The organism is Sporosarcina sp. resist (assembly GCF_014302295.1).
Taxonomy (GTDB): Bacteria; Bacillota; Bacilli; order Bacillales_A; family Planococcaceae; genus Sporosarcina; species Sporosarcina psychrophila.
On the sequence record NZ_CP060287.1, the window covers coordinates 4,525,749 to 4,756,434 of the forward strand.

At 41.1% G+C, this 230,686-nt stretch carries 243 protein-coding genes, 1 tRNA gene and 1 other annotated feature (2 of these 245 only partly in view); of the genes, 54 read left to right on the forward strand and 190 right to left on the reverse strand.

Annotated elements, in window-relative coordinates:
* The 30 genes from H7992_RS21620 to H7992_RS21765 all read right to left on the reverse strand — a co-directional run.
* On the reverse strand, positions 1 to 91 hold the beginning of the coding sequence (locus H7992_RS21620) for a hypothetical protein (protein ID WP_187045971.1). Its footprint begins 95 nt before the window's first position; 91 of the gene's 186 nt are visible here — the first part of the coding sequence; its start codon is at positions 89 to 91; its stop codon lies beyond the left edge, outside the window.
* Positions 88 to 2,478, reverse strand: a complete 2,391-nt coding sequence (locus H7992_RS21625) for a fibronectin type III domain-containing protein (protein WP_187045972.1) — start codon at positions 2,476 to 2,478, stop codon at positions 88 to 90. Before H7992_RS21625 ends, H7992_RS21620 begins: the two co-directional genes overlap by 4 nt.
* Before the next feature lies 1 nt (position 2,479).
* Entirely contained in the window at positions 2,480 to 3,148 is a 669-nt protein-coding gene (locus H7992_RS21630) for a hypothetical protein (protein WP_187045973.1), read from the reverse strand.
* Entirely contained in the window at positions 3,141 to 3,446 is a 306-nt protein-coding gene (locus tag H7992_RS21635; protein ID WP_187045974.1) for a hypothetical protein, read from the reverse strand. Before H7992_RS21635 ends, H7992_RS21630 begins: the two co-directional genes overlap by 8 nt.
* A complete protein-coding gene (locus H7992_RS21640) occupies positions 3,447 to 4,103 on the reverse strand; it encodes a putative phage tail protein (RefSeq protein WP_187045975.1) in 657 nt (218 codons plus the stop codon). It abuts the gene before it with no gap.
* Positions 4,096 to 5,124: a baseplate J/gp47 family protein gene (locus H7992_RS21645; protein WP_187045976.1), complete on the reverse strand. Its 1,029-nt coding sequence runs from the start codon at positions 5,122 to 5,124 to the stop codon at positions 4,096 to 4,098. The genes H7992_RS21640 and H7992_RS21645 overlap by 8 nt, the downstream gene beginning before the upstream one ends.
* Entirely contained in the window at positions 5,124 to 5,534 is a 411-nt protein-coding gene (locus H7992_RS21650) for a DUF2634 domain-containing protein (protein WP_187045977.1), read from the reverse strand. Before H7992_RS21650 ends, H7992_RS21645 begins: the two co-directional genes overlap by 1 nt.
* A 12-nt stretch (positions 5,535 to 5,546) precedes the next feature.
* Positions 5,547 to 5,981 carry a DUF2577 domain-containing protein gene (locus tag H7992_RS21655; RefSeq protein WP_187045978.1) on the reverse strand — a complete coding sequence of 145 codons (435 nt, stop codon included), beginning with the start codon at positions 5,979 to 5,981 and terminating at the stop codon, positions 5,547 to 5,549.
* A complete protein-coding gene (locus H7992_RS21660) occupies positions 5,981 to 6,958 on the reverse strand; it encodes an XkdQ/YqbQ family protein (protein WP_187045979.1) in 978 nt (325 codons plus the stop codon). Before H7992_RS21660 ends, H7992_RS21655 begins: the two co-directional genes overlap by 1 nt.
* On the reverse strand, positions 6,955 to 7,626 hold the full coding sequence (locus H7992_RS21665; RefSeq protein WP_187045980.1) for a LysM peptidoglycan-binding domain-containing protein: 672 nt from the start codon (positions 7,624 to 7,626) through the stop codon (positions 6,955 to 6,957). The genes H7992_RS21660 and H7992_RS21665 overlap by 4 nt, the downstream gene beginning before the upstream one ends.
* Entirely contained in the window at positions 7,619 to 11,299 is a 3,681-nt protein-coding gene (locus H7992_RS21670; protein ID WP_187045981.1) for a tape measure protein, read from the reverse strand. The genes H7992_RS21665 and H7992_RS21670 overlap by 8 nt, the downstream gene beginning before the upstream one ends.
* Before the next feature lie 194 nt (positions 11,300 to 11,493).
* The gene (locus H7992_RS21675) at positions 11,494 to 11,985 is read right to left on the reverse strand and encodes a phage tail assembly chaperone (protein WP_187045982.1); all 492 of its coding nucleotides are present in this window, start codon (positions 11,983 to 11,985) and stop codon (positions 11,494 to 11,496) included.
* 68 nt (positions 11,986 to 12,053) lie between these two features.
* Complete coding sequence (locus H7992_RS21680; protein ID WP_187048012.1) at positions 12,054 to 12,494, reverse strand: phage tail tube protein; 441 nt, start codon at positions 12,492 to 12,494, stop codon at positions 12,054 to 12,056.
* Between the two features lie 52 nt (positions 12,495 to 12,546).
* Entirely contained in the window at positions 12,547 to 13,932 is a 1,386-nt protein-coding gene (locus H7992_RS21685) for a phage tail sheath family protein (RefSeq protein ID WP_187045983.1), read from the reverse strand.
* Positions 13,929 to 14,147 carry a YqzN/YkzM domain-containing protein gene (locus H7992_RS21690; protein WP_187045984.1) on the reverse strand — a complete coding sequence of 73 codons (219 nt, stop codon included), beginning with the start codon at positions 14,145 to 14,147 and terminating at the stop codon, positions 13,929 to 13,931. The genes H7992_RS21685 and H7992_RS21690 overlap by 4 nt, the downstream gene beginning before the upstream one ends.
* Positions 14,144 to 14,587 (reverse strand): phage tail terminator family protein, encoded by a 444-nt coding sequence (locus tag H7992_RS21695; RefSeq protein WP_187045985.1) that lies wholly within the window; start codon positions 14,585 to 14,587, stop codon positions 14,144 to 14,146. The genes H7992_RS21690 and H7992_RS21695 overlap by 4 nt, the downstream gene beginning before the upstream one ends.
* 15 nt (positions 14,588 to 14,602) lie before the next feature.
* Positions 14,603 to 15,103 carry an HK97 gp10 family phage protein gene (locus H7992_RS21700; RefSeq protein ID WP_187045986.1) on the reverse strand — a complete coding sequence of 167 codons (501 nt, stop codon included), beginning with the start codon at positions 15,101 to 15,103 and terminating at the stop codon, positions 14,603 to 14,605.
* Entirely contained in the window at positions 15,100 to 15,459 is a 360-nt protein-coding gene (locus tag H7992_RS21705) for a DUF3599 family protein (protein WP_187045987.1), read from the reverse strand. Before H7992_RS21705 ends, H7992_RS21700 begins: the two co-directional genes overlap by 4 nt.
* Entirely contained in the window at positions 15,456 to 15,836 is a 381-nt protein-coding gene (locus H7992_RS21710; protein WP_187045988.1) for a protein YqbG, read from the reverse strand. The genes H7992_RS21705 and H7992_RS21710 overlap by 4 nt, the downstream gene beginning before the upstream one ends.
* Before the next feature lie 6 nt (positions 15,837 to 15,842).
* On the reverse strand, positions 15,843 to 16,016 hold the full coding sequence (locus H7992_RS21715; protein WP_187045989.1) for a hypothetical protein: 174 nt from the start codon (positions 16,014 to 16,016) through the stop codon (positions 15,843 to 15,845).
* A 16-nt stretch (positions 16,017 to 16,032) separates the two neighbouring features.
* Positions 16,033 to 16,953, reverse strand: coding sequence for a phage major capsid protein (locus H7992_RS21720; protein WP_187045990.1), 921 nt, complete (start codon positions 16,951 to 16,953; stop codon positions 16,033 to 16,035).
* Between the two features lie 16 nt (positions 16,954 to 16,969).
* On the reverse strand, positions 16,970 to 18,079 hold the full coding sequence (locus tag H7992_RS21725; RefSeq protein WP_187045991.1) for an XkdF-like putative serine protease domain-containing protein: 1,110 nt from the start codon (positions 18,077 to 18,079) through the stop codon (positions 16,970 to 16,972).
* On the reverse strand, positions 18,064 to 18,216 hold the full coding sequence (locus H7992_RS21730) for a hypothetical protein (protein ID WP_187045992.1): 153 nt from the start codon (positions 18,214 to 18,216) through the stop codon (positions 18,064 to 18,066). Before H7992_RS21730 ends, H7992_RS21725 begins: the two co-directional genes overlap by 16 nt.
* 11 nt (positions 18,217 to 18,227) lie before the next feature.
* Entirely contained in the window at positions 18,228 to 19,139 is a 912-nt protein-coding gene (locus tag H7992_RS21735) for a phage minor head protein (RefSeq protein ID WP_187045993.1), read from the reverse strand.
* Positions 19,136 to 20,659: a phage portal protein gene (locus tag H7992_RS21740; protein ID WP_187045994.1), complete on the reverse strand. Its 1,524-nt coding sequence runs from the start codon at positions 20,657 to 20,659 to the stop codon at positions 19,136 to 19,138. The genes H7992_RS21735 and H7992_RS21740 overlap by 4 nt, the downstream gene beginning before the upstream one ends.
* A 2-nt stretch (positions 20,660 to 20,661) precedes the next feature.
* The gene (gene terL / locus H7992_RS21745; protein ID WP_222617997.1) at positions 20,662 to 22,113 is read right to left on the reverse strand and encodes a phage terminase large subunit; all 1,452 of its coding nucleotides are present in this window, start codon (positions 22,111 to 22,113) and stop codon (positions 20,662 to 20,664) included.
* Positions 22,110 to 22,607, reverse strand: coding sequence for a helix-turn-helix domain-containing protein (locus tag H7992_RS21750; protein ID WP_370570014.1), 498 nt, complete (start codon positions 22,605 to 22,607; stop codon positions 22,110 to 22,112). The genes terL and H7992_RS21750 overlap by 4 nt, the downstream gene beginning before the upstream one ends.
* An 87-nt stretch (positions 22,608 to 22,694) precedes the next feature.
* Positions 22,695 to 23,273 carry a DNA-3-methyladenine glycosylase I gene (locus tag H7992_RS21755; RefSeq protein WP_187045996.1) on the reverse strand — a complete coding sequence of 193 codons (579 nt, stop codon included), beginning with the start codon at positions 23,271 to 23,273 and terminating at the stop codon, positions 22,695 to 22,697.
* A gap of 271 nt (positions 23,274 to 23,544) precedes the next feature.
* Positions 23,545 to 23,862: a hypothetical protein gene (locus H7992_RS21760; RefSeq protein ID WP_187045997.1), complete on the reverse strand. Its 318-nt coding sequence runs from the start codon at positions 23,860 to 23,862 to the stop codon at positions 23,545 to 23,547.
* Between the two features lie 192 nt (positions 23,863 to 24,054).
* Positions 24,055 to 24,216, reverse strand: a complete 162-nt coding sequence (locus H7992_RS21765) for a hypothetical protein (protein ID WP_187045998.1) — start codon at positions 24,214 to 24,216, stop codon at positions 24,055 to 24,057.
* Positions 24,217 to 24,554: 338 nt separating this feature from the next.
* Between H7992_RS21765 and H7992_RS21770 the strand changes: the two genes are divergently transcribed.
* Entirely contained in the window at positions 24,555 to 25,586 is a 1,032-nt protein-coding gene (locus tag H7992_RS21770) for a beta family protein (protein ID WP_187045999.1), read from the forward strand.
* Here the strand turns inward: H7992_RS21770 and H7992_RS21775 are convergent.
* From H7992_RS21775 to H7992_RS21810, 8 genes are all read right to left on the reverse strand, one after another.
* Positions 25,578 to 26,147 carry a sce7726 family protein gene (locus H7992_RS21775; protein ID WP_187046000.1) on the reverse strand — a complete coding sequence of 190 codons (570 nt, stop codon included), beginning with the start codon at positions 26,145 to 26,147 and terminating at the stop codon, positions 25,578 to 25,580. The genes H7992_RS21770 and H7992_RS21775 overlap by 9 nt on opposite strands.
* A 73-nt stretch (positions 26,148 to 26,220) precedes the next feature.
* Complete coding sequence (locus H7992_RS21780; RefSeq protein ID WP_187046001.1) at positions 26,221 to 26,721, reverse strand: sigma factor-like helix-turn-helix DNA-binding protein; 501 nt, start codon at positions 26,719 to 26,721, stop codon at positions 26,221 to 26,223.
* A 56-nt stretch (positions 26,722 to 26,777) separates the two neighbouring features.
* Positions 26,778 to 27,047, reverse strand: a complete 270-nt coding sequence (locus H7992_RS21785; protein WP_187046002.1) for a hypothetical protein — start codon at positions 27,045 to 27,047, stop codon at positions 26,778 to 26,780.
* Between the two features lie 116 nt (positions 27,048 to 27,163).
* Positions 27,164 to 27,883, reverse strand: a complete 720-nt coding sequence (locus tag H7992_RS21790) for a hypothetical protein (protein WP_187046003.1) — start codon at positions 27,881 to 27,883, stop codon at positions 27,164 to 27,166.
* 143 nt (positions 27,884 to 28,026) lie between these two features.
* Positions 28,027 to 28,410 carry a hypothetical protein gene (locus H7992_RS21795; RefSeq protein WP_187046004.1) on the reverse strand — a complete coding sequence of 128 codons (384 nt, stop codon included), beginning with the start codon at positions 28,408 to 28,410 and terminating at the stop codon, positions 28,027 to 28,029.
* A gap of 131 nt (positions 28,411 to 28,541) precedes the next feature.
* Positions 28,542 to 28,742 (reverse strand): XtrA/YqaO family protein, encoded by a 201-nt coding sequence (locus H7992_RS21800; protein ID WP_370570015.1) that lies wholly within the window; start codon positions 28,740 to 28,742, stop codon positions 28,542 to 28,544.
* A gap of 324 nt (positions 28,743 to 29,066) precedes the next feature.
* Positions 29,067 to 29,297: a helix-turn-helix domain containing protein gene (locus H7992_RS21805; RefSeq protein WP_187046005.1), complete on the reverse strand. Its 231-nt coding sequence runs from the start codon at positions 29,295 to 29,297 to the stop codon at positions 29,067 to 29,069.
* Positions 29,294 to 29,590 carry an IDEAL domain-containing protein gene (locus tag H7992_RS21810; protein ID WP_187046006.1) on the reverse strand — a complete coding sequence of 99 codons (297 nt, stop codon included), beginning with the start codon at positions 29,588 to 29,590 and terminating at the stop codon, positions 29,294 to 29,296. Before H7992_RS21810 ends, H7992_RS21805 begins: the two co-directional genes overlap by 4 nt.
* Positions 29,591 to 29,738: 148 nt before the next feature.
* Here H7992_RS21810 and H7992_RS21815 point away from each other — a divergent pair, with 148 nt between their 5' ends.
* A complete protein-coding gene (locus tag H7992_RS21815; RefSeq protein WP_187046007.1) occupies positions 29,739 to 29,909 on the forward strand; it encodes an aspartyl-phosphate phosphatase Spo0E family protein in 171 nt (56 codons plus the stop codon).
* Between the two features lies 1 nt (position 29,910).
* Here the strand turns inward: H7992_RS21815 and H7992_RS21820 are convergent, their stop codons facing one another.
* Complete coding sequence (locus H7992_RS21820; protein ID WP_187046008.1) at positions 29,911 to 30,159, reverse strand: hypothetical protein; 249 nt, start codon at positions 30,157 to 30,159, stop codon at positions 29,911 to 29,913.
* Positions 30,160 to 30,297: 138 nt separating this feature from the next.
* Here H7992_RS21820 and H7992_RS21825 point away from each other — a divergent pair, with 138 nt between their 5' ends.
* On the forward strand, positions 30,298 to 31,257 hold the full coding sequence (locus H7992_RS21825) for a proline dehydrogenase family protein (RefSeq protein ID WP_187046009.1): 960 nt from the start codon (positions 30,298 to 30,300) through the stop codon (positions 31,255 to 31,257).
* A 312-nt stretch (positions 31,258 to 31,569) separates the two neighbouring features.
* Here the strand turns inward: H7992_RS21825 and H7992_RS21830 are convergent, their stop codons facing one another.
* The 20 genes from H7992_RS21830 to H7992_RS21925 form a co-directional block, all read right to left on the reverse strand.
* Positions 31,570 to 31,842, reverse strand: coding sequence for a hypothetical protein (locus H7992_RS21830; RefSeq protein WP_187046010.1), 273 nt, complete (start codon positions 31,840 to 31,842; stop codon positions 31,570 to 31,572).
* A gap of 14 nt (positions 31,843 to 31,856) precedes the next feature.
* The gene (locus tag H7992_RS21835; RefSeq protein WP_187046011.1) at positions 31,857 to 32,339 is read right to left on the reverse strand and encodes a DUF1064 domain-containing protein; all 483 of its coding nucleotides are present in this window, start codon (positions 32,337 to 32,339) and stop codon (positions 31,857 to 31,859) included.
* Complete coding sequence (locus H7992_RS21840; protein ID WP_187048037.1) at positions 32,336 to 32,515, reverse strand: DUF6011 domain-containing protein; 180 nt, start codon at positions 32,513 to 32,515, stop codon at positions 32,336 to 32,338. Before H7992_RS21840 ends, H7992_RS21835 begins: the two co-directional genes overlap by 4 nt.
* Positions 32,512 to 32,766, reverse strand: a complete 255-nt coding sequence (locus H7992_RS21845; protein ID WP_187046012.1) for a hypothetical protein — start codon at positions 32,764 to 32,766, stop codon at positions 32,512 to 32,514. The genes H7992_RS21840 and H7992_RS21845 overlap by 4 nt, the downstream gene beginning before the upstream one ends.
* Positions 32,767 to 32,923: 157 nt before the next feature.
* Complete coding sequence (locus H7992_RS21850) at positions 32,924 to 33,499, reverse strand: hypothetical protein (protein WP_187046013.1); 576 nt, start codon at positions 33,497 to 33,499, stop codon at positions 32,924 to 32,926.
* The gene (locus H7992_RS21855) at positions 33,496 to 33,639 is read right to left on the reverse strand and encodes a hypothetical protein (RefSeq protein ID WP_187046014.1); all 144 of its coding nucleotides are present in this window, start codon (positions 33,637 to 33,639) and stop codon (positions 33,496 to 33,498) included. Before H7992_RS21855 ends, H7992_RS21850 begins: the two co-directional genes overlap by 4 nt.
* Positions 33,636 to 33,830: a hypothetical protein gene (locus H7992_RS21860; RefSeq protein WP_187046015.1), complete on the reverse strand. Its 195-nt coding sequence runs from the start codon at positions 33,828 to 33,830 to the stop codon at positions 33,636 to 33,638. Before H7992_RS21860 ends, H7992_RS21855 begins: the two co-directional genes overlap by 4 nt.
* Positions 33,823 to 34,422 (reverse strand): DUF1642 domain-containing protein, encoded by a 600-nt coding sequence (locus H7992_RS21865; RefSeq protein WP_187046016.1) that lies wholly within the window; start codon positions 34,420 to 34,422, stop codon positions 33,823 to 33,825. Before H7992_RS21865 ends, H7992_RS21860 begins: the two co-directional genes overlap by 8 nt.
* Positions 34,419 to 34,655 (reverse strand): hypothetical protein, encoded by a 237-nt coding sequence (locus H7992_RS21870; protein WP_187046017.1) that lies wholly within the window; start codon positions 34,653 to 34,655, stop codon positions 34,419 to 34,421. The genes H7992_RS21865 and H7992_RS21870 overlap by 4 nt, the downstream gene beginning before the upstream one ends.
* Entirely contained in the window at positions 34,652 to 35,542 is an 891-nt protein-coding gene (locus H7992_RS21875) for an ATP-binding protein (RefSeq protein WP_255428520.1), read from the reverse strand. The genes H7992_RS21870 and H7992_RS21875 overlap by 4 nt, the downstream gene beginning before the upstream one ends.
* The gene (locus tag H7992_RS21880; protein ID WP_187046018.1) at positions 35,475 to 36,401 is read right to left on the reverse strand and encodes a Lin1244/Lin1753 domain-containing protein; all 927 of its coding nucleotides are present in this window, start codon (positions 36,399 to 36,401) and stop codon (positions 35,475 to 35,477) included. The genes H7992_RS21875 and H7992_RS21880 overlap by 68 nt, the downstream gene beginning before the upstream one ends.
* Positions 36,402 to 36,421: 20 nt before the next feature.
* Positions 36,422 to 38,233, reverse strand: coding sequence for an ATP-dependent helicase (locus tag H7992_RS21885; RefSeq protein ID WP_187046019.1), 1,812 nt, complete (start codon positions 38,231 to 38,233; stop codon positions 36,422 to 36,424).
* Positions 38,214 to 40,370: an AAA family ATPase gene (locus H7992_RS21890; RefSeq protein WP_187046020.1), complete on the reverse strand. Its 2,157-nt coding sequence runs from the start codon at positions 40,368 to 40,370 to the stop codon at positions 38,214 to 38,216. Before H7992_RS21890 ends, H7992_RS21885 begins: the two co-directional genes overlap by 20 nt.
* Positions 40,370 to 41,377 (reverse strand): hypothetical protein, encoded by a 1,008-nt coding sequence (locus tag H7992_RS21895; protein ID WP_187046021.1) that lies wholly within the window; start codon positions 41,375 to 41,377, stop codon positions 40,370 to 40,372. The genes H7992_RS21890 and H7992_RS21895 overlap by 1 nt, the downstream gene beginning before the upstream one ends.
* 101 nt (positions 41,378 to 41,478) lie before the next feature.
* Entirely contained in the window at positions 41,479 to 41,730 is a 252-nt protein-coding gene (locus H7992_RS21900) for a YqaI family protein (protein WP_187046022.1), read from the reverse strand.
* 417 nt (positions 41,731 to 42,147) lie between these two features.
* Positions 42,148 to 42,354, reverse strand: coding sequence for a hypothetical protein (locus H7992_RS21905; RefSeq protein WP_187046023.1), 207 nt, complete (start codon positions 42,352 to 42,354; stop codon positions 42,148 to 42,150).
* Between the two features lie 175 nt (positions 42,355 to 42,529).
* The gene (locus tag H7992_RS21910) at positions 42,530 to 42,823 is read right to left on the reverse strand and encodes a helix-turn-helix domain-containing protein (protein WP_187046024.1); all 294 of its coding nucleotides are present in this window, start codon (positions 42,821 to 42,823) and stop codon (positions 42,530 to 42,532) included.
* Positions 42,824 to 43,005: 182 nt separating this feature from the next.
* On the reverse strand, positions 43,006 to 43,674 hold the full coding sequence (locus H7992_RS21915) for a Rha family transcriptional regulator (RefSeq protein ID WP_187046025.1): 669 nt from the start codon (positions 43,672 to 43,674) through the stop codon (positions 43,006 to 43,008).
* A gap of 71 nt (positions 43,675 to 43,745) precedes the next feature.
* Positions 43,746 to 44,018 carry a hypothetical protein gene (locus H7992_RS21920; RefSeq protein ID WP_187048038.1) on the reverse strand — a complete coding sequence of 91 codons (273 nt, stop codon included), beginning with the start codon at positions 44,016 to 44,018 and terminating at the stop codon, positions 43,746 to 43,748.
* A 147-nt stretch (positions 44,019 to 44,165) separates the two neighbouring features.
* Positions 44,166 to 44,405, reverse strand: a complete 240-nt coding sequence (locus tag H7992_RS21925) for a helix-turn-helix transcriptional regulator (RefSeq protein WP_187046026.1) — start codon at positions 44,403 to 44,405, stop codon at positions 44,166 to 44,168.
* A gap of 163 nt (positions 44,406 to 44,568) precedes the next feature.
* On the opposite strand from H7992_RS21925, the gene H7992_RS21930 reads away from it, so the two are divergent.
* The 3 genes from H7992_RS21930 (at position 44,569) to H7992_RS21940 (ending at position 46,617) form a co-directional block, all read left to right on the forward strand.
* Entirely contained in the window at positions 44,569 to 44,994 is a 426-nt protein-coding gene (locus tag H7992_RS21930; RefSeq protein WP_187046027.1) for a helix-turn-helix domain-containing protein, read from the forward strand.
* Between the two features lie 126 nt (positions 44,995 to 45,120).
* The gene (locus H7992_RS21935; RefSeq protein WP_187046028.1) at positions 45,121 to 45,609 is read left to right on the forward strand and encodes an ImmA/IrrE family metallo-endopeptidase; all 489 of its coding nucleotides are present in this window, start codon (positions 45,121 to 45,123) and stop codon (positions 45,607 to 45,609) included.
* Positions 45,610 to 45,717: 108 nt separating this feature from the next.
* The gene (locus tag H7992_RS21940) at positions 45,718 to 46,617 is read left to right on the forward strand and encodes a hypothetical protein (RefSeq protein WP_187046029.1); all 900 of its coding nucleotides are present in this window, start codon (positions 45,718 to 45,720) and stop codon (positions 46,615 to 46,617) included.
* Here H7992_RS21940 and H7992_RS21945 read toward each other — a convergent pair.
* Entirely contained in the window at positions 46,611 to 46,790 is a 180-nt protein-coding gene (locus tag H7992_RS21945) for a hypothetical protein (RefSeq protein WP_187046030.1), read from the reverse strand. The two genes, H7992_RS21940 and H7992_RS21945, sit on opposite strands and share 7 nt — an antisense overlap.
* Before the next feature lie 236 nt (positions 46,791 to 47,026).
* Here H7992_RS21945 and H7992_RS21950 point away from each other — a divergent pair, with 236 nt between their 5' ends.
* Both H7992_RS21950 and H7992_RS21955 read left to right on the forward strand, forming a co-directional pair.
* Complete coding sequence (locus H7992_RS21950; RefSeq protein ID WP_187046031.1) at positions 47,027 to 48,217, forward strand: tyrosine-type recombinase/integrase; 1,191 nt, start codon at positions 47,027 to 47,029, stop codon at positions 48,215 to 48,217.
* Between the two features lie 134 nt (positions 48,218 to 48,351).
* Positions 48,352 to 49,749, forward strand: a complete 1,398-nt coding sequence (locus tag H7992_RS21955; RefSeq protein WP_187046032.1) for a dipeptidase — start codon at positions 48,352 to 48,354, stop codon at positions 49,747 to 49,749.
* A 289-nt stretch (positions 49,750 to 50,038) separates the two neighbouring features.
* On the opposite strand, the gene H7992_RS21960 is transcribed toward H7992_RS21955, so the two are convergent.
* A complete protein-coding gene (locus H7992_RS21960) occupies positions 50,039 to 50,626 on the reverse strand; it encodes a nitroreductase family protein (RefSeq protein ID WP_067213314.1) in 588 nt (195 codons plus the stop codon).
* A gap of 167 nt (positions 50,627 to 50,793) precedes the next feature.
* Here H7992_RS21960 and H7992_RS21965 point away from each other — a divergent pair, with 167 nt between their 5' ends.
* Positions 50,794 to 51,639 (forward strand): DegV family protein, encoded by an 846-nt coding sequence (locus H7992_RS21965; RefSeq protein WP_187046033.1) that lies wholly within the window; start codon positions 50,794 to 50,796, stop codon positions 51,637 to 51,639.
* Between the two features lie 94 nt (positions 51,640 to 51,733).
* Here H7992_RS21965 and H7992_RS21970 read toward each other — a convergent pair whose 3' ends face one another.
* From H7992_RS21970 to H7992_RS22070, 21 genes are all read right to left on the reverse strand, one after another.
* Entirely contained in the window at positions 51,734 to 52,219 is a 486-nt protein-coding gene (locus H7992_RS21970) for an amidase domain-containing protein (protein WP_187046034.1), read from the reverse strand.
* A 91-nt stretch (positions 52,220 to 52,310) separates the two neighbouring features.
* Positions 52,311 to 53,621, reverse strand: coding sequence for a DUF4179 domain-containing protein (locus tag H7992_RS21975; RefSeq protein ID WP_187046035.1), 1,311 nt, complete (start codon positions 53,619 to 53,621; stop codon positions 52,311 to 52,313).
* Positions 53,614 to 54,132 (reverse strand): sigma-70 family RNA polymerase sigma factor, encoded by a 519-nt coding sequence (locus H7992_RS21980; protein ID WP_187046036.1) that lies wholly within the window; start codon positions 54,130 to 54,132, stop codon positions 53,614 to 53,616. Before H7992_RS21980 ends, H7992_RS21975 begins: the two co-directional genes overlap by 8 nt.
* A 149-nt stretch (positions 54,133 to 54,281) precedes the next feature.
* Complete coding sequence (locus tag H7992_RS21985) at positions 54,282 to 55,010, reverse strand: amino acid ABC transporter ATP-binding protein (RefSeq protein WP_067213323.1); 729 nt, start codon at positions 55,008 to 55,010, stop codon at positions 54,282 to 54,284.
* Between the two features lie 30 nt (positions 55,011 to 55,040).
* Positions 55,041 to 55,706, reverse strand: coding sequence for an amino acid ABC transporter permease (locus tag H7992_RS21990; RefSeq protein WP_187046037.1), 666 nt, complete (start codon positions 55,704 to 55,706; stop codon positions 55,041 to 55,043).
* 31 nt (positions 55,707 to 55,737) lie between these two features.
* Positions 55,738 to 56,556, reverse strand: coding sequence for a transporter substrate-binding domain-containing protein (locus H7992_RS21995; RefSeq protein WP_082786746.1), 819 nt, complete (start codon positions 56,554 to 56,556; stop codon positions 55,738 to 55,740).
* Between the two features lie 415 nt (positions 56,557 to 56,971).
* Positions 56,972 to 58,987, reverse strand: coding sequence for a Na+/H+ antiporter (locus H7992_RS22000; RefSeq protein WP_187046038.1), 2,016 nt, complete (start codon positions 58,985 to 58,987; stop codon positions 56,972 to 56,974).
* A 1,082-nt stretch (positions 58,988 to 60,069) separates the two neighbouring features.
* Positions 60,070 to 60,633: a hypothetical protein gene (locus H7992_RS22005; RefSeq protein WP_187046039.1), complete on the reverse strand. Its 564-nt coding sequence runs from the start codon at positions 60,631 to 60,633 to the stop codon at positions 60,070 to 60,072.
* A gap of 235 nt (positions 60,634 to 60,868) precedes the next feature.
* A complete protein-coding gene (locus H7992_RS22010; protein ID WP_187046040.1) occupies positions 60,869 to 61,132 on the reverse strand; it encodes a YolD-like family protein in 264 nt (87 codons plus the stop codon).
* Between the two features lie 90 nt (positions 61,133 to 61,222).
* Entirely contained in the window at positions 61,223 to 61,609 is a 387-nt protein-coding gene (locus H7992_RS22015; protein ID WP_187046041.1) for a YhjD family protein, read from the reverse strand.
* On the reverse strand, positions 61,609 to 61,830 hold the full coding sequence (locus H7992_RS22020) for a transcriptional regulator (RefSeq protein WP_187046042.1): 222 nt from the start codon (positions 61,828 to 61,830) through the stop codon (positions 61,609 to 61,611). Before H7992_RS22020 ends, H7992_RS22015 begins: the two co-directional genes overlap by 1 nt.
* Positions 61,831 to 62,019: 189 nt before the next feature.
* Positions 62,020 to 62,265 (reverse strand): hypothetical protein, encoded by a 246-nt coding sequence (locus H7992_RS22025; protein WP_187046043.1) that lies wholly within the window; start codon positions 62,263 to 62,265, stop codon positions 62,020 to 62,022.
* A gap of 16 nt (positions 62,266 to 62,281) precedes the next feature.
* Positions 62,282 to 63,013: a hypothetical protein gene (locus H7992_RS22030; RefSeq protein ID WP_187046044.1), complete on the reverse strand. Its 732-nt coding sequence runs from the start codon at positions 63,011 to 63,013 to the stop codon at positions 62,282 to 62,284.
* Positions 63,014 to 64,007: 994 nt separating this feature from the next.
* Positions 64,008 to 65,999: a methyl-accepting chemotaxis protein gene (locus H7992_RS22035; protein ID WP_187046045.1), complete on the reverse strand. Its 1,992-nt coding sequence runs from the start codon at positions 65,997 to 65,999 to the stop codon at positions 64,008 to 64,010.
* A 220-nt stretch (positions 66,000 to 66,219) separates the two neighbouring features.
* The gene (locus tag H7992_RS22040) at positions 66,220 to 66,405 is read right to left on the reverse strand and encodes a hypothetical protein (RefSeq protein WP_187046046.1); all 186 of its coding nucleotides are present in this window, start codon (positions 66,403 to 66,405) and stop codon (positions 66,220 to 66,222) included.
* Positions 66,406 to 67,080: 675 nt separating this feature from the next.
* A complete protein-coding gene (locus tag H7992_RS22045) occupies positions 67,081 to 68,259 on the reverse strand; it encodes an MFS transporter (protein WP_187046047.1) in 1,179 nt (392 codons plus the stop codon).
* Positions 68,260 to 68,391: 132 nt separating this feature from the next.
* Positions 68,392 to 69,207, reverse strand: a complete 816-nt coding sequence (locus H7992_RS22050) for a MerR family transcriptional regulator (RefSeq protein WP_187046048.1) — start codon at positions 69,205 to 69,207, stop codon at positions 68,392 to 68,394.
* 386 nt (positions 69,208 to 69,593) lie between these two features.
* Positions 69,594 to 70,106, reverse strand: a complete 513-nt coding sequence (locus tag H7992_RS22055; RefSeq protein WP_187046049.1) for a hypothetical protein — start codon at positions 70,104 to 70,106, stop codon at positions 69,594 to 69,596.
* Positions 70,090 to 70,875: a phage portal protein gene (locus tag H7992_RS22060; RefSeq protein WP_187048015.1), complete on the reverse strand. Its 786-nt coding sequence runs from the start codon at positions 70,873 to 70,875 to the stop codon at positions 70,090 to 70,092. The genes H7992_RS22055 and H7992_RS22060 overlap by 17 nt, the downstream gene beginning before the upstream one ends.
* The gene (locus H7992_RS22065; RefSeq protein ID WP_370569919.1) at positions 70,871 to 71,257 is read right to left on the reverse strand and encodes a terminase small subunit; all 387 of its coding nucleotides are present in this window, start codon (positions 71,255 to 71,257) and stop codon (positions 70,871 to 70,873) included. Before H7992_RS22065 ends, H7992_RS22060 begins: the two co-directional genes overlap by 5 nt.
* 83 nt (positions 71,258 to 71,340) lie before the next feature.
* Entirely contained in the window at positions 71,341 to 71,847 is a 507-nt protein-coding gene (locus tag H7992_RS22070; RefSeq protein WP_187046050.1) for a hypothetical protein, read from the reverse strand.
* A gap of 394 nt (positions 71,848 to 72,241) precedes the next feature.
* On the opposite strand from H7992_RS22070, the gene H7992_RS22075 reads away from it, so the two are divergent.
* The 3 genes from H7992_RS22075 to H7992_RS25180 are packed head-to-tail and all read left to right on the forward strand — an operon-like array spanning position 72,242 to position 73,426.
* The gene (locus tag H7992_RS22075; RefSeq protein ID WP_187046051.1) at positions 72,242 to 72,436 is read left to right on the forward strand and encodes a hypothetical protein; all 195 of its coding nucleotides are present in this window, start codon (positions 72,242 to 72,244) and stop codon (positions 72,434 to 72,436) included.
* A complete protein-coding gene (gene xerC / locus H7992_RS22080; RefSeq protein ID WP_187046052.1) occupies positions 72,396 to 73,196 on the forward strand; it encodes a site-specific integrase in 801 nt (266 codons plus the stop codon). Before H7992_RS22075 ends, xerC begins: the two co-directional genes overlap by 41 nt.
* Before the next feature lie 35 nt (positions 73,197 to 73,231).
* Positions 73,232 to 73,426, forward strand: a complete 195-nt coding sequence (locus tag H7992_RS25180; protein ID WP_187046053.1) for a tyrosine-type recombinase/integrase — start codon at positions 73,232 to 73,234, stop codon at positions 73,424 to 73,426.
* 50 nt (positions 73,427 to 73,476) lie between these two features.
* Here the strand turns inward: H7992_RS25180 and H7992_RS22090 are convergent.
* A tRNA-Ala gene (locus H7992_RS22090) sits at positions 73,477 to 73,549 on the reverse strand.
* A gap of 68 nt (positions 73,550 to 73,617) precedes the next feature.
* Here H7992_RS22090 and H7992_RS22095 point away from each other — a divergent pair.
* Together H7992_RS22095 and H7992_RS22100 are read left to right on the forward strand one after the other, a co-directional pair.
* Positions 73,618 to 74,637 (forward strand): DUF2804 domain-containing protein, encoded by a 1,020-nt coding sequence (locus tag H7992_RS22095; RefSeq protein WP_067213330.1) that lies wholly within the window; start codon positions 73,618 to 73,620, stop codon positions 74,635 to 74,637.
* A 288-nt stretch (positions 74,638 to 74,925) separates the two neighbouring features.
* Positions 74,926 to 75,396 carry a YusW family protein gene (locus H7992_RS22100; RefSeq protein ID WP_067213334.1) on the forward strand — a complete coding sequence of 157 codons (471 nt, stop codon included), beginning with the start codon at positions 74,926 to 74,928 and terminating at the stop codon, positions 75,394 to 75,396.
* Between the two features lie 290 nt (positions 75,397 to 75,686).
* On the opposite strand, the gene H7992_RS22105 is transcribed toward H7992_RS22100, so the two are convergent.
* Positions 75,687 to 77,516, reverse strand: coding sequence for an ABC transporter ATP-binding protein (locus H7992_RS22105; RefSeq protein WP_187046054.1), 1,830 nt, complete (start codon positions 77,514 to 77,516; stop codon positions 75,687 to 75,689).
* Complete coding sequence (locus tag H7992_RS22110) at positions 77,497 to 79,239, reverse strand: ABC transporter ATP-binding protein (protein WP_187046055.1); 1,743 nt, start codon at positions 79,237 to 79,239, stop codon at positions 77,497 to 77,499. The genes H7992_RS22105 and H7992_RS22110 overlap by 20 nt, the downstream gene beginning before the upstream one ends.
* A gap of 238 nt (positions 79,240 to 79,477) precedes the next feature.
* Here H7992_RS22110 and H7992_RS22115 point away from each other — a divergent pair, with 238 nt between their 5' ends.
* The 4 genes from H7992_RS22115 to H7992_RS22130 are packed head-to-tail and all read left to right on the forward strand — an operon-like array spanning position 79,478 to position 82,157.
* Positions 79,478 to 79,858, forward strand: a complete 381-nt coding sequence (locus H7992_RS22115) for a GntR family transcriptional regulator (protein WP_187048017.1) — start codon at positions 79,478 to 79,480, stop codon at positions 79,856 to 79,858.
* Positions 79,845 to 80,753 carry an ATP-binding cassette domain-containing protein gene (locus tag H7992_RS22120; RefSeq protein WP_187046056.1) on the forward strand — a complete coding sequence of 303 codons (909 nt, stop codon included), beginning with the start codon at positions 79,845 to 79,847 and terminating at the stop codon, positions 80,751 to 80,753. The genes H7992_RS22115 and H7992_RS22120 overlap by 14 nt, the downstream gene beginning before the upstream one ends.
* A complete protein-coding gene (locus H7992_RS22125; protein WP_067213344.1) occupies positions 80,725 to 81,474 on the forward strand; it encodes a hypothetical protein in 750 nt (249 codons plus the stop codon). The genes H7992_RS22120 and H7992_RS22125 overlap by 29 nt, the downstream gene beginning before the upstream one ends.
* On the forward strand, positions 81,474 to 82,157 hold the full coding sequence (locus tag H7992_RS22130; protein ID WP_067213346.1) for a hypothetical protein: 684 nt from the start codon (positions 81,474 to 81,476) through the stop codon (positions 82,155 to 82,157). The genes H7992_RS22125 and H7992_RS22130 overlap by 1 nt, the downstream gene beginning before the upstream one ends.
* Positions 82,158 to 82,319: 162 nt before the next feature.
* On the opposite strand, the gene H7992_RS22135 is transcribed toward H7992_RS22130, so the two are convergent.
* Positions 82,320 to 83,219 carry a DMT family transporter gene (locus tag H7992_RS22135; RefSeq protein WP_187046057.1) on the reverse strand — a complete coding sequence of 300 codons (900 nt, stop codon included), beginning with the start codon at positions 83,217 to 83,219 and terminating at the stop codon, positions 82,320 to 82,322.
* Between the two features lie 136 nt (positions 83,220 to 83,355).
* Here H7992_RS22135 and H7992_RS22140 point away from each other — a divergent pair, with 136 nt between their 5' ends.
* Positions 83,356 to 85,017: a sensor domain-containing protein gene (locus H7992_RS22140; RefSeq protein ID WP_067213351.1), complete on the forward strand. Its 1,662-nt coding sequence runs from the start codon at positions 83,356 to 83,358 to the stop codon at positions 85,015 to 85,017.
* A gap of 39 nt (positions 85,018 to 85,056) precedes the next feature.
* Here the strand turns inward: H7992_RS22140 and H7992_RS22145 are convergent, their stop codons facing one another.
* From H7992_RS22145 to H7992_RS22160, 4 genes are all read right to left on the reverse strand, one after another.
* A complete protein-coding gene (locus H7992_RS22145) occupies positions 85,057 to 85,512 on the reverse strand; it encodes a threonine/serine exporter family protein (RefSeq protein ID WP_067213354.1) in 456 nt (151 codons plus the stop codon).
* 20 nt (positions 85,513 to 85,532) lie between these two features.
* Positions 85,533 to 86,279: a threonine/serine exporter family protein gene (locus H7992_RS22150; RefSeq protein WP_067213355.1), complete on the reverse strand. Its 747-nt coding sequence runs from the start codon at positions 86,277 to 86,279 to the stop codon at positions 85,533 to 85,535.
* A 285-nt stretch (positions 86,280 to 86,564) separates the two neighbouring features.
* Positions 86,565 to 88,712, reverse strand: coding sequence for a beta-propeller domain-containing protein (locus tag H7992_RS22155; RefSeq protein ID WP_187046058.1), 2,148 nt, complete (start codon positions 88,710 to 88,712; stop codon positions 86,565 to 86,567).
* Positions 88,713 to 89,311: 599 nt separating this feature from the next.
* Positions 89,312 to 90,505, reverse strand: coding sequence for a GTP-binding protein (locus tag H7992_RS22160; RefSeq protein ID WP_304627120.1), 1,194 nt, complete (start codon positions 90,503 to 90,505; stop codon positions 89,312 to 89,314).
* 243 nt (positions 90,506 to 90,748) lie between these two features.
* Between H7992_RS22160 and H7992_RS22165 the strand changes: the two genes are divergently transcribed.
* Complete coding sequence (locus tag H7992_RS22165) at positions 90,749 to 92,233, forward strand: DASS family sodium-coupled anion symporter (protein WP_370569921.1); 1,485 nt, start codon at positions 90,749 to 90,751, stop codon at positions 92,231 to 92,233.
* Between the two features lie 44 nt (positions 92,234 to 92,277).
* Here H7992_RS22165 and H7992_RS22170 read toward each other — a convergent pair whose 3' ends face one another.
* A complete protein-coding gene (locus tag H7992_RS22170) occupies positions 92,278 to 93,579 on the reverse strand; it encodes a glycosyltransferase family 2 protein (RefSeq protein ID WP_067213360.1) in 1,302 nt (433 codons plus the stop codon).
* The gene (locus H7992_RS22175; protein WP_187046059.1) at positions 93,576 to 94,358 is read right to left on the reverse strand and encodes a hypothetical protein; all 783 of its coding nucleotides are present in this window, start codon (positions 94,356 to 94,358) and stop codon (positions 93,576 to 93,578) included. The genes H7992_RS22170 and H7992_RS22175 overlap by 4 nt, the downstream gene beginning before the upstream one ends.
* A gap of 149 nt (positions 94,359 to 94,507) precedes the next feature.
* Between H7992_RS22175 and H7992_RS22180 the strand changes: the two genes are divergently transcribed.
* Positions 94,508 to 95,389, forward strand: a complete 882-nt coding sequence (locus H7992_RS22180; RefSeq protein WP_067213364.1) for an SDR family oxidoreductase — start codon at positions 94,508 to 94,510, stop codon at positions 95,387 to 95,389.
* Between the two features lie 295 nt (positions 95,390 to 95,684).
* Here the strand turns inward: H7992_RS22180 and H7992_RS22185 are convergent, their stop codons facing one another.
* From H7992_RS22185 to H7992_RS22210, 6 genes are all read right to left on the reverse strand, one after another.
* The gene (locus tag H7992_RS22185) at positions 95,685 to 97,886 is read right to left on the reverse strand and encodes a YhgE/Pip family protein (RefSeq protein WP_231885731.1); all 2,202 of its coding nucleotides are present in this window, start codon (positions 97,884 to 97,886) and stop codon (positions 95,685 to 95,687) included.
* 69 nt (positions 97,887 to 97,955) lie between these two features.
* Positions 97,956 to 98,525 (reverse strand): TetR/AcrR family transcriptional regulator, encoded by a 570-nt coding sequence (locus H7992_RS22190; RefSeq protein ID WP_067213367.1) that lies wholly within the window; start codon positions 98,523 to 98,525, stop codon positions 97,956 to 97,958.
* Positions 98,526 to 98,685: 160 nt separating this feature from the next.
* Positions 98,686 to 100,560, reverse strand: coding sequence for a ribosomal protection-like ABC-F family protein (gene abc-f / locus H7992_RS22195; protein ID WP_187046060.1), 1,875 nt, complete (start codon positions 100,558 to 100,560; stop codon positions 98,686 to 98,688).
* 152 nt (positions 100,561 to 100,712) lie between these two features.
* Positions 100,713 to 100,850, reverse strand: coding sequence for an RAxF-45 family protein (locus tag H7992_RS22200; RefSeq protein WP_187048039.1), 138 nt, complete (start codon positions 100,848 to 100,850; stop codon positions 100,713 to 100,715).
* Between the two features lie 222 nt (positions 100,851 to 101,072).
* A complete protein-coding gene (locus H7992_RS22205; RefSeq protein WP_187046061.1) occupies positions 101,073 to 102,677 on the reverse strand; it encodes an ABC transporter permease in 1,605 nt (534 codons plus the stop codon).
* Positions 102,677 to 103,597, reverse strand: a complete 921-nt coding sequence (locus tag H7992_RS22210; RefSeq protein ID WP_187046062.1) for an ABC transporter ATP-binding protein — start codon at positions 103,595 to 103,597, stop codon at positions 102,677 to 102,679. The genes H7992_RS22205 and H7992_RS22210 overlap by 1 nt, the downstream gene beginning before the upstream one ends.
* 156 nt (positions 103,598 to 103,753) lie before the next feature.
* Between H7992_RS22210 and H7992_RS22215 the strand changes: the two genes are divergently transcribed.
* Entirely contained in the window at positions 103,754 to 104,341 is a 588-nt protein-coding gene (locus H7992_RS22215; RefSeq protein ID WP_067213374.1) for a TetR/AcrR family transcriptional regulator, read from the forward strand.
* 180 nt (positions 104,342 to 104,521) lie between these two features.
* Here the strand turns inward: H7992_RS22215 and H7992_RS22220 are convergent, their stop codons facing one another.
* The 6 genes from H7992_RS22220 to H7992_RS22245 all read right to left on the reverse strand — a co-directional run bounded on the left by H7992_RS22220 (position 104,522) and on the right by H7992_RS22245 (position 113,263).
* On the reverse strand, positions 104,522 to 106,255 hold the full coding sequence (locus H7992_RS22220; protein WP_187046063.1) for an ABC transporter ATP-binding protein: 1,734 nt from the start codon (positions 106,253 to 106,255) through the stop codon (positions 104,522 to 104,524).
* A gap of 511 nt (positions 106,256 to 106,766) precedes the next feature.
* Positions 106,767 to 107,930: an aminotransferase class I/II-fold pyridoxal phosphate-dependent enzyme gene (locus H7992_RS22225; RefSeq protein WP_187046064.1), complete on the reverse strand. Its 1,164-nt coding sequence runs from the start codon at positions 107,928 to 107,930 to the stop codon at positions 106,767 to 106,769.
* 604 nt (positions 107,931 to 108,534) lie between these two features.
* Entirely contained in the window at positions 108,535 to 109,233 is a 699-nt protein-coding gene (locus H7992_RS22230) for an AIM24 family protein (RefSeq protein WP_187046065.1), read from the reverse strand.
* Positions 109,234 to 109,345: 112 nt separating this feature from the next.
* Positions 109,346 to 110,536 (reverse strand): acyl-CoA dehydrogenase family protein, encoded by a 1,191-nt coding sequence (locus H7992_RS22235; RefSeq protein ID WP_187046066.1) that lies wholly within the window; start codon positions 110,534 to 110,536, stop codon positions 109,346 to 109,348.
* Between the two features lie 57 nt (positions 110,537 to 110,593).
* A complete protein-coding gene (locus tag H7992_RS22240) occupies positions 110,594 to 111,760 on the reverse strand; it encodes a saccharopine dehydrogenase family protein (protein WP_187046067.1) in 1,167 nt (388 codons plus the stop codon).
* Positions 111,761 to 111,784: 24 nt separating this feature from the next.
* Positions 111,785 to 113,263 (reverse strand): aldehyde dehydrogenase family protein, encoded by a 1,479-nt coding sequence (locus tag H7992_RS22245; RefSeq protein WP_187046068.1) that lies wholly within the window; start codon positions 113,261 to 113,263, stop codon positions 111,785 to 111,787.
* A gap of 834 nt (positions 113,264 to 114,097) precedes the next feature.
* Between H7992_RS22245 and H7992_RS24925 the strand changes: the two genes are divergently transcribed.
* On the forward strand, positions 114,098 to 114,220 hold the full coding sequence (locus H7992_RS24925) for a hypothetical protein (RefSeq protein WP_255428521.1): 123 nt from the start codon (positions 114,098 to 114,100) through the stop codon (positions 114,218 to 114,220).
* Between the two features lie 219 nt (positions 114,221 to 114,439).
* Here H7992_RS24925 and H7992_RS22250 read toward each other — a convergent pair whose 3' ends face one another.
* Both H7992_RS22250 and H7992_RS22255 read right to left on the reverse strand, forming a co-directional pair.
* Positions 114,440 to 115,483, reverse strand: a complete 1,044-nt coding sequence (locus tag H7992_RS22250; protein WP_067213392.1) for a YecA family protein — start codon at positions 115,481 to 115,483, stop codon at positions 114,440 to 114,442.
* Positions 115,484 to 115,605: 122 nt separating this feature from the next.
* A complete protein-coding gene (locus H7992_RS22255; RefSeq protein ID WP_067213394.1) occupies positions 115,606 to 117,114 on the reverse strand; it encodes a DHA2 family efflux MFS transporter permease subunit in 1,509 nt (502 codons plus the stop codon).
* 286 nt (positions 117,115 to 117,400) lie between these two features.
* On the opposite strand from H7992_RS22255, the gene H7992_RS22260 reads away from it, so the two are divergent.
* Positions 117,401 to 118,285, forward strand: a complete 885-nt coding sequence (locus H7992_RS22260; RefSeq protein ID WP_187046069.1) for a TetR/AcrR family transcriptional regulator — start codon at positions 117,401 to 117,403, stop codon at positions 118,283 to 118,285.
* Positions 118,286 to 118,380: 95 nt separating this feature from the next.
* Complete coding sequence (locus H7992_RS22265; protein ID WP_187046070.1) at positions 118,381 to 119,178, forward strand: TIGR00266 family protein; 798 nt, start codon at positions 118,381 to 118,383, stop codon at positions 119,176 to 119,178.
* 146 nt (positions 119,179 to 119,324) lie between these two features.
* On the opposite strand, the gene H7992_RS22270 is transcribed toward H7992_RS22265, so the two are convergent.
* Positions 119,325 to 121,148, reverse strand: coding sequence for an SEC-C metal-binding domain-containing protein (locus H7992_RS22270; RefSeq protein WP_187046071.1), 1,824 nt, complete (start codon positions 121,146 to 121,148; stop codon positions 119,325 to 119,327).
* A 77-nt stretch (positions 121,149 to 121,225) separates the two neighbouring features.
* Positions 121,226 to 122,122 (reverse strand): LysR family transcriptional regulator, encoded by an 897-nt coding sequence (locus tag H7992_RS22275; RefSeq protein ID WP_187046072.1) that lies wholly within the window; start codon positions 122,120 to 122,122, stop codon positions 121,226 to 121,228.
* A gap of 132 nt (positions 122,123 to 122,254) precedes the next feature.
* Here H7992_RS22275 and hutG point away from each other — a divergent pair, with 132 nt between their 5' ends.
* The 3 genes from hutG to H7992_RS22290 all read left to right on the forward strand — a co-directional run bounded on the left by hutG (position 122,255) and on the right by H7992_RS22290 (position 125,993).
* Positions 122,255 to 123,229, forward strand: a complete 975-nt coding sequence (hutG, locus tag H7992_RS22280) for a formimidoylglutamase (RefSeq protein WP_370569924.1) — start codon at positions 122,255 to 122,257, stop codon at positions 123,227 to 123,229.
* Positions 123,213 to 124,403 carry a sodium/glutamate symporter gene (gltS, locus tag H7992_RS22285; RefSeq protein ID WP_067213410.1) on the forward strand — a complete coding sequence of 397 codons (1,191 nt, stop codon included), beginning with the start codon at positions 123,213 to 123,215 and terminating at the stop codon, positions 124,401 to 124,403. Before hutG ends, gltS begins: the two co-directional genes overlap by 17 nt.
* Positions 124,404 to 124,631: 228 nt before the next feature.
* On the forward strand, positions 124,632 to 125,993 hold the full coding sequence (locus tag H7992_RS22290) for a sodium-dependent transporter (protein ID WP_187046074.1): 1,362 nt from the start codon (positions 124,632 to 124,634) through the stop codon (positions 125,991 to 125,993).
* 55 nt (positions 125,994 to 126,048) lie between these two features.
* Here H7992_RS22290 and H7992_RS22295 read toward each other — a convergent pair whose 3' ends face one another.
* Positions 126,049 to 126,462 (reverse strand): VOC family protein, encoded by a 414-nt coding sequence (locus H7992_RS22295; protein WP_067213415.1) that lies wholly within the window; start codon positions 126,460 to 126,462, stop codon positions 126,049 to 126,051.
* A 70-nt stretch (positions 126,463 to 126,532) separates the two neighbouring features.
* Positions 126,533 to 127,495, reverse strand: coding sequence for a 2-hydroxyacid dehydrogenase (locus H7992_RS22300; RefSeq protein WP_067213418.1), 963 nt, complete (start codon positions 127,493 to 127,495; stop codon positions 126,533 to 126,535).
* Positions 127,496 to 127,633: 138 nt separating this feature from the next.
* On the opposite strand from H7992_RS22300, the gene H7992_RS22305 reads away from it, so the two are divergent.
* The 5 genes from H7992_RS22305 (at position 127,634) to H7992_RS22325 (ending at position 133,129) form a co-directional block, all read left to right on the forward strand.
* Positions 127,634 to 129,244 (forward strand): ATP-binding protein, encoded by a 1,611-nt coding sequence (locus tag H7992_RS22305; RefSeq protein WP_187046075.1) that lies wholly within the window; start codon positions 127,634 to 127,636, stop codon positions 129,242 to 129,244.
* Positions 129,228 to 129,920 (forward strand): response regulator, encoded by a 693-nt coding sequence (locus H7992_RS22310; RefSeq protein WP_187046076.1) that lies wholly within the window; start codon positions 129,228 to 129,230, stop codon positions 129,918 to 129,920. Before H7992_RS22305 ends, H7992_RS22310 begins: the two co-directional genes overlap by 17 nt.
* Positions 129,921 to 130,060: 140 nt before the next feature.
* Positions 130,061 to 131,080, forward strand: coding sequence for a Bug family tripartite tricarboxylate transporter substrate binding protein (locus tag H7992_RS22315; protein ID WP_370569925.1), 1,020 nt, complete (start codon positions 130,061 to 130,063; stop codon positions 131,078 to 131,080).
* Positions 131,081 to 131,134: 54 nt separating this feature from the next.
* A complete protein-coding gene (locus tag H7992_RS22320; protein WP_067213427.1) occupies positions 131,135 to 131,584 on the forward strand; it encodes a tripartite tricarboxylate transporter TctB family protein in 450 nt (149 codons plus the stop codon).
* Positions 131,585 to 131,602: 18 nt separating this feature from the next.
* Entirely contained in the window at positions 131,603 to 133,129 is a 1,527-nt protein-coding gene (locus tag H7992_RS22325; RefSeq protein ID WP_067213428.1) for a tripartite tricarboxylate transporter permease, read from the forward strand.
* A 296-nt stretch (positions 133,130 to 133,425) separates the two neighbouring features.
* Here the strand turns inward: H7992_RS22325 and moaA are convergent, their stop codons facing one another.
* The 6 genes from moaA to glp are packed head-to-tail and all read right to left on the reverse strand — an operon-like array spanning position 133,426 to position 137,438.
* Positions 133,426 to 134,436, reverse strand: coding sequence for a GTP 3',8-cyclase MoaA (gene moaA / locus H7992_RS22330; protein WP_067213432.1), 1,011 nt, complete (start codon positions 134,434 to 134,436; stop codon positions 133,426 to 133,428).
* Between the two features lie 4 nt (positions 134,437 to 134,440).
* On the reverse strand, positions 134,441 to 135,013 hold the full coding sequence (locus H7992_RS22335; RefSeq protein ID WP_187046078.1) for a molybdenum cofactor guanylyltransferase: 573 nt from the start codon (positions 135,011 to 135,013) through the stop codon (positions 134,441 to 134,443).
* A complete protein-coding gene (gene moaD, locus H7992_RS22340) occupies positions 135,010 to 135,243 on the reverse strand; it encodes a molybdopterin converting factor subunit 1 (protein WP_067213436.1) in 234 nt (77 codons plus the stop codon). The genes H7992_RS22335 and moaD overlap by 4 nt, the downstream gene beginning before the upstream one ends.
* Positions 135,240 to 135,686: a molybdenum cofactor biosynthesis protein MoaE gene (locus tag H7992_RS22345; RefSeq protein ID WP_187046079.1), complete on the reverse strand. Its 447-nt coding sequence runs from the start codon at positions 135,684 to 135,686 to the stop codon at positions 135,240 to 135,242. The genes moaD and H7992_RS22345 overlap by 4 nt, the downstream gene beginning before the upstream one ends.
* Positions 135,673 to 136,185, reverse strand: coding sequence for a molybdopterin-guanine dinucleotide biosynthesis protein B (gene mobB, locus H7992_RS22350; protein WP_187046080.1), 513 nt, complete (start codon positions 136,183 to 136,185; stop codon positions 135,673 to 135,675). Before mobB ends, H7992_RS22345 begins: the two co-directional genes overlap by 14 nt.
* Positions 136,182 to 137,438: a molybdopterin molybdotransferase MoeA gene (glp, locus tag H7992_RS22355; RefSeq protein WP_187046081.1), complete on the reverse strand. Its 1,257-nt coding sequence runs from the start codon at positions 137,436 to 137,438 to the stop codon at positions 136,182 to 136,184. Before glp ends, mobB begins: the two co-directional genes overlap by 4 nt.
* A gap of 61 nt (positions 137,439 to 137,499) precedes the next feature.
* Between glp and moaC the strand changes: the two genes are divergently transcribed.
* Positions 137,500 to 137,991, forward strand: a complete 492-nt coding sequence (moaC, locus tag H7992_RS22360) for a cyclic pyranopterin monophosphate synthase MoaC (RefSeq protein ID WP_067213447.1) — start codon at positions 137,500 to 137,502, stop codon at positions 137,989 to 137,991.
* Positions 137,992 to 138,206: 215 nt separating this feature from the next.
* Here the strand turns inward: moaC and H7992_RS22365 are convergent, their stop codons facing one another.
* From H7992_RS22365 to H7992_RS22445, 17 genes are all read right to left on the reverse strand, one after another.
* Complete coding sequence (locus tag H7992_RS22365; RefSeq protein WP_231885732.1) at positions 138,207 to 138,722, reverse strand: MogA/MoaB family molybdenum cofactor biosynthesis protein; 516 nt, start codon at positions 138,720 to 138,722, stop codon at positions 138,207 to 138,209.
* Positions 138,723 to 138,737: 15 nt separating this feature from the next.
* A complete protein-coding gene (locus tag H7992_RS22370) occupies positions 138,738 to 139,757 on the reverse strand; it encodes a ThiF family adenylyltransferase (RefSeq protein ID WP_187046082.1) in 1,020 nt (339 codons plus the stop codon).
* 59 nt (positions 139,758 to 139,816) lie between these two features.
* On the reverse strand, positions 139,817 to 141,307 hold the full coding sequence (locus tag H7992_RS22375; protein WP_187046083.1) for a nitrate/nitrite transporter: 1,491 nt from the start codon (positions 141,305 to 141,307) through the stop codon (positions 139,817 to 139,819).
* Positions 141,308 to 141,752: 445 nt separating this feature from the next.
* A complete protein-coding gene (locus tag H7992_RS22380; RefSeq protein WP_187046084.1) occupies positions 141,753 to 142,280 on the reverse strand; it encodes a hemerythrin domain-containing protein in 528 nt (175 codons plus the stop codon).
* Positions 142,281 to 142,298: 18 nt separating this feature from the next.
* Positions 142,299 to 142,946, reverse strand: a complete 648-nt coding sequence (locus tag H7992_RS22385; RefSeq protein WP_067213456.1) for a response regulator — start codon at positions 142,944 to 142,946, stop codon at positions 142,299 to 142,301.
* Positions 142,943 to 144,016: a sensor histidine kinase gene (locus tag H7992_RS22390; RefSeq protein WP_187048019.1), complete on the reverse strand. Its 1,074-nt coding sequence runs from the start codon at positions 144,014 to 144,016 to the stop codon at positions 142,943 to 142,945. Before H7992_RS22390 ends, H7992_RS22385 begins: the two co-directional genes overlap by 4 nt.
* A complete protein-coding gene (locus tag H7992_RS22395; protein ID WP_187046085.1) occupies positions 144,016 to 144,480 on the reverse strand; it encodes a GAF domain-containing protein in 465 nt (154 codons plus the stop codon). The genes H7992_RS22390 and H7992_RS22395 overlap by 1 nt, the downstream gene beginning before the upstream one ends.
* 50 nt (positions 144,481 to 144,530) lie before the next feature.
* Positions 144,531 to 145,211 (reverse strand): respiratory nitrate reductase subunit gamma, encoded by a 681-nt coding sequence (gene narI, locus H7992_RS22400; RefSeq protein ID WP_067213468.1) that lies wholly within the window; start codon positions 145,209 to 145,211, stop codon positions 144,531 to 144,533.
* On the reverse strand, positions 145,204 to 145,773 hold the full coding sequence (gene narJ, locus H7992_RS22405; RefSeq protein WP_067213470.1) for a nitrate reductase molybdenum cofactor assembly chaperone: 570 nt from the start codon (positions 145,771 to 145,773) through the stop codon (positions 145,204 to 145,206). Before narJ ends, narI begins: the two co-directional genes overlap by 8 nt.
* Positions 145,766 to 147,370, reverse strand: a complete 1,605-nt coding sequence (narH, locus tag H7992_RS22410) for a nitrate reductase subunit beta (protein WP_067213472.1) — start codon at positions 147,368 to 147,370, stop codon at positions 145,766 to 145,768. Before narH ends, narJ begins: the two co-directional genes overlap by 8 nt.
* Positions 147,360 to 151,034 (reverse strand): nitrate reductase subunit alpha, encoded by a 3,675-nt coding sequence (locus H7992_RS22415; protein ID WP_187046086.1) that lies wholly within the window; start codon positions 151,032 to 151,034, stop codon positions 147,360 to 147,362. Before H7992_RS22415 ends, narH begins: the two co-directional genes overlap by 11 nt.
* A 247-nt stretch (positions 151,035 to 151,281) precedes the next feature.
* Entirely contained in the window at positions 151,282 to 151,488 is a 207-nt protein-coding gene (locus H7992_RS22420) for a hypothetical protein (RefSeq protein WP_187046087.1), read from the reverse strand.
* Positions 151,489 to 151,535: 47 nt separating this feature from the next.
* Positions 151,536 to 152,234, reverse strand: coding sequence for an iron-sulfur cluster repair di-iron protein (gene ric / locus H7992_RS22425; protein WP_067213475.1), 699 nt, complete (start codon positions 152,232 to 152,234; stop codon positions 151,536 to 151,538).
* Between the two features lie 173 nt (positions 152,235 to 152,407).
* The gene (locus H7992_RS22430) at positions 152,408 to 153,445 is read right to left on the reverse strand and encodes a ribonucleotide-diphosphate reductase subunit beta (protein ID WP_370569927.1); all 1,038 of its coding nucleotides are present in this window, start codon (positions 153,443 to 153,445) and stop codon (positions 152,408 to 152,410) included.
* Positions 153,424 to 153,864 (reverse strand): flavodoxin, encoded by a 441-nt coding sequence (locus tag H7992_RS22435; RefSeq protein ID WP_067213478.1) that lies wholly within the window; start codon positions 153,862 to 153,864, stop codon positions 153,424 to 153,426. Before H7992_RS22435 ends, H7992_RS22430 begins: the two co-directional genes overlap by 22 nt.
* Positions 153,849 to 156,065, reverse strand: a complete 2,217-nt coding sequence (locus H7992_RS22440) for a ribonucleoside-diphosphate reductase subunit alpha (RefSeq protein WP_370570016.1) — start codon at positions 156,063 to 156,065, stop codon at positions 153,849 to 153,851. Before H7992_RS22440 ends, H7992_RS22435 begins: the two co-directional genes overlap by 16 nt.
* A gap of 257 nt (positions 156,066 to 156,322) precedes the next feature.
* A complete protein-coding gene (locus H7992_RS22445; RefSeq protein WP_187046090.1) occupies positions 156,323 to 156,538 on the reverse strand; it encodes a hypothetical protein in 216 nt (71 codons plus the stop codon).
* An 88-nt stretch (positions 156,539 to 156,626) separates the two neighbouring features.
* Positions 156,627 to 156,831, forward strand: a binding site (T-box leader).
* 62 nt (positions 156,832 to 156,893) lie between these two features.
* Between H7992_RS22445 and argS the strand changes: the two genes are divergently transcribed.
* Positions 156,894 to 158,558, forward strand: coding sequence for an arginine--tRNA ligase (argS, locus tag H7992_RS22450; RefSeq protein WP_187046091.1), 1,665 nt, complete (start codon positions 156,894 to 156,896; stop codon positions 158,556 to 158,558).
* Between the two features lie 169 nt (positions 158,559 to 158,727).
* Here argS and H7992_RS22455 read toward each other — a convergent pair whose 3' ends face one another.
* The 10 genes from H7992_RS22455 to H7992_RS22500 form a co-directional block, all read right to left on the reverse strand.
* Positions 158,728 to 159,045 (reverse strand): hypothetical protein, encoded by a 318-nt coding sequence (locus H7992_RS22455; protein ID WP_187046092.1) that lies wholly within the window; start codon positions 159,043 to 159,045, stop codon positions 158,728 to 158,730.
* Positions 159,046 to 159,711: 666 nt separating this feature from the next.
* The gene (locus H7992_RS22460; RefSeq protein ID WP_187046093.1) at positions 159,712 to 160,311 is read right to left on the reverse strand and encodes an IS3 family transposase; all 600 of its coding nucleotides are present in this window, start codon (positions 160,309 to 160,311) and stop codon (positions 159,712 to 159,714) included.
* A gap of 259 nt (positions 160,312 to 160,570) precedes the next feature.
* Positions 160,571 to 160,876, reverse strand: a complete 306-nt coding sequence (locus H7992_RS22465) for a helix-turn-helix domain-containing protein (protein ID WP_187046094.1) — start codon at positions 160,874 to 160,876, stop codon at positions 160,571 to 160,573.
* Between the two features lie 137 nt (positions 160,877 to 161,013).
* Positions 161,014 to 161,514 (reverse strand): hypothetical protein, encoded by a 501-nt coding sequence (locus H7992_RS22470; RefSeq protein WP_187046095.1) that lies wholly within the window; start codon positions 161,512 to 161,514, stop codon positions 161,014 to 161,016.
* A gap of 52 nt (positions 161,515 to 161,566) precedes the next feature.
* A complete protein-coding gene (locus H7992_RS22475) occupies positions 161,567 to 162,232 on the reverse strand; it encodes a toxin C-terminal domain-containing protein (protein ID WP_187046096.1) in 666 nt (221 codons plus the stop codon).
* Between the two features lie 327 nt (positions 162,233 to 162,559).
* Complete coding sequence (locus tag H7992_RS24930; RefSeq protein ID WP_255428523.1) at positions 162,560 to 162,904, reverse strand: tyrosine-type recombinase/integrase; 345 nt, start codon at positions 162,902 to 162,904, stop codon at positions 162,560 to 162,562.
* Positions 162,905 to 163,413: 509 nt separating this feature from the next.
* Entirely contained in the window at positions 163,414 to 163,971 is a 558-nt protein-coding gene (locus H7992_RS22485; protein ID WP_187046097.1) for a hypothetical protein, read from the reverse strand.
* 11 nt (positions 163,972 to 163,982) lie between these two features.
* Positions 163,983 to 164,825, reverse strand: coding sequence for an SAR2788 family putative toxin (locus H7992_RS22490; RefSeq protein WP_187046098.1), 843 nt, complete (start codon positions 164,823 to 164,825; stop codon positions 163,983 to 163,985).
* A gap of 14 nt (positions 164,826 to 164,839) precedes the next feature.
* On the reverse strand, positions 164,840 to 165,793 hold the full coding sequence (locus H7992_RS22495) for a S8 family peptidase (RefSeq protein WP_187046099.1): 954 nt from the start codon (positions 165,791 to 165,793) through the stop codon (positions 164,840 to 164,842).
* Between the two features lie 1,085 nt (positions 165,794 to 166,878).
* Complete coding sequence (locus H7992_RS22500) at positions 166,879 to 167,334, reverse strand: DUF3967 domain-containing protein (RefSeq protein WP_187046100.1); 456 nt, start codon at positions 167,332 to 167,334, stop codon at positions 166,879 to 166,881.
* Between the two features lie 263 nt (positions 167,335 to 167,597).
* On the opposite strand from H7992_RS22500, the gene H7992_RS22505 reads away from it, so the two are divergent.
* A complete protein-coding gene (locus H7992_RS22505; protein WP_187046101.1) occupies positions 167,598 to 167,987 on the forward strand; it encodes a hypothetical protein in 390 nt (129 codons plus the stop codon).
* A gap of 483 nt (positions 167,988 to 168,470) precedes the next feature.
* Here H7992_RS22505 and H7992_RS22510 read toward each other — a convergent pair whose 3' ends face one another.
* The 12 genes from H7992_RS22510 to H7992_RS22565 all read right to left on the reverse strand — a co-directional run bounded on the left by H7992_RS22510 (position 168,471) and on the right by H7992_RS22565 (position 178,611).
* Positions 168,471 to 168,665, reverse strand: a complete 195-nt coding sequence (locus tag H7992_RS22510; RefSeq protein ID WP_187046102.1) for a DUF6980 family protein — start codon at positions 168,663 to 168,665, stop codon at positions 168,471 to 168,473.
* Positions 168,666 to 168,745: 80 nt separating this feature from the next.
* On the reverse strand, positions 168,746 to 168,925 hold the full coding sequence (locus H7992_RS22515; protein WP_187048040.1) for a hypothetical protein: 180 nt from the start codon (positions 168,923 to 168,925) through the stop codon (positions 168,746 to 168,748).
* Between the two features lie 115 nt (positions 168,926 to 169,040).
* On the reverse strand, positions 169,041 to 169,328 hold the full coding sequence (locus H7992_RS22520) for a hypothetical protein (protein ID WP_187046103.1): 288 nt from the start codon (positions 169,326 to 169,328) through the stop codon (positions 169,041 to 169,043).
* A gap of 108 nt (positions 169,329 to 169,436) precedes the next feature.
* Positions 169,437 to 169,628: a hypothetical protein gene (locus tag H7992_RS22525; RefSeq protein WP_187046104.1), complete on the reverse strand. Its 192-nt coding sequence runs from the start codon at positions 169,626 to 169,628 to the stop codon at positions 169,437 to 169,439.
* Positions 169,629 to 170,008: 380 nt separating this feature from the next.
* Entirely contained in the window at positions 170,009 to 170,512 is a 504-nt protein-coding gene (locus H7992_RS22530) for a hypothetical protein (protein ID WP_187046105.1), read from the reverse strand.
* A gap of 797 nt (positions 170,513 to 171,309) precedes the next feature.
* Positions 171,310 to 171,666: a YxeA family protein gene (locus H7992_RS22535; RefSeq protein WP_187046106.1), complete on the reverse strand. Its 357-nt coding sequence runs from the start codon at positions 171,664 to 171,666 to the stop codon at positions 171,310 to 171,312.
* Entirely contained in the window at positions 171,663 to 172,718 is a 1,056-nt protein-coding gene (locus H7992_RS22540) for a DUF418 domain-containing protein (protein ID WP_187046107.1), read from the reverse strand. The genes H7992_RS22535 and H7992_RS22540 overlap by 4 nt, the downstream gene beginning before the upstream one ends.
* A 53-nt stretch (positions 172,719 to 172,771) precedes the next feature.
* Positions 172,772 to 173,911 (reverse strand): VanZ family protein, encoded by a 1,140-nt coding sequence (locus H7992_RS22545; protein ID WP_187046108.1) that lies wholly within the window; start codon positions 173,909 to 173,911, stop codon positions 172,772 to 172,774.
* A 136-nt stretch (positions 173,912 to 174,047) separates the two neighbouring features.
* Positions 174,048 to 176,027: an ABC transporter permease gene (locus tag H7992_RS22550; RefSeq protein WP_255428525.1), complete on the reverse strand. Its 1,980-nt coding sequence runs from the start codon at positions 176,025 to 176,027 to the stop codon at positions 174,048 to 174,050.
* A complete protein-coding gene (locus tag H7992_RS22555) occupies positions 176,005 to 176,793 on the reverse strand; it encodes an ABC transporter ATP-binding protein (RefSeq protein WP_187046110.1) in 789 nt (262 codons plus the stop codon). Before H7992_RS22555 ends, H7992_RS22550 begins: the two co-directional genes overlap by 23 nt.
* A gap of 102 nt (positions 176,794 to 176,895) precedes the next feature.
* Entirely contained in the window at positions 176,896 to 177,918 is a 1,023-nt protein-coding gene (locus H7992_RS22560; RefSeq protein ID WP_231885734.1) for a sensor histidine kinase, read from the reverse strand.
* A gap of 15 nt (positions 177,919 to 177,933) precedes the next feature.
* On the reverse strand, positions 177,934 to 178,611 hold the full coding sequence (locus H7992_RS22565; protein WP_067214091.1) for a response regulator transcription factor: 678 nt from the start codon (positions 178,609 to 178,611) through the stop codon (positions 177,934 to 177,936).
* A 252-nt stretch (positions 178,612 to 178,863) separates the two neighbouring features.
* Between H7992_RS22565 and H7992_RS22570 the strand changes: the two genes are divergently transcribed.
* The 8 genes from H7992_RS22570 to H7992_RS22605 all read left to right on the forward strand — a co-directional run bounded on the left by H7992_RS22570 (position 178,864) and on the right by H7992_RS22605 (position 186,677).
* Positions 178,864 to 179,994: a betaine/proline/choline family ABC transporter ATP-binding protein gene (locus H7992_RS22570; protein ID WP_067213506.1), complete on the forward strand. Its 1,131-nt coding sequence runs from the start codon at positions 178,864 to 178,866 to the stop codon at positions 179,992 to 179,994.
* Positions 179,991 to 180,644, forward strand: a complete 654-nt coding sequence (locus tag H7992_RS22575) for an ABC transporter permease (RefSeq protein ID WP_067213507.1) — start codon at positions 179,991 to 179,993, stop codon at positions 180,642 to 180,644. The genes H7992_RS22570 and H7992_RS22575 overlap by 4 nt, the downstream gene beginning before the upstream one ends.
* 2 nt (positions 180,645 to 180,646) lie before the next feature.
* On the forward strand, positions 180,647 to 181,537 hold the full coding sequence (locus H7992_RS22580; protein ID WP_187046112.1) for a glycine betaine ABC transporter substrate-binding protein: 891 nt from the start codon (positions 180,647 to 180,649) through the stop codon (positions 181,535 to 181,537).
* Positions 181,538 to 181,709: 172 nt separating this feature from the next.
* A complete protein-coding gene (locus H7992_RS22585) occupies positions 181,710 to 182,615 on the forward strand; it encodes a hypothetical protein (RefSeq protein WP_067213511.1) in 906 nt (301 codons plus the stop codon).
* A 24-nt stretch (positions 182,616 to 182,639) separates the two neighbouring features.
* Positions 182,640 to 183,269 carry a DUF4129 domain-containing protein gene (locus tag H7992_RS22590; RefSeq protein WP_187046113.1) on the forward strand — a complete coding sequence of 210 codons (630 nt, stop codon included), beginning with the start codon at positions 182,640 to 182,642 and terminating at the stop codon, positions 183,267 to 183,269.
* Positions 183,270 to 183,305: 36 nt separating this feature from the next.
* The gene (locus H7992_RS22595; protein ID WP_187046114.1) at positions 183,306 to 184,439 is read left to right on the forward strand and encodes a DUF4350 domain-containing protein; all 1,134 of its coding nucleotides are present in this window, start codon (positions 183,306 to 183,308) and stop codon (positions 184,437 to 184,439) included.
* Entirely contained in the window at positions 184,436 to 185,365 is a 930-nt protein-coding gene (locus tag H7992_RS22600) for an AAA family ATPase (RefSeq protein ID WP_187046115.1), read from the forward strand. The genes H7992_RS22595 and H7992_RS22600 overlap by 4 nt, the downstream gene beginning before the upstream one ends.
* Entirely contained in the window at positions 185,316 to 186,677 is a 1,362-nt protein-coding gene (locus H7992_RS22605; protein WP_187046116.1) for a DUF58 domain-containing protein, read from the forward strand. Before H7992_RS22600 ends, H7992_RS22605 begins: the two co-directional genes overlap by 50 nt.
* Here the strand turns inward: H7992_RS22605 and H7992_RS22610 are convergent.
* On the reverse strand, positions 186,670 to 187,635 hold the full coding sequence (locus H7992_RS22610) for a stage II sporulation protein M (protein WP_187046117.1): 966 nt from the start codon (positions 187,633 to 187,635) through the stop codon (positions 186,670 to 186,672). The two genes, H7992_RS22605 and H7992_RS22610, sit on opposite strands and share 8 nt — an antisense overlap.
* A gap of 246 nt (positions 187,636 to 187,881) precedes the next feature.
* Between H7992_RS22610 and H7992_RS22615 the strand changes: the two genes are divergently transcribed.
* On the forward strand, positions 187,882 to 188,685 hold the full coding sequence (locus H7992_RS22615; protein ID WP_067213522.1) for an RDD family protein: 804 nt from the start codon (positions 187,882 to 187,884) through the stop codon (positions 188,683 to 188,685).
* A 157-nt stretch (positions 188,686 to 188,842) separates the two neighbouring features.
* Here H7992_RS22615 and H7992_RS22620 read toward each other — a convergent pair whose 3' ends face one another.
* The 16 genes from H7992_RS22620 to H7992_RS22695 all read right to left on the reverse strand — a co-directional run bounded on the left by H7992_RS22620 (position 188,843) and on the right by H7992_RS22695 (position 203,642).
* Positions 188,843 to 189,826 (reverse strand): nuclease-related domain-containing protein, encoded by a 984-nt coding sequence (locus H7992_RS22620; protein WP_255428526.1) that lies wholly within the window; start codon positions 189,824 to 189,826, stop codon positions 188,843 to 188,845.
* 290 nt (positions 189,827 to 190,116) lie between these two features.
* Complete coding sequence (gene mdh, locus H7992_RS22625; protein WP_067213523.1) at positions 190,117 to 191,058, reverse strand: malate dehydrogenase; 942 nt, start codon at positions 191,056 to 191,058, stop codon at positions 190,117 to 190,119.
* Positions 191,059 to 191,081: 23 nt separating this feature from the next.
* Positions 191,082 to 191,444, reverse strand: a complete 363-nt coding sequence (locus H7992_RS22630) for a BMC domain-containing protein (RefSeq protein ID WP_067213526.1) — start codon at positions 191,442 to 191,444, stop codon at positions 191,082 to 191,084.
* Positions 191,419 to 191,721, reverse strand: coding sequence for a EutN/CcmL family microcompartment protein (locus H7992_RS22635; protein WP_067213527.1), 303 nt, complete (start codon positions 191,719 to 191,721; stop codon positions 191,419 to 191,421). The genes H7992_RS22630 and H7992_RS22635 overlap by 26 nt, the downstream gene beginning before the upstream one ends.
* 15 nt (positions 191,722 to 191,736) lie before the next feature.
* Positions 191,737 to 192,609 carry a phosphate propanoyltransferase gene (gene pduL / locus H7992_RS22640; RefSeq protein WP_067213528.1) on the reverse strand — a complete coding sequence of 291 codons (873 nt, stop codon included), beginning with the start codon at positions 192,607 to 192,609 and terminating at the stop codon, positions 191,737 to 191,739.
* A gap of 35 nt (positions 192,610 to 192,644) precedes the next feature.
* Complete coding sequence (locus H7992_RS22645) at positions 192,645 to 192,932, reverse strand: BMC domain-containing protein (protein WP_067213529.1); 288 nt, start codon at positions 192,930 to 192,932, stop codon at positions 192,645 to 192,647.
* A 127-nt stretch (positions 192,933 to 193,059) separates the two neighbouring features.
* Positions 193,060 to 194,526 carry an aldehyde dehydrogenase family protein gene (locus H7992_RS22650; protein WP_187048021.1) on the reverse strand — a complete coding sequence of 489 codons (1,467 nt, stop codon included), beginning with the start codon at positions 194,524 to 194,526 and terminating at the stop codon, positions 193,060 to 193,062.
* 58 nt (positions 194,527 to 194,584) lie between these two features.
* Positions 194,585 to 195,232: an ethanolamine utilization microcompartment protein EutL gene (gene eutL / locus H7992_RS22655; RefSeq protein ID WP_067213531.1), complete on the reverse strand. Its 648-nt coding sequence runs from the start codon at positions 195,230 to 195,232 to the stop codon at positions 194,585 to 194,587.
* Positions 195,233 to 195,248: 16 nt separating this feature from the next.
* Positions 195,249 to 196,229, reverse strand: coding sequence for an ethanolamine ammonia-lyase subunit EutC (gene eutC / locus H7992_RS22660; RefSeq protein WP_187046118.1), 981 nt, complete (start codon positions 196,227 to 196,229; stop codon positions 195,249 to 195,251).
* 12 nt (positions 196,230 to 196,241) lie between these two features.
* The gene (locus H7992_RS22665) at positions 196,242 to 197,546 is read right to left on the reverse strand and encodes an ethanolamine ammonia-lyase subunit EutB (protein WP_370570017.1); all 1,305 of its coding nucleotides are present in this window, start codon (positions 197,544 to 197,546) and stop codon (positions 196,242 to 196,244) included.
* Positions 197,547 to 197,622: 76 nt separating this feature from the next.
* Positions 197,623 to 199,071 (reverse strand): ethanolamine ammonia-lyase reactivating factor EutA, encoded by a 1,449-nt coding sequence (locus tag H7992_RS22670; protein ID WP_187046119.1) that lies wholly within the window; start codon positions 199,069 to 199,071, stop codon positions 197,623 to 197,625.
* Positions 199,072 to 199,217: 146 nt separating this feature from the next.
* Positions 199,218 to 199,739: a EutP/PduV family microcompartment system protein gene (locus tag H7992_RS22675; RefSeq protein WP_067213535.1), complete on the reverse strand. Its 522-nt coding sequence runs from the start codon at positions 199,737 to 199,739 to the stop codon at positions 199,218 to 199,220.
* 16 nt (positions 199,740 to 199,755) lie between these two features.
* Positions 199,756 to 200,097: an ethanolamine utilization microcompartment protein EutS gene (gene eutS, locus H7992_RS22680; RefSeq protein ID WP_067213536.1), complete on the reverse strand. Its 342-nt coding sequence runs from the start codon at positions 200,095 to 200,097 to the stop codon at positions 199,756 to 199,758.
* 147 nt (positions 200,098 to 200,244) lie between these two features.
* Positions 200,245 to 201,495, reverse strand: coding sequence for an ethanolamine utilization protein EutH (eutH, locus tag H7992_RS22685; protein ID WP_067213537.1), 1,251 nt, complete (start codon positions 201,493 to 201,495; stop codon positions 200,245 to 200,247).
* A gap of 145 nt (positions 201,496 to 201,640) precedes the next feature.
* The gene (locus tag H7992_RS22690; RefSeq protein ID WP_067213538.1) at positions 201,641 to 202,210 is read right to left on the reverse strand and encodes an ANTAR domain-containing response regulator; all 570 of its coding nucleotides are present in this window, start codon (positions 202,208 to 202,210) and stop codon (positions 201,641 to 201,643) included.
* Positions 202,185 to 203,642 (reverse strand): sensor histidine kinase, encoded by a 1,458-nt coding sequence (locus tag H7992_RS22695; protein WP_187046120.1) that lies wholly within the window; start codon positions 203,640 to 203,642, stop codon positions 202,185 to 202,187. Before H7992_RS22695 ends, H7992_RS22690 begins: the two co-directional genes overlap by 26 nt.
* Before the next feature lie 152 nt (positions 203,643 to 203,794).
* Here H7992_RS22695 and H7992_RS22700 point away from each other — a divergent pair, with 152 nt between their 5' ends.
* A complete protein-coding gene (locus tag H7992_RS22700; protein ID WP_187046121.1) occupies positions 203,795 to 204,529 on the forward strand; it encodes an MBL fold metallo-hydrolase in 735 nt (244 codons plus the stop codon).
* Between the two features lie 49 nt (positions 204,530 to 204,578).
* Here the strand turns inward: H7992_RS22700 and H7992_RS22705 are convergent, their stop codons facing one another.
* From H7992_RS22705 to H7992_RS22740, 8 genes are all read right to left on the reverse strand, one after another.
* Positions 204,579 to 205,136, reverse strand: coding sequence for a PepSY domain-containing protein (locus tag H7992_RS22705; RefSeq protein WP_187046122.1), 558 nt, complete (start codon positions 205,134 to 205,136; stop codon positions 204,579 to 204,581).
* Between the two features lie 87 nt (positions 205,137 to 205,223).
* Positions 205,224 to 205,919, reverse strand: coding sequence for a PepSY domain-containing protein (locus H7992_RS22710; protein ID WP_187046123.1), 696 nt, complete (start codon positions 205,917 to 205,919; stop codon positions 205,224 to 205,226).
* Between the two features lie 38 nt (positions 205,920 to 205,957).
* On the reverse strand, positions 205,958 to 207,319 hold the full coding sequence (locus H7992_RS22715) for a sensor histidine kinase (RefSeq protein ID WP_187046124.1): 1,362 nt from the start codon (positions 207,317 to 207,319) through the stop codon (positions 205,958 to 205,960).
* Positions 207,309 to 208,019, reverse strand: coding sequence for a response regulator transcription factor (locus tag H7992_RS22720; RefSeq protein ID WP_187046125.1), 711 nt, complete (start codon positions 208,017 to 208,019; stop codon positions 207,309 to 207,311). Before H7992_RS22720 ends, H7992_RS22715 begins: the two co-directional genes overlap by 11 nt.
* 94 nt (positions 208,020 to 208,113) lie before the next feature.
* Positions 208,114 to 209,751, reverse strand: coding sequence for a M20/M25/M40 family metallo-hydrolase (locus H7992_RS22725; protein WP_067213544.1), 1,638 nt, complete (start codon positions 209,749 to 209,751; stop codon positions 208,114 to 208,116).
* Between the two features lie 12 nt (positions 209,752 to 209,763).
* Positions 209,764 to 211,182 (reverse strand): amino acid permease, encoded by a 1,419-nt coding sequence (locus tag H7992_RS22730; RefSeq protein WP_187046126.1) that lies wholly within the window; start codon positions 211,180 to 211,182, stop codon positions 209,764 to 209,766.
* A gap of 43 nt (positions 211,183 to 211,225) precedes the next feature.
* On the reverse strand, positions 211,226 to 211,987 hold the full coding sequence (locus H7992_RS22735) for a dimethylarginine dimethylaminohydrolase family protein (protein WP_067213546.1): 762 nt from the start codon (positions 211,985 to 211,987) through the stop codon (positions 211,226 to 211,228).
* Between the two features lie 20 nt (positions 211,988 to 212,007).
* Entirely contained in the window at positions 212,008 to 212,862 is an 855-nt protein-coding gene (locus H7992_RS22740) for a dimethylarginine dimethylaminohydrolase family protein (protein ID WP_067214094.1), read from the reverse strand.
* 188 nt (positions 212,863 to 213,050) lie between these two features.
* On the opposite strand from H7992_RS22740, the gene H7992_RS22745 reads away from it, so the two are divergent.
* Positions 213,051 to 213,791: an IclR family transcriptional regulator gene (locus tag H7992_RS22745; protein ID WP_067213547.1), complete on the forward strand. Its 741-nt coding sequence runs from the start codon at positions 213,051 to 213,053 to the stop codon at positions 213,789 to 213,791.
* Between the two features lie 96 nt (positions 213,792 to 213,887).
* Here the strand turns inward: H7992_RS22745 and H7992_RS22750 are convergent, their stop codons facing one another.
* The 6 genes from H7992_RS22750 to H7992_RS22775 form a co-directional block, all read right to left on the reverse strand.
* On the reverse strand, positions 213,888 to 214,715 hold the full coding sequence (locus H7992_RS22750; protein ID WP_067213548.1) for an undecaprenyl-diphosphate phosphatase: 828 nt from the start codon (positions 214,713 to 214,715) through the stop codon (positions 213,888 to 213,890).
* A 7-nt stretch (positions 214,716 to 214,722) separates the two neighbouring features.
* Positions 214,723 to 215,334: a DedA family protein gene (locus H7992_RS22755; RefSeq protein ID WP_187046127.1), complete on the reverse strand. Its 612-nt coding sequence runs from the start codon at positions 215,332 to 215,334 to the stop codon at positions 214,723 to 214,725.
* 1,478 nt (positions 215,335 to 216,812) lie between these two features.
* Complete coding sequence (locus tag H7992_RS22760; RefSeq protein WP_067213550.1) at positions 216,813 to 218,435, reverse strand: long-chain fatty acid--CoA ligase; 1,623 nt, start codon at positions 218,433 to 218,435, stop codon at positions 216,813 to 216,815.
* 247 nt (positions 218,436 to 218,682) lie between these two features.
* Positions 218,683 to 219,831 carry an acyl-CoA dehydrogenase family protein gene (locus H7992_RS22765; protein WP_187046128.1) on the reverse strand — a complete coding sequence of 383 codons (1,149 nt, stop codon included), beginning with the start codon at positions 219,829 to 219,831 and terminating at the stop codon, positions 218,683 to 218,685.
* Positions 219,832 to 219,912: 81 nt separating this feature from the next.
* Positions 219,913 to 220,677: a 3-hydroxyacyl-CoA dehydrogenase gene (locus H7992_RS22770; RefSeq protein WP_370570018.1), complete on the reverse strand. Its 765-nt coding sequence runs from the start codon at positions 220,675 to 220,677 to the stop codon at positions 219,913 to 219,915.
* Positions 220,678 to 220,752: 75 nt separating this feature from the next.
* On the reverse strand, positions 220,753 to 221,901 hold the full coding sequence (locus H7992_RS22775) for a thiolase family protein (protein ID WP_187046130.1): 1,149 nt from the start codon (positions 221,899 to 221,901) through the stop codon (positions 220,753 to 220,755).
* Between the two features lie 188 nt (positions 221,902 to 222,089).
* Between H7992_RS22775 and H7992_RS22780 the strand changes: the two genes are divergently transcribed.
* The 5 genes from H7992_RS22780 (at position 222,090) to H7992_RS22800 (ending at position 225,561) form a co-directional block, all read left to right on the forward strand.
* Positions 222,090 to 222,440, forward strand: a complete 351-nt coding sequence (locus tag H7992_RS22780) for a lmo0954 family membrane protein (protein WP_187046131.1) — start codon at positions 222,090 to 222,092, stop codon at positions 222,438 to 222,440.
* A 16-nt stretch (positions 222,441 to 222,456) separates the two neighbouring features.
* Positions 222,457 to 223,095, forward strand: coding sequence for a PspA/IM30 family protein (locus H7992_RS22785; protein WP_067213554.1), 639 nt, complete (start codon positions 222,457 to 222,459; stop codon positions 223,093 to 223,095).
* Positions 223,096 to 223,209: 114 nt separating this feature from the next.
* A complete protein-coding gene (gene liaF / locus H7992_RS22790; protein ID WP_187046132.1) occupies positions 223,210 to 223,911 on the forward strand; it encodes a cell wall-active antibiotics response protein LiaF in 702 nt (233 codons plus the stop codon).
* A complete protein-coding gene (locus H7992_RS22795) occupies positions 223,908 to 224,954 on the forward strand; it encodes a sensor histidine kinase (protein ID WP_187046133.1) in 1,047 nt (348 codons plus the stop codon). Before liaF ends, H7992_RS22795 begins: the two co-directional genes overlap by 4 nt.
* Positions 224,929 to 225,561: a response regulator gene (locus tag H7992_RS22800; protein WP_067213557.1), complete on the forward strand. Its 633-nt coding sequence runs from the start codon at positions 224,929 to 224,931 to the stop codon at positions 225,559 to 225,561. Before H7992_RS22795 ends, H7992_RS22800 begins: the two co-directional genes overlap by 26 nt.
* Positions 225,562 to 225,620: 59 nt before the next feature.
* On the opposite strand, the gene H7992_RS22805 is transcribed toward H7992_RS22800, so the two are convergent.
* Positions 225,621 to 226,094 (reverse strand): DinB family protein, encoded by a 474-nt coding sequence (locus H7992_RS22805; protein WP_231885736.1) that lies wholly within the window; start codon positions 226,092 to 226,094, stop codon positions 225,621 to 225,623.
* Positions 226,095 to 226,178: 84 nt separating this feature from the next.
* A complete protein-coding gene (locus H7992_RS22810; RefSeq protein WP_067213558.1) occupies positions 226,179 to 226,502 on the reverse strand; it encodes a hypothetical protein in 324 nt (107 codons plus the stop codon).
* A gap of 278 nt (positions 226,503 to 226,780) precedes the next feature.
* Here H7992_RS22810 and H7992_RS22815 point away from each other — a divergent pair, with 278 nt between their 5' ends.
* Together H7992_RS22815 and H7992_RS22820 are read left to right on the forward strand one after the other, a co-directional pair.
* The gene (locus H7992_RS22815) at positions 226,781 to 226,879 is read left to right on the forward strand and encodes a YjcZ family sporulation protein (RefSeq protein WP_156476121.1); all 99 of its coding nucleotides are present in this window, start codon (positions 226,781 to 226,783) and stop codon (positions 226,877 to 226,879) included.
* Between the two features lie 297 nt (positions 226,880 to 227,176).
* The gene (locus tag H7992_RS22820; protein WP_187046134.1) at positions 227,177 to 227,821 is read left to right on the forward strand and encodes a CPBP family intramembrane glutamic endopeptidase; all 645 of its coding nucleotides are present in this window, start codon (positions 227,177 to 227,179) and stop codon (positions 227,819 to 227,821) included.
* 83 nt (positions 227,822 to 227,904) lie between these two features.
* Here the strand turns inward: H7992_RS22820 and H7992_RS22825 are convergent, their stop codons facing one another.
* Positions 227,905 to 230,178, reverse strand: a complete 2,274-nt coding sequence (locus tag H7992_RS22825; RefSeq protein WP_187046135.1) for a sensor histidine kinase — start codon at positions 230,176 to 230,178, stop codon at positions 227,905 to 227,907.
* A gap of 156 nt (positions 230,179 to 230,334) precedes the next feature.
* On the reverse strand, positions 230,335 to 230,686 hold the 3' portion of the coding sequence (locus H7992_RS22830; protein ID WP_067213561.1) for a response regulator transcription factor. It continues 338 nt past the right edge of the window; the window shows 352 of its 690 coding nt (coding positions 339–690); the start codon falls outside the window, past its right edge; its stop codon occupies positions 230,335 to 230,337.

A 230,686-nucleotide genomic window follows, 5' to 3' on the forward strand; every position in this document is an offset into this window, starting at 1 on the left:
CAGGGTCAATGTTAACCACTTCCGGAAATGCCGGTTCTAACGGTCCGAGATCGCCATTCGGTAATAGTTTCCTCACCATATAATCTTTCATTGTAGTAGCGCCCCCGAAATCATAATTATTGGCTTATCGTCTGTCCAAGACAGCTTCAAAATAATATTTTCAGCGGGTGCATCGACTTTAAGTTTGAAAAAATCTTCCATTCCATCTCCACTAGGACCCGAAGCGTCAAGCGTTAATGGTACGTATTGTTCCTGTTCTGTCCCCGTGGTCATGCTGATTTCTGCTAAAACCTCTTGATCCTTGTCCCTTCGAACCCACAAGAAAACGCCTTGTGCAGTGCCAGCCGGTGGTACAATTTCGTACCGTTGGACGGATTTCTCTAAAGGCGTTAAGTTTGCCGTTTTATTCAGTTTGATGGTTTTGCTTGATTTGAAATTATGTGTGTCAGTGACTTCGACAACAATTGTATTTTCGCCGTCTCTCAGTAATTTAAAAGATAAATCAAACGACCAAGCGCCTGCAGCTCCTGAATGGATTTGCACCGCTGCCTGTTCGTTTACTCGGTATTTAACGGTGACATCGTTGCCGTCCGGGTCGCTAGATACGCCTGAAAGCTTGATGGTATCGTTGTCAATCATGCCTGATTGGTCAATAAACGGATCGACTGTTAATGCTGGGGCACGGTTTGGCACGACGTAAAATGTGCGTTCCGCAATCGTTGATTTACCGCTCTGGTTATCCTCTGACCACACTTCTAAACGGTGTGCAGGACCTTCAGCAAGTGCATCCGTTACCGCCGTTTCACCTTCGTATAGCACTCCACCTTTGAACTTCAACTGTTCATTAAATGGTATAGATGCACCTTTTGAAATGCCTGTCGCTATCGCCCGGGATGTACCGCCGTTGATGCGATAATAGACGTTTACGATGTCGCCAATATCTAGATCAAGCCCCGAACCGTCGATTTTAAACGTGTCGTTTTCATAAAGAGTGACGTTGTTTTCCGTATTTAACGTAACTGTCGGCACCCTGTTATGCTCGATTGAAAACGACTCTGAGTAGACGTAGTCCGAATAGACGTTGCTTGTGTTCTTCGCGCGCACTCTAAACTCGACTTTCGTAAGCGTCTTATTTTCCGTGACTGTAAACGGTCGGATAAGCGCGTTTGAATGAGTACCAACAGGCGTCCATGCGTCCTCATTATACCGATACTCGACCTCGTAATTGCTTATGTTTGGTGCCGTAGATGCTCCGAACGTTAGGTCGATAGCTTGTCTTGGCGTTAGAGTCTCATTTAATCCGGGTGTTGTGAATGCTGCAGGTGGTGCGATTGACGCGTTTAACCTACTGCCGCGCATGTACCAATAGCCATCCGTATGTCTACCGCTATTTGGGTAAGTACCTTCTACGGCTACAATACCTGATTGTATGAGGGCTCCAGCTGATAGGCTTTGATTCAATGTGGCTCCTGTTTTAGTATACGAAGTAGATTCAACGTCATTGCCAGAACTGCTCTTAGTGGCAGTTAACTGATGTAGAGTGTCCCCAACCATCGAGTATCCTACGCTTCCGATGGAAATAGACTTATCTCTGTATGTTGTTCCAGCAAGAGTGTACTTCCCGGTCGCAGAATTGAAATTATAAGCCGTAAAGCAGTTAAACCAACCATGGACAGCAGTACCTTGGAAAACCCATCCAGGTTCATAATAACTATTAGTAACATTCACTTGGTGTTTATTCCAGTAATACATAGGCTTTTGTACAGTAAGCAAGGTACTATCTCTATATGCTGATTCCAGACCCGCCGCATCTACAGCCTTTACTCGGAACTTGATGGACGTAGCCATAGGTACCGTGTACGTAAAGCTCGGCGTTGTTGGTTGCCCTATCTTCGTCCACGCTCCGTTGTTTACTGAAACTTCTAAAATATATTTCGATAGATTGCTTTCGGCATCTGAAGAGGCGCCCCAACTGATTGTTTTAGAGTCGCCGATTTCTAGCGTACCTGTAGGTTGTGTAAATGTGCCCGGCGTTGTCGGTGCTGTGTTTACTGCTGCGCCTCGGACGTACCAAAAACCATCTGACAAGGCGCCATTCGCAGGATATCTCCCGTCTTCGGCGATGAGAGTGGTTATAAGGTTACCGCGGCTTGGTACCCCAACCGCATCAGATGCATTTTGTGTATACCAATCATAAGTAATATTTTGGTCAGGATAGCTCGGGTAACTAGTCGCGGTGAAGACAGTTACTGACTGACCACCATTTTCCAATCTAATCCACCGAGTGCCAGGTGCTGTAGTTGTCCAATCCAATGACCCCGAAGCACTAAATAACTTAGATGCTGAGTCCCAGGAATACTGTGTGGGCATCCCTTGCCCGCTTTGTGCAGAACCACTATTAGGGTCATTGTGTTTTTTTGGGGGTTCACCCCAAAAATAATAGGCAATACTGTACTTGCTATAATTGTATAAAGCCATATTACACCTCCTCCATCAAGGCAATACTGTAAGTACCCCAGTCGCCACTTGTCATTTGTCCATCTGCAATCTTGGCGTTACTACGTCCAATCCGTGCACCTTTAACGTAATCATTAACCAACGGCTGTACCGTAATCGTGGACGCTGTGACATCCGTAATTAATACGTCTTCGCTGTTGGTTCCGTCGTATACAGTGACTTCGGTAAACGGCTTGAATCCGTCCGTCGTGTCCACATTTAGCACAGTTGTTCCTGCCGCTCGTGGTGCTGTTAGGACAGTCGATACGGTTTCTCGTTTTATCCGTGTCGGCTCTCCGTCAAACGCATCGGCAAATGATCCGGCATTGCCCGGAGATTTGTCATTAATTTCGTCCCGAATGTCTTTTTTAAGACGCCAATTATCAGTATCATCCAGACGCGCATGGGCCTTTGCGATGCCTTCTTCTTGGTTGTTTTCGTAATCCGCCTTATGCAGGGTACCTCGCTGTAATCGCTTATACTTCGGAATCGGCTCTTTTGTGATTGGATGGAGTATAAGGTTTCCGAATTGACCTGTTTCGTAAACGATGTCTCCATTGTCATCACGCTCAGGAATTGGCTGATTAGATTCATCGAATTCAATTATGTCGTCCATCCAAAACAACGGCACGTATACATATGATTCATCCATTTGTAACACCTTCCTTTATTTCGATAGACAAGAAAAATGTGACCATCCATCCAGTATCGTCTTTTTTGATATTAATTGTCTTTTCACGAATTCTTCTTCCATGCTGATCGTGAATGTAAGCATGTGTGACATGTCCGGATTCTGTATTTAGATAGACGAATTTTTTCAAGGTGTTTCCCTCGATGTATGATGACGGGTGAATTGGATAGTCACGTTCTACACCGTCAATCATCACCTTTGCACCTACGATGAGCCGGTCCCAAAATTTTAGTGTTTCGTCTTCGAGTAATGAAACCATTTATGAACCTCCTTCCGAACAATAAAAAGTCCCTGTAATCGGATACGGGACTGGATTGGCATATGCGCTTGATTCTGCAACAGCTGACACTTTTGAAGCGATGCCGTTGATTGATGATGTGTGGAATGTGCCTGTGATTGGATACGGGACTGGGAATGTGTATTCTTTAGTTGTTATGATTGCATTAATTCCATCTGCCATCCCTACAAAAAGAGCGGCTAAATGAGCCGGTTTCATTTCTTCAATCGCATTTGTTAATTTAACAGGCAGCCATTCAGTTATTTGATCCAGCGGTATAATGATTTCCATCGCATATCTACCTTTAATCAACCTGACTTTAGATGACGGACTGCGAAGGAACCGATTAATCTCTCTTTCGATTGCCCGATAATTCGTTGGTGTCTGACTCGTCAACTTGCTAATGATTTGATTTCTGCGTGTTTCTAAATCCACTTCAGTCGGCATGATATCCAGTTCATCTTCCCATTTCGGGATTCCCCAGGTAGCCGTCTCGACGAAAAACTGATTAAGAACATCATCCAGAACCTTTGAAGTTTCTTCGAAGAGGTCATTCCCGACCTCTAAAATCGCTTGTATTTCACGTGACTCAGCAAAATGAGGGGGTAGATAAGACTTCATCCGTTCGAGTCTAGTCATTTAATTCCACCGCCAATAGATAAGGAATTTCGACATCTTCCAACTCCAAATTTATAGGTTCGTCGTTAATCAGAACATTGGAGTAATCGCTAATCCATTTGTTTTGAAACAAGACATTACTAATGGTCGCAACTTTAATAGATGTGCCAGAAAAGGACAATTCCTTGAATATCCTCTGTAACTCCTCTGCGATTTCAGCCGCTACCTCGCTTGCTGTATTGCCACGTAGCGTCACATCAGCTTTTATAGTAATTTCTTTATCTACTCCACTTTCAACGGTTAAAGTAGCACCAATAGGAGCTTCACCTTCGCCCATCCCAGGGGCTGGATCTATATAATCCTTGACGGCTTGAACAAGTTCCGTCGATGCGGGTTTCATTTCAGAATTGACGATAATTATTTTCACCGTGCCGTCGCCATTCCAGAGCGGAAAAACATTTGCTTTTCCAACGCCTTCAATTTCTTCTGCCCATTTTTTGTAATGCGCTTTGTTAGCGCTTGTTGCTTTCCTGCGCCGCTCGACTAAGTAACGTTCCAATAAGGACTTGTCAGACTCATCTTCTTCGCCCGGCACAATGACTTCCCCTAAAATCGCCACTTTCAATTTATCGATATTGCTAACGGGCAACAAATCAGATCCGTTCGGTGGCGCATTTCCGATAACTCCCAATTCTTCACATTCCACAACGCCGTCTTCAACGACTCTGTAAAATAAATCATCAACAAAAAAACGCTCACCATTCGCCAAAGGAATGTTAAACGTCGCTCTTCTTTTCGCCCTTATAGCTAACCTTTTATCAACACCTGATTCAAATGCACGCTTTTCCAGCCATTCTCCGCCGGAATCTTGGGCAAATGCTAGTCTGAGAATAGTGTCCAACCAGACAAATATTCCTGCTAGTTCCATGTTGTTTGCGGCGAGTCCGGCATAAATTATACCGGAATCTCTTTTATCAAGATCCAATTTAACCCCCGCCAATGATTTCTCCATTAAGTATTCGAAAGTCATGTGCTCGAACATCAGTACACCTCCTGAATGGACAAGGACCCTTCTACCGTATCGACCTGAAAGTTAACAAAGATTTTATCTTCTTCATCAGTCACTTCGAATCCATAAACTCTTTCTATTCTGTCGTCATAGATAAGCGCGTCCTCAATCAATCGTGGTATTTCGGCCTTTTTGTATGATGTAGTAACTTCTTTATCAGCCATTAGTTCATGCACTTCTTCCCCTGTGTCCGCCGAGTAAACAGGATGAACGAAACGCCTCGTCCTTAATGTCAGATAAATAAATTGTTCAACGGCCTCTTTACCAGATATGATTTCACTCGTAATTCGATTGGTTTCGAAATCAAATCTAAACGTTTCAGATGTTTCATTTTGTTCATTCTTATAAACTTCGAATATTTCTATTTCTGGTGAAAGACTCAATTTAGTCACCCCCTACTCATATCTCGCGACTCGATCCATAATATAAAATATTTGACCGCCCTGAAGGGAGGCCACAAGGACTTCGTCACCGACTTTTAACACGTCTTCGAACGTCACTTTTGCATGCTTCATCTCATATTTCTCATAAGGAACAGATGGACCTTGTCCAATGTTATTGCGGGACGATTCCGCCTCTCTAGCTTCATCACCAATATCAGAATCTTCCTCCCACATTTTTGGATATTCATAGTCAATCGAAATGATACGGTCATGTCTCGTTAAGTGCTCCGCTACTATGATTATTCCTTTGGATATAGGCAATTTCGAGTTACTTTTCAGCATTATTTTGAGTTCCGGTGGCGCCTGAGTCACAACTGCCTCCATTAACTCAACTGGCGACGATGCACTATTAGCTTCTTGAGCCGCACCTTTAATTATTTGTAACATCAAGACACCTCCGGCATATCATTGTTTTCAATCAAGCTCAACGTCATTGTGTGCCTATTCCCCCGAAATGTGTGGGTGTCGCTATCGACAAAAAAGACCTTATTCACTTTTAATTCATCTTCGATGACACGGACAGGCATGCCACTTATTAAATCTGCGATTCCACGCGCATCAACAACAAATTCTTTTTTCACACCTTTTTTATCAGCCAGAATCTTGTTAGCTCGATCTGTTAATTGTGCTTGATTTATTTTTCCGGTAACTTTTTCGTAATGCTGCAAGACGCCGAATTTCTTTCTGCCAGCATCATCCGTAACCGATGCGGTAATTTGTTTCTTTTCTTCGCCAGCGACCAACTTCACCTTAGTAGCTGTATCATTGATGCTCGTTGAGTACGTATAATCCTCAATGTTCACACCTGTTTCAAGTACCCATAGCTTCGATGGGTTATCGAGTTTTTCAAGGTAAGCTTTACCTTTTTTTGAAAACAATCGAAACCTCTGTTTCGTCTGCTTTAACGTCTCGGTTAAGCCATCGAGAATAATGTCATAAAGACTTGTTTCATTTTTAAAAACACGCGATTTGATGACGTGTCCTGTATTTGCGAATGCTCCAATAGGAACTTCAAATTCCTGCATTAAACTTGTTGCCATTTGATCCGCTCGCTTATTTGTAAAAACTCTTGTTGTCTTATTTATGAGTAAGTACTGCATCCTGTCATGAGCCGTGACGGACATAACTCCATTTTTCGTTCTGCTTCGGTCAAAAACAATACCACGAAACAACTCTTCTCCACGCCATTTAAAAAGCAGTGTATCGCCTTCTTCAACATTCACTATTTTTCGACCTGTTCCTGGTGCTATTAATATACGCGCATCAATTTTTCTGGCCGCATTAAAACGTTTGCCGGACCACGTTATTGATTCTGTTGGGATTTCCAACATTTCACCTGGTTTCACCAAAAATAATTCAATCATGATGGCATCGACAACTTGGCACCAATATGTATCCAGTGCCCTGGTTGTTTAAGGTTACGTTTATCCCGCTTGATTATCGCGTCTTTATTTGCATTCCAGATATCTCGCCAACGACCGCTTTTGCCATAATGCTTTCTTGCAATTGCAATCAACGTGTCACCTTTTTTTACAGTGTAGGTTTTCGATTTCGGTTTTGGATTAGGCCTTGTTGCTTTTTGTTTTGGTTTTCCTTGTTCTATTTTCCTAACTGAAATGAATTTATACTCTTTCAGGAGAATGTCGTAATCATAATCCCCAACATCTTTTTCTCCTTCGCGATAATTAAAGTCTTCAATCGAAACTGCATAATTAATAGGGGTACCCGTAACGACGAACCGAATCGGTTTACCGCTATTTTTCCACCGCTCAATCATTTTGATGTAATCCCACGGAAAAAGAATTCCTGTATATTCGATAAGAGGAGATTCTTCACGTGGAAAAAATGACGAGAAGTTAAACATTTTCGCCACTGGATCTTGAATGATTGTAACTTCCCCAAGCTTCGCAATATCGACACTCTCGTTTTTTGATGAGTTACTTACGTTTAAAACGCTTGGCAAAACAGGGAGGCGCAATTTCTCCGCCCCGTTTCCAAACGATAGCCAAAACTCGTATTTACTTTTAGCCATCTACAACCATCTCTCCTCCCTCGAATCGTTCATTTTGTAGTGCTTTTTTGATATAATCATAAGCTATTTTCCCAACTTTCTCAGCATCCATTTCATCAGAGTAGTGATTATCACCCGTGATTTCGATGATAATGTCGCGCACTTTACTTCCGATTGACTGCTGTTTACTACCGCTTTTCGATGATGCAGCTGCCACTTGTCCTTCTTGCAGAATTACTTTTTCTGGAACTCCGCCGCCGAATCCAACGCCATCAGCGTAAGTAGGCGCTTGATTAAAGAACTTCACCGTTTTTCGATGCGACAATACTTCTGTGCCTCTTGGTAAATTCATCATTGTATCTGTACCAGGAGAAAGTGACATACCGCCATTTGGATAACGGATTAACTCTGGTCCACCACCATCACCAACGATAGCTGGACCTCCGGGGTGATAATTTGTTCCACGAGCGTATTCTGGCGCTATGCCCCGTCTTTGTTCTCCTCGATCTATAACGTATCCAACAGCATCGTTCCCCCACTCGACCGCCTTGCCACCCCATTGTTTAATAGTGTCCCAAGTGTCGCCAAGTTTTGTAAAGATGCCGGAAACAAATTCCCACGCCTCCTCGAAGGGTTTGATGATTGCGTCTTTAACTAATCCGGCACCTGTTTTAATTGGCGTCCAAATATTTTCTTCAAAATACGAACTAGCTACTCCCCAGATGTCAGAAACGACATTCCAACCTTCAGTAAATTTATCGCCAATCCAAGTACCTAATAATCTAACCGCGGTGTTCAAGGGAGTCCAGACGGTCTCCTCAAACCATCTAGTAGCCACTCCCCACAGCGCAGTGACAGCAGTCCATCCCTCTGTAAACTTCTCTCCAATCCAAGTGCCGACTACCCCGACAGCAGTCATAAGTGGCGTCCAGATTGTTTCTTGGAACCAAGTTACAGCGATTCCCCAAAGCGTTTGCACCGCAAACCAAGCATCTGAAATTAAAGTACTGATCCATTCCCATGCAATTGATGCAGCAGTTGATAGTGGTGTCCAAACGGTGTCAGTAAACCAAGCAGACGCCATTCCCCAAAGAACTTGAATTCCAGTCCAAATAGAAGACACTCTTGTGGAAATCCAATCCCAGGCAACTCCGGCCGCCGTTTTCAATGGAGTCCAAACTTTCTCTTTAAACCAACCAGACAATAGACTCCATCCCGCTTTGACAAATGTTTCTCCTATGTCGTATAAGCCAACGATGAAACTAATAGATTTGTCGAAGCCTTTCATGAGTGGGTCCAAGACCTTTTCTGAGAACCATCCAGTTAGCGCACTCCACTTATCACTAACCCACTTAACGGCCGCACCTGCTCCATCTGAAATAGGTTGCCATACAGAGGAGGAAAACCAATCAGTGAAGCTACTCCACGTATTACTGATCCATTCCACAGAGTCGTTAAACTTTTGACTAATCCATTTTCCAGTTGCAGAAGCGCCGGATTTTATGGATGTCCAATTCTCACTTAGCCAATCTCCGACCTCTTGACCACCTATTGAGCCAACAATACCACCAATGATGCCCCCAATCGCCGTACCGACTACCGGGACGACGGAACCTAGTGCAGCACCCGTCGCCGCTCCTGCAAGACCACCACCAACTGCACCAACAGCACCGGCTTTATCTGCGTTACTAGATGTCGCAATCGCTAAAGCTCCTATCGCTGTTCCTAATACAGGAATTCGTTTCGAGAAATTTCCTATACTAGAAAGTCCTTTCGGAAGCTTCGGAAACTTCGAACCCTTATCATTCGGTACGTTCAATGCCGGACGTTCACCTTGATTCGTCCACGGCATTGTGTAATTCGGTGGTTTGCTCACTCTAGCCACTTTAGCTACCTTCGGTGGTTTTTCAGCTCTTGTTCCTGGTGCCCCTTTACCTGTAACTTTACTAGCAACCCATCCGCCGGCTTTTCCAATCGCCTGAATCCCTTTGATAACTGGCGTCAAGACGAAAGAAGCCGCACCCAAAGCTAACGCACCAATTCCGAGTGTCGCCGCTCCTGCACCAGCCACTGATGTAGCTGTTTCTTTGTTAATACCATTTTTTTTAATGTCAATTCCTACATCTGTCCATATCTCCCCGAGAGTCCCTAATCCTTTTGGTATACCAAGTACTACACCATTAAAAATAGCTTCGCCAATCGTTAACCCAATCGTCGCCGCCCATGGTTTACCGGACGTTTTCCACCAACCTTCGAGCGCCGGCTTGCCTTTACTGGACCACCAAGAACCAATATCATCCATCACGAATGCTATTTTCCCTTGAAAATTGAGACTCATAAAATCTTTGTTGTCCAGGTATCTCGACCTAAGGTGATTAAAAGAGTTTTCTAACCTAGAGAAAATGAATTCAGAAGCTTCTTCGCCGTGTTTATTCACGACACTTTTCCAACGCCCCCAAGTTTCTTGGTTATTTTCTAACCATTTATTTATTGAGTCAAGACGGGGTTTCATTGGGCCTAAGAAGCCGTCGCCAATAGTCCTTAAAAGAGAACCACGATACCCTTTTAATGTAGCGAAAATACCGCTCGCAGTTTTAGAAAGTGCTTCAGCACCGCCCTCGAATACGCTCTCTACATGGGTTTGAAACCCTGCCCAACCCATTTTGTCATAATCCTTTTTTGTAATCTGCATTCCGAAACCCTTCATCATTGTAAAGTTGCCCATCTTTGCCATTGTCAAAGCCTGCATCGCATCTTCAACGCTACTTCTACCGCCTGATAAAGCAGCCATATCTATAGCTGTACTTGTTAACCTTTTTATGCTTTTAGGGTCATTTCCGGCTAATGCAACTGCACCTGTCATTGCAGGAAAGATATCGGGAGTACTAAATGGTGTTTTGTCCGCCTTTTTCCCCATCCAATCCATCAAGTCCGACGTTGCTTTTTTGTCACCTTTCATCCAGTGATTCATCGCAACTCCGTAATCTTCAAATCTCATTGCCGCCCCGAGCGTGGAATCTTTCAATTTCCCCAATCCGACCGCAGCGAGTGTCACGGTGATTAGGGTAGGGATTGAAAACAACGCATTTTTTACCGAACTAATAACGCTCATCGCTCCATTAATAGCACGAATCGTAAATGTCCTCACTTGCGGTATAGCTATAGCCGCAAAAGAACCGATACGTCTTATAATTCCGCTCGCCATATCAGTAGCGCGAACCGTGAAATTCCACCCTTTAGATAAAGTCGAACGCGCAAAAGTTCCGATCCTACTAATTACAGGCATTGCTCTGTCCGTCGCTAGAATCGTCATGATTTGCGTCCTACCTATATTTCTTTCCACAAACCTACTTACTCTTTGTAAGACAGGCATAGCTCTATCGGTCGCTCGCACGAAAAGCGCATGAGTTCTCGGCATTCTTCGCTTCATAAAGTTAGAGATAGAGGTCAAGGTCTTTGTAGCCCCGTCCTTTACTTTGACGACGACTGTATGCATTTTGGCGATATCTTTTAAAACGAATAAATGAAGCCGTTTAAGTATTTTTGTAGCATTGTCCCTCGCCCTCATTATCATCGTCATTGGTTTATTTACTTGATCCCGTGCCCTTTGAAGTGAATAGATTTCACCTCGAATTATCCTCAACTTTTTCGATATTTTATCTTGAATATCAAACCTTGCTGTCAACTTAGCCATTTCGTACCCCCTTCCTCACTTATTCGCTTTAGCTGCTTCTTCAGCAAGTTGTTCAAGTTTGTGTCCGATGGTCCCGTATAACATTGCCTTGAAGTAACGTGGTGCTTCATACAACTCTTTTAATTCAGACGGGGAATAATGAAGTTCCGTCATCGCATAAAAAAAATAAACCGCCTCTTTATCCCCGTCTGCTATTAGTTTTTTGCCGCTTCTTCCAACTCTTCTACAGAGTCATCAAAACCATTGATTTCGTTTACGGTAGCCAACCACTCCGAATATTCCCCGCCCACGTGAAGCATTTTCTTTGCCACTTCAATTGGATCTTGCGTTTTATACCCTTTCCGCATCTTCGGTGATTTGAAGTCCGGATAAATGGTAGATTCAACAGCCATATGCGCCATGAATCGTGATTGATCTACCTTTTCACCCGTTTTTCGTTTTCGAGAACCACTGTAAACCGGAATGGTATGAAGCTTTTCTAGCTCATCGATTCTTTCAGTTGTGATTGCTTTGAAACGGAACGGTATCGCCTTGCCTTCCTTGTTTTTAAAACGCTTGGATACGACACGCTCAATTTCCTGTACTTCTTCAGCATTTTCGGGCATGAAAAACGATAAATCATTTGCGATTTCCGAAACTCCTTCTTCGATTCCAATTTCTTCTACTGCGTTATTTTTATTTGTCATTTGTTTTTATCCCCTTTTGGTTTATGTTTTTTAAAAAAAGAAAAAAGAACGAAGTGAATCGCTCTCAATCATTCGAAACCATCTTTTAATTCTTCCGGAAGATCAAGGTCCTCGAATGTAAATGGAACTTCCTCTTCTAGCGCTTCACCTTCCGCATTCAGTCCAGCGATTTTAGCGCTATCAAAGTTAACGTCATAAAGCGTTACCCGCTCAACACCCCGACCCGAGCCGTTATCATCAAGAACTGCCTGGAAAGTAAAATATCTATCAGGTCCACCTTTTACATAATCCATCATTAAGCGAACAAATTTAGATGTGACTTTATAAAAGGTAGCCGTCCCAGTTCCGCTACCGCCAATTGTTTTATGCCCCATCATTCTTCGCCCCATGATAGGCACTTCTGTTTTATTCTTTTCTACCGTGGCTTCAAATTCTTTGATATAGGCAAGTTCTTCGCCGTCAAGGAACAAACGCCCCTCTTTACCGGATATCGTATGAAACGATCTCATTTTAGACATTTTTCAAATCACTCCTTTTCTGAATATAAAAAAGAGAGTCCATTTAGGCACTCTTTTGAGAAACGATTGTTTCGATGTAGTATTTCACAGCTGCGTAAACCGGTTGACAAGCAATCCGAATGTAGAATCCATTGCCCTCTCCTGTTATACGGATTTCGATATCAGTATTCGAGTCGAAGTTTTTAATGCCGCCATTATCTTGCAACGTATTCATGTACAGCGCTATTAGCGTTCTGATGTAATGAGCACCGTCATCACTTGCTGGAATACTCCTATTAGCTTCATTTCGTGTTTTGATTGCCCACTTAATTTCTCGGGTGAGATCATTGTTAACACCGTCGAGAACACGCATGATTTTGTTATCAGAGAACTGTTTATCTTTCTTGTCAGTGAACGAAGTAAATGAATTGATATCCATTTCAACAGAAACGACTTTATCACGCGGGTCAAACGAGAATATGAATTCTCCATTCTTAACAGCATCTTCTTTCGCGTAAACATCAAGACGCTCAGGTACATCAATAGCGCCTTTATATTCAACGAACGTTAAAGACTTTTGAATAGAGGCCCCTGCACTTGCACCCGCAACCCACGGAACACACTCCGCTACAGTTAGTTCCTTTTCATCGAACTGCCCTTTAATTGCTCCGGGAACCGCAATGGTTACATTTTTCGTAACGTTGATGATACCTTCGAAGTCACCCGGGTAATTTGCCATAACACCCGCAACTTTTATACCTGATTCATCTCGTAAACGTTTGATAAATGATGCAAATACAGCTTTTAATTCCTCGTCCCCGTCAACAGGTAGACCGATTGTATCGAAGTATTCAACTTCTGCTGCATCAAGAAAGTCTAGGTAGTCTTCGTTAACCACTTCACCATTTGCTCCGCCAGTAAGACTCAGTCCTGCTGTAAGCGTCAATTCGCCGGTGCCGTGAAACTCGATGTAATCATTCGGTTTAAGATCCGCCAGATTCGTGATAGTTTGTCTAACTACACGCCTCAAACCTAAAAACACCGTTACATCTTTTTTCGTTTCATCAAGCACATTTTCAGCGATTCGGATAATCAGTTTGTTTCCAAGAGTACCACCATATTTAGCTGTAGCTGTTGCGTCTGCCCCGATTTCAACCGTGGCTTTAGCTCCTTCATTCAAACGATACGCAAGAATTGTACGAGCTTCCTTTTTCGCTTCTTTGACAAGCAGTAACCCAGGATCATCAATATCTGCCCCAAGCCATTTCAACGTGTCCTGATCGTCTGTAATCTCGATAAAACTTTTAGGTTTACCCCAATTCAATACGAATGGTAAAGCGACCGTTCCGCGCTCACCTAGTTGCGTTCGGGCCTTTGCTGCCGATTCGAAGCGGAAATAAATACCTGCAAGAATTTTGTCAACGCCTACCTCAAATGTACCACCATTCATTGCTTAACCCCCTTCCTCAAAAAAGCATCAATACGCTTCTTCGCTTCACTTTTGGTGACTTGAATTTCTTTTGATTTTGCAAAAACACCGTCAAGCACCTCGGGTTTCACACCAAAAATATCTCGGCTATGTTTCTGCAATTGATGAATATAAAAAAGAGACTCTTTAACGGGAGCCTCTTTCGCTTTACCTTTATCCAGTTGTTCTTTCGTCATCTTTTTTTCACCCCATTATTAATTTTAAAGTTCTCGAGCGCGACATAATCTTCCCTGTCGTAGTGATAACGACTATCCCAGTTGACGATTATCGAAGCGACACCCTCCGTGATTCTTGTTTCGATTCTAGTAATACGGATAAACTTACCCGTTCCGCTTCCGTCCGGATTGATTAACGGTATCAACATTCTTTTCCGTCTCACTGTATCCGCAATGCGCTCGGCTTCACTGTTGGCTTGTTGAGCGTCTTTGTGAAACAACTTAACAGGTAGGTTATAAGTCTTCATGAATGTAGATGTTGTATCGTTGCTGTCAAAGGAAAACGGCGTCGGGAAATAAAAAGAAGGCACCACGAAGTTTTCCGGCACCTCTTTCGTATAGACTTTCACAGGGAATAAATTGTGAAAGAAGGACATGATAGACCCTACTTCTGGATTCAACGGATCACCTACTCTCTAAAAGGCCTTATCTAACCATTCTTGCAATCGTCGGTCAAGACTCTTTTCAAACAGCTTAGTAAAGATAGCAAAAGCGTTATCCCAGTAATGAGAGCCTTCTACCCATTTTTGCTTAAGCATCATTCCGGTTTCCGCCCCTGGCGTGTATTCGAAACGATTACCTTTCCAAACGCCAGGCACCCACCGAGTTGCTACGCCTTCTTTGTTAGTCCAGTGGCCATCATTTACGTACCAAGCGTAGTTTACATTAGTCCCAATAAGTAATGACAAACCACCTTCATGCATTTCCCAAACGTTTTTAGAATCACCTTTGACAAATGAATTTAAGAGTAGCCTTGTCTCAACTGTCCCAGTTCTAATGATTTCATCCTGAATCAAGTCAAGAAATTCAAACCCCATCGCTTCAAGCCACAAGGAATACTCCTCTTTCAATCCACCATTAGCCGCATTATCCAATGCCTTTGCGAATGCTTCTAGACCATCAATGCCAAACTTCATAAATTTTCACTCCTCGAAACTGTGACTTCTTGATGATGGTTTCGGATATTCTTTGGTTTCTGTGATTTAAAAGAAACGCCATCCCAAACAACTTTGCTGTTAATCCTAACGTCAGTTGATTTTAGATAGTGGACGCCATACGATTGAATAACGACATTGTTCGGCTCACCCTGCATTACCATCTGATTCTTCTCGACAAAGTAACACTTAACATCGGTCAAATCCGGCGCATCATCATAATAAAATTCCGTTTCTCTGTCGTCAGATGGAATGCCGAAATCTCTACCGCCATTAATCACACGCTCTTTCAAATGATGAACGTTACAACGATGGATTAAGAGCTTGCTATAACTCATATCGACCGCATCCTCAGAAACGCATTGCCGTCACTTGGTGCGTCTTCATCAACGAACTCGTTCAGTAAGTCTGAAACATCAGGAATCGACATTGAAGAGCCATCGCCCACTTGGTAACTGTAGTCGCCTATTTTTTCCGACTTGTAACCCTTAACCATTGATTCATCACCATTTACCAACGCAAAATATTCCGCAATCTTTAATAACGCAAGGCGCAGGGTAGGTGGTAGCGGATTATAATCTTCTAGAGGTTTAGTAATCTTCTTTCGGACATAAGTTTCCGCTTCGAGGATATCCATCTTTAAATGGTTGTCAGCACGTTCTATGGCTGCTTCAAAGACCGAATACGCCTTTAATTCAGCAGGAGTAATAGACATCACCCATCACTCCTTTTCTTTCTTCGTTGCCTGTTTTGGCTCCCCAGCAATATCAAAATAACCAGTTGCAACCGCTGCATCCGCCTCTCCCTTTGATTTCACTTCAACAAAGGGATTCTTTTCATCAGCAGATACGACTCCGCTATACGACAAAGTGTTTTTCAGTTTTAATTTAAACAAAAGAAACACTCCTTTCTTATTTCAGTCCTTTGATAAGAACAGCCGCGTCCTTTTCTTCAATGATTGGGTCAAAATCAAGGTGAACAACGTAGAAACGCTTGTCCTGCATAATTGCCTTCTCACCTTCTGTTGTTTTACGAATTTTCACGCCATACGAGTTAACGACTGTTAGGTTTTTGGGGTTAACAAGCATAATTTGATCTTTCGGCATACGTGGAACAGCGATAGATGGGATACTACCAGGTGCATTCATGATTGATTCAGAAAGCCCGCCACCGTTTTTGATGTTTTCATTCAATAAGTAGTGCTCCCACTTTTGTTTCATTGACGGAGCCATCAACCAACGAAGTGTGCCGTTATTGAATTTGTCCGGCATTTGGCCAAGAGCATCATAAAACACGTTAAGAGACAATGCACCGCTTTCTTTTGCTGCACGATCTTCAATATGAGAACCGGTCTGCAACTGCTTTAACCAACCGTCATTAATTTTAAGGAAATCATAATCAGGGTCATCCTCTTCCGTTGCTTCATCACCATTCAGGTACAGGTCTTCAAGGTCGATACCAAGCTGAGTTGTCATAAGCTTCGATACAATATCCTCGAATCCCTGACCTTCAATATTTTCGCGTAACGTTTCTTCTGAAATTTCCCAAGGCAAACGAACAGCCGTTGTTGAGTACTTAATTTCTGCGAACTTAGGTTTTTGACGCTTTCCATCATCTGTATTCTCTGTTTTTTCACGAAGAATGCGAGAATCGATACCGATCTTGTCAATCTCACCTGTTTTAGCAGTACGCATTTCAGTACGGATTATTCCGCCTAGCGCTGTGTTCTCGAACGTTTGTTGAATAAATTTACTTGCTTGCTCCGGCGCTAATAGACCGGATGTAACATCACCTGTTGTGATTGTTTTCATAATCTGTTGATTCGTTGGCATTATTTATTTCCCCCTTTTAGATAAAACCATTTAAGTAATGTTTTTGAACTGGAACTTGTTCTTTATCGTCGTCAGCTTGCTTCGATACTCCCCGCGCTTTTTCAACCGTATCAAGTCGTTCAGTGAGTGGAGCAAGAGCATCCTTTAAAACACCTTTAATTTGATCAAGCACTTCATCCTTCTCAACCGCTTCTGGTTCAGGTGCTTCTTTTTTAATTTCCTTCTCGACCGCTTCAAGACGCTCCGTAATAGGTGCTAATGCCTCTGTAACGGCTTTTGTAATGTCTTCTGCTTTCATTTCTTCGTCATCTCCTTTTGGTGGACTACCCACCGCTTTTGCAATGTCTTCTTCAACTAGAACTTCTTGAGCAATATCGATAAAATCTTGAAGTGCTTCACGAATCTTGGTTGAATCGGTTTCTATAGTGCTGTTGTAGCAACTATCCCAATTCATAATCACGCTGTTCAAAGCATCCTGCGCCGCCCAAAACTCACGGCGTCTGCGATCTTTATTGTATTTATCAGCAACCGCACCTTTTTCAACTTCTGTTTTACCGGTGAAGAAGTTCTTCAGCAAATTAAAAAGCCCTTTTTCCTCATCGTTTTCCGACTTGGTAAGTGGCTTTTCTACTTGTTTTTCTATTGTTTTAGCGGTACCAGCAAGACTATATCCAGTGTACGCCCCCTTCTGAATCGCTTCCCAAATTTCATCAGATGCTTTTGTAACCAATATCCATGAACCTTTTGCGATTGCCTCTTCACCGATTGTAAAATCAGCAGGAGCAATGTATGATTCGACAACTTCACCGACACCAGATTCAAAATCATGCTGAGTATCAATGTTACGGGCATCTTTTACAAATCCGTGAGCCGCCTTTTCAATTTCAGCAGCTGTCATAAAGTCGCCGTCAGTATCATGCGTTGATTCGTCGTCAGCGCTTCCGGGTGAGTACACAATCCCATATACGAGTTGTTGTTCAGCCTCTTCTTTATTGACGAATACCTTCACTTCTTTTTGAAATGTTGGTTTGTCAGCTGATTTTGTAAGGAAGAATTGTTTTTTGTTGGCCGCTTTTCCGACGTATGAAACGTGTGTAACACTTGCATTGACTAGTTCTCTTGCCATTCATTTTCACCTCCTCTCAGATTAAGATTAGGTCCTGCTATAATTCCAGACAACCTATCATTAACAATAACTGCAACTGTCGAAATACCATTCCACAATGAAATAATTTCGTATCGTATGCGTACTGATAGATTCATTTTTACTCCTCCTAACTATTCAATTCCTCCAACACTTCCTGCCGAATCGCTTCTTTTTCCTCTTGCGACAACCCAATTATCTTTTCATCGACAACTGGACCCATTACGCAGCCGCAGTTAATTCTATTTTGGGCACTAAACGATGTATCACGAGGATACAACCCCTCTTCTCCATCAATATCGAAGTATTCATCTACCCCGACTACAACGCCATCCATTGCAACGTGTGCCATTCTTGGACTAGTCTTTGCAAAGCCGCTATGCTTCCACTTCTTGCCGACAACAGCCGGACTCTGGGAGAACGATTCAAAGTTTGCTCTGCTCGATGCAGTGAGTACTTCGGTTCTCGCTGTAGCCCTAGCACGCTTCCTATCGAATTCCGGCATATCTTTCAGCCTTAATTCAACCTGAGCAATGGATTCACCAGCACTTATCGCTTCAATCAACTGAGTTTCAATCGCTTTATGCGTATTCAGCTTCATGATTTCGGCTAATTCTTCTGACCACGACTCAATCCAATCAGTAGTACGCTTGGAAAGGACGTTGAATGCAACGTCTTTATCAATTGACGCCATGATGATTTTCGATAAGCTCTCAGTCGTGTTCTTTAAGAATACTGCCGCCTCAGCACCAAAAAGAATAGCGAACTCATCAGCCGCAAACAAATCATTTTGAAAGTAGTTCAGCATCGCGCCCAGTGTCTCTTCATCGTCTTTGGCTATGAATGCTTTAAGTTCATCAAGGAACAGCTTACGTTGTTGCCTGAGTAGTTTTGCGGTCATCTTTTCGAACTCACCGACCAGACCGGGTATTTCTTCTAGCTCTGGAGCATCTGGAAGGCTATCAATAAAAGCGTCTTCGTTTTCCTCTGCTTTTTGGATGAACAGATTTATGTTGGCAAGAAGCCGTTCGACCTTAGTCATGACTGCATCTCCAACACATCTCTGAGGTCCTTTAAGAGATTGATAAGGTCAGCTTGATCATCCTTAGATTTCGCGACATGAAATCCACCCAATGTATCCGACTGATTTTGCATCAGCATTTGAATCGGCACGTTGTATTCTTCTCCGAACGGCTCGATTCGCTTCCCAAGTACTTGCCCCAATAGCCCACGTAAATCATTAGGTGCAACAGCACCAGCCTGTATGAATGGTGCAAGAACTTTAGATATTTCTACTGGATCATGAAAGTCAGCACCTTTTATGAACAGCTTGACGTATTTGAATCCCATCGGCTCTAAGAATAAAGCATTCAGCGTTCTGGCCAATGTCTTTCTCTCTGGTTGAAACACTTGTTCCTCCGTCACTTTCCGAGCTGTATCAGCAGATGCTCGGGAAAAGTCTTGTGCCTCTCCCGTATAAAGTGGTGGCAATCGGAACGATGAACGGATTTTCTTTCTTGTGTTTTCATCATATTCAAGGAAAAGCGCATCTTGCTGCAACACTTCGGCCAATGATTTGATTTCGACTTTAACCGGCGTAACCTTCTCATCACCGTTAATCATCTTTTCTTCAACAGTACCCACCGCTTCAAGCAACAGAAATTTATGAGCATTGTCAGTGCCTTGCAAGTCGTTCATGTAACCTTGTAACGCTTGATAAGACGTATCATCCAGTTTCCCGTTCGATACCGTAATAGCAGCAGGGATATGTCTACCGTTCTTGAAATACATGAGGTTCAATTCTTCCGCTTTACGAGCACCATATAAGCTGATTAGATTCCCAATCCATCGCGGCTTTCCATATGTCTCTGAACCAATCTTGAAGTGGAATATTTCAGTTGCTACCAAATGTTCAGGTACGTTCTCATCAAACTTCCCAGTAGCAAGATTCATAGTGCGAGGATCGCCATACTCTTTGAAGAATACTTTCTTTTCATCAACGAGCTGAACGTACTTCCGGAATCGCTTCCACCGCTTCACTTTCTTTTCTACGCCATTTTCATAGATGGTGTATTCGACTTCTTCCGGGACTGTCTTTTTACACACCCTCATATACTGCGAGTCAACGTATTCGATACCCACCGGGTCGTTCTTGCCATCCCTTAGAATTTCCAAGTAACCGTTACCCGTTTTCTCTTTGTCATCGATAACGTAACCAAGGACAATCTCAGGGGACTCATCTAAATTCAGATAACGAATGAATTCATCTAAACGAGTCCATTCGGTTTCAGCTTTTGATTTTACCCCTTCGGCAATTTCATCAGAGTTGATATCCTGCTTGTGTTCAGCTTCTACACCAAACCCGACGATATTTGTTTTATAAGCATCCACGCATTGTTGCAGTATGGATGAGTATTCAGCGATTAACTTTAACTCTTTCAAATTGTACGGGGGTTCAAGAATGTCGCCATATGTGTTAGCAAAGTCATCTCGATAGATTTGGTTGGTCGTAGGAGACACCGACGCCTTTATGATCCTTGCCCTTACTGTTTGTTCCGCCAAAGTCATCTCCTCCTTCCTTTTGGTCTTTGCGCTTTAGCACGACCATCAGTTTCTTCTTCAAGTTTTCTGTTGCCGCTAATGATTTCCGCTATTCCAGTCGTGGTGTCTGGTGCATCATCATGCTTGCTTTTTCCCTCTTTCTGAAAATCAGTCATAGCCTTATAATATTCAGGCCATTTATCTTTCCAGTTGACAGGGAAATACAAATGCCCCATAACGAATGTGCTGTTTGATAGTATCCGAGCCATCTTATTTTTAGATTGAAAAAACCAATTGATAGATACGGATTTTGTTTGATGCTTCTCCCATATCAATCTGCCGACATTACGAGCAAAACCTTTACCGCCGTTATTCGATTCAAAGAGAGCCGCATTAACATTGTTGGATACTAAAAAGTCTGCTGTGTCTGGTTCGGTTATCTCCATGCCGTCTTTCGTATACATGACATCCAAGATATAACCTTCGCCTTGATATTCACCCGCAACTATTGAACACAAATAATCACCGCCATCATCAGCGGTGTCAGTATAATTTATTATTCGTTCGAACAGCGGTTGACCACTTGCGTCTCTCGGAATATGTTCATAGGTTTTAAAGGAGCTGTATAGTCGCCCTTTTATATCAACCGGCTCCTGTTGGTAGTTTGCAGATGCTATATGAATCCCCATCGCGCGAACCTTCATATCATAGCTATCCTTTGATAGAACAGCCGGGCATAACATTGAACCGTTATCTTGTAACGCCTTCATAAGCACGTGACGGACTGCTTTTTTCTCATCTTTAAAGTGATCGAGAGCCATTCCCGCAAGGTCATTACTTGCCCATCGAGTCATAATCAGAATGATTTTCCCGCCTTCTTCAATCCGTGAAAGCATCGTGTTCGTGAACCAATCCCAGTGCTTTTCAAGCGTTAAAGCATTGTAAGCTTCAAGTGAGTTTTTGATTAAGTCATCAATGATTAGTACAGAAGCACCGAAACCAGTTGCAGTACCTGTTGGAGATGTTGCTAGGTAGTTGTTGTAACCGCCGTCTAAACTCCAAAGGTTCATAGCAGCATCACCTTGTTTTATATGCACATCAGGGAATATATCTCTATAAACAATACGTTCCATGTCTGCCTTTTCCTCGGATATCCCATTACGAACGCCTTTCGAGAACATTGTTGATAAAGTTTCGTTGTAGGAGCCTGTCATAATCTTCTCATTCTGATTCTGACCGAATATCCATTGAGCCAACATGACAGCTGTTCTGGACTTGCCATGACGCGGTGGAACGTTAATAACAAGCACATCATCGTCCGATTCATAGAACGCTTGCATTTCATCACAAAGGTCGATTAAGTACTGACGGTCTGCCGCGTAAAAGTCCGGCGCTAATAAATGACAAAAATAAAAGAACTCACGGTTTGCAAGTTCGATTCGGGCCATCTGTTTAATTTGTTCCAAATCCATCATTTGTCTATCAACTTCCTCAAGTCCTCAGTAGACAAATCTTTAAGTGGATTGTTGATGTCCATACTACCGCTATGTTCGATGTCCTGTTTGTCACGCCACTCTTTTGGTTTGCGATTCTTCAGCCAGAAGATTTGAGCGGTCGTATCTGGATTGACTTCTTTTGTGACAATCTTTGTTACTGACATCTCATATATCCCTAGTTCGTCACTCCATGTTTTTTCTTGCGTAACTTCATTGTATTGATATCCAAGCGCCCGTTTAAGTAGGGCATTCTCGACTTGACGGTCAATTACTTCTTTGCCCCTTTTTAGGGTGTCACTTATGTCACCATACCTCTTAATCCACTCTTGCAAAGTTTTTCTAGTGATCCCTATGTTTTGGGCTATCTGTTCATTAGTCAGACCGTCCCTTGCCCAACCTTCAATCTTAATTAATCCCTCTGGCGTTAACCATTCAACGAATTTACCACGGTTTCCGCTTTTCTTTTTCTTCACATTCAATGGCATCACCTCATTATGCTAATTGCTTAGTTTATTTTTAGGCATAGAAAAAGCACCACGACGGGTGCGAAAGTAGAGGAATTAGTTCAACATCGAGTGTCGATAACATTCTACAAAATGATCATTAACCATTCCTATTGCCTGCATGTATGCATAAATGGTTGTAGAGCCTACAAATTTGAATCCTAGTTTTTTTAAGTCCTTGCTAATCAGCTCTGATAATTCCGTTGACGCAGGAACATCCGATATTTTAGTCCATTTATTTTTAATCGGCTCATGATTCACGTACTTCCATAGAAAAGAATCTAAGCTCCCATATTCATCAATTAATGATAAATACGCATTAGCATTTGTAATGACAGCATTAACCTTTAACTTATTCCTGATAATACCTGTATTACTCAAAAGTTCATCTATCTTGTCTTGATCATACTTCACAATTATCTTAGGATCAAAAAAATCAAATGCCTCATTTATTGTTTCTCGTTTTTTCAGAATTGTTATCCAGCTTAAGCCCGCCTGTTTACCTTCTAAAATAAGTAGCTCAAACAGTTTATTTTCGTCATGAACGGGAACCCCCCACTCATTATCATGATATTCTCTTTCAGTTGTATTCTTTTCAGCCCAACTACATCTACTAAACGGAATTTCATTACTCATTAGACTCACAACCTTACTCATTTAATTATATTTATCCAAAAATTTATTAACATGCATTTCTAACACTTGGAATATAAAGCTTTTATTTCCCACAATATATAACTCCTCACTGAATACATATTTCGTCAAGAAAGTTGTAAATCCTCTATTTATTTTTCGTATGTATCGGGGGGGAGTGTCGCTCGCTCATGCTATTTGCATTTTAAGACTTAGAAAAAGCACCGCAATGGGTGCCTTCCCTTTCACGAACTTACTAATCAGCTACATTTAACTAAAACTCTTTAATAGCCGCTTCTAGAGCTCGTATGATTTCAGAATAATTTTTTCTGCTACTTTCACAACTACGCCGGCGCTTGTCTCCTTCGACTATTTTTTCATGTAATTCGGTAATCATCCTCAGAATAACACCTTGAGCTCCTGCTAAATCAGTTTTTGTTTTTGCTATTTCCAAAAGTCTTTTTTTCTCTTTGAGCGCAAGTTGTTCAATGAATGCATTCTGCGCCTCGTCATTAAAATGCGCATAAGCATCTTTCGCTTCCTGTATTAGCGCTAAAGTAGATTTCTTTGGTAATTGTTTGATCTCTCTCATTTTCCAACCTCCTCACTGACATTATTCTCCAAAAAAGAGGTAAACCCTCTAATTGAAGAACTAATCCAGCAAGCGTTTTTTTCGTTTCCCATTCCTTCTGTATCTCTTCCCAATTAGGCACATCACATCACCGTCCGCCTCCCCTTATTTTTAGGTATAGAGAAAACATCTCCGAAGAGATGCTTCTGGCGCTTAGCGATAAGTTATTACCGCCATAAATTCATTTTGAATATCATACTCAAGCATAGACACTTTCAAATCTACAATTTCAAATTCCTTTAATTCTTCTAATGCAATGTTAGTTGATTCTTCAAGCTTATCTAAGTAGTTACTGCTAATAATTTTTATTTGCATTTCAATCACCTCCCAATTACCAACATTCGCCAAATAAGGTGTAAATCCTCTAAATTTCATGAATATCACACGTATGTATCAGGGCTGGTAAGAGGGTCATGTCGCTCGCGCGCACCCCCTCTTTTATTCTCCCCTCATATATGCAGACTGCGTACGTCTTTCGTACGTCATAGTATTTGAAATGAAATCATTGCATAGAAATTAAATTCTCTGTTTCTATCAGAAACACTATTTCCTTTCATGACAAAAAAAGACATTCTTCACATTATTAGAGGGAAATAACAATTCACTGGCGAACAGTACATATGTAACACAAAAAATAATAGGAGGTTTTTCTTATGTACTACCCATTGTTAAGGAATGGAAACAACGAAATGAAAGCTTTGAAAGAACTTAAAGTAGGTAGCAGGCCCATGGTAATTCCTATCATTGAGTCTAAAAGAATAAAGAAAGAAAATATCAAAAATTGGGAAGGTACTTTTAGCACATTGGGAAGATATTTAAAAGAGCGGGTTCAAAATATCAAGTTTATTTATGATTTCAATTGCGCACTTGAGGACACTGGAAATGACGAGATATTATTCTCTGCTAACGGTAGTAATTTAGTAGAACATTGCATTAGTAAAATGCAAGAACAAGAACTAGACATCGTTCCTTGTTTTCAACACGACTCTCCTACTTGGTTAATTAAATCAGTTCTTGAGTCAGGCTTTAATCATATTGCTATTAGAATACGCTGCCATGATTTCCAGGAATCTTTTGATCCTTTTGTATATGAAAAAATAAAAAAGGATATTGAAGCGGCTACTCACGATACTCGTTTCACAGTTGTATTAGACTTTTATAATCACATTACTTCTACAAAAAGAATTCAAAATGCAATAAATGTATTTTCTGAAATCCCAAAATCAGAAATAGTTTATCTCGCGACTTCCTGCCCAGAAGACGCAAGTCAAGCTGACGTTCATGGTGTTACATTGATTGGACCTCGGGAAGAACTGAATAAATACTTAGATCTGAAATCATTTAATCCAGAATTGAATTTCGGAGATTACACCACTCGATTAAAAGGAGAAGTGTTAAGTGGTTTCAACTTTAACAATTCATATTTGAAGATATTTTACTCATCTGAAACTGACTATTATATTGCTAAATCAAAGCTAATCAAAGATGGTGGAGAGGCAACCTTTCATCAAATTTGTCAAGAGTTAACCGAACAAGATTTTTACCCCGGTGAAGATTTTTCGTTTGGAGATAAAGAAATTAGGAAATGTGCAGACAAAGAAATAGCAATAAGTGGCCACCAGGCACCTATCGCTATCGCGGTTAATCATCACATTGAAACCACCGTTAACCAGTTACTAAGATAATCTCCAGTTTTCTCTTGTTTTCAGTACATTGTAAACATATAAGCGTATAACATTGGGATCAGCTTCTTCATTTAATAATGTAAGAAGCTGATTTTTCCTCATTTTCTTAAGTGATTTAGACCACTTAAGATGATCAATTAGTCCATCTAATTCTTTTTTCCATAACAGCTTAATTACAAGCTCAGGATCTTGATATGAAACCTGTCTACCTTTACGGATATTAATCAATCTCGTTTGATCTGCACTAATTGTTTTAATACCCCACCATACTGGAACCATTTCTTTAACATCTGAAAGGTATTTCCTAGAAGCGACAATGGTCATTCTTTCAAATGCTTTGTTATAATACTCCATCTGTCTTGGTAATCGATTCAGATTGTCTAAATCGCTTTTTATCTCATAACCATGCATTATTCCGTTCACAACTGCTACATCAATCCTTGAGGCTCCAAAATCTAAGCCTAATTCGTTAATTATCCTAGTATCAGCACACCGTGAATATGTTTCGTTTAACTCCTCTAATAAGAGCATCCTTACTTTTATATCATTCAATAGTTCCAAAAGTATCACCTGCTTATATCATATTGAAAATTAGTTTTGATTTCAAGTGACAATAACAATAACATGTCCTTAGTCATGACACTTTTAATTTCACTTTTTCCCTAGCCCGTTCAATGTACTGCTGCACGCTTCTTTTAGTTATTCCGAGTTCGTCCCCAATCTTTGCCATGCTCATCTTCTGCCCCTCATGCAGTATGTAGCATGTCCGCTCTCTCAATGAGAAAGAAGAAAGAATATCCGCCAGTATAATCTTTTCTTCTTTCGTCATAAACAGATGCTTCTTATTGATGTCATTCTCTTCTCTCAACTGCATTTCAATATCCGGAATCAAATCAATATTTTCATACGACCTCCGTTGATAAACAGCCTTTTCATCGACCCCTCGATAAGTGTTCGGCTGTCGTCCCGTAGTCATCCATTCAAGCGAATAAGTCATACTATCAATCATGCTGTTGAACTGCTTCAAATCATTCATTTCAATTGGATTAGCTCTGTCTACTTGGTCTGCCCGCTTCTTCATATCCTGCCTGCCCTCGATATACTCCGGTACCATTTTATCCACCCAACTCAACATGAAAGCGCCCCCTATCGATATCTAACTCCCTGAGAACCTTATATAAATCGATGCATTTAACGAATAATTTTGCGGACCATGTGCTGCGGTTTACGATTAGTGACTTGATGCGTTATTTTCTGCCTACTGAAATTCCGTTTATGATGCTGGCGAACAACGACTCGTTTTTCCTCTTCAAGCTGATACCACTTATCAGCAACCGTTTTAGTCTTTTCCCATAGATTCCGAACGATCTTCGCAAGTCGTTCTCGAATCCTGCTCCACATTTCAGCAAGTGCTTTAGCTACCGCTTGAATCCGTTCGCGTGTTTCTTGATTAATTTCCATCGTCTTTTCCTTCTCTAATTTTTGAAATAAAAAAAGAGGACAACAAATGACACAGCGCAATGCTGTAATCAATCGTTGTCCTCTGGTTGGCCAGGGGGACACTATTTATTTATTATTTAAAGAATAACTGCTTCCTTTACAATTTTCCTCAATCCTTCAATATTTTCTTTTATTTCTCGATTAAGAGTAACTGTATCGGTTTCTTCGGAAGTGTGGCCAATCTGATTTCTCAAAAAGGAATAAATCGTTTCATCAAAATCAGCGTTTTCCCTAGACGTTTCCCTTAATACTACATTTGGTTCTATTGATTTAATAAAATCGTCAACACTTATTTGTCTTCCATGAAGGGCTGATAGGATGCTATAAAATAAAACAAACTTTCCAATTTCATCGTTTATTCTACTTACATTAATAAATAAGTTAACGTAGCTAGTATAATCATCAGTAGAGTGGTTCTCTAATTTACCTTTCAAATCCTGCTCATTTTCCAATGGTCGAATTATCGTTAACTCAGATCTCAAATCAATATTATCTCTAAATCTGAGTACTTTTTCGTTCTTCTCCTCCGTATCTATAGGTATAATTGATTTCCATTGAATATCGTGTATTTCATACCCTGTTTCCATCAAAAAAATCTTAGTGTAGTCTTCTAAAATCTTTTGAGTTACATATAAAGCTCTTCCATCATCAGAATAATCTGCGGTAAAATCTATTTTGAAAGTACCACTTTTAGCACTTATTATAGCCCGTTTGATTTTTTCATCTTTAAATTGTTTAATTACTAACTCTTCCGCCAGAAAGAAATGACACTTACCCTTAAATGAGATTTTAAACAAACTCTTCCCCTTCTTCCTTTCGCATCCGTTTAATCTTCCCTTGATGCGTCACAATCTTATACTCCCAATGCTCCAGTGAACAACAAATGACACAGCGCAATGCTGTAATCAATCGTTGTCCTCTGGTTGGCCAGGGGGACATATTATTTACATTTTCTTAAAATTAAAGATAATCTCCAAGCTAAATCATAATATTCATATCTATCTTCGAGTAATATTAATTTATTTTTCAAATAGAATTCATAAAATTCCTTATCGATAGTGCCTTCTATATACTGTTGATAATTACCGTAAATTTCATCAATATCAGACTTGTCTACTTTATTAATTAATAAATTTGATGTTGTATATCGATTATGGAGTATTTCCAAATCATTAAAGGGCTTATTGTATTCGCTTCTTAGAATACCTATTTTAACGAGCTTGATTTTCAGGAGTACTGAATCCTTTCTCGCTGAGTCAAATAATGACAAAAAGGCAAATATAGCAATCTGATAAACGCCGTAAAACACTATTGTTTTTCCCACGAAATCATAACTAATAATATTGTATGTCCATGATAATATATCATTTTGGGCAATAACATTACCGAGAATAAATAATCCCGATATTGCAATACATAATTCCAATACATATAAAATGGCTTGTGTTAAATAGTTCAGAATTCTTCCCCCTCTTCCCTCCGCATCCTCTTGATCTTGCCCTGATGCGTAACAATCCTATATTCACCATGTTCCGGAAGCTCCCTCACTTTCGCAATCCCCTCCGAAATAACCACCACACAGTTCATAGGTAGTTCCATTATACCAATTCCTAACAATAATGCATCTGTATTAAAAGTAATATCTTTATTCACCAGGACCCCTCCTTGTGTTATAATCAGTCTGCTGAGGACGGGAGGTTTCCTGTCTTTTTATTTGTCTAAAAGGTGGTCGTTTTCTTGTTTGATGGTATCGAAACTAACTACATGACTATCATAGGTCCAATAATTGTATTGTTCGTTACAATGCTCGCTGTTACTCTTGTTTTCAAGATATTTTTTAGTTGGTTACCTAAAAGACTATTTAATTTCCTGATCGGCCCGGTAGCTCTATTCGGAATTTATATATGGGCAATTCCAATGAACGCTGGATTTCACGAACTTTTCAAATAATCCATCAAGGCATCCTGGTCGATGTCTTTTTTATTGCCCAAATATCCCCTGCTGCCGTACCTGTATTTCCCCGAGCTCAGCCTGTTCGATGATGAGCAACCCAATTTCCAAATGTTTACGTCCTAACTCTTCCGTGATGCTATCCATGCTCATATCCGCTTCCCACATCGAGCTGAATACATCTGTTTCTTGCTCAGTAAACACCCAATCAATATCAACGTCATCAAGTAACACACGCTTTTGTTCTTTCGCGTGGATCAAACCAACACCTTTATCCCTTTCAATTCATCCGTCAGCTGCATAAACATCTCCATATCCTTTACATCAAGCGTCATATCAATCTGTAATAGCAGCATGTCCTTGTCCGTGACATCCGTTTCTATGCTAGGATGATGCTCCAAATATTGACGGGACATCTTAGACTCTTCCGAAATCTCATTCATGACCTTTCGAGAGTTGATTTTCCCCATTTCCGCTAAAGCATTCGCATACACAGCAAACGAAAATCCCTCCATCAATCTTTTAAACTTTTCACGTTCACGATCATTGTTCATCCTTCTCCACCCTTTCCGAGTCATATGACAAATGAATTTTGATCCAACAATAATTTAGTAGTAGCCGTCAATTACGCCGGATTTTTATTTTGTTATTGGTAAAGATCTATATTAAATAGATACTAAGATAAAATCGGGAGGCACAAACATGACCAATAAAAAACTTGAAGATATGGACAATCAAATTGAAAAAGTAAGAAAGCAACTCAATGATCTAGCTAAGGAGAAACCTCTATCTGACCCAAAAGTCGTTGAAACAAGCCAATTGCTTGATTTATTATTAAATGAATATGAACGGTTGAAAAATAATAAATCATGAATCATCCCCGCTCACCCCTTTCCAATTCACCATGCCGAAATATCCTAATCTGATTAGACTTCGCAAACAAAACCTCATACTGCCGTAGAGGTAAAAACTTCACAATTTGCCCCTTCGATCCCTCATACAATTTGAGATAGTAATAATCTTCAACTTCTTTTTCCTGCACATTGACGACAACCTCAACCGTGTCTCCAAGCTCAAACGCTATTGTTGGCACCGCATCGAAAATAGTGAGTTGCTGCACCATGGTTATCACTCCCTTCGCCTTATGTTCGTACTGCGCATTACCACATGGCTTGCTCCAAAATAAAATGGTATACTTCCTAATGGAATCAGAACCTTCGATAAGGTTTTGAATATTCTCAATGAAAAGGACGTGATAAAAATGTCTACGGAAGCAGAACGACTTTCTAAAGCATTAAAATCCATAGCACGAAACGAAGATATCAAGGCATACATAAAAAACTCCAAGGAACTGTATCCTCTCTTTATGAAAGCCGCAACACGATTTGTCTCTGGCCAAACACGAACGGATGGACTGGCACGTATTTCCAGGATTGCCAAAATGGGTTATCAAGTATCCATCGAGTACATCGGTGAAAACACACGCTCGGAAAATGAATGTATCTTGGCAAAGAATGAATTTCTCGAACTGATTAACGTAATTGGTGCTGAAGAAATGAAATCAACCGTTTCTTTCGATCTATCACATTTAGGTATGTCAATCTCAGATGAACTTGCAGCTAAACACTTAGAAGAAATCGCACAACAAGCACAACAATACGATATCCAGCTCATGATTAGCATGGAGGAGTCAGAAAAGACCGATCAAATTCTTAACATATATAAAACATTGTCACCCATGTATACTAATCTCGGCATAACGTTACAAGTACACTTACTACGTTCTCAATCCGACCTACATGAATTACTTAAATTCCAAGGTAAAATCCGCTTAGTAAAAGGGGCTTATCAAGAAAAGGAAGGTACATATATACCACGATCTGTAGAATTAGATAAGCGTTACGTTGATTTTGTTATGGCTTGTGTAGTGAGCAGTCATCCTCTGTCGATAGCCACACATGATGAAAAATTAGTAACAGTACTCAAAGAAAAAGGGCTGCTTGCTAATTCTAATACTGAAATAGAAATGTTAGATGGCGTCCGTCCAGATTTACTTAAATCATTGAAAGATGAGAATCTACAGACAAAGGTGTACGTCACATATGGAACGGAATGGTACTTGTATCTTGCACATCGCATTGCAGAGCATCCACCAAATCTGTATACGTTTGTTTCTGATATGATTGAGTCAAAAAGCTTACAGACCTCCCTTTATGAATAAAAAGGAGTATGGATATTTTAAAGGCAGAATGTTTTTCTCTGCCTTTTTTGTTTCGCAGTTTGTGTTTACTGCGTCACTTCGCCCGTCCATGCTTCCGACCAATATAATAAAACCCCAACGCAAGTGACAAAGCCGAAATAACGAATGCCCAACCTTCAAATGTGGTAATCACTGTCGACATAACTTCCATCCCTCCTGTCTTTTCTCATACAATTCCCGCCGTAACAGAGGTTCGTACAACCAAACTTTGTAGCCGTCCTCCCACTTAAATAACAACCGCCACACGCCGTTCATACCCCTCACCCATCCCCCTTAAATAATCCCTTGCGCTATCAATTCATCCACGTTTTCAGCATCAACAATATGGTCGCCTATTTCGAACCACCAACCATTACGGATAAGCAACATCCTAAGATCGCTTTCGTCGTCATTTTCGTGACCATCCGCAAATTTCGCTCGATTTGCTCTCAAGTCAATATAGTCAAAGGAATCCATTTCTTCTCTTGCGTTAGCTATGCTTTTGGCTTGATTTGCCGTTTCCGCAAATACCAATACGCTCACTTCATAACTCACGTTTTCCGACACAACGTAGCCTTTTATCATTCCCTCACCCATTCCTTATTTTTCAACCGTATAACAATTAATTCCATACCAGTTTTCTTTTCGAACAGCTTTTTCCTCAACGAGAAGTCGCGTCCAACTGGACCACCTTTGATATCGATAATTTCAACATACCCATCAAAGTAAGTAACTCTGAAATCAGCCGTGTAGATAGCTCCTGCCTTTTCACGCCATTGTTGACCGTGACACAAAGTGCAATTTATAGGATTACCCGTTTTAGGACTCGGACGCCTACCAGTTCCTGCACAACGCTTACATGCAACCTTGTACGGTTTGATAATCTGAAATTCCGGTTGAACCTCAATCAATTTGATAGACTGATCTTTTTTCAAGTGAACGTAATAAGCTCCTTCAGTGAGTGAGTCGAACGTTATTCCGTCGATTACAGCAGTCTCGGAATTGAACTGACGCGGTTGTTTCGGCGCCCTCTGTCTACCAGGAACCCTTTGAACACTTCTCATACAGCCACCCGCTCCTGATACTCAATTACTTCGAAGATGGTGATTTGGATTCTTTCAAATTCCGCTTCGGCCTCCGCTACTTGTTTTCTCTTACAAACTGACCCATAACCAGCCCTGATGCTCATATCTGATTTCAATGGTTTGCCGCAACGCTTACAGTTGGCCACCAGATTCACAAAATCCCCTCCAACGTCTCTATTAGTGCATCCTTTGCTGATTGGTACCTGTATACCAATCCATAAACCCTGTCGTAACTAAGCCCGTTATCCTTGATGAATTTCAATTCCTGGTTCGTGAAGATCTTTCCGTCTTTACGGACTGATTCCGGTATCTGATCCACCTTGTAAGTAGCGAATTCATTACGTAATCTTTTATTCTCATGCTGTAATTTAATAAATTCCTGCTCCCATTGCCATTCGTTATCCACTTTGACCCCTCACTTTCAAAGTTTCACTAGACTACTAACAGAGCGTACAATGTTGTTTCCCGTCGATTCTGAGCCTCCAACAGTTGATTTGGTGTATTCATTCACCTAGACCAACTAAAGCTGCTAAAGGAACTGGTGTGCGGTTATTTTGATTCCTTTATTCCGCCACTTCAACCACCTGAACTTTGTCCCAATCAAAAGACTCCAAAATTTTTAAAAGCTTCTCCACTTTCGGCGATCTCCAAGCTGTCATTGCATAAGTGTGAGCCTTTGACGAATAGTGATAATGGTTTAATTCCAAATGTCTTTTCGCTTCTGATTTCGTGAGGAACATCGTGTTGTAACGAATAAATTCTTCTTCTTTCATCGGGCATTCGCTGAAATAACCGTCATCGTTCATGTTTTCAAGCGCAAATTCCCACAATTCCTCGAAAGTTGCATCCTCCGCATTCAACTTCTCTTTCAAGTCGCTGACCTCATCAGCATCCAAATATTCATGAACGTCATCCAAGTAGTAATCACTTAAAAACTCTTTCAAATCTTCAACATCAGTAAATTCCGAGTGGTCACCGTCGTTATGGAAATAGCTTGTGGTGCAGCTGTCGTATTCCTCATTTCCCGGAACCATTCTGTAATCCTTAATCGCCCAAAAACGGGGAGCTGCTTGATAATCTGTATCCTGCGTTTTTAACTCCAGTTGTAAATCCTTCAAGAATGCTATCTCGCTATTCATTCCGCCACCGCCCTTTTAACCGCTAGTAAACTAACGAGAGATTGATAGTCCATTTCAGACAACAGTTCCCCGTTACGGCCATTCACGATTCGCATAGCCTGCAACTGCTGGATAAGATAATCCCTTTGCATTTTCCTCACGCCGTCATCGCCTCCACTTCGCCAAGTTCAGCCAGGAACATCTGCACAGCGCCCTCCGGTGTCGTTCCTGTCGTGATCCGTAATTCGTTGAGCAATGAGTTGAATTGTCGTTCCAGATGCTTGTCCATGCATCCTGTGTTGTTCCACGCGCCCGCTGTTAGGATTAGTTTGTTGATGATGTGTTTAGGCATTGGAGTCACACTCCTCAAAACTGATGAATGATTCGCCTGGGTAAACGCCAGTAACGACGCCAAGTTCATATTGCTTTTCGGCAACCTCAATTTGTTTTTCTAAATAGATTTTGAATCCTAGCTGTCTTGTTAATTCAACAGTGTCGCCAATCCTAAATTCTTTGATCCCACGTCCAATCCCCGCCCACAACCGACGCTCCTGTTCAACTTTGATTTCTTCGGGAGTTGCGTGGCGTAATGATTTAGCTAAAAACCATTGCTTCGGCATGTCATCAAGACGAATATCTGTCCGAATAAACCCTCCATCATTGAAGCCTTCAACTTTACCGACAAGAGAAGCACCTAGAATATCTACGAAGACAACCCAATCCCCAACCTTGTACTCCGGTTCGACTTCATAACCATTCACCAGTGCATCCAACAACCTGTCGTCATTTTCACCATCAACCATCCACCTAGCAATTACCTCGAAATTAAATTTGATCGGTACAAATTGCGTCGCAAGGATAATCCCGCAATCTGTGTATCCTTTTTCCCGCGCCCACTTAATCGCGTCATCTACCCCGCGTGGCACCTTCACTTTTTCAGTCATTCCGATTCCTCTCCTTCAACAATCAATTTCGGAGCTTTATTTAACACGTTGTGAGAAAACATGACCTCGTTGCTTAATCGGTAAACCCAAACGCAATCCCGATCCACCCCGTAACGTAATGCAATGTGTGTTTCACCGGCGTTCATGTATGTTTCCCATCTTAAGTTCCCGTTCAGAGCAACCTTTGCTTCTTCAAGAAAATCTAAATCTTCTTGGTAAATTTGAGCAGTCATTCCGATTCCCCCTGTAAACGTTTTTCATATTCCTCAACGCTGATTCCCAATGCCCTGGCCGTAACATGCGCCTGTCTGTGATTGCTTGCTTGGTTGTATTTACATTCCGAATTGCCGATGATGCGCCACCATGTACGCCCCTTGTCATCAAGTTTGTATGCGGTCAGCGGATCTCTAAATTCTTTTGTCGTGAGATTTGATGTGTACCAAATCGGCTTATTACCTCGTTCTCGGCCATTGGTAATCTGGAATATCCAATCCTTTTCATCATCTGAAATTTTTTGGCTACTCATGAAATCGTCCCAAATTAACAAATCCGCTTCCAAGCACGCACTCATGATTTCGCCAAACGATTCTTTGTTGTTGAAATTCTTAGTCGCTTGCAATCTACTAAGCAAGTCTTTTTCAGCAATGAAGATGACCGCATAGCCTTTTTTAATTAGTTCGTTTCCGCCCGCTGCTGTTAGGTGGCTTTTACCGTTGCCTGTTTCACCGAAAATGAATACGCCTAATCTCCCGCGCTCCTCAAAATCGTCAACTGCAGAACGGATCTCTTTATGGGCCGATTCTGTACCTGGTCGCATTTTATAGTTTTCAAAAGTCATTGATTTAATTTCGTCCATTGCACTGGATAGCTTCAAGGCTTTATTGATGCGCACCCTTTTCAGCTTTGCATCTTGTTCACGTTTGAAGTCCTCACGTGCTTTCGCTTCACAGGGACAAGCGAGTGACACCCAATGCAGTGCGTCTTTAAACGGATGCTTGATTTGCATTTGCGGTTCGTCTTCTCCGCAAAACCTACACTGGATGGCTTGGGGTTTAGCTGTAGTGTTGGACATCCCCGAACGTGCTAGTATTTTGCTCATTGCGTTTGCTGGTGACTCCATCTGGTTCACTCCTTTCGTAAACTGGGATAACAGGCACTCTCGCCACATTCGATGTTTTCGCTAACTCATCAAGCTTCTGAACATCTTCAACCGTCTTCACATTGTGGTTTGCCCAGTTCTTCAAAATACCTTGCGTGTATCGAATCAGATTTTTAGGTCTTGCTTCAACAGACTTTTTCAAAGCACAGAAAACTAATTCGGAATTATAGTCGTCAACAAGGAATCCAAATTCTTGACTAACATGTGGTGAAATCAATCCGACGTTCTGTTCATAAAAAGAAATTAACTCTCCAAAAGATTGATCAACGACAACAACAGGTTTTTGTTCTGGAACTTTTTTTTCTGATTTTGGCGCTTCTTTAGTTTCCTGTTGTTTACTTTCCTCTTCTTTACTTTCCTTTACTTTACTTTGTGGTGTTAATGTGGACATCATGTCGCAAATATCACCGTTAATGTCTACATTTATCTTTTTCACGTCATTAATTAACATATATTGGTTTACTACTGTTACGTTTTTTCTTCTTTTGGTAGCTTCAAAGTACCTTTCTTGGATACCAGCCGACGTCAAAACCTTGTAAGTTTCGTAGATGTCCTTGTTGAATATTCCGTACTTAATGCAATCATTTACTATCTTAGTGAGGGTGTTAATGTCTACATTAACTCGCCTACTGAACAGTAAATGTTCCATTTCACCCCACTCATAGTAGTAACCTTCCTTGTAAATACGCATTAATAACTTGATTACCACCGAAAATCCAGTCATGCCATGCAAGGCTTCGACCAGCTGGATCTTGTCATCCTGGTCGATGTCCACGTCTAATGGAAAGTAGTCAAGTCCTCGCTTTTGCGGTCTCGCCATAATGATTTACCTCCTAGATTTCAGTTCTTTATTTCATCCAAAAACCTGCTTTTTTCTACTTCAATCAATGAACCATTCCACTCTTGCTTCATTAAAGAGTGAGATAGGAACAACTGCTTTTTCGCTCTCGTAACCCCGACATAAGCTAAGCGCCTCTCCTCTTCAATGTCACCGCGTTTGGAAGGGAATGTCCCCTCTACTAGCCCTACTAGGAAAACAACGTCGAATTCAAGCCCCTTACTCCCGTGCATCGTCATCAATTTAACTGCATCTTTTTCATCGATTAATTTTTCTTGAATATCACGGTATTTAAGCCATTTCAAGAATGTGGAAAGGCTGTTATCTTCACCTAATGTTTCCTTTGTTTTTTGCCACGCTTCAATATACTTTGTCCCGTTTTCTAGGGCTTCAATTCTGTTTTCAAGACCTTTTTCTTTGTAGTCTTGAATAACTCCAAGCACTTCTGCTGTGTAGAGAATTAGAGCCGCGACACTAGCACCCATTGAATGTTTTTCGGAGATCTTCGAACCTAACTCAAAGAATCGTTTCGACTGTCTGAAATCCATCTGTTGGAACATGGCCAACTCCGACTTGTCTTGCTTTAAAGCTTCGAGACGCAGAACCTGCTGTTCCCTTTCACTTAAGAAAGGTTCTGGATAACTCAATGCACGATTGAACGCTCTACCATCCTTGTTATTTACGATGACTTGCAACCAAGAAACGATGAAAAGCATATCCCTATTTCTCATGATGTCATTGCGCCCAAGAGCGATATTTGGGATGCCGTTTTGTTCTAATTGCTCCTGCATCCTCTTAAGCTGCATGTTCGTTCTAGAAAGCACCGCAATGCCCTTGTATGGTGTACCTGACTCGTATAAATTTCTAATTTTGTCTAGCACTTGTTCATATTCCATCCGTTCGTCTCCAGTTGTTGAAATGGTGACCTGTGGACCTTCTTTATGAGCAATCAATGTTTTCTCAGACTGATTCACATTGTGCGAAATCAGATTATTTGCCGCTGCAACGATTTCTTTTGTTGAGCGATAATTATCTTCGAGTTTCACAACTTCGCAATTTGGATATTCATTCGGGAAATCGAGAATGTATTCCACTTTCGCACCACGCCATCCGTAGATTGCTTGGAAGTCGTCTCCTACTACGAATAGATTTTTAGGCGCTAACAGTCGGAACATGTCCATTTGGTCATCACTGCTGTCCTGGAACTCATCTACAAACACATGAGAGTACATTTGCTTGTAGTAATTAAGTGCTTCCGGATGTTCGCTCCAAAGTTCATTAACTACTGAAATTAATTTATCCAGATCAAGCGCATTATTTTGGCGCAACCGGTATTTGTATTCCTTAAGAATTTTAGTAATTTCATAATCGCTTCCGTCGTTATCTTCGTATGCTTTAGTAGTTTTAGTAATTGTTGCTTTGCTGCCTAACTCTTTGATGATTGCTTCCAGTACGGATTTACGGTCTTCTTGGTCGTAAATTGTGAAGTTTTTATCGATGCCTATCAAATGGCCCCAATCTTTCAACACGTGAACTGCGAATGCATGAAAGGTATTGCAAAACAATTTCTTCCCTTCACGTTCTCCAATGAGCCGAATAACGCGTTCCTTCATTTCTTTGCCTGCTAATCTAGTAAACGTGAGGGCTAGCATGTCGCTAGTCCCTACACGATTGTCAAAGAGGTGCGCAATTCTCGTGGTTAGTACAGTCGTTTTTCCGCTACCTGCTCCTGCAAGACAAAGGATTGTTTCGCTTGTGGAAATAACAGCTTGGTGTTGTTTGGCGTTCAATCCTTCAAGCAATTTTGCTTGCATCTTGATCGACCCCCGTTGCTGATAAATCATCCACTTGCCAACCGTCAGCAGTAAAGTCGTACTCTAATGCCCCTGCCAAAATGATGTTGTCTACTTTGTCGGATAGTTTGTCCAACCCGTATATGAGCAATTGGAAGTTTTGCTTATCTAAGTGATTTAAATTGTCCATGACGAGGATCCGTAATTTCGGTTGTGCTCTATCGATAATTGTCATCATCATGGCTGCCAAGAATACTGTCTGTTGTCCGGTTGAAAGGGCGTCAAAATTCACTTCGTGACCGCGTTCGTTCACCCAGCCGAATTCAAACAATTCTTTTCCTGTATCGCTTTCAGTTTGGAAGTAAGGCACTTGTTCGAATTCCATTAATTTTAAATTCTCTTCAATCTGTGAACGAATCGGCTCCAAAATTTCTTTGACCAATTCACCCTGTACGCCTTTAGCGCCAAGCGATTCATTAAGTACTTTCAACGCGTTTGATTTATACTCTGCTTCATGGTTTTGTAATACGTTTTCATTCATTAGAACGAGTGTCTGTTTTGATTTATCCTTTTCATCAACCTGCACTTTTAATTCTTCAATTCTTGCTCTTGTTCCGATTGCTTGTTTTTCCATGATGCTAATATCGCCAATTGGTTCAGTTTTTTCGTGTACCAATTTCTGTAATTCCGTATCCAGTAATGACAATTTGCCTTCTTTACGTTCTTTTAGAGATTCCTTTTTTTGTATTTCCGTTTCTTTCATTTTTATCTGTTGAGATAACACTTCACGTTTAGCTTGGATTTCTTGCGCTGCCGAGAATACTTCTTTTTTACCATCTTCTTGTAAGGTCATGAGGACCTCTAATGCTCCTGCACGCTTTTTTAATTCATCATGTTGAATCGTCAATTCCATTAACGCCTGTTCAGCTTGTGCTTTCTTTTCTGCAACGTAATCATCGAATCCAGTGAAATCTTTATTACAAGAAATCATTTGACTAATGACACAAACTCCTGCTAATTCCCCGACTTTCTTCAAAGTGCCATCAAGCGTTTGGACGTTTGCCCGAACATTCATCATTTCTTCTTGCACTTTGTGTAAGGCTTGTCGCTGCTCATTCGCTTGCTCAGTTAGTTTATAAATCGCATTATTGAACGGTAACAATTTGCTTTCCAAGTCAAACAGCAAAGGCATTGAAGCAATCAATCCTGCAAGGTCCTTATCCAGTACTGTGTTATCTATGTCGATTTCCGTTTCGTTTACAAGTTTTATTTCCGCTTTCAATTCATCGATGCGATTTAACCGGTTGTCGATTGTTCGTTTCTTTTCAGTGTCAGCAGCAACTTTCTTCTCAATTTCAATCAGGTTTTGTTGAAGTTCTTCTAATTCTTTTTTCGTTTCCGCAATGTTGCGATCCGTTTCAGCTAACTCATTTTTCATGTCAGCCATTTGTCGAACCGTGCCCTGTGAGTCTGCCTGTTTACGTTTCCAGAACGTTGATTCTTTCGCCACCCAATCAATCATCGAAATCAATCCATCGTGTATATCTTGCTTGTCACGGTACTCAGCAAGCGCATCTCCAATGAGTTGTTTCGTAATTTCAAATTGTTCTTTGTTGTTTTTTTCTAATTCAGTTGTAAGCATTCTTCCCTGTAGATAATGAGACAATTTCTCTTTATCCCAAGAGTCGCTATCTATTGGAGACAAGGAGTAAATGAAATCCCTACGCTTTGCATCAGATAAAGAAAGAAATTCGTTGAAATCAAGCGCTACAGGGAAATTCCCTATTTCATCTTGTATTCGCGCTTTCTTTTCCGTTGCCGTACGTTCTCCTTTACCAGGAGAGACATTCAGAGTCTCTTTAATGCTGATCTTCGTTTCACCGGTTTTCCCGTTCGATTTTTCGTCTCTTGTAAAATTACGGGTAAACTCAAAGTCGGTTGTTTTAAGTCCGACCGTCATACTTTCATCTGTGGCGAATTTGATTGTTTCAGCCGTTGTTTTCCCTCGCCCTGGAATGGACCCTTGCATCGCAAGTCCGAGCGCTTGAATCCGAGTTGTTTTACCGGATCCATTACGACCAATGAAGATGTTCTTACCTGTAAGGGACTGAGTTGTGCTTTGCCCCTTGATATTTTCCATCTGAATTTCTGTAATCATTAGAATCGACCTCCTTCTTGGTTGAATAGGTTAGCCGAGGGTTCTGTTCGTTCTACAAATTCTGAAACTAAGGGATTTTCGGTTCCATAAGTTTGAGCGACTTCCTCGTCATCTGTATCGGTGGCGATATCTTCTGCTGTCGCTTCAACAACCGCCTCGATAATCTCTACTTTCTGATTGCCAACCTCAATCTCTTCACCGCGTTCAGCCTTATCAGCAATATCAAGTAGTTCTTCACGATTAAAATCGTGCACGTAGCCGACAACTGGAACCCTTGCGATCTCGCCTTGTTTCGTAACGTACGCCGCACTAGCAAGTGCTGGGTGCTTACTCATTACCAAACGTTCACAAATGGATTGCGCATTACGTTCAGCGAACTGTTTTTTATTAATGAAGGTGTCAATCGCTTTTAATACATCTTTGTGTTGGATGTTTGCAGCTATTCCAAGGAAACCGTCAATTTTCAGAAAGATGCTGTTTGTTTTTTCGTCTTCCGTTAGCATTTGTTCCATGCATACTCTGCCGGCTTCTCTGCTGTATCCAACCTTTTTGGATAAGTCTTGAATGAAATACATCTTGATGTCATAAAGGAGTGTGGCGCTTGTTATAACTAGGTTGCCAATCGGGCTGTAACCAATCGCTATTTTTTTGACCCAAACCTTCGCAATTGTTCCCGATTCCGGATCAATCATCGGATATGGATTAACAACGATTTGACCATCCGGCAAAGTTAACTTATCTGGAGTGATAATCGACAATCCGGCAATCTGATTCAATGTGTTAAAACCTTTAGCTGTCGTCATTGTCTTACCTTGAATTGTTGCAATTTCACCGTTCTTTTCATTCAGGGTAATCGTCCCTTTTACACTTTGGATTTGACCACCGTTTACTTTTTTAACGAATACTTTGCCATCACCTAAGTCCACTGCTTGTTGTTTTCTTAAGTTAGCAATCGTTTGTAATGCTTGTTCGTATGCTTGCTGGTTTACCTGTAATTCGTTCGACATGATTGTTGCCTCCCTTGTGTTTTTTGCGGTCCCTATGTACAATGTTAGTAATCGATTTTCATAGGGACCACACTTGACTCGCTGCTCAAACAGCGGGTTTTTTATTTTGCTTCGTAGAATACAACCCCGACCACTTCTGTTAGATAGTCCCGGATGTTTTCGGTGTGGACTGCTTGTCCTTTTTCGTCCATGAAGTATGATGAAGTGTTCTTGATTTCAGAACCGAATATATCTTCATTTGGATGACCTTCGATTACCGGATGATTGACGCTGTTGTAATCAAGTTCGTGTTCCAAGTAATCGTTTGTTGGATAACCGAATTGCATTGTGCTTAAGATGTCTGGATGATCCATTACTCCTCACCTCGCTTCGGTATCTGCCTTGTTTCCCAATCATTGATTAGAACCAATTTTCGTTTGCAATTGCCGCAGAACGAATGATTTTCTAACCAAGTGAAGTAAACAATTTCGCCGGGTTGAAAATCTTTAAGGCATTCACCGCAATACTTGCTGAGTGATCTTTTCATTCCTTATCACCCTGTTCTAATTGCCATGTTGCATACTGCCACATCGTCCCGAGTACAAACGCAAGAACTGGTGCGAAGTAGAGTACAATTTGACCTTTTTCCGCTAATGTCAGCATTCTAATTCTCCTTTCTGTAATAGATGGTTGAATCCCATCAAGGTGTCCAGGGACGAGTAACCAGCTCGTTAGGAGGAAATTATTCAATGGCTCCTGGACACTTTGATAGGAGCCAAGGCTCCAGTCGTTTATAGATCAAAGTAATACTTCCTTATATCCATGTGTATGACCCTCAACAAATCTGCTCTATTCATTGCATCTCGTTGTATATCTGCCGTTCTCGGATTACTGATAACATCTTCCCATTTCCTTATTTCTTTGAGCAGACGTTTTTCATACCCTTCTAATGTCTTAGATGAATTCATTTGCTTTTGTCTATTTCGCTTGTTCGCCATGTTATTCGCTCCCTTTTGTGGTATAATTACGGTACAAGTTTTATTTCAGCTACCGATTGACATTCCAGTGTCAGTCGTTTTTTTGTGTCTAAAATTCGGGATTAGTTGGACTGCGATGCCTTTTGCTATCAACTTTTCGTGAAGTTGCTGCATTTTGCTTTTCATGTAGAACCTCCTAGAATAAGAAACTTATGAATCCGCCTAAGAACTGAGTTAACGTTTGAGTAAGCGCTACTACGTCCACGCCGTTTACCAACACCACACCCATCTCTATTGGCGTGGTATTCTGTACTTGTAATCGAGATGTCACGACATGCAACCACCTCATTAAGTCGTCTGATTGCAACGACATCTCACCTCTTTCTAACTTCGATATCGTGCTCCTTGAAATTTGAACTAATGGAGACATTTGTTCTTGCGTTAACTTAACCGCTTTCCGTGTCGCTTTCAGCGCCATTCCAAAATTCATAACACTTTTCCACCTACCCTCGAATGTTCAAATTCTGAACATGTTCATGATTTGAACAGTATTTCCAATTTCAATCTAGTAATATAGTTAATGAAGGAACTCACCAACATTGCAGGATACCCCTCCTTGCAACCTCGATTTACACCCTTCGGAACTAAGGGGCTTGCCCGCCCCTCTTCGCTTTATGCCACTCTTCTAGGTATCCAAGCGTTTACATATCCGATTGCTGCTTGGAGATCTTGGCGCTTTACATCTTTATATGAAGCAACGCCGAACCGATCTTTAATTTCGCGGTACAATTCTCTGAAAAGCTTCGGCCGTAGTTGTTGATGCTTTTCAAGCTCGTAAACCTTTCGTGCAACTGCTCTTTGTAAACCGCGCTGTTCTCCGTGATCCAAAGTGATTTGATTTTCCACTTTATCTTTCAACTCTGCTACATCTTCTTTAAGGATTTCGACATCCTCTGATGTTTCAAGACTTAATCTCATCGATGCCCTCAATTGCTCCGATGAACTCAATACCTTTGGTGCATTTGCTACTTTCTCCAACTCTTCAAACCTAGTAACATATGCAGCAGTAAATAGTACGCCTTTTTCACCAGTCATTTTATTGGCTACCATGTCGCAACCTTTTTTAGTTATTAGGAAGCTAGGTCTTTTCTTCATTTGCATATCTTCGTATTCGGATTCAATGAAGAATTCAGTGTGGGCGAAACCGCCCTGACCTAAATATTCAACATAACTCCTAATGCTCTTCATTAATGCGTTATGCTCGCGGTCTACCATCCTCGCGACTTCCCGACTATCTGTAACTAGTTGACCGTTAATAGAGACTACTTTTAAATTGTTCACCCAACATTCCTCCTATATAGATGATTTGTGGAACCCTGTACAGTGCGCCTGCCAACGCGTTTATTTTTTATCTACCATTCACTCATGATTTCTTTAATGACTTTCACGCTCGGTTCATAAAGCCAAAGTCGTTTGCTGTTCGGCTTTTGACGAAGATGCACCCGCATCCGTGAGTCCCTTAAAATGTTTTCTTCTAGAAACGTTTTACCCACACACAACCGTTTACACATTTCTTCTACGTCCCACGTGATTAAGAAATCTCGGTGAGTTGCATCCAACTTTTCTTGGAATTGTTTCTTCGCATGTTCTCGGTCGAATTCAACGCTGACTTGAGCCATCACCATCTGGCTCCCTCCCTTCTATTCCTTCACACCCACCAATCAAAGTTCGAAGTCTTAGCGTTGGTTATCGCTGTCGATCCCCTTCTAGTGAAGGATCGTGGCGTACTCCGCTCGTTCGAACTTTCATTGCTGGGTGTGAGGTGATTATTTTTAACCGACTTCTTTCGCCCCCCCACCCAGACACACATCGTTTCTATTTAGAGTAAAAAAAATTTCATCTATCGAAACTTTATACAAATCAGATATTTTCTTCGCGAGTGCTAGGGATGGTGTCCTGTCTCCTCTCTCTATCGCGCCGAGCATTTGCGGAGTTATGTCTAGCGTTTCCGCAATTGTTCTCCTGGACCTTTCTCCTCGGAGTTCCGTCAAGCGGATACGTTCGTTATTCAATGTCAAAACCTCCTTTCAGAAACAATTCGTTTCCTTATAATCATCACTATACAGAAACAGTTCGTTTCCGTCAACTCTTTTAGAAACATTTCGTTTCAATTGTAGAATGGAAACTATTTGTTTCCTATAATGGAGTTAGTTCTAAATAAAGAGGGTGTTATTTATGTTAGGTAAAAGACTAGCCGAACTCAGGAACATGAAGGGCATTAGTCAATATGAATTAGCTGACCGACTTGGTTTTTCGCGAGGTAAACTTGCTAATTACGAGCAAGGAAGTCGTCAGCCTGATTACGAAACGCTTAAATTAATCGCTAACTACTTCGGAGTTACAACAGACTACCTTCTTGACAACTCTGATATAGCTGAACCGACTAAAACCGTCACTGTTGCAGGCCAAGAAATCAATCTATCTATAGAAGAATTAATGGTTTTCAACGAACTTAAAAAACACCCAATCATGTTTCATGACCTTGCTACGGATCCAGAAGCAAAAGTGAAAGAGTTAATCAAGCTTTATAAGATGAAGAAGATGTTCTTGGAAGATGATACTACGGAGCACGGGGATGGATTCGGAGAATTAGAAGATTAAATTAAGGAAACTAAAGGCTGTGATTACTTGCAACTACGACAATTGCGTACCTGTACAGACTACTGGGAAGAACGAGCCGAAAAAGTCCTCTCCCACTTTCACTACGCGTTCCCGGATGATATTCACATGCCTGACCTATGTTGGCGCTACGGCATCACTATTCTGCCACTAGACGCCCATTTCGTCGAGCAATTTGTAGACTATGAATCTGTTAGTCACCTAAAATCTTTTTCTGTTCCTAGTTCAAAGGCTAGGCGAGGGACCATTTACATAAAAGAGAATCTCGGCCATATCGAAAAGAAATTGCTTTTAGCAGAAGAGTTCTGTCACTTATACTCGCACGGTGCATCACAGTTATCAATAGATAAACACAGTTTGTCCAAGCTTGAAAAACAAGCAAAAAAGATGTCTGCCTATCTATTAATGCCTGCTAGATTTATCAATTCTGTTTATGAAGCTGCTTATGATGAAGCTGTTGTCATATCTGATATTGCTGATTACTTCCTTGTCACAGAAGAATTTGCACAGTATCGGCTGGAATTGATATTTAATCGCAAGGTTGATGCGTTCGTGTCGCATTGGGGTATGTTAGGGACGTTTAAATGGTTTGAGTAAATTGCTAGCATGTACTGTGTGCTTGAAGGGGTTACACATCTGAAGAGTTTACGGAATGTTCGTTGAGTTATGTTGGCGAGATAGAAGATATAGGAGGGTTTGATGTAGATGCTAAGACCTAACCAAATTGGTGATGATTTTGTATTGCAAAAGGTAGATGCAGAACCCTTTAGAGAAGCGACAAAAGAGTTTTGGTTAAATTTCATCTATTCTTACCGGGAATATGTGAATACACACTTGGAACAAAGGTATGAAGAATTTCCATCACATTTTCCTTATATGAAAAAGCTCCAATGGATAACTATATTTAGGAACAGTGAAATCATATTCTACATATATGAGGATAAGTCAGATGGCATCAAGTGGCGAACTCTACAATTTGATAATTACGGCGATTATAAAGCATTTCATCATGCTTCACAGGAAGTCAGAAATGCAAAGATGCAATCAATGTTAGATAGAGATGATCAACCATTAGTTAAACAAGAAATTAGTTATGGCTTTATAGAGCAATCTACAATGGAAGCTTCGGAAGATCCTTCTGATTTAGCTGAAATGGGAAAATTAAAAGGTCGAATGTTGGCTAAGCAACACGGCGATGTATTGAAGAAGGAGAAAGAGGAACGATTCGCATTATTTGATCTTGAACAATTTGTTTTAAAGGTTGGTGATGATCACTTCGAATACGAAATTGGCGAAGCCATCGAGGCGTATAGACAAGGTTTGTACTTGGCTGCAACAGCGGTTGCTGGAGTGGCACTTGAAAACATCCTTGTGCTGATTTTAAAGAAAGAAGGACTCTCTTCTCAAACCAAAGGACCTTATATCAAGGACTGTTTAAAAGTATTAGTCGATAACTCATTATTAGAAGATCGCAAACGACGAGAAATAATGAATTTTAACAATACTCGAAACGGAGCTGCGCATTCTAATTCTGGGATAGCTATGGCTGGGCATGCCGAAGAAGGTTTTAAAATAATTAAATATTTGATTCAGGAATTTTACTGAAGGTAATCCTTATTTTTGAAATTAATCAAGTCTACGAATTCGTCATATAATTTAATTAAATTTTCATCTTGATCAAAACCTAATGAATATATTAAACCGTCTAAATGGGAAATTAACAATTCAATTTCTGACACTGTGAAGTGAACGGTTATTTGTTTTTCTGTGAATTCCATATAATTAACTCCCCTGTTTTTTATAGTAGGTCTTAATATATAGTATAGTCTTATTCGAATAGTTTTACACGTGAAAAGTAAGAAAATTTACGCAATGTAGCGTAGTACTCCCCTGCCCTTTTTCAGGGCTTTTCTTTTAACACATGGAAGAACATATATTCGTAACAGTATAGGAGGTGATGCACATTACCTATCCCCCGCCGTGCGCCTGCCGACGCTAAAGGGAGATAAATAAGATGAATGTTAAAAATAAATCAAAGAAGCCAAAGAAGAATTTCACCAGCAAAGAGCCAGAAGTGTTTTGGCATCTGAATGCCAAAGGAGAAAAGTTGTGGGGTTTCAGGCATCGCTATTACGACACATTCGGCAAACGTCGAGAAAAACCAAAGCAAGGCCTAGCATCAGAAAACATCGCGATCAGAGAGTTACTGAAAGTGAAAACTGAACTTATCAACGGAAACACTAAACGTGTTGATAACTCTAATTTAACAATTTCTGAGTGGGTTGATATTTGGTTCAATGAAAACGAACGGCATTGGGCCATATCTACGCAAATTAGACGCAAAGGTATTATCAAAGATCAAATAAAGCCGCTTGTCGGGAAATACAAACTAGCTAAGTTGGATAGGTCCACTTACATTACCAACTATATTAATGAACTAGTGAAAAGTTATGAGACTTCGAGTGTCGAAAACTTTCACAACATTTTCAGAATCGCTATCAACGCCGCTGTTGACAATGAAATTATTCCGCGCAATCGCTTCAGTAGAATTAAGATAGCTGGTAAAGAGGAAGAAAAGGTTAATGAGAATTACCTTACTGCAGCGGAATTAAAAGAGTTCCTTGTTTTTTCGAAAAGCAATACAACCATAACGAATCACACCGCCATGATGCTGCTTGCTTATACCGGTTTACGAAAAGGTGAAGCGAATGGTTTACGGTGGGGAGATGTTGATTTCGATAGCATGAAGTTAACTGTGGAACGGACGAGGGATCGAGATGGTACTAGGAAACCGAAAACTAAAAACAGCTATAGAACCATTAATATCAGCAATTTACTGGTTGAACAACTTAAAGTCTACCGCAAATGGTGTATAGAGGCTAAGTTCTCAAACGGGAAAAAGTTATTAGATGACGATTTCATCTTCATCTCTAATCATGACGCTAAACCTATTAGCGATGACTGTCTCAACAAGTCATTTAATTTCTTGGCCAAGAAATCAAATATCAAACGTATTACTCCGCACGGAATGCGTCACACGCATGCTACAATATTATTAACGCAAAGCGAACCGCGATTACCTGTCGCAGTAATTGCCAAGCGTTTAGGAAATAGTATACAGATGATTAATAACGTTTATGGTCATGTCATCGAGGAAATAGAAGTAGAGTCTGTATCGTCATTTGATGATGCTGTAAACCTCTAAAAACAGGCGTTTTGGGGGTATATTTGGGGGCAGTTTTAAAATTACGCCCCACAAACCCTTTAACCGCATGGCTTACCGTGTTTATGAAATACTACTATTTCTATTCACGAAATTATTTGAAATGAGGGATTGTGTTGAATCATTTAGAGACGCTTGACGAGTATTTTAAAGAACAACGGGACGAACATCTTGGACAATTAAAAGACTTCCTCCGTATTCCAAGTATTAGTGCATTATCCGAACATAAAAACGATATGCAACAGGCTGCTGAGTGGTTGCTGAATTCATTCAAAGAAGCAGGACTTGAAAACCTTTCAATCGACGAAACAGACGGACAGCCTGTTGTTTACGGCGATTGGCTCCACGCAGAAGGAAAACCGACAATTCTAGTCTATGGTCATTACGACGTCCAGCCGGTTGACCCGCTGAATTTATGGGAAACAGGACCATTCGAACCCGAAGTCCGCGATAACAAATTATATGCACGCGGCGCCAGTGATGATAAAGGACAAGTATTCATGCATGTGAAAGCCGTTGAAGCACTTATGCAAAAGACAGGCGGTTTACCAGTCAATGTGAAGTTCATCATTGAAGGTGAAGAAGAGATTGGCAGTCCAAATCTCGAAAAATACATTGAGGCCAACAAAGACAAGCTCGCGGCTGACGTCATCGTCATTTCTGATACAGGCATGCAAGGACCTGGACAACCTGCAGTTTGCTACGGACTTCGAGGTCTGTGCGGCGTACAAATCGACGTGCAAGGTGCGAAAAGCGATCTTCACTCCGGCTTATATGGTGGAGGCGTCCAAAACCCGATTCATGCGCTTGCAGAAGTTCTCGCCTCGTTCCGTGACAAAGAAGGAACGATTGCAATTGAAGGGTTTTACGACAATGTCCGTCCTCTATTGGATGAAGAGCGCGAAGCCTACCAAGCACTTGGCTTCAATGAAGATGAACTGAAAGAAGAAATTGGCGTGACAGAACTGTTCGGAGAAAAAGGATATTCACACCTTGAGCGTACATGGACTCGTCCTACGCTTGAAGTGAACGGCGTATTTGGCGGATTTTCAGGCGAAGGCATTAAAACCGTACTGCCAGCTGAAGCAGGCGCGAAAATTACATGCCGTTTAGTTCCTGACCAAGATCCAGACGAAATCATTGAGAAATTGAAAGCGCATATCGAAAAACATAAACCAGTAGGCGTAACTGTAACAGTCACCGAATTCGATAAAGGGAAACCGTTCATCACACCGTTCGATCATCCTGCAATCCAAGCTGCAGGACGTTCGTACGAAAAAGTTTACAATGTTCCAACTGCCTATACACGTGGTGGCGGATCAATTCCAATCGTTGCAGCATTTGATGAAATACTAGAATTACCCGTCGTCTTGATGGGCTTCGGACTGGCGTCAGAAAACTTCCACGCACCGAACGAACACTTCCATTTGGAAAACTTCGACCAAGGACTACGTGTCATCGGCGATTATTATTATGAAATTGCAGGCTTTGAGAAAGATGAATTGAAAAAGTGATACGTGTGCCGGATCCTTCTTGTGAGGGTCCGGTTTTTTAGAACTTAACAACACTTTCAATTAAGTTAACAACGCCTAAATGCAACTTAACAACGCTTCTGTCTAACTTAACAACGCACGGGTCACTAAACAACGCTTTTGAAGAACTAGACAACACTTTAAATAAAGTTAACAACGCCTAAATGCAACTTAACAACGCACGGGTCGCTCAACACCACCGATATAGAACTGCAAAAAAGCCCGAATCGCATTATCAAATGCAATCCGAGCAAAAATTACTTCAATACCATTATGCTTCTTCGATTTCCTCACCGTAATACGTGACAAATTCTTCAAGCGGTTTACGTGGTCGAGCCTTTGGTCTTTCGTCATAATAACCAAATTGAAGCATACTGATAATACGTTCACCTGGTTTAACGCCAAGTTCTTCTCTGAATTTCGGGTTATCCAGGAAGCCTGGTGTTTTCCAGCATGTTCCGATTCCTTTATCCCATGCGAGCAGCATGGTGTTCTGAACAAACATGCTTGCCGCTGCATAATCTTCTAGACGTTCTTTCTGACGAGGGTCCTCAGGGACAATAACAAATGCAACTGCACCCGGTCCTGTGAATTTCTTCATTTGTTTCTCAAGCTCTTCTTCCGAAAGTTCTTTCCATTTCGGCACACCATATTCACGTAAAATATCGAGGAATTTCACATATCCCTTATCAGCAGCTACAACAAAGCGCCACGGATTTCGATTGCCATGATTTGGTGCCCATGCCGCATCTTCAAGTATTTCGGCAATATTTTCCGGATCAACCGGCTGACCGTTAAAGTTCTTTATTGAACGACGCGTAATAATCGCATCTCTGACAGATAAAGCTTGCTCATTCATAACTCATTTCCCCTTTACACATACTTCTTCTATTATACCTTAACCATTGATTTTTAGCGAAGCTGCCTAAATTTCGACATATTTAGTGTTTTCTAAATATGTTCTTATTACTTTTCATGGTATAGTAATAGTAGCGTATATTATAGTGATAAAGGATGATTTTAATCATGATAAAAAAGCCAATTGCGTGGATTGTAGACAGCACAGCATACATTTCAGAGGAACTTCGTCAACACCCAGACTTCTTTTCAGTACCTTTAAATATACATTTCGGTGAAAAACAATTTGTTGATGGTGTAGACTTGAATCCTCAGCAACTTTACGAGAAAATCAAGAACGCTAAAGAATTCCCAAAATCATCACAACCTTCTGCGGGCGCATTTGCTGAACGTTACAAGGTTATTGCGGAACAGTACGAGCAAGCAATTGCTGTTCATGTGTCCGGTAAAATGAGTGGGACACTTGCTTCTTCTATAGCAGGCTCAGAAATTTCGGGATTCCCTGTTACATTCATCGATTCACTTTCCTTATCCTATGGGGTCACAGGATTAATCGAACGGGGCATAGAAATGCAAGACGAAGGTGCAACTGTTCCAGAAATTGAAGCGCAGCTTAAGAAAATGGCTGGCACAATGCATAACTATATCCTAATGGGACAGCTTGAACAATTGTACAAAGGCGGCAGAATGAGCGCTGCACAATTTTTCATTGGGAGCTTGTTGAAAGTAAAACCAATTGTCCACATTACGCCCGAAGGTGAATTACAACCAGTAGACAAAGTGCGTTCCGAGAAAAAAGCACTTCAATACTTGGTCGACAAAGTAGTCGCTGGCCACCATCCAGGCCGAACGAAAATTCATTTAATGCAAGGCAATGTCTTAGAACAGGCAGAGCATTTGAAAACTCTCATCACGGAACAAATACCTGATCTCGAAGTGAATATTGGAGATATTAGCTCCGTCCTTGCGGTTCATGCCGGCGAGGGAACGCTCGCTGTTCTATGGTTTGACTGAACAAACAAAAGCGCTAGAGTCTAGACAGTAAAAAAAGCAGTCCGTCTTAAGTTGACGGACTGCTTTTTTACGATTACATTCGCAACTATAGTCATCATGAAAACTGGTCATTAATTTTAAAAAAGATGTACTTTGCATTTGGCGAAAACATATATGAATCTTTGTATGCCCAGAAACGATGCTGTGCGTCGAACGTATGTGCATTAACGAGTGGTGCTGAGCCATCTTTTGCGGTGACGATGGTCGAATGATCGAATCTGCCATCACCTTCAAAATCGTAGACAATGACATCCCCTAGCCCTAATTCTTCAGCTGATGAAACTTGTGTTGCAGTTAATCCTTTTTTCGAACCCGCTAAATACCAACGCAACGAATGCGACGTCGACCAACTGAAACTCCACGTTCCTCCACGCAGCCACCAGCCTCTTTCGCGATTCGGGTAACCATGCATTGGTGCTCCCCCCGCAAGCAAACATTGTGAAATGAAATTAGTACAATCTACATCGAATGATGGAAATGCCGGATTGCGGCCATTCCACCACTGGTTTGCATAGCGAACAGCCGCTTCCCTGTTGTACATGATCAAACCCCTCCTTATTCCATCGTATGAATAGAACAAAGTAGGAATGCCTTTCTGACAAATTGTAGCGCCTTTATTTCATCTAAAAAGTTCATTTAAGCTCCACGGAAATATCTCCATTGATGTAGTTCGGATACGCTTGAAAGTATACTTTTAATAGACTTTCATTATAATTCTTTGTGAAATTGATCGATGAATATTGATATTCTTCATCTCTCCAACTACTTGAACTATTAGACTCAACCTTTTGCCCATCCCCATTTTCAGCTGTAAAAAACAAGAAGTAGCCAAATTCTTCTGCTAGCGGGAATCTTGCTTCTATCGTGTTCTGAGTCATTTTTGTCACTTCAATTTTCCCATCAGAAGGTTGCATGATGACCTCCTGTTTTTGAAGATCAACAAGAAGATAGGACTCGTCTTTCGGCAATGCCTGCATCTTATTAAATTTAAAATATAGCTTATTAGGTTGTTCAAAGTAATTGCTCTGCAAATAGAAAGTTTGCTCATTGTCACTAAAACCAAGTCCAGTCGTACCATTTTGAATGCTACTCCACACTTCCCCTTTTTCATCTTCAATCCGCATATCCATAAAGTTCAATATCTTCATGGAGTTCGGTTCATCAAAAAACACTTTCACTTCCACACGTAATGGATAGATTGTAATCTCTTGAATCGTCATTTTTTGACCTTCAACTTCGACCACTTTGTCGAGCGAAAAAACTTTTCCTTTCTTCACTTCTTTCGGCAGCGTAAAAGGAAGGGAAAAAGCCGTTTCCTTTTCATTATCCAATTGAAGTTCCAGTACAAAGTCCTGCGTATCAAAGGATTGTTTTGCTAAGAATAATACTTCTATTATGTCTTCTTTTCTATTTTCATGCCGTTGATTTGGATTATTGTATGATACTGTGCCAGGTGGAACTACCTTGCCATTATGATAAAGTTCGATTTTTTTATAATCGAGTACTTCGATGGAATAAGGCGCTTCAAGTGTATAAGTAATGACGATTCCACTTTCATCCAGTATGACGCCGTTGATGGTAAGCGTTAAACCATCCTTCATCTGACTGGCATGGACAGTCTGATAATAATCGTTGTCCATAATCGCCTGTAACCCTTTGTCGTATTGAATGTATTCTACAAGTTTTCCCATTCCAGGAATCGAAGCGATCGCATTCGCAAAGGCCGGTGACACCCGGATGGACGTTATGAATGCGAGTAAAAATACTGCAGCGATAGCAACCGTCCAAAGTGATTTTCGACGTTTTTGGCGTTTCGCCCGCCACTCTAAATTGGCAATTAAGAATCCACTCTGAATCGCGTCATTCAACTGATCATTTGGAATTGGAAATTCTTCTAATTTCGACCTAACTTCCCGCAATTGCTTTTCTTCGTTTTCAAACATGGTCCACATCCCCTTTTTCAGAAAGAAAACTTCGTAATGTCCGCAATGTTTTATGAAGCCTAGACTTGACGGTCCCTTCAGGAATACTTTCAATTACGGCAATATCCTTAATCTTGATATCTTGAAAATACATGAGGTGAATTAATCGTTGCTCGACCTCTGATAATGTTGCAATTGCCTCCTCAATTTCAAGATATGTATAATCCATTTCACTTCCAAATTCATCTAATTTATCGCTTTGAACATTTTGTTTTTTCTTCCTCAACTGATCCTGACAATAGTTCATCATAATCCGTATTAGCCACGTTTTTACATACCTCGGTTCTTTCATAGTGTGAATTTTTTTATACGCGCGAACCGTCACTTCCTGTAGCGCTTCAACGGAGTCATGCTCATTTTTCAAGAAAGCAATAGCCGTTCGATAAAGCGGTTCTTTATATAGATGGATGATTTCCAAAAATGCTTGCTCATCGCGTTTAATCGCTCGTTTAGTAAGGTCAACTTCATTCACAATGCCACCCCATTTCCACCGTTCCTACTCATTAGACACACAAAGATGGAAAAAGTTCATTTATATTAAAAAAAGCGCCAAACTTATGCAAGTTAATTGCATGAGTTTGACGCCTTTTAACTATCCAATAAAGTTGAAGCACAAAAAAATTAGTGGTTCAGTACTTTGGATAAGAAATTCTTCGCGCGTTCGGAGTCTGGGTTCGTAAAGAATTTTGATGGTGGAGCCTTTTCTACAATTTTCCCCTCCGCCATAAAGACAATTTCGTCGCAAATTTCTTTGGCGAAGCCCATTTCATGTGTAACGACGACCATCGTCATGCCATCGTGTGCCAATTTACGAATCGCATCAAGCACTTCTGTCACCATTTCCGGATCGAGTGCGGATGTCGGTTCGTCGAATAGCATTACTTGTGGATCCATGGCGAGCGACCGTGCAATAGCTACACGTTGCTGTTGTCCACCAGAAAGCCGACCAGGATATGCATCGAATTTGTCGCCAAGGCCTAAAGAGATAAGCAATTCTTTCCCTTTCTTGTCCGCTGCCTCTTTATTCATCCCTTTTACCTTCAAGAGTGCTATTGTCACGTTTTGAAGCGCTGTCAAAAATGGATACAAGTTGAAATTCTGAAATACAAATCCGATATTAATGCGCGCTTTGTTAATATTCGTTTTTTTATCGTGAATAGAAACGCCATCCACAATGATTTCGCCATTATCAATAGGTTCTAGCGCATTCAATGTCCGAATGAGCGTTGATTTCCCGGCACCACTCGGTCCAATAAGTGCGATTACATTGGATTTCGGTACTTCAAGTGATATATCCGTTAGTACTTGATGAGCACCAAAGGATTTATTAACATTTTTAATGGTAATCATAAAAAACACTCCTTCATAACAAGCTTACACTCAGTTCTCGCGCGATAAAAGTCGTTTCTCAAAATATCGTATAATCATCGACATACTGAACGTCATAATTAAATAAACTATCGCGACAAATGTCCATACTTCTAGCGAGCGGAACGATGTTGCGACAAGATTTTTTGCATTCAACGTTAAATCCGTCGCTGCAATAACAGACACAAGAGAAGAGTCTTTAACTAAAATGATAAACTGTGATGCCAAAGGAGGTAACACTCGTCGAAACGCTTGTGGTAAAACGATATATCGCATTGCATTCGTGTGGGACATGCCTGATGAACGCGCAGCCTCCATTTGTCCTTTTGGTACTGCTTGAATTCCCGAACGAACAATTTCTGCGATAAACGCCCCCGAAAAAATAGCAAGGCCTAAAATGGCAGACCAATAAGATCCAAGTCTAACGAATTGACCAAGTACAAAAAATATCCAAAATAGAAGAACAAGTAATGGTACACCGCGCATCACTTCCACATAGATAGAGGAAATAAGTCGAAAGAATTTGTTTCTTGAAATACGTCCTAGTCCAAAAATGATTCCTATGGGTATAGCAATCAGAAGCGCTATCGCTGAAATTTCCAACGTTTTCAACGCTCCATCAATAAATATATCCATATTGTTTGTTATAATACTCCAGTCATAATTATAGCCGCCCATTTAATTTCCCCCTCTGAAATTGAAGAAGTGGTTATTCTTCTACGACTTCATTCAACCAATCGCTTGTTTCAAACCACTTATTTCTTGAAGCCAATTCAGCTGGGCTATCAATATAGTTCGCTAAAAATGAGTTAAGCCACAAAATTGTTTCAATGTCATTTTTCTTTACTGCAATTCCTAAATTTTCTGAAGAAATTAGGCCTTCGACAGCTCTGACTTGATCGCCATTGCGAAGTTTCCATACAGCGATGGCAGGTTCGTCATAAAGAACAGCATCTGCTTGCCCTTGCGCCATTGCTGTTGCAGCAGATGGGAATTCTTCAAAATCCATTATTTCAGCATTTTTGAAAAGATCTTTCGCTAAGAGTGCCCCAGTTGTTCCAATACCAACTGCAATTTTTTTCCCTTTCACATCAAGTTCTTCCCAAGACTTCGTCGAAGTATCTTTGGCAGGAACCATAAGTGCTTGGCCAGTTTTATAATATGGGTTGGAAAAACTGACAACAAGTGCTCGGTCTCCTCGGATTGTCATACCTGCAAGAATCATGTCGATTTCTCCCGTTTGAAGTGCCGGAACAAGCCCGTCAAATGTGAATTGTTTATACTCCACATCTACTTTTAACCATTCACCAATAGCATTTGCAGTATCAACGTCATAGCCTACAAAATCACCATTTGGATCTTTCATGTCAAACGGGAAGTACCCTGGCGACATCCCAATTACTAGCTTCTTGTTTTTCGCCACGTTTTGCAGAGTCGAGTTTTCTGTAGTGACGCCCCCAGCATCTTTACTACACCCTGCAACAAGTAGAACTGCAATCATTAATGTCGCTGTTAACCACTTTTTCATTGTTTTTCATCCCCCTTTAGTATTATGTAAATAACATTCACCCATTCTGATGAATTATGTAAAGTATAAAGTAACGCTATTAATCTGTCTACAAGAATAATTAAATTATTCTAACCATTTATATACAATAAATTAATGTATTTGTTAAAATATGCAAGACTACAAGCTTTATCTGTAAGGGACTAAGTTATATAGCACTACTCTATTAATTAATACTTATATTAATGTATATTTACTCCTTTAATTCAACAAAAAGCGTTCGGATAAACCGAACGCTTTCGTAATCCTATGAAGTGTAGTGATATATGAACCCCTGACCTTCATACTAATAGCGTGAAGTTCAGCTTATGAACGCTCTTCAATAATCCCCTGAAGTAATATCCGGATATTCTGAACGACCACTCTTCGGCTAACATTATTCGACATATTCGTATAAAACTACACTTTCCATATAGTTTACAAAACGTCGAAGCTCTTTTGCTTCTACCGTGCTGATTGCACCGTCCTTGAACATTTCTGAAATCTCTTTTCTCTGCACTTCAATAGCATTCAAACATAGAATCTCCTTTTGTTCGTCTAAAATGGATTGATCCATCTCTACTTTATGGGGCAATTCCTTTTTATTCAGAAGGCGTTTATAATAATAAATCATATTGTGTAGAACTTCTGGTTGTTCACTAATAGAAGCTCGTTCTTCCAAACCCGCTAGTACTTTCTCAAACGTAAATATTTGCACCGCATCTTCCATTTCCTGAACCTGCTCTAATTCTCGGTCACTTAAGCGCCCGCGTTTCCAATCTCTCAGTACTTGATAGAACCGCTGACGGATAAAGTGATTCGCACCGCTTGTTGCCGCCTTTTCACGAATCGAAACCGACTTTTCGATACTTTTTAACGTAACCATCTTCACTTGGTGCACACTCATATATTCCTCCGTATATTGACGCTCCAACATTAAAGAATGCAATCTTTCCATCTTCAGCTGCTCGTTATATTCTCGTAGCTCTTCTTCGTTTTTATTTTTCGACCGCAACATATGCAACATGAGTGTATAGTCGTTTAATAATTCATAGACAATCGAAGCATTCTCTTCTGTTTTTTCCGAATTGATTTTCTGAATAGCTCCCATGATCATACGCTGCTTTTCATTCGTTAAATCTGAACTGGTCGTATGCGTGCTCGCTTCCCCCTTACTTAGGATAGGTAGAAATATTGTTGCCATAATAAGTGTCAATAGAATAACGCCTGCCGCCAAAAAGATAATAAGTGAACGCTCTGGGAACAAATCGTTCGTTGATGTAAAAAATGGAATCGATAGCACACCGACCATTGTAATCGTTCCACGGACACCTACCAAACTCGTAATTAGACTTGTTTTCAGAGATGGTTTTTCTGTCACATTTTTCAAAATGTAATAATCGAAATGATTAATGGTGTGCGACCACAAAAATCGTATACCGAGTACGACGAAACCTAATGCAAGAACATACCCTAACAACAGCCAATTACTCATCTGTTCATTTTCCAGTAATGAACGCATTGCAGATGGGAGTGTTAAACCTAACAGTAAGAAAATTAAACCGTTTAATACAAATGCGATAATTGACCACAGGTTATCCGTCAACACTTGCTCCTGCGCTCTAAAGTTTTCTGTACGCTCTCTTACAAGCGCATGGATAATCCCCGCTGCTACAACCGCTATAACACCTGATGCATGGAACATTTCCTCTGCTATAAAGAAAATAATAAATGGCGTTAAAACTTGTAATAGCGAATGGAATACTACGTCGACAAATCCCCCTCTACGTAGAACGTAGCGAAGCAAATTAATCGAAAGTCCAAGCCCGATACCAAGCAATGCCCCAACGATAAACATATATAAGAAGTCTCCTGTAGCCTTTTGAACTGAAAAATAACCGGTTACCACCGCTAAAACAGCATAATTAAATGCAACAAGTCCTGAAGCATCATTGATTAAAGATTCCCCACGCACTAAATTCATAATATGAGTTGGAATTTGAATACGTTTCGCAATGCCATTTACAGCAACTGGATCCGTCGGTGATAGAATTGCTGCGAGCGCAAATGCAGCTGCTAAAGGAATTGCTGGAATCATCCAATGGACAAATATTCCACCAAGTATCGTAGTTAGAAGTACTAAAATAATAGCATTCCCAAAAATTGACGCACGCATTTTCCATAATTCCTCTCGCGGAAAATGAGCGCCTTCATTGTATAAAAGTGGTGCTATAAACAGTAGAAGAAACCATTCTGTCTCCACTTCAATTGTAAAATCTTTAACAGCTAATGCAAAAATAAGCCCCACAATAATTTGGATTAATGCAGTTGGTAATAGTGTCACGTAATTCCCAATAACGTTTGTAACAAGCAATAAGACTAGCAACATTAAGATAATCGTTAATAATTCCATCCGTTTTTCTCCTCTTCACTTTTTCTGTTCCAATAATCAAGAACAAAGTGATTATTTCGTCCAAAACGCGCCGAAAATGTACAAGTGTAGGCTGTATGCTTTTCTTACAGATAGCTCATGTAAGAAAGTGGATAATCAACAGACGTGGTTCAATATATAAAGTTAGCAAATATGATATAATCGTGCGTTTATTTTTATTTTATCATGAATTTTAAAAATACTGTTAGCTCCTAACCTCGTTCTCACAGAACAAGATTTGGAGCTAACAGTATTTATCGTTGGATTAATTATGTATGGATTCCCATTTTACTACTCGCAGCACGAAAGACTATTTTCGAACAAAAAAAGGGCCCAGTTATACTGGACACCCTTCTAAACCTATATGGAGCATAGGGGGCTCGAACCCCTGACCTTCACACTGCCAGCGCTACCCTACCTACTATCAATGAAAGTAAGCAAAAGTAAGAATGGCTTAACATCAACGTTTGCCGGTACTTTGTTACTCAGGTATCGTCAACAATAGGAGACGAAATGACACATTAGGCACGAGTTAGGCACATCTTTGGCACAAATACGATTATACAAAAATTAAATAAACCTGAATACAATAACCGACAGTCTACCTTCATTTATATAGAAGGTAGACTGTTATATTTACCATCCGAGTATAGCCAATTTCACCATAACGTCGTACTATTGAACTATCAGAAAGTTGGAGGTATTATAATTCACTGATCATACTATCGACAAAGAAAAGTATTTGCAAGAACCGATTGAAATTCTAGAACTGATTGCATGTCTAACTAAGATACTTAAAGATAATGGCATCCACACACTTGCCGATGTTTACGCATTAAGAATAGTGGACGTAGACATTCGAGGAATCATACCTGTTTTGCGCCTTGAATTATTTAGCGTTCTGAATGAATTAGAATTGAAATATAAACAGCGAGCCTTTCCTCGGATAAATTCGAGGAAAGGCTCGCTTAGTCAAATCACATAAACTTTTTCAGTGGCATCCTAATGAACAGTGCATAATTTGTTTATAATACTTTATACTTACAAGAAATCGTAATAGTTCATTATTTCTTCTTGTTTTTGACTTCACAAATTATACGTTGTATCCACTCAGAAACTAATGATTCACGTTCCTCCAATGTTATTTCAATTGGCATTGTTAGAAATTGCAAGTCACTTGGTAAAGACGGTAACTTTTCTCTTAACTCAACGTTGGAAAGAGATTCTTCATCTAAAAAAACTAAACGCTTATCATCCACTTCATCGACTACCGCCCCATATACACGAGCAGTATATTCTACATTGTCAAGATTGACAGTTGCATGTCCTCTCACATTTGGGTTTGCGTAAATATGGTCTCCTTTAAGTTTAGACAGTGAATACATAAAAGCTTCTAATCTTACTTTATTGATATAAAATTTATCAAGGGAGTAGAGGTTATCTTTGTGCTTATTTCGGTTGATGTCAAAAACATCATATTTAAGGCAGATATCTGACTCTTTAGGAGGCATCTCATTACGCAAATAAGATCTATGATCAGAATATGGCATCAATCGTTCTTTTACTAAGACATCAATATTATTATGGTCTAGATCACAGCCATAGCTAAAAATAAATACTTCTTTCAAATTAATTACTTCCCCAATTTGGCAAACTATTGTGTTTTATCTGAATTTGTCCGTAATGCCAATCTGGTATTCCATAACGAGGTTGAATAGCAATTTCAGCCCTTGTTTCTAATTGGGGAAAATCAAAAGATTGTGTAGTGTTACCCATATTATAAAATCCGGTACTCCTAAGACATTGGATTAGAAAGGCGTCCGCTCCGTAATGGAATGGGCGCCTTTCCCTGTTTATTCATTTTCACTTCACACTCACAATATTATTCATATTGATTTTTATGTTATCGTAACCCACTTGCAACGATAATTTACCTTGTTGGCCATCGACTTCTGTAACGATCCCTGTAACTGATTCATACCTCTTTTGAGCATATATCGTAACTTCTACCTCTACGCCGAATTCTTTTGATTCCCCGATTCTCTCACCAATCTCAAGAAAATCAGTCTCTGTTAGTTTCGGACCTGCCACAACCTTTGATTTTGGTGGTTTTGGAATTGCAGCCATTTTCATCATCCTTTCTGTACCATTCTTTTATTTCAGCTAGGTGTTCTCGAAACATCAACGATATGGCCAACTCTTCAGCGCTCTGATCAATCACGTTGTAGCAACTCCCCTTGTGCCCTGATTTTCTACCATTGCAAAGTAAATAGATATCAACTCTTCCTTCCTGTTGCGCAGCCGTATGTTCAGATAACGCCGTTTGTCTTCATAGCCACCATGGATAAATGCATACTCAGTGAATGTGCCATCTTTCCCTTTTTTAATTAACTTCATATTTTTGTATCGCGCATAATTATTTGTTTCTTTCAATTCGGCCCTAACGGTCTTTAATGAACTTTCAACGATATTGATATAAGGTCCTTTCAATTTGAACGAACTAGTTTCAATCACTTCTCGGTCTCTCTCTAAAATACTTATAATCATCGGCAAGTATATCATGTTCTCGAAATACGGTAATGCCTCGGACGGTATTAACGACATTAGATTACCCTACTTTCTTTCGCGATTAAGGGAACAAGTGCGAGAATGTTATCAATCGTAAAAGTCCGCTTAGATTTACGCAGGAAACAGTATGCACGGAACGATACCTCGCCGACCTGCAGTACGTTGATTCTTCTTTTACTGATTGATCCGTCTTTTGCGATGTACATCATATCCAGTGACTCGTTGTATTCGACTGACTTTAATAATTGTTTACGCACACTCGTTCCCCTCCTTGATTTCAGTATAGAGAATGAATGTTCGTATTAAAAACAAATAAAAAAGGCAATTATTTCTTCTTATTTAAATTGTTTAAGATAAGGGAACAATGCACATACAAAAAAAGATGACTGTTTGTAGGTCAACAAAAAAGGCGACCACTCCGTAATGGAATGACCGCCTCAGATTTCTTAACCTCTATTATTAAAAACATTTTCAGAGTGCCGAATGGTTAATATCATATCTTTCGCATTAATCGAAATAACACAATCCCAAGTTGGTTTAATTTGCATCTCGTTTTGCTCATCAATCCAAATCATTGCATTTAGTTCTAGGGCACCTTCCATGATAACCATTTTTTTCGTTGAAGTATCAGTGACCGCCATCAGATTATCTTGTAAACGTATTTTCCAATCAAAAAATGATAATTCCTTCATGTTCTCATCCTTTCTTTTACTTATCTATTATATTACCAGCTTTGTCAAGAGACGCTTTTCGAGCTGGATTTCCTATCTTCCACGCTTTTTTATTACCATTATACCCAAGATGTCCACTATTATCTTTTGTGAGTTCCCATTGTCCGTTTTTAAATGTCCCACTACTTTTTCCTTCTGGAGTGTTTCCGTTTTTATCTTTAAATTTACTCAGATCCACTTTCATATCAGAGGTTTTCAATTTTTTCGGAATCTCTTCTGCAGCTTTTTCTGCAGTTTTTTTACTAAAATATGCGGATATTTGATTATAGAGGTATGAACCACCTTTAATCGCTAGCCCCCCAACAATCACTGCACCTGTCGCAGTAATTGCTATTTGTCCAATTCCTGGGATAAAATAAACGCCTGCTACGGCCGCTATTGCTCGAACTTGAATTTCCTCTTCAAAAGAGTTTCCATATACGTCATAAGTTGTATAAAGTGCATCTGGATGGTATGGATCCAGGTATTCCTCAGGTATGTATATAATTTCATCTTTGGAATAGTAATTAGGGTCTAAAAGTTCTTGTGGTATATCTCTGGAAATATAGAATTCCAGACCGGATTCCCAAGAGTCGTCAAAAATCTTCTGTCCAATCACATGGTCTTCATTACTTTCATAAACATCATTAAAAGCCAAAGCCGAAGTCGGTATTGATAACATCATCAACACAACTAAAAAACCTGATATTGTTTTAGTAAATTTATTCATTTTACCTCTCCTCTTTCTATAAAATATTTCCTTAAATTCAATTATAACCCAGAAAATAAATAATTCCACAATACCTTTTACCTATATTCCCCTTCCGTAGCAAAATGAAAAAGCGGCCTACTCACCATTTGTGGATGGGTCGCTTTTGCTTCGGTCTTACTTAACCATCTCGCGGATAACTGGACTAATAAAAAAGACCCTAAATAGTCGTTCTCTTGTTGTTCAACTAATGCACCGTTAGTTAAGTAATATTTTCAAGTCATTATACGAGTAACTTAAAATGGTTCAAACCAAGTTAATAAAAATAGGATAATAAAAAAGAAGCGAGCGATATAAATTGTATGCTACCTTTTACTACATGTGATCCATGGATTACCTGAAAAAACAATTAGTAGATATAAACTGAAAGAAAGTAGAGTTTGAAATCACAAGCTGCATAGTACCGCAAAGAATGATCCATAATAAACGATTATAATAAAGAGTCCCTCTTCTATTTATAGATGTATTTTTTCTTTCTTGTCCAAGTATAGACATATCTGCTTTATTGTCAGACCATGGAACATTTAAATTTTTCAATAGTGAAAAGTTATTTCCTATGAGTCATTAGATTCCCGTCGGGATGTATGAATTAACAATACCCTTTATATAGGCGACTTTAATCGTATATCAGTAACGTATATCAGTAAAAAAAGAACTCCATCTAGTCAATCAGATAGAGTTTCTACGCGGGTTAGTGCTGATATTTAAATCTTTTATTGAAGGAGTTCCAAGTTTTTTCCTATGACCTTTAATCAGTCACACGACAATTGTTTTTGCGCGTTCCATTGTCCTCTTTTTGAAGAATAGATGTATTACCTCTGGCCCCACTATTTGTGGGCTATTATTCGAGTTATGCGATGAAGTAAGTGAGCTAGTTTGGGCTGTTGCGTAGCGGGAGTTGATAGTAAAATAAAACCCGTTTAAGACATTTTGTCCGAAGCGGGTTTTACTGTTTCTAAACCTTAAATCGATTCACAGCATTACTCAATTCCTCACTCAACTCCGTCAGTGTCTCCGCTGCACCCGTCACTAACTGGACAGCACGTAACTGTTCGTCTGTTGAGGCACTTACTTCTTCACAGGCAGCGGCTGTTTCTTGTGATGTTGCTGCCATTGTTTGAATCGTCATTGCTACATTATCCTTGTAAGTCGCGACCTTTTGAATTTCTTCGTACACTGCGTCGATAGAATCTTGCATGTCGGACATCAGTGTGGAGATTTCACTGAACGTGTTTTCAGTGTCGTGAACGACCGTACCTTGACGCTGGAAGTTTTCGCGTGTTTCGTTCATTTGTTCTGAGACGAGTTTGGATCCAATTTGAAGTTCCAGGATTGTCTCTTTTACTTCTTCAGTAGACCTAGCCGATTGTTCAGCGAGTTTACGAACTTCCTCGGCAACGACTGCAAATCCTTTGCCATGCTCGCCTGCGCGTGCTGCCTCGATGCTTGCATTTAATGCAAGTAGGTTTGTTTGTGAAGATATTTGTGTGATTGTTTCCATGACCCCTCCGATTGCATTCACTTTATCTTCAAGTGTACCGATCACTTTGGACATGGACTGTAAATTTGTTTCCCAGTCGTTGAAAGACAGCTTCAGTTCTTGCATTTGACCTTGGCCACTCGTATTCATTTCACCAGCTTTTGTAGCGATGTCAGACATGCTACTTGCTTTTGTTGTGATTTCGTTAATTTGAAGGCCAAGGAGTTCTGCTCGTTCGGTAACGATTTCTGCATCTTCAGCAGACTTTGATGCACCAAGCGCAATCTCGGTTACTGCGTGCGCAACTTCTTCACCTGATGCACTCGCCTCCTCTGCAACTGCGCTCAAACTTTCGGAACTTACTCGGACGTTCGATGCAGATCCGTTGACGACAGTAATAATGGCGTTCATATTATCTATCATCGTGTTAAAGTTATTACCAAGTTCTCCGAATTCATCTTTTGTTTTGATGTTGGAGTGTACTGTCAAATCGCCTTGAGATACTGAGCCCATCAGTGAATTTAATTTCCCGATTGGTTTGATAGTACGGCTTATCGTGAAGTATAGGGCAGTGAATATGACAAGCAAAGTGGCAAGGGCAACGATCAGCATAGATTTACGCAGATCAGTTGCCATTTCGTTAATATTTTTTTCATCATAGATAGCACCAATTTTCCAGCCGAATTTTGGAATTGTGGAATATATATTAACTTTAGAGACGCCTTCATCTTCATAGTAAATCGCGCCTTTCTCGTTTCCCTCTTCGTACATTTCTGCAATGAATGGAAGATCCATCAAGTTTTCTCCGAGTAACGTCCGATGGGTAATTGCAGTTCCTTCAGTATCAAGTATTACAGGATAGCCTTTATAGCCCACTTCAATAGCTGAAATTTTCTCTGTCAGGGACACGAGCTGCAAGTCGAGTCCAACCACGCCTATGAGTTTATCACCCGCAATTACAGCTATTGAAGCTGTGATTACAAGATCTCCTGTCACTTTGTCTTTATATGGTGTTGACCACTGAACTTCACTGGGATGCTCAGCCGCATTGGAGTACCAGTCACTAGTAGTGGGGTCGTAATCAGGACCCATACTTGTATAAGGAGCATTGATATGATGGTCGGAATTTGAATAATAAACTGCGATTGCGTCACTGTACAAATCTAAGAATCTTGAAAGCTCGTCATTAAGAGTGTCAAGTAACTTTTTCGGTTCTGCACTGTCTTCGAGAGCAAAGTCTGTAATTGGTCTTGAAGTCGACAACTGTGTGAGGCCTTTTTCGTATTGTACGAGATAGTTCTCAGTAGCAAAACCCATTTGATTAATGAGCGCACCGCTTGAAACAACGACATTGTCTTCGGTTCTATTTTTCACTTGTGTACTGCTAATAGCAGTCATAATGGATATTCCAATTAGAAATAGCACAATGACTGTTATAATTATTTTTGTTTTGATGGATCTGAACATAGATTTAACACCTTCTCTTTCCTTCTCTCAAAATGATAGTACTAAGACTACTTCGGTTTCTAAGATTAATTGTTTAGTTAAAAGACTATTAGAATTAAAGTTACCTCTGATTGAATATCATTATGTGTAAAGTTATCCTTATCTAGCAACAGAGTTAGCTGAAGAAGTCCCTGTAAACCTAAAGGGATCAATCGCTCAATTTTAATTAGACTTACAAAAATTAAACCTGTGTCATTTTTTCGTATTTGCATTCAGTACAAATATACTCAGGAACACCTTTTCTGTTTAGTTCTCGCACCACAAAAATATGAGTTGGAATATCACTTTCCGACATTTCATATATTTTATCCCACTCTCCGTCTGCTTTGAGGCATTGTTTTTTACATGATGGACATTCTTCCGTCATCTTCCCCCTCCTCTCTTAAAGTCATTTCAATCATATATTATACGAGGAAAGGTCTCCTTCTTTTAATCTACTAGATTACTTAATTCTTATTTACTATCACGTCATTTCCGCCTTGATCCCACTTAACTCCTTTTTGGAATAAACAAAAAGAACGCCCGGGTGGACGTTCTTAATTGTTAATTATTCATTTTTCATCACGACGCATAATCATCCGGATGTGCAGCAAAAAAGCCAGCTAAGTGTTGACTTAACTTGGTAAACTAAATCCGCTAGTTGAATAAGAACAATGTTCTGTTCTTTATTCGTCTATATTCATACGAATACCTCTTTACTTGGACAAAAAAAGGCGACTTCCCATTCAATTGAGCAAACGTCTTTTGCTTTCAATAATCAATTTAATCTTTTCACGTTTACTTGTGAATAATATATGTAAAACAAGAATAGATGACTGGTCTTGGCAAATAAAAAAGCGGCCTTCCACAATGTAATCTGTGGACGGGTCGCTTTTACTGTAAGTTCAATTATTTTTAACTCTTTATTATCTGCTCTATTTATTTTATTAGACGAATCGATTTAACATCATTGAGAAATAGAATATGGAAAGGGATTAGTTAATATATGTGTCACTGGCCAACAGATCAAATTTGAACCAATAGTTGAGACAGACGATAGTTTCTAACATTTATCCATCGATGTCTTACTATTAGAGGCTCGTTCAAAAGCAACTAACATTAAAGTCACTAGTAAAGCGAGAAAAACAATACCGGCTCCGACCCAACTAAGATTCAAAACAGATGTGCCACTTATCACAAGACCTCCTAATCCCGAACCTAAGGCGAATCCAAATTGAATAAATGAAGTGTTCACACTTAAGGCGATATCAGGATATTTTGGTGAGAGCGTAACTAAATATAGTTGCTGGGCTGGAGAAGTACTCCAAGTGGCTACCATCCAAATCATGATAACGGCAATGATGCCAACTAGATTTCCTCCGATCATTGCCAGTAAAATCAACATAGATATTTGTAATATTAATCCAGTAATGATTGTGAACTTTGGACCTTTTTTATCCGCCGCTATCCCTCCAATACTAGAGCCGATGAAGCTACAGATTCCCGCAAGTAATAAAATACCACTAATTTCTGCAATTGTGAGATTTGCTGAAGCTTGTAAGAATGGTGTTAAATAGGTGAATAATGTGGAGTAGCCACCTACATAAAATAGCGTCACTGCAACCGCTAACACAATTCTTTTATCTTTTAATATGGATAATTGCACACCTATCGTAACTGGTTCTTGTTCCTTAATAGTAGGAACACTTCTATAAACAACGAGTAGTGGAATAATCGTCACCAAACCAATTAATACAAATAATACCTTCCATCCCATGATCCCGCTGAGAAATGTGCCAAGAGGTACACCAAAAACTAAGGAACTGCTTAAACCCATTAAAATGATCCCAATGGCACTTCCTCTTTTTTCATTCTCAACAAGGCGAGTAGCAACAGCCATTGCTACGACAATAGCAGTCCCACCACTTAATCCTTGCAAGATTCGTATGAAAAGAACCATTTCAAAAGAATGACTAAAAAAAGTGATAAAATTACTCAAAATAAAAATGGCAAGCATCGATAACAATAATTTTTTGCGGTCAAAATTAATGGTGAGGGCAATGATAATAGGTGCACCAATAGCCGCTGAAAGTGCGAATGAAGTGACCAATAATCCAGCAACAGATGTAGATACACTTAAGTCAGTTGCTACCATTTGAATGATACCTGTGATAATATATTCAATCGTTCCTATTAAAAAGGCTGTTAGGGCAAGCCAATAAATGACTGTTTTATTTTTCATTGAAACATTTCTCCTTGTACAAAAAATTATGTTTTTATCAAAATAAACAAGCAGTAAAACTCCTAAAACTAATTGCCGTTTACCTGATTTAGGATTTGTGAAATGAACCACAAATTCATTGAAAGTTTTACTTCATAGTTCAATCGGGATTTGAATTTCGATTAATCTATCTTCTTGATTTTCAGACAATGGTAAATAAATTTCCCTACCAGGCTGATCTTCTTTCACTCGATAGCCATTTTTTTCTATCCATGTCGCCAAATCAATACAAGCATTTTGTACAAAAGTTGAATTCGAGCGATATAGTAGCGTAGCCATCGTTGTTTCAGCTGGTAAAGAACGTATATATAACTCTTTTGGAAGAGATGCTATTTTACCTTTGACAGAATACCCCACTTCAAATTCAAAATCACTTTCCTTTTCAGCTGAATCCCTCCATAGAACGGTTTGAGGTTCTGTTACCAATTCTCCATTATATTTTTCTAACAAACGATTGAGTGTCTGAAAGAATAAGGGAATCTCTTCTACTGATCCGTAAGAATGAAAAGAAATGAGTCGCTTGCTTTCAACTGTTTTTATGATAACCTCCTGCTCCATTTCAGCACTCCCTTCTCGTCTAATTAACTGCATACGTTCTTTAATACGAACTAATTTTTCTTGTTCCCTCTCCAACAACTGTTGAATCTCGCTCTTTTTGAGCTTAAACATACCTTGAATCTGCTCTAAAGAAATTTCTTCATGAAGGAGTTGAGAAATTTGCTTTAAGGTAAAACCTAATTCCTTGTATAAAAAGATTCGATTTACTTCAAAAAGTTGCTCTGCTGAATAATATCGATACCCTGTATCTCGATTCGTTTTTATTGGCTTCAATAGATCAATTTGGTCATAATAGCGTAACGTTTTTACGGGAACCTTACTTAACATAGAAAAATCACTGATTTTAAACATTTTAAATCCTCCTTTTTTCTATTTGATTAAAGTATAAACCTTTCAGTAAGGGGGAAAGTCAAGTGATTTTTTAAAAATCAAAAAAGTAATTTCGACGACAATACCACAGCGGTAAATTACGGTGTGAATGCACATCGGGAAATGAAAAAGATATTGCTTTTGACATAATATCTTTTTTAATCTGACTTTTTGTTTTATGCGATGGAGGCAACCTTATGACATTTGTTGTAGGGTTGCGCTTTTAATTTATCGTAATACTCCACGATATGATTTCCACCGAATCGTCGCTGTTTAATCATGTTCTGAACGTTGAATAGATGACTGTGTCTTGGCAAAAAAAAAGCGGCCCTTCCACAATAATTTGGAGGACCGCTTTTACTTTAGTCTTATTTCTTTGTATCAAACAAAACAGCTAGTCCTACTATGTCATCTGGTGCCAGTTCTTTGTTTTCCCACTTGGTGCGCCACGATTCAATTGTATTGATATAACTGGTCTTAGTAGCTGTAATTTCAGCGTCTGCGATAATCTTGGACTGAATATATGTGTTTTCCTTTAACGCTTCCAGACGAGTGATACGGGCACTATACGCCGGTGCATTCAGTCGGTTCAGCATTTGTCGCTTGATAGCGGGATCTTGGATATCGTTGATTTTTGACTTGATAGATTCCCATTCCACTTTGGTAATCGGTTCATTCAATATCTTTTGAGCCTCTTCAGCAGATAGGTTCCCATCCTTAGCAAACTTGTCGAATATCTTCTGAGTTTCTGCAGCTATATCCTTCTGAGCTTTATCGTAAGCTGCATTGACAATTGGCACGGTTGAATCTGCACCTCGGTGATACTCAGCCATTCGTTGTAATGACCGTTTATCCCAGTAGGCGTTACTCCTCGTCTTCATCGCCTGTCACGTCCTCTGGTGGATCTATCGGGTAACCGAATTCCCTTTGAGTTCGTTTCAACTTTTCTTCCAGCTGCACTTTAACCCTCTTGATTTCTTCCGTTGGTTCTTCGATAAACGGAATCTGAGACAATAGCGTTTCATCACTTGCGAAATCTCTCAGCGTAACAAGTTCTTGAATCGTAACCTCGTTCTCTGGGAGGTTTCGCGTCAACGTGATTATCACGTCTGACATGTCCACCGCTTTCCCTTTGACGCCGAGGATATTAGCGAATAATTTCAATCTCTCCCGCAATCCCTGCACGAAATAACGCTCCTTGATGACTGCCAACTGCTCTAATCCTAACAACTTATATTTCATGGCCACTCCGGAAGATTGTGCCGCAAAGTTCTCATCTGTCAGATTCGGGACCATGCTGAATTCATGGATGTCGGATTTGATTGCATCCTTCAAAACTTCTACTTCTGTTTCGTTTAAACCTTTCACAAGCCAAGAAGCATCAGCTCCCACTTCTGGAAGTTCTAGTATCTTGTGTTTTTTTAGCATCCTAGCCGTTGTAGCCATCTCTTCTTCGTCATCCCCGAATGAGAATCCAACTACTTTCAATATCGCATCAACGAGCTGCTCTTTATCATTCACTCGATCCGATTGCAGTATGTTATATGCATCGATTAAGCTAATCTGTTGCTCATAGTCGCCCTGTTGCTCCTCGTTGTTCGAGAACTCAGTAACCGGAACTGCGTTGTAATAATGAGGTTCTTGATCAATTGATTCGTAATCTTTTCATACCGAGGTGTTTCCCGATAAGCTCTGTTGCTTTATTCGCTCCACTACTATCAAACTGATATTCACCCGATGGAACGAGTCCCTGCCCTTCGTGATTCCATTCCATTACCGGTTCAGCTTGCATTGAGCGGTCTGAAATATCCATCAGTCTCTTAAGCACCCAATAAGCATCGAGATTCAGTCTGTCTGCTCTCGTTTTCTTCAATTCTTCTATACGCGCGACAATATTAACATTCGTCAACAATCTGCTAGCTTGAGATGCTGCCGTCCTTTCGCTATACCCCGCTCGAATGGCTGCCTGTGTAGCATTCAGGTCAACCAAGTACTCATCAATGAACATCTGTTGCCTCGCATTAAACTTCACATCAATCACCACCCCCATCATTCTAGTTGCATTTTATGACATAGAAAAAGCACCACGTAGGATGCCTTTGATTTAGTGGATATTTATTTTAATCGTTTCTCGATTTCTTCAGTCGAAAAATAATCCATATCATATTCGTTCGTTTCCTTTTCAGTGCGGTTCATGCTGATCGTTCCGATATCGACATATTCAATTGTCAGCACTTCCCAACCTTCATGGTTTAGTAACTCGTCAGAAGCTTGGCTATATCTAGTTACGGCTAGATCCTTAGCCGAGAATAACTCATTCGGTGCAATTTCGATGACTACTTTTATTTCGCCATCCTCTACAGATGTACTAGCTAGCTTGTCCTCTTCTCCCAAGCCGGAGTCTTCAATAATTTCTTTAATTTCGTCAGGTGTTATATATTCCTTCACTTTTTCGGCTTCATCGATTTCAGTTTCAACTTCTTTATCTTCTTTTTTAACTTGAGTTTCGATTCCTTCGACGTCTTCCTCCTCAGGTGTCTGTTTTAGTTCTTCTTTCGTAGAATCATTGCCACACGCCGTCAATAGTAGAGCAGCCATAAATAAAAATAATATTCGCTTCAACTTAAATCCCCCACTATTCTTTTAGTCCATCATACCTAATGCCGAATAAAAAGAACACCCGCATATCAATCCAGTTGCACTTTATGACATAGAAAAAGCACCGCAATGGGTGCCTTCCCTTTCGCGAACTTTCTAATCAGCTGCATTTTATTAAAACTCTTTAATAGCAGCTTCTAGAGCGCGTATGATTTCAGAATAATTTTTCCTGCTACTCTCACAAACTGTAAGTGAAGCTGTAACTAGTTATGGTATCCCTATAGAGCTAATCAGAAGCCTGTATGGTAAAAAATTTTAATTGAAAAAAGAACACTCACTCCCATTTAAGAAGGTGATGTAAGGGGAAGTAAATTTAATATTTTTTATTAAATGCTTATATAAAAGGGAGAGAACTATCATGGCTTACTATAAGGACTTGAAGAATGGAAGTTATCGACTGTTCGTCGAGGCTGGGAAGGATTTGAATGGAGAACGGGATAGACGAAGCAAAGTAGTATGGCCATCAGGTCCCCGTGAACTAAAAAGGATGATGCTAGAGTTAAATCGAGGTTTTGGACACGCCGGTTGCTGCATCGAAGAAAATGAGTTTTAAGGCACTCGTGGAGTATTGGAAGAAAAATTTTGCAGAAACAAACTGGGGATCAACAACATATTCTAAAAATATGTCGGTTCTAAAAGAAGTTCTTGAACACTACCACCCAAAGGATATCAGAGAAATAGAAACAGCTCACTTGGTAGAATATTTCACGAAAGAAAAAGATGATGGTAGAAAGTCGCTCGTTAAAAAATACGAAATAATAAAAAGCATATTTAAAATGGCTACCAGATGGAATTTGTTTGAGGAGAACCCAATGATCGGTGTGGATAAGCCCAAGCATCACACAAAAAAACGTCCCTTTTATGACGAGGACGAGATACACAAAGCTTTAGGAGTACTCAATCACGTCCAGGAGCATCAGTCGTTAATTGTTAGACTTGCACTGTTCGGAGCATTACGAAGGGAAGAAATTGCCGCTATTGTTACTGATGTAATTAACCTTAAAAACAATAGTATCCACATTAAACGGGCACTCGTGTGGACAACTGAAAAAGGATTGGAATTGAAGGCGACAAAGAACGAGGAAGACCGGACGATAACGTTACCAGTATCACTTATAACAGAGCTAAATGATTACTACCGATCACAATTGAAAATTCGGTTGGAACTTGGTACGGCCGATAATACTATAAAGGACCATGAAGGTATAAATGTACATCTTGTTTTCACGCAGTTAAACGGGAGTATTTTAAGGCCCGATTCAATCACTCAGTTTTGGGGACGAATTGTTGAAAGATATAACCTAAAAAAATAAGCTTCCACGACCTGCGACATAGTTCCGCATCATACATGATTAGCCAGGGTATTAATATGAAGATCGTCCAAGAGAGACTAGGACATAGAAATATAAAGACTACACTTAATATTTATAGTCACATTACACAAAAAGATGACGAGACAGCCAGTGATGTGTTTGACCGAAACTTTATCAGTCCGGCACAACCCGGGCACATTCTAGTCAAAGACAAGCCTACATCAGATTAAATTCCGATTAATTACACTTACAAACGTTGCTGTAACAACGTTGATGTATATGGAGCATAGGGGGCTCGAACCCCTGACCTTCACACTGCCAGCGTGACACTCTCCCAGCTGAGCTAATGCCCCGTATCTTTGATACAATAAGAAGTATAGCAAGATGATTTGAAAAAGACAATAGGCAGGGGGAAGTCTATATGCAGCATGCAGAAAGAGAAATTACCGAACCCGTTGCGTTATGTGACAACAAAGGGTTATTGAATCCAGAAGCAATCGGCTTCGCACGTCAGCCTTTCATCCAGAGCAATCTCAAGAACCACTTCATGCGGAAGAAGAAGTGGAATTATTGGTGTGTGTACGGGGAAGATTTGTTATTTTCCGCAACGATTAGCCATCTTGATTATGCAGCTGTCTGCTTTGTCTATATTTTAAATTATGAAACGCAGCGATTTTATGAAAAGCAAATAACGATTCCAATTGGGCGCAATGTGAAGATGCCTGAAAACGTGTTGGATGGCGTTAAATTCGTGAATGATAATCTAACTGTCCAGATCATACATATTCAAGGCGAAACCCATCTGTCCGTGACAATCCCAGACTTTGATAATGAAGTACTACATGCAGATTTCCATATTGGTCATCCAATTAACGATGAATCATTGAATGTTGTTATACCCAGGAGCAGGGACGTTTTCCAGTTCACAGCTAAGCATCATTCATTACCAACATCCGGGTTCGTTAAAATCGGGGACAAACGGTACGATTTCAATCCAGATTATAGTTTTGCTGTTCTCGATTACGGCAGAGGAATCTGGCCGCGAAAAGCAGAATGGAACTGGGCGATGGCATCTCAGCGTCTTGGTGGTCGTCGCATTGGACTTAATTTCGGTGGTAAATGGACGGATGGGACAGGCATGACTGAAAACGCGGTGTTTGTTGATGGTTTGATGACTAAAATTCATGAGGATGTTCTATTTACATATGATAATAAAAACTTCATGATGCCTTGGAAAATTCGAACGAAGTTTTCAGATACAGTCAACATAACATTTACACCTTTTTTTGAACGTGTTTCCATGACGAATGTCCGGTTAGTACGCACGGAGGTCCATCAAGTTGTCGGTTACTTCAACGGAACAGTACGCTTACATGACGGCTCCACCCTACAAATCCGCAACATGCTTGGCACTTCGGAAGAACATATCGCGAAATGGTAACTAACACAATTATATTCGCACATTATACATTACTTTTACTAGCCGGCTTAAATGCCGGTTTTTTTATACGATAAAAAAGTAAAATTGTATTTCACCTTGAGCAGTGGGTAGGGATTGAACTACATCCCCACTCTCTGCAACAGGGAAACACTAATTTAAACTACCTTCCTTTAGTTTAACGCCCTCCTGCGCTTACACTTTTCTTATTTGTACAAGTATTTTGTTTAGAAAGTGGATTTTAAGGCAAAATAATAGATAAGACAATGAATCCGAAAGGCAGTGAGTATTTTGAGAAAATTGAATGCTGTAGGTACAATCGTAATTACAGGTGCATTGCTGATGGGCGGATGCGGCAACTTCGGGAAAAATGCAGATAAGCCAAACCGTGAAGAAGCAATTATTATTAATGAAGATGAGAAAGCTGGCGGATCCATCGAAACCGGTAATGGATTCGGTTTTTCGTCATTCGATCTTGAAATCGATGTCGATGGTAAAGATGCAATTGATGCTGATTACGATGTGACCGAAAAAGCAGATGCAGATTATGAAAATAAACTGAAGAATATCAAACTAAAAGATAATAAAGCGATGGATGAGCTTAGTAAAATGTTTATAGAAATTCGTATCACAAAAGATACACCCCAACAAGAAGTGATTGATAAGATTCTCCAATGGTATGGTTTGGATACTTACTCAAAGTTTGACCTTGATGTTGATTTTGACGATGGTACGTTGCTCGATATTGAAGACGTAAAATAATAAAAGGCTACAAGGATATAATGTCCTTGTAGCCTTATTTTGTGCCGCTTCCGCTTTTCTAGACTGTCCAGACTACAGCGCCTAGCTCGCTGTGGAAAAGATGAAAGACCCATAAGCCAAAGGGCGGCTTCCGGGTCTTTCCCTTTTTCCTTCACGAGCTACACAGGCGCTTGCGCTTTTCTATACTGTCCAGACTACAGCGGCCAAACGCTCGGGTCATAAGTCGTTCCAGATATGCGGCAAAGTACGCCGCTCCGCCGGCACGCCTTATGCAGGCCGCTTGCGCTTTTCTATACTTTCGATTCTAGCAACATGTTGTAAAATACACCTTGTTGTTCAATCAATTCTTCTTGGCTTCCGGATTCTATCAGTTTCCCTTGCTCCATGACATAAACGGTATCGGCTTTCCGTACGGTATTCAGTCTATGCGCAATAACAAAACTAGTTCTGCCTTCCATAAGGCGATCGAGTGCTTCTTGGATTTCTAGCTCTGTAACTGTATCGATACTACTTGTGGCTTCATCAAGAAGGAGTAGTACTGGATCTGCAACGAGTGCTCTTGCAATTGACAGCAACTGCTTCTGCCCTTGTGAGATCTCGCCGCCATCTGCCGTCAATATAGTCTCATAGCCATCTTCCAACCGACTAATGAAACTATGCGCATTGGCCTGTTTTGCCGCCTGAATGACTTCTTCATCTGTCGCATCAAGTTTTCCATAACGAATATTTTCAAGGACTGTTGCTTCGAACAGAAATGGATCTTGCAAGACAAATGCCGTTTGGCTACGAAGCGTTTGCCGCGGCAACTTGCTAATCGGGATACCGTCGATATAGATTACTCCTTTATCAACTTCATAGAACCTAGCAAGCAACTGCATAATTGTGGTCTTCCCTGCGCCCGTGGCCCCGACAAATGCCGCTGTTTCCCCCACCTTCACACGAAATGATAAATTGTCAATTGTATAGCCATCGGTTTCGACTGCATAACCAAAGGAAACATCTCGGAACTCAACGTCCCCCTTGAGGATCATATCCGTATATTCCGTCGCTTCATCCTTCTCGACTGGTTCATCCATAATCTTAAAGACTCGCTCTGCTCCAGCTATTGCCGATAGCACTGTGTTAAATTGGTTTGCAAGATCATTAAGTGGGCGTGTGAACTGCCGTGCAAATTCAGAGAAAATGACGATTGTCCCCACCGTTATAACACCGTCCCCTCTTAACGCAAGCAATCCACCCACCCCTGCAATAACCGCAAAACTCGCGTTGTTCAACAGATTCATTACTTTGGGGATAAAACCTGAGTAGGTCAACGCCCAAAAACCCGTTCGTCGAAGTCGCTCACTCTTCTGCGCAAACTCTTCCATTACACGTTCTTCCTGCGAGAATGCTTTGACAATGCGCTGGCCAGAAATCGTTTCTTCAATCATGCCGTTTAACTCGCCCACTGCTTGCTGCTGTTCTTTAAATAAAGGTCCCGTACGGCGCGTAATCCACCGAATCGCTACGAACATCACTGGAACAATGATCATCGTGAGTAGTGTCAATAACGGGCTTAAGTAAAGCATGACCCCAAGCGTCCCGGTTAGTGTCAAGATGCTCGAAAATACTTGGATGAAAGACGAGTTCAGTGTTTGGCTAACGTTTTCAATATCATTGGTAATTCGGCTCATCAGTTCACCGTGCTGCCGTTTATCAAAAAATGTGACTGGCAGCTTTTGAAGATGAGCAAACAAACTCGTCCGTAAACGAAAAACGGTTTGTTGTGCGACGCCAACCATCCAATAGTTTTGAAAATACATCGCTAGTGATAAGCCTACATAGATAGTGATAAGCCACCCGATACTGCCGCCTAAACCCGCGAACTTCATCGGAATAATATAATGGTCAATAATTTTACCAATCATCAATGGCCCAAGCAGCGCCAGGACTGAACTGACAAAAACAAGCGTGAGCACAGCAATGAGTTGCCCCCGCTGTTCATCGACAAGTTGCCAAATCCGGAAAAGAACTGATTTCCAGTTACTCGCACGTTCTTTTTTCTTCTTCCCAGTACCATTAATATCTTCCTTCGATAGAATCGGCTCGTAGCCGAACGGTTTACGAATTGCGCGTAACATCGGCTGCCACCTCCTCATCGGATTGGGATTCCGCAATTTTCTGATACAGTGCGGACTGCTCCATCAAGTCGTCATGTGTTCCATAGCCGACGACTTGTCCTTCATCTAAAAGGAGGATTTTATCAGCCCCTTGTGCGGTTCGGATTTTCTGTGTGACAACGAGCATCGTCGCTTCTTCCCCTTCAAGCGCATCCCATAGCGCCGTTTCCGTTTTCACGTCAAGTGCACTTGTGCTGTCATCGAGAATCAAGATAGATGGTTTCCGAACGAGCGCCCTTGCAATGGATAATCGTTGTTTCTGACCACCCGATAAGTTGACGCCTTTCTGTCCGACCCTTGTGCCATACTTTAACGGGAACAGATCAATCGATTCATGGATTTGTGCTTTTTTAGCCGCCTCTTCCAGTTCGTCGACATCCGCCTCCATATCGCCCCACGATAAGTTATCCAAAATCGACCCTGTAAATAAAATCGATTGCTGCGGTACGAGTCCAATCGTATCCCTCAAATCTTTCAACGGCCAATCCTCTACTTCTGTTCCACTAACATAGATCTTCCCTTGTGTTTTTTCAAAAATACGTGGAATAAGATTGAGTAATGTAGATTTTCCAGACCCTGTTGCCCCCATAATGGCGAGCTTTTCTCCCGGTGAAACATGGAATGACACGTTATCTAAAATCGGTTCCAGCTTACCTGGATATATGAACGACACGTTGTCGAATTTCAAATCACCTTCATTGCGTAACAGTCCTGTACTTTCCGAACTATGGAGTTCCAAGTCTTCATTCGCAAGCAGAACTTCTTCCATCCGTTCAGAAGATGCTTTTGCACGCGAGAATGCCACAATGATGAATGAGAACATCGAGAACGCACCTGTCATGCGCATTGCATAGTTAACAATCGCTACTAGTTCCCCCACCTGCGCGCCGCCATCACGCACTTCAATAGCTCCGAACCATAGTACAGCCATCAAACTTGCGTTCATAACAAACAACAGGATTGGCAAGATTAGTTCCATCATCCGCATCGCTTTTACCGTATCTTTTCTTAACAGATCAGATACTTTTGAGAAGCGACTCGCTTCATAAGCCCCACGTAAAAACGCTTTAATAAGTCGTACAGCCTGTAAATTTTCTTGGATAACACGGTTTACTCGGTCAAGCCTGTTCTGGACATGCGAAAAATAACTGACCCCTTTTTTCGCCATGAAATAAAGAAAGATCAGCAGAAACGGAGCCCCAACTACAAGAAATAATGCTAGTTTCACATTGACGAAAAAAGCCATAACTAAACTTCCAATTACGAGTAATGGTGCACGCATCATAATCCGAAGTCCCATAAATAGGACGTTTTGAGCCATCGTGACGTCACTCGTCAACCGTGTGATGAGTCCCGATGTCGGGAACCGAAGAAATGTCGCCATGGTAAACGCTTGTACTTGACGAAACAATGCCTGTCGTAGATCAAATCCAAAACTTTGCGCCGCATGTGCAGCAAAGAATGAATTAATGACCCCCGAAAAAAAAGCCACAAACGCCAGCGCCATCATCACGCTTCCCCACGTCCAAATAACAGCCTCATTTCCAGCCATAATGCCATCGTCGATAATTTTAGCGATGAGCAACGGCTGAATTAGCTCTACAGATAATTCCAGTAACATAAGAAATAACGCAATAACGATTGGCCATTTATATGGCCAGGCATATGAAAAAACTGTTTTCATCTTTTTGACCCCCAAAAACTCTTTCGTTTCACGAATTACTTCTCGATAGAACTTATTATGACACAGCGACCCAATTGTGTATAGCCAATTCGACTGAATTGTAGGTTATCTTAAAATTGATTGATGTTGACTACAAGTGATCACATTTCATGTATGAGTTGTATTTCATTTCCAATTAACGTATAGTACATTACAACAGTAATGCACTAACGATTAGGAGGTGCCACCGGTGCTTAACATGGACGGCTCGAAACCAATTTACGTCCAAATTGCGGAGTGGATTGAAACGGAAATAATTGACCGCACCCTTTCCCCCGATGAAAAAGTCTATTCACAATACCAACTCGCGGAAATCTTCACTATTAATCCAGCAACGGCTGGCAAAGGACTTACGTTATTGCTCGAAGCGGAAGTTGTCTACAAGCGACGCGGCCTAGGAATGTTTGTCGAGCCTGATGCTCGCGACAAACTACTGTCTAAACGCAAAGAAGATACTCTGCGGAGACTTATTCGGGAATTGCTCAATGAAGCTACACTTCTTGGTGTCGACGATTCACATCTGCTGTCAATGATTGAAGCAGAGCGAGGAAAAAGGGGGAACAAATATGACGGTAATTGAATTTATTGATGTAACGAAAACTTATGGTAGTCGTACTGTGTTGAATAAGATGAATTTCAGCATTCGACAAGGTGTTCTTACGGGAATCATTGGACGTAATGGTGTCGGGAAATCTACGCTGATGAAAATCGTTGTAGGACATACTCAAGCTACGTCTGGAGATGTCCATGTTTTTTCAGTCAATCCATTCAACAGTTTGAAAGTGTCTGCGAATTCTATTCTTGTTGATGACTCAATGAGTTTTTCGGACAAACTGACGTTGAAGGGTATTCTGAAAGAGGCAGGTCGTTTCTATCCGAACTGGGATGGACCACTTGCACAGCGATTGTTCGATCATTTCAGCTTTCATTCGAATGCTCGGCAGATGGATCTTTCTAAAGGGAAGAAAAGTACATTCAATGCCATTATCGGTCTTGCCTCCCATTGTCCACTGACGATTTTTGATGAACCAACCACTGGTATGGATACAGTCGCACGGAAAGACTTTTACCGTGCATTACTAAAAGATTATATTGCCCATCCACGGACTATTTTAGTATCTAGCCATCACCTTGAGGAGATAGAAGACTTGCTTGAAGATATTCTATTAATTCACAATAAAACCGCCCTTTTTCACGGTCCTACAACGGATTTGCAAGGGATGTTCGTCAGCTTAATTGGGAAAGAAGAAAAAATAAGTACCTTTATTGCGGATAGAGAAATTTTCAGCAGCCAGATAAATGGTTCTTTCAGTGAAATACTCGTCAAAAACACTTTCACTTCTGATGAAAAAGTAAAGCTACACACACAAGACATCCAACTAGTCCCTGTCTCGGCGGATGATGCATATGTTGCACTGACAACCGGAACAAAAGGAGGAATCGATCATGTATTTAACGGAACCCCGGCTGACTGATGTCGTAAAAAAACAATTTCTTCATAAATTGAATGCCTATACTGGTGTCTTTAGTTCACTTCTTGTTATGCAACTGATTGGTATTTTTTTAGGTTTTGGAACCGGAAGTGGTGGTTCCACTTCCGGGGGTACACTGACAGTAGACTATAGTTCTTCAACCGGAGATATGCCCGTTGTCTTCACACTTCTCTGGGCGTTTTCAATGGGCATCCTTGTCACTACATTAGCTTATCGTAACGATGCTTTTTCTTTCGTATCCAATCGACTTAGCCACAATATATCCAGCTTTCTGTTTTTACTGTTCGCGTCCGTCATCGCCGGTACCCTAGCAACCCTTGCAGGTTCAATCATTAAGTTCATCTCTTTATTTCAAAGTAATCCTTTGTTCACCGAAACATCGGGACTGTTCAGTTCTCCAATCGACTTTTTCACCATGGTCCTAACTTCGGTTCTTTACACCGTGCTGTTTGCAAGTTTGGGTTATGTAGTGGGTTCATTCATCCAGCTCAGCAAGTTCGTTCTCCCACTCTTAATTGCAGCAATCGTTGTGATTCCGCTACTCCAATTAAATATAGGCGGGCTTGACCTGATTGCAAGTATTGTTTCTTTCTTTGGTACTGAAACATCGTTACTATTTTTCCTTTTGAAAATAATCGTAACAGTTATCATGCTTTTCGCCATTTCCATAGGCGTTACAACTAAAACGGAGGTGAGGAAATAATGTCCGGTCTTTTATCTCTCATCTTTATAGCCTTAATTATCTGGTACTTCTTGCAAGGAAGAAAAAAACCAACACGGCAGATAAATAAAAAGTGGACGTATGTTTTTTTGGTAACATATGCAGTCATTTTAATCATTGCGGCGATTTCCGTAGAACTAGTTGACAGTAAATCATTTACCACTCAACCGAAAGCGAAATCAAATGAATACCTTAATCTTCTAACGAGCGCTATACAAAACGGGGATATTGAGTCCATTGATTCTTCCAATATTCTCGACAAAAGAACACAGATAATAGGAGATATACTCCTTATGAACGCACAAGGCTATGAAATCAATTCAACAATTATTGTAGAACGTAAAAGTGAAAATGATGGATTAATTGAAGAAACACTCATTAAGCCCCTTCTTCTGTTGGACGATTACGATTTCTCAAACCAACTTAAATACAAAATACCAGAATGGACAACAGACTCGGTCACGTTCCTAGAACCACCCCTTACCGAAATAACCTATACCACTTATCAGGAAGCCTATCTGTTAAGTCAGTTCACACATACATCCCGACAAAGGAATAATTCTCACCACACTTCGGAGCGCCAGATTGCTGTACATCTGCTAGTTCCAAAAGATTTGATCATCACCGCAGACGAACATCTTTACATCAACTACATCAATGAATAAGAAAAGCGCAAGACGCCGTTTAGCCCCGAAAAGCGCTGGAATTCTTGAGGATAAAGGCGTATTATGCCTTTTCAGCAAGACTGAAGCAACTCGAAGTAACTTATACTTTTTACCTTTAACAAAAGGACCGGCCCCCCAACGGGAACCGGTCCTTCTACTATTCTATGTTTTTGCCCTACTACCCGCAACCGACAGCCAAGTCACCCCGATAAGCATAATTATCGCCCCTGTCAATTGCCACATGCCAAGTACCTGACCGAACCAGATAACGGAAATAACCATTGCTGTCAGCGGTTCAAAGCTCGACAATATGCTCACTTCCACTGGTGATATGTATTTCATGCTACTCATGAATAAAATAAAGGCAACGGTTCCTACGATAATGACGAGGAGGAGCATGCCCGCTATAGTCCAATCTGCTAAATAGTCCAAGTGGGTCACAACTGTCAATGGATTCAAAACGAAAAGCGTTATCCCCCCTATAATCATCCCCCAGCCAATGGATAGCAAAACCCCCCATTCCTGCATCAGCCGGACGGGATATAACGTGTAAAACGAGAAGGCAAAACCAAGCGCAAGTCCCCAAAAAACAGCAACTTTACTCATTGCAAAACCAGCAAACGATCCGTCAGTCAATAGGAGGAGTAATCCTACTAATGTCACGAACATTCCAAGCACCTGCACGATCGGTGGCCAGGTCTTTTGTGACGCTGTTACAAATATGATAATAAAAATCGGTGCCAAGAACTGAAATAATGTCGCAATTACTGCATTACTCGTATTAATGGACGCGGCAAATGTGTATTGGACCCCGAGCATGCCAAATACTCCGAAAAGAAGAAGTTGGCGTGCCCATACTTTTTGTCTCCATGGAAGAGTGATGCGCTTCCCCTGCATCTTCAGCATAGCTAGTAAAAATGAGCCTGCGAGTAGGAGGCGAACTGTCAGCATGAAGGAAACTGACATCTCACTGTGTAGCAACATCCATTCCATCATAGGACCCGTTGCCCCCCAAAGTACCGCACCTGAAACAATTAGGGCAATGCCTTTTAATCTATCCATGTCTTTCCACCTCCTAATTTGACTATTAAACTGCTAATATGGCTAATTAATTAATGATTTATCACTTTCATGATGTACAGACACGAGAACTTCCCTATAATAGTAGTATCATCCATATCCGGAAGGGGACATTTTTATGAAGCCAGATTATGGACAATTCGTGCCGGAACTGCCGGACATAATGAATAGTCTTGAACAATTTTATATGGTAACCCGAGCAAATAGTGAAGGTTCAATTATTTACGCAAACAAAAACTTTTTGGAAACAAGTAAATGGACACCAAGGCGGGTGCTCGGAATAACTTTGTGGCAAATGTTCCCGGAAACTGTTGAAGGTCAAAGTCAGGCACATGCCATCTGGAAAAGTATAACGGCCGGGAAAACATGGTTCGGTATGATTGAAAAAATAACACGTTTGGGTAAGCCATATTTCGTGAATATGATTGCTATTCCCAGCATGCCGTCACATGATAAACCGTTTTCCGTTACTTTTCTTGAATTGGATATCACTGAAGACGTACAGTTACGGGACCAGCTACAACAAATTGCATTCATTGACTACGAGACCGGGCTAATGAGTCGTTATAAACTTGAAACGACCGTGACAGAAATTATTGAAGAGGCAAAAAGTTTCTCATTTGTCTTCATAACCATTGATCACTATTATACATTGAAAGACCTTCAATCATCCGAGTCAAAGATAGAACTTATTAAATCATTTTCAAATAGACTTAAGCGATACTTCCAAGATAATCCAATAGCCAGAGTCGGTGCAAATGAATTTATCGTTCTTACCGCCTTCGGTGATTGGTATGTGCGAGGCTTTCTACTATTCCTTGAACAGCAACCGATTTATATCAATAATATTGCCATTCCGTTATCCATTAGCGGTGGCGTCGTCCGCTATCCTGAAGACCAAAAAACCTATAACCATCTTATGAAAGCCGCATTGGCCGCTACAAAAGATGTTATCAATAATGGTGGCGGTAAGATTTCTTCACTTTCAGCAGCTTCACATAAAGTGCTAAATCGGCGGGCAATTATCGACCAAAAAATGTTATCTGCCCTAAATCACCAAAGTTTTAAAGTAGTCTACCAACCACAATTCGATCTTGCGTCTGGAGAAGTGACACTTTACGAAGCCCTCGTTCGGTGGGAGGATGAAGATCTTGGCACTATTACGCCTGACGAGCTTATCCCAATCGCGGAAGAGAACGGTCTCATTCACGATATTGGAGCTTTCGTACTTGAGGAAGCTGCGACCCTCGCCGCACGGTGGAATGAACAAGGCCGTCATGTAGATATTTCAGTAAACACTTCCGTTCGCGAGTTCAGTAATGCACAAATGAAAAACAAAGTGATAGACATCCTTAATAAGACGAAGTGCCCCCCAAGTTGCATTCAATTTGAAATAACTGAGAAATTCGCTTTTCAAGCTGAAGAGGAAAACTCAATCGTCCTTCAGATGAAAGAACTTCAAGACGCCGGGGTCGAGTTCGCACTAGATGATTTCGGTACTGGTTATGCATCATTCAGGTATATGCAGCATCTACCGATTACGAAAGTAAAAATTGATAAGGTATTTATTGACTCCTTGACGACACAGCCAAAAACGCAGAAACTCGTCGAAGGGATGATACGTTTCTGCAAATCGATGGGATTATACATCATTGCAGAAGGCGTTGAAACAAAGGAGCAGTACAAGCTTCTCGAAAAAATGGGCGCAGATGCCGTACAAGGTCATTATATCGGCATGCCGATACCCTCTAACGACATCCAATTTAAGGATATAAAATAATATAACGGAGTATCTCTCATAAGGAGAATACTCCGTTTTTCATATTTTTTTCACTCTTTTCCTTCCGATACCGGACCGGAAAATAAGCTGAATAATTACTTCCGCAAAAACTAGTCCCATGGCAATCGCACCCGATACCATAAATGCACCCGATGCAAATGAGATTGCCGTTAAATAATCTTTTTCAACGATATGCCGCATCGCATTATAAGCCATTCCCCCCGGCACGAGCGGAATGATTCCAGCGACACTGAATATGATCATTGGCGTACGAAAACGCTTAGCAAAAATATGGGCAACGAGTGCAACCATGAACGCGCCCAGGAATGAAGCCTGCATAGGATCTCCCGATATTCCATTAAACAGGCTATAAATAAGCCAACCCGTCATCCCTACAAAACCGCAATAAAACAACATTCTACGTGGGGCATTAAATATAATTCCAAACCCTGTTGCAGCAAGGAAACTAAGAATTGCTTGTACAATCCACGTCAAAACTCAAACCCCTTTTCCATTCAGAAAGATAAAACAAGTGCTACGCCAGCTCCGATTGCAAATGCCGTCAGAAATGCTTCCGCCCCTTTTGACAATCCCGACATAAAATGACCCGCCATCAAATCGCGCACTGCATTCGTAATGAGTAAGCCTGGAACGAGCGGCATGACCGATCCAACGATAATTTTATCGAGTTCCAATCCTAGTCCAGTTTGCACCGCTGCAAATCCGATAAGCCCTATAAATAATGAGCCAACGAATTCCGCAAAAAACTTCACCCTTGTCAACTCATGTATTTTTGTCACTATGACGTATCCAACACCTCCCGCAAAGATAGCGGCGGGGACATCTGTCCAAAGACCGCCATACAAGATTAGAAAGGATCCACTAGCGACAGCTGCTGCGATAATTTGTAGCCAAAGCGGAAACATGACATTTGTTTTTTCGATTTCTTGGAGCTTAGTATACGCTTCTTCAAGTGTATATTCATTTGCAGATAGCTTACGTGAAACGTCATTAACGAGTGCAACTTTTTCAAGGTCCGTCGTCCGGTCCTTTATCCGAATCAGCTTCGTATGATGCGGACTACCTGGTGAAAAAATAATACCTGTCGGCGTAACGAAACTATGAGTGGCTGACAACTGCTGTGTTTCAGCCATTCGTGCCATTGTATCTTCTACACGGTACGTCTCAGCTCCAGCTTCCATCATAAGACGTCCCGCGAGCAGACAACAATCGATTGCTGTCTCTTTGTCCACTATTGACATATTCCGTCCTCCTAACCCAAGTGGTATAAAGTACGATTTTTCTATATATGAGTTGAATGAGTGATCTCACTCCATACCGCTTCGGCTACCCCTGTAAGGCGCCTACGCTAGTAAATATACCGTATTCAATACTTCAACATGTATTGAGAAATAAAACTCAAATTCTCTCCATTAAATAATCTTATCGAAGCTGAAGACAAATGACAATGAACAAAGTGATTTGATCAACTTTCTGCATAAGAAAAGGCCCAGCACTAGGCCGGACCTTTCAACTTTGAATCCTATTCAGTCAATTTGCAAGCTACCAATTAGAGCGAACGTATCGAGCGAGTAATTATTGATTTCCTTCATTGAAACTGTATACAAGATGTCTTTGCTGTACAGCATACGTTGGATTTCTTTCTCCCAATCCCCGTATTGCTCTCCGCGGCTTTTCACTTTCAGTAAATCCCCTTTTAGGACGATACCATGTTCCGGTGTAATTTCGTAAACAAGTGCGCCGGAACTTTGAAAATCAATGTTATGGTCTTTCCCGATTTCATCGTAAATCGATACCGGGAAACCGTATAAATTTCGTCCTTCATGTTGGAACAATGCCTTGTGATCATATTGAATTTGTGAGTATGTTCCACGACCACCAATGATTTCAGTGTCCTTCTCTTTTGGGTTATTGAAATCAGTCACATCAAATAAGGAAACTTTCATACCCATCGTCAAAATAAGTGGCTCTCCCCCTTGTGGATTTTTCTCAGCAACCGTTTCATAACCAAAGCCAATGAGATGGTTTTCGTCAAGCGGATGCAAGTAATTGCTAAAGCCAGGAATCTTCAGCTCGCCAAGCACTTTTGGGGCAGTCGGATCGGCCACATCAATGACAAACAGTGGATCCGTTTCCCGGAACGTTACCATATAAGCCTTATCCCCCATGAATCGTGCAGAGTAGATGCGTTCGCCTTTCGCAAGACCCTCGACGGATCCTGTGGTATTAAGGTTTTCATCCAAAATGAAGAGATGGTTTTTAGATGGTTTTTTATCATCCCACATATTCCCTTCCGTCGTGACGGCACGGAAATAACCATTATGTTCATCCATTGAAAACTGGTTAAGTAAATGCCCTTTCAGTGTGGCTGAATTTTGGAATGTGACAGTTGTCTTGTTCAATGTAAACTTGAATAACTCACTGTTTGCAGTGCCAGGGTTCCAGATCATTTTATTCGATGTGGAGGCGTTCGTTTCGTGAATTGTCGCTGTGAGATATAAATTGTCTTCGGACATGTAAAGCTGCTCACTTCCACCGAGATAGCCTTTTGTCACAACTTTACCTTCTACTAGCGATGAAAGGTCGATGGCTGTAATGACGGAATACGTCGGTTCCATCGCACCCGGTAGAATCGCGATGTCCTTGTAGTCAATCAGTTCGGGATCATCGCCTACTATGGAATCATATACGCGGGGACGAAGCGTGTCTCCGTCGATTTCATTCATGATCCAGAAGTTCGGCTGTACATTCGTTACAAAATACAGCATATCTCCTGTTTTCCGTGCGCCGTTTAGATAGCCTTCCGCTCCGATTTCTCGAATAAGTTTAGGCGTTTTCGGATTCAACACATTATACATTCGAACCGTAGTCATTCCATTCATTGGCCTGCTGATCCTTGCCTCGTTCGTGTCCTCTTCGTTGTTGTAAGGTTCATATTTCTCACCAAGGACAATTAGCGTATCGCCGTGGAGAAATAACTGGGACGGATAAAATTCTTCTTCCATCTTAATTTCCGAAGCTTTTCGGATTTTCTTCGGGTCGCGGATATCGGTAATGGTGACTTTGTTATTGCCCATTACAGTATATATATAGTTACCGTCTGTCTTTACGCTATCAGCTTCATCGACTCCTTCTACTTGATTGTTCGTTGTCGAATGATCTGAACTACTACTTTTAGCAGATTCTAATGTTGCAGTATTTGACGTCGCTGAATCTTCTCTTTCTTCTACGGTAGGATTTGATTGTTGCATGGACTTCGCCCGTTCAAAATAGGCTTCCAACTCTTTTACTGATGCGATGGATTCGATCGTTTCGTGGATAGTAAATTTGATTTCATCGATTGGCAACGATTTTAAGACCTTGCCGTTAAACGCATTTTTCTGGACGTGAAGTGTATATGCCCCTGGTGAAAGGCCCTTTACATATAGTGTCTTACCAGCGTTTTCAAGCGTAACTTCGGCAGTTACCTGCTTTCCATTTCGATCTGTTATATATAAATCATCTGATCCTATTGCCTCCTTTTTCAACGGTGTGGAGAAGTTTGCGTGCCATCCTTGATTGGAAAGCGCAATATTGGATGCCGTAACAGTCACTTTGTCGATGAAAAACGCGAAAGATATTGCAACTACTGTAATGAATGCCGTAATAAAAAGCCAACTAACCTTTTTTCTCAATTTGACCAACCCTTTCCTTTTGGTTTGTTACACCATTAGACTCTGATAGGGCGATTTCGTTTCACTAAACTGAAAATTTTTATTATATATGTTGAATTAAAGAATCCTGCTAAGAACGCTTGGCGCTAGGGGATGCCTCCCGCAATAAGCCAGACGAAAACCCACTGTCTGTCTTATTGCTTCGGCTACCCCAGTAGTCGCCTTCGCTGGTGAGTAGACAGAATCATAAGTTCAACATGTATAGTTCCAGTTTTTTATAACAATACGCTACAAACAATCGATTGAATGAGTAGCAAAGTATGAACTTAGGAAGGATTAGAGATAAGGGGGATGGTAGAACATAGCTCACGGTCGACCGATCATATAACCTTACGAACCGATCATAACTTTCGCACTACCAATCATATAACCCCACGAGCCGATCATAACCTTCGCTCTACCAATCATATAACCTCACGAACCGATCATAACCTTCGCTCGACCAATCAAATAATCTCACGAACCGATCATAACCTTCGCTCGACCGATCATATAACCTCACGGACCAATCATAGCCCACGCTCGACCGATCATATAACCCCATGATCGGATTATTCCCCTTATTCAGCCGCCACGAACTTCGGTAGCGGATCTGCAAATCCTGACCAATTCATTGCCATTTCCTCTTCTGTCAACAAGCAATCATCTAGATCCTCTTCAATCTCTTCTCTGTCCATATCAAGTCCGATGAAAACCAGTTCCGTCTGACGATCACCATGCTTGTCATCCCAACGTTCCAACAATTCCGGGTCGTCGGCGAAAACTAACTTTTGTTGTGCCTTCGGAAGTGCTGCAATCCACTGACCTGCCCCTTGGAATATAATTGAAGAACCAGCCTGCGATAGCAATCCTGCCATATCCGGGCGCGTTGCTAACCAGAAAAAACCTTTCGAACGAACAATTTCTTGTGGGAACCCTGTCAGCCATTCATGCCATCTCTCCGGATGGAATGGACGTCTTCTCCTGTACACAAAAGATGTAATGCCGTATTCATCGGTTTCCGGTACATGTTCCTCGTTTAATTCCTTTATCCACCCCGCCCCTTGACTCGACTTGTCGAAATCAAACAACTGACGGTTCAAAATCTTCACAGGATCCACACGACCGAATTCAATCGGTATGATCTCTGCGTCTGGGTTCACCTTCTTAAGAAAAGCAAAAAATGGCTCTTTATAATCTTCATTAATAAGATCCAATTTATTTACCAATAATATATTAGCGAATTCAAGTTGATCCACCAATAGATCTGCTATATCTCGATGATCGTTTTCATCATCGGTTTGCTTGCGATCGAGCAACGTTTCCCCGCTTTCATAGTCCTTCCAAAAACGGAACGCATCCACAACTGTCACCATACTGTCGAGTCGACATACTTTGGATAAATCGATTCCAACTTCCTCATCAATGTACGTAAACGTTTGTGCCACGGGAATTGGTTCGGAAATACCCGTCGATTCAATGATGATATAGTCAATATTACCTTCAGCCACAAGTTTTTCCACTTCTATCATTAAATCTTCACGTAATGTGCAGCATATACAGCCATTCGACAGTTCAATAAGTTTTTCTTCCGTACGTGAAAAACCGTTGTTTTGTATTAAAGCCGAATCAATATTGATTTCACTCATGTCATTGACGATAACTGCAATTCGTAGTCCTTCGCGATTTGCAAGAAGATGATTTAAAACGGTTGTTTTACCCGCTCCTAAATAACCACTCAACACCGTGACTGGAACTTTTTTTATTTCATTCATAATGGACTGTCCTCTTTTCCTAAATCGTAATGATTACGTTTTAAATATTACACAGAGAGATTCAATAATGCAAGTCGAAAATGAAAAAACCCTTACAAAAACTCATATATTTACGTTTTACAGCTTAAGTTCACAAGTTCCATCGAATTGCTTTAGATTATTAAGTCTATTAGTTTCAATGCCTGCGTTTGTTGGGTAACCTAAAAGTGTAGCTATATTTAAATAAGAAAGGGTCGAATACATTTGGAAAGCACAGAAAATATTACTAAGCCAAAACGAAATTTAAAACCGTATTGGATTGCCCTTGCATTCACCGTCATGATTGTCATCATGCTTCTTCCTAATTCTGGCGACTTGCCTGTAATGGGGCAACGTGCACTCGCTATTTTGGCATTTGCCGTCATTCTTTGGATGACGGAAGCAGTGGCATATCCGGTAAGTTCAGCAATGATTATCAGTCTACTTGCGGTTACGCTCGGCCTTGCGCCGGATATGGCAAATCCCGATGTCATGCTAGGCACAAAATCCGCTCTTCAAATGGCCCTTGGCGGATTCTCCAATTCGGCAGTTGCTCTTGTTGCTGCCGCTCTATTTTTAGCCGCAGCAATGCAAGCGACAAATCTTCACAAACGGTTGGCGCTCTATATCCTATCAAAAGTCGGGGTTAAAACAGGGGCTATCGTTTTCGGCGCCATAATTGTATCCATTGTACTTGCGTTCTTCGTACCAAGTGCAACAGCACGTGCGGGCGCAGTTGTTCCGATTCTACTCGGAATGGTTGCAGCGTTCGGACTACCTCATAATAGTCGGCTTGGTGCACTTCTGGTCATCACTGCTGTTCAATCCGTCTCAATCTGGAATATAGGAATCAAAACCGGAGCCGCACAAAATATGGTTGCGCTCGGTTTCATTGAAAAGGAAATGGGTGTATCCGTCTCTTGGGGAGCTTGGTTCTTGTATGCAGCTCCGTGGGCAATCCTTATGTCTATTGCTTTGTATTTCATAATGATTAAGCTGATTAAGCCGGAAACACAGGTTGTCGAAGGCGGGAAAGAATTGATCCAAGGTCAGCTAAAAGAACTTGGTCCGATGAAATCGTCAGAAAAAAGATTAATTGTTGTCGCACTAGCACTGCTGTTCTTCTGGTCAACAGAAGAAGTACTCCACCCGTTTGATACGACGACAGTGACTCTTGTCGCGATTGCGATTCTGCTCGCCCCAAGAATCGGCGTATTTGACTGGAAAACGGTTGAAAAACTTATTCCATGGGGTACGATCATCGTCTTTGCTGTGGGGATTGCACTTGGTACCGTCCTCTTAGATACAGGAGGCGCTCAGTGGCTGTCCAATAGAGTGTTCGGTGCAATGGGTCTTGACAATATGCCGCTTCTTGCAACGATTGCCTTGCTGTCGTTATTCAACATTCTCATTCACCTCGGATTCGCCAGTGCGACGAGCTTATCATCGGCACTTATCCCGATTTTCATCGCGCTTACCACGACGATTTCCTTGGATGCGAACAGTGTCGGATTTGTCTTGATCCAACAATTCGTTATCAGTTTTGGGTTCCTTCTTCCAGTCAGCGCACCGCAAAACATGCTCGCTTACGGTACCGGTTCATTCACGGTAAAGGATTTCTTGAAATCAGGTATAGCGCTAACGGTTATCGGGTATTTACTCATCCTGCTGTTTAGTGCTACGTATTGGAAATGGATTGGACTTTTATAATATAAAACGAGTTACTTGGAAATCGACTGCCCAAGTAACTCGTTTTATTTTGACTTAAATCTCTCTGTTTTATCCCAGCCAATTGTTTGGCGGTTTTTCTTAGCCTTTATATAAAAGATTAAACTGCGCACGAACAAATAGGAAAATAGCTGTGCGTACGTAAAGTACATAATGACACTGACAAAAATATTAACTGGTGAAAAGGTTCTTTGACTCGCCTGTGCTGCAAATAACTGCGCTGTATACACAATATAGGCAAGATACCAGATGAATAAGAGCGGATAGGTGTATTCGATAAAAAAGACATCAAGGATTCCCAGCACAAACCATATATAGGAAAACACAAGAAAAAACCAAAAAATGACGTAAACAAGCAGCTGATGAATGGAATGGACGAGCAGCTTGCCTTTGAAATAACCTGGTTCTGTTAGTGTTTTTTCTACAATATACAAGTTCCCTTGCAGCCATCTTGTCCGTTGTTTCAAGTAGACGCCAAGCGTTTCAGGCTCTTGTTCCCATGTGATTGACTCTGGGACAATCGGCAAATAATACCCTTTTTGTGTAATACGCAGTGTCAATTCTGCATCTTCCGCAATAGCGTATGGATCGTATCCTCCAAGCTCTTCTATGACCGATCGCTTTACAAGCATGTTCGTGCCAGTAAGTGATCCGGTTTTGAACAATTGCCACCTTCCCGATTGCATAAGCAGTTGAAATACTTGAAACTCAATAGAAATCATTCTTGTAAGCCAAGTGGCTGATTCATTCATCGTTCTTACATATCCGACAGCCCCGCCTGCCCGTTCCTGTGTCTCTGCAATTGCGACCAACTTTACAAGCGCATGCCGCTCTGGTTGATTGTCCGCATCATAGACACAATAATATTTGTTATCCGAAATACTTAGTCCATAATTAAGTACCCTCGATTTTCCACGTGGCTCACCTGGAGGTACTTTTATATGGTGGACATTTTTAAAGGCATTTGCAAACGCATCCGCGATTTCGTCTGTATTATCAGATGAGTTGTCATTCAATATATAAATTTGCAGAATACCTGGATAATCGATTGCAACCATCGCTTCTATTGTGTCCTTAATAACAACTCCTTCATTGTGAGCTGGGATTAAAATATCTACACCCGGATAATAGTCCAATACCGGGATTTTTTTGTTTGTAAGTCGGCTATACAATCCAGCAATCGTTAAAATAGAATAATAAAGGAGCAATACTAAAAAAAGTGCTGTAGTAAAAAACAATAACAATCTAACATTGAATATCACCGCGACTACAAGCAGAGTAAGAAACAGAGAAAAACTCAGAATTAAAACCCAAAGTCGACCTTTCATGTGACCACCGCCGATTCACGCAAGGTCTTATCTCCGTCTATTTTTATTACGGTCCACCTAATCTTCTCGATGGTACCCTCTTCTAGACGTTCTATCATGAGTTTTTCGAGCCGTCCCCTTACAATACCAAGGCCTTCTTCTTCAGTATTCTGAACTAGAACTATCAGTGTTGTATTATCATATTGACCGACGATATCATAGTTTTTCCTAAACGCCGCATACATCATACTTGCTAGAGTATGCATGACTTTCTTCTGAACCGTCCGATTCATATCAATTAAATCTGCTTTTAAATAGAATCCTGTTTCCTGACGGCGGCTCATATTAGATAATATAAGTACCGCCTGTTTCTCAAATTCATGCTTCGTCAAAACGCCCTCTTCCAAAATATATTCTTCTAACTGAGCAATACGGCTTTTTAGTAACCTATTTTCCGTACTAATCTGATAGACATATTTCGACAAGCTATATAACGAAAATAAATGAATCAAGAAAATGAAATGCAGACCGATTGCCAACGCCTGTTCACCCGGTTGCCAGCCTTCTTTAAATGCTAGGAAGAGAATATAGAATACTGTCACAAGCATTAATGTGATATAAAAGAAAAATGCAGCTCTGTCCGACACACTGAAGAATAATAATGCTAGAACACCGAATGCCAAATAGTAATAAAGCGGTACCGCATTGTATGTAATGATCAATATGGCTAGTATCGACAAGAGCCAACTGATTGAGGCAACCGGCAGTTTAATTCGGTCCCAAACTGTTTGATTCCTCAATGAAATCACCTTCTTTCTTATTTTCCTATTCCCTCTTTCAATGGTAAAAAAACCGGTGAAACACTTCTTTTATAGTTAAACAATGTGTTTATAGAAATCGATTCAGGGAATAATCCCTCTATACGACAATCAGCAGAGGAGGAATTATTATGCCAAAAGATAAATACGAAAAAATTGATAATCAGGTTTCAGGGCAGACTCAGGACCAGCAACCTGGTGTAGAGGAGGAAATGAATCCGGCGCCGATTTATGACGATGAGAATTATAAAGGTTCAGGCAAATTGACAGGAAAAAGCGCTTTAATCACAGGCGGCGATAGCGGTATCGGTCGGGCAGTAGCCGTCGCCTTTGCAAAAGAAGGTGCGAATGTAGCGATTGCATATTTGAGTGAACAGGAGGATATTGACGCAGATAAAACGGTGAAGCTCATTGAAGGCTATGGTGGAAAAGCACTGAAAATCCGAATTGATATTAGTGAGGAAGAGCATTGCGAGCAATTGGTGGATGAGGTTGTTAATGAATTCGGTGGTTTGAATATTCTTGTCAACAATGCCGGTAAACAGTTTCCACAAAAAGATATCTCGTTGATTTCAGCCGATCAGCTTCGGGAAACGTTCGACACGAATTTCTTCGGTTTATTTTATATGACGAAGGCGGCTTTGAATCATATGACTGACGGCGATACCATCATCAATACCTCATCTATTACGGCGTATAATGGGTCAAAAGAATTGCTCGATTATTCCGCAACAAAAGGTGCGATTACTTCCTTTACACGTTCTATTGCACTAAACTTGGCCGAAAAAGGAATACGTGTCAACGCCGTTGCGCCTGGTCCAATTTGGACACCGCTCATTCCGGCCACGTTTGACGCAAAGAAAGTCAAAGAACATGGAGCAAACACACCGGTTAAACGTCGAGGCCAACCTGCTGAAAATGCGCCGGCTTATGTGTTTCTCGCTTCAAGTGATTCCAGTTATATGACTGGCCAGACAATACATGTTGATGGTGGCGATTTTGTAGGATCTTGAACGGATTGTATAACCATTCGTAGAAATTCCTATAAGGTATATTACTGCACGTTGTTTAGTTTCTGCAAAGCGTCGTCTAGTTGATGCGATACGTTGCTTAGTTCTTCGGTTACGTTGCGAACTCCGAATTATGTTGTTTAGTTTTAGGCAAACGTTGTCTAGTCGACGCAATGCGTTGTTTACTTTTGGCAGAATGGTGTCTTGTTCAGCCAAAACGTTACGAACTTTTAGCAACTAACAAAAAGCCCCTCTATCACGGAATTCCTTCCGCCTAGAGGGGCTACTTTAACTTAATTTACGCTTCTACTGTTTCTTTTGAATACCTCTTTTTGTAAAGAAGTGCAAAGTATCCGAATGTAATCGCAAGGAACGCGACCATGAATCCGATGAGAATACCGTTATTCATCCAAAGGAATGACATATTGCCTGTTGAGATGGCGGCTTTGAATGCTTGTACGGAATACGTCATCGGCAATAATGTGTTGAAAATTTGCAGTGGTGCCGGTATTAATTCGAGCGGGAATGTCCCTGCGCTTGTCGTCAATTGCAAGATCAGGACAAGGATTGCTACAAAACGTCCCGCGTCTGAAAGAATGGACACGCACATCTGTACAAGCGCAATGAATGTGTAGCTCGTGATGATCGCAGTCAAGACGAATAACGGTGTATTCACTGTTTCCATGCCGAGTGCAAATTTCACAACTCCTGCTGCGATAAGTGCCTGCAATAGACCGACGATCGCCAGCACAGAAACTTTACTTGTGAACCATCCGAATGCCCCTGTCGGTTTAATAGCCGGTTCGACTAGCGGGAAGACGATGGAAAGAAGAAGCGCACCAACAAATAATCCAAGTGACAAGAAGTATGGTGCAAAACCGGTACCATAGTTCGGTACTTGGTTAATGCCATCTTTCTCAACATCTACAGGTGCCCCGACCATTCCATATGTTTTGTCTGTCGGATTCACTTCACTAGCAGTTCCATTTGCTTCCGCAAGTTTTTCTTGCAGCGTCAATGTTCCTTCATCAAGTTCAACTATGCCATCAGCAATTGTCGCTGATCCTTTAGCAAGTTCTTGCGATTTAGATGCAAGTGTTTCTGTTCCTGTTTGTAGTGTACCCGTTCCTTCTGTTAATGAAGTGAGGCCTGTTGCAAGATCGGATGACCCTTTCTGTGCAGCCGTGACGCCTTCAGAAAATTGTTTCAATCCAGCTGCAAGTGTATCGTTGCCTGACGCAAGAGCGTTCGCCCCTTCAATTAGTTGTGGGGAAGATCCGTTCAACTTCTCTAACCCAGCAAGTCCTTGACTATGTGCGCCGGAAAGTTGACCTGCAGCGCCATTTAAATCTGTGGTACCTGCCGCCATTGAAGCTGTACCAGCAGATAATTCTTTCATTCCGCCAGAAAGTTCAGCGCTTCCTTGTTTCAATTGGCCGAGTGTTTCTTTGATTGCAGTTTGTTGTTCCTCTGAAAGTTCAGCAAGAACAGGAGCGAGCTGTGTAGACAACCCCTCAATTCCAGCAGTTAAATTTCCGGCCGCACCAGAAAGCTGACCTGCCGCACCATTCAATTGCCCTGATTTCTCTTTCAATGTCCCAACAGCTGCGTTAAATTCTTGTTCCTTCTGACCCATTTGACCGTAACTTGCGGTCAATTGGCCGACACCTTCTGTATAGCCAGCGATGCCATCCTTAAGTCCTCCAGCTCCTGCTGACGCCTTTTGTGCACCTGCAAGAAGATCTTTTGACCCTTGCGATAAAGTACCGAGTCCTTTATTCAACTCATTGGCACCTTTAGCTGCATCGTTCGCTCCTTGTGCAAGTTTCTGTGAACCATCCGCAAGTGTAATCGTGCTACTTGCCAACGTTTCAAGATACCCTTTCAATTCATCTGCACCTGATGATAGTTTTGCGGCACCATCATGTAATTCACCGGCGCCGTCCGCCGCTTCACCGAATCCATCGCCCATTTCCGTAATGGAATCAAAGAGCTTTTCCGCGTACGTTGAAGCGACTTGTTCATTCACTTCTGCACGGATCCGATCCATTGCCGTTTCTCCGATCTGAGCAGATAGGAAGTTGAACCCTTCATTTGGCTTATAGACAATTGTCAGTTTTTCCGGTTCATCATCCAAAAGTGTTGTTGCATGTTCGGAGAAGTTTTCCGGTATTTCAATTACGACGTAATAATCTTCATTTTCGAGCCCATTTTCTGCATCTGATTTTGATACTTTCTTAAAATCAAACTGCTTACTGTCAATTAATTTATCGGTCAGTTCCTTCCCAAGGGCCAGTTGTTTGCCGTCCATTTCCGCCCCATTATCAAGGTCGACGATTGCAACAGGCAAATCACTCATATTGGCATATGGATTCCAAAACGCCCATAAAAACATGCCTGCATAAAGGACAGGGATAAACAATATAGCTATCAGTGGAACGATTATTTTTTTTGAACGTAAGAGCAGTTTCCACTCTGCCCATGTCATTGAATTTTTCATCTATTTACTTCCTCCTGTACTGGTTGACCACTTTTCTCAAGTAGTCATTTCAGAATAAAAAATAAAGTCTCAAACTAAGAGACTTTTAAAAATGGTCCCATTTAATAACGCAGCGATACGCTCTTCCGATAGCTCTTCATCGTGGGTTTTATCCCAGTCTGAGACAAGTGCGAGGTATGCTTTAAATAACATATATGCGACAAGTTCTGTATCGCAAGGCTTTACTTCACCTTTGGCAATTCCCTTTTCGATCTTCTCTTTTACATAAAAAACGATTTCTTTTTCAATTGCCTGTAGCACTTCACCTACGGCAGGTGTACGCAGTTCTTTTTCTTCATCTATTAACTTCACATACAATTGATGCGTTCCACGGAATTTGAGCATTTGCATCAGTCTAGCATGGGCATTTTGTTCAAAAGGTGCACCTTCAACAGAAACAGCATCTGCTTCCGCACGCATTTCGTTAATCATCTTCAATACAATGGCATTGAACAGTTCTTCTTTATTGGAGAAGAACGTATAGATTGTTCCTTTGCCGACATTCGCAATTTTCGCAACTTGGTCCATCGTTGTTGCTTTATAGCCGAACAGCGAAAATGATTTCGCGGCTCCCTCGAGAATTTCTTGCCTGCGGTCCATTTTCCCACCTCACTTTGAATGGATTATTTTATTGACCATAAAACCATTTCGGTCATCTAGTCACTATATTACTCCGCCTGAAAGAATTATGCAAGTTTTTTTTAAGAACGAAAAAGTCTGGGAAAGGATTACTCCCTCCCAGACTGTATACACTCCGTACCTATTCTACTTCTCTCATCCATATTTCATAATAAGACTCTAGCTCTTGTTTAATCACGGTAACTTCCGCCATGATTGATTCATATTTCATCCAATCAGATTCGTCTTCCGCTTCCTTTTCCAATGAATCGATTTTTTGTTCAAGTCTCGCTATTTCTTGTTCCACGTTTATAGTTACTTCTTTTTCCTTTTTATCTATCTTCGGCTTTTTCACTGCAATGGGTTCAGGCACTCCGACTACCATGCGACTTTGAATCTCTTGCCACTTTTCACGTGCCCAATTATAGGGTCCTTCAAATGTCGTCATGAGTCCATCTTCCAACCATGCTGTGCGAGAGAATAATTTATTCAAGAAATAACGATCATGTGAAACGGCAACGATTGTACCCGTAAAGTCTTCCAGTGCCTCTTCAAGCACTTCACGTGACTCAATATCCAAATGGTTTGTTGGCTCGTCAAGCACAAGGAAATTAACGTCCTGGTACATCAGCTGTGCCAATCGAAGCCGCATGCGCTCTCCACCGCTTAGGTCGCCAACTCGCATGAATACATCTGGACCGTAAAACATAAACTTCGCTAATATATGTCGGGCTTCCCCTTCGGCAATAGTTACTTCACCCCGAAAGACATCTATCAAACGCGCCTTCGGATCCGAAATTTCAAAGTGCTGCGACAAGAATCCGATTTTCACATTACTTCCCACTTTACTCATTCCAGTGTCAATCGGAAGCTCACCTAAAAGAATTCTCAGTACGGTCGATTTCCCGCATCCATTCCGCCCTACAATCGCTGTTCGATCCTTCCAATACACATGGAAGTCCGCACCCTTCAATAGCTCCTGTTGACCAAATGATTTCGTGATTCCTTCCATTACAACGACTTCCTTACCACTCCGTGGTGCAGCTTCAAACGACAAAGTCATTTTCTTCGGGTCGATAAGTGGCTTTCTTACCTTTTCCATCCGTTCTAGCGCCCGTTCCATATTGCGCGCTTGTCGGTGCAATCCAGGGTTTGGAGGATTGGCTTCATTTGCCCATTGGTGGAGCCGTTTAATGGCCTCTTTCATTTTTTTAATTTTCTTTTGTTGCTCTTCGTAATTTTGGAATTCCCTCATGAGACGCGCTTCTTTTTCTAGAATAAAGGCAGAATAATTCCCGTAATAAAGATGAATCTCCCCTTCTTCAAGATCAGCAACCTTCGTCACGACACAATCCAAGAAGTAACGGTCATGTGAAATAATAACTACTGTTCCTGAGTAATCCGTTAAATATGCTTCCAACCATTCAACTGCAAATAAGTCCAAATGATTCGTCGGTTCATCCAATAACAACAAATCAGGTTTCGTTAATAATAGCTTCCCAAGCATAATCTTCGTCTGTTCGCCACCGCTCAATTGCACAAAAGAACGTCCAACAAACGGTTTCAATTGCAATCCATTGATGACTTTCTCAATTTCCGAATCTACGGCATAGCCCTCACGATTGGCGAATTCCTCCTGTAAATCTCCGTATACCCGAAGCAACTTATCCATGTCCGCGTTTCCGGCATTGGCTAGCTCTGCTTCTAACTCCGACATTTTTGCCTGCATTTCTTTTAGTTCTACAAATGCACTGTTGAGCACATCATAACCGGTCGTTTCTTTTTCATATAAAGGGATTTGCGCTAAATAGCCTATCTTTGTACCCTTTTTAAAATGAATTGCCCCACTGTCAGGTTGCTCCGCTCCCGAAATCAACTTAAATAACGTTGTTTTCCCACTACCGTTCCGTCCGACAACACCTAATTTATCACCTGTTTTAATGTCCAAAGAAAGATTCTCAAAAATCATATTCCCACCGAGCATTTTGCTTATTTGTTGAACTGTACATATCATCATTTTCCGCTTCCCCTCGTCCTGTTTTCACAACTGGAAGCATCTCACGAAAAGAGCTAGCGCCTTGGTAGACCCAAAAAGCACTGGAGTCTAGACAACAAAAAAGACCGCGTGTAAGCGATCTTCCCCTTAAAAATTTTCGCAAGGAATGCATGCTAAACAGCTGTGTGATTACTGAAATTGTCTAGAAAAGACAGACTCGTCCCGTCGACTGCAATTTCATGAGTAATCGCACATGAAGTGGCTAAATATTCCAATAGACTTCCACGTGCATACACAGTGTCTAACATCATTCCTCACCCCCGCTCACTAATAGTAAGAATAGTTTAACACGGATAGGTTTTTATGGCAAGAATTGTATAGATGACTTCTATACAACATTTAGGACAAGTGAATGTACACGAGGTTACTTAAAATCATGTTTTGTTAATAATATTTCACATATTATTAACAAGAGTACATCACTTAGATATTCTTGAGGTGTACTTTTGGTTTTATCAGAGTACAAATATAGCTCAGCCTTCAATATCCCGTTTCGAATACCCGATAAAGCCGACAATCACTAACACACCCGCAAAAACTGTCAGTATGAAGAACATCATAAAATTCATACCTTCAACAGGAAGTTGAGGAATATGACCATATGGAGATAGATTACCCATCCATTCCGGAAATTTAAGCAACCCACCTAAGTAAACAACAATGAATGAATAGAGCAAGTATACCCAAGTTAAACTCGTCACTCTCGGTGCAATCCCAATGAGAAGTACCGCAAACCCAATCATAATCCATATCGCAGGGAGATAAACCATTGCCGCCCCGTAAATCATTCCAAAAGAGATACCCCCGTCTATAACGACTACACCTGCTGACCAAAGACCGATTGCTGTAAGAGACAACATTACAAAGCTGACGGCAATGGCAACGCTAAACGTGCTGCCCATCAGCCGCGAACGGGATACCGCCCGACTTAGTAAATGCTCCGTACGCTCCTTCCTCTCTTCCCCTATCAACTTGAGCATGGCCATTAGAGCCGGAATTGTGCAGATCATCGCCATAATGGACATAAGCATTGGGATGAATTGTTCTGTTAATGAAAGCCCTTCAACAGGTGCTATAAGATCCTTCATTATGTCGATATCTTCAAAGAAGGAATCCAAGTCCCCTAAAACCGAGCCATAAGAGGCGCCTAGCACGTACATTCCAATTGCCCAGGCTATTAACGATGTACGCTGAAGCCTTACCGTCAACCCAAGCGGGCTTTGTAAAAAGGCTGATGCATGTTTTTTCCCAGGTTTGGAGGATAAAAATCCCGATCCTAGATCACGGATAGCATTCAGATAGAGTGCGACAATGACCAAGATAAGTGCGGCACCAATCGTCAGTAAAATTGGCCACCAGTAATTATTCACATATACTTGCGCACCCAATACCCAACCAAACGGCGAAAACCAAGAAAGTCCCTCATTGCCTACATCCCCTATTGCACGGATGAAATAAGCAATACCCAACGCTGTAAAGGATAATCCGGTCGTGCCTCGAGAACTTTCCGAAATCTGTGCAAACACTGCAGTTAGCGCTGTGAAAAAAATACCTGTTGCCGCTAAAGCCGCTCCATATAAGAGCGAACCTTCCATACCCATACCTTCTATATTCAGAACGGACAAACCAATACCGATAATGAGCGCCATGATGACATTCACTCCGCATATAACAAGAATGGTTGCATGTAAATTTGATAATCGTCCAGTAGGAAGCGAACGGATCATTTCAATACGTCCGTCCTCTTCATCCGCTCTTGTATGACGTACAACAAGTAAAATACTCATAATTGCAACTGCCACAGCTGTGAAGAGCAACATTTGGTGAGCCATCATAGCACCTGACGTGTAATTTTCTAAGCCATATCCTTTACCGACCATCGCAGTCATGGCAGGGTTCTTCATCGTTTCAGCAATTGCCTGTCTGTCTTGCTCCGTCGCGTAAAGATCTGTAAATGAGAGGGCGATAGAAAATGTAAGAATCGCTAAAGATAGCAACCAAATCGGAAGTCGGATACGATCTCTTCTTATGATTAAACGAGATAAAGTTCCAGTGTTTTTGTACAAATGCTTCGCCATTAAGACGCACCTCCCACTCCCGTTTCTTCAGTTCCCTCAGAGTTTCCTTCATAGTACCCCATAAATAAATCCTCTAAAGTTGGTGGTGCACTTTCCAATTTCACAATACCGAATTGACTAATATGTTTCATAACAGTGGCCAATGCTTCAGTTTCTACTTGGAATGACAGTGCTTGATTTTTCTCTTTAATATCATAGACACCTGTTATTTCTTGTAACAACGTAATCGGTTGTTTTGTCTCTACCAAAAGATTTGTACGGGTTAAATGTCGTAATTCACGTAAAGTTCCTGTTTCGATAATCTTCCCTTGCCTAATAATACCGACCCTGTCACACAACTTTTCTACTTCAGATAAAATATGACTGGAAAGTAGGACACTCTTCCCTGCTCTTTTCACATCCATCACACACTGTTGGAAAACTTGTTCCATTAACGGATCAAGGCCTGACGTCGGTTCATCCAATATATAAAGATCTGCTTCTGACGAGAAGGCAGCAATCAACGCCACCTTTTGCCGGTTTCCTTTTGAATACGTTCTACATTTTTTAGTTGGATCTAAATCGAATTTGCGAATGAGTTCCTCACGCCGACTTTCATGATTTGCCCCTCGCAATTTCACGAATAAATCAATTACCTCACCACCGGTTAAATTTGGCCACAGATTCACATCTCCAGGCACATAAGCAATACGCTTATGTATTTCAACTGCGTCTTCCCACGCATCTTTACCAAAAATCTCAACAGTTCCCTCTGTTGCCTTTAAAATTCCGAGTAATACGCGGATAGTGGTAGACTTTCCAGCACCATTCGGACCGATGAAACCAAAAACTTCTCCTTTGTTCAATTCAAGGTCTATTCCATCTAAAGCTGTAAAACCACCGAACTTTTTCGTTAAATTGGTCGTTTTTAATACAGTCATTGTTAATCCCCCATTCATAAAAAACGTATTAGTTTTGAAATATTATAGTCTTTATAGTTCATAATATAAGAAAACAAACTCCTTAGCAATAGTTTATGCACTATTTATATTGTTTTATTACATATCTTCCGCTAAACTAGCAATGAGGTGAAAGAGGTGGATGGATTTCAACGACGTAGAGAACAAAAAGAAAATGCGATTCTACAAGCCGCATTGACATTATTTATGGATGCTGGTGTCCAAAAAGTTTCGATTGCTGAAATCGCTGCGAAAGCGAATGTATCTCAGGTTACGATTTATAAATACTTTGAAAGTAAAGAAAATTTAACCCAGCTCGTTCTCAAATTCTATGTAGACCAAATATGGGAAGAACAAAAAAAGCAATTAAATAGTGATCTTCCTTTTTTGGATAAAATAAAGCAAATTACTTTCAGCAAAAGTGACTATGCAAATCAATTTAACAGCCAATTTTTCCAATACTTTATGAATGATTATTCAACCGGAAAAAGTTATGTTGAAGAAATATATACAAGAGAAGCAATTCCTCGCATGATTGCTTTGTTTGACGAGGGAAAAGAGCAAGGGTTTATTGATCAAAACATGTCGAATGAAGCAATTTTAGTTTATATGCAAATGTTTAAAGACTATTTACAGCAAAAAGATGTCTCCTTAACTGTACTCCCGATGACTGAAGATCTTATAACGCTTTTCTTTTATGGGATAGTCGGAAAAAAAGAGGAGTAAACCTCGTTAACATACAAAAAGGTGTTGCCCTATGAGTCGCTAAATTTCCGACTTGTGGGCAACACCTTTTTTAAAAGATAAGTATACGTTTTCAACTAGGTGCAGTGTCTAGTTCCAGACGACCTCTGTTTTTCATGTACAATATAAAGCAAATCGAACAGCTCTTCCCTATTTTCTCTCTTACGCCAATTGTTGTTCAGCAAATTCACGATACAACGCATGTGATTGTATCAATTCTTTATGAGTTCCACTGCCCGTCACTTGCCCATTTTCGATGAAAATGATTTTATCTGCATCGACAATAGTTGATAACCTGTGGGCAATGACGAATGTTGTACGCCCTTCCATCAATCGCGTCAGTGCATCTTGAACGACGCCTTCCGATTGGCTATCCAGGCTCGCAGTTGCTTCGTCCATCATCAAGATCTTTGGATCCCGTAAAAAAGCACGAGCGATGGCGATACGTTGCCTTTGCCCTCCAGAAAGTTTCACACCTCGTTCGCCGACTTCTGTATCCAATCCTTTCGAAAATGTTTTAACAAATTCGTCGGCATACGCCATTTCAGCGACTTCCCAAAGCCTTTGATCCGAAATGTTTGCCCCATTTTCTAAACCGTAACATAAGTTTTCACGAATTGTCCCTGCCATCATGGCACTCTCTTGTGAAACGTAACCGATTTGACTACGCCATGACGCCATCGACAACTCTTTTATCGGCACTCCGCCAATTTGAATATCACCGGATGTCGGTTCGTAAAAACGCTCAAGTAATCCGAACATTGTCGTTTTCCCTCCACCACTCGGTCCGGCGAATGCAATCATTTCACCAGGCTGGGCCTCAAAGGACACATTTCCAATCACTGGCTCGTCGTCTTCATAGGCAAACGATACGTCCACAACTTGAATTGGTTTGTTCGCAATATCCATCACCAAGCCATCTTGCCCTTCTTCCAATGGCAATTCCAAAATGTCGATAATACGCTCTGTTGCGCCTTTCGCTTTCTGCAATTGCGTGAAGAACATCGCAAATGATGTAATCGGAAAAATAATTTGGAACAGATACAATAGGAATGCAACAAGTGCACCTGTCGACATTGTACCGTTCGCAACACGCATACCGCCATATCCGATAATCATGACAATGACCACCATAACAACTAGATACATAAAGGGAGCAATCAGAGCAGTGATTCGAGCTTCTTTCAAGCCAAAACCGAGTAATTTCCCGATTCCAGCTTTTCCACTCGCCTCTTCGTTCTGTTCAGCATTAGAAGCCTTCATCAAACGGATTTCGCCAAGTGTCTGTTGAATATTGCCTGTGAATATAGCTGTTTCATCTTGTAATCCACGCGAAATCTTCGCCATTTTGGTGCCTAATGGAATCATAATTCCCACTGTAATTGGAACCGAAATCAACATGATAAGTGTCATTTTCCAATCCATAATAAGCAGGATAGTCACCGCACCTATAATCGAAATGATACCCGTAATGAATTGCGGGAAATGTTGCGTAATCAATTCTTTCACGATTCCCGTATCATTGACGACACGGCTCACCGTTTCACCGCTAGATTCCTTGTCAAAATGACTGACAGGCAAACGAAGTAGTTTTGTCCACATTCTTTCACGTAATCTCGCAACTACTTTTTGTCCTACATAACTCAGCAAATAAATGGATACCCCATCAATTACTGCTTGAACAATAAATGCTACCCCGATAGCAATCATTATCGGGACGCTTAACGATGCAACTGAAAAGCCATCCACTAGGTTTTTCGTTAGTAAAGGAACAACCAAACCTGCAAGTGTTGTCAACACACCTGCCGTCAAGCCGACAGCCAAAGCTAGCTTCGGGATTCCTGTTGATAAAATCAGAGAGAAAAACGGCTTCAAGCCGACTTTTTTCTTGTCCATAGTTTTTAACTCCATTCCGTTGAATCTTTTAATAAGTTCATTTTAGTAGATGTATGTAAACTCAATATCAACAAACTCCGTTTTGTCACTCGAAATATATAAATCCAACAACTTATTTTGAACGCATCTATCCAAAGGAACTTGGTAAGATACCCCGGTTTGCAAATTGGATTACCGGGAAGACCATTCAAGTTCTCGGGACGGATTATTCCCGTGATATCATTACAATAGAACCCATAAAATCGGATCATCATAACGTTGAATACGCGAGAAAAGTTGCACAAGATTCACTTGACTACTTAAACTATATTAACAGGAACCAAATCCGAGCGTTCACTATTCATATAATGTGTGCAGAGTATTAGGATTGCTTGATTATCGTATATAGTAAAATCTTAACCCAATTCAATCTATAAATACACTTTATAAGATTGACCCGTACTTTAAAAAAACTCCGCATAAAAAGGTTAGCAGGGACAGAAATCTCCGTCCCACGCTAACCTTACACCGCTTAAATACTTAAATTCCGTAATCGATCAACCGCTTTCTGCAGCACAGCCACTTTCTGAACAAGCGCCAACCGAACGAATCCAGCGCCTTCAGAGCCGAAGATGCTACCAGGAACCATGACGACGCCGCATTGGTCAATCACTTTAAATACAAATTCCTTGTCGTCCATCTCGAACGGATACTTTGCCCAGACAAACATCCCACCGTTTGAAGGAGTAGCAGACCAACCAATCTCCTCCATGCCTTTCATTAATACCTTATGGCGCGCAGAAAATTCTGCCCGCAGGCGATCCGTAATCTCTTCCGCATTATCGAGTGCCATGACAGCCGCTTCCTGAATCGGACCGAACGTTCCATAATCCAAATTCGATTTGAGTTGTCTTAAAATATGTACTATCTCAGCATTACCAACGATATAGGCGATACGTGCACCGGCAAGGCTAAAGCTTTTAGATAATGAATTAATCTCCATTCCGACCTCCATTGCACCGGGAGTCGATAGAAAACTAATTGGAGAACCGCCTGTAAAATAGTATTCAGAATAAGCAGCGTCATGAAGCACAATAATATTGTATTTCTTGGCGAAAGCTACTACTTTCTCGAAAAATGCACAATTCGGCATAGCAGGAACAGGGTTTCCTGGTAGATTCAAAATCAGCAATTTAGCTTTTTGTGCAACGTCTTCAGGAATTTCATCCAAATTAGGTAGAAACCCGTTTTCTGCACGTAACGGCATCTCATATGGAACAGCGCCAGCAAGCTTAATGCCAGCCTCATAAGCTACGTAAGCAGGATTCGTTGTCAACACAAAGTCCCCTTCATTGCAAAAAGCGAGTGGCAGATGGACAAGTCCTTCTTGAGAACCCATTGTTTGAATGATTTCCGTTTCAGGATTGAGCGTAACACCGGAACGTCGTTCATAATAATTCGCGACGGCTTCGTTAAAACGTTTTGTGCCGCCAAGTGTATAGCCATATGTATTCGCCAGAGCGCTTTGTTCTGATAACACACGTCTCACTTTTTCGTCAGGAGGAAGATCCGGACTCCCAAGACTTAAATCAAAGACTTCAGCTCCCGTTGCTTTTTTCGCTTCGGCTGCTACTTTTAAATCGCCGAAAATGGCAGGTGCAAAAATGGACATTTTTAACGAAGGTTCAATCTTCAATGGGAAACACTCCTTGTTTGTGGGAAATTGTTTTTAAGGAGTATTTTATCACAAACCATGTAACTAGTGTAAATAAGGTTGTAAAATAGGTAATTTAATTAACCATTTATTCGCATAAAATACTGGCGAGAAGGGCTTGATAACCTCCATTTCCACTGGACTATTTTCGGCCCGCTTTCGACTAACTATTCATGACAGATTTACTGAGGGGTACTAGTGTGCTCAAGGGGAGAATGCAGTTATTTTGGAAGAAAAGAATTTATGACATTCTATATAGTGTGTAAGTGTCCGCTCGGAACGGAAATCAACGGGATTGAAGGTAATCGTACTTTTTCAGTGCCCTCATACGTGTACTTATGAATTTGGAGCGCGACGGCTGAAGGACCACCATACGATTACCGAAAGGATGTGTAGGGATGCGACTTTGTCGCATCCCTACACATCCAGACATCTCGATAGATAATGGTAGAGTAGTCGTTCAATCCAAGAAATCCAATTGCAACTATGCACGTAGCACCCAGTATGTGCTCATTTCATTTACTGGTTGGTTAATCAACAGACGTGGCATTCCATATCTTTGAATTCAACAGCACAAGCTTGTTGGTCACGAGGATCCATTCCCAGCCATATAAACTTCTTCAAACGGTTGAATGATAACGAAACCTTCACCGCTAAACTCCATTTGAATCGATTCTCCACTACCGCGACCAAAGAAGGTCTTAATACTAATATCTGTTCGGAACTCCGGTGTTAAATGGCCAGACCAGGCGACCGTTGCATTAGGATCTGTAACGACGGGTTCTCCAGGATGGACAAGTAGCGTTAGCGGCTCGAAATGGGTAGTAATCGCAACCTTCCCCTTCCCTTTCAATGTTACGTTGAACAGTCCACCAGACATCATGCCTGCCACTTTCTTCATAAGCTTAATATCCCATTCAATAGTTGGCTCAAACGCAAGAAGATCATTGCCGTTCACCGTAATCGATTCATTATTCAAATCGAAAATGGTTATCTTCTTCCCTTGATCCGCTAAGTAAAGCCGACCATTCCCTGTTGCTTTCATCAGTGAAGTACCTTCACCCGTGAGCGCTTTTTTAAACATCATGCCTACACCATGCTCAAGCACCTTTTCCCGCTCGAATTTAATCTGACCCGCATATGAGATCATGGAGCCCATCTTTGCCCAGACAAAGTCGGTTAAATTCACTTCCAGAATTCGCGGTGTTTCCAATTCAAAGTATTCACTTTCCCGCTCATCCTGCTTTGTTTGTTTAATGAATTCATTAATCGTATATTTCCCCATCTATATCTCCCCTTTCGTAACAATGCCTATTACTTATTATCGAAACTTAATCTTCGACTGTCATTGTACCAAGAAAAAATCCTGAGAGGTCTTCCCCTTCAGGACTGTAATTTCACTCAAACGGCCATTCAGGTAGGCGATTACTCAATTTCTTATCTTCACGATACCCAAGCACATATTCTGCCTGCATAACCGTATGGATCTCACGCGTTCCTTCATAGATAACAGGCGCCTTTGAGTTTCGCAGGAACCTGGCGACAGGGTATTCATCCGAATAACCATAAGCCCCATGAATCTGGAATGCATCATCTGCTGCTTTATTGGCAAAATCGCATGCCTGCCATTTCGCCAGCGACGTCTCGCGCGTATTGCGCAAGCCGTTATTTTTCATGTCACCTGCTCGATAGACAAGAAGTCGACTCATCTGATAGCCCGCTTCCATGTTAGCAATCATTTGTTGGACCAGTTGGTGTCTGCCAATTTCCTTACCGAACGTTTCCCGTGCATGACAATATTTCACGCTTTCTTCGAGGCAACCCATTATTAAGCCAACCGCTCCCGCAGCGACAGTGAAACGACCATTATCAAGTGACGCCATGGCAATTTTAAATCCATCGCCTTCTTCACCTAATAAATTCGCAGCCGGGATACGCATATCTTCGAAAAATAGTTCGCCTGTATTGCCTGCACGAATACCGTATTTCCCTTTGATCGCTTTCGATGAAAAACCTGGTGTCGTTCGTTCGACGATGAACGCGCTAATACCATGGTGTTTTTTCGCTTTATCCGTATAGGCGAAAACGAGGAAATGATCCGCAACATCACAAAGGGAAATCCATGTTTTTTGACCGTTTAATACATAGTCATCTCCGTCACGCACGGCAGTTGTTGCCATTGCCGCAACGTCGGAACCTGCACCTGGTTCTGTCAACCCGAATGCACCTATTTTTTCACCCTTCGCTTGTGGCACAAGGTATTTCTGCTTCTGTTCTTCATCGCCCCACTGCAGTATACTCATCGAGTTCAAGCCAATATGGACCGATACCGCTGTCCGGAACGCCGTATCTCCACGCTCCAATTCTTCACACAGTATTGCGAGCGAATTATAATCCATTCCACTGCCACCATATTGTTCGGGTATACACACGCCCATGAAGCCAAGATCCGCAAGCTTCTTCCAAATCGACTGATCGAATCCACCTTGTGCATCCCATTTCTGGATATGGGGCATAATTTCTGCGTCGACAAACTGACGCACCGTTTTCCTCAGCATTTTCTGTTCTTCCGTAAATCCAAAGTCCACCTCTTCATCTCCTTTCATAAACACTATGCCGTTAATCAGATTAGAAACTATACGTTTTCAACATGGAACATTGTTCGACTCGATACTTTCTTCGATAACGACACCGCGCTTTTTCATCTCTTCAATATACAATTCACCGGGTACGATATTCTCTGGCGGATGGACTCCACGTTTCGAAATAGTGCCATTGCCAATCATTTGTGCCACGATGGAAATCGTATTTGCCGTCGCACGAGCCATCGCAGTCTCGTTTACTGCAGTGTCTTTCTCCGTAATAAGGTCATATTCGTATGTTACTGGCATAGCACTTTTTTCACCGCTCACAATAACGCGTAGCAACACTGCATCTGATTTATTACCGAGGCGAAGTTGCGGCGACAGATGTTCTCTCATGACGTCGCGTACCTTCACTTTTTGACCGTCAACAGTCACTTCGTTGTCCCGAGATAACAAACCTAGATCGACAAGCAGCTGGAACTTCTCCGCGTGCCCTTTGTAACGAATCGTTTTGTATTCTAGTGTCTCCACGTCAGGGAACGACTTCGTTAGAGTCGACGTGCCGCCTGATGTATGAAATGCTTCAAGCTCGCCGTATTTATCAAAATGGATTGTTTCGATTTCGGACAATGATGGAACTTCCAACAGTTGCCCGTTTCGAATAACGTGGGAAGGGTCAGTGTAATGATCAAACACGCCTTCCAGTGAAAAGACGACATTATAATTAAGTGGCGGCTCCGGCTTTATCGGAATTCCTCCAACATATAGTTTGATGGAATTAACCTTTTCGAGTTTTCCCGCCCCGTAACCAGTAAGAATATTAATCATTCCAGGAGCTACCCCTAGATCCGGAATGATTGTCACGCCTTTCGCAATCGCCTGATCCGCCAGACCGAGCACCGCATCCGTAGCGCCACCGATATGACCGCCAAGATCAATGGAATGAACACCGATATCTACTGCGATTCGGGCAACTTTTTCATTAAACGTATAGAATAGCGCATTGATAACCACATTTCCTAGTGCCATCACTTCGCTTAATTGCTTATCGTTTTTCGCATCCAGTAATAGGATATCAAGCTTGTCGGACATGAGTTCCTCCGCAAAGTCTTCCGCTTGCTTGACGTTCAGATCCGCTAAATAAACTTTTTCGACATCATCACCCTTCACTAGATCGCGTGCCGCCTCTTTCCCCATTAAACCTGCTCCAAGTATGACAACCTTCATTTCCCCATCCCCTTACGTTAGGTATTAATCCGTGTCAATCTGCGCCCGTTGCAATTTCCCGCTGAAGTCTATATAAATACTCTTCCATTCAGTGAAGACATCAAGTGCAGCAACGCCAGAATCGCGGTGTCCGTTGCCCGTCCCCTTTGTTCCGCCGAATGGCAGATGGATTTCGGCACCCGTCGTTCCCGCATTCACGTAGACAATACCTGTATCTAGATCACGTTGTGCTCGGAATACTTTATTGACATCGCGTGAGAAAATCGAACTTGAAAGTCCAAATTTCACACTGTTATTAACCTCAATGGCTTCATCTAGACTTGAAACTTCAATCAGCGAAACAACAGGTCCGAAAATCTCTTCTTGCGCAAGGCGGCTATCCCATTTCACATCTGTGAATAAAGTTGGTTCGTAATAATGACCATCTGCAAGCTTTCCATCTGTTAATATATGTCCACCTGCAAGAAGTTTCGCACCTTCATCCTTACCAATTCCGACGTAGCCATGAATTTTATCAAGCGCTTTTTGATTGATTACTGGGCCAATTTTTACTGATTCGTCCATTCCATCGCCAATCGATAACACTTTCATCGCTTCCACGAGTTTTTGCTCGAGTTCTTCCTTTACATCTGTATGCACGATGACACGGCTACATGCCGTACAACGCTGACCCGCTGTTCCGAATGCACTCCAAAGAATCCCTTCTACTGCCAGTTCGATATCCGCATCATCCATAACGATGACCGCATTTTTACCACCCATTTCAAGTGATACTTTTTTCAAATGACGTCCACCTGTTTCCGCAACATGACGACCCGTTTCAGTCGACCCTGTGAATGAAATAACGCGAACATCAGGGTGTTCAATCATTGCCGTCCCAACTTCTGCTCCCGACCCGAAAACGATATTCGCAACGCCTGCTGGGAGTCCTGCTTCTTCAAATATAAGCGCCATTTCAAACGCCATCATAGGTGTTTCCGTCGCCGGTTTCCAAATAAAAGTATTGCCCGCGACAATTGCTGGGAACGATTTCCATGTCGCAATTGCCACCGGAAAGTTCCAAGGTGTAATAAGTCCGACAACACCGATTGGTGCACGGACACTCATTGCGAACTTGTCTTGAAGCTCTGAAGGTACTGTTTCCCCGAACATGCGGCGTCCCTCACCAGCCATGTAGAACGCCATATCAATGCCTTCCTGCACTTCACCGCGCGCCTCTTCGATGACCTTCCCCATTTCTTTCGTCAACACTTGCGATAAGTGTTCTTTCTTTTCTTTCATAAGTCGTCCAATTTCATATAAAAAGTCTGCACGTTTCGGTGCGGGAACGAGTGCCCATTTTTTCTGAGCCTCTTTCGCCGACTTTACTGCAAGACTCACATCTTCTTTAGTCGATAATCTTACTTGTGCCAACTCCTTACCATTTGCTGGATTCAAGACTGCAGTATAATCTGCTCCCCCTGCCTCCTGCCATGTACCTCCGATATAATTGTTCAGTTGCATTGCAACATTCCCCTTTCTATAACACAGCATTTTGAAAGCGCTCACATCTATTTAACTAATTTCGACATTTCCTACGAAATTCCTTTAATCTTCCGACAACTATAATTTTACTTCCCTCCTACTTAAACACTATAAGCTATGAAAAACCCCCAATAACCAAGCTATTCGAGGGGTGAGATTATTATTCATACTATGAACCCCATTTCCTCGAATTTTTCTCTCTGTCAGCACCACACCGAACGTGAGATAATTTCTCTTCACCTTCATCCCTGTTTAAAGTTCATATACAAAATACCACGTCCGTTGATTAACCATTTTCTTGCATAAAGAGCAGGTAAGAAAGGCTTGAAAAACTCTATTTTCACTCAATCATTTCCGGTCTGCTTTCGGCGAACTATTCATGACATCTTTACCGAGTGGCAAGTATGGCTAGAAATGACTACGTCATTCCTAGCCATACTTGTTTCGATCATCCTGTTGCGAATAGTTGCCTGTCGCATTCCTACAACGTTCAAGTGAAAAATACAGCTATTTTCCAAAAAAGAATAGATGACTTTTTATAAAGGTTGTAAGTGCCCGAAGATACAATTTCGGACACTCTAGCACTTTGTATAATGTGTTCCTTGCTTACTTTTAGTATAGAGTCTGCATATTATCATGCGATGGACTATAAGAAAGTGACTCTTCCTTAACTAAAAAAGACAAGACTATGGAGAAAACATCAGCCGCCAAAATTGTATCTTTGGCGGCTATTATCCAGATAAGAAGCGTCGCTATTCTTTCGTCCCGAAAAGTTTTAGCACTTTGTTTACGTATCCATTTGGAGAGCGACGGATGAATAAGCACCATACGATTACCGAAAAAATGTGTAGGAATGCGATGAAGTCGCATTCCTACACATCAAGACATCTCGGTAATCGTATAGAGGTCGTTCAATCCAAAGCAATCCAAAAGTAATTGTACACGAAGCGCCTAGTGTTGGATTTAGTTATTTACTGGTTGTTTTGGGTGATCAACACATGTGACAAAATGCAGAAAAACTCCGCACCGGATATATCGATCCCATGCGGAGTTTTCATAATGAAAAAATATTTAATTTGTACGTTATTTTGGTTTCAGGTTATGTAATACCCATTTGGTGTATATCCATTTCTGCACTATTGCTAATACCACGGATTATTCTTTTTCTTGCTGACGGCTCCGTTCGTACATTTCAATGACAAATTCACGGATGTTATCTGCATGTTTCATCATCGAACTTGTCGATACAACGAACAATTTCGCAATTTCAGCGTTCGTCAATTCTTCATCCTCCATAATTCCTAAATCAACTGCTACAAAAAATACGGCAGCGGCAATAACGCCAGGTTTACGGAAATTGGGGCGCTCTTTCAAAAAGTACGTTACGACAATATTTCTCAGTAATTCACGCGCTTCTTTAGGCGTATTTCTTAACTCAAGTACTTCATCCAGACTCTCGATTACTTCCTGCTGAACCGGTGTAAAATCATGCTCTATGAGTTCATCTACTGTTCGTGAATCCCTGGCAAGCAAAATTTCGTAGACATCCGTCATATGCTCTTTATAGAACGCAAGACTCTTATCGAATCCGCTTGACTCCGCAAGTTCAACTATCTGTTTTTCGAGTGCACCATTCCAATCATTAATGAACATAAGCGAAGAAATTACATAGATATCATTGTTCTGGTCCCGATTATCGGGTAAAACAATGCCGAATATGAATGAATGCTCTTCCAGTAGCATTCCTTCTTTCTTTTCAAGATTGAATATGCCCTCGCCAAGTATTTCTTGGACAATAACATATCCTTCCTTCACTTCTTTCACCTTAGCAAACAGTACAACAGGCTCTTTCCATAATTCCAGAACGGATCGAACTGTCTCTCTTATCGGGCTATTCAACACTCTTAGGAGGTGACGCTTCCACAAATCACGGCGTGCAACGAATAAGAAATATTCACTAACAGCCTCCTCAACATCATCCGGTCCCATCAGTTTTTCAAGTTTACTTTTCCAGTGTCTTCTATGGCTTTCGAACTCTGATATATCAGCTGGGCTTGTAGCCTGTTCATATGCACCAAAGATGATACGCTCAAGTTCCTCATCAATAAGCGTCTCTAAAGGTGATTCATTTTTCTCCGCACAACACTTTTTATATTTCTTTCCGCTCCCACATGGACACGGATCGTTTCGTCCAACCATTTTCCCACGTCCTAACAATTATACGTTAATAATATTTACCTCACATTCAATAGTAACAGAAACAAAAAAACTCCGCAGTGGTATATATATATACCCATGCGGAGCACTCTTTAATCCATCGCTTATTTTTTACTTTCCTCTAAATTAGTAAATGATTTTTCATTAGTTGGTAGTGCTACACGTTTCATGAAGAACGATAGAGCCAAGGCTACAATTGCAACGATTGTCGATATGAAAAATGAGAAACTAATTCCGTCCAACATTGCTTGTGCTTCAAGTTGTTCCTTTAACTTCGCTAGCCCCTCAGCGGTCGATGGAGCATTGCCAGATGCTTGGACTTCCGCAAATAGTCCTGCACCTGTCGATTCCATCCGTTTTGTCATAATCGTTAACAGAATTGCGGATCCGATAGCACCGGACACTTGCTGTAACGTGTTGTTCATAGCCGTACCATGTGGATTCGAGATCATTGGCAATTGATTCAATCCGTTTGTCATAACCGGCATCATTACCATTGAAATCCCTAACATCCGAATCGTATAAATCCACATAATGTAATAATAACCGGACTCCATACCTAGTCTGCTTAAATAGAATGTTGAAATGACAGTGATGGTAAGACCAATAACCGCCAAAATTCTTGCGCCGTACTTATCGAATAAACGGCCTGTAACCGGCGACATAAGCCCCATCACAATTGCCCCTGGTAACATCAGCAAACCTGAATGGAACGGTGAAATGCCCCGTATGGTTTGGACATAGAGCGGCGTAAGAATCATGCCCGAAAACATTGCAACCGATAGTACAATCGAGATGGCCGATGATAAAGCAAACATCGGATGTTTGTAAATCTTGAAATCCAACATCGGGTCATCCATACGTAGTTGACGCACAATGAACGCGATAAGTGCGATTGCACCAATAACGATTGTTCCATAGACAAGCGGTGAATCCCATCCCTTATCACCCGCTGAACTAAAGCCGTAAAGAAGACCGCCGAAACCGATACTTGACAAAATAAGTGAAAATACATCTAATTTCATGTCACGGTTCGGTGTAATGTTGCGCAATTTAAAGAACGCATAAACAAGTGTCAGAATTGAAAACGGCAAAACGATACCAAAAAGTGTACGCCATGTATAATGTTCAATTACCCATCCCGACAGAGTTGGACCAATTGCTGGCGCTGTAATCATTACTAGCCCAAAAATCCCCATTGCCGTTCCCCGGCGCTCAATCGGAAATGCCGTAAGCATAACGTTCATAAGAAGCGGCATCATCATTGCAGATCCACACGCTTGAATCATTCGAGCAGCAACGAGTACACCAAATGATGGTGCAATCATCGCTAAAATCGTCCCTAGAGTAAACAGCACCATTGCTGTTAAGAACAACCTTCTATTTGTGAACTTCTGAATGAAGAACGCACTTGCTGGTATTAAAATACCATTGATAAGCATATATCCTGTCGTTAGCCATTGGACAACAGACGGTTTCACATCGAACTCAACCATAATTGTCGGCAATGCAACGTTCAACAATGTATTATTTAGTAGAGCGACAAAAGCACCTATAAATAAAATTGCTATCATGCCGTAAGGCGGTTTTTCGTGCATTTTTTTTATATCCATTATTACTTCCTCCTATTTAATACGTAACGTATAAAATTTGTACCCCGTGTACATCATGTTAAACATATTATACCGATAGTCCAAAACTTGCAACCTTAGAAAACGCTTTCACACAATAAAAACTTTTTCCGTTGATATATCAACCTTTTGGATATACCATAATAAATGTACTGATAGTATAAACCTGAATTCACTTCCAGGGAAACTCGACATATATAAGTTTATTAACACCCGTCAGATAAGCCGAATAGGTTCGACAACTAACTTTAGGATAAAGGTGATTAGTATGAATGATCGAAAACGCCAGGTTTTATTAACAGCGCAGCGACTTTTTATAGATAAAGGATTTTCCACCACGTCTGTCCAAGATATTTTAGATGAATCTTGTATATCAAAAGGGACATTCTACAATTATTTTTCATCCAAAAATGAGTGCCTCATCGCGATACTTGTACACGCACGTGATGAAGCAACTGTAAGAAGACGTGAATTGCTTATTGGACAAGATTTATCAGATAAGAACGTTCTGGTAGAGCAGATTTTAATTCGTATGCACGTGAATCGCGAACAAAACTTGATGCCAATTTTTGAGGCAGTTTTCCATTCTGGTGATAGCGACCTAAGAACTTACATCAAGAACATGCTTTTAGCTGAATTTTCTTGGTTAACAAGAAGACTGGTGGATGTATACGGCAAAGCTGCTGTGCCTTATGCAGCCGATTGTGCAGTGATGCTGTTCGGAATGATGCAACAAATACTTCATGTATGGTCAGCTGTTTCGAAAGAGGAAATGGACACTTCAAAACTTGTGAGATTCTTACTCCGAAGAATCGATTCCATCATCCTAGGTATGATCAGCACAAAAGACGCTTTCTTCACTGAAGATGTATTTTTCAAGTTAAGCGGGGATGAAGTAGAACAAACAGAAACAAAGGAGCAATTACTCGAACGTCTCACGGGATTTTTGGAATTTCTTGGAGATGATACGCTTCCTGCCGGCAAACAATATGTGCAATTTCTTTTGGATGAACTACGCGCCGAGTCTCCGCGGGTATTCGTGCTGGAATCTGTCGTCCGCTCGTTCCGAGAAGCTTTCAAAGGTTTTTCCCATGAACCTGAAGCTCACGAGCTTGCTTACAAAGTTTGGCGCTATATGGACACGGTAAAGTAATTCAACTTTCCCTCCTTTATTTCTTGAAACTTTTCCCACTCTATTTCGTATAATTGAGTAGTAAAAAACTTATTTTGTGGGAGGAATGAAACAAGATGAACAATCACGAAATTGATTATAAAATACATGGCGACGACATGCAGTTTGTAGAAGTCGAGCTTGATCCTAAAGAGACGGTAGTGGCAGAAGCAGGGGCTCTAATGATGATGGAAGACGGGATCGCCATGGAAACAATCTTCGGTGATGGTTCCAGCTCTTCAGGCGGCGGAATTATGGGCAAACTGATGGGCGCTGGAAAACGAATGTTGACTGGAGAAAGTTTATTCATGACAACATTCACGAATACGGGGGCAGGCAAAAAGCATGTCTCTTTCGCGTCCCCTTACCCTGGAAAAATAATTCCGATGGATTTAAGTGAGCATAATGGCAAAATTATCTGCCAGAAAGATGCCTTTCTTGCTGCCGCAAAAGGCGTGTCCGTCGGAATTGAATTTCAACGGAAACTCGGCACCGGCTTTTTCGGTGGTGAAGGGTTCATCATGCAAAAACTCGAAGGTGATGGTATGACGTTCATCCACGCTGGAGGTACGATTATCGAAAAAAGGCTGCGACCGGGCGAAATATTACGTGTAGACACGGGATGCCTCGTGGCAATGACACACAACGTTAATTACAACATTGAAATGGTAAAAGGCGTAAAAACAGCATTATTCGGCGGCGAAGGACTCTTTTTCGCAACACTGAAGGGACCTGGAACTGTTTGGATTCAATCACTCCCATTCTCTAGACTCGCAAGCCGTGTCTTTGCAGCTGCACCGCAAACACCTGGTGGAGGATCACGTGACGAAGGCAGCATTGCAGGCGGCTTGTTCAATATGCTTGGCGGTAAATAACTAATTCGTAGACATAAAGTTGGATTATCAATCGTCTACATCCAAAACTCTCCAAACTAAAAAAGGGTTATATTATCGATCTATTTTTCGACCGACGATATAACCCTTTTAGTATTAAATCTCACTTAATGAAGCAAAACTTATGTTTACTTCACACCATTCAACAACAGCCATATATACCTGGCTTCATCTTCACTACCCGGTTCAATCGCTTTAAATCTCGGGTACGGAATCGTTTTCGCTTTGAATGTCATCAAATGTCTAACATGGCCATTCAATTTCGTTGCAGCATTCAACATTTCTTCTGCATCTAACGATTTCCCTTCGGATGCTATGTGTTCAAGCTTCCAGTCAAGATAAAGATAAGCCGCATCATGCTCGGAACCTTTTTCATAGCGCACCATGATTTCCGCCGCTTCTGTGAACCGTTCGGCGTGAATGAGCGAAGCCACCGCTTCATATCTGGCTCCAAGGTTGTCCGTACGGTTCATCTTCAATAGATCCGTGAACATTTCCGCCGCCTCTCCATACTCTTCGCGACTGAACAAGTGAACACCATACGCAAATGCCGAGCGCATGAATGGCCGATTCGGTATGTTTTGCCAAGGGTTCTCCCCCGGTTCAAATGTCCTGCTTGCAGACTGGATTGCTTTTTCATACAATTTAGCCGCTTTCTCAGCATCCTGTTCAACTTCCGCTTGAAGTAAGATGACATCCGGATTATTTGGTCCGATTTCCATTGCACTCTTCGCAAGTTTCCGACGTGCTTGTTCAGATTCCGCGCGATACGCCTCATATGCAAGAAGTTGCGCACGACCTTCTGCAATGCCAGGCTTGCGTTCAGGCTGAATAACCCCGCCCGTCGTCATCGATGTTTCCCAAAGTGCTTTTTCTGTCGGCCGAGGATCTGTTCCAATATCGTAAAGTCGTGCCGCCACCGGTTCATCCCCGCTATCCATCATGTCTGCATAAAGGGAGGCAAGTTCCATTTCATACAAGTGCATTCCTTCTTTTGATGCACTGTACTTCCGTAAAATGTCATCTTCTATAAGCCCTGTATCCTGTAGCACTCCAAGTTGAATACCCGTTTTCACTGCAGCAGCAAGAAAATCACCTTCTATCGGAACATCTTTATTCTCATTCAGAAAGTAAGCGACGGCCAGTTTGTGCATGATTTCACGTCCATCCGCACTTTGATTCAGTTCACGAAGTGTGATGTCAAGTGCGGTCAGCGCACTCAATTGTGTGGGTACCAATACTTCTTCAACAAGCTCGTTCATGGAAGCCATGCTCCTTTTGATGAACAACTCGTAAATATCGAGCGTGTGATCATCTAGAAATTGCTCAGTCGACTTGTCCGATACCGCATCTCTTAATTCAACGAGCGACTTTTTCGTCTGCTTGCTCCACTTTGCCAAGAATATCATTGAAGAAACAGGTGCAACCCCGAAGTCCCCTTTTCGCGGATCGTGGAGGACTACACCAAATAGTAACGTCCCCAAATCTGCAGGCATTCCCTCATTGCGCGTCACAAAATAATCTCGCTCACCAAACAGCTCCCGTACTTTTAGTCTGCCTGACTCAACTTCGGTAATTTCTGCAAGGAGCATAAACGGTTCGTCCCACTTTTGTAATACTGAAATAACTGAATCACGTTTCATCTGTTCAAGCTGCTGTGCTAAATATGTATGCCAAATCTTTTTATTGTGGATGAATAAATAAAACTCACTTGCCGCCTCTTCAATATGTTCCTTTTCCCAGCTACCTGTAAGGCGGTTTACCCACTCCCGCATCATCTGCATCATTTCCTGGCGGTCGGTATCTTTCGGATAGTCATTAAAATAACCGACGAGCACACGATCAAGCTCTTCGTTGACAATCATATCGACAAGATCTGTCCCTTCCGTTCCACAACATTTCTTATATTTTTTACCACTTCCACAAGAACATGGGTCGTTTCGTCCAATCATTTAATTCTCCCCTTTCGGTTACAAAAAAACGTTTTACTCCTTACTTAATCATAACAGTCAGACTGATTTGCAACGAATTAATCAGAAACTTTGTATTCGAAAAAACCCTCTACTTCCATTATGAACGCCTGTATAGCTGGAGAAACATACCTGTTTTTCATGTACGTCAAATACACGGTTCTTTCAAGTGCCCGAGAATCGATGATCTTACTTACAATCGAAAGATTATAAGGCCCCTGTAAGTAATTTTTTGGAATAAGCGCAATACCTAAATTTTCACCGACTAAACTTAATGCTGTTTCGAAACGCTCAATTTCATATTTAATCGTAGGGACAGTATCTTCCAATTCAAAAGCACGCAATATGTCTTCCCTCGTCTGAAACCCTTCGGTGCTAATGATGAACGGCTCCTGTTCCAAATCTTTCAGCATAATTGATTCCCTTGTAGCCATCGGGTGGTTTTCGTGAAGGACTAACACAAGTTTTTCCTTATACAAAGGGACCGTTTCTATATCCACTTCTTTAATTTGCTGGTTCGTGATAATGGCATGCGTTTCATATTTCCTCAACGAATTCTTCACATCGTCACCGCCTAACACCTCCATCAATCGAATGTGCATTTCGGGAAATTTTTTATTGTATAGAGAAATCACTTTTGGAATCCAATACTTCACCGATTCAATCATACCGATTTGGAGTTCACCTTTACCAATAAGCTTTACTTCTTCCATTTCCTTTTTTACAATCGCCATTTCTGATAAGAGATGAATCGCTCTGCCGTATAAAACCTCTCCCGCTTCTGTCAATCTACTATTCCTTGTATTGCGTTCAATAATTTGAAACCCCAAGTCTCGTTCCAAGTTTTTTATGGCGTTGCTTAATGATGGTTGAGAAATATGCAACTTCTCTGCCGCTTTAGAAAAACTCATATGATCCACGACTGAAACAAAATAACTTAACTGCTTTAAATCCATACTAACCACTCCTCCACTCAATTATAGATGCGGGCTATAAGTATATAGTAATTATATATTAGAATTAATAAATCATGTACTTTATAATAAATGAGTAACGTTGTATCTGAAAGTTCAGAAAGGGTGAGGCAATTGCTTAATAAGGTAAATGAACATGTATGGGCCGGACGTACGGATCATACTGAAAATAGAACAAGTTTCCGATATCACCAAGTGGTTGAATTAGTAAATCTCGAGGTCATCTCCCAGTCACCCAACACATGTGCAATTATCGGTTTCGAAAGCGAGGAGGGCGTCCGCCGCAACAAAGGGCAATTGGGTGCAGCAAAAGCTCCCGATGCACTTCGCAGTGAACTTGCCAAATTGCCATGGAAATTCCCGGTAAATAAAAGGCTTGTCGATGTTGGAAATATTCAATACATGGATACCAATCTGGAAAAAGCCCAACAACAGCTAGGCGAGACGATTGCAAACGCATTAGAGAAAAAAATGACACCGATTATTCTTGGTGGCGGCCATGAAACCGCTTACGGTCACTATCTCGGAGTCCGAAAATCAATTGGTAAGGAAGCTTCTCTTGGAATTATTAACATAGATGCCCATTTCGACTTACGCTCATACGATGAACAACCGTCTTCCGGCACGATGTTCAAACAAATCCTGGAGCATGATAACATGAGCAGCTATTTCGTCGTCGGAATCCAGCGCTATGGAAATACGCAGGAATTGTTCGATACAGCCGACAGGCTCGGTGTCAAATATGAATACGAAGAGAATATGCATATCGGAAATATGGACAAACTAACATCGGATCTCGAACAATTCATCAACCAACATGATTATGTATTTCTAACATTATGCACGGACGTACTGAACTCCGCTTTCGCACCCGGTGTCAGTGCTCCTTCACCATTCGGATTAGATCCTTCCGTTGTTCGTTCAATCATTCGAACAGTTACAACACATAAAAAAACACTGTCGTTCGATATTTCGGAAGTGAATCCCGTTTTAGATGAAAACAACCGTACAGTAAAACTCGGTGCTTACTTAACAAATGAAGCAATTACAACTCTTTTAGGAGGGGAAATTCATGACGCTAGTTCTTAATCAAGTCACCACAATCTTCCTTTCCATTGCATTGCTAACTTTAGGGATGGTTTTAGTGAAGAAAGTTGGTTTCTTACGGAAATTCTGCATACCTGCTCCCGTTGTCGGCGGATTATTATTCGCTGTTTTTGCAACCATTTTCAAGTCTCTCGGATGGCTAGAAATTACACTTGATACATCATTGCAAAGTTTATTCATGCTTACATTCTTTACAACAATCGGTTTAGGAGCAAGCTTTAAACTCATTAAACTTGGCGGAAAGGTTCTTGTCATCTACTGGCTGGCATGTGGATTTTTAGCGCTCGCACAAAATACAATCGGTGTATCCATGGCTTATTTGTTCGACCTGCATCCACTTATTGGAATGATGGCTGGAGCAGTTTCAATGGAAGGCGGACACGGAGCCGCTACCGCATTTGGACAGACGCTCGAAGACATGGGTATCAATTCAGCCCTTTCGATTGGAGTTGCAGCAGCTACATTTGGACTTGTTGCAGGAGGTCTCGTTGGTGGTCCTACTGTAAAATATCTTATTTCAAAACACAATCTCAAGTCATCTGAAGCGGATACTGATCTCGGTATTCCTATCGAAAAGAAAGAAAAGCCGATTCAAACAGATTCGTTCTTCACACAAATTCTACTTATCACACTTTGTATGGCCCTTGGTACGTATTTGGGTGAACTATTTTCAACCGCAACAGGGTTCGTTCTACCGGGTTACGTAGGAGCCATGTTTGTTGCTGTTCTTGTTCGGAATATCGTTGACAAAATTAATCCAAAAGCGATCGACATGAAGAGTATCGGCTTAATCAGCGACGTTACATTGGGGATTTTCCTGTCAATGGCATTAATGAGCATCAAATTGTGGGAAGTTGCTGATTTGGCCCTTCCACTACTTGTTATCGTCTTCGTCCAAGTTGTCTTCATCGTCCTGTTTGGGGTTTTCGTCTTGTTCCGTCTACTCGGTAAAGACTACGATGCAGCCATTATGGTAGCTGGTTTTACAGGACATGGTCTCGGCGCTACCCCTAATGCTATGGCAAATATGGCGGCCGTCACTGAAAGATATGGCCCTTCGACTAAAGCGTACCTCGTTGTTCCGATTGTTGGTGCTTTCCTCATCGATGTATTTGCGATGCCAATTATTATAACGACGATAAACCTGTTCAATTGATAATAGTAAGCTTCCCTCATTACGTTTCCATGTAATGAGGGAAGCTTTTTCATTTGTTCAGATACTCATACACAGGCTTTATTCATTAATAGCTCCTCTAAGCCGTATACTTATAATGTTCTGAAACTTGTTATTTTAATGACAGCCTCCTTAAAATACGCTACCCTTAAACTAAACGACTTGTTTTATAAGTACATACATATTCGTTTCATCGAAAGGACTGACCTTATGCCTCAACAAGAACACTGGAAGTCAAAAATAGGTTTTATACTAGCTGCTGCCGGTTCAGCAATCGGGTTAGGCGCTATTTGGAAGTTCCCTTACGTAGCCGGGACTGGCGGTGGCGGCGCTTTTCTACTGGTCTTTTTATTATTTACGCTGTTATTAGGATTCCCTCTCTTAATCGGTGAATTCATTCTCGGTCGTAAAAGTCAAAGTGACGCAATTACTGCCTACAAAAAGCTTGCGCCCAATTCAGGTTGGCATATAACAGGGATCATTGGCGTCGTAACCAGTTTCTTAGTGCTATCATTTTATAGTGTTGTCGGAGGATGGATTATCCTCTACTTATTCAAAGCATTAACCGGTGGTATTTCCGGACTTTCGCAAGACCAGTTCGGACCGTTATTCGACCAAATTATTGCAAATCCATTCGCTACGTTAGCCGGTCAACTGATCTTTATGGTGCTAACAATTGTTGTTGTAGCCCAAGGCGTTCAAAAAGGGATTGAGAAAGCAAGCAAGATTATGATGCCTGCTCTCTTCATATTATTTATCATTATCGTTGCCCGTTCTCTTAGCTTGGATGGGGCAATGGAAGGCGTAAAATTTCTGCTGGTACCGGATTTCACTAAATTAACGTCTGAAACGATTTTATTCGCTTTGGGACAAGCCTTTTTCACTCTCACATTAGGTGCTTCTGTCATGGTTACGTATGCTTCCTATCTTCCTAAAACGCAAAACCTGCCGAGCTCGGCGATGTCCATTATCGCTATGAATATCGTCATCGTTCTGTTAGCCGGCCTAGCGATTTTCCCAGGTGTGTTTTCATTTGGAATGGCACCGGATGCGGGACCGACATTGATTTTTTCAGTACTGCCAGCTGTATTCAACCAAATGCCCTTTGGGGTGTTTTTCTTCATTGCATTTTTGGTTTTATTCCTATTCGCGGCTTTAACTTCCGCTTTCTCTATGATTGAAATTATTGTTGCAACAATGACGAAAAATGATCCTTCAAAACGAAAACGATTCACTTGGATAATTGGAATGGCAATTTTCATTGTTGGAATTCCATCTTGTTTATCATACGGAGTAATGGCTGATGTGAAGTTTTTCGATAAAACGGTATTCGATTTAGTCGATTTCGCAGTAAGCAATGTATTGATGCCTCTTGGCGCATTATTGATTTCGATATTCATCCCTTTGAAAATAGCTAAAACTGATCTGTTCAATGAGATGAAGCAAGGTTCGAAAGTCGGAAAGACCTTCTTCAACATTTGGTTCTACCTATTAAAATATCTGACCCCTATCGCAATCATTATTGTTTTCCTTGATGCACTGGGTGTGTTTAACTTGTTCGCAGATCGGTAAAAATTGAACTGGCAATAAAAAAGGAAGACTCCTTCGACGAAGAGTCTTCCTTTTTCTATCCTTCTTTCTCGCAGTTCAAATCCCACGTAAAGCCAAATTTATCTTTCACTTTCCCATACTTAGCTCCCCAGAACGTATCTTGCAGGGCCATCAGTACTTCGCCTTCTTCCCGCAGGCCGTCGTAGAGCTGGTTCGCTTCTTCCACGCTTTCACAGTCGATAAGAAGGGCAACGCCGTTTTTGTTGTATTCAGATGGCTTGTCCGCAGAATCGGCAAGCATGATTTGAAATTCACCTTTTTTCAGATGGCAATGGAGGAGATAATCTGCTGCTTCCGGTGGATGCGGGAAATTAGCATCCGCATATTTCTGCATTCCGACTTCCTCAAGTCCTAGCAAATTCGCATAGAATTCAGCCGCTTCTTTTCCTTCTCCGTAAAACGTTAAATATGGAATGATTGTACCTTTCATATTGTTACCTCCTCCTATTCGACGACAGTCATCAAGTCAATTTAGACATAATTCATTCGTCTGCTGTTCTTTACTGAACGATACCTTTTGGCTTGCGGCCTTCAAGTACATCCGTAATTGCCTGTGCGTTCAAGTTCATCATCGCAAGGCGTGTCTTAATGCTGGCACTTCCGATATGCGGAAGGACTGTTACGTTCGGCAATGTAAGAAGCGGATGATCGAGTGGGATTGGTTCTTTTTCAAACACGTCGAGCCCCGCCGCCCAAATCGCACCGTTTTTCAATGCATCATAAAGAGCAGCCTCATCAACAATTCCACCACGAGCGACATTAATAAGAACGCCCGTATTTTTCATAAGGTCAAGTTCCCGTGCACCAATCATCCCGGCGGTTTCCGGTGTAAAGGGAGCTAGAATGATAACGAAATCCGCCTCTTTCAGTAGTGTATCCAACTCCCTGAATTCAAGTCCGTACTCAGCTTCTGCGTCTGGCTTGCGGTTGCGATTATGATAAAGAACTTGCATATCAAAGCCTTTTGCCCGGCGCGCAACCGCTTCACCGATTCGTCCCATGCCAATGATGCCAAGTGTCGCTCCTCCAACATCCATGCCTGTAAATCTCATCGGAGCCCATGAAGTCCAATTACCTTTTCTAATTTCATTTTCTGCAGAGATCAATTTACGTGCCGTCGCTAGTAGAAGCGCAAAAGCAAGATCTGCAGTTGTTTCAGTCAACACACCCGGTGTATTTGTTACGATGACGTCATATTCCTTTGCCGATTCCAAGTCAATATTATTATAACCAACGGCCATATTTGCAACGATTTTAAGCTTCGTACCCGCTTCAAAAACCTCGCGATTGATGCTATCCGCCAAAACCGACCATAGTGCATCCGCTTCTGCCACTTCTTTCAATAAAACAGCGCGCGGAACTGCTACACTTTCTTCGTCCCACATCCGTACATCAAATTTTTCATGAAGCGGCGCAACCGCCTCTTCTGTCAGCTTTCTTGTAATGAAAATTCTTGGCTTCACTTAAATCCCCCTATTCTAACAATTAACAATAGTGTAGCATATAGTGTGAACCAATTGGCCGACGTTCAACTGTGTAGAAAGCCTGCCCAAGACCAATGTAAGTAGATACGGTTACTTCAAGATTGAGAGATGATTTCTATGAAACCCGCTACTTTACAATCCCGCATTTTTTCATATGGCGCACTCTTTGTTTCCATAATAGCAATCATTATCGGTGTTTCCTTCTACTTTACAATGTCGCAAGGTATCGAGCAACAGATTGGGGACCAGGCGCTAAGTATAGCCAGAACAACAGCAGACCGCCCCGATGTCCGTGCAGGATTTGGACACGCTGATCCAACGGAAATATTGCAGCCTATCGCCGAAGCGGTACGACTCAAAACTGGTGCTGAATATGTCGTTATCGGAAACAGCGAAGGTATTCGGTATGCTCATCCTGTTCCAGAACGGATTGGGCAAAAAATGGTGGGTGATGATAATGAACGTGCGCTTCTCCTAGGCGAATCCTATATTTCCGAGGCGACTGGGACACTCGGGGCCGCCTTACGCGGGAAAACACCAGTATTTAACGAGGATGGCAAGATTATCGGGATTATTTCCGTTGGTTTTTTAAAGAAGAATATGTCCTCTATCTTTTTTCAGTATGCCGACAACATTTCCTACATCGTACTTATCGCAATCATTCTAGGTATTATTGGTTCTAGCATTCTGGCACGCAATATTAAAAAAGAACTTTTTAATTTAGAGCCTGCGGAAATAGCGAACTTATTCACCGGACGAAACGCTCTTATTGAGTCTGTGCGAGAAGGAATCATTATGGTTGACGCAAACGGTATCATTACAACTGTGAATGTGGCTGCATATGAAACTCTTTCTCTCCCTAATCAATCGGAACTAATCGGTCGGACGATTCAGGAAGTGCTTCCAAACACGCTTCTTCCAAAGGTACTTGAAACCGGAGAACGGCATCTCGATCGTCCCATGGAAATTCGCGGCAAAAAGGTAATTGTAAATCGCGTCCCCATCCGTGTTGGTGAACAGATTGTCGGTGCGGTTTCAACTTTTCGGCTACAATCAGACATTGACCAACTCGCAATGGAATTATCACAAGTGAAACGGTATACGGAGGCGCTTCGTGCACAAACCCATGAATACAATAACTTTTTATATACAATATCGGGTCTCATTCAACTCAATTCATACGATGAGGCACTAAGCTTGATTCACGAGGAAACAGCTGAACATCAATCGCTCATCCAATTCGTGACAAAGCGGTTGCAGGATCCCTTTCTAGGAGGAATTGTTATCGGTTTCTTCAACCGGGCAAAGGAATTGAAGGTCCGCTTCCTTCTTGATGAAGATAGTCTCTTAAAAAAACTCCCGAAACACTTAGAAAAAAACCATTTCGTTTCAATCATTGGAAACTTAGTTACAAATGCTTTCGAAGCGACCGACTCTTTTCCGGAAGAAAAACGAATGGTCCGCATCTTCATTCTGGATAACGGCGAAGAGATTTTAATTGAAGTTGAAGATTCAGGACATGGGATAGCTGATGAAGTGCTGGATGTACTCTTTCAAGAAAAGGTATCGACAAAAAATCAGGGTCACCGTGGATACGGACTTATGAAAGTAGCAGAGAATGTGAAAAATCTCAGCGGTTCTATCACACTCGAAAAAGGAGATTTAGGCGGTGCATTGTTTATCATTTCCATACCGAAAGGAGGTTTTTCAGATGACAACTCTAATTGAAGTCTTAATTATTGAAGATGATTTACGAATTGCCGACATCCATCAGCGGTTCATCGAGAAAATAGAGGGCTTTACAGTCGTAGGTTCCGCTCATACCGGTGATGAAGCAAAAGATTGGATTTCAGCATTGTTGCCAGACCTCGTTTTACTCGATGTCTATTTACCCGATGTACTTGGTACAGAGCTGATGGATTTCATCCACAAAAACAGCCCTGAAACAGACATTATTTTCATCACTGCTGCGGCAGAGATTGAAGTTGTAAAAAAGGCATTTCGCCACGGAGTCATCGACTACATCCTAAAACCGCTCACATTCGACCGATTTAAGGAAAGCCTCCTTTCTTATAAAGTTAAAAGGGAAACACTTTCAGGTGAAGGACTCATACAGGAAGATTCCATCAAATCTCTTTGGAATAAAACGCTACCCGCTTCATCAAACCCTGATTTCATTCCACCAAAAGGGATTGACCCCATGACGAAAGAGAAAGTGGTCAGCCATATAAAAAACATAGAAGGCGGAATTACTGCAGAAACTCTTGGATTGGAAATCGGCGTGAGCCGTTCGACCGCAAGACGTTATCTAGAATACCTCGTCTCAGAAAAACGTGCATTTACAGAACTTCTATACGGCTCAGTCGGGCGTCCCGAAAGAAGATACTTCATAAAAAAACGCTGAACAGTATGAACAAAATGATGTTTACTCTCATTATCGAACTTATAAACGATAACTTTTAATTGAATAAATATTCTGATAGATTGATGACAGCGAATGAAAACGCTGTCATCATTTTTAATTATAAGGGGGATTACATGAAGATGTGGAAGAAACTTACGACGGTTGCCCTAGCAAGTATGCTGGCACTCGGCCTCACAGCATGTTCTGCGGATGAATCTGAAGGAAAAGTGGAAGGCGCTACCTCGAAATATCCGGAGAGTAACATAACAATTGTCGCTCCATCCGGCGCAGGCGGTGGATGGGATTTAACTGCCAGAGCGATTGCAAAAACGATGAGTGAAACAAAGCTAATCGATAAGTCAATCGTAGTTGAAAACAAACCCGGCGGCGGTGGTGCTGTTTACATGGCAGAATTTGCAACAAAAGAACTAAAAAATGATCATGTCCTTCTTGTAAAATCTCCGCCAATCTTAATCAACAATAACAAAGCGGAAGGAAACAGTGCTTACGGCTATAAAGACACAACACCATTGGCTCAACTGACGCGTGACTACGGAGCTATTGTCGTCAAGGCGGATTCGAAGTTCAATTCATTGAAAGATGTACTAGAAGCAATTAAGAAAGACCCGAAATCGGTAACACTTGCCGGCGGATCGGCTCCGGGATCGATGGACCATCTTGTCGGCGTCTTGCCCGCATTTGAATATGGAATTGATCCAAAAACAGTAAAGTATGTATCGTATGATGGCGGCGGAGAGGCAGTCGCAGCATTGCTCGGTGGAAATGCAGACGTCATCGCCACAGATGCCTCCACTATTGGGGCGTATCTGAAATCCGGTGATGTCCGTGTCCTCGCTGTCAGTTCTTCCGAACGGCTTGGCGGTGAATTGACAGAAGTCCCTACATTTAAAGAAGAAGGAATTGACGCCGAATTCACCATTTGGCGCGGCATCTTCGGTCCAAAGGAAATGTCGGAAACGGCTTATGACTATTGGTCCGAGAAGCTAGAGAAAATGGTGGAATCAGACGAGTGGAACGCAGAATTAGAGAAAAATGGGTGGGAAAGCGAGTACCGTAATGCTGACGACTTCACTACCTATTTGGAAGAACAAGATAAAGTGATCGTGGAATTGTTAACGGCACTTGGAATGCAGAAATAACATTATTCGGGCGGCTTCAGCGCCGCCTTTTCTTTTAGGGAGGTGTCAAAGACTATGAGTAAAACGTTCGATCGATATGCCAGCATCGTCTTTTTACTGATCGGTCTCTTATTTGTAATCGAAAGTCAAAAAATTTCGGACAGTGCTTACGGATCATCAGTTGGACCGAAAATCTTTCCAATGTGGCTTGGTATTATTTTAATTCTTTTAAGTTTGAGATTGCTATTCGAAACATTTAAATACAAATCTGAAACGACAGCTGGAATGAAGCTTCAATACAAGAAATTCATTATTATCATTATCAGCGCAGTTTTGTATGCATTTCTATTGGAAAAGGTCGGATATGTCATTTCGACGTTCCTTTTTTTACTCATTGCTTTCCAAACAATGGAACGTGGCCGATTATTGCCCTCCTTCATCATTGCAGCGGCATTTTCATTTGGAATTTATTATTTGTTCGCGAAACTTCTTGGCGGGTCATTGCCAGGATTTCCTGTATTTTAGCGTGAAGGGAGTTAAGCTATGAGCACTTTACAGTTTTTAGCCGATGGTTTCAGTGTTGCTTTTCAATGGCATAATCTATTATTTGCATTCGTCGGGGTAATAATCGGCACGGCTGTCGGCGTGTTACCCGGCATCGGTCCAATGAGCGGTGTTGCCCTTCTCATCCCCGTTACTGCAACCATCACTTCTGGAATGCCGACAGAAGCAGCCGCTGCCAGTTCGATCATTTTACTTGCCGGAGTCTATTATGGAGCAATGTATGGAGGTTCTACAACATCGATTTTACTGAACACCCCTGGTGAATCTTCGTCTGTCGTCACGACGCTCGACGGTTATCAAATGGCTAGGCAAGGGCGTGCCGGAGCAGCTTTGGCTATCTCGGCAATCGGCTCATTTTGCGCCGGAATCATTTCGCTAATCGGTCTGGTCTTATTAGCGCAACCTCTTTCCAATGTCGCAATCAAGTTCGGCCCTGCAGAATACTTTTCCTTAATGCTATTGGGTTTGGCTGCTGTAAGTGGACTTGCTGGAAAGTCGATGACGAAAGCATTGATGATGACTGTTTTCGGACTTATGCTTGGAACAATCGGCATTGACGCAGTTTCAGGAATTGCCCGCTTTACATACAACCAGCCTATTCTTTTTTCCGGATTGGAATTTTTAACAATTGCTGTTGGATTGTTTGCGCTTGGTGAAGTATTCAAGACGGTATTGGAACGCGATGAAGAAGACGGGGCCATTGCAAAAATCAATCGCATCCTCCCGACAAAACAAGATATGAAAGACAGCGCAGTTCCCATTGTACGCGGTTCCCTACTAGGATTTTTCATCGGGGTACTTCCAGGCGCCGGGGCAACACTCGCATCTTTCTTCTCCTATATAACAGAGAAAAAGTTCAGTAAAAATCCCGAAAGCTTCGGAAAAGGGAACATCGCCGGAGTAGCGGGTCCTGAATCTGCCAATAATGCTGCTTCAGGGGGCGCAATGATTCCTTTACTTACATTAGGAATCCCTGGTTCCGGTACAACAGCCATATTAATGGGCGCACTTATCATGTATAACATTCAGCCAGGCCCCCTTCTCTTTGACGAACACCCGGATATCGCATGGGGGCTCATTGCAAGTATGTTTATCGGCAACTTGATGCTGTTAGTACTGAACATGCCGCTCGTTCGTGTGTTTGCAAAAATCATTCAAACACCTAAGAAGTACTTATTGCCTATTATTATCGCCATTTCATTTTTCGGAGTTTATGCCGTACAGTACACGACTTTCGATTTATACTTGTTGCTTGGTTGTGGTGTAGCGGGTTATTTACTATCAAAAAATGATTATCCAGTAGCTCCATTAGTTTTGGCACTCGTATTAGGTCCAATGATTGAAAACAACATGAGGCGAGCACTCACCATTTCGAACGGTGAATTCAGCATTTTCTTCACAAAGCCGCTATCGCTTGTTTTCATCATAGTAGCTGCATTATGGCTTCTTGTTCCAATGTTGCTGAAACTCAAAGGACGCTCAGTCGTCGTGGAAGATGAAGGTTAATAGCGAACGTATATTTCGAAAGCGGATTGCCTTAGATGTAAGGCGATTCGTTTTTTTATTAAAGAGTGTAAGCAACGTTTTAAATGAACTTAACAACGTTTCCACGAAACTTCACAACACTTGAACAACTTAACAACGTTTTGCCCAAACTAGGCGACGTTGCAACTGAAGTTCCAAACGTTTTAAATGGACTTCGCAATACTCCCGTGAAACTAAGCAACAGTCTCATAAAACTAAACAAAGTCAGCATCCCCTCCGTCTCTCTCCATAATAAAAAGCGCCGCCGCAGCAACGCTTCACCCACCTATATAACTCATACCAATCTTTTTCCGATTCTTCGCTGTCTGTTCAGTTCGCTCATCTGAATAACGGTCTCCACGGTTTTGCCACACGCCTGTAATGACTTCCAACAATTCTGCGTCTGTCAGTCCACTGCGAATTAATTCACGCAGATCGAACCCTTCTGATGCGAACAGGCACGTATACAGTTTACCGTCCGACGACAGTCTGGACCGCGTACATGTTGAACAGAATGATTCTGATACAGACGTGATAAAACCGACTTGTGCTCCATTATCCAAGTAACGATAACGTTTTGCAACTTCACCGTAATAGTCTTCTTCCGCCGGTTCGATATCATAAACAGCACTGATCATTTCGTAAATTTCTTTTTTCGTGACAACCTTTTCAAAACTCCATCCATTATCATTACCGACATCCATAAATTCTATGAACCGCAACGTAATATCACGCTCTTTAAAATAAGCGGCCATTGGTAGAATTTCTTCCTCATTTACGCCTTTTTGAACAACCATGTTCACCTTGATTTCAAAGCCGATCTTTTGTGCATGATCGATATTGGCTAGTATCAGTTCTGGTTTAATTCCGCGTCCATTTAATTTACCGAATGTTTCCGGATTAAGTGCATCGAGGCTCATATTCAAACGACGCAGACCTGCATCATAAAGGGGTTGTGCGTATTGTTTCAACAGTACACCATTCGTCGTCAACCCTATATCTTCAATTCCTTCAATCTTCATCAGTTTTTCCACCAGTTTTGGCAAATCGCGCCGCATAAGCGGTTCGCCGCCCGTCAAGCGGAGTTTTTTCACACCAAGTAACGCAAATAGCTTCGCGAACCGTTCAATTTCTTCAAATGAAAGCAGTTCGTTCTTGGGTAGAAAAACATAATCATCACCAAAAACTTCTTTTGGCATGCAATAGGCACATCTAAAGTTACAGCGATCCGTTACGGAGATTCGGAGATCCCGGATCGGACGTCCGAGCTTATCTTTAACTGTTTCCATTTCGTCATCCCCTTTCCAGGGTTTCCGGCGTATTCACGTTCGTGAACATCCGTTTTTCATCGTCAGTCAGAACGCTTCCTTGAACCCACGCTGTATTACTAATAGAAAGTAATTTCATTACACTCAGTTGGTTGTTTTTCAAGGCTTCTTTCACTGCATTTTTCATTTGCGTATCCCAGATAGACACGAGAGGATGATATCTACCATCCGAAATGACAGCCGTGACACATTCGTTATGAAGCGTTATCAACTTCGATATAGCCTTATCATCTACAAACGGCATATCACACGGCAATACTACATAGCGGTTCGCTTCCACGGATTCCATCGCGGACAGAATCCCTGCAAGCGGACCGAGTCCAGCATATTCCACTTTATCAGTCATCAGGTTTTCACCATCACCAAATCGGTCCATTAGTTCTGGTAGCGTCACAATAACAACCTCGTCACAGGATGCCGACATTGCTTCGACTGCAATTTTATAAAAGTACTTATCTCTGAGTTTAGCAAATGCTTTCGGTGAACCGAACCGCCGCGACAATCCGCCCGCCAGAACGATGCCTACTGTCTCCTTCATCCCCCGCTCACAGGTGGGATGAATGCACAAATATCTCCCGAATGAATGACATCTTCCTTTAAGGCATATTCTTCATTCACTGCAACATGCACCGTATCTTTCCCAAAACCCGGATACATCATTTCCGCCCAGTCCAGCAGCTCGCGGACAGTCATCGATTCCCGTTCGATGGTTTCTTCCGCCTTGCCGGTCAATTCGCGCAGCCTTGCAAAATAGTTCACTTTAATCACTTTTGTTCGCCTCCCTTTTCAGGATACTTTTTTTGACCGCCAATCCATTCTTCGCCGTCTTCCCAGATTTCCTTTTTCCAGATAGGGACTATTTCCTTAATGCGTTCAATTGCATACTCATTCGCTTCATATGCTGCTTTCCGATGAGGGGAGGAAACTGCAATGACTACCGCAATATCTGAGATATGCATTTCCCCAATCCGGTGAGCAATCGCCACTTTCACGCCTGGCCATTTCGCTTCCATTTCTCCACCGATTTCCGCCAGTTTTTTTTCGGCCATTGGTACATAGGCTTCATATGCCAAATATAATGTTCGGACCCCGTGTGTCCATTCCCGGACATGTCCTGTGAAAACAGTGACAGCTCCTGCTCCAGCATGAAGGACATAATCAGTATATTTTTGCGGTTCAATCACTGTTTCAACAATTTCAAACGGTTTCATTGCCATCCTCCTTTTCAATCCAGTCAAGTAGCCACGAATCGAGTTGTTCAACATTCTGCGCAGATTCAATATGCGAACTAACAGCTGTAATTTCTGGACATCCGATAACTAGCTGTATGCCATCCAATCCGCTTAACGATTCCCAATCCCCGGCATCTCTAAGAAGGACTACTTTCTCCCCTTGTTCTTTCTTATACCCTTCAATGAGCAGAATATCCGGTTTTCCGATTGCTGCCAGCACCTTAAGCTGGGCAAATTCGGGCTCTTCATTCAACAGGATTTGAACCGCACCCCCACCTGCAACAACTGAAACGTCTGCCCCACTACCAAAAAACTGCATCGTATCCGTCGATGGATTTGGCATGGCAGGCTGCCCACCGTGGCCATGATGCTTTAATACAGCGACTGAAAGTCCTTTGTTTTTCAATAAACAAATCCATCTCGATGTAAGTGTCGTTTTGCCACTATTTTTATAACCGACAACTTGAAGTGTCTTCATAATACCCACTCACTAACGCCTTGCTCAGAACCGAGCAGCAAAATATCAACATGGGTTCCTGCTGTGTAACCGCGCGTTCCGCTTGGAAGAGCGATAAGGCAATTTCCCCGGGCAATCGATGATACTGCATTTGATTTATTAAAGCCTGCGGGTACTGCAACAATACCTTCCGATGTCATTTCCCAGAATGCGCGAATGAAGCGGGTAAAAGGGTTTGGCTTTCCGAAATCTTCACCTAATATCGCTTGCATGCGCGGCATATACGGTGTGTTTGCACCTTGCATAGCAAGAATAGCGGGTCTAGCGAATAATTCAAAACCCGTGAAACAAGCAGATGGATTTCCCGACAGACCGAATAATAGTTTTTTACCAAGCCCGGCGACCGTCGTTACGCTTCCCGGACGCATCGCAACTTTGTTAAATAGGACCTTAGCTCCCAACCGTTCATAGATTGCGGGTAAATGATCATAATCACCAACAGAAACACCGCCTGTCGTAATAAGTACATCTGTTTCAATGAGAGCTTTTTCGACGACTTCTATGCATGCATCTAGATCGTCTTCTTGCATGCCATATGATTTGTAACCTAATCCCATACGAGTTAACTGGGCAGCTATCATCGGCCCGTTCGAGTTCCGTATTTTCCCAGGAACAAGTTCATCTGACACATTTAGCAACTCCGTTCCCGTTGAAAGAATGCCAACAACTGGTCGTTTCGCAACTTTGACTGTTGCATAACCAAATGTCGCTAATAACGCGATTGTACCGGGATGGATAAATGCTCCCGATTCAACAAGGAGTTCCCCCTCCTTTGCGTCTTCACCCTTAAAGGATATATTTTCCCCTTCGCTAAACGGTTTACGCAATGTAAAACGATCTTTTCCTTCTGTCGTCTGTTCGAGCATGACAACCGCATTGGCATTATCCGGTATCGTGGCACCCGTCATGATTCTGTATGCTTCTCCAGGACCTACTCCACGAGCTGCTACATGACCCGCACCAATTTCACCAATTACAGTGAAAGGTATACGATTATCTCCAGAAGCACCCTCTGTGTCCTTTGCACGGACAGCGAATCCATCGTATGGCGATCTGTCGAATGATGGGACATCATGCTTTGCGATAATCGGTTCCGCAAGTATTCTTCCGTATGTATGTTCAAGTGGAATCGTATCAGTTCCACCTAGATAGCTATGTTCCATGACGAGTCGAACAGCCTCAGATACTAAGACAGGCTTTCTCATTTCTACCATGTAGATTCTCCTCCTTCTGCTATACTGAATGTATTAGATATGTATGAAAGGAATGACTCCATTGTCAGAGCTCACACATTTCAACGAACAAGGCCGTGCAAAAATGGTCGATGTTTCCGACAAAGCAGAAACCACTCGAACAGCTATCGCAAAATCGTCCATCATTGTTAATGAAACAATTCATTCACAAATCACAGAAGGTACCAATAAGAAAGGCGATGTATTCGCGGTCGCTCAGGTCGCGGCAATCATGGCAGCAAAAAGTACATCATCCATAATTCCTATGTGTCATCCGATCCCACTGACAGGTGTTAACATCCATTTCGAATGGAACATAGATAAATCATCTGCTCATTATGAAGTATTGATTGAAGCGGAAGTGAAGACAAAAGGTGTGACCGGTGTTGAGATGGAAGCACTTACTGCTGCCTCCGCTGCTGCACTCACTATTTACGACATGTGCAAAGCGGCCGGCAAAGAAATGGTTATTGGACCAACAATGCTATTACGTAAAACAGGTGGAAAAAACGGCGATTACGAAAGACAATTCTAACTCTCTTCCACGACTCACTTCAGGTGAGTCTTTTGGTCAGTAGAACCAATTTTATAATAGTGGATTTTGTATTGAAATCCTTACAAGGTTGATTTACACTCCAGGCGGACGCCTTCCGTTACAATCAACGGAACTCATCCATGCAAACTAATAATCGATATAGAAATTTCGTTAGCGTTAGGTTTTTATTTAAAATAAGTAATTACGGAATTAAGTTAGTCCTCTAGATGTTTGGTAAGTTCATGCACAATATGGTGAATTTCAGGCAAAATTAGCTTGTCCATTGCAAGTTCCACTGCTTTAACGGATCCGGGAAGCGCGAAAAACACCTTCTCTTTTACCACGCCTGCCGCAGCCCTGCTTAATAGCGCCTTTGAACCTACATCTTCTGTATAGCTAAGGTAACGGAATAACTCGCCGAACCCATCAATCGTTTTTGTGAAATAGGTCGACACAGTTTCAATAGTAACATCACGAAAACCAATGCCAGTCCCGCCTGTAGAAATAATGCCATGAACGTTAGGATTCCGCAGCCATTCTTCGACAATCGATTCAATTTCCATCGCGTCATCCTGACAAAGCCATGTTTCAAATACATGATGACCCGCCGATTCAAGCTTTTGCCGAATTGTCCAGCCACTGCGATCATTCGAGACATTACGCGTGTCACTCGTCGTCAGTACGCAAAAAGTGAGTTTCTTCTCTTTGTCCGATTCATTCAAATGTGACAATCTGATTCCTCCCTTTCATCCAAAAAATTGATGGTACAATTTACGTCCTATCTTTATATCCTTTAATCCATGAATTAACAAACGACCATTGCCAAATAGAATACAGCGATAACTATCTGCATTAAATTCCACAAAAAATGGTGTCACTTTATAGGGTGACCCCAGCCTTTTAGCGACTGTTTCCCCATCCTCAATCGTCAATGTGCGGTTTGCATTCGGAATGATTTGCACTGTATCCCTACCGCATAACACTGCGTATCCTGTATCTTCTGCTCGATGCAACGCCGGGAAGGTCGGTTTATTTCCGCATGTCTCACATACTTCGTTTCGCATACGGGAAATCCCTGCTTCTATATGCGTATTGTTCCATACATCAAAATGGAATAGCTTCTTGCGCATTGCATCTTTATTCCCCGTTAACCATTTCAGCGCTTCTGCACTTTGATGTGCCGCCGTAATTTGAACAGCAGGCGCAATGATTCCTGACGTATCACACGTTTCATTAACCGATGGTAAAACCGGTAGCAAACAGCGGAAACAAGCTGACTCGCCTGGAATGAATGGAAAAACTGTACCTGAACTGCCTACACACGCACCATAAATCCAGGGAATATCTTTTTTCCATGCAATATCATTTATCAACAGACGCGTTTCAAAGTTATCCGTCGCATCCATGATTAAATCAGCGTCATCAATAATTTGTTCCATAATGGATCCATCCACATGATCAAGCACGGTTACGATTTCAATGTCTTCCCTAATCATTTTCAAACGAGCTTCAGCAGCAACCACTTTTGGTATACCGTCCCGTGCATCTTTTTCGGTAAACAGCTGTTGTCTTTGCAAGTTAGACGGTTCTACATAATCTCGATCTGCAATCGTCAGTTTTCGCACTCCACCACGGACAAGTGTCTCTGAAACAGCTGAACCTAAAGCTCCACACCCAATGACAACAACGTGGGAAGAACTTAACTTGTCCTGCCCATGTTTACCAATTGGTTTGAACAGCGTTTGCCTTGTATAGCGATTTTCCAATGTCCACTCCTCCTATAAATTGAAGCGAGGGCTACCGGTCTTTACGACCGGATGCCCTCTTAGCCTCGCGGCGTTATATCACTGAATGTGCCGACGTAACGAGTTACATCTCCGGAACCATCCTTCACCGCGCTAATTGACAGCAGTTCAAGGTATTCTTCGCCATTTTTGCGTTTATTCCATATTTCACCTTGCCATAATCCATCTTGACCAATTTGACTCCACATAGACGTGTAGAATTCTTTCGAGTGTCTACCTGAACTGTACATATTCGGATTACTTCCAATCACTTCTTCGGTATATCCTGTCAGCCTTGTAAAAGCAGGATTCACAGACTGAATTGTTCCCGAAGCATCTGTTACAAGAATCCCTTGACCCGTTGAATTGAAGACTTCTGCAGACATGCTAAGTCGATCCATATAATAAAGCCAAATGACAAGGACCAAGCTCGCAAGTGCAACTTGAGAGAATGCCATGAAACCGATTGAATAGGAACCTGTCATCGAATGAATAATCGATAGTAGTAAAGGTGGGAAGAATCCACCAAGCCCCCCCATCATCGATACAATCCCATTAGCAATTCCAGCTTGTTTGTTGAAGTAAAACGGAACGAGTTTGAAGATTACACCATTACCTATTCCTGCTGCAACAGCAATTAACATACTTCCCGCTGTATATAATGCAATAGTAGGTGAAAACGCGAGAATAATAGCCGCAAATGTAAGTCCCGCAAAGACACCCATCAATAAGAACAACGGTTGGAATTTGTCAGCAAGCCATCCTCCGACCGGGCGCAGGAATGTTGCCACTGCAATGAAACCTGCAGTCCGCATGCCTGCATCCACTTTTTCCAGTTCGAAGTACGTGACCAAAAAGTTCGGTAAAAATATTGTAAATGCAACAAACGAACCGAATGTAATGAAATAAAATAATGAGAAGAACCACAGTTTTTCATTTTTATAAACGCCTTTAATTTGCTCAAGTATCGGTGTTTTCACTTTCACTTCTTGCTTGTCTCCAAATATGAAATTCAAGGCCGCGAAGATAAGCAACAGTACGAGATAGAATTTGACGGTCATTGACCAACCGACTTGCGTGGCAATTACCGGTGCAGCAAATGTTGAAATTGCAGTCCCCATATTCCCCATACCGTAAATACCATTAACGAGACCATGCTTCTCTTTCGGGTAATACTTAGGCAGCGATGTTACACCCACGGAGAATACAGCACCCCCGATTCCGAGGAACGTACCGCCAACGATCAAATCCGCGAACGTTGAAGCAGCACTTATGTAAAATACCGGAAACAGGAGTAATATGAAACTCACAAAAAAGATAATTCTTGCGCCAAATATATTTGCATAATAGCCAAGTGGAATTCTAAGGATAGATCCCAAAACGACCGGAACAGCAGTTACAATCGCAAGTTTTTCGGCAGGAATAGCAATATCTTCCCGGATGAATGGCAATAGTGAGGATATGAGTACCCATACCATAAAACCGACTACTAAGTTCGCCGTCTGTAATGGAAGTTGTAATTTTTTATTCATTCAAATCAATCCCATCGTTGTATTTTGAATGAAACCGACATTGATTCCCTGCTTTAATTATAATTGAATTAGTTCAGTGTAAAATAGTAGGTAGTCCCCGATAACCTATAAGGGTTTTCCCTACATCTAGCAATCTACATACATATGTTGATCATCCAAAAACAACCAGTAAATAACTTAAGCCAACACTAGGCACTTCGTGTACAGTCACTTTTGGATTGCTTTGGATTGAACGACCTCTAAACGATTACCGAGATATCTTGATGTGTAGGGATGACGAAGTCACTTCTAGCCACATTTGTCCCTCGGTAAAGATGTCATGAATAGTTCTACTAAATCGGACCGGAAATGATCCAGTGAAAATGGTGTTTTTCAAGCCTTTCTTACCTGTTCTTTATGCAAGAAAATGGTTAATCAATAGACGCGCTATCTACGTTATATATGCTTAAAGAATCGAAGTATATAATTGTTCATAGAGTTTATCCTGCTCTTTGATATTAAGGATATTATTAACCATTAAAAATAGTACAGATTCTTCTTTCACAAAATGAACAGTGATAACCTCAAATGCTTCTGCGGCGTCTTGAACTACCTTCTTCATTTCCTCCATCGTAAAGTGGTTTACATCACCGCGTGTGTGATGAAGAAAATGACCGATGTAGGCATCAATTTCACCATGTTCTTCCTCCGTTGCATTGACTGGTCCCTGTTCTGAACCGACGTATTGGGCAAGCATTGGGAACAAAAATTCTTCTTCTTTGTCTGTATGATTCTTTAACGGCTCGATGAAATCAACGATGAGTTTCCGAAGTGACTTCAGTGCTTCATGGCCTTCTTTGACAGTATAGATATCCCGTTCAAAAGCCAGAACAATTGTATGCCAGCCACTCATTAAATACTCTAAATAGCGATGTTCATTTTCAAGCACACGTAAAGCTGGTAAGTCGAACTTGAACTTTTGTGCCTCAGCCATTTGAAACACACCTTTCTGCTAAAAGTTTAATAGTTTTTTACGTAACGCATATTCAACGAGTTCAGGTCTGCTTTTCAACTGCAGTTTTTCCATAATCCTAGCTTTGTGCGCTTCGACAGTCTTAACAGAAATATATAGTTTCTCTGCAATTTCTTTGTTTCCAAACCCTTTTGCCGCAAGCGGAAGAACTTCAATTTCGCGTTTTGTTAAGATCTTGAAAGGATCATCTTCTACCACTTCCGTGCCCTTTTTAACAAACTCACGGACAAGTGAAGTGGTCATAGCAGGATGAATATACGTATCACCGGCATGAACTGTACGTATTGCGGCAAGTAATTCACCATCGGGCGCATTTTTTAGAACATAGCCCGATGCTCCATTTTTTAACACATGAAATAAATACTCTTCATCATCATGCATTGTCAAAATAAGAATTTTTGTTTCTGGAAAATCTTCATTAATTTTACCGGTAGCAATTAGACCGCTCTCTCCGGGAGGCATGCTTAAATCCAACAGCAATACATCTGGTCGGTACTTTGCGACTAAAGCATATGCTTCTAGACCATCTGCGGCAGTGGCAACGACTTCCATATCACTTTGGAAATTCAGGATATGCATAAAGCCACTACGAACGACGGCGTGGTCATCCGCAATAATTATTTTCATTTGCTATCCTCCCCTTCCTCAGACGCTCTAAGTGGGATTTCAACTCGTACAGAAGTTCCTTTACCAATACTCGATTGAATAACGAACTGGCCATTCACCAGTTCTGCTCGTTCTCTCATTCCATAAAGGCCAAGACCCGTACCAATTGGATTGATTTTATTTTTATCAAATCCTGCACCCTTGTCATACACACTCAATTCAAGGTTTCCTGAACGTTCAAACAACCGAACATAAACTTCATCCGTTTCTGCATACTTAAGCGCATTGAGAATGGACTCCTGGCAAATCCGATAGACAACTGTCTCAATTTCACCTTCATATCTTTTAGCTTCAAGTTCAGCAGTAAAATGAACGATTAATCCATAATTTTTCTCAATCCATTTAAAATGTGTCCTAAAAGCAGCTTCGAGGCCAAGGTCATCTAAAGTAGCTGGTCGTAACTCAACAGACAAGTGACGAATATCATCCAGTAAACGCATCAATGAGCCTTCCGCTTGTTGAATCTTTTTGAGTACTTCAGAATCGACATTCATGTATTTCAACACACGCAAGTCAACAAGGGAACTTAACATTTCCTGGGCTACGCTATCATGTAATTCCCTCGACAACCTCTTGCGTTCATCTTCTTGTGCTTTAATGACATTTTTCATCATGGTTTTCTGGTTAAGTGTTTCTTGTGTCTTGTACTGCTTCGTCAAATCTCTCAACATGAAGACACGAATTCCATTTTCTTCATCGATGGTCTGATAACTTGCCGTGTACGGAGTTATTCCTTTGCCTTGCGTGTCAAGGTAAACTTGAAATGAGCTGAAATCTTTTTGTGGACTTACCAAATAGCAGGATAGGCATGTCTGAAGTTCCGATTCACTTGTATACCCTTTACAAGACATGCAAATTGCTTTTACATCTCCCGCAATCATTCCATTCAGTACTTCCGCACCTATAATAAGTTCCGCTGCACTATTCATAGCAATTACTTTTCCAGCTGAGTCAAAAAAGAAGATGGCCTCAGCTGAATTGTCGTACATTTTCATTAACAAGTCTGTCAACTGAAAACTCCCGATTTGCATCACTGTTTTACCATCTCCTTATTATAATACGGACCAAATCTCAGGCCGACATGATTTATAAAGCCTGAAAATTCTTCTGCAGTCATCCTTTTTCCCTCTCGATAAGCTACTAGTAACACACCATGGACGCGATTATATTTATAAAGAGGTATCGCTCCAAAACTTTTTAAGTCTTCTGCAATAATAATTGGATAGTTAAACAGATCCATTGAATCAAGTTCCAGGTCTCTATCGTGAACAAAAAATGGTTTTCCTGATTTAAAAACATGCCCTGCAACACCTTTTCCAGTTTGCAAAGTGATACGTTTATATCGGTTGCTACGATTGCCTGCTACGTATTTCCATTTCTGGACGAAACGCATTTCCGCTGACTCAACAAGTGCCAGAGCGACAAAGTCGAAACCGAAAATCGATTGTAACCGTTCTATTTCTTGCTGATAATCAAATCTTAATTGTTCATCCATTGCTATTTCTCCCTATATAGAAAAAAGGCAAAGCTGCCTTTTTTCGTTCATTAGTTTTCACGGTGCCTTCTATACAGGATATAGCTTCTTCCTACATAATTCAACGGTACACTCCAGACGTGAACCAATCTGGTAAACGGCCACATTGCAAAAATGAGGAACCCAGATAAAACATGAAGCTGAAATGCCAGTGGTACACCTATCATATAGGCACCTTCCGGTCGAAAAATCAGCAAGGAACGGAACCATATTGAAATTGAACTTCGGTAATCAAATTCTGGCTGTGTAATACTAGTTGCAATTACACTGTACATACCGATGAATACGATGAACAGCAATAGAGAGTTGACGATTAAGTCTGATGCAGATGACAACTTACGTACGCTTTTTAATGCAAAACGGCGATATGTTAAAATAAACATCCCCGCAAATGTGACGACACCAAAAAATCCTCCACCCCAAACAGCGCCCATATGATACATATGATCACTAACACCAAGTGCTTGCGTCCATTCCTTCGGGACAGCAAGCCCCACGACATGGCCCGCTATTACAGGCATGATGCCAATATGGAACAGTAAACTACCTATCATCAGTTGTTTCTTTTCTATAAATTCACTTGATTTTGCAGTCCAGCCAAACTGGTCGTTCCGGTATCTGAAAATATGCCCTACAACAAATGTTGCCATACACAGATAAGGGAAAATGACCCATAGAAATTGATTAGCCATTTGTAGGCGCCTCCTGACGAGCACATGACTTAAAGGTTACCCTCATCCCCTTAATTAGATGGAAATAGGGACTATTATATTTCTCCAGCGCTTTTAACAGATGATATGTTCCGTCTTCCAAAACAGCGAGTAACATACCAAAACTTTGTTCTGCCCTCGGGTCACCTATCCATTCGCATGCGTAGATAAATTCACACATAAGCGGCAAGAAGTCGGACAGTTCACCGTCTGGCATATTCAGGCCAAACATTTCATAAAGCACTTTTAATTTAGCAAGCATTTGACCGCGATCTTTCGCATCCTGATACTTTACGTAAGTCATGAACAGCGTTGAATCCGTTTGGAAATCAAACGTATATGTATACATTTCCTGGATATCATCAAAGCTGTAGTCATGCATTAACTCCCAGTAAGTTTTAATATGCACATACGCCGGATGGGAAGAGTCAACTGACTCTTCCATGACTGACGGATGAAAGTTTATCTTTTCCGGGTACGTAAGTTGCTGTGCGAAGAAGCCAAATGTGTGTTTTTCGTTATACAGCTTCTGCAGATCAATCACGCCAAATCCCCCCGTAAAAGTTCTCTTCGTAAATTTCTTTACCTGACTTCACTTGTGGTTGTGTACCACAACCATCACAGCTACTATCTTCTTGTTTTATACCTGCGTAGTTGTATGGACTTTCTGAAGTACCCATACTGTAGTCGCCCATTTCCACATAGCCTTCAGATCCTTGTGAACGGTATGCATTCATATGACCTTCTTTATGTGCTGTCGGGATAACAAAGCGATCTTCGTACTTTGCAATCGCCAGAAGTCTGTACATTGACTTCGTTTGATGAGCAGTCAGACCGACACGTTCTAGACGTGATTCATCGAATTCTTTACCAGATGACATGGCACGCATGTATGAACGCATCATTGCCATTCTTTGCAGTGCACCTTTCACTGTTTCGGTATCTCCTGCTGTAAGCATATTTGCGAGATACTGAATCGGAATACGCATTTCCTCAATTGCTGGGAAAATCATATCAGGATTCTTAATCGAGTCTTTACCTTCAAAATAGTTCATGATTGGGCTCAATGGCGGGACATACCATACCATCGGCAACGTGCGGTATTCAGGGTGAAGCGGGAAGGCAAGTTTATATTCAATTGCTAGTTTATAAACCGGTGAATTTTGTGCGCCTTCAATCCATTCTTCGGAAATACCATCTTTTCTAGCCTGAGCAATAACTTCCGGATCATTTGGATCGAGGAATAAATCAATTTGCGCTTTGTACAAATCTTTTTCGTTCGGTGTAGAAGCCGCTTCTAAAACGCGATCTGCGTCATATAAAAGAACACCAAGATAACGGATTCTGCCTGTACACGTTTCAGAACAAACCGTTGGTAGTCCCGACTCAATCCTCGGGAAACAGAATGTACATTTCTCGGCTTTATTTGTTTTCCAGTTAAAGTAGACTTTCTTGTATGGACAACCGGTCATGCAATAACGCCAGCCTCGACACGCTTCTTGGTCTACGAGGACGATTCCATCTTCATCGCGTTTGTAGATGGCGCCTGATGGACAGGATGCCACACAACTCGGATTGAGACAGTGCTCACAGAGTCTTGGCAAGTACATCATAAATGCTTGTTCAAAGTTAAATTTAATTTCTTCTTCTATCTTTTCAATATTAGGATCCATTGGTCCCGTAATGTGAGCCCCAGCAAGTTGGTCTTCCCAGTTTGGGCCCCATTCTAGATCAATGTATTCTCCTGTCACAACAGACTTTGCACGAGCAACGGGCGTATGTTTACTGTCTGGTGCCGAAGTCAGTTTTTCATAGTCATATGTCCATGGTTCGTAATAGTCCTTCATTTCAGGCATATCCGGGTTATAGAAAATCTTCCCTAGAGCAATTTTTGATAGCTTCGAACCGGATTTCAATTCGAGTTTACCTTTTTTATTAATTTGCCATCCGCCTTTATAAAGCTCCTGGTCTTCCCAGCGTTTTGGATAGCCTATCCCCGGTTTTGTTTCGACGTTATTAAACCACATATACTCTGCACCTTCACGGTTTGTCCACGTCGTTTTGCACGTAACACTACATGTATGGCAGCCAATACATTTATCCAGATTCATTACCATTGCAACTTGTGCTTTAATTTTCAAGCCAGTTTACCTCCTTCATCTTACGGACTGCAACGTACTCATCTCGCTGATTTCCGATTGGTCCGTAGTAGTTGAATCCGTAACTGAGTTGCGCATAGCCGCCAACCATTTGCGTCGGTTTCATGTGAATTCGTGTCGGCGCGTTATGGCTTCCGCCTCGTTCCTCTGAAATTTCAGAGCCTGGTACTTGAATATGCTTGTCTTGCGCGTGATACATGAACATGGTTCCTTTAGGTATTCTGTGACTGACTACGGCACGTGCAGTAACAACACCGTTTCGGTTATAAACCTCAAGCCATTGGTTGTCGTCAATACCATGCTCTTCAGCATTTTCACTGGAAATCCAAACAGTCGGTCCCCCACGGAATAACGTCAGCATATGCTGGTTGTCCTGGTACGTCGTGTGGATATTCCATTTACCATGCGGCGTCAAATACCTAAGTACAAGTGAATCTTGACCGCCTATGATTTTTTTGTCCCGCGGACCGAATACCATTGGTGGAAGCGTAGGTTTGTAAACGGGTAGACCTTCTCCGAAATCCAGGAATAATTCATGGTCAATGTAGAAGTGCTGCCTTCCGGTTAATGTCCTGAACGGAACCAGTCGTTCGATATTCGTCGTAAAAGGCGAGTAACGGCGCCCGAGTTTATTCGAACCGGAGAATACTGGTGTCGGTATGACTTCACGCGGCTGGGCGGTAATGCTTGCAAACGTGAAGCGCTCTGCCGCGCGATCGGCTGAAATATCTTTCAATTCAACGCCGGTATCTGCTTCTGCTGCTACGAAAGCCTTTTGAGAAACGCGACCATTCGTTGCAGAAGATAGTGTCAGCATTGCTTCTGCCGCATGTTTTGCTGTATGCAGTTTAGGCAATCCGTTTTTGATAGATTCATCGAAATAGGTGCCGTTGATGTCCTTCATCATTTCATATTCATCGGCTACAGAAAAACTGACGCCGTGCGCTCCCACTTTACCAGTCGATAATAATGGTCCAAGCGTGACGTATTTATCATAAATTTGTGTATAATCACGTTCGACAATTGTCATAGCTGGCATTGTTTTACCCGGTATCGCTTCAACTTCACCTTTTTTCCAGTCCTTCACTTCGCCATAAGGCTGGGCAATTTCCTGGATAGAATCATGCGCAAGCGGTGAAGTTACAAGGTCCTTATAAACGCCTGGAAGATGAACTTTCGCCATTTCCGAGAATGTTTCCGCAAGTGCGCGGTAAATATCCCAATCAGAACGAGATTCCCAAAGCGGGTCAACTGCTGGGTTGAACGGGTGAACAAATGGATGCATATCTGTTGAAGAAAGATCGTGTTTCTCATACCAAGTTGCTGCTGGAAGAACGACATCTGCGTATAACGGAGTTGTTGTCATTCTGAAATCCAGTGCCACAAGAAGATCGAGTTTTCCTTCCACATCATCGCGCCAAACAATTTCTTCAGGCTTAACATCTTCATTTGGTGTTGCAAGCAGAGCGTGGGAAGCGCCGAATAAATGTTTCATAAAGTATTCCTGACCTTTTGCAGAACTCGACACTAAGTTGGAGCGCCAAACAAATAGAGAGCGCGGGAAGTTTTCCGGTGCATCCGGATCTTCAATTGCAAATTTTGTTTCGCCTGACTTGATTTGTTCCAGTGTATAATTAACGATTTCCTGTGTTGTTGTTTTTCCTTCTTTGGCTGCCTCTTCTGCAAACGTCAGGCTGTTCTTGTTGAACTGAGGGTAAGATGGCAACCAACCAAGTCGTGCAGCCAAGACGTTATAGTCTGCAGGATGCTGATAGCGGGCTTTTCCTCCTGTCGGTGACATAAGAAGATCCGCGCCCATTTCCTCGTACTTCCATTGATCAGTTGCAAAATAGAAATAAGATGTCGCGTTTTGAAGTCGCGCCGGCGCTTGCCAGTCACGTGCAAATGCGATTGTGCTCCACCCTTCAATCGGACGGCATTTTTCTTGACCAACGTAATGGGCCCAGCCACCACCATTAACGCCTTGACAACCAGTTAACATAACGAGGTTAAGGATCGATCTATAAATGGTGTCACTGTTAAACCAGTGGTTAATACCCGCACCCATAATAATCATCGAACGGCCGCCTGTTTCAAGCGCATTATGTGCAAATTCCCGCGCGATTTGGGTAACCAGTTCAGGTTTAACACTTGTGATTTTCTCCTGCCATGCTGGCGTGTAGAATGATTCTGCGTCGTCATAACCAGATGCTTCGAGTTCACTACCAATCCGGTTAACACCATACTGGCTAAGCATCAAATCGTGAACAGTTGTTACAAGACTTTCGGTTCCGTCTGCAAGTGTTACTTTTTTCACCGGAATCGGACGTTTGAATGTTCCGTTTGACACGTTGTCGAAGAATGGGAAAACAATTTCTTTCCATTCCGCGCCATGATCGGCCACTGACAAGGCCGGTTCAACGCGTGTTCCGTCTACATTATCAAGAATTAGATTCCACTTCTTGTCCTCTTCCCAACGTTGTCCCATCGTACCGTTCGGAACAATAATTTCATTTGTCGTTTCATCAAAAATAACCGGTTTCCACTCAGCGTGCTGGGATGCTTGCCCTATATCACTTGCCCGTAAAAATCGACCCGCTTTATAAGAATCTTCATGTGTATCGAGTGTTATTAGGAAAGGCATATCTGTATATTGTTTCGCGTAATTCAAGAACATCGGCTCTTTACGCTGTTCATAAAATTCATCGAGAATGACGTGCGTCATTGCTTGAGCAACTGCAGCGTCCGTTCCGGGATTTGCCGCAATCCAGTCATCCGCATGCGTAACACTTTCTGCGTAATCCGGGGCCACAGAAACTACTTTCGTCCCTTTGTAGCGCACTTCTGTCATGAAGTGAGCATCTGGCGTTCTTGTTAGCGGTACATTCGATCCCCACATAATGATGTAACCAGCGTTAAACCAATCACTCGATTCAGGGACGTCTGTCTGCTCACCCCAAATTTGTGGAGAAGATGGCGGTAAATCCGCATACCAGTCATAGAAGCTAAGCATTTCGCCGCCAAGAAGAGAGAGGAATCGTGCACCTGACGCATAGCTGACCATTGACATTGCCGGAATCGGTGTAAATCCAGCTATCCGATCGGGACCGTACTTTTGGATTGTATAAATAAGCTGTGCCGAAATCATTAAGGTTGCATCTCTCCAGTTAACCCGGACATGGCCGCCTTTGCCACGCGCTTTTTTATATTCATCTGCCTTATCAGGATCTTCTACGATGCTAGCCCATGCTTTTACAGGGTCTTTCAGTTCAGAAACTGCTTTAGTCCACATACGCCATAACTTCCCTCGTATGTATGGATACTTCACGCGAAGCGGGCTATATTCATACCAGGAAAATGAAGCTCCACGAGGACATCCACGCGGTTCAAATTCAGGCATATCAGGGCCACATGAAGGATAATCAATTTGCTGGTTTTCCCAAGTAATAATGCCGTTTTTCACAAATACTTTCCAACTGCATGACCCTGTACAGTTCACGCCATGCGTTGTCCGAACCACTTTGTCATGAGACCAACGTTGGCGGTACATATTTTCCCAATCTCGACTTTTTTCTTCTAAAATTGACCAATTTCCTGAAAAACGTTCAACTGGCTTGAAATAATTAAGTCCAAATTTTTTCTTCATTGGAATAGCTCACTCCTTTTTAGAATAACTAACGATCTATGACGGGAATCAAAGACTTATTCATTCACATACTATTAATTTTAAGTATCATCCTGATTCTTTCCTAGTAGGGATGTGCCTATTTGATGTGGGGAATACCCTTATAAAAAGAAAAGCGGAAAGCGCCCGGAGCTAACCAACGTTCCATGTTGAAAATCTATAGTTTCTATCTTTAAATTAAAAAGCCGCCTACTCTGCCCATTACGGACTAGATTAAGCGACCTTTTTCGAATCGATATATACGTGTTATTACTTTCTCTGTCTCTATCAGTATTGCTCCAAACTTACCGAGCACCCTGGCGAACGTTAAAACGACCCCCGCTAGCAAACCTAGCCATGCAATTAGTTTCATACTATCCCAGACTCTTTCATATCTATTTCTATAGTCATAACGGACTTCGCTAAACCACTCCACATAAAAAACCACCTTTGTAGATAGGTGGTTTTTTGTCCTTTAATCAATCACAGTGCGACACGGACACGGTCGAATAAGTTGTTATTTTCGAGATGGACATGTTCAAATGTGTCTTTTTCAAGTTGTGCAAGACGTGCGTACACGAGTCTATACGTTCCACAGGCTTCGTCTGGTAGCGTGAAATTATTCGTTAGATCACGTATTTCAAATAATAATTTACCTGCGTGTTCGTGCTCTTGCTCAAGTTCCGTTACAAGCGGCTTAACCTTTTCTTTCAATTCAGGTGTAGGATTTTCTAAAAACTCCAGAATTAGCGGAAATACGTTGGCATCTTCGTCTGCCGTGTGATCAAGAAGTTCACTTCGTAATTCTTTAAAAATCTCTTGAACGCGAAGTAGATGCGGATGATTTTCTCCATGGACACGGGCAACCTTTGTAATGTACGGTGCGAGAAGCGGTAATTCTTCCCGTAGCCCAGTATGATACTTTTCTTGAATATAGGAGACGAGCGTTTTTGAACCGAATGACGTTGGATCGATGCCACTTTGCTGCTCGCGTTTCTCCTCTATTTTTTTGACACTATTTAGAACCTCTTCAGGATTGAGTTTTCGTTCTTTAGCTGCATCTTTAAGAGCAATTTTTCCACCGCAACAGAAATCGATGCGCAAACTTCTAAACAAATCAGCACTTTGAGGGAGCTCCGTGACGATATCACAAACTTGTGTATCAAGTGTTAGTCGACTCATAATTTTTTCCTCCTCTGCTTGTTTTAATGAGAATTATTCTCACCCTTAGTTTACAAGGCAGCCATTCGTACCGATAGTAGGGTTTGCCCTATTTAAGATACTACATCCCCATTCAAATCCCTTCTTACTTGAAAAAAAAACGCACACGATTTTTCCCGTGTGCGTTCATATACTTACAAATCATCAAATCCATTAAGATCGCTTGTTTTGACGTATTGACGTGATGATTGTTCAAAGAAGTCGGTTTTAGTATCGTCGAAGCTGTCGACATATGCACGAATCCATTTCATTGGGTTGTCAGTGAACTCCGGATAAATTTCACTAAGTCCGAGCATGCGAAGCATTTTGTTCGCGCGATATTTCACATAGCCTTCCATTTCGGCAAGTTCGATACCTTCAATATCTGCTAGTACGTAACGGCTCCAGATGACTTCCTGTTCGACCGAATGTTTGAACTGATCGTAAATCCAAGCCGTGAATTCATCTGTATTTTGTTCAGGGTTTTCTGCAAGTGCTGCGCGGAAAATGTCACTAATTGCTTTACCATGTTGCAATTCATCACGATTAATATACGAAATCATTGTCGAAGTACCGACCATTTTCTGATTGCGTGCGAGATTGTAGAAGAATGCGAATCCACTATAGAAAAATAGCCCTTCTAGTAGCGTCGTATAGACCATCGCTTTCAATGCTGATTCGATTGTCGGACGCTCGGCGAAGTCATTGTATACTTCTACAATGCGCTCATTCCGTTTCAATAGCACTTCGTCTGAGCGGCCCATTTCAAATGAAGCCATCTGCTTATTAAGTGTCGTAACGGAAGATAGTACGTACGCATAGCTGTGATTATGTTCACTTTCTTGATCGGCAATTGTGGCCATAATTGATTTAACAGAAGGATCGGTTGTATAATCCGCCATTTTCAAAGCGATTGTCGTCTGTGGTCCGTCAAGTGTCGCGAGTAAGCCAATAATTTTAAGAAATGCGTCTTGTTCCGGCTTTGTCAGCGTCGAGAATTGCTTAACGTCTTGTGTCATATCGACTTCATTGGCCGTCCAGAATAGTGAACGGATTTGTTGACGCAATGTATAGAAATGGGGATGTGCGATGTCATTCCAGTTGAGGATACCACTCGCCTTGCCCCCGAAAATAGCCGTTGATTTGTTTGGATGTGCAGGTTCCAAGACCTTCACTCGTTTAAGTTTTTCCAATTTCTGATGACTCCCTTCGACCATTCAATTACTTTTTCTTGCTGTATGCCACGTGGACTTTGTTCGATTTTAAGCGGCTCATAAGGGGATGCGTAAAACCGCGCTAACTTCACCGCTGCGTGGCAGAATAATGCATCGCCGCCAAATTGGGTATCACCCGTTCCAAAGACGTATACATTATCCGGTTTATACCCTACATCCGCTACAAAGTCTTTTACTTCATCAGGCGTTGAGCCTTGCTCCCATGTGAATGACCCCAAGAGCATCGCATCGAAATCACGAGGGTTCGGAATGACGCCCCCACCGATTCGAAACGTTGTAACAGCTATATTTTCCGCTACTAGCGTTTCTTCAATCATTTCAGCAACTTCCTGCGTGTTTCCGCTCCACGATGCGTAGACGATTAAGAATGACACCATTCACACTCTTCGATATCCGTCGCAGTTGAACGTGTGTAGTATGTCGTTTTCATACCAGACTTCCACGCTTGCAAATGAAGTTCAAGCAGAACCGATGCACGAATTGAATTCGGAACATAGATGTTGAAAGAAATTGCTTGGTCAATATGGCGCTGTCTTGCTGCGTTTTGTTTGATTGACCAACGCTGATCGACAATATAAGCGGAGCGTCGATAGACGTCATATGTGTTGTGATTAAGGTCAGGCGCAACAACTGGAAGCTTATAATCTTTCTTTTCTTCATGATAAAACGGTTTGAAAACCGGATCAATTGATGCAGTTGATCCTGCGATAATAGATGTCGAGCTATTCGGTGCAATTGCCATCAAATAACCATTTCTCATACCATTTGTTGCAACATCGATGCGGAGTTCATGCCATTCCTTCGAGTCATAGTTCTTGTTGTCGAAATAAACGCCAGACTGCCATTCGGATCCTTCATATAATGGGTACGATCCTTTTTCAGTAGCCAGTTGCATCGAAGCTTTAATCGTCAAATAAGCTATTTTCTCATATAATTTATCAGCGTAATCCACTGCTTCGTTTGATTCCCATTGAATGTTTTGCAAGGCAAGCAAATGATGCCAGCCAAATGTCCCTAGACCGATTCCACGGTAACGCGCGTTAGTTCGTTGCGCTTGGACAACCGGTATTTTATTAAGATCGATGACGTTATCAAGCATGCGCACTTGAATTGTAATGAGTCTTTCCAAAACGCTTGCTGGAACAGCTCGTCCCAGGTTAATGGATGATAAATTACAGACGACAAAATCGCCCGGTTTTGAACGCGTGACCACGATATCGTCTTCGAGCGTAACAGACTCGAATTCAGTCGGGCTCATATTTTGCGTGATTTCTGTGCAAAGATTCGATGAATAAATCATGCCTTTATGTTTGTTAGCATTCGCACGGTTCACTTCATCACGGTAAAACATGTACGGCGTTCCCGTTTCCAATTGGCTACGCATAATCCGTTTCATAAGATCGATAGCAGGAACGATTTCCCGACTAAGTTCAGGATTATTAACACACTCTTCGTATTTCTCACGGAACGAACCTGCCCCTTTTGTTTCATCGTAAAAGTCCTCTAGTGAATAACCCATAACCACCCGAACTTCATGCGGATCAAACAAGTGCCAGTCCCCACGTGCATCAACTTGTTCCATATAAATATCAGGAAGGCAGACGCCCGTGAAAATATCGTGTGCGCGCAAGCGGTCGTCTCCGTTGTTTAACTTGAGGTCAAGGAACGTAAAAATGTCTTTGTGCCAAACATCGAGATAAACGGCGATTGCACCTTGTCGCTGACCAAGTTGGTCAACACTTACTGCCGTGTTGTTCAACTGCTTAATCCATGGAAGTACGCCACTTGAAGCGCCTTTAAATCCACGAATGGATGAGCCACGACTGCGGACTTTCCCCATGTAAACACCAATGCCGCCACCGTATTTCGACAAGTTAGCTATATCCGTATTGCTGTCATAGATGCCTTGCAAAGAATCGTCGACCGTATCGATAAAGCAACTTGATAACTGGCCGTGCGGTTTTCCAGCATTCGACAATGTCGGCGTTGCAACCGTCATATAGAGACTGCTCATCGCCCAGTATGATTCCGCTACTTTTTCAAGCCGGTTAGTTGTCTCATCCTGCATCAATGTCATTGCAATAACAAGCCAGCGCTCTTGCGGAAGTTCAACCGATTGTTTGCTAAAGTCAACAGCGACATAACGGTCCATAAGTGTTTTCAAACCGATATATGTAAATAGCTTGTCCCGTTCTGGTTCGATTAGATTACCGAGAATAACAAGATCTTCGCGTGAATACTTTTCCGTTAAGACGGGTGTGTATAATCCCTGCTCGACTAGACGGGCAACGTTTTCAGCAAAATCCGTATAGACCTTTGCACCGCGAAGCTGAGCTTGACGATTGTAAACATCACGTAAGTGAATTCGGGCCGCAACGAAAGTCCAGTACGTCGATACCTCATCGATATTGCTGAGCGTTTCTAGAATCATCGCTTTTGTCCATTCTGATGCGCTTGCTCCAGGATGACGCTCATTCCATTTTTCACTTGCAGTAAATAATGGACGAATCTTCTCCCCACCAAACTCGTTCTGTAAGTCTTCCAATAGCATCTCCGTACTCGTCTTAGTAATATTCATTGTCATTTTCATCGGCTCCTTTATCAAACCTAATTTTTCTATTTCCAATAAAAAACGATAATCCCACCTTTTTCAGGCAGATCCATCGTTTATGAGTTTTATTTACTGAGGGATAATTTGTTAGCTGTAGTTAAGTAGTCAAGAACTTATTTGACACTCTAAATTCCTATTTGTCAACAATACAGCTTTCGTTCAATTTCGCCACTAACACTATATGTAGTGTCTTAATCATTATACATACCCTAACATGTTGTGGTCTAATCGTAAATAGGGAAAAAGTTTACTTGTCCTACCATCAATAACTTATCCACATATCCACAGTCATTTTCTAGTGTCGCTTTGACCGTCATCATCGTCATTCTTGCAAACGATACACAAGTTATAAACATTAATTTAAAATCTAAAAAAATATCCTTTTTTCCCGATGTCGGTTCTATTTTGTCATTCAGCACTAAATGCAGTGTTCTACACATAGTTTAGAAGTTAACTCCAAACAGTTTTCACTTGTGAATTATTGTTACTTTCAATTGACAGCCAATCACCATTTTGATACATTCAACTACAACATCTGTGATGAAGAGAGTAGCAATTATTTCTTTTTCAGCGAACTGGGGATGGTGGAAGCCCGGTGAAGAATACTTGTGAACCGCACTTCGGAGATGCTTTTCCAAGCTTTTTAGGAAAAGCCGGTGTCTCGCCGTTATGAGGAAGTGGCCCTATACGGGTAATTTGAGTGGTACCGCGGAAGTAAGCTTTCGTCTCATTAATTTGAGATGAGGGCTTTTTTTTACGCTTTTTTAGTTCAATCAACCAAAAGGAGTGTTGACAATGAAAATGGATGTCTTGCAAGTGCTGCAACAATTTAGTCCGATTCCATTGGATGAAAACATGCTAGAAAAGCCTGTCCATGCACATTTAGGCGAATTGGCTTTACCATGCTTCCCATTCGCAAAGGAACTTAGAAAATCGCCTGTTGTCATTGCCAATGAAATCGCCCTGGCAATCGAACATCCGTTAATTCGTAAAGCAGAAGCCGTCAACGGATATGTGAATATCTTTCTGAACCGTACTACAATTACCAGTGCCCTACTGCAGAAAATTCTGGATCCATCCGTTTCCTATGGGTCATCTAATGAAGGAAATGGCGGGATTGTCACAATCGATTTATCTTCCCCCAACATTGCCAAACCATTTTCCATGGGGCATTTGCGCTCCACCGTCATCGGAAATTCGATTGCACTACTACTCGAAAAGAATGGTTTTAAGACCGTAAAAATCAATTACATCGGAGATTGGGGCACACAGTTTGGCAAGCTACTGACAGCCTACCGGAAATGGGGCTACGAACAAGAGGTCCAGCAAGCTCCAATCCAGACGTTGTTAAAACTGTACATCCGATTCCATGAAGAAGCAGAGCACAATGATTCGCTTAACGCTGAAGGCAGAGCAGCATTCAAATCCCTGGAAGACGGTGATAAGGAAGCACTGGCTTTATGGAAGTGGTTCAAAACGGAATCCCTCAAGGAATTTCAACGCATTTATGATTTGCTGGGTATTACCTTTGATTCCTATAACGGCGAGGCCTACTATAATGACAAGATGGAACCCATCGTTAAGGAAATAGCAGATAAAGGACTCTTAATAGAATCAAATGGTGCACTCGTGGTTGAACTGGGTGAGGATATGCCGCCTTGTTTGATTATGAAATCAGATGGCGCGACGTTATACGCCACACGCGATTTAACCGCTGCAATCGATAGAAAAGAAACGTATGATTTCGTGAAATCTCTCTATGTCGTTGGAAATGAACAAAGTCTCCACTTCACACAATTCAAGAAAGTACTCGGTAAAATGGGCTACGAGTGGGCAGACGATATCCAGCACATTCCTTTCGGTCTCATATTAAAAGCCGGAAAAAAGATGTCCACCCGCAAAGGGAAAATTGTTTTGCTAGAGCAAGTTTTGAATGAGGCGATTTCACTTGCACAGTCGACAATTGAAACGAAGAATCCAAACTTAGCGAATAAAGCGCAAGTCGCTGAAGAAGTTGGCGTCGGTGCCATCATTTTCGGTGACCTGAAACAACATCGCAAACACGATATCGAATTTAACTTAGAAACAATGCTCCAGACAGAAGGTGAAACCGGTCCCTACGTCCAATATGCTTTCGCACGGGCCAAATCAGTGTTAAGAAAAGCTGGCGACATACAGCCGTATAGCGTGGATGACGTCAATGATTTCGAATGGGCAATCATTCGAGCATTGGAGCAATTCCCACAAACAGTCAAGCGCGCTGCGGATGATTTAGACCCATCCATCATTGCAAAATATGCAATCGATCTCGCTCAAACGTTTAGCTCATTTTACGGCAATGTCAAAGTGCTTTCCGATACTGATCATCTGCCATACAGAATTGCACTGATCACGAGTACGGCGATTGTCTTGAAAGAGGCGTTACGATTGTTAGGTATGAAGGCACCTGAGGAAATGTGATTGGAAATAAATCATACCGAAGTCAACAGGTCCGTTCAGCGGTAAAAAAAACAGCAAAAAGCGCTAGTGAAAACGCCAAACATTTACGTATGGCGTTTTCACTAGCGCGATCCATTAAATCCTCTTGTTGAATTCTTGTTCTTTGTTCAACTAACTATCATTAATTGAGCTAGAATGGATTTATTCCTTTAATAAAAGGAATAAAGACGACATAAGCCGAGACAATAAAAAGTACCCAAAAAACCTTGGATTTCATACGTTTTTTAAACAATTGGTTATTTTCATTTGTAAATAGTACACGGATTATTGTATAGAAAAAATACAAAAGATACGACAACCCGAACCAATTAACCCATACGTTCCCCATAAAACTAATCCCGAAATCTTCATAAATTACTCCTAATACATTTTCAGTTAGGATGAAACCAATAGCCAAATAAATTAACACTTTAAAAAATGTAATAGCATCCCTTTTCAAAGCTGACAATTTTATTCCTCCTTACTCATCTATTATATTAGGCCAAAATACGAATCTCATTTCCAACTCTTCTTCTCCTATTGGTCAAAAACTTATTTGGTATATTTTTTGTAGCAGAGTATCTGTTTTTTTGAACTCTAAGTATTTCTACCCTATCAAACCTCTTCTACTTCTTAATCCAATCTTATATATGTTGAACTAATGATTCTATATAATCTCCAGCGAAGGTGCCTCATAGGGGTAGCCGAAGCAATAAGACTAACAGCGGTTTTCGAGGCCACTGAAAAAGTAAGATTACCTTCAATACCCTTGATTTCCGTTCCGAGCGGACGCTTTCCGCGGGCACGGCTTCAGCCTCCTCGTCACTGCGTTCCTGCGGGGTCTTCAGCTCGCGCTGTTCCCGCCGGAGTCGCCGCTCTTCACTACAATCAACTAGTTCTTACTATAAAAAAGAACTTTTTCAGTGGCCTCGCGGTTTTCTGTTTGGCTTATTGCGGGAGGCATCCCCAAGCGCCAAGCGTTGTTGAGAGGATTCTCTATGTCAACATTTATAGTCATGGAACGTATCACTAACCACAAATTACACCACTTTCTTCCAACGCGAACCTGTACAAAATTTAAAAACCAACTGAGTAGACTGACATAGCGATATGAGACACATATAAAACATCTTTATTAGGCTGCCATGACACCATACTTTATGGGTGTTAGGTAGCCTAATTTTTCTTGGATACGTTCTTCATTATAATAATTTAAATAGGTAATTACCCGCTCAGTTACGTCTTGATTACGTAATGAATTAAATTTAACATATTGAAATTCCTCAGACTTCAAGTTCGAATGAAAAGATTCAATCACCGCATTATCCCAATAGTTTCCTCTACGCGACATACTGCTGGCGAAGTCGTTATCCTTAATGCAGGCCTGGTACGCATATGACGTGTAGACACTTCCTTGATCTGAAAGCACAATCACGCCTTCGAGGTGATTACGGACAACCAGCGCCTCCTTTAACGTGTCAATCACGAGTGGGGTTTGTTGATAATCGTATAATTTGTAAGCGACAATTTCGTTATTGAATAGATCCATAATAGTCGAAAGATATTTTGTAGTACTGCCATATTGGATATATGTGATGTCTGTCACCCACTTCTTGTTCGGTTTACTAGCCGTGAAATCGCGGTTAAGAAGGTTAGGGGCAATTATGATACTTTCACCTTGGGATTTCCACTTCCGTTTTGGCTTGATACGACACTGTAAGTTATGCTTTTGCACGAGGTTCTAAACTGTATTGCGATTCAATTCTATATTATAGTTCTGCTTCAATATAGCCTTTATTTTTTGATGACCATTCCGATACCTAGTGCTTTTATACAGTTCCATAATGGATTTCTCTTCTACTGAAAGCGGCTTATTGATAGCTTGAAGACACCATCTATAATAGTTCTCCCGTGGTACTCCTAACGCGGACAAAATGGCTGTAATCGTGTACTTCTTTTTAAGTTTCTCTACACTCTGTAGAACTATTTCTTTTTTAACTCCCTTTCGATCTCCATGTACTTTTCAAGATTTCGTTCTCCATCTTCAAATGAGATAATTGACGTTCCCGCTTGTCGTCTTCACTGGCTAACTCGGGACCGTGACCAAATGTATATTGTTTACCGATTGGCTGATCAAATCGATAAATTTCTTTCGCACGGTACCATTTCATCCAAGTTTCAACCTGTGATTTATTTTTGATTCCGTGTTTTTCCATAATTTCATTAGTTGTCAATTCACCACTTAGTTTATCTTTAACAACTGCCCATTTAACTTCGCTTGAATATACGTTTTTACCCATGCAAAAACACCTCCGATGTAAGTACATTTTACAAATGTACCACTCCGAAGGTGTTTTATATTATCTCAATAATTTAGGCTAGTCCAGTTCAGATATATGGATAGGTCGCTTTTTAACAAATCATCTTGACTTTGATTTCAGCTTAAAGGTTCATCGTGAACAGTATCAAAAATACCCTTATAACCCATTTTTATATAATCAATATTCTTAGGGTCTTTAGAAAGGATATTGATTACGTCTCCGCTCGCTCCGAAATGGATTAGATACTTACTCGTAACAATAATAAATAAAGCATTGAAAGCACAAGTGTTTTTATTGAGAAGTACATCTATTGTATATAAGATTGCCTCACTTACTGGTACATCTTTTATTGATGCAATCTTACCAAACCCATCGTCAAGATCAAACTCTTCACTTGTTAGTTTATATTCTTTCCAATTAACTAAACATATACGCTTTGATAAGTTTTTAGCAATATATTTCTTTCTCCTATTGTATTCTAGGGAAATGAATAGATCGATAGTTGGCTCACCCAACGTGAGGTCGTTAATAAACTTTTGAATACCTTTTACTCGAACTTCACTAAAATAATCCGTTGAGAATCTAACACGATTCTCCATGGGTGCATCAAAATACATAGAAGAACTCCACGGTTCAGTTAGGAGAACCCCGGACTTAGTATTAATGGATTTAGTCGGCGACCCTGTCGAGTTTCGTATCATACGTACCACTCCTTCTATCTTTTGAACAGAGATTTTGCGGCGAAGTGCCACCTTTCCAAGCAGCCTTACCGCTATGATTATCTATATCACGAGATATATAACCAGGCCCTTTTGTGGATTTTTTCACCTTATCAAAAATCGCGGCTTTACCACATTTCTCACTATTTTTTTTATAACCAAGTTTTTTTGCAGCTGCTTCTGCTTCCTTATCTGTCTTGTATACAGGATCATTTTTAGAAAAAAGTAAATTTATGATATTCTTTGCAACTGAAGTAGTGGCTTCCCACATCACATCTCCAATAATAACAGCACCTGTTACAAGTACCATAACTGTTCCAATACCCGGGATGACGTATTTACCAGCCGCTATGGTTCCTCCATAAACAGTATATATATCATCTTCTTGATAATCTTCTAATAAAACTCCTTCATCGGATGACTCTAACTCTTTTATTATTTCGAGTACTTTCAAATCATACTCAGTAAGCTCACTTTGTGGGCTCTCTTCCAGTCGGTTAAGATCGGTGGAAGTTAGAACCTCTCTTTCTTTTGCACTTGCTAAAGGAACCAAAATAGTGGTGCTGAATAAAACTAAAAGACTTAATAACGTAATAACTTTTTTCATCTTTTCCATTCATAACTACCTCCAAATATTTACATTAAAGCCAAAATCAATTATTACACACATAATTAACTAAATACAAGGTATTATGTATCATTTTACCATATTAAATGTATATTTTTCTTCTATTTTGTTGCAGAAAAAGGATAAGACGTGGCAATTATCAACGGGAAATGTCGCAACTCTACTGGCAGACTTCCACGTAGAGAAAGAAATCGTTCGAAAAGAAACCGAATTGGCTATACTCGAATTTTATTTGGGGGAAATCCAACAGGGGTTGCCATCTCCTATTCACCCTCGTTTCATTCTTGTCGGCAACCTTTATAGGGTAGCCTCAAATTAAAGGTCCAAGGCTTGAACAGCCGCATCCATATCGTCCTGTGTGATGCCTATATACCGTAACGTAACACTCTCGGAACTATGGTTAAACATCTTCATCAAGAGCGTTATATTCGTCCCTCGTTTGATTTGATGATAACCAAACGTCTTTCGAAGGGAATGCGTTCCGATGTTTTCAAGACCTAACTCTTTCGCTGCATCACTTATAATGGTCCAGGCCTGGGCCCGGCTAATCGCTTGATTCGTCCCTTTCCGGCTCCTGAATAGGTAAGCTTCCGAATCCCCCTCATAATGCTGGCCGGCATACGCCTCAATCGCCTTTTTAACCCCTTTAGAAAGAGCCATCTTATTTTCCTTCCCTGTCTTTTGTTCAGTCAGTGCTTAATGCGAACGTACACTGTTTTTAGGATCCAGTACATGCTTAAATTGCACCCTAATTAAGTCCGAAATACGATAGGGTGAATTGATGCCAAGCGTAAATAGGAGATAGTTCCTTTCGCTTTGCGCGAAAAGGATTTTTTCATGCTGCTAATCTTGTTAAGATCCCGTATCGGTTCAACAAATTTCATGCCTGCAGTACACTTCCTCACGTATTAATGTGCAAACTCCAATCTAACTTAAGTTGATTTTGACACGTATTAAGTTAGATTCAAATTGATGGCGAAAAAAATTCAAGTATAAAAAACAGCCAAAACCCTTTTGTATCAAGGGTTTTGGCTGTTTTTTGAATCTAACATATTTACATTGTGTTAGATTCATTTTTTATAACTATAAATTCATGAAATATCTGAATTGACATAATCACTTAAATCGTATGCAAGGTTAATTATGTTCAAAAAAATTTATTGTAACTGTTAATTTAAGAAGTTATTCTTGTTTAAATTTTCTAGATAATATTGAAAATATTCATTTTCAATATCTGCAGGATATTCCGCTTTACCCGTTTGGATAAGTGCACCCACAATTAAAGCATTTAAATAACTATTAACTTTTTCACATCTATCTCTTACTATAAATTCTGAGATATAATGACCATCTTTACTTTCTAGAAAAATATCGATTCTTCGTCCTTCTTGTTCATCTAATAATAGCCGATTATAAGACCATTCAGCCTTCTTTATTTTCTTGAAATCTAAAGGATTATCTTGATTGTCATTTAACTCTTCCTTGTGGTATTTTTTCTCTTTTCCTGAAAAAGTACCCAATAATACTTGAGGATCATCTATTACGAGACATTCGAAAATTTTACTGTACTCTAATTGATCATCATTAATTAAGTCTAATACTTCTGTTTTCGAAAATGATTTGGCGTTAAACTTTTTCATTATCTTCTCTATAACTACTTCTTTGGTAAAAGATAATTCATTTTTTTTATATAAGTATTTTTTATATAGTTTTGTGTAGTCAATCATTCATATACTCCTCAAACTGGATTGCCGTAAAACGCATGAGCTTTTGGGGTTCTTTTATATGGATGCCAATGATAATAGTACCCTTTTTTAGGTTTACCATTTAATTGGTCAACTTCGTTTATTGGTTGGCCATTAGGATTAGCTGAAGAGGCAACTCCTTTTGCCTGATTACTAGAAGTCGACCAAGTATCATTTCCAGATTTTATTCTAGTAACTGCTTGTGCTTTACTTAACCCACCCCCATGATAAACAGTACCACTCTGAACTACCGCTGCAAAATGATTATAATCTTTGGATCTTTTAGCTTGATTAGCAACTACATAAGCTGCTCCACCGACAAGTATCATAGCCCCAGTATGAAATAAAGCTGTTAAGATAGCTGGAGTCATTGCTATGCCGATTGGTATTAGAAAAGCAAACGAAGCTGTTCCTTCCTCAGAGTTATATTCAAACTCTTCACCTGTTACTAGGTCCACAATAGTTGCTTCAAACTCATCATTTTCAAATTCATTAATTTTTATAATATATTCTGCTGAAAGAGTTTCTCCTAATTCATCTACTTCTGTTGTAAATAATTTCATAATGTTTGACCCTGGTGTTACTTCAATAGTCGCTTCAGCTAAATTATCATCCACTGTTTTAAGCGTGGTTTTTATTGTTAATTCTTCAGTGGATATATCAAGGTTTTTTAATACAATGTTATCTTTTTTTAGTTCTTCTTTTAATTGGTTTTCGATACTTATTAGACTGCTTAGATCTTCTTGTGCTTTAACTTGATATTTTGGAAAAAGAGTAAAGACCATAGCAATTACGATTAATATTATTAATTTTTCACTCGAATAAATACTTTTCATACCAATACCACCTTCTAATTTTTTAATATTGGAAAACCATTTCCAATATTACCTTTATCACCTTTTAATTTCAAGGAAGATTTTTCTAAAAAACTTTGCACCTCAAAAAAAATATCTTCTTTTCCTTTGAAGTCATTACTTAACAAAAATTCCGAAATTATACCTGTAATATAGGCTGTAGAATAAGAAGAACCCTCACTATAAGAGTAACTCTCTCTATCATTATTTAGCGATAATACATCTACTCCCGGAGCTACAAAATCAACTTTTCCATTAGCGGAGAAACTTGGAAGTTTCCCTTGTTTATCTATCGAACCAACCGAAAAGACTCCATCATATCTAGCTGGGAACTGTGCATTCAATCCGAAAGTATTACCACTGGCAGCTACGATGATAATTTCTTTGTTTACTGCTGAATCTATTAATTTGTTTAGTTCAGGGAAGTCATTAGGAAACCCTAAACTTATATTGATAATATTCACATCTTGTGACATAGCCCACTTAAAGCCATCTAAAAAATCATTTTTTTTAATTTTCCCATTATCATCAATTACTTTGACTGAATACAATTCAACATTTTGGCTAATACCAACTATTCCAAAGTCGTTATCGTTAGCAGTAATTATACCGGCAATTGCTGTACCATGATTTAGAGTATCTACGAGTGGTTCTTGAGGTTGCACGGCATTATACTCTTCTACTATTTTTCCGTCTAAATCTTTATGGTCTTTATTAATCCCACTGTCTAATATCGCTATTTTAATTTTCTTCTCATTTTCTAATTTCGCATTTTGTTTCTTTCCAATAATCTCCGTTCCCCAAGGAATTACTTGACTATCTTGAAAGTTAATATTCTGTTCGCTTTGAATGAATGGTACTTCTTCATTTTTCAGATGAAAGTTGTAGCCCAGGTAAAAAGACAAAGTTATAGTTCCAAGTAAAAAGACAATTAAATAGATTTTCTTCATAATCAATTTGATCTCCTAAATTACAAACAATATTTATACCAATGAATCAATTCCATATCACTGAGCCCTTGAGGCTCTAAGCATAAATGTACAATAAAATAGAATACCTTCCCAAATCCTGTATAATGTGATATTACAAAACTATGTACAATAAACATCCCATTACAGATGGCTATCCCTTTTAAAACTCATCATATTTTACTAGAACAAAATCCTCTCCACAACAATACGCTCCCCATATTATCCAAATATGTATTTTATGTCAAATTCAAAAGTAACATGTTTTTTAATATAAAGTAATCATTATTTTATTTTTTTAAAAAAGAAATCATATTTATTCATTTGAATCTCCTTTTTTCTATATTTGTTGGAACACAAAGCAATAAAAAAAGAGTAGCAACAGTCACTCTTTAATTGCAAAACTTTATTTTATTAGCTAAACTCTGATCTTTTTCATAATCCAAACCAATATTCCAATCAACATTACCTGTTCTATCAAGTGGTTCATAGCTGTCTCCAACGAAGCCCCCCTCGGAGTTGCACTACTGTATTTATTGCCTGCTGCATTCAATGCGCTTGCCCTTGCTAATGCCATCGATTTGCTTACCTACATCCGATATATTACTGTCTTTATAATGCAGTAAGAATACTTCTAACTATTGCTGTTTCATCAATTTCCATCTCCTATTCATCCTCGTTTCATTGTTTTAGCTTGTAGTTATTATTCCAAACGAAAGAAGTTTTACCATCAAAATTTACCCCCAAATTATAAATAGATTCGTCTTCGTAAATCATGGATACGTTTTAAAAGACTGTTTAAGTGTTTGAATGATGGATCTAGCCTATCAATGACATGCTTTTCAATCCCCTATTGCGCACTTTTTTGAATTAATTCCCTTGATATCCTAAAAATTGCTTAAACACCTCTTAGAAGCGTTCTAAAATAAATATGATAGATACGGTGTGGGACTAGGCGAAGCCTAGTGTTTTGATGGGGCCAAGTTTTTTCACTTTAGGCACGCTAGCGTGCCAAAGTAAATCATTCATTATGAATCTATCTTTAAATAAATATCATTTACAAAGTGTTACCTCTTACCAAATACTTTTTCGAAAAAACTCTTTTTTTCCAAGGTGGAAGCGATTAGTTTTTTTGTTTCCTGCGATTCTTTTAAAGCCTGCATTAACTGAAGATCACGTTTATCAAGGTTATTATTAATATAGTTTTGTTGTTCTTCAAGCATCAATAGAAATTGTTTGTTCTGTTCTTCTAATCGTTCTTGTCGTTCTAATCGTTCTTGTCGTTCTAATATATCTAATAATAATTCGTTCTGAAGGACAGGTGGAACGGCAGGAAGTGTCTGTTCTTCCGCTCTGTTCTCTCTTAGAACAGATGCTGTTCCCTCTGTTTGATTAAACCTTGATATGACAATCTCGGATGCCGTTTCGAGTGTGATTCCTTTATTTTGAATGAGTTCTTTCATTCTCCGTAAGATTAATAGCTCACGTTCGACAAATGCTCGGCTGTTGTGCTGACCCCTCATGAAAACGTGCCCTTGATTTTCTAGAGATAGGCACCATTTTCTCAATGTACTGTCGGCAATTTAAGGTATTTCAGCGAACTCTTTACCCCAATAGGCATCTTCAAACTTGTTCATTGTTTGTTCTCCTCTTTTTCATGATAAAGAACACTTTTACTATTAATTAGAAATCCCTTTATAAATCAATCCATTAGGTTAATTCACCCTTGGTCCAAGTGATATAATCAAATCTTATGGAAAAATCAAGTAAAAGGGAGGCTTATTCATTGAGTTGGAGAGATATTAAAATTGATCACATTGATTATGTAGAGAAGTGTGTAGGTGAGTTCGAAATTACTGCTCTACGTTTTTTTAAAAAGGTATACGAAGGAGATACTATCCATTACGGCGCTTTTAAAGTGAAGGTTTATGAGAACCAAAACATTCAACTTAGACCTTATGAGAGTAATGGATTTACAGGGGTTACGAATCTTAGATTAAAGGATTCAATGGGATTAGGTGGCTATGAAGGTGGAATAGGATTTGGGATGACTGTAGAACAAGCTCTGGAAGAAACAGTACGTAAATTTTTGGGGAATATAATGGATTATAAGGCTGAGAAGAAAATGGGTCTCTGTAAAGAGGATTTTGTTCTAATAGATTATAATGAATTTTAAAGGAAAAAAAGTCCTTGGAGAGCTTCAGAATTCGTCCTGTGCGCTTTAAGGGCTTTTTGCTTAGAATTTTATATGTGATTTTTCTTGAAAGGACTTCAAAAGGCTTGTAGACACTTTTGAAGGTTTGATTTTCGGATTTTAGAATGAGTTCTGTTTCTCTTGATTTTCTCCACTTGTTAGTTAATTCGATTTATTTGAGTTAACTATTAAAAATCGCAGTTTACCAGTGGTTATCAAGGTTTACTGTCAAGTTCAGAAATTTTTAGGCTCATATATCCTGATCCTCGTTCTTGTACTTGGCATGGATGTATGAAGAATGCACCATCGGTTGACATAACACTCGTTCACGGAAGTAGTTACCTCCATTACACAATAAAAAAATGCCCTGTAAAGGCAGCTGAATCTTAAACTAAATCACCTCGTTAGTTTAATAAAAACAGAGACGCTTAATTAAACAATCGCGGCCGTTAGCTGCATAGTAGTTTATAATTTCGAACTACACCACGGACAGAAATCAATACTTATACTTGAAGAGCCACCATCATGGATTATCAAACCGTAGTCGTTATCTTTATCATCGAAAATCATTATTTTATCAGGACATTCAAATGGATCGCTATACATATCACATTTGAAATTTGCATGGTAATCCATATCTTCACAACAGTGTTTTTTCATATGTTGCTCCTCCTAAATGGCTCCTTTTACTGAACAGGCGCAAATCCTTTTTCAAGATTTGCGCCCGATTGCGCTACAAGCTATACAATATCCTTTATATGATTTCCTTCCTCGTCTATTTGGAAAAGCCCACCACCGAAATACCATCCTTTTTCTTCAATAAATTCAATAAAAGCATTAGAAAACTCTTCCTCACTTAAATCTTCACCATTGCTAGTATAAATACAACCATCTAGTCTAATTCCAATTGGTCTTTTCAATATCAAGCACCTCGACAGTCAGTATTCTATTTAGCAATTCTTGTATTATTTAGCCCGACAGAAGCACGAATTTTGTACGACAATCGCGCCCGTTAGCTGAAAAAAAATTAACATATTAATTTTTTTTGTTTTTCAACTCTAAAAGTATAGGAGTAATATTTAATAAAATCGATATAATCGTCAAAACCCATAAGGCTGTTTCCATCGTAGGTACTACATCTAATAATGCAGCCCAATCTTTCACCTCTACCCAATCGGACACCATACTGTAATCTGCAACAATTGTTAGTGCCGTAAATGATAATCCCATCGCCATTGCCAATTTATAATCTTTGCCTGTTCCATACATATAAAGATTTATACAAGTTGCTATTATTGCGATAAGACCGAATATTACCCACATAATTATACCTCCATTCACACTGAAAATTCTTATTAATCCAGACGTAGCGAGGTAGTAAATGGTTCCATAATTGCAACTAAATGGCCCATTAGTTTAATAAGATCACTGCTATTTTACTGAATCCACGATTTTCTTTGCATCTATCAAGGACAAACCGTACTTCTCTCTCAATGATTTAACGGTTTTTACTTCTGATAAATTTTTTAATATTTCCTTTGCTTCATTTTTCATATCTCCATATTCTCCGGTCTTTTCCAAAAGTCTAGCGTTTTCCCTTTTTAATGCACTTTTTTGACGCATTAAACTAACACATCAACCTAAAAGCAAGAGCATAATTATTATTGATCTAAATTCTGACCACGGCATTTAAAACACCTCCTTATGATTTGATTGCTGAACAGGCTTGTATAGTCTATACACGACAGGTTAACATAACGCCAGTTCACGGAAGTAGTTAACTTCTTTACGCAATAAGAATTCTCGGAAGTTGATCATACGCCATAACCCCTTATAAACCCTCATTTCATCTCCAACGGTCCTTCGTTTTCTGTATGCATCAAATATACATTGTTGAGTTAACGGGCTTTCTGGTGAACGTCAGGCCTGTCTACATGAATAATTATGCAGATTCACCTCAACAATGAGCAGATAAAAAACCCTCCCTGAAAAGTCATGGGGGGTCATTCGAATTTATCCATAAAATCAACCAACGCTAAATGTAAAATGTCCGATTTATTGAGGCGTTCCGCTTCGTAAAACACATCAAAGCGCTCCCCGATAGTTTGATCAATCACAATGGTCTTTCGCGTTCTCTCTTCTTGTGGAAGTTGTTTAATACGTTCATGAAGCGTTGGCTCCCTTTTAATTACTGGAGCTGATTCTTGCCATGATTTTAACATCTCTTTGATGGCTCGCATTTCGTCATCGGTGAATTGTCGATGAATAGCATGTGAATCTGTTGTAACTGTCTTGGGAACCGGTTGTGAATGCGATTTCTTGGCCGATGATTTGGATTTCACAAAGTCGAAAATGCTTTGATCAAGTGGTTCATCGCTGTCGCCAACGAAGGTCCACCCCCTCGGAGTTGCACTACTGTATTTATAGCCTGCTGCATTCAATGCGCTCGCAAGAGGATCCTTGCTAATGCCATCGATTTGCTTAGCTACATCCGTATGTACGTCCATATAAAATCATTCGCTAGACCAACCATTAGCGCATCCATAAACATAGTGATACCTCACTTTCTCATTAAGATTTTTATTATTCTCTACCCCAAAACAGAAATAATCCACCTTATTTTGTTCGCTAACCATTAGCCTTTCGCGACAAGCACCTAAACAAACGTGAGTAATAAAATAAACATTTCGCTATGAAAAAGCGAATAATTAAAATTCGAAAACCTCTGTCTGATACTTCTTTTATCGACAGGCAGATTTTATATTTCTCACATTCCTTCTATTTTTAATATCCGAAAAAAGTAAAATTGCATCTTAAAGATGGAGGGAATATCAAAATAAAAAGAATGCTTGTATTATTTAAGCCTTGTTGGGAAGCTTTGGACTTTCACCTCACAAATTTCATCTTTTTGTAAAGAGTAACCCAATTTCCAATCGCTAGTAAAAACACCGGATTCCTAATTGGAATCCGGTGTTTTTATAGTCTGATGCTTTCCTATTCTGCTAATTCAAGGAATTTCAAATAACTAATCCGTTTACACTTGATTGTCGCCATTTTGTTCGACTAACTTTCCAGTGAAATGTTTACTACTTTTTCCATATATAGTTGATACAGTGATACCGAAGATAACGATATCGATGCCGTTTTCAAAATAGAAACCCAATACTCATACTTTAACCTTTAACCTTTAACCTTTAACCTTTAACCTTTAACCTTTAACGCGATTATCAAAGTTGCTATAGCAATTATCTGTATAATATTCATGATTTAATAAATATTAATCACCTTAGAATTCATCTTTCATTCAATTCAACATGTCCTTTGCCTTTGCGGGAATCTCTTCCTTTTTCACTTCTTGATAGGAAGTTACTCCCTTTCCTTTCTTTATAAACAACTCCAAATATGCATCTTTACGCAATTCATGATCACCTGTAAACGTAAACTCTTTTTCATTTCCTTTTTTATCAAATGCAGGCAGTGTGTATTCGTATCGAACATATAGCTCTCCGCTAGGTGATTTGTCCTCGAGTTTAGTACTACTTTCCGTGATTTGAACATAATAACTTTCTGCGCCTAATCGATTGAAGCCCACTGATCTCAAGGCTATTAGGAAACCAATGATAACAACTATGATTGCAATTGCTGCGAATACTTTCTTCATGATTTTGCTCCTTTTCTATTCGTAGTTGAATTTTTTCTTCCATAGGTCATAAGACGCCATACTTTCTCCAATGGCCCCATCTTGAAAAATTTAAACCATAGGACACTAAAAAGTATTTGGATAATGAAAATAACACTGGCAATCAAGACGGTCTGACTTGAAGATGCAAATTTGATGCCCATTAGTGACATAATTGCCAAAGCAATGAAACTTTGAGCAACATAGTTAGTCAAAGCCATTTGACCAACACGAGCTACTGGTTGCAGTAGTTGTACAATGTTTTTATTTTCTAGCAATAAGAACATCGTTGCCAGATAAAACAGCACGGTAGGAATTGTGCCAAGAGAAATGATTAACTCCACACTATCTACACCTTGTTGCTTTGCTATCCAAATCCATACAGAAAAACCAATGACGATTGGCAGTGTCACAATCTGAATCCATCTGACTTGCTTTTGCAATCGGCCAATTTGTCGTGGCCAGTCCGCTTTTGCAACTAAGAAACCTGCCAAAAACATAATGTAGACCAGCACTGTATCATTTCCGATTGAAGCCATGGAACTGGCCATTGTCGGAATGACTAACGCCATAATCAGCGCAATCAGGTAAACGCAAGTGAAGCCTGCCAGCCATTTTTTGATGGTCGAGATTTGTACCCTGTAAAATGGGAGGAGAAGAAATCCGATAACAGCATAGGCTGCTAAAATAGATCCCCAAAATATGATTGCGTGAATGATACCGAGTACCAATAAGCTAAGCAAACGGCGAACAAAACGCCATCTTGGCTTATCTCCACGGTGCTGGGCACGTGATGTAAAAATGTAGAAACCGATACCGAACAGGAAGGAGAATATGGAGAAGAATTTCTTTTCCACCAGGATATGAATGAGCATATCTACATAATGATTCATACCACTATTTACGGGGAGAATATCACCTTCCATAACAACTTGATAAGCAGGTATGTTAATAAGCATAATACCAAACAATGCGATTCCACGGATAATATCCAATGAAATAATTCGTTCTTTTTTTGCGATTGATGGGTTCATCCAACATTCCTCTTTCTTACAGGTAGAATAAGAATTCCGCCTTCTTTATTCATTTAATTTTTTGTATGTCTTCTTAAAGAAATTATATTGCTATACTCATTAAAATAAAGTGGCTTGTCTTTTTTTATCCAACGAATTAGTATATGTCCGATTACAGTCATCCATAAAAGCACTGATAAAAAAACAAGTCCGATTGAGAAAAGGAGTAACAGTAATTCTGCTTGACTTGCAAACTGATTTGCTACACCTGCAAGTCCACTGAAGAAATAAGGCAAGTAAATCGCAAGGTATCGTCTGCTTAAACTTGTAAACCATTTGGTCGTGTCGGGCTGTAATTTCATCCGAACAATTCTTGAACCTAGTGTATAGCCCTTCCAAATCATCGGTACAATTACAATTCCCACAAATAGGACAACCGTAAAGAGCGCAAATTCGGTAAACGTACCTGTCCATTTCATCACATTCATAACAACACCCGTGATGAACCTAACTAGAATAACATCCAAAACAAGTCCAAAAAGTTGTGCACCTATGGTCGATTGCCCTTCATTCATATGCGTTTCATCCTCTTCATTTAACTTATCTCTTGAAGGAATAAACGCTAAAAACAGGGGTGCAAAAAGAAAGCCAAGAAAGGTGCCAAGTGTATTCGCCATTAGATCATCGACATCAAACAGCCGGTATGGACATGTAAAAATCCCAAAAACACCCGTTAACTGCGTAATTTCAAAAAACAAAGACACGCCGAATCCAATGAAAATCACATAAAACCATTTGTCCTTCGTTTTGAATAAATAACGTAAAAACACGCCAGCTGGGAATAATAGGAGTACATTAAATACGACTTGATACACCGAGAGAGCCCCAACCAATGATTTATATGAAGAGGGCCTTGACCAAACTACACCTGTATCATGTGCTATATCCTGGATGAATTGAAACGGTCGTAATTGCATATACGACATTATCGGATCTGCAAATTGACAATTATTCCGTACTATAGGTAAGGGTAAAATCACAAGAAAAAAGGCACTTAAACTGTAAAACAGGAAACTAATTATCAAAAACGTACGCCAAAAACTAATGTACCCATATTTTCGGTATTGGTAGATTGCCCAAGGCAAAGTCAAAAATGATGCGAGCATAAAACAGACAATAAATGCGATGAAAATTGGCATTATATGAGTTTGCAATTAACCCCCCCCTTCCTAACCATTACCTCTAACGTATTCTTGAAATGAATCCCTTTTATCGGAAATGGCACCCAATCCACTTTTACATGAAAGAGTGCCACTTCGAAATTAGAACTATTCGTAAAGTTAAAATCAATTATAGTGCGGCTTTCACCGTTTTCCGATAATAGCCGACAGTCAAGAATGCGAATACGAGGTAAATCAATGCATAAAGGCCCATAGCAATCGTTGTAGGTACTGTAATATCGGACATGAATAGGAACGACGCCGCTTTTATCGCAAAGATAGAATGCAATAGACCAATCAGTAGCGGCAAGCCAAAGACAAATACTTGTTTGCGGATAATTCCGCGCATAATATCTTTAACCGTAAAGCCAAGTTGACGAAGTGTTGCATAACTTTTTTTCTCTTGTTCAGCTTCCGTCATTTGTTTGAAGTACAAAATACTACCTGTTGAAATTAAGAACACCAACCCTAAAAACCCGGCGATAAAGATGAGAAGTCCATTACTTTGCATGGATTTTACATACGTCAAATAATAATCGGTGCCGTATGACGACACGGTGTCTTGATTTGGGTTACGGATAGAAGAAGCAATGGCAAGTTGGCCTTTGTCTACTACATTAAAAACGCGGACATTCCTTACTATACTCTCTGGGGTCATCTCTACTATTTTTTCTGGTTTCATCGTTCTTTTATACTTTTCAAAATCGGCATCACTCACTACAAGTTGAGATCCCCAAACTGCGTTCACAACGTCCCCTTCACCATATTTCACAGCGGTAAATATGCTTTCTGTTTCACCGCTTGTAATATACATCTCGAATGGTATCTTTATATCTTTTGCCATAGCCACCATGGAAGCATTATGAAAAATGACAGATCCATCTTTTGGTGATTCAACTTCGAGACCTGCTTTTCGTAATTGCTTAGCATTTACAAAATAGGCATTAAAAATTTCTTCCCTCATATCAAGAAATGCAGGGAAAACACCTTTTTCATGAGTTCCTTCCACTCCGAGTAACTCGATTGTCCCAGTTGTATAATCAATTCCATTTTCTTTTAACTCAACCTCAAAGTCCACTGCCGATATTTCGTTGTCTGAAAGCGGTGTTGCCGCTCCTTCTTCAAACGCAAAATCGAATGGCATCATGTAGCGCGTTTCTTTTTCCGTTGAATAATAAAGCGAATAAGAACCTGCAAGCATCGCTAATGTCATTGCAGATAAAACTGTAATAATGGTGAGCGAGTTCGCATTCCCTTTTAGACGGTGCATGAGTGAGGCAAGTGACAAACTATTGGAAAGTCCTAAATGTCCTTGCTTTCTCTTTCGTACTTGATAGAACAACCAACTGATTGTCACGCGGAATAGAAGATAGGTTCCTAATATCGTTGAGAATAAAACGCCAAGCATATTAAAGAATAACAATTCATTCAACATATGTGCCGATAACCAATAACCAAAGACAATCAATCCGATACCAAGAAAAGCAAGTATTGCCGATAGCCCACTTTTCGGCTTCTTCGGCTGTTCCCCTTGTTTGTCAGCATTGAATAGGCTAAGCAATGTATTACGATACACTTTAAACACCATTTGAATCGATGTAAGCGCAATGATAACCACGAATACAAGTGCTGTCTGTAAAACGGCCCCCATCGAAAACGATAGCTCTACAATGTCATTAAAGCCGACCAATTTCATAAGTATCAATAAAAATACTCTGGATAAAAGCATCCCGACACCGATTCCGATAACGAGCGCTCCGGCTCCAAGAAGTGTGTTTTCAATAATAAGGAGCCGTGCAACTGCCCCTTTCGTTAATCCAATCAATTGATACAGTCCTATTTCACTACTTCTTCTCCGAAGGAAAATCGAATTGGCGTAGATAACGAATATGCCAGCAATGAATAGAACCAAAATGCCCGCCACCTTGAATGCGGAATCCATCTTCATGGAGCTATTTACCTGCTCAATAACTGCAGAATCATATTGCAACGTCGCGAATACAAAGTAAAGGACAACACTGAAAATCAGTGCAAAGAAATACAAATAATAATGCTTGATATTTTTCCGCATACTGCGGATGACAAGATCAAATAGTGTCAACGCTGTCACCCCCGAGAACGCCTTGAACTTTCAGGATTTCCTGGAAGAAGACTTGTCTCGTTTTATCGCCACGGTACAATTCCGAGTAAATGGTGCCGTCTTTCAAAAAGACAACGCGGCTGCAATAGCTCGAAGCAAGTGGGTCATGCGTCACCATCATGATTGTGACGTCCCGCTTTTTATTGACATCCTCTAATGTGCCTAATAGGGAAGATGCTGATTTGGAATCGAGGGCCCCTGTTGGTTCGTCTGCAAATACCATGGAGGGTCTATTAATAAGAGCACGTGCAGCAGATGTCCGCTGTTTTTGACCACCTGAAATTTCGTGCGGGTATTTGTGTGCGAGGTCTTTAATGCCAAGGATGTCTGCGATTGCCGTGAACTCTGCTTCCGCTTCTTTTTTATTCATCTTACCAAGTGATACAGGTAGCAAGATGTTTTCTTTTACAGTTAATGTATCTAGTAAATTATAGTCTTGGAAAATGAATCCTAATTTTTCACGACGAAACGCGGAAAGTTCCCGATCTTTCATCTTCGAAATATCGGAATTACCGATGAGGATAGACCCCTCTGTCGTACGGTCAATCGTTGCAAGGACGTTGAGCAATGTTGTCTTTCCTGCTCCCGAAGAACCCATAATGCCGACAAATTCACCTTCATGGACACGAAGTTCGATGCCTTTTAGTACTTGTTGGACATTGCTGCGTGATCCATAGGACTTTCGAATATTCTGCGCATGCAGAACTGTTTTTTTTGTTGTATGTGTTTTATTCATATAAAATGGCCTCCCTGTTTGCTATGTCCCTATCTTATCCTGCTTAGTTCCTTGGGTCGTTTGATTTGCATGACAAACAGGTCGTCCAACGTTACATAAACGTCACGTTAGTACAGAGTCGAATTCATTCTCAGTCATGAATGTCAGTCGCATCGTCGTTCCTTGCCCCGCTTCGGATTGTGCAGTAAGTGTGATGCCAATCTTGATAGCAACGGTTTGTGCGAGGTAAAGTCCTAGACCTGTTGCTGCATTATGTAGTCTTCCTGTACCGCCAGTGAATCCTTTATCGAATAACCGAGGCAAGTCATGCGATGGAATACCAGGTCCTTCGTCTCTTATAGTTAGAACCACATTGCCACTTTCTACAACGTTTGTTGTGATCCAAATTGTTCCGCCTGACGGACTATACTTCACTGCATTCGTCAACACTTGACGGATTATGAACCGACACCATTTACTATCCGTTACAACTTCAATCGCTTCATCTTCAAATTCGATAGCCATATTTTTTTGCCTGCACCACGATGCAAGCTCGCGCACTTCCGCAGCTACAAGCTGGTGGATGCCGCTTTTCCCGACAACATAATCCGATTCCAAAGAAGGCAAACGGGAAATGTATAACTGCTGGTCGATGAGCAAATGAACACGTAGCCACTCCGTTTCGATTTTCTGCAATGCCGGTTCACTTCGATTGGCTTCAATCACCAATTTCATGGCAGTCAGCGGTGCTTTCACTTCATGTACCCAAGCTGCCGTATAATCACTTTCAATCACGTTAGTTGCTTTTAAATCGTACAATCTTTTCGTATAATCATCCGCAACTTGCCGCAACATCTTATTCGTTATTGTGTCACGTATTGATAACGGCTCCGGCAGCGCTTCTTGCCAATCTTCTTCAATTATTCCATTGGGCGGGATTAATGCTTTCATAAACTTCATTTCCTTGAAATAGCGCCATATGAAAAAAGTGAAGAACACACTCAGCAGTAAAACGTTAAAATACAAAACAGATGAAAATGCCGCATCGATTCCAGCGTCCAGCCAAATAACTATATCCGCAAACCCGAGTGCCGCTATAAAAAAGAGAATCCAACTTTTCATATCCATCAGATAACTTATAAACAAAAAAATAGCCCCTTCCTACAGCGTAGTCGCCATATAGCCCAGTCCTTTTTTCGTGACGATTGCTTCACCGAGGCCCAGTTCCGTGAGCTTTTGACGGAGGCGCGTAACATTCACCGTCAATGTATTATCGTTAACAAAACGTTCATCATCCCATAACTTACGGATTAACTCATCCCGTGAAACAATCTCGTCATTTGATTGAACAAGCACCGCTAATATGAAAAATTCATTTTTCGTCAATTCGACCTCATTGCCACCTAAACGGATGACACCGCGCTTCATGTCAATCATCGCTCCATTCCATTCGAGTACATCCGGCGCTTCTTCACCGTATGCGTATGTCCTTCTTAAGAGTGCCTGAATTTTTGCAAGCAATACATCTGAATGGAATGGTTTCTGAACATAATCATCCGCTCCCATATTCATCGCCATAACCATATCCATCGGGTGATCCCGCGATGATAGAAAGATAATAGGTACCTTCGAAATTGCACGAATTTCGCGGCACCAATGAAAGCCGTCATAGGAAGGCAACTGAATATCCATAATAACAAGATGCGGTTTTTCATTAATAAAATCGACCATGACATCATGAAAGTCATTCGGTCCAGTTACATTAAAAGACCATTGCCCCAGTCGCTCTTTCAGTGAATCAAATATTGCTTTATCGTCCTCTACGACGAAAATTGTCATATCCATTGCCGATGCACTTCCCTTCTATTATCCATTCTAAAGGAACATACAACAGACAGGCAATTTGGACACTTCCGGGATATCATGCAAAAAAAACTCAAAACCCGCTCCGAATATGATATACTAAAGGAGTGAGACATCACTCCGAACGTTATCTGGAGTGCAAAGTGTCTGCTTTTTTTTAACTCCGAATGATTTTTTCATCTACTATTCGGAAATAAATTCGTTGTGAAAAACTACAGGGAGGTACACATGCTCAAATTTGAAAATGTAAGCAAAGTGTTCGATGGTGGATTTCAAGCAGTAAAATCTGTCAGTTTCGATATTCCAACAGGAGAGTTTCTTGTCCTCATTGGACCAAGTGGTTCCGGAAAGTCGACAACAATGAAAATGATTAACAGAATGGAGCCCCACACAAGCGGTAAAATCACAATTAACGGTAAGGATACCAACTCCTACAACGCCTCTGAACTACGCCGGAACATCGGGTATGTCATTCAGCAAATCGGGCTTTTCCCCCACTATACAATTGAAAAAAACATTGCAATAGTACCCCAGCTAAAAGGTTGGAACGACAAAGAAATTAAGGCGCGCGTTAACGAACTTCTTGAATTAGTTGGTCTTGATCCTGAAATTTATGCAACTCGCTATCCAAAGGAACTTTCAGGCGGACAACAGCAGCGTATCGGTATCGCAAGAGCGCTTGCAGCAGATCCTGATGTTATTCTGATGGATGAACCCTTTAGTGCACTCGATCCACTGACACGTGAACAACTTCAAAATGAATTTCTCTCCTTGCACAAGAAGTTGAAAAAAACGATTGTTTTTGTTACACATGATATGGATGAAGCGCTAAAAATGGGCGATCGCATCGCCATTATGAAAGATGGTAAGCTGCTACAGTTGGACACCCCAGAGAAATTACTTCACGAACCAGCCCACGGCTTTGTAGAGGAGTTCATAGGGAAACATCGGATTATCCAAAACCCTGAACTCATGCCCGTTATCGACATCATGTCAGAATCGGTTTACACCGCTCTCCCTCAATGGTCACCTGAGAAAGCACTTTCATTCATCCGTCAGCGAAAAATTACGAATCTTATCGTTGTCGATGATGACAATATATTAGTTGGAATTGTATCCGCACATGATCTTATTAAAAAATTAGACGACATTAAAATAATTGAAGAGATCATGGTTTCGCGAGAGCCATTTTTATATGACACTTCGACGGCTAAAGACGCTATTATCATGATGAATGAAGCACCTTACGGCATTCTTCCAGTCATCGATAAAACGCAAAAATTAGTAGGCGTTGTTACACGAGGTTCGCTGTTGTCCGCCATGTCCAGCCAGTGGACAGAAACGGGGGATATCCAATGAATAAATTAACTATTTGGCAACAACTTGTTGAACAATCTCAAATGCGATGGAAAGAAGTACTTGAGGCGACATCAGTCCATATTCAACTTGTTTTCTTCTCGATGCTTATTGCCATTGTCCTCGGTATTACACTTGGTATTCTTATTACACGCGTTCCGAAGCTCACGACAATCGTACTTGGCGGTGCGGGCGTTATGCAGACAATTCCAAGTCTTGCATTGCTCGGTTTCATGATCCCGATTTTCGGAATCGGCGTAAAAACAGCAATCGCTGCCCTATTCCTCTATTCCTTATTGCCGATTATCCGAAACACGTACACTGGTATTAAAGATGTCGACAAAGCAACAACCGAGGCTGCAAAAGGGATGGGTATGACAAGCATGCAAGTCTTGTTAAAAGTGGAACTACCACTTGCGATCCCCGTTATCATGGCTGGTATCCGTACAGCAGCAGTCATTAACGTCGGAACAGCAACACTTGCCGCTTTCATCGGAGCAGGTGGACTCGGTGATTTCATCTTCCTAGGTATTACTCGTGGAATTGATGGTTTGATTTTACTTGGGGCAATCCCGGCAGCAATCCTTGCGATTATCCTAGAAACACTCTTTAGTGGGATTGAACGCTGGACAACGCCGAAAGGATTGAAGTAACTATGAAAAAGAAATTCCTAGTTCTATTCTCGACAGTGCTCATTGTGAGTATGCTGTCGGGCTGTATTTTCATCGAAAAAGAGTCACTAACACTCGGTTCACGGAACAATACAGAAAGTATCATTTTGTCACATGTCATGGGGCAATTAATTGAAGATAAAACAGATATTGAAGTCATTTATAAAGAAAACCTTGGCGGCTCCAACGTTGTTTGGAACGCTATGTTAAACGGCCTTATCGACGTTATTCCTGACTATACAGGGACAATCGTCGTCAACTATTACCATGAAGATCCCGGCACAGCCGAAGAAACATTGGAAGCAACGAAACGACTCGTTGATGGCGACGGTATGATTGCGTTCAATACGTTTGGTTTCAACAATACGTATACACTCGCCCTTGATGAATCAAGAGCCGAAGAACTCGGTGTTGTGACATTCAGTGACTTCGCTAAAGTTTCAGAGGACTTCATACTAGGTGCAGTCTTCGAATTCATCGACCGCCCGGATGGTTTACCAGGCTTTCAAGAAGAATACGGACTGAAATTCAAAGACGTCAAAGGCATGGACCATGGTATCATGTACCGTTCCATTGGCGCGAAAGAAGTGGATGTTATCAACTCATATACGACAGACGGTCAGCTACAAGATTATGACTTACGTGTACTAGAGGATGATAAATCCTATTTCCCACCATACCATGCACTTCCAATCGTACGGAAAGAGACGTTAGTGGAGTACCCCGAAATTGAAGAGGTGCTCATTATGCTTGAAGGAATGATTGATGAAGAAGCAATGCAGAAAATGAATGCGAAAGTCGACAATGACGGTATGATGGTCGAACAAGTTGCGGAAAATTTCCTTATTGAGTCAGGATTAATAAAAGAAAAATAAGCCGTGGGTTCGAACACACGGTTGAAAATAAGTACCTTCATGGTGCTTATTTTTTTTGCCTAAAAGCTTAGATGACATGGACTTTTCCGAATACTTCTTCTGGTTCGCAAAACACTCACTATCAAAATAGTGTTAGAATAGTAAATATGAGAATTTTAAGGAGATGAATAAAATGAATGAAAGACTTAACAGACCAAAAGGATTTGGAGAAATCCTTGATCTAACATTTAGTTTGAGCAAAAGCAGGTTTCGGGATTTTTTCATTATTTCCCTTATTTTTATGGGTCCAATTTACTTGATTCAAGCATTGATTAGTCTCAGTTCTGGAGTAGGCTTTTTCAGGGAAATGGGTGCTACTGGAGCTTGGTATGAAAAGATAATTTCAAGCTTCGAGGGGGCGGAATCCACGGGTCTAGGAGCCGATCTCGGAACTGCTCTTGTAGGAATTACTAGTTTCTTCTTATTTCCAGTCGCTACAGCAGCCATTTTATTAGTCGTTAATCGGATAAGAAAAAATGAAACATACACCATTGGTTCAGTCATTAAACAAGCTTTTTCACGATACGGTCCTATTATTGGTAGTACCATCTTATTTTCTTTAATAACAATTGGCTTGATCCTTATTCCAGTGTTTATTTTAGTGTTTTTACTAATAAGCTCCCTTGCCACTTCTTCAACTGTTGGAATAGTTGTAGGGATTATCCTATTCATAGCACTTGCTATCGGTAGTGGCTACCTGTTAACTCGTTGGAGCTTTTATCTTGGATCTGCTGTACTCGGTGAAGGTTCTCCGGGTTTCACAAGAAGTTGGAGGCTAACTCGTAAGCGCGGTTGGTTTTTAATCGGCCTCTATATTATCTTTTCTTTAATTATCGGTGTTATTAGTACCGTAATTGAATTGGCTTTCGGTCTATTTTTAGGAAATAGTGTACTCCTTTCACTGATTGTATCCCTAGCGACTATATTTACGACAATGATTTTCTCTGTTGGTTATGCAGTCATGTACCTAGATTTAAAAGTCAGGCATGATGCAGACGATTTAAAAGAAATGATTGATGATTATAACGTGGTTCAATAATGAAACAATTAAAGGTGATAATCTATGGATAATGTAGATGACGCAAGAGATGAACTCGAAAAGATTTTAAACGAAACTGAGTATACGAATTATAGTGATCAGTCCAGTACTATATTTTCGATTTGGTTGGAAAAAGCTAAAAACTGGATTGCAGATCAATTAGACCAGTTGTTTCCTGCATTAAAAACAACGAGTATGTTAGCTGGACCGATTTTGACGATTATTATTGTCATTACGCTTCTATTAATGGTAACCGTACTATTTTTTGTTATACGTAATCGTAGTCGAAAAAGGAAGTTCCGTGAGACACCTCCCCTGCAATCAACGCAGGAAATTGATTGGTCATATCAAATGCATGTAACTGAAGCAATGAAACAGGAGGACTTGGAAAAGTTCTCTTCCGCTACTCGTCATCTATTTATAGCATTGCTCCTGTATTTCCATGAAAAAGAATGGTTAGAAGCAAGGATTTGGAAAACTAACTGGGAGTATTATGAAGAATTAAAGAAAGTAAATCAACAATCAGCCGATCAATTTCAACATCTCGCCTATTTTTTCGATGAAGCCACATATGGAGAGCGAGAAGTACAAAAAGAGGACTACGTTCAATTTCAGAAGGAAGTAATGAAATACCTAAGTGAAGCGGATGAATAAGCAAAGTGTTCAGGAGAAAGGAGGAAGGAAGATAGATTGCAGAACCCAATAGCGAATAAAAAAATATGGGTATGGCTAGTAATTCTTTTGACTGTGCTACTGTTTTCACGGTATATCTTAATCCAAGGACAACTAAAAGAGTATCCAATGTATGCTTCTGATTCTCCTTCTCCTACAGGTGTGAAGGCATTTTATACATACGCACTGAATCATCAGGATGTTGTCAAAAGATGGTCCGATTCTCCAAGCCAATTACCAAACAAGCCAGCAAATCAACTACTCATTATGATCGAACCATACTTTACACCGAACAGTGCAGAACTGGACAGCTACAACCGCTTTATGGAAGCAGGAAATACAATCCTGTTATTCAAAGAAAATCCGAAAGGGATGTTTGGACTAGAAACAGAAGTCGTGGAAACTGACGCAGTAAATGTGTTTGACCCAGCAGGCGCTAGTTATCGTACTAAAACTGACGTGACTAGCCAAGTGAGGCTTCTAGAAAATGCTCAAGATGAAATCTTACTATCTGATGATGCAGGCACAATTGCATTAAAGCGAGTAGTTGGTGAGGGTCAATTGATTGTAACGAATTCACCGAAATGGATTATGAACGGAGAAATAGTAACGGATGATCATCTTGCACTCATTTTAGCACTTCTAAAAGACGTGGATAGCAAAGTCATTTTATTTGATGAATACATCCATGATGTGAAAAATGCCACAACCATTTTGAACATCTATCCACGCTGGTTTTTGTTATTAATGATTCAAGGTGCCCTTTTGACAATTCTTTGGCTGTGGCACCATGGAAAGCGATTCGGACCTATTTTCATTTCAAGACAAGAAACAGTTCGCTTCAGTGATGAAGGGATAAAAGCTTTAGCTGCCTGGTATATTAGAGGGCATCGTTATCATGATTCGTTAGTTATTCAAGCTAATTATGTCATGACTTTGCTACAAGAACATTGGAGAATTCCTTATCATCAGGAATGGAAGGATCTCACCGCACAATTCGAACGAAAGTGGCCACATTTGGAAAAAGGAGAGATTCACTCCCTATTAAGTGGTTTGGCAGATATGTTAGAAAAGAGCACAGTGAGCAAGCAGGAATACTTGTTATGGTCTAAAAGACTAGAGAAGATCAGGAAAGAGGTTGAAAAAGGATGAGAGCACAAGTTTTAACCTTATTAGAAAAATATGAAGAACGTATTTTAGGTCAAAGCACTAACCTCAAGCTCCTATTATCTGCAATTTTATCAGGAGGACATGTTCTACTCGAAGGAGTTCCGGGTACTGGAAAAACACAGATGGTTAGATCGCTCGCAGAACTTCTTGGCGGAAGTTTTCGCCGAATCCAGTTTACACCAGACTTACTTCCAAGTGATATTACCGGAAGTATGATCTACAACATGAAAGAAGGCACGTTTGAAACGCTTAAAGGACCTGTATTTACCAACATCCTTTTGGCAGATGAAATTAACCGAACGCCAGCAAAAACGCAAGCAGCACTTTTAGAAGCGATGGAAGAACAACAAGTTACCATTCAAGGAAACACGTATCCATTACCAGATGTGTTTTTTGTTGTGGCGACACAAAACCCGATTGAATTCGAAGGAACGTATCCCTTGCCTGAAGCTCAGCAAGATCGTTTCCTATTTAAGTTAAAAATTGATTTCCCTTCATTTGCAGAAGAAAAAAATGTACTTAAACAAGTGATTGAAAAAACTTTTGATACAAGCCTGGTTACTCCCGTACTAGATATGGAGGCTTTCTTGACAATTAGAGAAGAAATTCAGCGTGTGACGATTGAGGATGGCGTGCTAGATTACATTATGCAGATTGTCAGAAAGACCCGGGAAACAGATTCAATCCGCTTTGGTGCGAGTACAAGAGCAGCGATTTCGATTGGTAAGGCATGCCAAGCATGGGCCTACTTAGCGGGTCGAGACTATGTGACGCCAGATGATATTAAAATAGTAGCGAAACCTTCATTAAGGCATCGGATTCAATTAGCGCCACATGTAGAAATGGAGGGAGCGGCCGTTGACCAAATCATTGAAGAACTTGTGGGCTCGGTTCCTGTTCCAAGGTAGAGGAATTTTACCGACGAAACGATTACTCAGTGCTTACCTAATCTTTTCGTTGCTTGTCATTTTACTTGGAAGCCTACTCGATATTACTTGGTCCTTGATCATTACCTTGAACGTCGGTGTTATTTTAGTAAGTTTACTGGATTTAATTTATTCACCTAAGAAAAGTCAACTGAGCTTTCGGCGTACAATCACTAAAGAACTAGAGCGTAATCTCAGCTATACAGTAGAGATTGAAGTAAGTAATACTTCCGAATTTGATCTTCGCTTTTTCCTAGTGGATGATATTCCCCAGTCATTTGAGCGACCTTTTCCGCTCCGTGGGGAGGCTCCGAGGGTATCCGCAAGTATTGTTACATACGAAACAAATGCACCCGTTAGAGGTAAGTACGACATTGAGCGGCTGTACTTTCGTTATACAAGTCGTTTTGGGTTATGGGCAAAGCAACAGACGATTGAATTAGTCGATTCTGTAAAAGTGATTCCCGATTTAACAGAGACGAAACACTATTTAGGGAACGCTCAGCGTTTTTTATTATATGATGGCTCGAAAATTCGTAAGCAACAACGCGGTGTAGGAGATTTCGCACAGATTAGAAACTATGCTGTAGGTGATGATCCACGGATGATCAACTGGCGGCAAACTGCAAAGCTTCAAGAAGTGATGACTAATGAATATGAACCTGAGCATGGAAAGTATGTAACCATTTTAATTGATTGCGGGCGAATGATGGGCTCGGAACTAGCGATAGGCAATCGCCTTGAGAAAGCGCTGGAAGCCGCATTAACAGTGACCGCGGCGGCTTTACAAAAAGGAGATTATGTCTCTATAGTAGCATTTTCAAAAGAAGTGAAAGTATTTATACCACCCGCAAAAGGCATGACACATTTACAGACAATCCTTCAGGCAGTCTACAACCTTAAAGTCGATACAGCAGAGTCAAATTATGCGGCTGTGCTCACTTATTTGGAAACGATGCAAAAGAAACGAAGCTTGCTACTCTTATTTAGTGATGTACGCACATTTCTTCATGAGGAAAGCGCGCTAGTATATTTACAGCGTCTAAGACAAAGACATGTGTTTTTGATGATCGGAATTGAAGATGTGGCGATATTGAAGAAAGCCAATGAGGTACCCGTAGACGTTCGAAGCGCGATGGAAAAAAGCATTGCCCAGCAGCAAGTTTTGATCAAGAAAAAAGAAAAATTAAAATGGGAAAAGCAAGGCCTACAAATGATTGAGGCCCGCGAGGACAAACTTGCAGTAGCTGCAGTTTCCCATTATATCGATATTATGAATCGTAATCTTATATAAGCTGTCTTTTTGCTAGTAATACCCTGCCAATCACTATATACAGAACTAAGCCAAACACGGTTATGCATGCAACACTATACTTCGCTGCCAAGGGAATCGCTGCTGGGGTGATGAAACCTTCGATCAATCCAGCAATTACAAATAAAGGAATTGTCCCTATCAAAAGTTGGACAGAACGTTGTGCCTGTTTCTTTAACTGATAGCCTCTGGAAAATTGTCCTGGAACAAAGAGCCTATAGCCCATTAACAGACCGGCACCACCTGCGATAAAAATAGCTGTAAGCTCAATCATTCCATGGGGAACGATGTATGCCCAAAACTCATATGATTTCCCATAATGAAAGAACAAGCCAGCGAGGGCCCCCACTACAATACCATTATAAATGAGTACATAGACTGTTAATAAACCAAATGTGACCCCGCCGGCAAATGCCAAGATCGCCACATTAATATTATTTGTCATGATACTGGCGGACATCACCGAAGAATTAACCTGACCATCTGCACTACCTAGTTGTTCAGGATTCACACCTTGAGCTATTTCTGCTGGTAAGATCCCATGCATCGTTTGCGGATCATTGACAACCGCGAAAAAGCTTCCTACCCCACCTAATGTAAACAACAGCATTGCAGCAACGATAAACTTCCATTGTTCTAAAAATAGGCGAATAAATGTTGTGCTCAAAAAATGCCCAATTTGTTTCATACTCGATATTTGGTCTTTATATAAGAGATTATGCGATTTCGAAACAAGTCCATTTAAGTAAAGTGTTACTTCGTCCTCGGGAAAATACGTTTGTGAATATGATAGATTCTGGGTTGCCTTTTGATAGAACCGATAAAATTTATCAATCGTGGCACCCGTCATACCGGATTTCCTTTTATGCATGATTGATACTAGATCTTCAAGCTGATTCCAATCATCACGATGCAACTTTACAAATTGCTTTATATTCATCTAGTCACCTTCTTGTTTTTTATTGATTGAAAGAGTTTCCAAAATACCTCTGTCTAGTTATGTTGAACTAATGATTCTATATAATCTCCAGCGTATGCGCCTCATAGGGGTAGCCGAGCGTTGTTGAGGGGATTCTTTATATCAACATATATAGTTAGTAACAAATGTATATAAATACAAGTATAGCAGATGAACTTGAACAACTTGTAATAAAATGAAAACTCCACCAGAAATGAGGAAATCATTGTGAAACAAGAGCAAGTAGGAATTAAAACGCCGGAATTCGTATCTCTTCAATTTCAGCTTGCGGGTCTTGGTAGTAGAGCCACAGGGTTTATAATCGACCAACTTATTCTACTCGTCGTGAATGCGTTAATCATTATTTCTCTTATTATCCTTTTTACTGGCGAGATGGACCTATTGGCTTATGCAGGTACAGACTCCCTTCTATTAGGACTTACAATCGTTGGCCTCTTTATTATTAACTCAGGGTATTTTATCGCTCTCGAATACTTTTCAGGTGGGAGAACAATTGGAAAGCGAATCGTCGGGATTCGAGCCATTCAGGAAAATGGCCATAGTCTGACACTCTTATCTAGTTTTATTCGTAACTTTCTTCGGATTGTTGATAATTTACCGGCAGGTTACTTTCTGGGCATCATAATGATTTACTTCCATCCAACACATAAAAGAATTGGGGACCTTGTGGCAGGGACAATCGTCGTCCATGAGAGAAAAGCGAAACGAAAGAAGAAGCTTTCACCGATTGAAAAAGAAATCATAGAAAAAGGCCTAACGAAAGACGATTTCACCATTGATGAGTGGGCTTTACAATCACTCAGCCAGAAAGATTGGAACCTCATTAACACCTATAGTAATCGTCTTATGCAGTTGCCAACAAACGAAAGATCTGAACTTACCCTACAAATGGCCGGATTATTATTCCCTAAATTAGGATTAGAAATAGCAGGAAAAAGCCACCTTGATTTAGAAAACACTTTGCTTGTCTTATATTTGATCTTGAAAGAGGAATGGGCGTACGAATTGTGACTAGCTTCGCGGTTGATGTTAGGGTTATCACCGCCTTGGGACACTTTACCACCGACTCAAACAAGTTTATCACCGCCATGGGACACTTTATCACCGACTCAAACAAGTTTATCACCGCCATGGACAAAATAACTCAAAATGAAAAAGCGCACTTGAATTAGGTGCGCTTTTCACATTTCAATCTGAGATTCATCGAGTAACTTCGATTTCGATTCGCCCCTTCCGTTTGTAAATTCATGCTGTTTAAAATTCGATTAGCTGTTTGTTGGCGATCAATGTGTAAAAATTCCCGGCAGTCTTTGTTTTTCATCGCCCCTCCGAATAAAAGAAACCAATCACGGATTGCTTTTTTATGGGCATCTGGACTTGTCCCATCACATGCTGTACAATGCCAACCTTTCATATATTTTTTCATTCCAAAAAGACCGCATGATGGGCATGCAACGCCTGTTATAATTTTGTTCTGAATATCAGGGTAGGTGAAGCTGATTGGGGGTGGAATAAATTCGCGATGGCTGGCAACAAGTTCATGCCCTAGCCTTTTGAAGCTTGCATCGTCCAACAGTGGGGTATCTGCGGGAAGATTTCGAATGTAAGTGGGAACTGCCTTTGGGAATAGGAATGGAATTTCCGTGTCAAATAGTTCAATACGTTGTGTTGAATAAGCCAAAACTATTGCACCGTAAATCGGTAAATAGACATCGCGTGCTTGAAACCAGTCCCGCAGTAGCTCACAATTACTCTGCACTTGGGTAATAGGGCTGTTGAAACCCTTCACTTCCCCGTTGTCCAGTGTACGAATTAATTGTGGTGGATTATTAATTACTTTAAGTTTTCCAGCCATGTTCTTTACTTCAAAAATTATTGCATACGACGGGGTGATGAATAATGTATCCATTTGAAAATGAGTACTTGATGTGAGAGATAAATCGTACAAGACTAGGTGTTTCATCGGAAAAGAATAACTTTCAAATATCCTGTCTAGTTGCTGTTCTCCGCCGAACCCAGCTTTTACTGATGCGTATCTAGCCTTCAATAGAGGAAGAATTGTTCCTTGTTCTGGCGCTATACGCTCGATAGCCGCGTTTAACCCCTCAAGTAGCAATGGTTCCTTTCTTCGCTTACTAATGAATTTTCTCAACCTCCTCGCTAGTTTTTGACGTCTGCTTAAGGAAATCGTACCATATTCTGATCACAGAAACCATAATTAAAAAGAGTATTCAATTTATTATAAAAAGAGTATTCAATTTATTATCTTTTTTTGACCAGCAAGTGGCATGCTATGCTCGCCTTCCCATTACTTGCACCTTCCCATCGCCTAGTTGAATTGCTGGTTTTATCACCGCCTTGAAGCACTTTATCACCGCCTATCTCGATATCGTAATTTACAAGACACAAAAAAAGCATCCCGAATAACCGGAATGCCCTTGCTTATTTATCACATATCTCAAGTACGGAACGAACTGATTCAACCGACTTGTCTAGCGCGGCCTTCTCTTCAATCGTTAACGGAAGCTCAATAATGCTCTCTATACCGTTCCCGCCAATCACAGCCGGGACACCTAAATATAAATCAGTATAGCCGTACTCTCCTTCTAGATAAGCAATTGACGGTAAAATCCTTTTCTTATCACGAATAATCGATTCGGCCATTTCGACAAGTGAAGCAGCTGGCGCATAGTATGCACTTCCGTTTCCAAGTAGGGAAACGATTTCGCCGCCGCCTTTTCTCGTTCGCTCTACGATTTGATCCATGCGGTCTTGAGGAATGATTTTCTCAAGGGGTATCCCACCTGCGTAGGAATACCTAACAAGAGGAACCATATCATCCCCATGCCCCCCTAAAACAAACCCAGAAATATCCTCCACTGAAATATTCAACTCTTCAGCGACAAATGTATTAAAACGGGCTGTATCAAGCACACCGGATTGACCAATGACTCTATTTTTAGGAAATCCTGTCGTTTTATAGCAGACATATGTCATTGCATCTACAGGATTACTTAAAATTAAAATAGTGCTTTCGGGTGCATATTTTTTCACTTGCTCCGATACAGCACGCATAATTTTTGCATTCGTATTGACAAGATCATCTCTACTCATACCAGGTTTTCTTGCAATACCTGCAGTAATGATGACCATATCCGCGTCTTGAATATGCTCGTAATTGGAAGTCCCCATTACTTTTGCATTGAAACCTTGAATAGGACCTGTTTGTAGTATATCAAGCGCTTTCCCTTTTACAGGGTTTTCTTGTTCAGGGATATCGAGCAATACAATATCACCCAACTCTTTTTGCGCTAGCATTAAAGCTACTGTGGCACCGGTATAACCCGCACCAATTACGGCGATTTTATTTCTCCGAAAAGCCAAATATGCTCACCCTTCCATAACCATTAACTATCAGTCTTTTTTGTTACCTGCTCTTTAGTAGTAGGTGCAGGTGTAAGTTTCACTTGTTTTTTCTGTTGTTCAAACTCATTATAGTCAAGGGGTTTAACCATTTTATAAACAGATTCGTCTGGACGCGGAATAACGTGAGCTCCTAAAAGTTCACCTACACGCTTCGCAGCTTCACGGCCGGCGTCGACAGCTGCTTGCACAGCGCCAACATCACCTTGAACAATAACCGTCACGATTCCGCCGTCAATAAATTCTTGTTTTATCAATCTAACGTTAGCCGCTTTAATCATTGCATCTGCCGCTTCCATGGAACCGACTAATCCTTTTGTTTCAATCATTCCGATTGCTTGACTCATCGATTTCACCTCTCTTCACTTCTGTTGAATCGATTATTCCAATCACAACCGCATCAATTGGAATGGGGTTATCTTTATCTATAAAACGCGATGAACCGCCACTTGTAACAATGACTTGATCACCAATTCCGGCGCCAAGTCGATCTGCGGCTACAAAATGTGTTCTCACCGGGTTACCATACGCATCTTCAGGTTGGATGATCAGTAATTTCACACCTTGTAATCCTTCTTCTTTGCGTGTTGCCCAAACGTTTCCAATCACTTTTCCTAAACGCATGACTATCACCTTTTTCTATTTTCTAACGGAAATAGATTTACCTAAATCTCTTGCTGTATCACGCGCAAGTGCTGTGACGATTGTTCCTTTTTCAACGATAATCTCAGTTGCCGTAATTTCTCTGACATCATCATTTGACAGCAATTTCTTTTTAAAATCATGCTGTTTTTTAACAATAATCTCTGACGTTTTATTGTCGACAAGTACGCTTGAACGAACTTCGCCAGAGCGAATAACATGCCCAACCGTTCCCTGCGTGATTAAACCCGCATTTGCCTCATCTGTATCGATATGCATTTCTAAACGATACCGCTCAGAAACTCTAATCTTCACGTTACGATAAGCAATCGGTCGTATTCCAGCTACTTCTACCGTTACATACTCGCCATTTTGTACGCCCAATTGCATTGCGTCCTCGGGCTGCATATGAATATGAGCTTGGGCAATGATTAACCCTTCATCGAGATATAGACTTGCTTTTGTCCCGATTAACGTAAATGCTCCTGAACCTGCAATATTACCTGATTCACGAAGTGGCGGCTTAACGCCAAGCTTCATAGCATCTGTCCAGCTGACTTCTGCTTGCGTCAACGAGCGCGCAGGGCCAAGTACACGAACACGTTCAATGCTCCCTCTTGGACCTGCAATGACTACTGTCTCATTCGCTGCAAATTGATTTGGTTGGGATAAATCAGCTTTCTTCGTTAATTCATACCCTTTACCAAATAGTATCTCAACATGTTCTTGCGACAAATGGACGTGACGAGCAGAAACAGCGATTGGTATTGTATTTGGAGGAAGTACAGGTGCTTGTTTTGGTTCAATTTCTGCTTTTGTTAATTGGCCAAGTACTTCCCCCACAATTTTTTCAATCAATTGCTGATCCATGTCGTTACCGCCTTCCTGTTAAAAACATGCGAGTATTAGTTATCTGATTTAGGTAATAGCATTTCAAGCTCATCATGCGGTCTTGGAATTACATGAACAGATAGCAATTCGCCTACACGTTGTGCCGCTGCAGCTCCTGCATCTGTCGCCGCTTTAACTGCACCTACATCTCCACGTACTAAAACAGTTACAATTCCTCCACCTACATGTACTTTACCAACTAGATGTACACTTGCTGCTTTCACCATTGCGTCTGCTGCTTCGATTGCACCGATTAATCCTTTAGTTTCTACCATTCCTAATGCTGTACCTTCTCTATTCATGTCTGTTTCCTCCTAGTAATTTTTAGTTTGGTATGTTGAAATGAAGCATTTCATTGAATCCGCTGCGGCGCTTGGGGAAGCCTCTTTTAAGGCACCTTCGCTAGTTTGCAGGGGTATTGAAGTATTCTTATTTAGATAATTGTTTCACGATTTCGTTGACTAAGTCTTTCACCATTTCAGGATTGACATTGTCACTTGAACTCATAGATTTCAATACTTGTGAGACTACTTGTTCTGTTACGTCTTCACTTGAAACAGCTGTATTTTTCGGAAGCTGTACTTCTTTAATGCCATAAGCCATTCGTTTAATGTTCAACAAATGCTTAGCTGTTACATTGTCGGATGTAATATTCCCCCCGAATGTCCCACAACCTAATGTCATCGAAGGCATTAAACCTGTTGTGCCCCCAACCGCTCCAACGGATGACATAGTGTTTACTAAAATACGTGAGACAGGCATATCCATCGCAAATTCACGTGCGATAGCGTCTGTTTCTGTATGAATGGACAGCGAATGCCCACGGCCGCCTAGGTTTAATAATGATAAACAAAGTTCTTTTGCATGATTCAGATCAGATGCTACATACATTGCGAAAACAGGGGATAACTTTTCAAGTGAGAAAGGAATTTCTTTTCCTACTTTTGTTTCCATCCCAACGATGACACGTGTCCCTTCGGGTAGTGTAATGCCTGCCAATTTCGCAATGACTTGCGGGCTTTTCCCAACAATTTTAGGATTCACTTTTCCCGGAACAGGTGAAACTACTTTTTCCATGATGAGCTTTTCTTCATCTGATAAAATATACGCACCGTTTTTCTTTAATTTGCGGTTAACTAGCTCTAAAATGTTGCGGTCTACCACTATCGCTTGCTCTGTTGCACAGATTGTTCCATAATCGAACGATTTACTGTCGATAATATCTTTAACTGCTTTCTCGATTTTGGCAGAACGTTCAATATAAACGGGAACATTTCCGGGACCGACTCCATATGCAGGTTTCCCTGAACTGTATGCCGCTTTTACCAATGCACTGCCACCCGTTGCAAGAATTAAGTTCACATCGGGATGCTTCATCAATTGTTGTGTTGCATCCATCGAAGCCATCGTTAAGCACTGGATCAACCCTTTTGGTGCTCCCGCCGCCACAGCCGCTTCGTCACAAACCTTTAACGCTTCGTTCGTACATTGAATTGCATAGGGATGGGGGCTTACGACAATTGAGTTTCTCGTTTTCAAAGCAATTAATGTTTTAAAAAACGCGGTTGACGTTGGATTTGTTGTTGGAATGATTGCTGCCACCACTCCAAAAGGAGCAGCTATCTCAACAACCTTTTTAACTTTATCCTCACCGACTACACCGACTGTTTTTAAATCTTTAATACTTTCGTAAACATCTCTTGAACCAACTTCATTTTTAATGGTTTTATGAGCCGCTACACCCATTCCTGTTTCTTCTACTGCCATCTTACCTAGTCTTGCAGACTGTTCGTACGCCGCATCAGCAACCGCCTTAACGATACGATCCACTTGCTCTTGTGTAAAACTCATATAAGCTAATTGTGCTTCCTTAGCGATTTGCACTGCTGTACGCATTTCCTGGAGAGCTAATAAATCAGCATCTATTGCTATTACCACTGCACTCTCTCCTTTCCTAATATTCTAAAGGCCTCTTCGCCATATTCAAAATGGCTTCTCTAAACGCATCCGCCGCTGCTTGGCAAGAAGATTGACTGCCTGTTAGTAACCCTCCACCAAAGTTCGTTTCAGAAGGCGGAGCGAAAAATTCACACACACTAACGTCTGCCGCCTTTAACGCCGCATCCAGTCCTACAATTGCTTCGATTGGCGGAGCGATTAAGTAAGCAAGCGATTGGCCGGGTGAAATCCCAGCAACCTCTGCCAAATAACTTCCACAGCTTGAAATTGTATGCGCATATAACGCATGATTTTCATCATCATTGATGGCTTCAAAGTAAGCCGTATTTTCGATTGTGGTACGAATCGAATCAAGGCCGCTTTTCACTTCATCCGGAGATGAACCTGCTATGATGCCGATAAATTCTCCTGAAAGAGGACCCGATGCATGTGCCGATCCTGCGTAAAAACTTTTTGCATAGACCACTTCGACGTCCGAATCTTTCGTTGCCTGATCGGCAGCCGTATAACCCACGTCATCAATCGTTGTTGTAAATAACCCCAAACTCCGTTGGTAAGGCTTTAAATTAAACTTCGTAGCTAGCCCAGCATCTACATTAGGAATAACTTGCATAGACAACACTTCTGCATGAACTTTCTTCATGACATCTACACACCTCCTATCCTTCCTTCTTAACAAGTGAAACGCCACTTGCTTCATACTTCAATATCTTTTGGATAACAGTTCCAAGATACGCTCCTGCTTCCACCGGTGGAATTCCACCTTTGTGAATATTTGAAACGACCATGCGTTCCGCTTCAATCGTTCCAATGCGTGGTTTGTAACAAATATAGGCGCTTAATGATTCTGCCGAGACAAGTCCTGGACGCTCCCCAATTAAAATGATGACGACATCAGGCTGCAGGATTTCACCTATTTCATCCATTAAAGCAACTCTGCCTTTATCAACATAAATAGTGGTACCCATCTCAATATTTAAATTGTTTAACGACTGCTCCAATGATAAGTAGACATCTTCTAAATTCACTTCAAGTGCTTTGGCACTTAGTCCGTTAGAAGCAACAACTTGTACCCTTGGAGCGCGCTGGCATTTTTCCGTAACCATTTTTTTAGAGTCATCCGATAATCTTCTTCCTAAATCAGGTCGTCGGATATACTCTTCTTTGTCCAACACTTTTGAATGCAATTGGAGGAAGCCCAATCGTTCCAATATTTCTTGCGGAACTTCTCCGTAAACAGCGTCTACAGCTGCTGCATGGTCAAATCTGAATTGGAGCCAGGTAGCTGTTTTCGGTCTAGTACCTGCTCTTCCCACTACAATCCGTGCAGGTGTTTTCTTACGAAGATCAGCTAAGTACGCTTCCTTATTTGATTCCTCTATTACAGGCTTACTTTTGCTTGCTTGCAGATTTACGCTTTTCGGCTTTTTATCCTCTAGCGCCGTATCGAAGAATTTCACATTTCCATCAGGAGTTGCACGCACTGTTTCCTCTGTAAAATGATTTCCTACTAAAGTCTCTTGAAACAACATAACAGGCATCTGTTTGTTGTCATTATCACGATCATCTGTTTTCAAGTTACTTGTTTGGAGTTTTTCAACGACCATCTTCGTAATCTTTTCAATGAGTTGTTCATTCACAGATGTCATCTCCTAACGTGTAAATATAGTAGGGTCGCCTGCTCGAGCACTTAAGCGACCATTTTCATAAATCCCCATTTTTTCAAGCCATTTTAAGTATTCCGGCGCCGGTGTTTTACCAAACGTTTGTAAAAGCGTTGCTACATCGTGGAAGCTCATCGACTGGTAATTCAGCATTACATCGTCTCCCATAGGAGTAGCGATGATGAAGTTGACACCTGCAGCAGATAATAAGACACCTAAATCTTCAATGTCATTTTGGTCTGCTTTTATATGATTTGTGTAACAGATGTCCACACCCATCGGAATGCCGTGCATTTTACCCATGAAGTGATCTTCGAGACCAGCACGTATGACTTGTTTGTTGTTATACAAGTACTCAGGTCCGATAAAACCGACCACCGTATTTACGATGAACGGATCGAAGTGTCTTGCGAATCCGTAATTTCTAGATTCTAGCGTTAATTGATCAATTCCATGATGCGCTTCTGCCGACAGCTCTGACCCTTGACCCGTTTCAAAATACATAACTTGTGGGCCTGAACCCGTTCCCTGTTTCATAGCGAGATCTTTTGCTTCTGCAATCAGTTCTGCAGTAATACCAAATGAGCGATTTGCTACTTCAGTTCCTGCAATACTTTGGAAAATCATATCTGCGGGAGCACCTTGTTCAATTGCTTTCATCTGCGTATTTACATGAGCTAACACACAGTTTTGAGTAGGAATTTCCCATTCTTGCATGAAATCTTTTGTCGCATGCAATAGCCGTTTAACACTTTCAACGGAGTCGTCAACAGGGTTAATCCCAATTACTGCATCGCCAATTCCATATGACAATCCATCTTTCAGAGATGCAATCATTCCATCCACGTTGTCTGTCGGATGATTTGGCTGTAACCGAGATGAAATCGTTCCTTTTTGACCAATCGTAATATTACATGTTGTTAATATTTCAACTTTATTGGCCGCATGTACTAAATCAAGATTAGACATTAACTTCGCAACAGCAGCAATCATTTCGGAAGTTAAGCCCCTGCTAATACGTTTCAGTTCACGGTCGCCCACTTTATTACTTAAAATGTATTCCCGTAATTCAGCGACACTCCAATTTTTTAATTCTGCATAAATCCGTTCATTTATATCGCCTTCAATAATTCTGGAAACTTCGTCCGTTTCGATTGGTATTAAAGGATTGTTACGAATATCACTTAATAAGATTTCACTGAGGACCGTTTTTGCAGCAATTCGTTCTTGTACAGTTTCCGCTGCAACACCCGCCAGCCGATCTCCCGACTTTTCTTCATTTGCTTTTGCCATTACTTCTTTCAGATCGGCGAAATTATAACTTATGCCGCCTAAAGTTGTTTTTAATATCAAAAGTAGACACCCTCCTTCACGATGAGTGAAATGTTAATGTTTTGACGACGACAGGGACAACTCCGGATTCAAGTGCTCTTCCGATGTCCATATAATCACCATGTTCGACAGTAATTTGATCGATACATATAACGCTTTGCCTGACTTGCATAGCAATCAAAGTTTGACCTAACACTTTTGCATGATCAGTTTGTAAAATTAGAACAATCGGTTGATCGGGATCAGGTCGTTGTTCCATCACCTGAATAATGGCGGCCGCTAACTTTTGAATATCTCTAAAGCCCATATAAGGCAGTTCGGAAATGTATAATGCAAAGTTCTGTCCTTCTCTGGCCGCATCATATATATCGATTGCATTTTTAACGGCTATTTCAAAGTTTTCTAATCCAGTTTGGAGATTCTCACCAAACGCATAATTGTAAACTGGTATATTCTTAAGCGGTAATTCATCCGATGCCACCTGGATTGTTGCTCCGCTAATTTCTGTTGTTTGCGTGCCCGCTCCAAGAACTGTTGCCCGTACTGTTTCAACAGGCTCCAACCATGAATAGCTTTGCAATGCTTCATTCCTTTGAAGAGCTTTTGCCAACTGTACACCTATATCATCGTAATTCGATTTCTGCCCCTTATCCGGTTCATGATTATACATGCACTCAGAAATACCACCCGAAAAAACAAGTGTGTCAATCTTTTCGTGCCAGTTGGGATGATGTCCTAGCAAAAGCACTTCATCCTTTTCTTGGACATCATTTTTCAGTATTCTTCCCAACGACTCCGCCATGAAATCGGTTACAAATTTAATATTCCTTGATTCTGGATTATCGCCCACATGTAATAACACATTTTGCTCCGTTAAAAGCTTTTGTACAGGCGGAGAAATAGAATTTACTTTCCCCTCATGAAATTCTATGAGTCGCCCTCCAATATGCAATGTACATGTGCCAAGAAGTACCTTATCTTTGTAAACAGCAATGTTCGCCGTTCCTCCGCCTATATCGATATTGGCAATTACTTTTCCGCTACGACTAGAATAGTCATATGCTCCGGAACCTTTAGCAGCTATAATTCCTTCTAAATCCGGTCCTGCTGTAGCTACTAAGAAATCACCAACTTCACCTGACAAATAGTGAAGCATCTCGCTCGCATTTTGCTTTGTCGCCGTTTCACCGGTAATAATGACTGCACCGGTTGCAATTTGCGAAGCAACGATACCGGCCTTTGCATATTCTGAACGAACAATTTTTTCAATCTCCACAACATTTATCGTCGAAGGATTGGTTAAAGGTGTTCTGAAAATAGGACTCTTGTATAGAACTTCTTTATCTACAATTTCAATTTTGGGAACATGAGTGGTACCTGCTACATTCATCAATGAAAATCGGCTAATAATTAGCTTTGTTGTGCTCGTGCCAATGTCAATCCCCGCACTAATCATCGTCTCCGGTTCGCGATTGGAACCACCCATACTCACACCTCATTTAAGTGATATAAAAGCGCAAGGCGCCTGGACTCTAGACAAAAAATAAAAGCGCCTCTACAGACCCGAAGAAAACTCTCCGAGTAGTAAAGGCGCCTTTGCCGTGTTCATTAACTTTTAATAGTATTAATATATCAAACATTACGTGAAGTGTAAAGGTAGTCGTTGAATAAAAGCTTATCGTCCATAGCGGCGATTACGAAGTTTTTCATTGAATTCATATCATTTAACTTCACTAATTCTTTCAGGTACTCAATGCCAATTCCTTCAACTGATGAAGTAATGACAATGGGCCCACTCGAAACAACAGACTTTATCATGTCAATTGACCGCGCTATGTCTGCATTGGGATGATCACTTTTGGTAATCACTCCAATCGGCAATTTCGTAATCCCCATACTAAATCCAGGCGGAAAAATCATTTTCCCGTTTGTTGCATCCTGCAAGTAAAACACATGGGTTACTTCTAAAGCAGTAGCCATAATGCTTTTATAAAACATTGGATTCTCTGTATATTCACCGGGTGTATCTACAATCCAATCGTAATAGGTCAATGTCTGTGTTTTAAATGCCTCGACTGTTTTTCCTAATAACGCATTCGTTAACGTAGATTTTCCAGCGCCAATTGAACCAATAAGCATCGCCCTGTTTTTCATCTTCTCAAACACGTCCTTACGACTTTGTAATGAGTGCTGGCGTATATCCTAATCTTTCAGATAAAAATCGATTAATTTCACTCATAGCCATGTCGACTTCTGAAACACTACCAACAATAACAAGACTTCCCGTAAATCGATCTAAGAAACCAATCGATACATTCGCTGCTTTTGTTGCCAAATCACCCGCGATTATTACTGTTTCACTTGGTGTGCATGTCATAATTCCTAACGCACCTGCTTGTTGAATACCAAGTTTTTGAAACATATCAGGATTCGGATTAGCGATTAAATGACTTAATGTGATTTGCTTACCGGGTACAAATTCTTGGATAAACCTTTTTTTCTCTTCACTCACTTTATTTGCCCCTTTCTGCTAGATATACATCGAAAGTATTTATACAAGTAAAACTTAGCGTAGCATCCCCTAAGCGCCGGAGCGAATTGGAAGGGAATCTTTATTTCAACTTATATAGTTAAAAGGTTAGTACAATCAGGCTTAATCTTACTTCTCGGCTTTTTCATCTTCTAAGTACTCGCCTGGAAGAATGGTTCCATCTGCACGGTCTTTCTCTTCAAGTTTCAGAGCTGTTGGAACAGATAACCAGTACGCTATCCCAATTGCACAGATACCGGCTGTTAATTTACCAATAATTACTGGCAAAATAATATTTGGTTGGAAGTTTGCCGTAAAGGACAAGTGATCTCCTAGCAAGAATGCTGCACAGACTGCAAATGCGATGTTAATGACCTTATCTTTCGGCCTCATGTATCTAACTAGCGAGAACATCGCCAAAATATTAGCCATCGTCGCTAAGATACCAGCACTCCCTGTGGAAGATAGTCCAATCCTACGTCCACCTGCTTCCAATGGTTTCGCTGCATATTTACGTAGTAAGTAAACCATTGGGAATGCCCCTGCTAACATAATACCAATATAACCAGCCGTTTCAAGTGCGCGGAATTGATCTGCTTCATCCGCCATAATTGGATCGAAGCCCCATGCGCCAAAAATAGTTGTGAATAAACCCGTGAATATTTCAACGATCGAGAAGACTAACACTAGTTTGATAGCCGCATCCATTACACGTCCAAAAATCATAAACCCTGCAATCATGCCACGTGGGAAGAACTTCAACCCTGCCGCGATTAAAAGTACGAATATGAGTAACGGTAATAGGTTAATTAGTATTTGTCCATAACTGATGACAAATTCATACGTAGAATCGGATGTTGTGCTTATGACATCACGAATTTCAGTATTAAACAATACGACCAATACAGAAGCAATAAATGCACCGATCGGAATTGTTAGAACACCAGACATTACGCCAAGTGCCATGTATTTATGATCTCTTTTATCAAGCATTGCAAGTCCCATAGGTATCGAGAATACAATTGTTGCCCCCGCCATGTATCCTACAATTAATGCCATTACCCAGCCTTCATAGGAAGTTTTCAATGCATTTGCTAACTGATACCCGCCCATATCCGATGCTAAGATTGTCGTCGCGGCAATTGCCGGATCCGCCCCAATAGCATCAAAAATAGGTCCGATAAACTTACTGATAAACCATGTTAAATAAGGTATGGATGCCATGATACCTGCTGCCGGTACAAAGATATGACCAACCGCATGAAGACCAGACATAAATTCCTTACCAAGCCCATCTTCCGGGTTTTTAATTGCCGCAAACGCCCCCAAAACTGCACAAAACATAATAATATATACAATTACTGTGCCTATCATCGCCATTAGTATTCCCCCTATTATGTAGTAATTTAATAAAAACGTTATCATTTTGTTCTTTATTTAGTAGTCAATTAGCAATCACCCCCCCAAAGAAATACAAAAAGGCCCTTAAAGAACAATCTCTTTAAGCGCCTTTGCTTGTTGTTATTCACTTTTGTTGTGCAATAATTTCCTTAGCCAATGACTCCATTGTCATTTGTCTGGTCATACTAGAATCTCTCATTCGTTTAAACGCTTCTTCTTCCGTTATTTGTTCCATTTGCATTAGAATTCCTTTGGCTCGTTCAATCAGTTTTCTTTTTTCTACTTCTTGTTTCGCGTTTTTAATATCCTCTTTCAGTCTTTTTGCTTTACCCGACTGATGGAGAGCGATTTCAACTGCTGGTATTAAATTTGATTCCGCAATAGGTTTGACCAAATAACCTACAATATTATCCTGTTGTGCTTTCTTGATAAATTCTTTTTGACTATAAGCCGTGATGATTAAAATCGGTAAGTCTAACTGATTGGCAATAATTTGACTGGCTTGTAGTCCGTTAATCTTGGGCATTTTAATATCCATCAAAATTAGGTCCGGTTTATGTAAAAATGCGAGTTCAATCGCTCGATCACCGTCCCCTGCCTCACCGACAACATCGTAGCCATGGTCTTCTAACATCATCTTGATATCCATACGAATTAAGGATTCATCTTCAGCTATCAATATTTTCTTTCTCATAATAAATAATAACCTCCGGACTTACTGGAAACATAATTGCTGCGTGTGTTCCTATGTCTTCCGGCATATAACTAAATTCGCCATTCAAGTCATTCACAACTAAATTACGTACAATTTCTAAACCAAGTGATGACTTCGTTTGTTTAATCCCAACACCGTTGTCGGAAATATGAAGCTCCAAAGAGTCTGCCTTCGAATAAAAGTTAACAATAATCTCACCGCGAGTGTCTCCAGGAAATGCGTGTTTCAAGGAGTTTTGAACGAGTTCATTAACAATTAGTGCAATTGAAACCGCTTTCCTTGATGATGTTAATATTCTATTGCCATTTGACCTAATAATCAAGCCCACTTTTTTATTGGGGCCATTTATTGTCATTGTTGAACAAACCTTTTTTGTAAGCTCAATGATATCCACATCATCATCTTCTGCATCTTCATTAGCCAAAATCAATTCGTAAACGGAGGAAATACTAAATACCCTGTTTAGCGTATCTTCAAAGTAGGATTTACTTTCTTCGGAAATCCCCTTCCTCATTTGTAACCTAAGTAAGCTTGCCACGGTTTGAAGATTATTCTTCACCCGATGGTGAATTTCTTGAATAACAACGGATTTCATCATAAGTTCTTTTTCTTTCGTACGGAGCTCAGTTAAGTCTTGGATAACGAGTAAGGTCCCTCTCATTTCATCCTTTTTCCGCAATCGAATTTTTTTGACAACGAGATTCTTACGGTCTAATGTTAATTCAGATACAAAAACGTCATCTTGCTGATCATATACAGGTTTAAGAAAAGGCAATAACTCTACTAAGTTTACATTTTGTATTTCTTCCGTATGACTCATCTCTGTTATGAATTTAACACCTACTGGATTTGCATAAGTCAACTTATTTTCATGGTCAGTCAACAGGAAAATTTCCATTAATAAGTCCGAAACTATCGGCATTTCACTATTCTTATCCCCCAAGACATAGCCGATTGACTCCTGTCCAAATGGAAGATCTTCAAGATTATTAGTGTAAGGCATGGCATGATAGACTTCTTTCTCTTGTATAAGTACAGCTATTACTTGATGCATATTATTTTTAATAGGAACTACACTTTGCTCCACAGATCTTCCTTCTTGTGTTACCGCCTGACGAATTAGTGACTTCTTCCCTTTACGATAACTATAAAACACACCCGGCTCAAAGGAATCAAACACTATCTTTCCAATAACCGAATTTTCATAAACAGCATTAATAGACTTTGGAAAAGCCTCGGCAACAACAATTGCCTGTTCATTGTCTTTCATCTTACAATCAATGAACATGTAAGCATCCGATAAATCCGCATACATTTGTAATGTAGAAGCAACACTTTTTAATTGTTGAATATCATCAGCTGACAGGTCCGTATATATAGTACACAATTGCTCGAGTGTAGATTCTGCCACTGTTAGTTAATACCCACCTTTATTTGAATTCTTTGAATACATTATAGTATTTATATCCTACAGGGTCAATATTATTCTACACTTCCTACTTTCAATTGACTCCGTTTCAAGGTACACTTTTTTCACTTGCAATGGAATTGGAGGAATTCATAATGAAAATAACACCAATCGGTATCTGGGGTGGATACCCGAAAGCAAATAGTGCCACTTCGTCTTTTTTGATCGAACACGATAACTTTCATTGTCTCATTGATTGCGGCAGTGGCGTACTTTCCTCATTGCAAAATTATTTACCTTTAGAAAAAATTGACGCTGTTGTCATCAGTCATTATCACGCAGACCATTTTGCTGACGTCGGGAGTCTCCAATTCAGCAGGATCATTAATTTTTATCTAGGTCATCAAGCTCCTCCATTACCGATTTATGGGCACACTAAAGATCAAGAGAATTTCGCAAAACTCTCGTACCAAGATCAAACAGTAGGCATTGGTATTTCAGAAGATGATGTCATTCAAATAGGTCCATTTAAAGTGAGCTTTTGCCGTACGGTACATCCCGTCTATTGCTTGGCAATGAAATTCAAGGTCGGTGGCCAGTCCATTGTACTCACCGCAGATACAGAATGGCGAGATGAACTGATTGATTTCGCACGCGGGGCTGATCTTTTAATTAGCGAGGCCAATTTATATGAAGAACACGTCGGGAAAGCACCAGGTCATATGGGCGGAAGCGAAGCTGGAAGAATGGCGAAATTGGCGGGAGTAAAACAACTTGTGTTAACCCACTTGCCGTTGCACGGAAATATTGAAGAAATTCTTGATGCGGCTGTTGTTGTATATGATGGACCTACTGAACTTGCTGAAGTTGGGAAAGTATATGAAGTCTAAATTACTTTTCTCCATAAAAATAGGGCTGTTCAGGAACAGCCCTATTACTTCAATCGTTATTTTTATCACTATCTTTTTCAAATTTCAGAACTTCACCTGAAATTGCATCAATATCGAAGTCGTAGTCATATTTTCCATCTCGAATTTCGATTTCATAGACTACTCGGCCATCATCTTCGTCTAATTTCACTTCTGTCACAGTGCCTTTTGCTTGTTTCATCGCAATATTGACAGCAGCCTTTTCTGTTATGAATTTACCATTTTGAACAATCATTTTATCGTCTGAATCGTCGTTATCAAAGTCGTCATCATTATCATTTTCTTTATCTGTGCGCAATACTTTTCCTGTTTTGGCATCGATATCGAGATCATATTCAAAGCCGTTTGATTTAACTTCAACCTCATAAATATCACCCACTAGTTCACGGTCCAATTCAATTCCCGTCACTGTTCCACCTACTGATTTTACAGCAATTGCTTCCGCTTCTTCCATCGTCAATAAACCTTTTGGCGTCGCCGCGAAACTATGTCCCGCGTTCCCAGCCACCGCAACTCCACCTATTACAAGCACGCCAGCCAATGCTGGAATCATCATCCATTTCTTCATCTTGTATCTCCTCCTTTTGTTGTTACCTTCATATTACTCGGCGAACATGAGAGGACATTGTGAGGAGTATTAGAATTTGATGAGAGATTAGTCATCCCATGTGACAGACATTATTTTTCCTGAAATTGCATGAATCTGGAAGGTACCTTCCCGGTCATCAGCTGCTTCGATTTCGATTAGGTAGTAGCCTCCATCGCTTGTTTTTTCATACGAAAAGTCATCTACATCACCTTTTAGTTGAGTTTGCGCAATTGCAATTGCCTGTTCCTTGGTAATAAGCGCATTTTCCCCTGTCGTTTCCTTCACGGTTTCAGTGATTATTTTCCCCGTCATGGCGTCGACTGTCACCTTTGTAAACTTCGGGTCTTTCGACAGCTTCACCTCGTAAATCGGGGTTTCCCCGCCTGTAATCAATGAAATCCGTTCCGTTTCACCGCTATATTTCCCCGCTATAATTTCTTTCACCTTAGACTCAGAAAGCACGTCCGGAATCTCTTCCTTCATTTCACCAGTCTGGGTAAGCGATAAAACACTTCCTGTCATTGCGTCAACTTCAGCCGAATAAACCGCTTCACCTCGACTCATTTCTGCTTGATAAACGCCGTTCGTTATTGAGATGCGGTCAACAGTTCCACCGTACATGCTCTCCAACTGAGTTCGGATCGTATCAGCCGCCATCGGTTCCTGCTTATTGATCAAACTTCCTATATAAAATCCGCCCACCGTTAGAAGTACTAAGGTTAACAGGGACGGAATAAACCATGATTTTTTCAAAAAATGCATACTCCTCGCCTCCTTTCATTCATCATACGATTCCAACATTAAAAATCGGTGAGAATCTGTTTTTTGGGCATGATGATCCGGAAGGTGGTTCCTACGCCAACGCTACTTTCTATATTCAATTCTGCTCCAAGACCATCTGCAAGTTCCTTAGCAATTGCCAGCCCAAGGCCCGTTCCACCTGTTTTACGGTTTCGGTCTTCATGGACTCGATAGAATCGGTCAAAAATGTGCGGCAAGGCTTCTTTAGGGATTCCGTTTCCATAGTCAGTAACAGCAATGGAAATAGAAGTTTCATTTTTCGAAATAGTCGTTTTAATTTCTCGTTCGCTATATTTTCGTGCATTATCAAGGAGGATGAATAATAATTGCCTAAGTTTTTCAGCATCTGTTACCACAACCACAGAACCGTTCCCTTCTAGAATGAAATCTCTTGCGTGTGCATGACGCATTGGTTGTAAGGTCTTTTCAACCAAAGAATTAATATCCGTTTCCTCAAACTTAAACGCAACATGTTCTTGATTTCTTGCAAGATGGAGCATTTGCTCAATCATATCCTTCATCCGAATGGATTCCCCAAGAATTGCTCCGACTGCCTCTTTTGCCACCGAAAGGTCATCAAATCCGCGGCGTGAGAGAAGCCGCGCGTAGCTTTCTATAACAGTGAGCGGCGTTTTTAATTCATGCGAGGCATTGGAAACGAACTGTTCTTGTTTTTTAAAATTGCTCTCGAGTTGCCCCATCATATCGTTGAACTCATGGCCCATCTGCGCCATTTCGTCCTTCCCTTCGGCTGGGACCTCAATCTTCTCGTATGTTCCCGTTTGCCGGCTTTGTGACATCGTTTTAATGAGATTATCAATTGGTTGGATCACGATGCGACCAAGCGCAACGCTTGAGATCGTTATGGGAATCATCGCGATAAGGGTCACTCCGAAGAGGATAAGCTTGAGCAAGCTCAAATTATGTTTTACATCACTTAGCAGTTGAATCGTTTGCAGTTCAACCACTTTTCCGTCTGTCCAAATAACTGGCTCGCGCATCGTAAGTATCGGTGTATTGTCAAATTCACCGATTGAATAGCGTTCGCCTGGTTTTATTTCAGGATGGTAACTTCTAATTCCTTCCGCCGATTCGGACTCCACTTTCAACTTGCCCGTTGGATCCAAAATACGGACCGCACCATTCGGTGGTCTGTAGGCATGGAGAACCGTCGCTGGATTCGTTTTTTCGGTCATCTGGCTGAGCGAAGCAATCAAGTCTTGCGATTGCGTTTTTAGCTGATTATACTCCGTGTCATATGCCAATTTCCCGTACACAAAATAGATGCCCGTGTTCGTCAACGTTAAGATAACGAGCATCAGCAACGTAGAAAAAAGGTGAATCTTTGTTTTAAGCTTCATTAACCTGTTGCTCCTTTAAAACATAACCAACACCCCGTATCGTTTGGATAAGCGTGCTTTTTTCCCCTTGTTCGATTTTCTTCCGGACATATCGAATGTACACATCCACGACGTTTGTATCACCGTAATAGTCGAATCCCCAAACAGCGTCTAGCAACTGTTCACGTGACAACACTTGGTTTGGGTGTTTCAGCAGATGAAGTAAAAGATCGTACTCCCGTGGTGTTAGCTCAATGGAGCGGCCATTTCTTGTTACGTCACGTGTTTGCTCATGAAGAGACAAACCCGCAAATTCAAGGAGATGTTCGTCTTTAGTCTCTACAGACGCCACAGGTTTAGAGAATCTAAGTGCCGAACGAATCCTTGCGAGTAATTCATCGATTTCAAAAGGTTTCGTCACATAATCATTCGCCCCGAGGTCAAGCCCGGCCACCTTATCTTCCACATCACTTTTCGCCGTCAATAATATGACTGGCGTGTCTGCTTCTGTTGCTCGAATCCGTCGTAATACGTCTAACCCATTCAATCCAGGTAACATAAGATCTAATAGAACAAGATCCCATCGTTGTTCACGATATTTGATAAGCCCGTCTGGTCCTGTATGTGCAATGCCCGTTTCATAGCCCTCAAACTCAAGCTCAAGCTGAAGGACACGTGCGATATTTTCTTCGTCTTCGATGATTAAGATTTGCTCTTTCATTCGATTCACCTGCCACTTTTTCTTTCATCTTAACAGATGCAGACAATAAATAGAGACCTTCACTATTTCCGAAGGTCTCCACATTTCAGTTATATTAGCCTGTACATGTTTCCAAACTTTCATTCGTGACATACATGCTCTTCACGAGCGTTTCCAGCATAACAGGCATTTCCACAAAAGCACTGTCGACATGTAAACGCTCCGTCCGTTGATGTGCATCTTTCCCAAACGGACCTACATTGAACACGGGCGCTTTCAACTGGGCCATCTCAGTGAATGGAATGCTATACGTTTCGCCCCATACCGGCGTATTGCTTTCGAATGCAGCCCAGCCATTTGTGTCGTCATCGTAGTTAACATAACTTAGGTCACAGATACCGTTGAAGTAATGAATCTGTTCGACTGTATTATTAAATGTTTCCGCTGTTTTCTTCATCAATTCAATCGACTGGATGACAAGCGGGTTATCCGACGAGTTAATGGCTGGATAGTAAGGTGGTGCATAAAGAAGGACAGTTGCCGGCGCAAGTTCCTGGCATTGGATCATCAAGTTATCGACGATACGAAGCGATTTTTCACGATCATCCCACTCTTCGTTATGGAGTACTTCTTGCTTCAAGCGATCCACTTCTTTTTCCCCTAATTTTAGCAAAGCATGTTCAAGGAGCTGTTCATAACGCAAAACGTTCACTTCCCCTACGCCTTTCACTTGCTCTCGTTCACAAATAACCTTGTAGCTATCGTTGCACGCTGCCATTGCCTCAAGTGCCACTTGTTCGAACAAATCCATCACTTCCGATGCCGTACGCTTCATCAGGAAAACATTATATAATGCTACTGCGCGGTAAGGCGTTTGCGTCGAGTATTGAAGCTTTAAATCTTTTTGTTGCAATGAAACCGGCAACGGCGTACTTTCTCCAAGATCCGTCTCGCGGAATAATTCGTTCCATTCCATCCGTTGTGTCAGATATGAAGCAATATAGTTCGCAGTCATACCTTTCATTGGCTCGCCGACATGCGTTTCTTTGCCATAGAACAATGCAGCGGGCATGATTTTCCCGATGGTACCCGAGTAAACATATTCAGCAATATCCGTTGGGTTTTGGGAAAACGATGGCTCGCTATTTAAAAATAGTTTATACGTTAACCCTTGTTCCTCACGAATACGGACAAGCTCCTTCACTACAGCACGCATCCCTGCTGAGTTAACTTCCTCATCAGGAACGGTAGCTAATAATAGATTGATTGGCCATTTTTCAACACTGGCTTTTTCAATGAGTTGCATATGAAGCGCAAGCCCCATTTTCATATCCATTGTGCCTCGACCAAACAAGTAATTTCCGGTCTCCAAGTCGATGCGTGCATCCTCCGGAAGATCAGCATTATGCTGGGGTTCAGACAACATTTTCGTCAGCATTTCCGGATAAAATGCAAACGGCTCCAACACACCATATTCTTCAGTCCACACGGTATCGAAGTGACTTATAAGAACAATCGTTTCTGTTGCTTCGGGATGCTTGTACAAAGCAGTGACAGCTTGACGACCAAGCCCTGCATCGTGAAGTGCCAACTGATTCGGGTTATTTATGAAATACGCTAGTTCATTTAATTTCGCCTCTAATTTGGGAGCAAATGTATTCTCCCCTTCAGTTAACGTACGGCTGTCCCAGCTAACGAGTTCACATAACAGTGACCGAAGTGTAGAGGGTGTGCCCCATAGTAATTGGTTCATAATAATTCTCCTTTAATTTACAGGTTTCACTTTGGTTTCAACACTAACCTTGTTCTTTTTTTCCAACCTGAATTTATAAAACAGCATACATGCAACTAAAAATCCGACCCCGTAGTATAACCCAATCCGCTGTGTTGGATCGAATGCCAAAAAGACGAGAATAAGAAGACAAAAGGCGATACAAAACAATGGGACATAAGGATAGAAAGGGACTTTATATTTTAAGTCTTCCAATTTTCCGCCCTCTTTCAAATAGTGACGACGGAACATCAATTGAGATGTCGCAATCCCCATCCACGAAATTGTGACAGCTATTCCTGCAATCGACATGAGTAATACGAACACTGCCTCTGCTTCCATCACACTTGTCAATAATGATAAGAGGGAGAACGACATTGTGAAGATAAGTGCATTGAGCGGTACTCTATTTTTCGATAATCGCCCGAACATCTTAGGTGCCATCCCTTCGTTTGACATTGCCCATAGAAGTCGCGTTGACGCATATAAACACGAATTTCCCACTGACAAAATCGCCGTCAAGATAACAAAGTTCATAATACCCGCCGCGTACGGAACGCCGGCAATTTCCATCAATGTCACAAACGGACTGGCAAGTAAACCAAGTTCGGATGCAGGAAAAATAGCCGATAAAACAATAATCGAAGCGATATAGAAAATGACAATTCTAAAAATTATCGTTCGGATTGCTTTTGGTATGTTCTTTTCAGGATTTTCTGTTTCCCCTGCCGCAATTCCAACCAACTCCGAACCTTGATAGGAGAAGATAACGTTCATCATCGTCACAAACACGATCGCGATGCCCGCTGGGAATAACCCTGTAGGAGCTAAATTTGTTAAGAAGGGTGTTGAACGACCTTCCATAGGAATGAAGCCAAAAATCGCCGCAAACCCAATGATAAGGAACAAAATAACTGCAAGGACTTTAATACCTGCAAACCAGAATTCAGCTTCTGCAAATCCTCTCGTCGACAACGCATTCAAAGAGAATAAGAGGACCATAAATATCAAACACCAAATCCAAATCGGAACATTTGGGAACCAATGTTGCATAAGTATTCCAGCAGCAGTGAATTCCACTCCCGCAGTGGCAGCCGAACCTACAAAATACATCCAGCCAAGTGAAAAACCAGCCGAAGGACTAATATAACGCGTTGCATATGTTTGGAAAGACCCTGTCACAGGCATATGGACAGCCAGCTCGCCAAGACAAACCATAACCATATATAAAATCAAACCACCGAATAAGTATCCAAGCAGCGCTCCCCCCGCGCCGGCTTGATTAATTGTATAGCCTGCATTCAGAAACAGACCGGTTCCAATTACTCCTCCCAGAGAGAGCATAAACAAGTGACGGCTTTTCATAGAACGTTTTAATAGATTATCTTGCGGTTGTTCCCCTTTGTTTGACATGATATTCACTCCCCTGTTTTCCCCATTTACTTTTCGATTACGGTTAGAAGCGTAATGACAAACAGCTTAATCCGCCGTCATGCTTCTGAACTTCAGACATTTCCAGTTCGATTGTTTCATAGCCCGCTTCATTAAATTTACGTTTTGTTTCTTCATATCCTGACGGAATAATGACATAATCATTCACACGGATACAGTTGGCTGAATACTCGTCTTCCTTACCTATAACAATTTTTTCATATGAATCAAATGCTGGATGATCCACAAATTCTCCCGCAACGACCATCCGGTTATCTCCTAGGTAAGCAATTCCTGTTTTCAAATGGAAAAACTCTTTTAACGGAATAATCGTAGCTTCATAACCTTGTTGTTCTAATATCCCTTTCAATTGAAGTGCTCCTTCTTCATTCGTCCGTTCAGAAATCCCAATATAGAAATTGTTCTCCGCTTGAAGAATATCGCCGCCATCTAGTGTTCCTGGCGATTTTATATAGTGAAGTTTTTCGTAAAATCCTTTTAGAGTAGCTTCGATTTCCTTGATTTCTCCATTACGTGATTCCGCTCCTGGATTTGTAATAACCGCGAAATCAGATGTCAACACGGCAGCATCTTCTACAAATGTCGAGTCTGGGAATTCTTCGCTTGCTGGAAGATGTGTAACAGTCACGCCGCACTTTTCCAACGCTTCAACATACTTTTTATGCTGTTCTAGTAACTTTTCAAATACGGGCTTTCCTAAATCAGAAGTCGTCAATCCATTCAAATAGCTTTCCCCAGGTGTTTTAACAATTACGTTTGAATACATACCCATTCCACTCCTCATTTTTAGTTTCTTACTACGGGAGAAGTCAAACACGTTGGACCACCCGTCCCTTTTACACTTATTTCTTCACCTTTATATTCATAAACTGTAGCTCCAGCATCGAGCAATTGTTTTTTCGTGGAAGCGTTTCCAGAAACAATTACACAAACCCGTGGTGCCAGTGCCAACACGTTGCAACCAAGTGTGTCATATTCATCTTTCGGAACTTCAATTAGCTGGATTTTTCGTTCAATCAACAACTGCCGGAAAAAAACAGGCATTAGTGGTGAATGCACGACTGCCAAATCACGATCGACCATACTGATGAACGACATAAGATGCAGACATTCCGCTTCTCCTTGATCATGTGGTAGTTGAACGACGATGAATTCGTCGACGAAAGACGCTGTCATTTCTTTCAATTGCCGGATTGCTTCATCATTCGTACGGTATCCACGGCCTACAACAAGTGTCTTGTCGTCCAACCAAACAATATCACCGCCATCTGACACTGCGTCTCCAGTCAACTCACCAACAATAGCAATTTCTCTTTCTGCAAGAAACTTTTTATATACTACCGCTTCCGGTTGTCTCAGTTTTTTACCTGATTTCAAAATGATTGCTCCTGCTGGCGTAAACTTCACCGGATCATGTGCATACAACGAATCCATACCAACTTCAGGCGATGCAGGTAAATAATCAATCTGTGGGACATATTTTTCAAGAATCCCTATAAAATTCGAATACTCGCGAACCGCCTCTTTAAAATTCGGTTCCTCAAGGTAATTGAATGTTTTCCATTGATCCGCGAGATGATTTTGATTTTGAAAAGCTTCATTTGGATGCTTTACAATCACCCGTTCTAATGGACTGTACATTGATGAACAATAAGTCAATTTACGTCACCCTTTTCCGCATAGTGGAAAACGTTTCCGAATAACGGAAAGTTTATATATAAAATATATTCTCTTCATGGTACAATGTCAATGTATTTCAAATACTTTTAATTCTTTTTTTCAGAGTAATGAATTTTACTTAGTTATTTATATGATAGGTGGTGCTTTAAATGCAATCAATTGACCGCGCTATGATCGTAGCCAAAACTCTTGCTACACACACTTCAGAAAACGGAGTGTCTATTTCAGACCTTTCCAAGCAATGCGAATTACCACTCAGTACAATGCATAGATTGCTGAAAGCGATGATTAAACAAGGTATGGTGGAGCAGGATGAGCGTACGAAATGCTATCGGCTCGGAACGATTTGGTTAGAATACGGTTTGCAAGTGTATGATTCGATGGATTATGTCACTAAAATAAGGCCAGAGCTAGAACGTTTGAGCCATGAAGTAGATGAAAGTGTCTATCTAAGCCGCCCCGCAGGATTAGAAGCAATTATTTTAGAGAGAATAGATAGTGAAAATAATACAATCCGGATTTATGACCAACTCGGTTTGCGCATTCCAATGAATATCGGTGCGGCTAATAAAGCGATGCTTGCCAATATGCCTTCTTTTAAGTCCACGGACATTTTGAAGAAACTGTTGCCTATCGAACAATTGGCTCCAGTAGAAGTAACGCTAAAACAGATAAAAAAACTAGGATATGCTACGAGTCACGGTGAAAGGACGGAAGGTACTTCTTCTGTCGCGGTGGCCATTGTTGATGGATTAGGAGAAGTTGTCGGGGCAATCAGTATAGGCTTCGTCAGTTTCAATCTGACTGAAAATCGGATGGATTTCCTTATTGAAAAAGTTATGGAAACAGGTAGAAGGATTTCGGAAAAACTAGGTTCGAACAGTAATTAATCACCAATTTATAAGTAGATCAGATATTTTCAGACTGCATTGCAAAGACAAAAAAACGACTCCCGCGCACCAATGTGCAGGAGTCGTTTCAGATTCTTATAAAAACACAATAACCGCTAGCACAGCTGCTAATATAAGTCGGTAAATTGCGAACGGTACAAGCTTGACGCGTGAGATGAGCTTCAAGAAGAAGCGAATCGAGATAAGCGCAAAGATGAATGCACTGATGAATCCGACGATATAAAACGACAGATTATCCATTGATAAGTACTCCCAGTTTTTCAAAACCGATACAAGGCTTGCACCCATCATAATTGGAACAGCCATTATGAACGTGAAATCTGCCGCCGTTCTATGATTCATGCCGAACAGTACACCACCCGAAATCGTGGCGCCTGAGCGCGAAAATCCTGGCCATAATGACAGACATTGGACAAGACCAACCGAGAATGCCTGTTTGTATGTGATTTGGTCCAACGTTTGTACTTTCGGTTTTTTTGGACCAAATTTATCAGCCACAATCATAAGAATAGCCCCTGCCACCAAGGCAAAAATAACCGTTTCCACTCCGAATAAATAATCATCAATCAGATCTTTAAACGCAAATCCAAGAATGACTGCCGGAAGCATACCGATAATGACATGCCCTAAATTGAAACGTGAATTCATCTTTTTACCATCAATCTTATAAAGTCCGACTAGGCTAAAAAGACGTTTCCAAAATACGACGACAACCGCTAAAATCGATCCTAGCTGGATAACAATCTTAAATGTAATCGCGGGATATTTACCTAAAAACTCTTCTGTCTTCAGCCACATATCATCGACAATAATCAAGTGCCCCGTCGATGATACAGGTGCGAACTCCGTCATACCTTCAACAAATCCAAGTATTAACGCTTTAATCAAATCAAATAATTCCATAAGTTAGTTACACTCTCTTTCTACGGAAGCGAATATACCAAATGCAAATCACAATTCCGCCAATTGCTAGCAGTGCGTACGCAACGTTCGAATAGATGTCCATATAATGAACAATCGATTGCCAATTGTCGCCGACTGCTGCGCCGATCATAACAAGTGCCGTATTCCAGATCAGACTACCGATTGTTGTAAGTAAAATGAAGAGCGGGAAGTTCATATTCGACATACCTGCTGGAATCGAGATTAGGCTCCGTATTAGTGGAACTAGGCGACAGAGCAGCACTGTCCACGGACCATATTTGTCGAACCATGCATCGGCCTTGCGGATATCTTTTCGAGTTAGACGTAAAACGCCACCCCACCGATCAACAATTTTCTCAAGGCGTGCCACATCAAGAAATAACCCGATACTATACAAAATCATCGCCCCAATAATTGATCCGGCCGTTGCCGCAATGATTACACCCATTCGAGTCATATCCGAATAAGTCGTCATGAATCCACCGAATGTCAAAATAACTTCAGATGGTATTGGTGGAAACACATTCTCAATCATGATTAATAAAAACACACCAAAATAGCCAAACTGGTCCATAAATTCAGTAATCCAATTTTCCACGCTTCGCCCCCACCAACTATTACTTTACTAAATACCGAATGCAAGTGCAAACTGACTTCGTGAAATGAATAGACGTTCCTTTATAAGAAGAAGTTGCCTTTCTTATCAATTATTTTATGCAAAAGAGTCCATCCCTATGATTCTACGTCGGTATTACCCGCTTGAATCATTCTAGAGACTTGTTCGCTTTTTGTTGATAACGTCATAAAGTGCCGAGTTATCAACAGTCATCAGTTGATAACTCGAAAAAATGTTTATAGTTTCAGAATTTTCTATCGGAAATCATCTTTTTGGGTTATTAATCAAATTCTAAAGATAGATATCCACAATTTCCTCCCCAGTTAACAATTCCTCCACAATGATCAATGAAGTTATACACTACCCACCAAGCTATATATAATCCATAGTCTGGTAAGTTATATTTATACTGAATATCAGGAATACGATTCACTAAAGTACTAACTATCTGGTTGATTATTCAAGTACTAAAACCATACTATATATGCTGCACAAATGAATACGGCATATGCGCTTTACAAAGGCTTTTTTGAGGCCGCTGAAAAGTACTGATACTTGGAATGAAATAGAACTCCTACAAATACCGCTTCGACGCTTTGTGGATGCCTCCCGCGATAAGCCAGAAAGAAGACCGCTTTCAGTCTTATCACTCCGGCTACCACGAAGGCACGTCTTTCTTGAATATAAGTAGTATCAACTAGTAATCACCTTATAACCTCGCAAATACATCTTAAAATCACATTTCTCTCGATAATGAACAAGCCTAGCGCAGGGCATCCGAAAAGCACCAAGCGTTCTACAATCCACACCTCGAATTAAAACTCTCTCCTTATTAAGCGCCACAGTAAATTCAATGGGATTCTTTAATTCAACACATATAGGTTAATTAATCACGTCTGTTGATTAACCATTTCCTCACATAATATTCTTCTAAGGTAGGCGCGATTTTTTTCATTTGGACTAGTACTTTTCCGGCTCGCTTTCGGCTAAAATAATCACGATAGTTTTTCCGTGAGACAGGTGTGGCTAGTTACGACTTATACAAACCGAACCCTTTGCTGTTCGGTTGACTGCCTTTATCCAGGTAACAAGCCCACTATTCTTTCGTCTCAAAAAAGCTTTCGCACTTCATGTACTTGCACCTTTAGAGAGCGACAGATGAACGACCACCATACGATTACCGAAAAAATCTATAGGGATGCGACGAAGTAGCATCCTATAGATTAAGATACCCCGGTAAAGATATAGGAGTCGTTCGATCCAAAGCAATCTAAGCAACTGTACGGGGGATGCTTAGTATTTGATTAAGTTATTTTCTGGTTATTTCTAGTAAATCAACACGTGTGTTAATTTACTATACTGTTCTCATTGCGGAGCTTATTAAGGCCTGAAACGAATCTATATACGTTGAAATGAAAAAAAGACCAAACCAGTGTGGTTACGGCCCCTTTTTGTGTGTTTTACACTTGCTGATAATGTTCCGTCAATTGATTACGTAATGAGGCTTTCAGGAATTTACCGACGGATGTTTTCGGGATTTCATCCAAGAAGACAACATCGTCCGGTACCCATAATTTAGCGAACTGGCCTGCCAAATAGGTTAGCAACCGCTGTTTCATCTCTTCGTCAGCAACCTTCCCTTCTTTCAAGACAACACACGCCAGTGGACGTTCAATCCATTGCTCATGCGGTATTGCTATCACTGCCGCTTCAAAAACATCTTCATGCGTCATCAGCGCATTCTCCAAGTCAACAGACGAAATCCATTCGCCTCCACTCTTGATCAAATCTTTTGTGCGGTCCATCAATTTAAGATAGCCAAACTCTGTCATAACTGCGATATCGCCTGTGAATAGCCAGCCATCACGGAAGGCTTCTGCTGTACGCTCATCATTGTAATATTCGCTTGCAATCCAAGGTCCCCGAATAGCTAATTCGCCCATTGTTTTACCATCCCAAGGCGCATCTCCGGCTTCATTAACAATACGGACTTCAAGACCCGGCATCGGCATCCCTTGAAGTGCACGGACATCGATTTTCTCATCCATTGTTAAATCAGTCATCCCTGACGAATAGACAGATAGACTGACTAGTGGCGATGTTTCAGTCATGCCATAGCCAACGATGAACGGTACACCAAGTTTTTCTTCGAATGCACGGATCAATCCTTTTGGTGAAGCTGAACCACCGCTTACAACGGCTCTAAGTGATGACAAGTCTCTCGGACTCTCCTCCTGCTCCTTCAGCACTGCTAGCCAAATTGTCGGAACTCCCGCTGTTACAGTCACCTTCTCCTGCTCGATCAAGTCCAGCAACAGCTTCGGATTTAAGCCTGGCCCCGGCAGGACTTGTGTTGTACCAAAAAAGACCGCGGCGAATGGCATTCCCCATGCATTGACGTGGAACATTGGCACGACTGGCAGAATTACATCTCTCTCCGATAAGCCCATAGCATCAGCTAGTCCTAGCGCATAACTATGCAGAACAAGTCCGCGATGGGTATAGACGACTCCTTTCGGATTGCCCGTCGTAGCGGATGTATAGCACATGCCAGCTGGCGTATTCTCATCGAGATCCTCTGGGAATACAAAGTCTTCAGATGCTTCAGCTAGAAGTGCTTCATACGAATGGACATTTTCGAGAGATGTTTCAGGTATTTCAGTGCTGTCTCCCATGATGATATAATGTTTCACCGTTTTCAGATAAGGCGCAAGTTTTTCAAGATGCGGAAACAGATTATCATCGACAAGCAGGATTTCATCCCCGGCATGGTTGATAACGTATGCAATATGTTCCGGAGATAATCGTATATTGATCATATGAAGGATGGCACCTGTTCCCGGCACACCGAAATACGCTTCTAAATGTCGATGGTGATTCCAAGCAAACGATCCAACTTTCGTTCCGTGCTCCATCCCGAGTTTCGTCAGGGCATCTGCCAGTTTGCGTGTTCTTTTTGCGAACTCACGATATGGAATCCGGTGAATCGAGTTTTCTCCTGTTCGTGAAATAATTAATTTGTTAGGGAAATATTGCTCTGCTCGTTTAATAAAGGAAGATAATAATAGTGGTGTTTGCATCATACTAATCTCGCCCCTTTTCATGTAGAATATTTTTTACGTAAACAGTGCATTATAATAGTAGGTATACGTCACATATGGTCCCGAAAGATAATATGCCCTACGAAACCAAGTTATTCCTACTTATTTATATAGTTTGCAGTATTGAATACGGTGTACAAACTGAGCGTATGTGCCTTAAAAGGTTAGCCGAGCGCCAAGACAGATTCAATGGCGTTCTTTATATCAACTTATTAAGCAACCCTAATTTCTACAAGCCCATATTCTTCGCGATGATGACTTTCATGATTTCATTCGTCCCTGCGTAAATCGATGCCACAGGGATATCCCTGTAACGTCTCGCAATTTTATATTCTTCCATATAACCGTACCCACCGTGCAACTGCATACATTCTGCCGAAATTTCTCGCGCCGTATCGGTCAGCCAATATTTCGCCATCGATACTTTTGTGACGACATCTTTTCCCGCTAGATGATCTTCGATAAGTGATTCTAGAAACACTTTTCCAATCTCCACTTTCGTTGCAATTTCAGCAAGTTTAAACTGCGTGTTTTGAAACGAACCAATCGGCTTATCAAATGCTTTCCGCGATTTTACATACTCAAGTGTCATTTCTAGCATATCCTCTGATGCCGTTTGTGCGGCAATCGCAACAACAAGCCGTTCCTGCTGTAGTTTCTCCATTAGATAGCTAAATCCTTTTCCTTCTTCGCCAATTAAGTTCGTTACAGGTACACGGCAATCTTCAAAGAACAATTCCGCCGTGTCTTGCGAATGCAACCCTACTTTATCGAGTTTTCGACCTTTTGTGAAACCTGGCGTACCTTCTTCTATAATAAGCAAACTGACGCCACGATGTTTCGGTTCGGCATATGGGTCAGTTTTTACAGCAACGAGTATAAGATTCCCATTAATACCGTTTGTGATAAACGTCTTTTGACCATTCACGACGTAATGGTCCCCATCTTTAATTGCCGTCGTCCAGATATTAGCCAAGTCCGATCCTGTTCCTGGCTCTGTCATTGCAATAGCGGTAATATTGTTAGCGCTTACACAACCAGGTAGCCAGCGCGCTTTCTGCTCCATTGTGCCGAACGATTCAATATATGGAACAACGATGTCATTGTGCAAGCCTACCCCTGTGAGACCCGCGCCTACACGCTCAAGTTCTTCCCCGATGATTACACTAAAGCTGAAATCCAGACCAAGCCCTCCATATTTTTCATCCACTTGCGGGCAGAGGAACCCCATCTCCCCAAGTTTTTTCCAAAATGCGATTGGTATAAGCCGATCTTTTTCCCATTTATCGTAGTGTGGAACTGCTTCTTTCTGAAGAAACTTCCGAAGTGAATCTCGAAACATGACGTGCTCATCCATTTCAAATCTGTATCTCGCCAACGGTCTAGCCCCTCCTTTTGTAACATGTGCTTTGGAACGTGTTCGAGTTGCCATGTTTATCGGCGAACCATTGTTTCCAACTCACTTTGGTTGCATCCGAATCGCACCATCCAACCGAATTACTTCACCGTTGAGCAGTGTATTAGTAAATATACTTTCAACAAGCTTTGCATATTCATCTGGTCGCCCAAGTCGTTTCGGGAACGGTACCATTGAAGCAAGTGAATTACGTGCGGCTTCCGGTAGCCCGTCGAATAACGGCGTTTCTACAAGACCCGGTGCAATTGTCATCACTCGGATACCGAATGCCGCGAGTTCACGTGCAATCGGTAATGTCATTCCAACAACGCCGCCCTTTGAAGCACTGTATGCAACCTGTCCAATTTGTCCCTCGAAAGCAGCAACGGAAGCAGTATTCACAATAACCCCACGTTCCCCTTCTTCGTTTGGCTCATTTCCTTGCATTGCGGCCGCCGCAACACGAATTACATTAAATGTGCCTATCAGGTTTACTCGAATGACTTGTTCAAACTGGTCAAGCACCATCGGACCGCTACGCGACAACACTTTCCCAGGCGTCGCAATACCTGCGCAATTAACAACGGCTGTTACTTCTCCAAACTTCTCCTTTACGGAAGCAACGTTTACTTCCACTTCTTCCGCATCCGCAACATCCGTTTTGAAGAATAAAACACTTTCCTCTCCAAGCTCTCTTGCAAGTGCTTGTCCACGCTCTTCATTCCTGTCGAAGATAGCTGCCTTTCCTCCGGCGTTTACTATCCTCCTTACAGTGGCCTCCCCAAGACCGGATGCTCCACCTGTCACGATTGCCGTTACTTTTTCCATTTCCACACCTAAATCCCCCTAATCGAATACAACTAAATTTCATTTAGCAGGGGTTTGGCCCCTCACTGGATGAAATTAAATACGTTCAATAATTGTCCCGTTCGCCATACCCATTCCTTCGCAAATTGCGAGTAGCCCATAACGTCCGCCAGTCCGTTTTAATTCGTGAATCATCGACACCAGTAATCGCGTGCCTGTCGCGCCAAGTGGATGACCGAGTGCGATGGCGCCGCCGTTCGGGTTCAATTTCGTAGAATCAGCACCCGTTTCTTTCAGCCAAGCAAGCGGCACTGGTGCAAATGCTTCGTTCACTTCATACGTATCCATGTCTTCTATTGTAAGACCGGCCATTTTAAGTACTTTCCGTGTTGCTTCAATTGGACCAGTTAGCATTAACGTCGGATCAGAGCCAACAACCGCTCGTGCAACAATGCGTGCGATCGGCCTCACGCCAAGTTCGTCCGCTTTGTCGCGTGACATAAGGAGTACAGCAGATGCCCCGTCACTCATTTGACTTGCATTACCCGCTGTAATTACGCCATTTTCATCAAAGACCGTCCGTAATCCTGCCAACACTGCTGTTGTCGATTCGGGACGAGGGCCTTCATCTTTAGAAAATAGTTCTGTTGTGCCATCTTCTTTGGTGATTTCAACAGAAACAATTTCTTCTTCAAATTTCCCTTCATTAATTGCGTGAATCGCCTTTTGGTGACTTTCGAATGAAAAGCGATCTAGTTCTTCCCGCGACAGTTCCCACTTCTCAGCAATTCGTTCAGCTGATAGTCCTTGATTAATGATTTCATATTTTTCTAGGAGCATTGTACTTGGTTTTGCATCTCTCATATTGGACATCATTGGTGCACGCGTCATACTTTCAACTCCACCTGCAATGACGATATCCATATCCCCAGACAGAATAGCTTGTGACGCAAAATGAACAGCTTGCTGACTCGATCCGCATTGCCGGTCAATTGTCACACCAGGTACATGTATTGGGAATCCGGCGATGAGCGCTGCTGTCCTAGCAATATTCCCACCTTGTTCACCTGATTGGGTAACACAACCAAGAATGACGTCTTCCACGTCTTCTTTATTTATCCCTGCGCGTTTCATAAGTTCCTCAAGTACCACAGCCGCAAGTTCATCAGGTCTGTAGGCCGAAAAGCTCCCTTTTCTCCTACCTACTGCAGTTCTAACTCCCTGAACAATAACAACCTCTTTCATACCTACACCCCGTTATCCGAATTAATTAACTTTTCTTATAATAATAGAATACATGAAAACACTTACAAAATCTAGTATGACTTAGATCGAATCAGCCTCAAGTCCTAGGTGGAAATCCGCTTAGCGCCCGTTTGGACGAGCCGGAAATCGTTATAAGATTAAGCTACAAACGAAAGGAGGAACAACAAATGAAAAAACTAGGTCTTGCAGCACTTGGTATTACAGCAGCAATCGTTGCCCTTGCGAATCTCGGATCACTTCTCGCACTTGCATTTTCAGCATTGATTGCATACGCGGGGTTCCATTACTTCAGAAAGAGCACTTCCACAATCTCGAAATTGTTCTGGGGAGGCGTACTTGTCATTGGCTTGTTAACAGCAATAGCAAATGTACCGGCATTCATCGGAATCATTGCTTTAGTCGGTGTTCTGTATGTTTGGCGTAAATGGCATGGCTCAGAAAACAGTAACATCATCAATAACCCTACTGACGATCCATTCGTAAACTTCGAACGTCAGTGGAATGAAATTACAAAATAATGAGGAGGAACTAACTATGAACTCACTTTGGAATAGATTTAAATACTCGGTACAAGCAGATCTTCACACGGTGCTCGACAAAAAGGAAAGCAAAAATCCAATTGCCATGTTAAATCAATACATCCGCGAGGCAGAAAAACAGACCGAATCAATTGGGAAATTGCTTGAACGTCAAAGCAAACTAAAAACAGAACTGCAGAAAGAGTTGGCAGAAGCTGAAAAAATGTCAGAAAAACGTCGTAGTCAGCTTGAACTTGCACAAACTGCTGGTGAAGAAGACTTAATCGCATTTGCCGAGGAGGAAATTGCTGCGTACGATACGCGTGCAGCAGAACTTTCGGAAAGCGTTATGGAAACGGCTTATGAATTAATTTCACTGGAGCGTAAATTCGAGGAAATGAAACATAAAGTGAAAGATATGAAAGTTCGTCAGCTGCAATTGATGGGGAAAGAGAATGTGACCCGCGCCCATCACCGGATGGATCAAATCATCTCTCCTGAAAATGCAGACAGTAAAATGGCATCAGTTGGCGATATGAAAAAGTATATCGAAAACCTTGGCGGAAAGATTGAACGTGAGTACGAAACGTCATCAATGGACCGTCGCCTTGAGACATTAGAGAAAGAATCCGCAAAAGAAGTAGAAATTGTGTAAAATAGACTGTAGGATGCAGGTATGCAACCATCGCCGCAGGAATCGGTGTACTTAGGTTGTGTACCTTTTTTCTTATTTACAGATAATCTGACCTCAAGAATGGAGAATAACAAAATGAAACGAATCGATACAAGCAAAATCACATTTTGGGGGCTAACTTTCCTGCTACTCATTTTTGTCGAGGCAGCTTTCTTTCATAACGGCAATATCGTGTTCGTCCTTCTTGGTGCCGGACTAATTTATTACGGTTTGCGGAAACGATCGAAGCTGCTATTTTTACCAGGCCTGTTTTTTATCGCAATGGCACTTTTCACATTGTGGAGTTTACGGATGCTCATTTTCACCGTCATCATCTACGTCCTCGTAAAACTATGGAAGGGCGTGCCGTCAGAGGAAATAATGCGTCCTCTCAAAGATCTTCAACGAGAAACGCCCAACGGAATTTGGAAAAACAAACTATTTTCCGTCCAGTCATCCCCCTTTGCGTCTTATGAATGGGAGGACATCCATATCCACGGATTCTTTGGTGATATTCACATCGATGTAACGGATACAGTACTGCCAAAAGGAACTTCTTTAATTTCTGTTAGGCAAGGTATTGGAAAAATAAAAATTGACTTACCTTACGAAATTCCCGTACGCATTCATTACACGACATTAATCGGTGATGTTAAGCTTTTCAATATTTATCGAAAACGGCTCATTAATGAATCGCTCCATATGAAAGATAGCTATGAAGGAAAATCTGCTGATTCCCCTGAACTTATCATTACGCTTTCCACTTGGGGCGGAGATGTCGAGGTGACACGAAAATGAAGGCAGTCATCGGACGCGGACTTGTTTTATCATTTTTATTTATTGCGATTGCAGCGGTGTACATCTATTTTCTTCTTGGTTTGCCAATAGAGGAAAGTTGGTTTGCGTTTTATGAATTGCAATTTGCGAATGTTTCGCTTGGCTTGTGGATTTTGACTACTATTTTCTTGCTTGCCTGGGGAATCGCTATATGGACGGGTTTTTTAGGAAGTTCAAAAGAGAAAGCAATCGAGCAAAGAATAACAGGGTTGATCGACACTGAGCTAGAAACTGATTCAATCGAGAAGTTCTCTCCCCGTATGGACCGGGCAATCGGGACCGTATCAACGGTCATTCATACGCAGCGAAAAAGTCTGCAACGGATCATAGATGAGCGTGCGGAGGAGCAAGACAAACTTATCCAAGAACGAATTATACAAGAACGACAGCGACTCGCGCGCGAGTTACATGATTCTGTATCCCAGCAACTGTTCGCCGCATCGATGCTATTATCCGCTATTACGGAAAATAACGAAGTTGCTATCGCACAAAAACCGGTACTCCAAGTCGAGCGAATCGTCCAACAGGCGCAACTGGAAATGCGCGCCTTGCTACTCCATTTACGACCGGCGCCCTTGAATAACAAATCACTTGCCGAAGGACTTGAAGAGCTATTAATTGAATTAAGGGAAAAAGTGCTATTCGATATCCGATTCCGTTTGGAAGAAGTGACATTATCAAAAGGTGCGGAAGATCAGTTATTCCGAATCGCGCAGGAGACGCTGTCCAATACACTGCGCCATGCACAAGCCACGGAAGTCGATGTGCTATTTGTGGAACGAGACGGGCTCGCAATTTTCCGGGTGCAAGATAATGGTATCGGATTCAAAGATAGTGATGGAAAAGGCGGCTCATATGGTCTGCAAAACGTTAAAGAACGTGCAATTGAAATCGGTGGAACATGCAAAATCGTTTCCGTTCCCTCACAAGGGACGATTGTGGAAGTGAAATTACCTGCTCGAAAAGGAGATGGACCGAATGATCAAGATCCTGTTAGTGGATGACCATGAAATGGTGAGAATCGGTGTTTCTGCCTATCTACAGATTCAGCCGGATATGGAAGTCATCGGCGAAGCGGTAAATGGGCGCGAAGCCGTAGGAAAAGCACTTGAGTTACGCCCCGATATTATATTGATGGATATGGTGATGCCGGAAATGAACGGTGCCGAAGCAACTGCTGCCATCATTAAGGAGTGGCCGGAAGCAAAAATCGTTATCGTGACAAGTTTTTTAGATGATGACAAAGTATATCCAGCACTTGAAGCAGGCGCAATCAGCTATATATTAAAAACATCGAATGCGAAGCGAATTGCAGAGGCCATCCGTGAAACATTAAAAGGACAAACAGTATTGGAACCTGAAGTCACAACAAAAATGATGCGCAAAATGCGAGCAGGCAATGAACGGCAGCCCCATGATGAGTTGACGGAACGTGAACTTGAAGTATTATTGCACCTTGCGAAAGGTAAAACGAACCAGGAAATCGCAGATGATTTATTTATTGCACTGAAAACAGTGAAAACACATGTTAGCAATCTATTATCTAAACTAGAAGTGCAAGACCGGACACAAGCAGTCATTTATGCATTTAAGCATGAATTAGTAAATTGAAAAGCAGTCATCTTACGTCAGATTAAAACGGACGTGTGATGACTGCTTTTTTTAATGAATTATTCTGAAGCCAAACGGTTCAAAGCATTAATCATGCCTGCATGAACGCCTTCATGCCACACTGCAAATTGAACGACTGCCTCAACTGTCACCATTGTATGCAAGGGTCCAATTGACATCGGTTCCTGTAACGTATTGCTTAGTTTACCTTCGAGCGCTTTAACGACACGTTCTGGTTGTTCCTCTAATGCCGCGAGGAGCTCGTCTGTTGATGGAGCATTTCCTTCCCAGTCGTTAGGGCCTGATCCCGACACAAAAAGAGAGATCCATTCGGGATGGACAGGTTCATAACCTTCCACCGCTTTTTGAATGAGTGTTTCCATCGTTACAAAAATATGACCCGCATTCCAACGAATCGTGTTATTGAATCCTGTTGGTTGTGCATCCCAAGCTTCTGCTTTTGACTTTACAAGACGGCCAAGTGTATAAATACGTGTGAATTTTAACTGATTCATTGTTTCGATGACAATCATCCCTTTCTTTGCTTCTCTTCTACTCTACCGCATCTTATCTACAAATCAAAACGGTCGCTCCACAAAGGGACGACCGCTACTAAGTTATGGTTTAAATGGATCTTCGTTCGGTTTCTCTTTATTCCATTTTTCGTGTGTTTCTTGATCAAACTTGTTATCTTCTTGATGTTTTTCACCAAAAGGGTATTGTTCGCCCGACCTTGGCTTATTATAACCCGTGTCCGTTTTGTATGTTCCGTATGCTGACTGTTCATTCTCACCAGTCTTGTCCAAGGTGTTTTTTCTAAAGACATCCGATGTATTCGAATCGGATGGATCCGCGAGTGGAAGCTCATCGGAATTAGCTACCCCTTTCACTTTCGGTTCAAGATCTTCTTTGTTTGGGTACTTACCATCTGATTTTGTCATAGTATCTATTGATCCTCCTTCTTCGAATAGTGATTCTATTCCCATATTTTAAACTAATGATACAACACATTTCATTAAACAAGCAAGTAGAATCCCATACTAGACAGCAGGATGGCCACTCCAATTACCACGTCTATCCATCTACTTGTCAGCTAAACTATTCTTCTAAATAACCAAAAGCAATTATTTCTTTGGCAGTCGTAAAGGCGTTTGTACTTAGTGCCTAGTAATCTATTTGCATAAGCTAAATTAGACCATTCATGAAAGGAGTGTTGACAATGGGTCAATACGGAGGATATGAGAGCGGAAGCTCATTTGCGTTAATTATTGTGCTTTTCATCCTGTTAATTATTATCGGTGCTTGCTTCATTGGTTAATTAAGGATGTTGTGCATCTAGTACCAGCATACTTGCTATATATGTTGAAATAAAGAAACCACTGAATTTGCTACTGCGCTAGGGGATGCTGCCAGTCTTATGACTTTGGCTCCCCCTTAAAAGGCGCCTTCGCTCAATTTATATTGGTATTTATTTGGTCAACATATATAGTATTATTTTTTTCTTAGGGAGCGCTTGATAAGCGCTCCCTTTCCATATTTCCATTTTATTAATTTTAATGAAACTTTAGACATTATTTGGTCGTCCAATACTGAATCAATGATTGGAGGATCTACTATGATACGGGGAATTATTTTATCGTTATTCAGCATCACTTTTCTACTGTGGATCGAACAATCAGTAGAAGTTACATACATCTGGAAAACCGCGGCGAAAGTGACTCTATTCCTGCTCGTCCCACTCCTATTATTCCGCAAGACGGGATTCCCATTCTTACGCTTGGTCCAAACTGATCGAAAAAGCATGTTGTTTGCGATTGGTTCTGGAGTTGCGATTATGGGGATTATCTTTGCGGCGTTCATCATCTTACAGCCTTTCATAGATATTGCTGCACTTCTAGTTGACCTTGCTAGTGCAGGTATAACGACTACAACATTCCCGTTCATCGCTCTCTATATACTGTTCGGCAATTCGATGTTAGAGGAATTTTACTTCCGCGGTCTGTTGCCAAATCTTGTTGGCAAGTCTCGGATTCGGTTTATTTTACCGTCATTCCTGTTTGCCATTTATCATATTTCAATTTTTCTTCCATGGTTCAGCTCAGCTCTTCTTATACTCGCTGTGACAGGGCTCTGGGTTGGTGGAGTTATCTTTCAACTTGCCAATGAAAAAAGCGGAACAATTTTGCCCTCTTGGACGATTCACATGTGTGCAGATATTGGTGTACTACTTATCGGTGTCTATATCATGTACTTCTATTGAATAAGGCCGCATGACAAAAAAACTGTACACATTCCCCTTCTATAAGGGCTTTGCATACAGCTTATTATTTGTATATCTATTTGTTAAACCGCCGCCACGACGACCGTTACTTTGAATAAATCCCCATCTACTTCGATTTTCATATTCCCATTATGCAAATCAACGATGGATTGCGCAATCGCAAGACCAAGTCCTGAACCATCTGTATGGCGTGATGTATCCGCCCGTTTAAAGCGTTCATATAATTCGTCGATATTTTCACCGAGCTCATACTTCGTCACATTTTTCACGACGAATTCGGCCGTATCCCCTACTTTTCGAAGCGTAATATAAACACGGGTACCCGGCAATGTGTACTTGATGGCATTAACAATCAAGTTATCCAATACGCGCCACCATCTTTTCCCGTCCACATAGGCAACGAGTGCAGCTTCAGGGAAATTCACCCTAAAATCCAGTCCTGATTTCGAGATTTCTTCTTCGTGCTCTGCAAGGGCTTGTTGGAGTAATTGCGTCATATCAACACGCTGCTTGTTAAGCTCCAAGTTACCACTTGCCATTTTCGACACTTCGAATAAATCCTCGATTAACGTCTTCAAACGCTGTGACTTTTTGTCTAAAATGTCTACATATTTTGTACGTTCTTCAGCTGTAATGTCTTCCTTTTTCAAGAGATCCGTGTAGGTAATAATTGATGTCAATGGAGTCCTGAGATCATGACTGACATTCGTAATTAGTTCTGTTTTCAGGCGTTCGCTTTTCGCTTGTTCAGTCACAGAAATATGGACACCTTCACGAAGATTATTCAAATTCTTAGCGTGTTCCGCTAGTGGCGATTTCCCCTCAATATCAATTTCTTTGTGCAATCTCCCATTCGCCATCGCTTCCGTAGCAACCATAATGCGATTCAAATACGCTGTTCTTCTCACAAAGATATAGAGGAATGGCAATCCAGCAAACAAGACAAGCGGAATATAAATCATAATTAATATAGGTTGGATGAGGACAATGCAAAGTCCGATACCTGCTAGGAAAAAGCCAATTAACAGTAGGAACATTTGAATACCAATGGATCGATTCAAGAACATCCCTTGCCACGCAAGTATGAACCTCATACTGTAACTCTCTTTAATATCCTGTATTAGCGCTCCCCTAACTTTTACACGCTCTACAAGTAGGACCAATTGGAATACTATCGCCCATAGGAAGACCATTAAAATGACAAGCGTCATTCCGAGAATGACTCCGGATTCTAATCTATAATGAGTAAAAAATGTAACATAGCGGCCTACAGCATTCCCTAATAAAACCCAAAAAGCACTAGCTGAAAGCAATAGCAATGCTGCTTTCAGGTCAATTTTCTGCCGTTGGTATCTCTCTACATAATAGCTTGTCGTGACCCATTCCTTGTTGAAACGTATAACTGTCAGCAAAGTCGCTAAAGCAAGTATACCAAGCGTCCAAAGGACATATAAAATTAACTGTTTTTGATTATATTGTTTTACATTTTTACCCAGAGAACCTTTCTGCAATGCACTTTGCGGTACAACTACAGTCCCCTCAAACTTCTTCACAGTTTGTGGCTGAGTAGACTCCAAAGCGGCGTCTTGTGCATGCTCTGACGCAGTCTCTTCTGTTACGGTTGAAACAGTATCTCTGAACGCCGAAACTCCACTTTCATATGCCTCTGACGAATAACTATCATAATAAAAGTCATCCAACTGATCAGGCGCCGCAAAGAGATAACCTTCCTCCGCACTAAAAGTCTCTTTATAGCCCGTCGTAACATGGATATCTCCTGAAGTGAACTTTTCTCCCGTTTGACTATCCGTTAACTCATAAACAACAGGAAAATAAAGATTTTCCTCGGTGTTCTGAATGCGTCGCTGCAACTCTTCTTCTAGCTGTTTCTCTTTACTTGCACGGATCTTTACTTCTACATGCGCGTCCGATTCAAAGTTCTTCCGAATGTCGTCAATTTTCGCATCGCGCTCTTCTATCAATGTCGCTTTCAGCTTTTCACTTTTCACCGCTTCCGCATCGGTGATTCGTTGCGTATATTGCACTTCAATATTACCAATCTGCTCAGAAAGAGTACCATAGTAATTACGATGCTCTTCGATTTCGGATTTAGTAACTGTAATCTGTTTTTTCTCCGCTTCTATATCAATCGGATTCAAAACAGCTTGAGTAAGATTTCCATAAAAGTTATTCATTTCCCATTGAAAATCATTCGACTCTACATAGCTCTTACCAATATAACGTAAGTTGCCACCTGTCACTGAAAGCAATGCCGTTAAAAATAATACCGCTAATGAAGTCCACACAACAATTTGTATACCATATTTCTTTTTCACCATCATACACTCCCTTTCATCAGCCGTGTGAGATAAGCGATGGCCCGACTAGAACGCTCCACACCATTGCCTACCAAGTCGATGATATAGGAGAAACAGTAACCAATACTCAGTGCCGCTATAACAATTGCAAGAATCGACCAGAAAGTAGTATAATCATTTTTCGATTTTGTAACCAATGCCCCATACCACCTTTACATACCTTGGATTTTTCGGATCTGCTTCGATTTTCTCACGAATTTTACGAATATGAACTGCGACAATATTTTCAGCATTGTACGCCGCCTCGTTCCAAACCCGTTCATAGATTTCACTGATAGAAAACACACGTCCTGCATTCTTCATCAGTAATTCTGTGATTTTGTATTCGATAGGAGTCAGCTTTACTACATCACCATCGACGGTTATTTCCTTCGCCTCTTCATCAAGAACAAGTCCGTCGATTTCTACTTTTTTCTGACCGTCATATGTACCAAATTGAATATATCGACGTAATTGAGACTTCACA

Excerpts from the sequence above, each read along its gene's own strand:
- H7992_RS21625 (WP_187045972.1), bottom strand. The coding sequence starts at position 2,478 with ATGGCTTTATACAATTATAGCAAGTACAGTATTGCCTATTATTTTTGG.
- H7992_RS21630 (WP_187045973.1), bottom strand. The coding sequence starts at position 3,148 with ATGGATGAATCATATGTATACGTGCCGTTGTTTTGGATGGACGACATA.
- H7992_RS21635 (WP_187045974.1), bottom strand. The coding sequence starts at position 3,446 with ATGGTTTCATTACTCGAAGACGAAACACTAAAATTTTGGGACCGGCTC.
- H7992_RS21640 (WP_187045975.1), bottom strand. The coding sequence starts at position 4,103 with ATGACTAGACTCGAACGGATGAAGTCTTATCTACCCCCTCATTTTGCT.
- H7992_RS21645 (WP_187045976.1), bottom strand. The coding sequence starts at position 5,124 with ATGTTCGAGCACATGACTTTCGAATACTTAATGGAGAAATCATTGGCG.
- H7992_RS21655 (WP_187045978.1), bottom strand. The coding sequence starts at position 5,981 with ATGTTACAAATAATTAAAGGTGCGGCTCAAGAAGCTAATAGTGCATCG.
- H7992_RS21660 (WP_187045979.1), bottom strand. The coding sequence starts at position 6,958 with ATGATTGAATTATTTTTGGTGAAACCAGGTGAAATGTTGGAAATCCCA.
- H7992_RS21665 (WP_187045980.1), bottom strand. The coding sequence starts at position 7,626 with ATGGCTAAAAGTAAATACGAGTTTTGGCTATCGTTTGGAAACGGGGCG.
- H7992_RS21670 (WP_187045981.1), bottom strand. The coding sequence starts at position 11,299 with ATGGCTAAGTTGACAGCAAGGTTTGATATTCAAGATAAAATATCGAAA.
- H7992_RS21675 (WP_187045982.1), bottom strand. The coding sequence starts at position 11,985 with ATGACAAATAAAAATAACGCAGTAGAAGAAATTGGAATCGAAGAAGGA.
- H7992_RS21680 (WP_187048012.1), bottom strand. The coding sequence starts at position 12,494 with ATGAGATCGTTTCATACGATATCCGGTAAAGAGGGGCGTTTGTTCCTT.
- H7992_RS21685 (WP_187045983.1), bottom strand. The coding sequence starts at position 13,932 with ATGAATGGTGGTACATTTGAGGTAGGCGTTGACAAAATTCTTGCAGGT.
- H7992_RS21690 (WP_187045984.1), bottom strand. The coding sequence starts at position 14,147 with ATGACGAAAGAACAACTGGATAAAGGTAAAGCGAAAGAGGCTCCCGTT.
- H7992_RS21700 (WP_187045986.1), bottom strand. The coding sequence starts at position 15,103 with ATGAAGTTTGGCATTGATGGTCTAGAAGCATTCGCAAAGGCATTGGAT.
- H7992_RS21705 (WP_187045987.1), bottom strand. The coding sequence starts at position 15,459 with ATGAGTTATAGCAAGCTCTTAATCCATCGTTGTAACGTTCATCATTTG.
- H7992_RS21710 (WP_187045988.1), bottom strand. The coding sequence starts at position 15,836 with ATGTCTATTACTCCTGCTGAATTAAAGGCGTATTCGGTCTTTGAAGCA.
- H7992_RS21720 (WP_187045990.1), bottom strand. The coding sequence starts at position 16,953 with ATGCCAACGAATCAACAGATTATGAAAACAATCACAACAGGTGATGTT.
- H7992_RS21725 (WP_187045991.1), bottom strand. The coding sequence starts at position 18,079 with ATGGCAAGAGAACTAGTCAATGCAAGTGTTACACACGTTTCATACGTC.
- H7992_RS21730 (WP_187045992.1), bottom strand. The coding sequence starts at position 18,216 with ATGAATCTATCAGTACGCATACGATACGAAATTATTTCATTGTGGAAT.
- H7992_RS21735 (WP_187045993.1), bottom strand. The coding sequence starts at position 19,139 with ATGACTAAGGTCGAACGGCTTCTTGCCAACATAAATCTGTTCATCCAA.
- terL (WP_222617997.1), bottom strand. The coding sequence starts at position 22,113 with ATGATGGATTTGGAACAAATTAAACAGATGGCCCGAATCGAACTTGCA.
- H7992_RS21755 (WP_187045996.1), bottom strand. The coding sequence starts at position 23,273 with ATGAGTAATGAAATTCCGTTTAGTAGATGTAGTTGGGCTGAAAAGAAT.
- H7992_RS21760 (WP_187045997.1), bottom strand. The coding sequence starts at position 23,862 with ATGAGAGAGATCAAACAATTACCAAAGAAATCTACTTTAGCGCTAATA.
- H7992_RS21765 (WP_187045998.1), bottom strand. The coding sequence starts at position 24,216 with ATGCAAATAAAAATTATTAGCAGTAACTACTTAGATAAGCTTGAAGAA.
- H7992_RS21770 (WP_187045999.1), top strand. The coding sequence starts at position 24,555 with ATGTACTACCCATTGTTAAGGAATGGAAACAACGAAATGAAAGCTTTG.
- H7992_RS21780 (WP_187046001.1), bottom strand. The coding sequence starts at position 26,721 with ATGTTGAGTTGGGTGGATAAAATGGTACCGGAGTATATCGAGGGCAGG.
- H7992_RS21785 (WP_187046002.1), bottom strand. The coding sequence starts at position 27,047 with ATGGAAATTAATCAAGAAACACGCGAACGGATTCAAGCGGTAGCTAAA.
- H7992_RS21810 (WP_187046006.1), bottom strand. The coding sequence starts at position 29,590 with ATGAACAATGATCGTGAACGTGAAAAGTTTAAAAGATTGATGGAGGGA.
- H7992_RS21815 (WP_187046007.1), top strand. The coding sequence starts at position 29,739 with ATGACCAATAAAAAACTTGAAGATATGGACAATCAAATTGAAAAAGTA.
- H7992_RS21820 (WP_187046008.1), bottom strand. The coding sequence starts at position 30,159 with ATGGTGCAGCAACTCACTATTTTCGATGCGGTGCCAACAATAGCGTTT.
- H7992_RS21825 (WP_187046009.1), top strand. The coding sequence starts at position 30,298 with ATGTCTACGGAAGCAGAACGACTTTCTAAAGCATTAAAATCCATAGCA.
- H7992_RS21835 (WP_187046011.1), bottom strand. The coding sequence starts at position 32,339 with ATGAGAAGTGTTCAAAGGGTTCCTGGTAGACAGAGGGCGCCGAAACAA.
- H7992_RS21850 (WP_187046013.1), bottom strand. The coding sequence starts at position 33,499 with ATGAATAGCGAGATAGCATTCTTGAAGGATTTACAACTGGAGTTAAAA.
- H7992_RS21860 (WP_187046015.1), bottom strand. The coding sequence starts at position 33,830 with ATGCCTAAACACATCATCAACAAACTAATCCTAACAGCGGGCGCGTGG.
- H7992_RS21865 (WP_187046016.1), bottom strand. The coding sequence starts at position 34,422 with ATGACTGAAAAAGTGAAGGTGCCACGCGGGGTAGATGACGCGATTAAG.
- H7992_RS21870 (WP_187046017.1), bottom strand. The coding sequence starts at position 34,655 with ATGACTGCTCAAATTTACCAAGAAGATTTAGATTTTCTTGAAGAAGCA.
- H7992_RS21875 (WP_255428520.1), bottom strand. The coding sequence starts at position 35,542 with ATGGAGTCACCAGCAAACGCAATGAGCAAAATACTAGCACGTTCGGGG.
- H7992_RS21880 (WP_187046018.1), bottom strand. The coding sequence starts at position 36,401 with ATGGCGAGACCGCAAAAGCGAGGACTTGACTACTTTCCATTAGACGTG.
- H7992_RS21885 (WP_187046019.1), bottom strand. The coding sequence starts at position 38,233 with ATGCAAGCAAAATTGCTTGAAGGATTGAACGCCAAACAACACCAAGCT.
- H7992_RS21890 (WP_187046020.1), bottom strand. The coding sequence starts at position 40,370 with ATGATTACAGAAATTCAGATGGAAAATATCAAGGGGCAAAGCACAACT.
- H7992_RS21895 (WP_187046021.1), bottom strand. The coding sequence starts at position 41,377 with ATGTCGAACGAATTACAGGTAAACCAGCAAGCATACGAACAAGCATTA.
- H7992_RS21900 (WP_187046022.1), bottom strand. The coding sequence starts at position 41,730 with ATGGATCATCCAGACATCTTAAGCACAATGCAATTCGGTTATCCAACA.
- H7992_RS21905 (WP_187046023.1), bottom strand. The coding sequence starts at position 42,354 with ATGGCGAACAAGCGAAATAGACAAAAGCAAATGAATTCATCTAAGACA.
- H7992_RS21910 (WP_187046024.1), bottom strand. The coding sequence starts at position 42,823 with ATGAATTTTGGAATGGCGCTGAAAGCGACACGGAAAGCGGTTAAGTTA.
- H7992_RS21920 (WP_187048038.1), bottom strand. The coding sequence starts at position 44,018 with ATGGTGATGGCTCAAGTCAGCGTTGAATTCGACCGAGAACATGCGAAG.
- H7992_RS21930 (WP_187046027.1), top strand. The coding sequence starts at position 44,569 with ATGTTAGGTAAAAGACTAGCCGAACTCAGGAACATGAAGGGCATTAGT.
- H7992_RS21935 (WP_187046028.1), top strand. The coding sequence starts at position 45,121 with ATGCCTGACCTATGTTGGCGCTACGGCATCACTATTCTGCCACTAGAC.
- H7992_RS21940 (WP_187046029.1), top strand. The coding sequence starts at position 45,718 with ATGCTAAGACCTAACCAAATTGGTGATGATTTTGTATTGCAAAAGGTA.
- H7992_RS21945 (WP_187046030.1), bottom strand. The coding sequence starts at position 46,790 with ATGGAATTCACAGAAAAACAAATAACCGTTCACTTCACAGTGTCAGAA.
- H7992_RS21950 (WP_187046031.1), top strand. The coding sequence starts at position 47,027 with ATGAATGTTAAAAATAAATCAAAGAAGCCAAAGAAGAATTTCACCAGC.
- H7992_RS21960 (WP_067213314.1), bottom strand. The coding sequence starts at position 50,626 with ATGAATGAGCAAGCTTTATCTGTCAGAGATGCGATTATTACGCGTCGT.
- H7992_RS21965 (WP_187046033.1), top strand. The coding sequence starts at position 50,794 with ATGATAAAAAAGCCAATTGCGTGGATTGTAGACAGCACAGCATACATT.
- H7992_RS21970 (WP_187046034.1), bottom strand. The coding sequence starts at position 52,219 with ATGTACAACAGGGAAGCGGCTGTTCGCTATGCAAACCAGTGGTGGAAT.
- H7992_RS21975 (WP_187046035.1), bottom strand. The coding sequence starts at position 53,621 with ATGTTTGAAAACGAAGAAAAGCAATTGCGGGAAGTTAGGTCGAAATTA.
- H7992_RS21985 (WP_067213323.1), bottom strand. The coding sequence starts at position 55,010 with ATGATTACCATTAAAAATGTTAATAAATCCTTTGGTGCTCATCAAGTA.
- H7992_RS21990 (WP_187046037.1), bottom strand. The coding sequence starts at position 55,706 with ATGGGCGGCTATAATTATGACTGGAGTATTATAACAAACAATATGGAT.
- H7992_RS21995 (WP_082786746.1), bottom strand. The coding sequence starts at position 56,556 with ATGAAAAAGTGGTTAACAGCGACATTAATGATTGCAGTTCTACTTGTT.
- H7992_RS22000 (WP_187046038.1), bottom strand. The coding sequence starts at position 58,987 with ATGGAATTATTAACGATTATCTTAATGTTGCTAGTCTTATTGCTTGTT.
- H7992_RS22010 (WP_187046040.1), bottom strand. The coding sequence starts at position 61,132 with ATGGCTGCAATTCCAAAACCACCAAAATCAAAGGTTGTGGCAGGTCCG.
- H7992_RS22015 (WP_187046041.1), bottom strand. The coding sequence starts at position 61,609 with ATGTCGTTAATACCGTCCGAGGCATTACCGTATTTCGAGAACATGATA.
- H7992_RS22025 (WP_187046043.1), bottom strand. The coding sequence starts at position 62,265 with ATGAAGGAATTATCATTTTTTGATTGGAAAATACGTTTACAAGATAAT.
- H7992_RS22030 (WP_187046044.1), bottom strand. The coding sequence starts at position 63,013 with ATGAATAAATTTACTAAAACAATATCAGGTTTTTTAGTTGTGTTGATG.
- H7992_RS22035 (WP_187046045.1), bottom strand. The coding sequence starts at position 65,999 with ATGTTCAGATCCATCAAAACAAAAATAATTATAACAGTCATTGTGCTA.
- H7992_RS22040 (WP_187046046.1), bottom strand. The coding sequence starts at position 66,405 with ATGACGGAAGAATGTCCATCATGTAAAAAACAATGCCTCAAAGCAGAC.
- H7992_RS22045 (WP_187046047.1), bottom strand. The coding sequence starts at position 68,259 with ATGAAAAATAAAACAGTCATTTATTGGCTTGCCCTAACAGCCTTTTTA.
- H7992_RS22050 (WP_187046048.1), bottom strand. The coding sequence starts at position 69,207 with ATGTTTAAAATCAGTGATTTTTCTATGTTAAGTAAGGTTCCCGTAAAA.
- H7992_RS22055 (WP_187046049.1), bottom strand. The coding sequence starts at position 70,106 with ATGAAGACGAGGAGTAACGCCTACTGGGATAAACGGTCATTACAACGA.
- H7992_RS22075 (WP_187046051.1), top strand. The coding sequence starts at position 72,242 with ATGGCTTACTATAAGGACTTGAAGAATGGAAGTTATCGACTGTTCGTC.
- H7992_RS25180 (WP_187046053.1), top strand. The coding sequence starts at position 73,232 with ATGATTAGCCAGGGTATTAATATGAAGATCGTCCAAGAGAGACTAGGA.
- H7992_RS22095 (WP_067213330.1), top strand. The coding sequence starts at position 73,618 with ATGCAGCATGCAGAAAGAGAAATTACCGAACCCGTTGCGTTATGTGAC.
- H7992_RS22105 (WP_187046054.1), bottom strand. The coding sequence starts at position 77,516 with ATGTTACGCGCAATTCGTAAACCGTTCGGCTACGAGCCGATTCTATCG.
- H7992_RS22110 (WP_187046055.1), bottom strand. The coding sequence starts at position 79,239 with ATGAAAACAGTTTTTTCATATGCCTGGCCATATAAATGGCCAATCGTT.
- H7992_RS22115 (WP_187048017.1), top strand. The coding sequence starts at position 79,478 with ATGGACGGCTCGAAACCAATTTACGTCCAAATTGCGGAGTGGATTGAA.
- H7992_RS22120 (WP_187046056.1), top strand. The coding sequence starts at position 79,845 with ATGACGGTAATTGAATTTATTGATGTAACGAAAACTTATGGTAGTCGT.
- H7992_RS22125 (WP_067213344.1), top strand. The coding sequence starts at position 80,725 with ATGTATTTAACGGAACCCCGGCTGACTGATGTCGTAAAAAAACAATTT.
- H7992_RS22130 (WP_067213346.1), top strand. The coding sequence starts at position 81,474 with ATGTCCGGTCTTTTATCTCTCATCTTTATAGCCTTAATTATCTGGTAC.
- H7992_RS22135 (WP_187046057.1), bottom strand. The coding sequence starts at position 83,219 with ATGGATAGATTAAAAGGCATTGCCCTAATTGTTTCAGGTGCGGTACTT.
- H7992_RS22140 (WP_067213351.1), top strand. The coding sequence starts at position 83,356 with ATGAAGCCAGATTATGGACAATTCGTGCCGGAACTGCCGGACATAATG.
- H7992_RS22150 (WP_067213355.1), bottom strand. The coding sequence starts at position 86,279 with ATGTCAATAGTGGACAAAGAGACAGCAATCGATTGTTGTCTGCTCGCG.
- H7992_RS22160 (WP_304627120.1), bottom strand. The coding sequence starts at position 90,505 with ATGAATGAAATAAAAAAAGTTCCAGTCACGGTGTTGAGTGGTTATTTA.
- H7992_RS22170 (WP_067213360.1), bottom strand. The coding sequence starts at position 93,579 with ATGAAAGGTCGACTTTGGGTTTTAATTCTGAGTTTTTCTCTGTTTCTT.
- H7992_RS22180 (WP_067213364.1), top strand. The coding sequence starts at position 94,508 with ATGCCAAAAGATAAATACGAAAAAATTGATAATCAGGTTTCAGGGCAG.
- H7992_RS22185 (WP_231885731.1), bottom strand. The coding sequence starts at position 97,886 with ATGAAAAATTCAATGACATGGGCAGAGTGGAAACTGCTCTTACGTTCA.
- H7992_RS22190 (WP_067213367.1), bottom strand. The coding sequence starts at position 98,525 with ATGGACCGCAGGCAAGAAATTCTCGAGGGAGCCGCGAAATCATTTTCG.
- abc-f (WP_187046060.1), bottom strand. The coding sequence starts at position 100,560 with ATGATGATATGTACAGTTCAACAAATAAGCAAAATGCTCGGTGGGAAT.
- H7992_RS22200 (WP_187048039.1), bottom strand. The coding sequence starts at position 100,850 with ATGATGTTAGACACTGTGTATGCACGTGGAAGTCTATTGGAATATTTA.
- H7992_RS22205 (WP_187046061.1), bottom strand. The coding sequence starts at position 102,677 with ATGGCGAAGCATTTGTACAAAAACACTGGAACTTTATCTCGTTTAATC.
- H7992_RS22210 (WP_187046062.1), bottom strand. The coding sequence starts at position 103,597 with ATGACTGTATTAAAAACGACCAATTTAACGAAAAAGTTCGGTGGTTTT.
- H7992_RS22220 (WP_187046063.1), bottom strand. The coding sequence starts at position 106,255 with ATGGACAAGAAAAAAGTCGGCTTGAAGCCGTTTTTCTCTCTGATTTTA.
- H7992_RS22230 (WP_187046065.1), bottom strand. The coding sequence starts at position 109,233 with ATGGGGAAATATACGATTAATGAATTCATTAAACAAACAAAGCAGGAT.
- H7992_RS22240 (WP_187046067.1), bottom strand. The coding sequence starts at position 111,760 with ATGAAGGTTGTCATACTTGGAGCAGGTTTAATGGGGAAAGAGGCGGCA.
- H7992_RS22245 (WP_187046068.1), bottom strand. The coding sequence starts at position 113,263 with ATGCAACTGAACAATTATATCGGAGGTACATGGCAGGAGGCAGGGGGA.
- H7992_RS24925 (WP_255428521.1), top strand. The coding sequence starts at position 114,098 with ATGAATAAGCACCATACGATTACCGAAAAAATGTGTAGGAATGCGATG.
- H7992_RS22250 (WP_067213392.1), bottom strand. The coding sequence starts at position 115,483 with ATGGTTGGACGAAACGATCCGTGTCCATGTGGGAGCGGAAAGAAATAT.
- H7992_RS22255 (WP_067213394.1), bottom strand. The coding sequence starts at position 117,114 with ATGGATATAAAAAAAATGCACGAAAAACCGCCTTACGGCATGATAGCA.
- H7992_RS22260 (WP_187046069.1), top strand. The coding sequence starts at position 117,401 with ATGAATGATCGAAAACGCCAGGTTTTATTAACAGCGCAGCGACTTTTT.
- H7992_RS22265 (WP_187046070.1), top strand. The coding sequence starts at position 118,381 with ATGAACAATCACGAAATTGATTATAAAATACATGGCGACGACATGCAG.
- H7992_RS22270 (WP_187046071.1), bottom strand. The coding sequence starts at position 121,148 with ATGATTGGACGAAACGACCCATGTTCTTGTGGAAGTGGTAAAAAATAT.
- H7992_RS22275 (WP_187046072.1), bottom strand. The coding sequence starts at position 122,122 with ATGGATTTAAAGCAGTTAAGTTATTTTGTTTCAGTCGTGGATCATATG.
- gltS (WP_067213410.1), top strand. The coding sequence starts at position 123,213 with ATGACGCTAGTTCTTAATCAAGTCACCACAATCTTCCTTTCCATTGCA.
- H7992_RS22290 (WP_187046074.1), top strand. The coding sequence starts at position 124,632 with ATGCCTCAACAAGAACACTGGAAGTCAAAAATAGGTTTTATACTAGCT.
- H7992_RS22295 (WP_067213415.1), bottom strand. The coding sequence starts at position 126,462 with ATGAAAGGTACAATCATTCCATATTTAACGTTTTACGGAGAAGGAAAA.
- H7992_RS22305 (WP_187046075.1), top strand. The coding sequence starts at position 127,634 with ATGAAACCCGCTACTTTACAATCCCGCATTTTTTCATATGGCGCACTC.
- H7992_RS22310 (WP_187046076.1), top strand. The coding sequence starts at position 129,228 with ATGACAACTCTAATTGAAGTCTTAATTATTGAAGATGATTTACGAATT.
- H7992_RS22315 (WP_370569925.1), top strand. The coding sequence starts at position 130,061 with ATGTGGAAGAAACTTACGACGGTTGCCCTAGCAAGTATGCTGGCACTC.
- H7992_RS22320 (WP_067213427.1), top strand. The coding sequence starts at position 131,135 with ATGAGTAAAACGTTCGATCGATATGCCAGCATCGTCTTTTTACTGATC.
- H7992_RS22325 (WP_067213428.1), top strand. The coding sequence starts at position 131,603 with ATGAGCACTTTACAGTTTTTAGCCGATGGTTTCAGTGTTGCTTTTCAA.
- moaA (WP_067213432.1), bottom strand. The coding sequence starts at position 134,436 with ATGGAAACAGTTAAAGATAAGCTCGGACGTCCGATCCGGGATCTCCGA.
- H7992_RS22335 (WP_187046078.1), bottom strand. The coding sequence starts at position 135,013 with ATGAAGGAGACAGTAGGCATCGTTCTGGCGGGCGGATTGTCGCGGCGG.
- H7992_RS22345 (WP_187046079.1), bottom strand. The coding sequence starts at position 135,686 with ATGAAACCGTTTGAAATTGTTGAAACAGTGATTGAACCGCAAAAATAT.
- mobB (WP_187046080.1), bottom strand. The coding sequence starts at position 136,185 with ATGAAGACACTTCAAGTTGTCGGTTATAAAAATAGTGGCAAAACGACA.
- glp (WP_187046081.1), bottom strand. The coding sequence starts at position 137,438 with ATGGTAGAAATGAGAAAGCCTGTCTTAGTATCTGAGGCTGTTCGACTC.
- H7992_RS22375 (WP_187046083.1), bottom strand. The coding sequence starts at position 141,307 with ATGAATAAAAAATTACAACTTCCATTACAGACGGCGAACTTAGTAGTC.
- H7992_RS22380 (WP_187046084.1), bottom strand. The coding sequence starts at position 142,280 with ATGGCTGAGGCACAAAAGTTCAAGTTCGACTTACCAGCTTTACGTGTG.
- H7992_RS22385 (WP_067213456.1), bottom strand. The coding sequence starts at position 142,946 with ATGAAAATAATTATTGCGGATGACCACGCCGTCGTTCGTAGTGGCTTT.
- H7992_RS22390 (WP_187048019.1), bottom strand. The coding sequence starts at position 144,016 with ATGCAAATCGGGAGTTTTCAGTTGACAGACTTGTTAATGAAAATGTAC.
- H7992_RS22395 (WP_187046085.1), bottom strand. The coding sequence starts at position 144,480 with ATGGATGAACAATTAAGATTTGATTATCAGCAAGAAATAGAACGGTTA.
- narI (WP_067213468.1), bottom strand. The coding sequence starts at position 145,211 with ATGGCTAATCAATTTCTATGGGTCATTTTCCCTTATCTGTGTATGGCA.
- H7992_RS22415 (WP_187046086.1), bottom strand. The coding sequence starts at position 151,034 with ATGAAGAAAAAATTTGGACTTAATTATTTCAAGCCAGTTGAACGTTTT.
- ric (WP_067213475.1), bottom strand. The coding sequence starts at position 152,234 with ATGAGTCGACTAACACTTGATACACAAGTTTGTGATATCGTCACGGAG.
- H7992_RS22435 (WP_067213478.1), bottom strand. The coding sequence starts at position 153,864 with ATGGTGTCATTCTTAATCGTCTACGCATCGTGGAGCGGAAACACGCAG.
- H7992_RS22440 (WP_370570016.1), bottom strand. The coding sequence starts at position 156,065 with ATGAATATTACTAAGACGAGTACGGAGATGCTATTGGAAGACTTACAG.
- H7992_RS22445 (WP_187046090.1), bottom strand. The coding sequence starts at position 156,538 with ATGTGTAGAACACTGCATTTAGTGCTGAATGACAAAATAGAACCGACA.
- argS (WP_187046091.1), top strand. The coding sequence starts at position 156,894 with ATGAAAATGGATGTCTTGCAAGTGCTGCAACAATTTAGTCCGATTCCA.
- H7992_RS22465 (WP_187046094.1), bottom strand. The coding sequence starts at position 160,876 with ATGGGTAAAAACGTATATTCAAGCGAAGTTAAATGGGCAGTTGTTAAA.
- H7992_RS22470 (WP_187046095.1), bottom strand. The coding sequence starts at position 161,514 with ATGTATTTTGATGCACCCATGGAGAATCGTGTTAGATTCTCAACGGAT.
- H7992_RS22475 (WP_187046096.1), bottom strand. The coding sequence starts at position 162,232 with ATGGAAAAGATGAAAAAAGTTATTACGTTATTAAGTCTTTTAGTTTTA.
- H7992_RS24930 (WP_255428523.1), bottom strand. The coding sequence starts at position 162,904 with ATGGCTCTTTCTAAAGGGGTTAAAAAGGCGATTGAGGCGTATGCCGGC.
- H7992_RS22485 (WP_187046097.1), bottom strand. The coding sequence starts at position 163,971 with ATGATTGACTACACAAAACTATATAAAAAATACTTATATAAAAAAAAT.
- H7992_RS22490 (WP_187046098.1), bottom strand. The coding sequence starts at position 164,825 with ATGAAAAGTATTTATTCGAGTGAAAAATTAATAATATTAATCGTAATT.
- H7992_RS22495 (WP_187046099.1), bottom strand. The coding sequence starts at position 165,793 with ATGAAGAAAATCTATTTAATTGTCTTTTTACTTGGAACTATAACTTTG.
- H7992_RS22500 (WP_187046100.1), bottom strand. The coding sequence starts at position 167,334 with ATGAGGGGTCAGCACAACAGCCGAGCATTTGTCGAACGTGAGCTATTA.
- H7992_RS22510 (WP_187046102.1), bottom strand. The coding sequence starts at position 168,665 with ATGAAAAAACACTGTTGTGAAGATATGGATTACCATGCAAATTTCAAA.
- H7992_RS22520 (WP_187046103.1), bottom strand. The coding sequence starts at position 169,328 with ATGTGGGTAATATTCGGTCTTATCGCAATAATAGCAACTTGTATAAAT.
- H7992_RS22525 (WP_187046104.1), bottom strand. The coding sequence starts at position 169,628 with ATGCGTCAAAAAAGTGCATTAAAAAGGGAAAACGCTAGACTTTTGGAA.
- H7992_RS22530 (WP_187046105.1), bottom strand. The coding sequence starts at position 170,512 with ATGGACGTACATACGGATGTAGCTAAGCAAATCGATGGCATTAGCAAG.
- H7992_RS22535 (WP_187046106.1), bottom strand. The coding sequence starts at position 171,666 with ATGAAGAAAGTATTCGCAGCAATTGCAATCATAGTTGTTATCATTGGT.
- H7992_RS22540 (WP_187046107.1), bottom strand. The coding sequence starts at position 172,718 with ATGAACCCATCAATCGCAAAAAAAGAACGAATTATTTCATTGGATATT.
- H7992_RS22555 (WP_187046110.1), bottom strand. The coding sequence starts at position 176,793 with ATGAATAAAACACATACAACAAAAAAAACAGTTCTGCATGCGCAGAAT.
- H7992_RS22565 (WP_067214091.1), bottom strand. The coding sequence starts at position 178,611 with ATGACAATTTTCGTCGTAGAGGACGATAAAGCAATATTTGATTCACTG.
- H7992_RS22570 (WP_067213506.1), top strand. The coding sequence starts at position 178,864 with ATGCTCAAATTTGAAAATGTAAGCAAAGTGTTCGATGGTGGATTTCAA.
- H7992_RS22575 (WP_067213507.1), top strand. The coding sequence starts at position 179,991 with ATGAATAAATTAACTATTTGGCAACAACTTGTTGAACAATCTCAAATG.
- H7992_RS22580 (WP_187046112.1), top strand. The coding sequence starts at position 180,647 with ATGAAAAAGAAATTCCTAGTTCTATTCTCGACAGTGCTCATTGTGAGT.
- H7992_RS22585 (WP_067213511.1), top strand. The coding sequence starts at position 181,710 with ATGAATGAAAGACTTAACAGACCAAAAGGATTTGGAGAAATCCTTGAT.
- H7992_RS22590 (WP_187046113.1), top strand. The coding sequence starts at position 182,640 with ATGGATAATGTAGATGACGCAAGAGATGAACTCGAAAAGATTTTAAAC.
- H7992_RS22600 (WP_187046115.1), top strand. The coding sequence starts at position 184,436 with ATGAGAGCACAAGTTTTAACCTTATTAGAAAAATATGAAGAACGTATT.
- H7992_RS22610 (WP_187046117.1), bottom strand. The coding sequence starts at position 187,635 with ATGAATATAAAGCAATTTGTAAAGTTGCATCGTGATGATTGGAATCAG.
- H7992_RS22630 (WP_067213526.1), bottom strand. The coding sequence starts at position 191,444 with ATGAGTCAAGCAATCGGAATGATTGAAACAAAAGGATTAGTCGGTTCC.
- H7992_RS22635 (WP_067213527.1), bottom strand. The coding sequence starts at position 191,721 with ATGCGTTTAGGAAAAGTGATTGGAAACGTTTGGGCAACACGCAAAGAA.
- pduL (WP_067213528.1), bottom strand. The coding sequence starts at position 192,609 with ATGGATCAGCAATTGATTGAAAAAATTGTGGGGGAAGTACTTGGCCAA.
- H7992_RS22645 (WP_067213529.1), bottom strand. The coding sequence starts at position 192,932 with ATGAATAGAGAAGGTACAGCATTAGGAATGGTAGAAACTAAAGGATTA.
- H7992_RS22650 (WP_187048021.1), bottom strand. The coding sequence starts at position 194,526 with ATGCGTACAGCAGTGCAAATCGCTAAGGAAGCACAATTAGCTTATATG.
- eutL (WP_067213531.1), bottom strand. The coding sequence starts at position 195,232 with ATGAAGAAAGTTCATGCAGAAGTGTTGTCTATGCAAGTTATTCCTAAT.
- H7992_RS22665 (WP_370570017.1), bottom strand. The coding sequence starts at position 197,546 with ATGGCAAAAGCAAATGAAGAAAAGTCGGGAGATCGGCTGGCGGGTGTT.
- H7992_RS22670 (WP_187046119.1), bottom strand. The coding sequence starts at position 199,071 with ATGGGTGGTTCCAATCGCGAACCGGAGACGATGATTAGTGCGGGGATT.
- H7992_RS22675 (WP_067213535.1), bottom strand. The coding sequence starts at position 199,739 with ATGAAAAACAGGGCGATGCTTATTGGTTCAATTGGCGCTGGAAAATCT.
- eutH (WP_067213537.1), bottom strand. The coding sequence starts at position 201,495 with ATGGCGATGATAGGCACAGTAATTGTATATATTATTATGTTTTGTGCA.
- H7992_RS22690 (WP_067213538.1), bottom strand. The coding sequence starts at position 202,210 with ATGAGAAAGAAAATATTGATAGCTGAAGATGAATCCTTAATTCGTATG.
- H7992_RS22700 (WP_187046121.1), top strand. The coding sequence starts at position 203,795 with ATGAAAATAACACCAATCGGTATCTGGGGTGGATACCCGAAAGCAAAT.
- H7992_RS22705 (WP_187046122.1), bottom strand. The coding sequence starts at position 205,136 with ATGAAGAAATGGATGATGATTCCAGCATTGGCTGGCGTGCTTGTAATA.
- H7992_RS22710 (WP_187046123.1), bottom strand. The coding sequence starts at position 205,919 with ATGCATTTTTTGAAAAAATCATGGTTTATTCCGTCCCTGTTAACCTTA.
- H7992_RS22715 (WP_187046124.1), bottom strand. The coding sequence starts at position 207,319 with ATGAAGCTTAAAACAAAGATTCACCTTTTTTCTACGTTGCTGATGCTC.
- H7992_RS22720 (WP_187046125.1), bottom strand. The coding sequence starts at position 208,019 with ATGAAAGAGCAAATCTTAATCATCGAAGACGAAGAAAATATCGCACGT.
- H7992_RS22725 (WP_067213544.1), bottom strand. The coding sequence starts at position 209,751 with ATGAACCAATTACTATGGGGCACACCCTCTACACTTCGGTCACTGTTA.
- H7992_RS22730 (WP_187046126.1), bottom strand. The coding sequence starts at position 211,182 with ATGTCAAACAAAGGGGAACAACCGCAAGATAATCTATTAAAACGTTCT.
- H7992_RS22735 (WP_067213546.1), bottom strand. The coding sequence starts at position 211,987 with ATGTATTCAAACGTAATTGTTAAAACACCTGGGGAAAGCTATTTGAAT.
- H7992_RS22740 (WP_067214094.1), bottom strand. The coding sequence starts at position 212,862 with ATGTACAGTCCATTAGAACGGGTGATTGTAAAGCATCCAAATGAAGCT.
- H7992_RS22745 (WP_067213547.1), top strand. The coding sequence starts at position 213,051 with ATGCAATCAATTGACCGCGCTATGATCGTAGCCAAAACTCTTGCTACA.
- H7992_RS22750 (WP_067213548.1), bottom strand. The coding sequence starts at position 214,715 with ATGGAATTATTTGATTTGATTAAAGCGTTAATACTTGGATTTGTTGAA.
- H7992_RS22760 (WP_067213550.1), bottom strand. The coding sequence starts at position 218,435 with ATGATGCAAACACCACTATTATTATCTTCCTTTATTAAACGAGCAGAG.
- H7992_RS22770 (WP_370570018.1), bottom strand. The coding sequence starts at position 220,677 with ATGGAAAAAGTAACGGCAATCGTGACAGGTGGAGCATCCGGTCTTGGG.
- H7992_RS22775 (WP_187046130.1), bottom strand. The coding sequence starts at position 221,901 with ATGAAAGAGGTTGTTATTGTTCAGGGAGTTAGAACTGCAGTAGGTAGG.
- H7992_RS22780 (WP_187046131.1), top strand. The coding sequence starts at position 222,090 with ATGAAAAAACTAGGTCTTGCAGCACTTGGTATTACAGCAGCAATCGTT.
- H7992_RS22785 (WP_067213554.1), top strand. The coding sequence starts at position 222,457 with ATGAACTCACTTTGGAATAGATTTAAATACTCGGTACAAGCAGATCTT.
- liaF (WP_187046132.1), top strand. The coding sequence starts at position 223,210 with ATGAAACGAATCGATACAAGCAAAATCACATTTTGGGGGCTAACTTTC.
- H7992_RS22795 (WP_187046133.1), top strand. The coding sequence starts at position 223,908 with ATGAAGGCAGTCATCGGACGCGGACTTGTTTTATCATTTTTATTTATT.
- H7992_RS22800 (WP_067213557.1), top strand. The coding sequence starts at position 224,929 with ATGATCAAGATCCTGTTAGTGGATGACCATGAAATGGTGAGAATCGGT.
- H7992_RS22805 (WP_231885736.1), bottom strand. The coding sequence starts at position 226,094 with ATGATTGTCATCGAAACAATGAATCAGTTAAAATTCACACGTATTTAT.
- H7992_RS22810 (WP_067213558.1), bottom strand. The coding sequence starts at position 226,502 with ATGACAAAATCAGATGGTAAGTACCCAAACAAAGAAGATCTTGAACCG.
- H7992_RS22815 (WP_156476121.1), top strand. The coding sequence starts at position 226,781 with ATGGGTCAATACGGAGGATATGAGAGCGGAAGCTCATTTGCGTTAATT.
- H7992_RS22820 (WP_187046134.1), top strand. The coding sequence starts at position 227,177 with ATGATACGGGGAATTATTTTATCGTTATTCAGCATCACTTTTCTACTG.